Below are 230,686 nucleotides of genomic sequence, written 5' to 3'. Positions count from 1 at the left end.
ACACCCTATCATCTATGCTTTCAGAATTGAGAAAGGGGATATGGTCGGAACTTTCAGACACTAAAAACATTGACGCTTTTAGGAGAAACTTACAGCGGGAGCATGTAATAAGGCTGGAAAAGTTAATGATAAATGATGCCAAAAACCGATCGGATATTAGTGCCTTGGTCAGAGTTGAATTAAAGGAAATTCAAAAGGCTGCCAGGTCTGCTGCGCACAGATATGGATCCGACTTAATGAAAGCGCATTTGCAAGACATTGACGCCTTGGTTGATTCTATATTGGATGAAGATTAAGCATACTTAATCTTGCGATCCGGATAGGTTGCTCAAAATGTGCAAATAGGACCTCTCTTCCAACTAATTGCTGTCAAAAGCCGCCTGGTTAGCATTGACATCTTGGTCAGTATAGGCTATTATTTTTGACGATGCACTTGTTTACTCGACAACAAACCCTTCCCGGATTTCAGGGTGTCTGATTTCACCGCCGGTTGTCCCGGTTTCTTTCCCGAAATACAGCACCACTAGCGCAAATAGCAAAACAGCGATAGAGAGATAATTGGCAAAGGATTTTTCTTTCCAGCTTGCCCAAAAACCGATGATTGACAATATTCCCAAACCATAAGAAAGGTAGGCAAACGTCTCTGCAACCTCCTCGTGGGCCTCAATGTACTCTTCTTCGATACCCGGAAGATTTTCGACGATATCTTCAGCATCTTCTCCTGTGCCGAATGCGGGAAGGGTGAATAGAGCCCCAAGAATAAACAATCCAAAAGCAGTTTTTTTAAGGATTTCCGACTTGAGAAAAAATCCGGCTATCAGAATAAGTATTCCGATGATAGGGATTATGATCGGGAAATGGTTGAGGACGAGGTGGAGATGTGCTGAGTTCATGGTTTCGTTTTTTTTAAGTTACAAATTATTTCCAGAAGTTTTTATTTTCACCCCCAGAAAAATAAGTCAAAATAGATCAGGATCACATGGAACATTCATCTAAAGCAATTGGGAAAAACGATAGTATAAAGATCAACATATAGTCTTAAGATTTGCTTAAGATAGACTTAATTAAATCTTACATTTATGTTAGGTTTCGGGTTGAGCTGATTCTCGGATATTTTTTGCCTGGTTTTCTATACAATTATATAGGCACAGTTTTTCTTGCCGAAAAGCAAGAATATTGTTTGCAACGGTACGGGGTATATAAGCTCCTAAGTGGAAGGTTAGATTTAGGATAACATTAGCTAAAGGCCATTTAAAACGGTATCCTGAGGCTTTCGTTCTTTTATGCAGCCAGAGGAAAGGAGGGTGTAGTGGGTACGGTACCCCGTCGGCCATATGCCGCAAGGTTTTGGCAGGTAAACAAGAAAAAACCCACATCAAATTTGTATTTTGATGTGGGCGAGAAAGGTTTGTCGACTTTCTGCGAGAAGGTTACTTTTTAGCCAGTAGCACTTCTGTATGGATAGCTACTTCACTCCTGGTTTTGCTGATACCATCAGTACCGGTATGCAATGCTTCACAGGCTTTATTGATGGAAGCCACGGCTCCCAACGCATCCCAATTGGCCAGTTCCATTACACCATCAAAAATAAATTTGGTGTCGTTAACGGTGGAATAGGTCAGCGGAATGGTCTCGGTCTGTCCACTTAGCGTTACATCAATGGAACATTGATTATCAGCTCCTACCTTAAATACCCCAGAAATCAACTCCGTATTTTCCAGCGCTCCAAAGAAAAATTCCAGGATTTTCGGATCCCTGGTTCCTGTCGGATCGTTGGAAAACAAACTGCTGACTGGAATGCTGAATTCCGTGCCATCCATGGCTTCCAATGTGGTGTCCCCGGATCCAAAATTAGAAATGGTAATTTCGTTAAATTTGCCGCCAACGGGCACTTTGTCCGTGGTTTTATAGGCTACAAAGCTTACCTTGGTGGAATCTCGTATGCGTTATAATCATCCCTCCGTGGGTCGCTTGCGTCATGCTCGATTTCATGTAGTAAGCATTTGAGTTTAATGAAGGTGAATTTCTATAAAAAGACAAATAATCGATTATTTCTTATGATTTGAAAATGGCTGGGAAAACGGAGGGTGCAACCATACCCTACACTTGGCCGGGAAATTGACTACCGCTTTGATTTTCTACCTCTTTTGCCGGAATACAAGAATTCCAGCAATTGTACCATTTGAGAAGCCTCCGATTTGGTAATTCCCATATCATTCAGTTCCTCCATCGCGGTTTCCTTGAGGTTTATGAGTTCAATGGATTTACCTGATTTCTTAGCAGCATAAGCAGCTTCAATAGTGGAATAAATGTTTCCATCATTATCACAGTGAACAATGACATCATCTGATTTCAGTAAATCCGAATAAGCTTCAATGAATTCTTGTAATTCGGTCATGGTTTGATTTTTAAATAACATCCGAAAATACGCCTTGCGCTCATTAAATTCAAACAATCATTTAAAAATTAACTTCCGGAACTAGAAAAAAAACTAACTTTCATAATCGGAAGAATTGTATCGTAAAAAAGAATTTTATTGAATTGAGAAATGGCGCTAATCCGTAAAGGGCTTACCATTGGGTTTTTTATTTCGCAGTGCAGCTTTACCGTTCAGGCACAAGCTGATCGTTTGCTAAAAGGAAGGGTTTTGGCCGAAAGCTACTGCGCTAGCTGTCATGCTTATCCATCGCCTTCCCTTTTACCAAAAGGGGTATGGAAAAACCAGGTCTTGCCGCAGATGGCCGCGTTGATGGGAGATCAGGCGGCTCAGGATAGCCTGGGTGTTTGGGAGGATAAAACGGAGGAAGAGATTGCCGTCCAGAAAAAGCTGGGGGTATACCCGTCATTTTCACAAGTTAGCACCGATGACTTTCAGGCGATAATCGATTTTTACGTTGCCGAAGCTCCAAATGCCTTACTCCCTCAAAAAACGAAAGAAAGCCCTGAACCCCTTCATCACTTTACAGCAAAGAAGCTATTCATTGAAGGCATTAAAAGTCCAAAAACCAGTCTGGTGGCGATCAATGAAGAAAGAAGGGAACTCTTTATTTCAGATGCTACTACCAATCAGCTTTATGTAAAAGATCGAAACGATGAGCTTTTTACACTTCCTTCGATAAATAGTCCGGCTATACACTTTATCAAGAAAGCTCCGAACGTTTATAATTTCATTACCATTGGCTCCATAGCCCCAAGTGATCTTTCTCAAGGTGCGGTTTATGAAATGGACTTAATGGCCAACGCCTGGAACAGGGTTATAGATCAGCTAGGGAGGCCTGTATATGGTATTTGGGAAGACCTTGAAAAGGATGGGAAAGCCGATTTCCTAATTTGTAACTATGGCCATAATGGAGGAAACCTTTCCATCTATAGGGACGGGGATTTTTCATCCACTCCGATTCAGCTTGGCGGAGCGGGCGCCAGGAAAATAGAAATAGGTGACATTAACCGGGACGGAAAACCCGATATCGTGGCACTTTTTTGCCAGGGTAGGGAACGGGTATCCGTTTTTTACAATAAGGGAAACGGACAATTCGATAACGAGCAAGTTTTGCTTTCCTTTTCGCCTGTAATGGGTTCCAGCTATTTTGAATTGCAAGACCTTAATGCAGACGGAGAATTGGACCTGCTTATAAGCAATGGGGATAATTGGGATTACTCTTCCGTACCCAAACCATACCATGGCTTCCGTATTTATGAAAACAGGGGAAATGGAGTATTTGAAGAAGCCTGGTTTTATCCACAGTATGGCGCAGCAAAAGCAATGGCTTTAGACTTTGATGAAGATGGGGATTTAGACCTGGCGACGATCGCATTTTATGATGAGCTTGAAAACCCGGAACAGCAATTCCTTTTTTTTGAAAATAAGGGCAAGCTAATTTTTACACCCAAAGTCATCCCTGAGGCTGCCTTAGGAAAATGGTTAACCATGGATGTGGGAGATATAGACGGTGATGGAGACCAGGATATCGTATTGGGCTCCTATGCCCACAATACCCTAGAGTATACAAAACTTCTTATTCGAGGCATCGACGAAGTCCCCAATGTGTTGATATTGGAAAATAATCGCTATCAAAAAGAGTAATTCCGGCTCCAATTCGGGGTATTTTTTTACCCACCCAATTAGGAGATGGCCACTACTCATGACTTCTGGAATAACGAATTTCACTGCGAAGGTTCGCTAGGGGACTAATTGTTCAAATCCTATTCATGGAACGGTAAAAGAAAATACCTGGATATTTTTTGGGGAATCTTTCTTGCAGTGAATTGGCATTAAAAGAGGAATTGTTACCTATGAAATTCATCCAAATAGCCAACCTTTTTATATCAACCACTGCTCAAAAAGTTTATAACCTTATTAAACCACCTATGAAGGATAAAAAAGAAGAAGAAGCGTCAACACCTTCAAATCGAACGGATACTACCTCTTTTACAGAGAAAGTGCTTATCTCAGCAGGAATTATTATACCCATAATTCTCATTCTATGGTTATTCGGAGTGGCATTTAAAGTCCTGCTACTAATTCTTGCGGCCGGTTTGGTTGCCGCTTTATTCAGAGGAATAGCGGATTATATACACAGGTACGTAAAAATTCCAATGGGATGGTCCTTGTTGGTTTCGGTGCTTTTGGTTATTGGTTTTTTTGCACTTGCTGGCTTTCTGATAGCCCCCCAAGTGGGAGATCAGGTAAATCAATTAGCCGAGAAATTTCCAGAAACGGTACAGAGTGCCAGGGACCAGTTAAACCAGAGCAAGCAAGGTAGAAAATTGTTGGATCAGATTCCTGAAGATCCCCAAAAGTGGCTACAGGAAAAAAGCGGGGTGCTTAAACAGTCTATGGGAGTTTTCTCAGCCACTTTTGGAGTTCTTACTGATCTGTATATTATTTTCTTCATCGGCATGTTTATCATGGCCCAACCTGAGCCTTATCAGAAAGGAATTGTCAGTCTGGTGCCCATTCCCAATCGGGAAAGAGCCCAGGAAGTATTGGATAAGCTTGGCATCACTTTACAAAGATGGATTGCCGGCAAACTGTTTTCTATGTTAGTAGTCGCCGTATTAACCTCCCTTGGTTTATGGTTGTTAGGCGTTCCGCTTGCCCTGGCTCTGGGATTTATTGCAGGTCTCTTAGCATTTGTTCCGAATTTTGGGCCTTTAGTGGCTTTGATTCCCGCCGTTTTGGTGGGGTTAATGGAGGGACCTTCTACCGCCTTGTACGTAGTCCTATTGTATATTGGAATTCAGGCGGTGGAGAGTAATCTGATCACGCCCTTAGTGCAGAAACAAATGGTTTACCTGCCCCCTGCGGTGCTCCTGATAGGGCAGGTGTTGTTAGGCATATTAGTGGGGGGATTGGGATTGATTCTCGCTACCCCCATTATTGCCATTGTAATGGTACTCGTCAAAATGTTATATGTAGAAAACGTATTGGGGGACAGCCCTTCAGGAGAGGGGGAATAAGACAGCGACTGGTTTTTGGCACAAAATTGGGGATAATTTATATGAGAAATAAAAATAGTAGGATTTAATGAATATTAATTAATTTGATATCTACATTATTGAATAATATTATTATATCTACCTTTTTTATTAATACATATTTAATTTTAATACTTAAAACTAAGTTACCATGAAAAATTTAATGAAAACTTTCCTGTTAAGTGTGACAACAATCGTTTTTTTCGGTTGCGCCTCTCAGGGTACTTTGAGTGTGGGGGCAGATCAAAAAATTGACAATGATATTGCTGACTTTAGGACTTTTAACTGGGTATCGGATGAAGGACTAATGCCCAGTACCCAGGTATTTTTAGGGTCTCAGAGTGCCCTAATTTTCCACCAGGAAACAAGCAGAAGCAGGTTAAAAGATGCCATAGAGACCCAGCTTACGGCAAAAGGTTTTATAAAGGATACTAACAATCCAGACATGCTTGTCAATTACACCGTTTTAGAGGAAGCTGACCAATTAAGGACCTATACCCGGGAAGGACACTCTTATTTATGGGAAGGACCAGTTGAGCGGGATGTTGAAATGGTGAATGTAGATCCCGGAACTGTTCTGCTTAATTTTATTAATGCAGAATCAGGAGTACAAGTTTGGCAGGGATTTGCTTCCGGAGCATTGGAAGAAAGTGATATCAGGAGTGAACAGGCAATTCAATCTAAAGTAGAAGCCATATTCAACCGATTTGATTTTAGTGCATTTACAGTCAATACGGAGCGCGCTTCCAGATAAACAACCAGACTAAATCGATATTAAAAACAGTTTCTAAGGTAGCTTACCCCTAAAAGCGGGTAGCTGCCTTTTTTTAGGTCCACCTACACAGCAATTTTGAAGATGACCGAATATTTAGGGAAAGAGCTGCAAAGACTAATTTTCTTCATTTTTAGCCTTCACCGGGAAAAAAACTCCCCAAAATGTAACCTTTTTTGGAATAGCAGCTTTCCTGTATTGAGAATTCCGTTATTTTATGATTTTATTTTCTATCAATGATTTCTTCTTCGCCATGCCTTCCATACCTCTATCCAGAAAACCCCCACAAAGGATACCGCTAGTGCTGTTAAAATCAGTTCAAACCTGACATTCACAAAATCAAAAACAGATTGAATGGAGGGAACAACCAGGATTAATAGCAGTAATAGGATCGAAATTCCTAATATCAAGGGGATTAATTTATTGGGATATTTGATTGTTTTCAGAATAGAGTAATAAAAAGACCTGTTCACCAAAGTCAAAAAAACATTGCTCAAGACCAATGTGGTGAAAATAATGGTTCGGACAATCTCAATATTTTCTCCGGAAATCATCAGGTAATAACCCAAGCCTAAGCTGGCTGCGGTAATCATTAATCCTTGTATCACACTCAGGGAAAGTTCAGCCCATGAGAAGAAAGTCTGTGACATTTTTCTTGGTGGATTGTCCATGGAATTTGGCTCTATGGGCTCATTTTCAAACACAATAGAACAGGTAGGTCCCATAATCAATTCAAGAAAAATAACATGAATCGGTGTGAAAATCAAAGTGAATTCCCAGTCGAAAACCAATGGCAGTAAGACCACGAGAATAATCGGAATGTGGATGGATATGATATATTGAATGGCTTTTTTGAGGTTTTCATAGATTCTTCTTCCCAATGCCACTGCCTCGGTCATGTGACTTAGGTCATCATCCATCAATACCAGTGCTGCGGAACTCTTGGCTACTTCACTTCCCCTTTTCCCCATGGCAATACCGATATGCGCTGCTTTAAGTGCTGGCCCGTCATTTACACCATCGCCTGTCATAGCCACCACTTCTCCATTTTGTTTAAGTGCCTCTACTATCTTGAGCTTTGCCTCCGGGAACATTCGTGCAAAAATGTCGGTTTCTTTCACCTTTTGCTGAAGTTCTGCTTTACTCAAGCCCATCACTTCCTCACCTGTCAATACTTTTGTTGTCGATCTCAGTCCGATTTGGCTGGCTATGGCAGATGCGGTTTGGGCGTAATCTCCTGTAATCATTTTTACTTCGATGCCCGCTTTGTAAAAGTTTTTTAATACCTCTCCGATATTCTTTTTTGGAGGATCATAAAAAGCAACCAAACCCAAAAACTCAAATTCGAATTCTTCCTGGGTTTTAGGATAAGTCCTAATACCGGGATCGGCTCTACCTACTGCTAAGACTCTGTAGCCTTTTGAAGTGAAACCCTCCATCTGCTCCAAAATCTTTTCCGTTTCCGAATCAGATAATTTGCTATGTTCTATTATGCCTTCCACACTGCCTTTGACAGCAATGATTTTTTCACCATTTCCCATTTGAAAAATGTGCGTCATCATTGGAGGCTTCCCACTGAGTGGGTATTCGTGCAGCATTTTTGCCGACTTCCTTTCATCGACTGGCGTCAACTTTTCATAAACTGCATGGATGGATTTTTCCATGGGGTCGAAGGGTTGAATTTCTGATGACCAAAGCGCATATTTTAATGTCTGATTAAAAACAGGATTTTCTTTGGTAAAATCCTGAAGACTTTCAGTTTTCAAATCATATATCGCCCGGAGTTCCATCCGGTTTTCTGTAAGCGTACCTGTTTTATCGGTACAGATGACAGAGGCCGTTCCCAAAGTTTCTACGGTGTAGGGACTACGGGTAATGACTTTGTTTTTATAAAGTCTATAGGCTCCCAAAGCCATAAAAGTGCTAAAAGCTACGGGAATTTCTTCCGGTAATACAGACATTGCCAAAGTAAGTCCATGAAGCAGGGCACTCAGGATATCATAGGAGTTAAAATAATTGATTGCCCATACGAGAAGAAAAGCAATCGCCCCAAATATGACCATTGATCGTACAAAGCTCTTAATTTGGATCTGCAAAGGTGTTTTAGTCTCTTCGATTTCTCCTAAACGGGTACCTATTTTCCCCAGCTCGGTCTTTGTTCCAACTGCGCTGACTTCGGCAACACAATTTCCTGCATCGACTGTAGTACCTTGAAAAATCAAAGGTGATTCTGAAAGCTGGTCTTTGGATACAGAAAGGGACTCGCCCGTAAGGATGCTTTCATTGACCGAAAAATCATGCGCTTCAATTATTTTAGCGTCTGCAGGAATCATATCTCCATCTTCAACCAGAAACAAGTCTTTTACAACTATTTCCTCTGTAGGAATCTTAGTGATTTCACCGTTCCTGTATACTTTTGCTTGAGGTCTGGAGAGCTTTTTAAGCGCGTTGACTGCGTTCCGGCTTTTATTTTCCTGAAAAATGGATATTCCTGAAACCAGTCCTATGGCCACCAACATGATAATGCCCTCGGTAGTCTCCCTAAGAGTAAAGTAAATGGAGGAGGTTACAATCAAAATGATAAACAAAGGCTCTTTGATTATCTCAAGTAAAATTTCCCAAATAGGGTTTTGGGTTTTGCCTCCGACTTTATTGCTCCCAAAGGACTTTCGGTTGGTATTTACTTCCTGATCACTAAGGCCTGTATATTTCATGATTTTTGAAAAATAATTAAGAAAATAAATTTACTCTATCGATCAATTAATTAAACAAAAACTCCTAAGGTATTTTTTATAAAAAATAATATTTTTTTTATAATATTATTTAAATTTCAGCAACCAGTTTATCAATCCTCCAAATCCACAACAAACCCCGGTCCTATTTCTGGGTGTTTGATTTAACTTACTTCTAAAGTACCAATTGTTTTGTTGAGTATAACTATTTCGATGCCGGAGACGCAGATTACAAATAGTAGAGGTTTCCGAAACTTTTCACAAGAAAATCAGTATCAAGGAATTTGCCAAAGCAGATAAAGGAAGGGAAATTCACATTTAGGATGGCGTAGAATTTGCAATTAATGGACTTAATCAAAAGGTGGAAATTTATTTATAATTACAGAAGTAAGTAAAAGAATCTTTAATAATAAACCCCTATAGAATATGTATTTCGAATTGGTATATGACAAAAGTTTGGCCCAGGCAAGTTATGTTATTGGTTGCCAAAAAGCTGGAATAGCAGCGATAATTGAGCCAAAAAGAGATGTGGATACCTATCTGCAAATTGCTGCGGAAAATAACTTCAAAATAACCCACATTATAGAAACGCATATTAATGCAGATTTCCTGTGTGGCTCCCGAGAGTTAGCCGAGCTTACTGGAGCAGAACTTTTTCTTTCAGATGAAGGTGACGAAGATTGGAAATATGAATTTCCGCATAACAAATTAAAAAATGGTGATATTATTAAAGTAGGTAAACTTTCCATTGATGTTATTCATACGCCCGGACATACACCGGAACATTTGAGCTTTTTATTGACCGATCATCCAGCGACAGACAAACCCTCCATGTTATTTACAGGTGATTTTGTATTTGTTGGCGATGTGGGAAGGCCAGACTTGTTAGAGCAGGCATGGACAAGATTCAAGGGTATATCACGCCTGAACAACTTTCCACTTTTGAAAAAGAGAACTTAAATTCTTACCAAACTTTGGATAAAGCAGTGGTAGAAGAAAAAATATCTAAAGAAGACGTGCAAATAATTGATGTCAGAGGCAAGTCAGAATACAAAGAAGGGCATATTGATGAAGCTGTAAATGTATTCAATGGAACGCTGGATGAAAATTTTGGAAAAGTAGCAAAAGACAAAGAGGTAATTATTTATTGTGATAGTGGAAACCGTTCAGCAGTTGCTTATTCATTGCTTGTTGCCAATGGATTTGAAAACATATCAAATTATGGTGTGGGATGGACTGATTGGAGCCAAGAAGGCTAATCTTACCCTAAAAAGATGCCAATTATAAAGCAATTGTCGACAAAAACAGGCTGGTCCTGTAACCGACTTTTTATAACGGAGAATCAAAGCCTCAATCAAAGATATGGAATCTGAAATAATCATAGTCTTGGCAATCCTTGGAATAACAGTAACAATGCTGGTACTCGATCTGGTCCGTATTGATATTGTTGCCATTGCATGCATGTTGGCACTAGGCTGGACAGGTATTTTGGATTCTGAGGAGATGTTTTCCGGGTTTTCAAGTAATGCCGTGATCGCCATGCTAAGCGTGATGATTTTGGGCAGTGGCATTTCCCGAACAGGAATAATGGATGAATTTTCAAAATTTATTATCAGAAAAGCCGGAAATCACAGGCGGAATTTGATCGGGCTGCTCTCCATTTCCGTGGGGTTGCTTTCTGGTTTAATACAGAACATCGGTGCCGCAGCACTCTTTCTACCGGGAATCCTGCAGGTCTCGCGAAGAACGAAAATTCCCCCATCATCGCTTATTATGCCCATTGGTTTTGCGGCCATATTAGGAGGAACACTAACAATGGTCGGTTCTGGACCGCTTATTTTGGTAAATGACCTGTTAAAAAATGAAGGGCTTGATGCCTACAACTTATTTCGCGTCACACCTATTGGTAGTATCTTATTGATAGCCGGTATAAGTTACTTCTTACTATTTGGAGATAAAGTTTTACGCCAAAAAGAAATTGGGGAAGAAAAAAAATCAGAACAAGAAGAGCTTATTGAAAAGCTTAATTTACCCCATAATATAAAATTGCTTTCCATCCACGAAGAGAGCTCGTTGGTTGGGAAAACACCAGAACAAGCGCACTTGTGGAATACCTACCAGGTGAATTTGATAGGAATTGGAAAAGAGAAGGACGTAGTTTACGCGCCTTGGCGAGAATCCAAATTTGAGCAGGGGCAAACCCTTGCTCTTTTGGGTTCAGCCGAAAACATTCAGCAGTTTTCAAAAGACTTCCAACTCGAGGAAGTTTCTTCTTCAAAACTCTTTTCTGATGATTTTAATGCCGATGGTAGCGGTTTTGCGGAGGTAATTATTCCGCCAAGCTCTGAACTTGCCGGGAAAAGTATCCGAGAGTTTTCTTTAAGAAAAAGATACGCGGTGGAGCCAATCATACTATTCAATAATGGTGAAAAAGTAGCAGGAAATTTTTCTGATGTGAAAATCATTTCGGGCGACACTTTGATCGTTTACGGAAGATGGATCGAATTAAGAAGTTTGAAAGAAAGCGCTGATTTTGTCGTTCTCACCGAATTTGATGTGGATAATAAAGACAAATCAAAAACCTGGCCGGCGATAGGCTGCTTTGTATTTGCCATTACGCTGGCAATGGTTGGCTTTCCCATTTCGATGGCATTTTTGACCGGTGCCCTTTGCATGGTTTTTACCCGGGTGTTGAATATGTCAGAGGCCTATGAGTCCATAGAATGGAAAGTTGTCTTTTTGCTGGCTGGATTAATTCCACTGGGTGTGGCCATGCAAAAAACGGGTACAGCCATGTTCCTGGCCGAATCTATTATGAGCGTGGTAATTGATTTTCATCCTGTTTATTTCGTACTAATGGTTGGTGTGTTGTCTACCGTTTTTTCACTCTTTATGTCCAACGTGGGTGCAATCGTTGTGCTTGCACCTTTAGTAATTGGAATGGCGGGCATTGCAGACATTGATCCGCGTCCACTTGTACTGATGGCAGCTATCTGTGCGGCAAATTCATTTATACTCCCCACACACCAGGTAAATGCTTTCTTGATGTCTCCGGGTGGTTATCGAAATGCTGATTATATGAAGGCGGGGAGTGGAATGACCATTCTTTTTCTGTCCATTACCGTTTCAATATTTTATTTCTTCTTCATCTAACAAATCTCCTTGTGAGAAATAATTTATCTGAAAAAATAAAATAGTAATCTAAAATTCAATCGTTTATGGAAACATTCGCTTCAGCCTTAACAGACACTACCTGGTCACCCTACACAGTAGGCATAGGAATCGGGATATTAAGTTGGTTGAGTTTTTTGATATCGGGCAAACCCATTGCCACTTCCACCACATTTGCCCGCGCCGGGGGAATGATTGAGCAGATGATTAGAGGGGAAAAAGCCAAACAAAGGCCCTATTACGAGAAAATTAAACTCTTGATAAATTGGCAGTGGATGCTGGTTATTGGAGTAGTTATCGGGTCGTTTATTTCAGCCAGTATATCAGGAGATTTCCAAGTAGGTGTGTGGGTACCGTCCCTGTGGTCATCAGCATTTGGAGATAATGCCCTTTTGCGTGTGTTTGTGGCAGTCATAGGAGGTATCCTTCTGGGATTTGGTGCCCGTTTTGCCGGCGGGTGCACCAGTGGGCACGGCATTAGTGGCACCTTGCAACTCGCCGTATCAAGTTGGATTTCAGCCATCTTCTTTTTTGTGGGAGGAATTATAACTGCTCATATTATTTTTTTTGTTATTGCTTAAAACAGAAAAGGTTATGAAAGAATCAGAAAAGGAAGTTTCGGCAAAAACAAAAAACGCCGTAGAGTCGGAAGACAAAAGAAATTTATTCTATGGCTTGGGTTTCGGTATCGTGTTTGGTTTTCTGCTTCACAAAGGTGGCGCAACCAAATACGATGTTATTGTTGCGCAGTTACTGCTCACCGACTTTACAGTGCTGCAAATTATGCTGTCGGCTGTAGCTACCGGTATGGTTGGGGTTTATTTTATGAAATCGATGGGCTGGATTAAGCTTTCGATCAAAAGTGGTTCCGTAGGGATGAACGTGCTTGGGGCATCGATTTTTGGTGTTGGCTTTGCGGTGCTTGGTTATTGCCCTGGTACTATTGCCGGTGCGGTTGGCAATGGGTATTTGGATGCCATTACCGGAGGATTAGCAGGTATTGTTCTAGGTACATGGATATTTGCCATCATGTATCCTAATCTAAAGGATGGCATCCTGAAAAAAGGCTATTTCGGTGATCTTACCCTACCAGGCCTTTTAAAGGTAAATGACTGGATGGTGGTGGCGCCGGCGGTTACACTGATTGTACTGGTGCTTTTTTGGATTGAGAGCGCAGGTCTTTAAAAGCCCTATTTCACATGGGGAATAATATACATTTCATTTAGCAGGCAGGTATGTATGTGTACCCATAGGATTTGAATCTCTATTCTGAATCTGACCTTAGATAGGCTGGTTTTACCGCAAATTTGTTTCTGAAACCATTATCGGTTTGGCAATCGACCTGTTCATAGACTGTTTTCTACGTTCCATATTTCACTACTATTGCCAACTGTCCTGCATGGTAGGCCGTATGCGTGGTGATTCTTCCAAATGCCGCTGCTTTTGTCTTCTTACCAAATTCCTTGGTTTCGATGGTGGTTTCCCAGTTTTTTTGGCTTTCAATGGCTTTTCCAAGTTGCAGGCCTGCTTCTTCTACTATGGCCAACAATGAATCCAAATCGGTCCATTCTCCGGTGTCTTTTCCGGCCTTAAGTGTTTGGGCATCCACTTTTACGTCGGTATTGCCAAACACATTTTTGGCAAAAAGCAATTCAACTTCTGCGATGTGTCGAATCAAAAAACCAGCGGAATTCGGACTGTCACCCAGTTTTTTGGTCAGGTCTTCGGCTTTGACAGTGGCCAGTTGGTTGGTTAATCGGGTTCGGCCTTCTTTCCAGAGTTCTAATAATTCATTCATAATGTACTTCTTTAGAAAGTTTTTTATATGGTGGTAAAGATAAGGTTAAAAATAAAGCCGGAAAGGATAATAAAAAGCGCAAAACGGCCAAAATAACGGCAAGTGGTATTTTCCACCATTGCCCTTGGCCAAGGTACTGTTCAAAGAAATTGAAGGCTACCTCTAGATCAGCCAATCCGCAAAGCTTTGTAACCAGTCAAACCTGATTTTTAGTTTTTTAAATTAGCAACGAGAAGCACTTTGGGATGGTGGTGGGTCAGGCTAGTTCCTTGATTGTTGTTTTGGTTTAGGATAAAAGGGTAATTACTTCCCGATTAGTGGGGACTTTCCCGTTCATTTTGACTACTTCATCTACTACGATGGCCGGAGTAGATAGTACGTTATACTGCATGATTTGCTGTATATCCTCCACTTTGATCACTTCCACCTCAATCCCTACTTTTGCGATCACGTCTTTGATAATGGATTCGGTTTGCTTGCATTTGGGACAACCTGTTCCAAGAATTTTTATCGTTTTCATGCTTTTCGGGATTTAAATAACGTTTTAAATAATTCGGTGACTTCCGCCCAATTTTCTTTGTTCAGGCAATATTTGATTTTGGGTGGTATAATTTCTCCCTGGATCAAGCCTGCCTCATTGAGGGAATCGAGATGCTAGGAAATGATGGATTGTGCCAGTGGGATGATTTCTGTCAGGTCTCCATTAAAACAAACTGCAAGGCTTATCAATGAGAATCTTCAGAATCTGTATACTTACCGGATGTCCCAAGGACTTTGCGTATTGGGCCAACTTTTGCTCTTTAAGCGTATAGTCGATCTTTACAAGTGTTCGATCCATCCTTTCATTTTACATCGTAAAAGTACGATGAATAAAAAAGATCACCTGTGATAAAAGTCACTCCCATCCCATTTGCCCCTTTTGTCTCTTGGGAGTATAAGTTCATCAATAGTTGTATATAAACCCTTCCATTCCTATATGGTTTCACCGCAACATGATAAAAAGAGATTGCAACAATTACGAAAAAGATTGGCCTGTTTATTCGCGATCTTTTTGGAAAAATTAGAACCAATTGAGAGAAACCGATTGCTACGACAGATGTTCGACGCTAAAACCTCCCGGAAAATGAAAACTTTAATTAACGGATTTCTATTTACTATCTTGATGGGCTATTCGTTTACAAGCCTTATTCAAGGGACTAATGCATCGGGTACCAGCGTAAACTCTCATATTTAATTGGATAATTTTCCTGGTGATAAACTATTAAATTATATTGAAGGTTGGGGTGAAATGACAGTTGCTGTAAATGAAATGCCTGCAGGAACAGATCTTGCTCTGCTATTAGAGGGATTAAAAAATGACAGTTGCCAGGTACCACATTGGGGATATATTTTGAAGGGAGTACTGCGGCTTACCTATGATGATGGGACTGAGGTCGTTTTAAAAGAAGGTGATGTATTTTACATGCCTCCCGGGCACGTTGCTGTTGTTGAAGAAGATTTAAAGTTAATGAATTTTAGCCCTCAGGAAGGCTTCAGCGATTTGATGAAACATTTGGAAGCAATAATGGCTGAATCGGTTGAGTAAATTTTCTTTTGAAACATGCCTTGCTTTTCCCAATTGCTGATGTTTTTATGAATCGCTTCTTTTTAGACTATATACCTAATACGGTCGAAAAAAACTAATTTCTCAACCCTTTTATCACCACATTACCCGTCCCACTCGCTTGGCAGGGGTACAAGAATGCTCTTCTGGCTCTTCGGGAATCATTAATGGTAGTATAAAAATCATCCAGATACCTTAGGGTAGAATGGATGTACTTTTTGTCCAGACGTTCACTATTCCTATACAGAGAAAAGATAGCTTCTTTTAACCCTGAAAAGTGATCGAATACGTTAACGAAACTTTTCATATCCTCCATACAAAAGCCGCGATATCTCCTCTCTAAGGTAGAACGCATTTTTAATTCCTCTGCTGGCTTAGCATATGGGGCACGTACGATACCTGCATGATCAAAATCATAGGGAACAGTGATGGGCCTGGATGATGAATCGGAAGCAATCAGTTTTATATTTTGTCGGTACTGCACAGACCAGTCAGTATTGCCGATCATATATTGAAATACAGCCATGTTCAAAAAGTCTTCCCTTTCGGTTTGCTCTGGCTTGACCAATTGTTTTTTCACCGAAATTTGGTAGTTTCTTTCGGCCATTTGATCCTCCTCTTCCAACAAAATACCAAAAAAGGGCCCCTTGTCCCTTGCCTTCAACTCAGGGGAATCCAATATCAGTTTCACCAATTGGGCGCGGAAACTTTTAGGAGAAATCATGTTATAAAGTTTGTAAACATAATACTCCCGCAGGACATACTTATCCCCACGGCAAGGCAAAACCAATTTCATTCGATCCTGCTGTTTAAAGATCGTTCCTTCTCGGTTTTTCTTGGAGAAATTCAACAGTAGTGGTGGGTGGGAGCAATTTCCTTTAGCCCTGCGAAAATTCCCCCTTGTCCGGCTCCTAATAGGAAGAGAAACCAAAGTGGAGTCCGCACCCATGTAGGATAAGGTAATGGTCCGGAATAGCGATTCACCCGTTCGATCGTTTAATAATTCCTTCAAATCACCTGAGAGCGTAATTGAAATTATTTCGTCACCTTCAAACAACGCTGTCGGTTGGGCATTCAAGTGGCTTGAAATAAAAATCAAAATAAACAGGCCAATAAATCTCATTATCTTATTTATGCTGCAATACATAGTTGCGGCTGTTTATTGGAGACGAATTGAGGCAGCGTCACGATTGAACTTTTTATTATATGAACCTATCCTAAGTTAAAAAAATAATTAAAATTAAAAGGAACTAACTTCAAAAAATAATTGGAATATGGTATATTCATTAAATATGGTTAGAAAGGCTTGGCCATATTTGGGGTTCTAGGGATTGATAATTTAGCTGCATAATGGAAAGTGAAATAGAAGACTATAAAAAAAAATCAGGAAGAGAAAGGGAGACGCTTTTTCGGACAACCTATCGGAATCAAACCAATTTGAGGCAGATCATTGATAACAAAGCTAACATTATCATCAGTATCAATACCGTAATTATATCATCCATCATCGCTATTTCCGGTTATGGGATAATTGCTGATCAAATGGATTTTTATAGGTTCACCATTATAATACCAATGATGATAATCGTTTTATCCTGTCTTACCTCAGCCATTTTGGCCATTTTGGCTGCCCAACCCAAAATAATTGAGACCCATTTAACACCAAATCTTTCCGAAAAGCAAAGTTTGCTGTACTTTGGTGTAATTGCTGAATATTCTCAAAAGGACTACATCGAAAAGATGGAAGAATTATTGCATTCCAGAAAAGACATTTATGAGCAAATGCTCATAGATTTATATGGTCAGGGTGTCATTTTAAAACAAAAGTACAATCTTTTAGGATATGCCTATCAGGTGATCATGTACGGCTTTGGATTAGGCGTATTTAGTTTTTTGATCTTCTTACTTTTTAATTAAAACTTCTTGTTTTCATAGAGAATAAATGATTATATTTAGCTAGTTACGTCACATAGTGATTTTTTATTCATTTATATCACTTGGTATGGCAGGATGGATTTAAAAGTTTCATCCAGGTGGCATGACATCGTTATTCTGGTTAGTGCAAACACATGGGATTCAATGAGCTAAAAGCAGCAATTTTATCCAATGATGTTTTATAAGTAAAGGTTTCCATTAAAATAGGATATAGATGAAAACAGGGTATGCTGCTTTTGTTTTTCTCTTTCTAATTTATAGTGCCATCGTAGCCCAGGAAGCACCCATTAAGAGGCTTTTTGGTACCCCATATACCCTGGAGGTCCGATTGGAATACCCATTCAGAGAACTGAAAAAAAACAATAGCGACAAGCGATATTTCCCGACCTACCTTCATTACAGAATTGAAAAAGAAGCTTGGGATTCCGTCAAAATTGACGTTCGTCCGAGGGGCAGTTCCAGAAGGGAAATTTGCTTCTTCACTCCTATAAAGTTGAGGATAAAGGCAAAAGAAAGAAATGGTACCTTGTTTGAAGACCACAAAACCCTCAAGCTTGTACTTCCATGCATGTCACATGGCAATGCCAATGATTTGATCCTCAAAGAGTATTTTTGCTATAAACTCTATAGATTAATCACTCCCTATAATTTCAATACAAAATTGATGGCCCTGACTCTAACCGATCGGCGGGGTAGGCAGTCTAAATCCTATCATTTGAAAGCTTTTTTTATCGAAGACGAATACCTGATGGCTAAAAGGTTGGGTGGGGATATACTGGAAGCCGAGGTGATTAATCCCTTTTTATTGCAGGATACGGCTGCTGTCAGACATGATTTTTTCCAATATATGATTGCCAATACCGATTGGTCCGCTTTAACCCAACATAACGTCAGTATTCTACAGGTTCCTCCCAGAACCAATGTCCCCGTCCCATATGATTTTGATATGTCAGGGCTGGTCAATGCCCCTTATGCAAAAGTTAGTGAATTGCTGCCCATATTGAGTGTCCGCGAGCGCCTATATCGGGGTTTTTGTAGAGAAGAGGGATTATTCCAATTAATAAGAAGTGAATATTTATCAATGGAAGACCAATTTTGGGAAGTCTTAAGAGAAATAGATACAGATATCCACCCGGATGAGATGGATTCACTTCGTAAATTCCTTGATGAATTCTATGCCATATTAAAGAACGACCAAAGTTTTAATGAAAATATAGTCATAAAATGTAGAGCCACCCGATAACTTAAAAAAACAAAATACCATATTTGACTCTGTCACTTTTTCATGGATAAAAATGGGATTGGGGTGATTAATAAAGAATGATAAATTGAAAGAAGACTATGAAAATGACAAACCTAATTCTTGGCCTATTTACACACGGAATAATATTAGGTCTCCTGCATTCCACATATGGTCAAAAAATCCTTGTTCCCCCTTACCTACAGCCAGGTAATTCACCCAAACTTAGAAAGGAACAAAAAGTAGTAATTTGGCAGACAGATAGTGTGCCTGGTGATTTTAAAGTAGAATGGGCACTTGGAAGTTCTGTTGAATCGGCACCTAAGGTAAAGTCTGTCAAAATCTCTTCCGTTAAACTCCACGTGAACAATGAAACAACCAATCTTTATCGGGCAACTATCAGAAGGCTCAAATTTGATGAAACCTATACTTACCGGATTTCTATGGGGCAAACCGTCATAGCTGAAAATACCTTTACATCCCGGACAAAAAAACCCCAGACTAAATTTGCTGTGTTTGGGGATCCTGGGGCAGGATCAATGGAACAGGCGGCAGTGGCTTACCAGATTTACCTGCAAAATCCACATTTCGCCCTTGTCACCGGTGATATGGCTTATTCTTACGGGCGTGCAATGGAGTATAGAGTTCGCTTTTTTCCTTTTTACCTAAGCCCAGTGGCTAATCCGGAAAAAGGCGCCTCCCTGATGGGTTCCGTCCCTTTCTATATGCTTCCCGGAAATCATGATATTTACGGTGCTGATTTTGAAAAATACCCCGACGGGTTGGCTTTCTTTTATTACAGCGATTTGCCGCGGAACGCCCCAATACCCCAGCATGTGGTAATGCCAGAAGGCGACCAGGATTTAATTGATGCTTTTTTGAAAAACACTTCCCCCAGGTATCCAAGGGTTTCCAATTATTCCTTTGAATATGGTAATGTTTATATTGCCTGTCTGGATGCCAATTACTATGCCAACCCCTTGGACCCCGCGCTGATTGAATGGCTAACAAAGGATATTAAAAAAAGTAAGGCAGATTGGAAAATAGTGGCTTTCCACCATCCGCCTTTCAGTTCCAGCCATCAGCATTATGAATACCAGGTGATGAGGTTGTTGTCCCCTGTGATAGAAGAATTGGGAGTGGACCTTGTGTTTAACGGTCATATACACAACTATCAGCGCACCGTTCCTCTAAAGTTTGAACCTGAAAAAGATGAATCAGGCACAAGGTTTATTATTTCAGATGAAGGCAGTGTGAATGGGGATTATAATTTGGACCAACATTTTGACGGCACCACAAACACCCGGGCTGATGGCATTATTTATATTATCAGTGGTGCCGGAGGAGCCGCTCTTTATGAACCCGAAATAAGTGAAAATCCTGAATTATGGAAGAATGGGCCACCCGAAAACTGGGTACCCTACACCGTGAAACTGGTTTCAGATAGGCATTCCTTTACTATGGTGGAAACCGATGAGAATGCATTACTCCTGAGGCAGATCGATATGGAAGGAAATGTGTTTGATGAAATCAAAATAACCAAATAGCGATTTTAAAACTATGACAGCCTGACGTTTAATCTCAATTTCTACCCTGAATAAAACATCACTTACTCTGGACCTGATAGAAATTGCTGAATCTTACCCTTGTTCTTAGATCCCTTAAATGGTTTTTTTTAAACAAATATAGAACTTCATATTCTCCCGGCACCCCTTCAATGCCCTTAAAATCCTTACATGGTTTCATTTTATTTGCCGCCGCTATCTACCGCATTTCCTTCAAAACCCTGCGAAATTTCCGGACTGCTTTTTTACCACTAGCATCTAGCTCACTATAGGCTAGCGGTCGTGTCTCCAGCAAATCGTTGTGCAAGTCATAGATTTCTCCATCTGCATAGTACTTCCAATCCGTATCGTATACAAAGGTCCGGGGCGTGAAATTGCCCCAATTGGGGTCGTAATGGCAAAATACCCATTCCCGTACCGGTCCGGTGTACCCGGAATCCGTCAATTGGGGATAAAAACTAATCCCATCCAGGGGTCCGGGCAAGTCATTGGGTTTCTTGCCGGTAGCCTCCAGCAGGGTAGGCAAAAAATCGGTCAGGTCGATCAGGTTTTCGTTTCTGCTGCCCGGAGCGACCGTCCCCGGCCAATAAGCCAACATCGGCACATGCGTTCCCAAATCGTTGGTATAGCCCTTGTTTCCGCGCAACTCCTGTCCCTTAAACGTGGTGACCACATCCCGGTCGGTACCATTGTCTCCTACAAACAGGATCAGCGTGTTTTCGGCAATGCCCAGTTCCACCACCTTGTCGATAATGCGTCCCACCAGCTTGTCCATGTAGCTGACCATACCTGGAAAGTACCGGGGATCATTGACCGGATTTTGGGGATCGTATGCCGCAAAATCGGGGGAACCCGGGTAAGGCTCAAAGGGATCGTGGGTTAGCGCCATGGGAAAATAAGCGAAAAAGGGATTACCTGCCTGTTGCTCCACAAAATCCTCCAGGTAATCGGTAAAAAGGTCTGGCCCGTATTTACCGTCGAACTTTTCCAGTCCACTGCCTTTTGTTTCCAATAAGGGGTCTTTGTACCGGGAACCCCGATCGCGTACTTGCCACAGCCGATAGGAATCAAAGCCCGCTTCCTCCGGCAGGCTTCCGATCTTCCCCCCGGCTAATTCCTGCTGCCGGGCATTGCCATACAGTTGCCATTTGCCCACCACGCAGGTGGCATAGCCCTGTTCCTTCAGCCAATGGGCCATGGTTTTTTCGGCAGGGTCCAGCAGGCCAAAACCGATATAATTACGGAAATTGTATTTCCCAGTCATCAACTGTACTCTGGACGGAGTACACAAGGGCATGGCATGGGCATTTTCAAAGACCATCCCTCCGGCAGCCATGCGGTCCAGGGCGGGCGTTTGATGCTCTTTATTTCCATAGGCCGGCAAGACCTCATAGCCCAGATCATCCGCCATGATCAGGATGATATTGGGAGGCTGTTGGGCTTGGAGTGAATAAGTCCCCAAAAATAAACTTATCCAAAAAATACCAATCGTGAGCAGTGCAGATAGTTTGATCATAAATTAAGTCAGTACGGAGGTCGTCAATCGACCATTTATTGTGAAGAATGTAAAAACCCATCATTTGATAATTCGGTTGCAAAAACGCAATCAGTTATGAGGCCGTAACGCCACCGTTATCGATTTACCAGCATATACTTTTTGAGGCAATTTAATGGTAATCCGGGTGCTGCCCGTACTCCAGTTCCAAGCTGCCGTAACGTCCTCAGATGTTCCCTCGTAATGGCCGGGCAGGTGGATTACAAAAACCTCCTTGGATCGCAAGGGATCTGATACGGTCAGAGACTGAAAGAATTCCCCGTCTTTTCTTACAAGCACGATCCCCGGTTGATCCACTGCTACCGTAGTCCCATCAGTTAGAGAAAGGGAGCCTGCCGCGTAGAAAACGGCCTGTGTTTGCTCCAGCCCGGGGTGGTGGACGGCTTGTAGGCTTTGATTGTTTGCCAAAATCTCCAAACCGGACTGTGGGAGGGAAGCCAGCTCTTCGATACTGGTCCGGGGTGCTACTACATAGGCATAACCTGCCTCCTCTGGACGAATTCCGTGATCAAAATAGGCTGTCAGTACCTTCTTTCGAATTTTCTCCGTAGAGACATTTTTTTGATCCGTAATATCGGCCCAGCTTCCAGTTTCAACCTGGTTTTTGACGGATAGGGTAGGCTGGTTGGGAAACCAATATCCCACCCCATCGTGGTAAAGCCATTCCAAATTCTTTAGTTCGTGTTCCCCCTCAGGTAATTGCCGGGCCGCTGCTCCCACTTGCTGTACCCGTATCGGACCCCGGAGCAAGACCTGATCCACAGTCGTGGCTACGGGGTAGGGTTTGTCCGAAACAATTCCAGCCCCCAGACAAACGTACACCCTGTCAAAGAAAAACCATCCTTTTTTTGCCTTGGTACCGTCGTGCGGACTGATAAAATCAAAGCCTACTGCTCCAAAATACCCATCTTCGGCAGCGCCGACAAAGTCCGTGAGGCCGTCGAGTTGGATGGCATCCGGTCCGTGGAGTTCCGGCTTTTGCAGAATGGTGGTTCCGGAAATCTTTTGCCAGTCATATACCGGCCAGATGTCGTGGTATTCGTTGCCTTTTAGCTGCAGGTAATTGGTGCCATCAGCCCTGTGGTGAGTGGTGATTCCCGGGCCGTTATAGGGCTTTTCCATGTTTCGGTTACGGGTGGAAAATAGGCGAACGGTGGTATAAAAGTCGGGCCGCTGCAACACAAAGTGTTCGGTCTGCCAGAAAAATTTGGCAAACGCCTGGGTAGGGGAGATTTCTCCCTTTCGGAGTCGTAAAATTTCTTCCAACTCCTCGTTCCGGTAATCGGTACTTCGCAACAGGCGTTTAATTTCCTCCGTTCCTTCGGGATGGAAACTGGATTGATTGGAAATGGACCGGTTTTTTACGCTGATGTCCTCATAGATCCCGTAGACGAGTTGTTTGTACACCCCATCCAGGTAATAATCCACCAACTGATTAATCCGGTCCTTGTCAAAGGCATAGGAAGTTCCGGCCACATAGTCCGCCCATTCACCGAAGGCATTGGCATATTTTCCATAACCGTAAGAGGTAGTGTTATTTACCCGGTCCTCACGGTGGTGAAAACTGTAGTCGTGCTGCATCCCCCTTTTACCGGTGGCAAATTTGATTTCATTGGCAATGATGGAGATGACTTCGTCAAAGGCTTCCTTATTCCTTGTAAATAACATATTTTTGGCCAGAATGCCTGCAATGACGATGCGGTCTCCGCTGGGCCGCGCACCGGAAGCCTCCATATGTGCCCGGCCAATAATGGGTTGGGCTTTTTCCACCAAATCCTCCGGTAATTCATCCCCCATCAAGAGCATCAGGTTGACCAGGTTGGTCGGGGTTGTGATTTGGTTGTTGTGCCAGTTGTCTCCTACGAAATCGTTTTCTACCCAGTATTTTAGGGATAAGGTGATCTTTTCTTTAAGCTCCGGATCTTGATAATAGGGAGAGGAAGGAATGGTATAGGCTTTTGCCAGGTAAACCAGATCTGAGGTATGGTGCCGGTGGGGAAAACCTGCCGTTCTACTCAAATCCTGGTAGTCTATCTCTGGAAAGGAACCATCCGTATCCATACGTTGCAAGATATCTTTAACCCGCTCTTCAGAAATGGAAGTTGTCATCAATTCCGCCACTACTCGTTTTCGAATGGTTTCCAGTTCACTTTCAAGGCTGGTAAATGACTGTAGCAGTAGCAAAAAAAGGACCGGCAGTATGGTGCCTGTCGTAGGTAGTCGCATAAGCTAGGTATTTTGGGTTAGTAATTGGTTCGTTAGCTAGGGTTTGAAGCTTCTAAGTATCCTTTTGCTGTTTTCCTTCCATTTCCTCCATTTTTTTTCGCAAGGAAAGCGGGCGCATATCGGTCCAGACTTCTTCAATGTAATCCAGACATTCCTGCTTATTTCCCTCCTTTCCTACTGATGTCCAGCCCAGAGGAAGTTCCCTGTTTACCGGCCAGATGCTGTATTGTTCCTCGTGGTTGACCACCACCTGGAATTGCGTATTTTCGTCGTCCCACATAGATAAATGATTTAAAGTTTCGCTATTAAATGTACGTATTATTTAAAAATTTGCAAGTGATTGATTTGTTTCTGGTTGCGTAATCAATATAAAGTTAGGGAAAAATGAGCAATTAATACACTTGTCCTTAGTGACTATCTGGGATTAAAACCATCCAAACGTGTCAGATGGTTTTTTTTGAGATAGCTGGACAACGTTGGTTTCAGGTTGGTGAGGTATTTTGGAAAACATAAAACCACTGGTTAGATTCAATTATGGGATTTTGTCTCAATTTTTGTAGTTTTCGGATTAGATGCAGGCAACATGTGCGAATATTCTCCATTAATCACCAGTAGGGAATGGTTCCCCGTTTTTACAATAATACAGACTTGCCGATAGGGGTTAGTCATTTCTCATAAGAATCAGACCCCAAAAAAATTTTGTAAAAGTAATTATTCGGATTGCGATGAATAAAAATTTCCCAATTATAGGTATTGGTGCCTCCGCAGGAGGACTTGAACCACTTGAGCTATTTTTTGAAAGTGTAGGAAAACAAAAGGGATATGCCTATGTGATCATCCAACATCTTGCCCCAAACCACAAAAGTCTGATGGATGAATTACTATCCAGGTACACCCATTTTCCCATTGAGGTCATAGCCCATGAGACTAAAATTCATGTGGACCATATATACCTTAATCCTCCGAAGAAATTTGTTGAAATAAGGAATGGTCGTTTTTTATTAAGGGAGAAGGAAGATCGGAAACTATCCTTTCCGATTAGCACTTTTTTTAAATCGCTCGCAGCATACGGAAAGGAAAAAGCGGCTGCCATTGTAGTTTCCGGAACCGGGAGTGACGGCTCCGAAGGAATAAAATACATCAAGGAGGGGGGCGGACTTGTTATCGCGCAACTACCGGAGACGGCAAAATTTGATGGGATGCCCAGAAATGCAATTCACACCAATTCTGTTGATAAGATATGTGAGGTATCTCAAATGCCGGACGAAATCAGGAAGTTTTTTAACTATGATTCTAAAAAAGCAGGATCAGCTATAGACCCAAAATCACAATCGGAAAAACTGTCTGCCATTCTTGATCTGGTCAATAAGGATACGGGGGTGAGTTTTGCCGATTATAAATTTTCCACGATCTACAGACGAACTGTCAGGAGGATGGGAGTTTTAGGACTGTCCGATATGGATGAGTACTACCGCTATTTGGATAAAAACTCTCCAGAATCTCATCAACTTGCCTCAGAGCTGTTGATCGGTGTTACTCGTTTTTTCAGGGATGAGGATGCCTTTGAGGAATTGAAAAGAGAAGTTATACCAAGGATTATAGCAGCCAATTCGGATAATAAGAGCATTCGGATCTGGGTACCTGCCTGCTCAACTGGTGAGGAAGCATATAGCATTGCCATGCTACTAAACGACTACATGCGATCTAATAAGGTTCATTACGACGTTGTCATTTTTGCGACCGATCTAAACAAAGAATCGATTAAATTTGCAGGGAACAGGATTTTTCCAGAAAGCATTGCCACAGAGCTTCCTCCTGAATATTTAAAATCCTATTTCAAACCACAAAAAAGGGGATATTCTGTCATAAATGAGATTCGAGAAATGATCGTATTCTCCGTTCATAATCTGGTTCAGGATCCTCCATTTGGCAAAATTGACCTGATTAGTTGCCGAAATTTTCTGATTTACCTGAATAGCGCGATACAAAATAAACTTTTCGGTCTATTTCAATATGCGTTAAATAGAGATGGTTTTTTATTCCTGGGCTCCAGCGAATCTTTAGGAAGGATGAGCGACCAATTTCTTGAGAGGAGTGCCAGATACAAGATCTATCAAAACGCTAATAAAAAGAAGCATGGCTCACCTATTCGACTCAGTAATAAACCCGGAATAGAGAAGCTGCTTTCGCGGAATGAGAACGGGAGATCCGGCAGCATTGCGAAACAACCTTCCTCACAATCCAGGGGCATGCTCCATGAAGTTCAGGAGGCTATTATTCAGGAATTTGTTCCCGACACGATTGTATTTAATGAAGATTTTGATTTAGTACATACCACTGGAAAGGTTATACGCTGGATAAAACTACCTCAAGGGGTCATCAATACAAATGTACTGAGAATGCTACCGCCCCAATTGGCACTATCAGTGGAACTGATGACCGGTAAGGTCATTAATTCCGAGGAGCCTGCAATACTTCAAAATATTGCGTTGGATGAAGAATTGAAGGAGTTTTACATTTCGAATGAAAATGGGTTTTTGGAAATTGAAATCCGAAAGCTTAATGCTAAACATCCCACAGGCCTGTTTGCAGCAACTTTCAAAGTAAACGAAGATCAATCACCCGGGCAGAAATTTGAAGTAAATCTCGGAGAGGCATCTATCGAAAAAATCAGTCGGTTGGAACGGGACCTTCGTGTGAACCAGGAAAACCTGCAAACCACTATCGAAGAATTGGAGTCTTCCAACGAAGAATTGCAGGCCTCCAACGAAGAATTACAAAGTTCTAACGAAGAGTTGGAGTCTGTGAATGAAGAACTTTATACGGTAAATGCAGAGTATATGGAGAAAGTCGAGGAGCTTTCGGAGTCCAACAATGACCTGAATAACCTCATCCAGAGCACCGATATTGCCATCTTGTTTCTGGATAACAACCTGACGGTCCGGAAATTTACCCCGGCAGTAAAAAAAATCCTTTCGTTGGTGCCCGAGGATATCGGGAGGCACATTAGTAATTTCAGAACTAAAGTTCAGTTAGATGGTTTTATCCAGAAAGTGGAACTGGTTTATAAAGATTTAACACCATTTGAAACCACCGTCAAAGGTGGCACCAACCAAACCTTAGCTTTGAAAATCACCCCTTTTTTAAATTCAAAAAGCCAGGTTCAGGGGGTGGTTATTACTTTTTTTGATATATCCGCCATCTTCGATGCAAAGCAGCGAATTTCAGAGTACCATAAAGAGTTAGAAAATGCAGAGGTAAAATATCTGGAGCAGCATGCTTTATTTGAGTTGATTGCTAAAAACTCATCCCATATTATTTGCATTCATGATTTGGACGGCCAAATCGAATTTGTTTCACCCTCGGTATTTGACCTAACGGGTATTATGCAAAAAGAAGTCTTACTTAATGGATTACCTGCGTATTTTCCGAGAGAAAGAGACAAAAAACAATGGAATACAGCCCTGAATTCACTAAGGGAAGGTAATGGTTCGAAAATAATAAAATACAAGTTAAAGCGTCCGGATGATCAAATATCCTGGTTTGAAAGCAACTTTAACGTCGTTACGGACGAATTGGGTAATCCTGTAAAAATAATTTCGAATAACAGGGATATCACCAGTAGAATCCATATCGAAAGAGAGCTGGAACAGCTAAGTAAAATAATAAGTCATACCCACATCAATATAGTCATTACCGATACAGAGGGTAGAATTACCTATGCAAACCGAGCCTTTGAAAGGTTAACCGGCTATAGTGAAAGTGAATTGCTGGGCCGAGTCCCGGGCGAATTGCTTCAAGGAGCTGAAACTTCAGCCAAAACGGTACGCAACATGCAAACGGCCATTGCAAATCAGACCGGATTTAAGACCGAAATCATCAACTACACCAAAGAAGGGCAAAAATATTGGGTTTCAATTCATTGTGAACCACTTTTCGATAACGACGATCAGGACAATGAATTGATAGGGTTTATCGCCATACAGCATGAGGCATCGCTTGAACTTGATTATAAGTTTCAGATACAAAAGCTAAATAATATCCTGAAAGAAAAAAATATCAAATTGGAGGAGTCCAATCAAAAACTGGATGAATTTGCTTACATCGTCTCCCATGACCTGAAAGCTCCGCTTAGAAATATCAATTCCATGATAGCTCTCATTGAAAAGAAAAGGGAAACGACTGCCAGTGAAAACCTTGATAAGTACTTTCATGTCATGTCAAAAGCAGTTTGGGAAATGTCCCGAATGATTGAAAGTCTTTTGGAATATTCCCGAACCGGGAGACTTGATGAACAATTGGAAGAAATAAACATAAGTGATTTTGAGAATCAACTGTTGACCATTTTTTCTGCCGAAATCTTCGATATGGGAGGACAGATTAGCTGCGATATTCCCATGAAAAAAATCAAAGTCTATCCCATACTTTTCAAAAGATTATTTACAAACCTTCTTTCCAACGCTATCAAATACCGGGGAGATGACAGTCCTGTGATATCCATTAGCGCAGTGGAAAAAGAAGATTTGTTCTTTTTTGCCATAAAAGACAATGGTATGGGGATTCCATCCGAGCAATTTGAAAGTATTTTTAAGATTTTCAGATCACTTAAACAGGACGTGGATAACAATGGAATTGGATTGGCCGTATGTAAAACTATTGTTGAATTACATGAAGGCAGAATATGGATAGAATCGGAACCAGGAAAAGGCAGTACTTTCTATTTTACCATTAAGAAATTTCAATGATCTCCCCGGTTTAGTTATTTATTTTAAAAAGAAAGCAAACCGATTTTTCTGCCACTCGAAGTAGGGGTACCTTTTTATTTTTACTTTTCCAGGATTACTGGTTTTTTCCGATTAAATTTTTATATTTAAGTATAAATACCTGATGTAAAGCACATTTGTTTTTTAAACCTCTAAGAATGATATCAGGAAATGAAATCGAATCGGATGTTTCGGCCATTTTGTCCCCGGAGGAAATTCGCGCACTTTCAAGCTATTGTGAAGGAGAGAAAAATTTAATGATCAGTGTGTTTGATAAAAGGAATAAGGAATTTTTGTATCACAACGACTCCTTTAAAACCATTCTGGGCTACAGCAAGCAAGAAATGACCCGGGGAGGCTGGGATTTTTGGTTCCAAAAAATCAAACCTGATGAGTTGTCCGGAATTCGTCCCGTATTTGAATCAATTATCCAAAACCCTGATTTTTTTAATGGCCGGAACGCTGTACCTTCTTTTTCTTACCATATACAGGATACCTGCCGGGAATGGTTTCTGATCCAACACCAGGTATCACTTTTAATTAAGTCATGTAATGAATTGTTAATTAGCTATTTATATGATGTATCGTATAAGGAACGTATAGAAAATATTTTTTCACGCTTTCGTTTTTCGGTACAGAATAGAACTTGGGCGATATCGAACAGGGAAATGGAAGTGCTGCAGTTAATAGGAGAGGGCTATTCCTCCAGGCAAATTGCCGATAGACTGTATATCAGCATTCACACTGCAATTTCTCATCGTAAGCACTTAATTGAAAAATTTGCTGTAAAAAATACAGCCCAACTCATCAAGGAAGCCTCCAAATCATACCTGATCTAAAAATCCCCCAAAATGGGGATTGCGGCTTTGTTAATATCCGGGTACATTTATTTTTAGTAACAAACTGGTTTTTAATCAGGGATTTACACCATTATATTTTTAGCCGCAAACCCCTTTTCTATGAAAAAGCCAACCATAAAATCCGTTTTATCCGGGCTGATGGGACCCTTAAGTCTAAGAACTAAGGAAGACAAAAAAGCCTCCCTACAACTTAATAAGCTTTTGACTCGAACTCATTTAGAGGGTAAACCCGAAGCAGTTCGTCCCAATCCCTTTTCCATAGAAAAATCGGATCTGTACTATTTGGATGACCTTCGCGAAACCGATAAAAAGGCAATTCGCAGCATCGAAAAGGCCCGGCAAAAATCAAATCCAGATACCAGCTTCAAAGTATTTCGCAGGGAGGTGCCACTTAGGGATTCCCTGGTGCCCCAATCCGTGGCTGAATGGTCGGCAGGATCGAAAGTGGATGAAACGATTGGCCCTTTTAAAGGAATTGATGGCAGGCAATTTTGGTTTGATTTTTTTCCTATTGGCAGCTTTACAGCCCTATACAAACAAGGTATAGCGATGCCGGTATTGTTGTTTCAGGCAAGCAAAGGTTCCGATAAAAAAAAGGTTGACGATAAGAAATTAACACGTCAGCAACAGCAGCAATATAACCTGAATCAGGGAGGAATCTGGATCAACGCCAGACTCTTTTCGGCCAATGCGCCAGAAGGTTCCTACACAGGATTGACCATCCAGGGAGGCACGATTAAACTTAGCCAACCAGCCAAAAACATCAAAAATAAACTTACCCTGCCGGCTAATGCCAGCATTGAGGTGGCCTTACGACCAGAGGAGCCAGCAGTGAAAGGAAAAAAGACCAAAAGTCCCTATGGTAAGGCAGCGGCATCTATGCAGCTGAATTTCCCGGAGAGTTTTGATTTTACCATTTCAAGTAATACGGCAACTATCAACCGGGTCGGCCGGGCCGGGTGGAGCCTGATGGGACAAAAAATAAACTTTAGCTGGGCCAAAAACCAACCTCTGAATTATCATGCAGCACTCCAACGAATTCAAATTCCGTTTCAGGCTTCAGGCGGCGAATTGGATATAAAGCAAAACGAGTCAGATTTTAATTTTTTAAGTAATAAGGCAGTCATTGAAACTAGCGGCTGGCTGTTACCCCTCACCCAGCTGGACCTGACCCAGCCTACGCTTCCGGAAGGATCGGGACAGCTCTATGTTCGTACCGGTCCGGGTTTGGTAAATTCCTGGGTGGGCCTTCAAGGTAGCGGCTTTCAATTATCCCAAACCCACCTATTGGCAGGTAACGGACAATTGCTTCTGGCAGATTTTAGTGTAGCCAATCCTCACGCCAGTCAGTCGCTTGAATTGTGGAAAGAAGAAGGGCAAATTATTCCTTCCCGTGTTGTTCTTACTTTTCCTCAAACCGGACCTCTTCTATACATCAGCCACGCCAGCGGAACCGAATTGTTGGTGCGTTTCTGTGATACCGATTTTCAAGTGGATCGACCAGTCAAAGTAGACGGCACCCCGCCCTTGTTACAATCCAGGCATTCTTTGCTGTTTTTATCGGCCACGGCGGCAAACCGGTTGGTTTACCTTTATGACGATAACCTGATAGCCGATACCGCAGAAATTACCGATCAGGACCCCTACCTTCCGGAACAAATGGCCCTGGCTATGAGCAATGCCCTTTTTAAAGTCACCCAACCCAATGGCTGTCTTTTATTCGGTCAACTAAATGAGGAATTCGCCAAGGTAAGTGAAGGATCATTGTTCCTGTCTTTTGGCCTTTTGGCTTACATTCCAACCTTGCCTGATCCTTATGCCGCTAATCTGGGGCTAGCTCGAAATCAATTTGGGAGAGATAGTGCAGGCGTACCAGGAGGTGCAGGAACCAGCCTACAAGGATGGTTGGTGGGAAGAACGGCCTGGTCTGCGGGAGAAGCCGGAGATGGGATTGCCGTTTCCTTTCATTTCTCGCCTTTAGATCAGCTTTTTGGCGGCATTTCACTGGATCAGGCAGCGGATGATTCTGCTCCGGTATCGGAATTTTCCGGGCCGGGAAATTTCTCAGCGATATCCGAAAATCCATTTTTCTCGGCTTTTACGCTTTCAGATGCGGAAAACCCCGGTGACAGGCTTTCTGCCTTGCGGTTTTCGCGTAAACTGGAACAGTTGGAAATCGAAAAATCAACTGAATTTTCGGGTGTGGTCACGCATGCTGCCAGTGAAGCACCACGGCCTTTGCCCGATTATGGGAGTCAATGGGAAAAGGACACTCACCGGTATAGAAGGGATGCGTTTGCCCTTTTGGATGTCAGCACCAATGCCGATCTGTTTGGTATTAGCTTTGATCTTCTAAACCGCCGGGAATTCGGTGTGGAGACCGAACGGGATCCAACCACGGGAGAAATTTCCTATAGTTTTTTTTCCCTTCGGGTTCAGGGATTGGACGTGGTCAGTGCCGGGGAAAATATACGGGCCTTCACGGTACCTCAGATCTCCTGGGAACCGGTTATTAACCTAAGCCCGCCCCTGCCACCACCCGATGGCCCCACCCCCGGAGATCCTGCTGGTGGTTTTAATTATTATCCTGATGATGGAGGACCTACACGGATCGCTAACAATAGTGATGAAAAAGTGGTGTTGGCGCCACTTCCTCTGACTGATTTTTTACTTGAAAAACGAAAAAATGAGACGGATTTCCAGGCGTTTTCCTTTTTTACACTGCCCTTCGGCATGAAGGCCGCCGCTTTGCTTACCCAAAACTATCGGTTCAACAATGTTGACAGGGAGGGAGGGAATTTAAGAGAAACTAAAATCAATTTTGACGGTGACGTGCAGTCTAGTCTCCAATTGCGCATGGACGCAGGTATCCCTCTGAGAGAGGGGGATAGCAAGATGTTTATGGGCAGTACACTACAAATTAATAATGTGTTGGATATACTTGGCAATGCTACTGGAAACAGCACCCTGGGAGGAAGTGTAACAGAGATTTTTAATCGGGAATTTTACTACGATAGCAATTACCCTTTTGAATTGTATAAGCAGCGAGGTGTACCGGTAACCCGGATGGATCTGAGTGGCTACGGTGCCAATATGTTTAGCAATTGGCTGAATACCAAAGCGGCGGTAGCCGAAACCAGCCAGGCTAAATTTGACGTGATGATGGGCCGGTGTTCCCACGAAATCATTCAGGTTAAGAGTATCCTGTATCCCTGGGCCATTAAGGTAGTGCGTACCATCACGCTTTTCAGGGTTAGTTCCGGTTATGTCTATCGTTTCGATAGTGGCTGGCGGGCAGAGAGCGACGGAAAATTTGATTTTCGGTATTACTACTATGAAAACAACCCTGCTTTTCCGGGTGGCCCTCCTGAAAACCCGGAACCGCAGCTTATAGCCGTAGAGAAAATGGCCGAATTGGATATCCATCCGGGCTTGATCAAAGGATTGTACAACGTTTCAAATATAGTGGAAACCCAGGAAGTAGCTCCTTTCAACGAAAACGTGCTTTTCGAGGAATCGGTAGATCAGGTGGGAATGGAAGTCAAAACACCCAAAAATTTTGATGTCAGTCTTCAACCCGTATATTTTGATGCGGACGTGGAAATCGAAGGGGTAGTCTCCGGGATGCAAACGAAACCTACGGCAGAAGGAGAGAAAGCATTGGTCCCCTCAAGCAGGATCCTTGGCTTTGTGCAGCTAGGCCCAAAAGGATTCCCGCTAAACAATACCGCTTTAAAGCTGCTGGTGCAACGGCAGGGAACGATTGGAGGAGCCATTGATTGCGAGGTGGAGCTGGTAGGAAGTAGCCAGAAAATGCGGTTCAGTCGCTTTGATTTTAACAATTCTTTTGGTCAAAATGGTACGGATCCGGTTTTTTGTGTAGCAGGCAGGGGAAACGTTTTGCTTCCCAAAGACGGCAGCTGGTCCATGGTCAAACACGAGCGGGCCAATGGGGATGTAAGCCCTGTACCTCCCAATTTTGGAATTCCGGTCATTCGAAACGGTAAAATCGTGAAAGATGGGAATGGGGTTAAAATCGATACCCCTGTGTCCAATGTACTTACCCGAATAGCGGAGCCCCTGGAGCTGCTGCGCCAACCTGTCAACGGGACGGTGAATTACGGCTTTTTGCAGAGCACCGATACTCAGAAAGCATTGTTGCTTACACCCTCATTTCAAAATGGTGTTAAAAAACTCCTCAGTAAAACGCCTCCTTTGTTTGTGGATGCCTTCCGCATTGTCAATACCAAGGGGATTTTCCCCAATATAGGTGCAGGTGATGACTTCTCTGCGCTAACCTTGGGAGAGGCCATTCTGATGAAGAAAAACGGCTCATTTCCTTTCAATCTGAATGCCCTTCAGGATTTGGGACAGGATGTGTATGAACTGATGGACGTTCAGGATACATTGAATAATGTCAAAGAGCAGGGGCTCCAGCTCTTACACAATCCGGAAGAATTTTTTGACCTTCCTACCGAATTTGAATTGATCGATGTAGGGGATGGTAATTTCCGGATTTACATCGAGTACGACAAAAAAGACAAAGACGGAAATGTAGAAGAACCCGGTTCTCTGGATTTTGACATCAATTCGGTAACGGAAAGCTGGAAAAGCAAGATGAACAACATCGGACTGGTGATTGATCTGGCCGGTATTGAGCGGCTAATGACCATTCGAGGTAATTGGGATTCCGAAAACGGCAAGGAAGCGACCTACCCCAAACCCGATCTGGAATTTGCCCCCGAGTTGGACCCGTTGGTAGACCTATTGGAAATCCTGCAAAGCTTGCAGGATGGAAACTACGGGGAGGCCGTTCAAAACGGTCTAAAGCTGGCCATGAGCAATAAAGCCGGTAGCTGGGAATACAAATTTGAGGCCTCTAAAGAAATACCCGTAATCCGGTTTCCTGTACCTGATGCGGTATACAACGACCCCAATACCCCATTCAAGCTGGAGGCAGGGCTAAAGATCGGAGCCTATTTCAACGCCGCCCTGAAAGTTACCAGCAATACCGATGAGTTGCTGCCCTCAGCTGGGGGTGTGCTCGGATTTTATGGTAGGCTGTCGGTGATGTGCGTATCCGTATCGGCAGCCACTATTTACGCCATTGGCCAGGCCGAGGTGGATATTGCTGCAGACACCCAGGTAGGCCCATCCCTGCGCATGAAATTCGGCTTTGGTGCCCAAATCGTGGTTGGCCTTCCTGTGGCTGGCAATGTCAGTGTACTATTCGTAGTGGGAGCCGAAATTTTCATCGCTGAAGGTGTCGTGGAAGTCTCCGCTTTTCTACTCTTTGAAGGACATGCTGAAATTCTTGGAGGGATCGTTTCGATCACCATTCGCATAGAAGCCAAAGGCACCTATTCCAAAAAGGCCATCGGAGGCGGCGAATCGCGAACCGACATGCAGTGCCAGGTTACCTTTGGTCTGGATATCAGTATCGCCTTTATCATCAATATCAGTTTCACCGAATCCTGGCAGGAGCAGCGCCGGATTGCTTAATTCATTTTTGCCATGAATCCAAACCAAAGACTTTCCATAATGACCTTTCCGCAATATTTTGACGGAAACGAATTACAGGTAAATATCGTCGTAATACCGCGGGATCATAACCCCTTGAACCCTATCATAACAGGGGAGGAACCGGCCATTCCGAATGCGGAAGCAGCTTTTGCCGATGCCAACTTTTCCTTTGCTGCACAGCTTGTGCAGGGTTTTGGTGCCAATCCACTGCCTCAGCCGCAACCCCTGACAAATGCCCTGCCTGTTGAGGTCACAGCGTCACCGCAGAATCCCAGGGAAATATTTGAGGCCATGGCCAACCACCTGCAGATTCTGGACTTCAATATGGTAAATTCCAATGCTAGTTTGACCAATATTCCAACATCCAGGCAATTTGAAGCTCCCCGGCAACGGAACGTTTCTGTTTATAAGCACTTACCTAAAACATTTTTAAAAGCGACTGGGCTAAAGGCCATCAATAGTAAAAATGCCTTTACGGATGATACCTATCATTGTGCAGTAAAAGGAGCTAAATTCCATCAGGGATTTCAGCAAACTGGCCCCTCTATTAGCTGGGGAAAGGTTTTTGCCCATATTTTAAGACAACCGTTATTGGCCAGAGCAGCCGGGTTTATTTATACCTTTTATTTGCCTATAGAAGCTGATACCTTCCCGGAGGGAGGATTTTTGTACCTGGACCTGGCAGATGGCAGTAGTTTTAGCCCTCAGTTTGCCGCTGACGATACCTTTATAAAACGCTACGCAGCGCGGATTCCCATCCTTAGACCCGGGGAGCCAAGACAGGTATTTGCCCCTTTGCTGTACCCTGTGCTGAACGTTCATGATGGTAATTACGATGAACTTTTTATCGAAACGGCTGTCTACGATGACGGTTTTGCCAAAACCGTGCATTGCCATCAGGCACCCCATCGCGATCCATTAATAGAGGAAGCAGATGGTGCTTATCCCCTTACAGATTCGGGAATACAACTGGGATGGGATGATTTGCAATTGCTGAATTGGTACATCCGCCAACTCGCCGTAGATTCCAGTGTCAACGGCCCGGTCAAAAGACTGGACGCCCCCATCGGAGTTCATGGATTTGTAATAGACGTGCGGCAGCAGGCTGAAGAAGGCGAGGAGCAAGGACCCTGGGAATCCTTGAATTGGGTAAGCAACCGAAACACGTTTTCCTTAAGCCGAAATCCCGCCAATCCGAATGATACCATAGTCTTGGGAGATTTTGCTGGTGAACTGCCGTATCAGGTATACCCCACGCAGCTAGATGGGACCGAGCAGGTACTTGGGCAGCCACAGCCTTACTGGCTGCCCATGTATTTTGCCAACTGGACAGGCCATAGCATGGTTTTGCCCGATGAAGATGCAGCCACCGTATACCAAAATACCCATCCGAACCTGGATGCCGACCCCGACGGTCAGCCGGCGACCGATAAGGACGGAAACCCGGTAACCACGGGTACCGGAGTAACAGGAGCAGCCCAAAACCAACTCAATCAAATCTATCAGGCGGGCATTTTGAATGCCCAACTTCGATATGGGCAAGGCTACGAGTTCCGGGTACGGATGCAGGATATTAGCGGGGGCGTGCCATCGATTGACCGGCAACCCATCAATGAAACCCCGTCCGATATTGGATTTTGTCGATTTAAACGATTTATTGCCCCCATTCAACCCCGGATACAGGAAATTGAGTCTAACCCCGAAGCGGCCGAGGGAGATATACACCCGGTTACCGGTGTCGACGGGCCCAATAATCTGGACGCATTGAACATTCGCAGACCCAAATTAGGCTATCCCGCAGTGGTCTATACCGGTAAATACAGCGATCCAATCAACAGATTACTTACCCAATCCAATCTGGGACTTAGTCCTGAAGCTGCTGATGCGGAACATCGGGTGGGATTAGGTATTGCGGATCCGGATGTGGATCGGGTGGAAATAATCGTCGAAATAGCCACCTTGAAGTTGGACAAATTGGACAGTGTAAATGGAAAGGACGATTATGTCCACTTGTATACTACCTACCGCTATTTTCCGGCCATTGAGAATAATGAAGACCAATACGAGGCGAGCCTAAATATACCCATCGTTTACCGGGATATTCAGGGTACCGATAAGGTGTTGCATACGGGAACCACGCAAAACCTGGCCCAGGACCTGGGGCTGGAGGATGATATAGACCAACTCGCTGAATTGGTTCTCCCTACGGCCAGGACGGCAAGATTGACTATTCGGGCGGTTTGTGAGGATAAGGAAACCGATTCGCAAACGGAGGAATATTACGGTATAGTAGATGCATCAGATCCGCATTTAGACGTGCGGTATGGAGCATCGTTTTCTGTTTTGCTGTACCAACCTTCCCTGGACGAAACCAATTTGCTGGTGCAGTCGGCAGGAGTGTCCAGCCTTCAGGGAATTTACATGCGCCCTGACGCCATCACCGTATTTGATGGAACCTGGAATAGTATCCTTTTAGGAACGTCGCAGGAAAGACAAAACAGCAACATTCAGCAATTGGCAGATCGGTTAAACCTGCAAAGCAATGGACTGACCTTGTATGCCCCAAAAGGAAAACGCGTGGTTTTTGGTTGCAGCAGCCGCATTCGGCATAGCCTGGCTCCGGATGGTTCATCCATTACGTTCGCTTCCAAAGGTGATTTGTATAATCACTGGATATGTTGTTTAAACTATGAACTGGATCGGGACTGGATGTGGGATGCCCTGGAGACGGAGGCTTTTTGGGTGAGAAGATCCAAAAAGTTTACGCACGATACCGAGGAAGGGGAAATTGACGTCATTGCTGGAAAGCTTAAAATGATACGCACGGCTTCTTTTGAATCCTTAGACGCACCGCAGCGAAACAGCAGCCAGTTAGTGTTTTTTGATGCCGTGGAGCCCAAACGGGAAGAAACGGGTGCCTTTCCGGATACCATCGACCTCAGCTACAGCCTGGAAGCCCGGTTTAAACCAGCACATGGTGCCAGCAACGATACAATGGAAACCATCGAGATGACGCTGCCCATAACCAGCCCGCCTGCTCAGGTGCCCAAAATCGTTTCGGCTGGCTATGCGCTTTCTCCTTATATTCGGGATGAAAAATATGCAAATAGCGAATCCAGAAAGCGGTTTTTATGGATCGAATTCGACCAACCGGTGGAAGACCCACAGGATTGCTATTTTGCCCGGGTTTTGGCACAGGCTCCGGACCAGTTGATCAGCAATAACCATCCCTCATTATTTTTGGCGCCTGAGGAGCCATCCTTGCCGATCGATCCGGAGCTCATTCGCATCGTCTCCCCGGCTTCTTCCAATGATTTGGCCGGCTTGAATGCCATGCAACCAATGCTCAAGAGTAAAGACAGCGATGTACACTACATACTGCCTCTACCACCTGGTCTTCACGCCAATAGCGATGAAATGTTTGGATTTTTTACCTATGAATTTAGAGTGGGCCATTTCGAGCGGAAACCCGTCAATGAAGGCGATCCGACGGAAAAGGTTTGGACCACGGCTCAAGGCAGGTTTGGTAGGCGTCTGAAAATGCAGGGTATTCAGCATCCTGCACCGGTCCTGACCTGTGTTCCAAACCGGGATAATGACAAAATATGGGTGACCGCTCCTTATGCTGTATCCGTTCACAAGGGTAAAAATGTAACCGCAAACCCGCCACGAACGGAATTATGGGCCCTGCTTTATGCACAAGTAAAACGCGTAGATAATCAGGATTACCGTAATATCCTATTGGATGACCGGCCCCTGGATTGGCGGATTCAAGTTAACCCGCCTACCCAGCAAGATACCCTTGAAAAATACACGAATCAGGATTTGCAACTTCTCAATCAGATTGCGATAAAAACGCTAAAAGGGCAGGAAGGTATAGCCGCAGCCGGTAAATTCCTTAAACTAAAAACGGCTACCAATAAGAACAAAGGTGCTACTAAGTATGGAACAACCATTTGGACCAATAAAAAAGTAAGCCAACTTCTCCAGCTGTATGGTTTACCCACGGACGCATCCCTTAGCGTAGTGGTTGTTGAAGTGTTGCCTCAAATCCGAAATGTTTTTGACCATGTATCGGGACTGGAAGATGCACTGGTGGCCGAATCAACTAGAAATTTCATGAGTACCGGACAGAGAGAAGCTTTCAATCAAAGTTACCAGCACCGGTTCGGTTCAAATACAGCCAATGCTTCAATAGCCAGAAACGATACTAGTCCGGTAAGCGATGAATTGGGACACCATCGAATCCTGCGTAGTTCTCGTTTAACAAAAGTGCCGGATATTTGTTGCACGGATTGCGAATAAGTAACCTGAAATGTACCTATTCGAAATTTAGATACCCCGGCTAAGGTATTGATTATTAGCAATTAAAATCCTACATTTAGAAGGATGTGATATAAGGTATCTTATATCATCAGATCTATTCAAGTCTAAACAAGCTAAACCTACCATTTTCTTTTCTACCAGAGAAAATGATTCCGAAACCTTCCGAACAAAGCCTACTCAATTTCTTATTATAGGTAAAAAATCCCTAAACCTTTGAAAAGGAATAGACTATTGTTAGCCGGAGGATCTCCACTTTTATAAATGATCTTCTATGATGCGAATTTCAAATAAAGCCTGGGTTTTACTTTCAACGTTGATCATTATTTCGCTGGCATTTTTTTACTACTTTTTCGTTTACGTTCCTCGCAATGAGGAGAAATTAGTGAATAACAATATGCGGATCCTTGAAAAAATCAAAGGAAACATCCACAACCTATTAGAGAATGAAAGAAAAATCATACGGAATGAAAAAGGTCAAAATATTACAAATATTATATTTGGCGCAGATAATCTGGTTTTCAAGTTAGAAACGTCAGAAAATGACGCCTCCAATCCGACAGAAACAGGCAAAGAAGGATCCCTTGATGATGCAACCTCTAATAAAGAATATCCGGTAGAATCAGTCGTTAACAAAAGTTACGCTGAAATACTTCAAAACCCCTTGATAGAAAGAAGAGATGTTTTTGATTTCGTATCTATAACTCAATTTAGGAAAGAAGAAGGAACTCTTTCCATGCTCTATATTAACGATCCAAAAGGACAAATTATCACTCTCGATTCAATTGAATCAAACTACACCTCTAACAGCCTCTTTGAAATTGACTTTGGATATAATAAATATAAAGCTTTTAATATTTCCTATTTAAATAATGAAGAGAATAATATATTCCTTACAGGATATATATCAAAAGATATTTACGAAGATAAAAAAAGAGAGGTTTCCATTTATTTAATTTCATTTATTTTAATCCTAACCGTTTTATTGATTCACGCATTGCCTTTTATCAAATTATGGGTAATGAGTCATTCAGAACGGCTATCTTTAAAAGACATTTTCTTTACAGGCGTATCGATTTCATTATTGCCAACAGTATTAATTTTGGTAATTCTATTTTTTACCTACCATTTTGGAAATATAGGTAAGCAAACTAAATCAAATCTCGAACATATACATTTTAAAATAGAAAATAACTTTAAAGAAGAACTAAAAAACGTTACAAATCTGCTATCAGAAATAAAACAAAACATCAATAAAGAAATTTCTACAATTGATAGCAGTAATTTTACCAATAAAATTAGGAAGTTATCCTTTTTTGAACATTCATCCGAAATAGATTCTGTAAGTAAGAAGATAAAGTATTATACAGCGTTCAGAAATTTTAAAAGTGAGTCATTACCACCACAAATTGATGAACAATCTAAGTATAAATATTTTAATTCTATTTTTTGGTGTGACCCTAAGGGAAAAATTAGAATATATTTAAGTAATGAGAAGAATGCAAGTCTGTTATATGACCTAAGTCACAGGAACTATGTGATGGATATACCCAACGGAAATACGTTTAATTATAATGGGCAAAATATTTCATTTGAATCCATACGTTCTGTAAGTGATGGAAACTACGAGATGGGACTGGGGATGGAGAGTGGGATAGATAGCTTACCAGTATTAGCTACCAGCTTATCTTTGGTTTCTATTATGAACCCCATTTTAGAAGAAGGATACGGCTTTTGCTTTTTCGATGAAACAGGAAATACCCTATTTCATTCCGATAAGAACAGAAATTTAAATGAAAATTTCCTGGAGGAAACTAATAACAACTTTAATTACAATATAGAAAGCAATTCTCCATCTCATGAAAAAGTAAACTACATGGGTAAAGAACACTATATGTATATGAATAAGGTAGATGGGTTAGATCATATATACCTTGCTACGTTTCTAGACAGTGAATTTATCGATACCTCTAATTCCTTAGCTATTTCTTCAACAATCGTATTTCAATTGATTTTCTTAGCTGTATTGCTTCTTTTAAGTGTTGCTTTGTTTTCTACTACAGGTAACTATACATTGATTAAACAAAAACGATTTCTATTTTTTTGGCTTAGGCCGTATACTGATGAAAACACAAAGGCTAAAGAAATGTATGGAAATCTGATTTTATTTAATTTTTTTGGAATATTATTTTTAATTCTTAACTGGGCATTATATGAAAATAGTATTGGTTTGTTAATTTTTTCGGTAATAAGTACTTGTAGTGTCTTAATTACATATAACTTTTGGAAAATAACTTCCTATTTATTCCAGGTTAGGAATTATATTTCTAATAGTCCTGATATGAGAAATAAAATTTTTAAGTTATTTATTCTAACCTCTATTATTTTTATAATTGTAGTGAAAATGAAATGGTATTCAGAATCAGTTATTTATATTTATATAGATTTATTGATACTTTTGATATTTATTTTGACAATATATAATTTTATTCCTTTTGGTAATACACGTATTTCTTTAAAGAGATTTTCTGATAATTTATTTAAAAGTAAACTTTTAGTAAATATATATTCTATATACAAGCTATATGTATTATCACTTTTAATTTTAATAACGATTTTACCACCGATTATTTTTTACTCCATTGCTTTCAAGATGGAAAGTTCCCTCGCTTTTATTAACAAAACAAAAAATATAGATTTTAATATAAAAAGTTGGAAAGATGAAAAGAGATCACAATTTGTTTCTGAAAAGGAGGGAAGGATAGTTTCAAATATTGAGAATTTAGATGTCTTTATCAATCAAATGAAAATGGACGACCTTATTTTTCTTTTCTTTAATAACCCAGAATCATCCATTTCGGAATTTGCAGATTCTAATCTAAAAGATACTACTGTTTATGAATACCCAATAAACCATATCGTTCCGTATTGGTATTCTGGTCTTAGATTTCCGTTTAATAGATATGGGGAACTTACCAATGCTTTAATAGCATCAGATAGTTCATTTATAGAATTATATAAAGAAAAGGGTTCTGATCAGTTTATTTTAAAAAATAATTTGTTTGATTTGGGTATTGAACATTATGATAGCATCCTTTATTCTTCATTTGCTAAAAACACATCATTATTTTTTCTATTTATTGTGACATTAATATTTATTTATTTTATCCTTAATTTTACGATTAATAAAATTTATGGGTTGGATTTTCGTGTTTATGCTAAAACAATGATTTTTGAAACCAAGCTGAATGAATTTATGAATCAATTGATTAGTATTTATACCGAATTAGACGAACGTCAGAAATTGCCTATACAGGAGGTAATTAATCAAGGAACTGATCAAAAAAACGTGTCCTTACCCGGTTTAAATGCCTATAACAATATTTTAATAACTGGTGTAAATGCCTCCCACATTTCTGCTGTATACCATAGTCTGAAATCCAAATTTTCTGATAGGTTTTTTAGTATGGACATGCTTCTAATTACCGATTTTTGTGAAAAGATTACCGAGCCCAGATACAAGAATCATTATTTGCTTTTTCCAGAAGTGAATTATCAAATTGATTTAAAATTACTATTTAATGTTTCCGAAGAAAAACTTTTGCCTTTGAAAGAGGCTATTTATGACAAACCAGATTTGAATTCAAATTCTAAATCACCTCAGTTAATTGTTTTAATAGAACACTTTGAGTTTTCTTATGAGAATATTGAGTTGAACAAAATTAAGTTGGGTATAATCAGAAGGCTTATTGCCAATTCAACCATCCGAGTAATCATTTGCTCTGAAATGAGTTTGATTAAAATACACGAATATTATGAAGATCAACTTAAAAGATTCAAGATAGATCTTAAAAAAGACGGCAGTGATTACCTCGAAAAACAACGAATGATCGACGATATTGCCAATGATTACCGAATGTGGTTACACCTATTTGGCAGTTTTTATAATATTACCATTCCCTTAGAGTCTACTGGAAGCTTTTTTGATGAAAGCAGGAATGAATTTCCTTTTTTGAAATCTGAATTAAAGCATGGGACCTATCTACGAAAAATTAACTTACGATTTCAAATGGATCTTGAAAATAGCGGTCAAACTAATCGTTTGACTTTTAATGAAATTAATGATGAGGATCTGATTCTGAATATTCAGGAAATTGCCTATCCCTACTATTTTTCTGTTTGGAATTCTTTGTCAAAGCAAGAGCAGTATATCGTATATGATATTGCAATGGATGGATTTGTGAATCCAAATAACGTGAATGGTATTTTAGAATTATTGCACAAGGGGATTTTGGTATATGATGACTCTCTCAGACTCATGAATGCCAGTTTTACCAATTTTGTACTGACGAAAGTGGATAATGACATTTCCTTGAAAAATGAATTGGCCTCTAAAGAAAATGGTAATTGGAGTGTTACTTCTTCCGTGTTTTTGATGGTTATTTTAGGACTAATTATATTTGTTTCATTTGGTAAAATACATATTCTGGATGATATGAATGCCTTGCTAGGATCCATTGCCGCAGTTTTCACCCTTTTACTCCGCCTAAGTGGCATTTTTTCTTTCAGTAAAGATTAATAGTTTTGAAAAACCTCTTGTTTTTGCCAAATCATTTCGGAAATTTCCTGGCGGATTAGAAAAGTAAACCAAACCATGCAATTACCCAGTTTAAACAGTTTAAAAAAGGAACTGCAACATAGAGATTCGAAGGAGCTAATCGACCTGGTATTGCACCTTAGTAAGCTCAACCGAGATAATAAAGCTTTCCTTTATTTTAAGTTGTTTGACTCCGATGATGCCTCTCTTTTCGTGGATACGGTGAAAGAAGAATTGGAAAAAGCCTTTAATTCTGCGAACAGTAAAAACTACTACTTTGCCAAAAAATCAGCACAAGGAATTCGGAGAATTCTAAACAAGAACCTGAAACTAACCAAAGATTCCAACGCAAAGATTGAATTAATCACCTTTTTCTGTCGTCAATTGGAGGAGTTTGGCTACCTGGAATACCACTATCCGGTTATTGATAATCTGTATGCCCTTCAAGTGGGTAAAGTGGAAAAACTCATTGGTAATCTACATGAGGACCTGCAGTTTGACTACCAGGAACAGTTGGAAAACCTCAAAAAGCCAATCAATCAAATCCCTTAAGTTTTCAAACTATGCGGTCAAATTCAGATTTTCTTCAAATTGTTGCCTTACTTTGCCACCTTACCTGGGATGGCTTTCTCTTTATTGGATAGACTATTGCTTTTACCTTTGTTCAAGTGAAGGGCAAAAAACTATTTGTATCACGCCATGTCGTTCCTAATAGGAGCTATGATTACCCGGTGATTTTTGCTAACTTCATTAAAAACTATAGATCTTTTGCCCTGTAACCGACGTTTTAAACTGCATTTTATCCCTGCTTTGCATCAGGAAACCCTACGAACTATTTTGTGGCTGGCCATTCTGGGAATGACCGTGGGTTGTGGGAATAGAATTACCACCCGGGATGTTCCGGTAGCATTGCCCGAGGCGTTTTCACTTCCCACAGGCGCGTCCGAATTGGAGCCAGACTGGTGGAAGTCCTTCGGGGATCCTAAGCTAAATTCACTGGTTGACAGTGCGTTATTTCACAATCTTGAATTAAAAGGTTCCTGGTATCAGGTGGCGCAGGAAGCCAGCAATGTGGCCATCATCGCATCCGAGAGGGTACCACAGGTTTTTCTACAGCTTCAGGGTGGTGCCAGCCGACCCGTTCCAGACTTCGTTGGGGGTGAAAATACCCAGTTAGCATTACGAAGCAGTTACGAAGTGGATCTCTGGGGTCGGGTAAAGCAAAGTAAACTGGCTGCAGAAAACCGGCTGCAGGCCACCTTTTTGGACTACCAGACCCTGGCCATCAGCATTGCAGGGGAAGTGGCGCTGACCTGGTTTTCTTTGCAGGCATTCCAGGAACAATTGGATTTAATCCAGGAACAAACGGAGTACAACCAACAAGTGTTGGCGTTGATCCGTGCACGATTTGCAAGTGGACAGGTGAGGGGAGTAGACATTCTTCGCCAGGAACAACTGATACAAAGTACCCGGGAACAGGCCACTGCCATTCAGATAGAACTAAAAACACTCCGAAACCGGCTGGCGGTTTTACTTGGTGCAGCGCCGGGAAGCTTATCCTTTTCCGATGAAAGTGCGCTTCCTGAATTGGGTCCCCTTCCGGACGCAGGCCTGCCCATGGAATTAATTAACCGCCGTCCGGATATCCAAAGCAGCTTCAATCGAATGGAGGCAGCCGACAGGGAAGTGGCGGTAGCCATAAGCAATACCTATCCACGGTTGACTTTTGATTTTACCGGAGCATTAAGATCCAATACCCTTACCAACCTGGTAGAATCCCAGGCCGCTTCACTAACCGGTAGCTTGCTGATGCCGCTTTTTTATGGAGGCAGGCTAAATGCCGAGAAAAGACAGGCCGAAGCTTTCCGGGAGCAACAAATACAGGTGTATGGGCAAACGGTCCTGCTTGCGCTTCAGGAAGTGGAGGACGCCATGGTACGGGAAAGCCTTCAAAAAAAGCGGATCGGTTATCTCGAAAATCAACTGGATCTCGCCGAAAGGGCGTTTCAGCAACTGCGCGTAGAGTACCTGAACGGGTCCATTGCGTATCTGGATGTATTGGTCAGCCTGGACCAGATGCAGCAATTGAAACGGGATTTGGTTAGTGCCGAATTGGACCAGCTGTTGTTTCGGGTTGCCCTATTCCGTGCCTTGGCAGGAGGCTTCGAAACTCCCATTGAAACGGGGGGAGAATTTACCTTAAATGAAAACACAATCCCGACAAAATGACGAAAACGAAAACCGTATGGATTAGCCTGGGATTATTGGCAGCCAGTATCCTTATAGCCATGATCTTTTTCTGGACAGCACCAGAGGCTGAAATGGTAGGTGCATCCAAGACCACCGCCATGTTGGTGGATGTGGTCCAGGCCGAACGGGGCGATTTCTCGCCTACGGTCGTGGCTACGGGCATTGTACAGCCAGCTACCGATATTTCCCTGAGCAACCAGGTAGGGGGAGAGGTCACCCGGATTGCATCTCAGTTTCTTCCTGGTGCTTACGTGAATAAAGGAGAGTTGCTACTTCAAATTAATCCTGCCGATTTTGAAAATACGCTGCTGTTGCGAAAAAGCGATTTGGCATTGGCAAAGTCCGATTATGAAGTGGAACTGGGCCGACAGGACGTAGCACAAAAAGACTACGAACTGATTGGGGATGAACTATCTTCAGAAAACCGTAATCTGGTACTTCGAAAGCCACAACTTGAAGCAGCTAAAGCTAATGTAGCGGCTGCAGAAGCAGCTGTTAACCAAGCTTCACTGAATCTGGAGCGGGCCAGCATTCGAGCGCCATTTGATGCGCACATTTTATCACGAAACGTCAACCTGGGTTCTCAAATCGCACCCGGTTCGGACTTGGGAAGACTGGTAGGGATCGACGAATACTGGGTAATGGCTAACGTCCCCCTTTCCAAAGTCAACTGGCTAGACATTGAGGAAAATACCGAGGGGTCGGGTGCTCCGGTTAAAATTGTCCACCCTGCTGCCTGGGAGCCGGGGCAGTTCCGGGAAGGTAGGGTTTCGCGCCTGGTGGGTGCCTTGGATAACCAAACCCGGCTTGCGAGAGTTATCATCAGTGTGGAAGATCCATTAATGCGACAAGAACCCGATCCTGATAAACCACCGCTGATCATAGGGACCTTTGTGGAAGTGCAGATAGAAGCCCGGGAATTGGAAGATGTTACCCGTCTGGAACGACAATACATCCGGCCCGGAAATACTGTTTGGGTTATGGAGGATGGTGAATTGGCTATCCGAGAGGTTAACATTTTATTCGAAGACCAGGATTTTGCCTATATTAATGAAGGATTGGAAGACAACGCTCAGGTAGTAGCCACAGACCTGGCCACGGTGGTGGACGGATCGCCGCTTCGACTGGATGAAGATTAAAATACCATCGGTATGAAATCGAGCATGACGAGAACGTCACACAGTGGGATGATTATAAAGCATGCGAGATTCCATCTGACCGTTGAAAAAAAATAATAAACAGATGAAAGAAGGAACAAAGCCCGAGACGGAAAAAGGAGCCATTGCCTTTATGGCCCGAAGGCCCATCATCACAAATCTGCTGATGGTCATCTTGCTTGCCGGTGGCGTGTATACCATGTATACCATTCAAAAGGAGGTATTTCCCCAATTCCAACTCGACATCGTGGAAATATCGGTGGTTTATCCGGGCGCGGCGCCGGAGGAAGTGGAACAGGGCATTGTCCTGCCCGTGGAAGAAATAGTACGCGAGGTTCAGGGCATCAAAGAAATCATCTCTTCTGCCAATGAGGGTTCAGGTACGGTAGAAATCTGGTTGATACCGGGTACCGATCGAATGAAAGCCCTTCAGGATATCAACCAGGCGGTAAGCCGGATACAAACCTTTCCGGATGACATTGAAAGGCCCCAGATTGTGCTTCAAAATCAGCAGATGGATGTGATGCAGGTGGGGATTTATGGCGATGTAGACGTGTGGACCCTTCGCATTCTGGCGGAAAGGCTGCGAACCCGATTTCTAAGTGACGATCAAATCACCCAGGTAGAAATAGGCAATGTACCGGATTTTGTGACGCATGTGGAAATTCCCAGGAATACCTTGCTAAAGTACAACCTTACCTTAGGACAAGTGGCGGATCTGATCGAAAATTCAAGCCGGGACATTCCTGCGGGATCCATTGAAACCCTATCCGGGGAAATTCTGCTGCGCATGGAAGAACGCAAACTTGTAGCCGAAGAATTTGCTAAAATTGATATCATTTCTTCCGAATCCGGATCTACGGTTACCCTTGGGGATATAGCCAGTATCAGGGACGGGTTTGAGGAAGTAGGGTTTCATGGGCAATTTGAACAACAAAACACAGTGGACCTGGAGGTATTCCGAATTGGTAATCAATCTCCCCTGGAAATAGAAGCTGCGGTTAAAACGATTCTGGAGGAGTTTAAACCTAGTTTACCCCCAGGCGTTCAGGTGCGTATAGAAAGTAATAGAGCGGAAGATTTTCGCGAGAGACTTTCCTTGCTAACTGAAAACGGCTTGATGGCCATCGTTATCGTGCTTGTCATTTTGGGACTCTTTTTGGAATACCGATTGGCCTTTTGGGTCATGATGGGCATGACCATTTCCTTTGTGGGTGCCATGATATTTTTTCCGGCAGTAGGCATCAGCATAAACATGATTTCCATGTTTGGCTTTTTGATCGTTTTGGGAATAGTGGTGGATGACGCCATTGTGGTGGGTGAAAATATTTACGAATACCGGCAAAAGGGATATTCCTACATGGATGCCGCTATTTTGGGAGCCAGGGACGTATCCAAACCAGTGGTGATTAGTATTTTAACTACCGTAATTGCATTCGTGCCGCTGTTATTTATCCCCGGTGAAACGGGTAAATATTGGTGGCCACTTCCAGTGGTCGTGATTGTTGTGCTTTTTGTTTCACTTTTCGAGGCGCTTTATATACTGCCATCCCATGTTACAAAGCCCCCCAAAACAAAAAAACACCCTTGGATTTTAAGGCTGGAAACCTGGCAGGGAACCATTGCTGAAGGATTTAACCGTTTTGTAAATCGAACTTACAAACCCTTCCTCAATATTTGCCTGCGTAACCGTTACCTCACCTTTACTGCTGCCATTTCGCTTTTGATTCTGGTAGGAGGGTTTGGCTACAGCGACCACATGGGCATGGTGCTAATGCCTGAAGTGGCTGCGGACGAAATCGAGGCCGCAGTGCGACTTCCTGTTGGCACTACCAATGACCAGGCAGCGAAAATAGCTACGGAAATCACCACGAATACTCGTAACATGTTTGAAACTCATAACCTCTATGAAGTAGCAGAGGGAGTTAAGACCAACGTTCGGGGAAAGGATTTTATAGATGTGGAAATAGTTATGAAACCGCCGGATCAGCGGGACATGAGCCCCAAAGAACTCATAGCGCTATGGCGGGATAATATAGGAGACATCAAAGGGGTCGACCAAATCAATTTTGAAGCGGAGCGGGGTCCGGGAGGTGCACGTCAGGACATTAGCGTCGATTTAAGCCATCCGAATATCGATGTCTTAGAGCGTGCCAGTGAGGAATTTGTTCAACGGGCACAGGAATTTTCAGAAACCAGGGATATAAGCGACAATTACAACAAAGGCAAGCTGCAATTAGGGTTTGAATTGTTACCAGAAGGGCGCAACCTGGGCCTGACGCCTAATATAGTAGGACAGCAAATTAGAGATGCTTTTTTCGGTGCCCTGGCCATGCGGCAACTTCGAGGAATCAACGAGTTTGAGATTCGGGTAAAATTGCCCCTGGAAGAACGAAAGGATATGGACTACCTGGAGGATTTTATCATTCAGGCGCCTAATGGCACCGCTGTACCTTTGATGGATGTGGTGCGCATACAGGAAGGGGAAACCTTTACCAATATCAATCGCCGGGATGGCAAGCGGGTCGTAAATGTAGGCATGGATGTAGAACCTCCCGCTGCCCAGACCCGTGTGCTTAAGGCAATGAACGAACGGGTTTTGCCCCAGCTGCGAGCAGATTTCCCCGGATTAGCCTGGACTTACGAAGGTAGTCAAGCCGAAATGCGGGAATCTACAGAAGCGCTTTGGTCCGGTTTTATTATTGCCATGTTGTTAATTTTTTGTCTGTTGGCAGTGGCTCTAGGCAGTTACACCCAGCCCATTGTGATCATGATGGCCATTCCATTTGGCATCGTAGGGGCGGTTATAGGCCATATTCTGTTAGGGTATGACTTGTCACTTGTAAGTTTAATGGGCGTAATTGCCCTTTCCGGAGTTGTGGTAAACGATTCACTGATTATGATCGATTATGCCAATAAACACCGGGGCAAGCATACCACCGCATTTGAAGCCATACATGAAGCAGGAGTGCGAAGATTCCGACCCATTATTTTGACGACCCTGACCACTTTTGGCGGATTGACGCCTATTATTCTGGAAACCTCCAGTCAGGCTATGCAATTGATTCCAATGGCCATTTCCTTGGGTTTTGGGATTATTTTTGCTACCGCCATTATTTTGGTAATCGTACCTTGCCTCTATATGATCTTTGATGACCTGGTACAGGCAGCCAAACCAGAAAAAGAAGAAGAAATACCGGCATAAAAATTTGAAATTTGACGTATATTCGAACAAATTTAAAAAAGTTATGAAACCCTTTGTTCGTCTTATGCTGCTTTTATTATTTCTGAGCAGTCCTTTTCTGCTCAAAGCGCAAATAGTGGATCAGGAAGTTCACCGCGTGGTATTCCAGGTCACCAAAGGGGAAGCCGTGGATCAAGAGCAGGCCATCGGTCAGCTCAATAATATCCTTCGTGCCTTGCCCAATGCGGAAATTGAAGTTATTTGCCACGGAAAGGCGCTTCCGCTTCTGTTGAAGGACGAAAGTAAGGTAACGGATGGAGTTACCGATCTGCTTACACGTGGGGTGGTGTTTGCTGCCTGCGAAAATACCATGCGCAGAGCCAAGGCAACTAAAGAAGACCTGATTTCCGGTGTAATTACTGTTCCTTCGGCATTGGCAGAAATCATCATTAAGCAGGAGCAGGGCTGGGCCTATATCAAAGCGGGTAATTAGTGCGGCTAGCGTTTCTTAAGTTGCGGCTTCTTGCTTATCAACACCCAGAGAGGTTTGTCATCTTCGGTAGCTCGGGCGCCAACGTGAATCAATAGTCGTTTGGTTGAGGGCAAAACCTAATCAGAAAATGGCAATAAATATAGCTTCACGAGATACCTATCAAGTAACATTAGTTACCCCAGAAAACGGATCCGTTACCATAAGTCCTCAAATTCCTTGTGACAGAATCGTAAAGGGGGGGGGACAGCGTTAACCATCAAAGCTACTCCTGCTTCCGGTTATAGCCTGGATGCCATTTATTACACGGTAAAAGGAGGCTAATACGTTGCATTTAGCATAGACTACCGCTGGATCAATAAATTGCTGTATGCGTTTATGCCAAGCTATATTCCCCCTTCGAAATCAGTAGATCAGGTAAAGCAGGAAATTACCAGGTCCGTTAAAGCAGCGGCTCCCAGTTATGGTCCATCCGATGCAGCCTTATGCAGCCGAAATGAGGGAATTCTTTGATGGTGTCTTTTATTAGAAAAACGATGAAAAAAATATTAGTTATAATCGCAGTATCAGTAGGTATTGGATGCCCTGCGCAAACCAGCAATAGGGCTCATTCCCAGGATAGGGATACCCAATCCCTTAAGGATTTATTTGAAGGGAAGTTCTATATCGGGACGGCTATGAATCGCCGACAAATTACAGGGGAAAATCAAGTGGCAGTAGATCTGATTACAAACCAGTTTAATTCCATCACACCGGAAAATGTGATGAAAAGCGAGCGCATCCAGCCAAGGGAGGGGGAGTTTACCTTTGAACTAGCCGATGCCTTCGTAGAATTCGGAGAAAAGAACGGCATGCACATTGTCGGGCATACTTTAATCTGGCATTCTCAGGCTCCCGACTGGTTTTTTACCGATGAACAAGGAAATGATATTTCCCCAGAGGTACTGAAACAACGAATGGAAACCCATATCAAAACGCTGGTAGGAAGGTATAAAGGGCGCGTTCATGGCTGGGATGTGGTCAACGAGGCCGTTCTTGACGATGGATCTTACAGGAATAGCAAATTTTATCAGATCCTTGGAGAGGAGTTTATCCACCTGGCCTTTCAGTTTGCCCGCGAAGCCGACCCGGAAGCAGCCTTGTATTACAATGATTATTCCATGTCCAACCCGGGGAAAAGAGGGGGAGTAGTCAGGATGGTGAGGGCCTTACACCAAAAAGGCATACAGATAGATGGAATAGGCATGCAGGGGCATATAGGGATGAAATATCCTTCGCTGGATGAATTTGAAAAAAGCATCATTACTTTTGCCGACCTTGGGGTAAACGTGATGATAACCGAACTGGACCTAAGCGTATTGCCTTCCCCAGGAAATGACGGAGGAGCAGAAATCACAAATACGGAAGCTTATCATGAAAAATTAAATCCGTATACGCAAGGATTGCCGGACGAGGTGAATGCTGCATTCACGGAACGATACCTTGATTTTTTTAACTTGTTTCTGAAGCATTCCGATAAAATTTCCAGGGTAACCACTTGGGGGGCCGCCGATTCTCAGTCCTGGAAGAACAATTGGCCAGTGCGGGGCAGAACCGATTATCCGCTGCTTTTTGACAGGGAGTACCAGCCAAAACGAATCGTAAAGGCCTTGGCGGAATAGGTGCCTGGCGACGGATTGTGCACAGGCAAACGAATGTCAGCTCTTATTGATAGGGGCCTTTTCGTATTTACCGTCAATAAAAAAAGTGATCGCCATCCGTCCAATGTAATCCTGAAAAGCCCCATCACTCCACAATCCGCCAAGGATGCGGGTATTCCAAAGGATCTCTCCTTTGTTTTTGGATAGCCTTAATAAACCGTTTTATAGAAATCAGACAGAAGTCATCGTAGCTACCCCTATCGGTACCAAATCCGGTCATCCAGCCCCCTTGGACCATATATGGGCGGAGTGTCACCTGCTTCCAGCGCCCCCAAATCCGGAGCCTTTCCCGTAAAATGATCGTTAATATTGGGAATCACGGTGCCTCTATCCACTGCTTTTCCAGTTGGATTTAAGGTGAAATCCAGATCTTCAGCATGGTAAATACCATGGGGTTTTTCGGGATTAGGAGCAGTCATTTCGTTGAATACCTCGTAGTCCAGTAGTACGCCATTTGCCTCCAAACCGCTTGCAGCGTGTAAGGCTTTCAGTGAGGAAAAACGGTGTATATCTTCACTGCTTAGCTCGTAATTGTATACTTCATTATCCGCTGGCCCGAGGTAAAGAAAATGGTTTTCGGTATTGGGATTGGGCCGATACCCGTTGTAATCGGAGGTCGAATAAGCCGTCGCAAAGGGAAAGGCATTCACTGGCCTGCCGGAAACGTTGGTACCCATAAACAGGTTGTTCCTGAAGTGGGCATTAGAAAAGGTCTGGGTATTCCTGTTTTCTGCAATGATGGTGTTGTGGTACACAACCAGACCGGCAGGTTTGGACATGAATTTAAGTGCAAATCCGTTGGGTATATGGTAGACAACATTGCGGATAAAATAGGCCGGACCGCCAAAAACCGGCTGCGCACTCAGCGCACACTGTCCCGAATTGACCCCGCGATTTCGCATGATCCGGATATTATGTACGCCCCCGTCTGCTTCTATGAAGTCGTCTACCATCAAGTGCAGGTCGTTATTGTAAATATCGATGGAGACGGCCTTTAAATCCTGTGATTCCTCCGGCGTGCCGTAAGTGGAAACGTTGATACCGTCGTGAAAAAAGGCCAGCGCATTGTGGCAGATCACATGTCCTGAACCGTAGACTTTAATTCCCATGTAACTCTTTAATGGGCTAGGGGGATAGGGGTCCGGATTGGCCCAACCTACCAGATGGTTTCGTGGATCCCTTCCTAAAATCACGTTATCAGCGATGTAGAAGTCCCTTGATCCAGCGAATTCCGAAATCAGCCCCAAGCCTACGTCTTCCATCCGGCAATTGCGGATCGTTAGGTTGCTCGCTCCGACTACTCCTTTTGTACCGGCCGAAAATACGATGTCCGTATTCCGGAAAGTAAGGTTCTCAAAAATATGGTGCTGCGTGCCCATTACATCAAATAAGCGATGGGCACCGTTGCCGTCAAAAATAGCGGCCCCATCTCCCGCACCACGAATGACAATGGGTTTTTCTTCGGTGGCTTTGACATTCAAAACGTAAGTCCCGTCAAATGGAATCCCATGGGGGTCCACATAGTCCAATAAGTCGGCTTTGTAGGTACCGGCATGTACCAGAATTACGTCTCCAGGTTGTACGGTTTTCTCGCTTACTACCGACCAATCTCCTAACCCGGAGCCATAATAAGCCTTTTTAAGGCCCTCAAAAGCCGGCTGTATCTTTTCACCTTTAAACCCGGGAGGATACACATGCAGCGTGCGTCCTTGTTCGTAGGCTTTTGGAACCGTTCGCGTTGTGATATTTACTTCCCTAAGGGTAGTTCCTGAGACGCCATCCGGATCTGAAAGTTCAAAACGGCAGGCATAGGTAGTTCCGGGTTCGAGGTCAAGAACGCTACCTGCGAACTGGTGAGGCACGGTATACTCCAACTGTTCTGCCTCGCGGAAAATCTTTTCGCCTCCGATCCGAAGTAGGGGCATGCCTTGCAGCCATTCCGAACTCCCTTCTTTGCGGTAGCTGACCGCTACTTTTGCATTGCGGTTTTCGTCACCGGAAATTTTCCATTCGAATCCCAGGTTCAGGAGGGTAGGAGGCTCGACGATAAACTCACCGGAAATGACCGCATCCTGTGCGCTCAGTGTGGTATAACAGGCGAAAAACAGAAAAAACAAGCAGACGATTACGCCTTTGGAGCCGGCAAGGCTACTCTTTTTGGGTTTCATGGTTGACTTTTTTTCAGCACAAGATACTTATTTCCTGGCAGATGTGCATCCAGAGTGTCATTTTGACCCGATTATCTCTGCAGAACCAACAGCAATGGCTACGTTATTAAAGCGGAATGATGCAAGAAAGCGGTTTTTGGTGAAAAATTGGAGAAACAAATTCCTTGCGAAAACGCTTACTTAAATAGCTGGGTGTGAATCACTAAATTCAGGTCACAAACCAATTCGTTAAAAAAATGAAACTAATAGTTATCTCTCTCGGAATTATCTTATTTGTAGTTATTGTGATACAACTATATGCCATGACTGAAAAAAAAAACACGGAAACCTACCCCTATAGAGTACTTAAAAAATACGAGGACTTTGAACTTCGCACGTATGAGGCAAGATTGTTTACTTCCGTCAAACTTTCTTCCGATAGCTACAAAGCCGTTTCCAACCGGGGATTCTCCATTTTAGCTGGATATATTTTTGGAGGAAATGAACAAAAAGAAAAAATTGCCATGACTACGCCAGTAGCCATGTCGTTGGAAGACTCCATGACGATGATGTTTATGATTCCAAAGAAGTATTCCAAAGAAACACTTCCACAGCCCGACCGATCAGAAATCCTATTTCGGGAGGAACCTGCCAAAACGGTTGCGGCGATCCGATTTGGGGGGTGGGCATCGGACGAAAAAATAGCGAAATACAAAACGAAACTGATTGATGCGTTAGCTGCTGAAGAGATTGCGCATACCAATCAATTCTTTTTTTTGGGATATAATGCCCCTTTTGAAATGGTGAATAGAAGAAATGAAGTTATAGTTGAGTTGGAAAAAGAATCTTTTGACGAGTAATTTTGCCAGCAATTGAGGTACAGTTGGCGGCATTTTATGTAGCAGTTTATTTTTTGGCCGCCTGTTATGTATTTGCCGAACCCAAGAAGAATCAAAACAATTGGTAAACGGTATTTAGTTGACGTATTTAAGTTTTTATGGAAATGTTTGTCTGGCCGTATAAAAAAGAAATGTTACTAAATTAAAGAAATGTTACTAAATTTAAGTTTTATTGAAACGTTATACTAAGTAAGAGTGGTCATAAAAAAAACCTCATTTAGGGGCTCTGATTTTTAGCAGAATAATCCATTTATTCGGAAGGAGTTAAAATAACCGCATCAATTACATGGACCACACCATTAGTAGCTTCCACGTTTGCTGTTACTACATTGGCACCATTTACTTTTGCGCCACCAGCCGTGGTGATGGTGATTTCCGCACCATTAACGGTAGCGGCCTTCATACCGTCAGAAAGGTCAGTGGACATTACCTTACCTGGAACCACATGATAGGTTAAAATGGCTACCAGTTGATCTTTATTTTCAGGCTTCAACAGGCTTTCCAATGTACCTTCGCGTACTGCGGCAAATGCGTCATTAGTAGGGGCGAAAACAGTGAACGGACCATCTCCCTGCAAGGTGGAAACAAGATCTCCCACCTTTACGGCGTCAACCAGTGTGGATAGGGCATCGGTTTCAACCGCCAGGTCCACGATGTCTTTTGACGTTTCCTCTTCAACTGGTGCTTCTTCAATCATCACTTCCTCTGTTTCAGATTCTTCGGTCGTAGAGGATCCTCCACCACAAGAAAAAGTAAATAGCAGGCCACTAGCAAATAAATAAGTTAAATTTTTCCTAGTTAGCAGTTTTATCTAAATAGAGTGACCGTAAACCACGTAAGTTGTTCAGATTTAACTCCGTATATTTTGAGGCAGCTATTTTTACAGCTCAATAGCGAAAAATAAGGCACCGATTAGCCTATTCTTCCGCCATCTCAAACAAAGAAGTATCAATACCGGGGATTACCTCGATGGCGTTTTTGTAGTAGATTTTCCGTAGGACAGCATCGGGGAGAGCCAGGCCATACATTTTCCAATGCGCATGCCGTTTTCGGTAGTAATCGAAATACTCGTCACTGGTCTCCAGCACACGAAAATAAGTGTAGTACTCTTCCTTGTTATAGGCATCTTTTCCCATCATAACCCTGTCCTGATAGGCTATCAACCAGGCCCTGGCCGTCACCGGTTGTCTTCCTAATTCTGCCAAAACGGCACCTAATTCGGTATACACATTCGGCATTTCATCCAGCAAATTTCCCAATCGCGCAAGGTCGTTTCCAAACCAACCCAAATGGGCTGCAATGAATTTGGTATTCGGATGTTTTCGGAAGACGTTGTGCTGTTCGGCCATTACTTCCTCAAAAGAAGGGTTTGCTTCCGGATCCTTGTACCTCGAAGGGTATTGCTTGAGCTCCAGCCATCGCTCGTTGTGTTTGTCCTTCGGCAACCAGAAAGCAGGCGGTTCACCGGTATGGATCAGCACCGGAATTCCCAATTCACCACACTTGGCCCATATAGGGTCCAATCTGGGATCATCAACCTGTATTCTATTACCCTCATTATCCGTCTCAGTGAGGCCTAAAGTCTTATATACTTTCAAGCCTTTTACGCCCATCTTAACCGCCTCTTCCATCTTGGTCAGGGTTTCATTTGGCCAGCCCTCGTCATCCAGTTTTTCGAAATCGAGATTCATGAAAAGGATAAATCGATTGCTATACTTTTCGTTGACATTGTTCAGGGACCACTCCAGGTATTTTCCTCTAAAACCACTTAAATTAACCATTACGGCCATGTTCAAATCATCCATCTCCTGTACCAATTTGTCCAGATTTTGAATGGGCATGGTAAACTGGTGGTTATGCACATCTACGAAAGGATACTTCGCACTGGTGAGCAGGTGTTCCGGCACTTTAAGCGTGGATACAGGTGCATATTCTTCTACATCCATCACGTTAAGCCTATACTGAATTTTACCTATAAGCCAATACGCCAGGCCCAGAAACAATAAAAATGAAATGGGCATCCAAACCCATTTCTTATTAGAGAATGCCATTTTTTATTGTAGGGCTACCGGTACGGTAAACTGAGTTTGATCCCAACTAAAGGTAATCCTGGCACCGCCGTCTGAGGAGCTGATATCAATGGTAAAGGTCTCCACTTCCGAAGGAGTTGGTTGAACCGGGGCATCAACCTTCACCACATCCAATTCCGAATCCGGCTCTACGGCACCAAAGAAAACATCGGTTTCGCTGTTTAAAATTACTTCAAATGCATCCTCTCCGGGAATGGCATACATGCGGTAGGTTCCTGCCTTTACAGGTTCACCACCAAAGGTCACATCCTGGTTAAACGTGATTTCGGTAGCGGCATTCGCACCCAGTCTCCAGTAAAGTCCATAAGGCTGCAATGCACCATCACTTTCCTCCCCAAATATCAGCCGGCCTTTTTTGGAAGGTTGGCTGTAATCCACAGTGATTTCCAATCCGTCCTGACTGTAGGAAGCCGTGGCCGGGGGACTTACCGGTGTGGCGAAAAACAAACCATAAACCACCCAGATAATAAATATCAATACGATTATTCCAGCTCCGATAAGGATATTCTTTTTCATGATTTGGCAAATTAATTCCACATGAAGGTATGAAATAAATGGGAAATACGCGCAAACTATTTGGATGGGAATTATTTAACCCCCTCAGAATTAGGGTAGCGGACTAAGGAAAATTTTATTCAATAAAATTTCTTTTGGAGAGAAGCAAAAAAGGCGGGAAGACAATTCCGCCTTTTGTCAAAAAGAGTATTTTTGAGGTTAACTAAGCCAAAATTTCGGAATTAACGGTTATTTTATTATCTACTGTTAATACTCCCGGAGACGACCAAGCGATTCTCTCTGCATCCTTTTTTTCCGCCATTGATCGGACTTTTCCAGAAAGCTGTACGCTACTGCCCCGTGTTTCTATTTTTATAGAGTTGGAATCAATAGTAGCAGCCCTGTGAAATGCCCCTGCTATTTTGCCCTTAATGTCAAGAATATCGATTTCAGGTTTTTGAATGGAGATATTGTTTGTAATGCCTCTGACACCTAGCAGGCTTTCGATACTGTCTTCTGCAGACGTTTTCTGGAAATTCCATTCAACCTCACCATCCAGAAACACCCAACCATTGTCAACTTTAACTTCGATTTTATCTTCATTTACTGCGCTATTCCATCGTAAGGCATCTTTTATAACCTCTGCGATCTCCGTATCACTCTTTTTTCCAAATGATCCAATTTTAACCTCAATATCACAAGCTACTACTTTTACTCCACGGACTCTTTGGGCAGCTTGTTCTGCTGCTCGCTTTTTCCTATAAGTATTTACCAATCCTGAAATTGTAACGACACCATCCTTTACGGCGACGCCTATTTGGGTGTGAACATCTTTTAATTCCGGATCCCATTTGATTTCTGCCAGCACATCTTTTTGAATTTCGTCATTTGATCTCATCCTTACTTAGATTAAATTGTGGAACATATTTTTTTGTTTTACTAATGTGGGTCTTCAGGAACAAATCAATCTGTATTATTTTTTGGTTTGTACCTAGAATCCTCCTTTACTACCTTATTTACAGTAAAAATACCGGAAAACATATATTAATCTGATGATAGCGATCATCAGATTAATATATTTTAAATGCTGTGAACTTAATGATTTTATTAAGGTGTATGGGGGATTCATGCCTGAAATTTGTGAGTTACCATCAAAAAAGTAGCAACAAATAACGACTTGGTTTCAAGGCGAACCAGGCATTCCTGTAATGGTGGAAGAACTATAACCAAAATATTCAAAGAATACGAGCATAAAATCTTTCCGGAAATTTTCAAATAAAGCCTACAGGAATACTGGGAGGAGTTTTTCAGAAAAAAAAATAAGGTCAATGAGAATTCCTTCATCGACAATTTTATTTTTTTTTCACTCGCAATTAAAATCATCTGTTCAAGACAATTTCCATCATTTTCTTTTTTTAGTCTACCTACTATCTTTCATTTACTATTCTTTCATTCACTTAAAGCGGGTGAAACAGGGTAGTTGAATTATCTTGTTTAATAAAAAATGAAAAAATCTAAATTAATGTTAATCGTTGGAGTATTTGGGTTTACTTTTCATTCCTTTGGTCAGGTAGAACTGCCAGAAATTGAAGTAACAGCTGTAAACTATAAATACCTTAATTCCGCAAACTTTAAAGAAGAGGCTGAACCCGTGAGAAGACTTCAACTGGAAGCCGCTGCGTTTGATTTACAAAATTCAGAATTTTATCAAGATGAATATGATTATTACTATGTTTCCTTTTTTATTCCGGAAGGTAAAATCCTTGCATCCTATGATAAAGAGGGAAATCTATTGCGTACTGCTGAAAAATTCAAAAATGTAAATCTGCCAAAAGAGGTTAGAGATTCCGTTGCGGAAAGATTTCCCCAGTGGACTATCTCTGAGGACGTATACCTGGTAAATTACCATGAAGAAAAAGGTATAACTAAGAGATACAAACTCTTATTAGAAAACGGCAATAAGCGCATGAGAATAAAAATAGATGAAAATGGTGTAATAAAATAGATGAAAATGGAATAATCTTTTAAACTATAATTCAAATGTATATCAAACGGTTAGGGGAGCACCGTATAACTGCCACAATTAAAATCTCAAAACCTTCCATTTCCGTCATTCTCTTCTAAATATTTTAAATGTAAATTTTAACTTAACAAAAATCAACAAGGAGGCAATTATGAATTTGACACTTAGAAAAAACGGAGGTATGCCCTCATTATTACCAGATCTTTTAAGGCCCACATTTTGGGACCGCGATTTGTTCAATTTTGACCTGGATTTGATGCCTGCCCGCTTGGGTATTACTATTCCTACGGCAAATATTAGCGAAAACGCCAGTGAATACAAACTCGAACTTGCAGCACCGGGTTTACAGCGAAAGGATTTCAATCTTGAAATCGATAATCATACTTTGATAATCAGTGTTGAACAGGAAGAGGAGAAAGAAAAGGAGGAAGACGGATATTCTAAAAAAGAATATTCATTCAATTCATTTTCCCGAAATTTTTTCCTTCCTGAAAATGTCAAAGAGGATGGAATTCAGGCTAAGTATGAAAATGGTATCCTTAAGGTTACTATTCCAAAGGTCAAGGAGACTCCCTTAAAGCCAGTTCAGAAAATAAAGGTAACCTAGGGAGCGTTTTTGTGGAGGTTTTTCAATAATCTGTGAAAGGCTGGAAAAAGACCGTGGGTATACCACTTTTCCAGCCTTTCCTAACCACCTATTAGGCATTCCAGAAAAATGAGAATCATCAAATTTAAAACGTGCTAAAAGAAAATCGAATCAAAAATCATTTGTTTAGCAAGTTGAGTTTGATACTTCATAATTTATTTCTCCAATAAATCAACAGCTTTTCCAAAAGGTATGAAATATACATTTTTACTTACATAGAAAATATATTTTCATATATTTTTTTCCAGACAGGCGATTTATCTATATTTAGAATAATATACGCCTCCCAGCATGGATGAAATCAAAAAGAAAATCAGATTTATCAATTTTATCGTCAGCATTCTGGTTATTTTTGTCATTCTTATTTACTTTTGGAGAGACCAGTTTACTAGGTCGTTGCCGTATTTTCTTATTGTATTTTCTCTTCTATTAATTTCAGATAAGAGGATTTTTCATTACATACTTGGTATTCTTACGTTCTTAACTATTATTTTTGATTATTTTATATCAACTAATTCCGTAAATTCAGATATTTTTGACGTTTCAGAAGGTTTAGTAATACTTTTTACAATATGGATTGGGATTTATTTAAATTATCAGCATAAACATGCACTTAACAAGAAAATAGGGGAAATAAAATGGCATTCCGCTATTTTCGAAACTATCAATGAAGGGATACTTATCATCAACCAGGCAGGTGAAATCATTATGGCCAACCGTTATGCAGAGGAACTTTTTGGTTATTCTAAAAATGAATTAAAGGGAAAAAAGGTCGAAAGCCTAATTCCTGATCGAATTTCAGGGCAACACGCCGGTCCTAAGGATAGATATTACCAACTCCTAAATAGCCCACTCAGAAAGGAGAACAGAGAGTTTCATGCGATTCATAAGAACAGTTATGAATTTCCGATAGAGATAAGTCTGGGTTACTCAACCGTTGAAGCGGACGAAATGGTAATCGTTTTTGTGAAAAATATTTCGGAAGGAAAAAAGGCTGAAGCGCAACTTTTGAAGGTAAAAGCGCATTCTAATAAGCTCAATCAAGATTTGGAATTCCGATTGAATGAACGGAAAGGTAATCTTGAAGAAGAGTTAAAAACTCTAAAAGAAAACAATAAATCCCTGACAAAGATGGAAGAGGAACTGATCCGTGCATTGGAACGAGAACGTGAATTGGGTGAATTGAAATCCCGCTTTGTAACCATGGCTTCCCATGAATTCAGAACCCCATTGAGTACCATCCTGTCATCGGTGTTTCTTTTGGAAAATTTTAGTCAGGAGCAACTTGAGCAATCAAAAACCTCTCATTTACAGCGGATAAGGAGATCGGTGAATAATATGACCACTATTTTAAACGAATTCCTCTCGTTGAGTAAATTGGAGGAGGGGAGGATCAGCCCATCCTATTCAAATACCAATATTCGTCTATGCGTTCAGGAAATCATGGAGGAGTTAGAGTTAATTAAAAAAACCGACCAACAGATCCGTTACACCCACGAAGGATCGCTGGAAACTTTTTATTTAGATCCTCAGTTTTTGCGGAATATACTCATTAATCTTTTATCGAATGCTATCAAATTTTCCGACCCCTCTGAAGCGATTGAATTGATTTCCAAAGCCGATGCGGGACAATTAATCATTAAAGTTATAGATCACGGAATGGGTATTCCTGAACAGGAAAAAAAATATTTATTTAACCGCTTTTTTCGTGCTAAAAATGCAAATAACATTGAAGGAACAGGGCTAGGACTAAATATCGTGAAAAAGTATGTTGATTTGATGAAAGGTACGGTAGTGGTAGAAAGCCAGCTGAATCAGGGTTCCACCTTTATCGTGACTATTCCGTCCAATCCCGATTTTTCTGATTTTCAAAAACAAGAATGACGATTTTCTTCAATTGAAATAAACAGAAACTATAATGATGTTTAGTACCAACGTTCAGCATCTCCAGCTGTGATAACTATCATGTTTATTTGATATTCAAATCATTTTTCATGCCCCGAAAAATCAGGATATTTTCGTTTAAAAAGTCTCACCCGTCGATTATTTATGAAGGTTTCGAATTAAAATAACTTTTCCAGAAAACCAATACCGGGGTTGCCTGAACGTGGTGCACTACCGTTAAATGAGAATATGACTGATCCATATGGTGAAATTAGCAGATAATGCCTTGATGGTGCTTAAAGAACGCTATCTCCAGAAAGGAACTTCTGGTTCCGCTGATGAAACACCGGAAGAATTGTTTCGACGTGTGGCAAGGGGAATAGCAGCGGCAGAACGAAAATGGGGAGGGGAAAAGGAAGTTAATAATTGGACTGAATCTTTTTTCGAAGTGATGAAAAGGTTGGCTTTTCTTCCCAACTCGCCCACCCTTATGAATACGGGTACAGTGGCAGGGCAGTTAAGCGCCTGTTTCGTGCTTCCTGTGGTGGATAGTCTCGAGAGTATTTTTTCTACCTTAAAACAAGCTGCGCTAATTCATCAGAAAGGGGGAGGGACCGGCTTCAACTTCTCCCAACTCCGCCCAAAAGGTGACCCGGTATATACTTCGGGTGGCTATGCCTCAGGACCTGTATCGTTTATGAAAATTTTCGATGCTGCTTCAGCACATGTGAAACAGGGTGGTAAGCGAAGTGGGGCTAATATGGGCATCCTTAACGCAGACCACCCGGATATTGAAGAATTTATTTCCGCCAAAAAGGGACTAGGCAACTTGCAAAACTTCAATATTTCAGTTGGGATTACCGATGCATTCATGAAGGCAGTATACGGAAACGCCCCATGGGATCTAATTCATCCAAATAACAGAAAAGTTATAAAAACCCTGGAATCAGGAAATTTATGGAACCAAATAGTAGAAAATGCCCTGCTGTATGGAGACCCCGGTTTAATTTTTTTAGACACCATTCATTCGAAAAACCCTACTCCAGGCCTGGGTAAGATAAATGCGACTAACCCTTGTGGTGAAGTTCCTTTGATGCCCTATGAGTCCTGTAACCTTGGTTCTATCAATCTGTCGAAAATGACTATTGGCGGATCGGTTGATTGGTTCGGCCTGGAAAAGACAATTGATATAGCGATCCGTTTTTTGGATGATGTAATAGAAGTAAACCAATATCCTAATCCGAAAATCAGAAAGATAACCTATCGCAACAGAAAAATCGGGTTGGGCGTCATGGGCTGGGCCGAAATGCTGATTAAATTGGGGATCCCATATGATACTCAAGAAGCTGTTGAATTGGCTTCCCGACTGATGCATTTTATTCAGGAAAAAAGTAAAGCATCATCCAGATCCTTAGCAATGATAAGAGGTCCTTTCCCAAACTGGGAGAAAAGTATTTATTATCCAAATGAACCTCTGCGAAACGCTACCTGTACAAGCATCGCACCAACAGGGACCATTTCTGTCATTGCGGATACTTCTTCATCCATTGAGCCCTTGTTTGCCCTGGCTTATCAACGAATGCATGTTTTAAATGATGACACCCTCACCACGGTAAACCGCCAATTTCTGGACTACCTGTATGAACATCATCATGATGTAAACTCCATATTGGAAAGCGTTTTTGAAAAAGGAACCTGTGACGATATAACTTCCCTGCCAACGCCTATCCGATCCTTATTTAAGACGGCCTTGGAGATTAGCCCGGAATGGCACCTTAAACATCAGGTAGCGTTTCAACGATATACAGACAACGCGGTTTCAAAAACTATCAACCTGCCGGAATCAGCCAGTCATAATGTTGTTGATGAGCTTTATAAAATGGCGTGGGAACATAAAGCAAAGGGTATTACAGTTTTCCGGAATAGCCCTAAAGGTAAAAAGGTGCTAAACCTTGGCGTTAAAGGAGGTATCAAAGGTTGCAAAGTATGTACCCACCCTTAAACAAGGAATCTGAAGGTTCTCCATATAAAAATATTGTGAAAGCTTCCGGTTTCTACCTCATGTTTTTTTAAAAAAAACACGCTTTATGACCGGAAGTTTCTCATTTTTCTAAATAAATTGAATACCAAAAAAATTTCTGTGATTCGGCACCCTGTCCAATTTTTGAGATAAATCTGTCAGAACATTCATATAATTGATAAAGGCCGCGAAAGGAGAATTGTAAGGGCTGAAAGATGTATGTAAATTGCTACCTGAAGAACCTTTTGTAGACATATAGTATAAATGATCAATGCTCTGTAGATATAACCAATCCTTCCTTAATTTTGTATCCTGACAATTGACTACTTTATCTTCCAGATCATATAAAGTGTCCAATGCATCCTGCTGCATATCATTGCTTAGCCAGGCGGTCAAATTCCTATCTTCATTTTCCAAGGATAAAGGATAAGGGATGGCAAAATCACCCATATTCGGTAGAAGTGCCGCTTCAGAGGGGGTAATAAATTTTAAATTTTCCTGTTTGAGAACCTTTTCCGGAAACTCTCCCAGAAAGTCAAATATACCTGTTTTTGCATCCTGATGTTCCCCAAAGGTTCCATAGTCCATGAAGAGGTTCACTATTTCTTCTTCCTGGGGAATTGCCTTGAGCCAATGAACAAATTTTTCAGCTGTTAAAGGCCATTCCGTCCAACTCCGATCCGAAAAGCGGATGGAGATATCGTCACTTAAATGATAGTTTTTAAACAATAGCCGTAGGTTTGGATTAGCACAGTTGCTATACATATAATTGGGACATTTCCATCCCAGGACCCAATCCGATCCTTTTGTCAGCATTACTTTATACCCCATTTCATACACAGTTTCTCCAATGAAGTCGGCATAGATCAATTCGGTATTCCTAAAGGCAATGGGGCGTTCACCAAAAAGTGATTCAATTTTTTCGGCATGGGCATTTACTTGCCGGATGAACTCTTCTTTGCTTTTCATGGCTGACAGGGAATGGGCATATGTTTCACCTAAAAATTCTACATTACCTGTTTCAGCTAATTTCTTGAAACTTTCAATTACTTCCGGCATGTATTGCTCACATTGGTCAAGAAAAGTTCCTGAAATGGAAAAACTAACCCTGAATTCTTTACCATGTTTCTGGAAAAGTTTCAATAATAATTTATTGGATGGAAGATAACACTTCGTGGCTACTCTTTTTAATACTGCGGTATTAGCAGCATCATCAAAATAATCGACAGCTTCCCCAATATCGAAAAACGGAAATTTTCTTAAACGGAAGGGCTGGTGGACTTGGAAAGATAAGCAAATATTCTTCATAATACACCTTAATTTTCTATGTGACAAATTGTTGATAAGTATTATAGATTATTTAGCTTTAGACCTTCCAGCCAAAGTTTTGAACTTCTGTTATTCCATTAGCCAGGACTCTGGAGATTCCGCGGTAAGCACCTATCCCATACATGGCGTCATCGCGTCTGCAAAAGCATCACTTATTGAAAGTAACTGGGATACCTGATTTTCTTTTAGGAATCCGGTAAAATGAAACCGATTAGAAATTCGCAGCGTTGCTGTCATTTCAATCATTTTTTTTAACAAGCACCCCTCGACAGCCATAACAAAACGAAACCGCTTTTCCTTTTTTAATACCTTGAAGGCAGCTGCAATAAAATACTCCGGCCCATTCTGAAACGTAAGCCTCCCCAGTTATATAATAAGTATCTCACCGGAGTAGGTTTCCTTGTTACTCAACGGAACGGCCTGAAATGGCTCAACAACGGTATCTAACGGAATAACTTTTGACGAATGGATAGGATGCCTCTCCATAATGATCTGTTTTGTAAACTTCCTTACAACATAATTGAGGTACTGTTGTCATTACTGTGTAAACAGAATCAAAAATCATTCATATATTTTTCAATTAAAATGACAACCATCATCATAAAGATAAACTCACATCAAAAGCTTTATTTTTATCGGTCCGGTATCACCAAACCTGAGATTAATCATAGTTGTTGCTCATTAAAAATCATTGAAATTTAATAAAAAATATTCTATATTCACTATATGAGAAAGATCTCATCAATCAGAATAAATCTTGTTCGATTAGGAACAATTTTGGTTTCCAAAATTTCGGACGATTTGAAAAACAATTATGAGCAAGATTGATCGAATTATAAAAAGGATTGCTGCTATAGGTATTGGTGAAGCTTAACCTTTTCCAGTATATTAAATTATGCGGGATTTGAAGACGTCATGTCGCTCACTATCGGTATTATTCTCGTTATGCTCCTGTGTTTTGGATCGCTGTTCCTAGTATCAGCCTTTTGGAGTTCAATTGTTGAGCTAATGACACCGAGGATCTGGATTAATCTTGAAATCCAGGGTAAAGTTCATTCAGGAATGAAAAAATACCCGTTGCCGTTTAAAGCATATTATGTCTCCTGATAGGATTTCGAGCTATTGTTATGAAACTTTATCAAATAGAGCAATGATTTATACTATTTTGCTAATAGAAGATAATTTGGAAATGGCTGAAAATATTTCTGCTATTTTAAAACTAGCTGGTTATTCAGTCATCTATGCGCAAAATGGAAGAACAGGCGTGGAATTGGCCCAACAAAACCATCCGGATTTGATTCTTTGTGATATCATGATGCCTGAAATGGATGGCTTTACCGTATTGCATATTTTATCCAAAATGGAAGACACTTCGGGTATTCCATTTATTTTTCTTACAGCCAAAGCAGAGAAAAGCGACTTCCGGGCCGGTATGAACCTAGGTGCAGACGATTATATTTCCAAACCCTTTGATGGAGTGGATTTATTAAAGGTGATTGAACTTCGATTGAGAAAAAAAGCGTTTCGACCATCAGCGCCAATTCAAGATGAGCCTGTATTTAATCAACATGCAAAAGGGCTTTTGGAATTTAAAAAACTCTACGAAAACAAGGCCCGCCGCATTTTCAGGAAAAAAGACCTAATCTATATGGAGGGGCAAAACCCAAACCACCTTTTTTATATTCTAAAAGGACAGGTCAAGACTTACAAAGTAAATCATTTCGGAAAGGAGTTGATAATCGACATCCATGAAGAGGGCTCTTTTCTTGGTTATCTCCCTTTACTTGAGGATAAACCCTATAATGAAAATGCGGAAGCATTAGTGGATGTAGAAATATCCTTTATTCCCAAGCCTGATTTTTTATCAATGATGTTCACCAACAAAGAGGTGGCAAATATATTCATAAAAATGCTTTCCAACAATCTGGAAGAAATGGAGAACAGGCTCTTGGACATTGCCTACCAGTCCGTACGCCAACGTGTGGCGGGCACTTTATTGAAAATCGGAAAACAGCATACCGGAAACACTGAAAACCGGGCAATTTCTATCGCCAGAAGGGATATTTCCAGCATTGTGGGTACAACTACCGAGTCACTCAATCGCACCCTGGCTGATTTTAAAGATGAAAAGCTCATTGAAATCAATCCAGATGGTTTAAAAATCCTCAACCTTCCGCAATTAGAACGAATTGTCAATCTTTGATATGAAAAAGAACAATTTAAAAATCCCGATTAAAATAGCGGAATATCTCAAAGAAAATTTTGAACCTGGTTTTCTATTTGAACTGGTGAGAACCAGCAGATTGGATTCGCAACAGGTGTATGATATTGAAGTTATAATAGACAATACCATCACAAAACTTCGGATCAACGAAAACGGTACCGTGATCAAAGGTGAATCAGAGGACATTTTCCCTTCTGATCCTTCAGATACCGGGGAAGTGCCAGCCTAATTGGTGAATTAGGTGTATCTATCAGCGATCTTTGAATCTCAATTAAACCTACAATTTCACATGGCTTTCAGGAGAAGGAAAATCATTGCAATAGCCTGCATTTTGATTATTGGCAGCTGTGACACGTTTAACAAGGTATCCTACAATTATGATAGAAGTATAGATTTTCGAAGTTACAGAACCTTTGCCTGGACTCCTGAGGACGTAGATGATCCGGAGAAAGTAAAAACGGAAGATTATGACATGGACATCGTGCGTAATAATGCAAAAAATTACATTACTCACGCTTTTAGCCAAAGGGGTTTTACCGTTGATGTAGATTCACCAGATATGGTTTTACAGCTTGTTTTACTAAATGAAGAAAAAGAACGAATTGTAACGCGGTATGCCGATTTTTACCCGGGATATTATTTTTACAACCCCTATTATTTTCCTTACTATTACCCCCGGTACAGGTTCTACACCTGGTACGGCTGGGGCTATCCACCCCATTGGAGCATTCCCATTTCCCAACATACAGAAACCTACCTCGAAGGAACCATCACGCTCAATGTATTTGACCGAAAACTTAAAAAAAGGATATGGACAGCCAGTACTGAAGGGGATATTTATGATTCCAAATATTTATTGTATCCGGTCCATCCAGCCATAGACCTCTTATTAAATAAATTTCCAGTCAAACCGCTAAAAGGAAAAAGTAGTGATTTAAATATCAATAATAGAATCCCTCGCAGCAACGGAATTGAATACAATCAGCGGGAATAATTATTGGTATTGCCTATCAATTTCCCTTTGCCCGAACAAATGGAACATCTCCTATGGTCTTAGGTATTCTTATAAAATACCCTGACATATTCCAATAATTGATTATCAGACAGTCTATCACTGGTCTTAGTATGTATGAGGCTGGCTGCAAATTTCTGATTATCAGATAGTTTTTTTCTCAACCGTTCCTTAGCAGTGCCAGGACCTATCAGGAGTATATCATTATATCCTGTCAGCTTGTCTTCCAATAACTTGAAATATTCATTCAATTCATTTTCAGCTATATTGTGCTTTCTGTTTTCATTGCCAGACGTATAATGCGTACCAGGTCCGAATTTGGTATGATCACTCCCTTCACCTGCTTCCCTAAAATGACTAGAATAAGGTGAGTCAATTGTTTCCAGGAGTTGTGCCACACCGTTCTTATAACCGATTAGATAAGCTTTGGATTGGTCGAGCCATACTCCAATTTGGGTAATTGGATTCTTAATCATGGTAAATATTGGTTTTATTATACTAATTTAGTTAAACTTGCTTTTTCTTTTTCAAATACGCCATGAGGTTTCTCATGGTAGCCGTTTGACCATAATCCTTTTCCGGTATTTCAATGTTCAACTTTTCACTCAAGGCAACGATGAATTGTAACGCATCGAAGGAGTCAATATTTAAAGCCTCCCGGATGTTTTCATCTAAACCCAATTGTTCCGGAGCTGTTTCGGGCGCTATTTGCTTCAGGGAATCGTAAACTACAGCTTTTATTTTTTCTTCCATGTGTTTATAATTTGCTTTCAAATGATCAGAAATGACTGACATGCATAAGGCAGGTAGGTCCATCTCCAATAAAATTATTTTCCTCTATAAGACCTTTGTTAAACTCTTCCTAATTTTTCGGGAGTTTGCAGGTGTTTATTCAGTGCCGTTAAAAAACGGCTGCCAATCATACCATCTGTTGCCCGATGATCTCCCGACAGGGTAACAAATAACATAGGATGAATGCCAATCATACCATCTTGTGCAACAGGTTCCTCTATGATATTTCCAAAACCGATAATCGCAACCTGCGGCGGATAAATGATACCGAAAACCTTATCTGCCCCTCCCTCACCCAAGGAGGAAATCGTGACGGTGGAATCCGATAGCTCAGAACTGCGTAAATTAAAGGATCTGGCACGCGGAATGACATCGTTCAGCCATTCCATGATTTCATCTACTGATTTCAAGTCAGCATTTTTAAGGGAAGGAACCACTATCCCCCCAGCTCTCAGGGAGACGACAAAACCAATATTGATTTCATTTTTTATCACCAGTTCGTCTTCCCATACACCGTTAAGATCTGGAACCTCATCCAGTGATGCTGCCACGGATTTTATCAATAGCGCTGCAGCAAGAAGTCTTTTTTGAACCGGTCGATGGCTATTGATTTCTTTCAGCCATGACATTGCATTGCTCATATTGATTTTCTTTTCCAAAAAATAATGAGGAATTTCCCTATTGGATTTGCTCATTGCTGCAGCCACTGCGGTACGGATGGCTTTGGTAGAAGGAGTCCTGAGCTCTTTTTTGATTGTCGGGCTGGCTGCTTTAGCTTGTTCATCAGGTCGTACCACTTCTTTTGATGGTACAGCTGACCCAGCCATGGTTTTTTCTATATCTTTTTTCACAATAGCTCCTTCCGGGCCGGTACCTTCGATCACTGAAAAGTCTACCTTATTTTCCTGGGCAATTCGTTTTGCCAAAGGAGTGATTTTTACCCGTCTTTCTTCTTTTTCTATACTTGGTTTAACAGCAGCCTCTTCCCTTATTTCGGGTTCTTCAGGTGAAATTACGGATGAGGTATCCTTATCCTCAGTTTCTCCGTCCAAAGGCCTTAAAACGGCCATTAATGTACCTACAGGGACTTTTACCCCTTCCTCAAGGAGCAATCTTTCTATAATACCTTCTTCAAAAACTTCAATTTCTATCAACCCTTTTTGCGTGTCCACATCGGCAATAATATCACCACGATTTATGAGGTCACCTGGCTTTTTCCTCCATTCCACCAGGGTGCCGTCTTCCATGTCTGCACCCAGGCTGGGCATTTTAAACTCAATCATAATCCTATCATTTTTCTGATTGTATCCACAATATCCTGAGGTTGGGGAACGGAGGCTTCTTCCAAATGCCTGGGGTAGGGGATAGGAACTTCTTGGCCGCATAATCTCTGTAAAGGAGCGTCCAGTTCAAAAAATCCCTTTTCTATTATCCTGGAAAACACCTCTGCAGCCATACCTCCTGATCGCCAGGCATCTTCCACCACCAATGCCCTATGGGTTTTGGCAACAGAAGCCAGGAGGGTCTCTTCATCCAATGGTCTTAAGACCCTCAAATCGATTACTTCCACTTCAATACCTTGACTGGAGAGTTCCTCGGCAGCCTCCAAAGATTTGTATACCCCATTCCCGTAGGTGATCAGGGTGATGTCTTTTCCGTCTCTCCTTACCTTGGCTTTAGTGATATCCACAGCTCCAGCATCTGGAGCAACCTCTTTATCCATGTTTAGCATAAAGGTATATTCAAATAAAATCACCGGATCCGGACTTTTTAGAGCGGATAAGAGCATCCCTCTGGCATCTTCATGCGTACCCACTGATAAAACAATCAATCCAGGTACGGACGCGAAATAGGGTTCCCAGCTATGAGAATGCTGCGCGGCAAGCTGACGTCCGATACCACAACCCATTCTGATTACAAGGGGCACATTGAGCTGTCCTCCAGACATGTGCAATAAAGTAGCAGCATTATTTATGATCTGATCCATTGCAAGCAGACTGAAATTTACAGTCATCACTTCGACTATGGGCTTCATCCCTGCTAATGCAGCTCCAACACCTGCGCCTACGAATCCAGATTCTGAAAGGGGCACATCCATGATTCTATCGGCTCCAAATTCCTGCAAGAGCCCCTTGCTGACCGCAAAAGCTCCCCCATAATGTCCCACATCCTCACCCATCAAAAACACCCTTTCGTCATTGAGCAATGCTTCCCGTATCCCTTGTTTTAAAGCTTCCCGATAGGTCATTTTTTCCATTTTCATTTTCAATTTGTTTTATGCCTATTGCCCGCTGTACACAAACTTTGTAAGATCCTCCACAGGCTCCCAGGTGCCTTCCTCAGCCAGGGTTACCGCTTTGTTGATTTCTGCCTCAATGTGTTTATCCATTTCGTCGATTTGCTTTTTCGAAAGCCGCTTTTTATTGATCAAATCTTGCTGGTATCTGGGTATTGGATCCTTCTTTTTCCATTCCTCCACCTCTTTTTTATCCCTGTAAAGCTCTGCATCAAACATGGAATGGGGCCGGAACCGATACGTGTTGCATACCAGAAAATAAGGCTTGTTATTCGTTTTGATGTATTTCACAGCATCATTGGCTGCCTTACTTACTGCAATGAGATCCATGCCATCTACTGCTGAAGAGTCTATTCCATACCCCACACCTTTTTTTTCAATGTACTGCATGGCATGGGTATACTTGAGTGCAGTACCCATTGCATAGAGATTATTTTCACAAATAAACAAAGCCGGGACTTGCCATAATGCCGCGAGGTTCATGGCTTCATGAAATTCCCCTTCTGCTGCTGCGCCTTCCCCAAAAAAGCAACAGGTAATGTTCTTTTTTTGCTGCTTCTTGGAGGCCAGGGCCATGCCTACGGCCATAGGCAAGTGCCCGGCCACTATGGCGTTACCACCGTAGAAATTAAAAGTGGCATCAAATAAGTGCATGGAGCCTCCTCTTCCTTTGCTACAGCCCTCTTGTTTGCCATACATTTCTGCCATGATGGAACCAGGATCCATATTCCTCGCCAGGGCATGACCATGCTCTCTGTAAGTACTTAATACATAATCTTCAGCTGACAATGCCTGTGTCACCCCCACCGCAACCGCTTCTTCGCCGATATATAAATGTAAAAATCCCCTTATTTTCTCCTTTGTATACTGTTCCGCAGATTTTTCCTCAAATCTTCGGATTAGCTTCATTTGGTACAACAGGTGTCGCTCTTGTTCACCCGTCAGCACTTTTCTTTCTTTAATCCTCTTTTCCATGTGGATGTCAAATATTTGCAGAGGCCAGTCCTTGTCCCGATCCAGAGAAGGCCCCTAAAAATCCTTTCATTCTTAGATGACCATTTTCTTTCCAAAACAGGAAACTTTGGCCTATTTATCCTGATATAATCAATTGGTTTCCAGTGTAGACAAATCCCCCTCTGGCAGGCCTAATTCACGGGCTTTAAGCAGCCTCCTCAGGATTTTCCCACTTCGGGTCTTTGGAAGGTTTTCCACAAATTCGATTTCCTTAGGAGCCACTGCCGGGCCCATTTCCTTTCGCGCAAATCCGGTAATTTCCATTTTCATATCATTGCTATCTTCATACCCATCTTTCAATACTACAAAAGCCTTAACCAGCTCTCCTATGGAGGGTTCCGGTTTTCCTATTACAGCGGCTTCAGCTACCGCCGGATGTTTCATGAGGGTACTCTCCACCTCAAAGGGGCCTACCATATGACCGGAGGTTTTGATGATATCATCGGCCCGACCTACAAACCAGAAATAGCCATCTGCATCTATTTTTGCCAAATCCCCTGTCAGGTACCATTCCCCACGAAAACATTTCTGATAGCGCGCTTCTTCATGCAGATAGGTACGAAACATTGACGGTAAATCCTTCCTTAAAACCAAATGTCCCTGGACTTCCGGCGATGAAATGATTTTTATTTTATCCCCTTCTACATCAGCTATCCCAGCCGCCACACCCGGCAGCGGTTTTCCCATAGAGCCTGGTTTTACTTTGAGCGATCGGTAGTTGGCAATCATAATACCACCCGTTTCTGTCTGCCACCAATTGTCCAAAACAGGGGCACCAAAGGCTTTTTGCCCCCATACCACAGCTTCTGCATGCAGGGGCTCTCCTACACTCAACACTAGCCTCAGATTTTTTAGGTTATATGTTTCCTTTGGATTTAAATCCACGCGCATCAATCTTCTGATCGCAGTGGGTGCCGTGTACCAGACACTAATTTTTTGTGATTCCAGTAAACCATACCACCTCATTGCATCAAACTCCTCTTCATCCACTATACTGGTAACCCCGTTTACCAAAGGAGCAATGATCCCATAGGAGGTGCCTGTCACCCAACCGGGATCCGCGGTACACCAAAACACATCTCCTTCATGAAAATCCAGTACATATTTCCCTGTAACATAATGCGTGTATACGGCTTTATGAACATGTAAAGCTCCTTTTGGCATGCCGGTTGTCCCACTCGTAAAGTGCAACAAAGCAGGGTCTTCCGCTGCTGTTGGTGAAATCTGAAATTTCCCGGAAACCTGCTCCATCCATTTGGAATAAGACAGGATTTTTTCGGATATATCTTCATTGATATCTACCAACAAAACTAATTTCAAGGAGGGCAGGCGATCCAAAAGCTGCTTAATTTTATTCTCAAAAAAAGCCTTTGTGGTTACCAAAACTTTTGCCTCTCCTTTAGATAATCTTTGAAAAACAGGTTCAGGTCCAAAAACAGAAAATAAGGGACAGAATACCGCCTGGTACTTCAGTGCCCCTAATGCAGAAATATACAATTCCGGAACCCTGCCCAACAAGGTAAAGACCCCTTCTCCTTTTTGGATTCCAAGGCTTGAAAGCACATTGGCAAATTTGGATGTTTCGGTTTTCAGGGAAGAATAAGTATAATCATCCAGCATCTTATTTTTTCGTATCACGCGGATAGCTACCGTATCCTTTAGGTGACTATTGGCGTGTCGGTCGACGGCTTCATGAGCGATATTTAAACCTTTACCTCCTGGCAGGCCTTCTAAAAGCTTGCTTTCCTCTTCCCAATTAAAGGAAGAATATAGGGCATCATAATCATTCAGGTTTGGACTTAACATGGTTCCTTGGATATTTAAAACCCCTATTACTAAATCATGGAATACAGTACAGACATTATTGGGCTACCCATCCACCATCCACTGCCAGGGAATGGCCTGTCACGAATGAGGAAGCATCTGAACACAACCATAAAACCGCATCCGCCACTTCTTCAGGCTCTCCTAACCTTCCTATGGGTTCCATGGATTCAAACTGTTTTTCCACCTCTTTGCTTTTTCCGGTAAACCGATCAATCATGGGGGTTTTAATTACACCAGGGCAAACCACATTTACCCGAATGCCCATTTTGCCATATTCCAAGGCGGCGTTTTTTGTCAGCCCAATGACTGCATGTTTGGAAGCCACGTACGCTGGAATCCCAGGAAATCCGACTAATCCCGCAATAGAGGCATTGTTCACGATGGATCCCTTGCCTTGAGTCAACATGTGGGGAATCTGGTATTTCATGCACAACCATACCCCTGTAAGGTTAATGGACAACACGTGGCGCCAGTTTTCATTGGTACATTCATGGGTGATAGCAGTTATGCCTTCCACACCTGCATTATTAAAAGCATAATCCAATCTCCCGAAATTTTCGATGGTCTTGTCTACCATCATTTTGATGTCCTCTTCTTTGGACATGTCGCCCTTCAGGAAAATGGCTTTTCCACCAGCCCTCTGGATGGTTTCAAAGGTTTCCTTATCCTCTACCCAATCTACCACCGCAACGCTTGCGCCCCTCTCCGCAAAGGCAATAGCTGTGGCTTTCCCGATTCCAAACGAACCGCCTGTTATCAGTGCCACCTTGTCTTTAAAAGTTTGTTCCATGATTATAGAATAATTTGTTTGGTTACACTTTCCTTTATTGAATCCTTTAGTTCCGCAATACTGATATTTTCGATACCCTTTAATAAAGCATCAGGAGTAAAAGAGACACGGTCTTTTCCCAGGGCTTCAAAAAATCCTGCGAATTGCGGATAATCGCAGGGGGCCTGGCCGCAGCGCGCAATTTTAACGCTGGACTCTTTGGCCCATTCTATTTCCTTAGGCATTTTATAATGTTTCTCAATACTAAAGGACCATTTTGCATAAGTCTGGATATCCTGATCTGAAAGGCAAAAAACGGATCTTTCTGTAGGACTGCCGTTTACACCGGTGATGGGCCTTTCCGATTTCTCGTAAAGGTGATTTTCCTGAATAAAAGTTCTGAAAGCTTTAGTTGTTACAGCAAAACCGTCCGGGATTTTAATCCCCAGGGGAGAAAGTTTTATCAGCATTTCACCAAAAGAAGCATTTCTCCCCCCTACTAAGGGAAGGACTTTGTTTTTAATGGATGAAAAAGGGATACAATTAATTGACATGATAAATCCCGCAGTTAATAGAAAAAGTAAGGTAGATGGATATATACCAATTTTAAATGATGAAAATCATTTACTTGTATGATATTGGTTTGGTAATTTAATGAATATAGGAAATTAAGGATAATCTATCACATTCAGTTCTTTTATTGTAAATTGAGGGAAAGATTAAGTGGATCGTTGGCCTTTTGCCATGAACAGTAACAGACTTCCCGGAGGAGGAGTGCTCCTGTTAAACCCAGGTAAATGCATTGGGTTTAGGCAAGCATTTTATCTCCTTGATTGAATTTATCTTAAAAGGATTTAGTTTGAAAAAAAGGAAGGTGTGGTAACCTTTTTTTAAGCTAATTTAAATAAGGAAATAATCGTTTAAGATTTTATGAAAGCCTGGCTTTTAAATGGAATTTCAAACCTGGATGAAGTTTCCAACCCTCTGGAACTGGCGGAAGTACCCATGCCTGAACCGAAAGATTTTGAAATAAGGATTAAAGTTAGTTGCTGCGGGATTTGCCACACGGAATTGGATGAAATTGAAGGACGGACACCTCCTGGGAAATACCCCATTATTCCAGGTCATCAGGTAGTGGGTATAGTAGAAAAATGTGGGAATCAGACCCAAATCTTTAAAGATGGTGATAGGGTAGGAGTAGCTTGGATATTCGGGGCTTGTGGACAATGCGAATACTGTGTGGCAGGGCTGGAGAATTTATGCCCCGAATTTAGGGCCACAGGAAGGGATAGAAACGGGGGATACGCTCAATTCATGGTAGTCGACGAGCGATTTGCATATCGTATTCCGTCCACATTTTCCGATGTTGAAGCCGCTCCCTTATTATGTGCCGGTGCCATCGGTTACCGTTCATTGAGGTTAACTGGCATTTCGGATGGGCAGACCCTGGGGCTCACGGGTTTTGGTGCTTCCGGTCACCTGGTTATGAAAATGTCCCTCCATATGTATCCAAAATCACCGGTATATGTATTTGCCAGGAATAAGGGTGAGCAGCAGTTTGCCAGGGATCTTGGGGCTACCTGGGCAGGACAGATCACAGATAGCCCACCCCAGGATACCAATGCCATTATCGATACCACTCCCGTGTGGACCACTGTTGTGGGGTCCCTATTACACCTGAAGCCGGGCGGCAGGCTAATAATCAACGCCATCCGCAAAGAATCGAATGATTTGGATGCCCTTTTGAAAATCTCCTATCAGGATCATTTGTGGATGGAAAAAGAAATTAAGTCGGTAGCCAACATCACAAGATCAGATGTATTCGAGTTCCTGAATCTGGCAGCATCCATTCCAATTAAACCCGCGGTAGTAACTTACCCATTCAGTAAGGCCAACAAAGCCATAATGGATTTGAAACAGAAGCATGTAAAGGGAGCAAAGGTTTTAGTTGTCAACTAAACTCATAAAATCACCTTAATTTAAAAAATATTTCTTTTGTTCCAGCTTTGCTTCCTATGATTTGTAAGCGGATTTCAGGGCATCATAAGGTCAGATAATCTGTCCCGATACTACATCGGGAGATTCTCGCAGGTTAGGAAGTCATCCCTACATGTGACTTTCTTGTCATGATCGATTTCGTGTTCACAAAATTATGGGGTCTGTGAATAAAGGAAATATTACTTGACAATCACAATTTCCAAACTTATTGAAAATAATGAGGGCTCCTAAATCGGTTTTTTTAGGTAGGGGGATTGGTCAAACGCCTGACCAATGGTAGACCTCAGGTGCTGCGTGATATGGGACCTTGGGGTTTCCAATACACCTATGATCAGAGCGCTCCAGGGGACAGGCACATTATTACTTGCCCGATTATTTCTATTATCAGTCATTTGAATAAAGAGGGACCCGGAAGTGTAACCAGTCCTGTAGATGGGGTAATGATATCCTGGATAATACCATACCCATCCTGAATACCATCCCGGGTACCACCAGTACCAGTAATTCCAATCATAATAATAATAAATACGGGTACTCGTGGCTACCGAAGGAAGGAGTATCACATCCGGTCCCCCATTCTTTCCTACCTCTGTCCACCCCAAACGAAGCATGTTTTCCCTTATGCTGTTTAAAATGATTTCACTATGGGCTCTTGAGATAAAATCTGGTTCATTTCGTTCAGTCTGGTTGAATTCCTGCTTTTCCACCATAATCACCTCATCTGGCAACGCGAACGTATTGACCGCATTAAAGTCAAATCCTGGATCATATTTGGTGTATACAATATCGGGTTCTTCGACATCATCGGAACCATCTGGATAGCAACAGAAGAGGATGATTAGAAACAACACGAAATATTTAGAATGCCTTTCCATAGATTCATAATTATTCCGGTCAGAAATCTTTTTGTCAATGCTGACTCCATAAATTCGACAAACTGACCGGCAAAAAAAATGATAGAAATCACATGGTACGGATACATTAATCAGGTGTAGTCCTCGCAGAAAAAAATCCGTCTTTAATAACGAAGATTTTCCTAAAAGATGATTTAAATTGTTGTAATGCTCCAATGCTATACGGTATCTTTATTTCCAACCTAGCAAAAAGCCAATATGCGTCTCTTTGCCCTCCATACCAGCAATTCATTCGGAGAAAAAGTAGCCATGGCGCTGAATGTATCCCTAAATGACCACGAAGAACGCGACTTTGAGGACGGAGAACATAAAATCCGTCCTCTTGTGAGTGTGCGAGACCAGGATGTATACGTAATTCATTCCCTTCATGCGGATGGACATGAAAGTGTCAATGATAAATTGATCAAACTACTTTTTTTTATTTCAACCCTCAAAGATGCAGGGGCAGCAAGAATTACCGCAATAGTACCCTATTTGTGCTACGCCCGGAAAGACCGAAGAACAAAAGCACGGGATCCATTAAGCCTGAAATATGTGGCTTCTCTTTTCGAAAGTTCGGGGCTAGATAGGTTGGTGACCATTGATGTACATAATCTTCAGGCTTTTCAAAATGCCTTCCGATGTCATACTGAACACCTCGAGGCCCAGAATCTATTTATGGGTTATTTCAAAAGCATGCTAGACCAAGATGAAGAATTGGTGGTCATGTCCCCAGATATTGGAGGTGTGAAACGGGCGGAACAGTTTAGAGACAAAATGGCCGAAATTATTTCAAAGCCTGTGGGCTTTGCCTTTATGGAAAAAATGCGTAGCAAAGATGTTGTCAGTGGGGAATTGGTGGTGGGTAATGTAAAGGACAAGGCTGTCATACTATTGGATGACCTCATCAGCAGCGGAACTACCATGGCAAGGGCAGCGGTGGCCTGTGTGAGGCTGGGGGCTACGAGTGTATATGCTGTGGCCACACATGGCGCTTTCATTTCCGGGGCCAACGCAGCCCTGAAAGAAAAAGCCATTAAAAAAGTGATCGTGACAAACACGATCCCACCTGGCCGGTTAAATGAAGAACTGGCAAAAAAGAAGTTAGAAGTACTTGACATAACATCTTTTTTTGCTGAAACCATCCGTCGTTTGCATACAGGAGGCTCTTTGGTGTCGCTGATGAAAATGGAATAGTTTATCTATTACTATGGAACTGAAAACCGAAAAGGAAACCCTGTTGAAAAAAGTCACTTATCTCCAACAGGCTACCTCTTATCCTGACACTTCCAAGGTAGAATCACTGGAAACCCATATGTCCTGGGTATTTCTTACCGACAGGTTTGTCTATAAATTGAAAAAACCCGTGATTTATGATTTCCTCAATTTTAGCAGCCTGGAAGCGCGTTACCGATACTGCATGGAGGAAGTTTCAGTTAATCAACCCCTGGGAGATGACACCTATATTGGTGTCCTTCCAATCACCCTTCAAAAAGACAATTATAAGATATCCGGTGACGGCGAAATTGTCGAATGGTTGATCAAAATGAAACGGCTTCCGGAACAATACTTGTTGCACACCGCTATCAAAAAAGGAATAGCACGTAAAGAATGGATACAAGAAGTAGCCAAAAAATTAGTGGATTTTTATATGGGTACTCCAGCGGTCAGTCGCAGCCCTAGCACTTATATCCGGAATATTGTAAAGGGGGTAGATGCCGACAGTGAAGAATTGATTCGGGAAGAATATGCCTTATCCAGACCGTTGATCGTTGAGATAGAAACAAATCTTCTGCATTTTGTGATAAAATATTCAGAACAATTTGAATCTCGTATTCATGACGGTAAAATCAGAGATTGCCACGGCGATCTGAGGCCAGAACATATCTGTCTTGCCCCAAAGCCTCTGATCATTGATCGCATCGAATTCAGCAGAGAACTGAGGTTAATTGATATGGTAGAAGAAATATCCTTTCTGGCATTGGAATGCGAAATGCTCAGGGCGGGGGCGGTAGGAAATTTATTTTTTGAAATTTACAAAGAACGGAGTGGCGATAATATTTCTGACAATTTGATTTTTTTCTATAAAGCCAGGAGGGCTTTTCTCCGAGCAAGACTCAGTATCCATCATTTACAGGAACTGAACTATTGGAAGGATAAGAACAAATGGGTAAATAGGACCAACAGCTATCTCCGTGTTGCCAAAAACTATTCAGGAAAACTTCCAATGTGATATTGGAACAAATGGGTTAAATTCAGGGAAATCAAAAAGTTTAATTTTTAACATGATATTCCCGTTCCCATTTATTCATAAAAGCCAACGCCTCTTCATCCGTCAGGTTATGAAAATCATAATATCCCTGTGATACTGCATGGAAATCCGGTGGGGTCTCCAAAATAACTACATCATCAACCTTTCTTTTCAAAGTCTCATCCATTCCAGACCCCGCGATAGGTGCCGCCACTACGATTTTTTCAGCCATCATTTTTTTGCAGAGCATGATGGTCGCAAATAAGGTCGCACCGGTAGCGATGCCGTCATCCACAATGATTACTGTCCTGTCTTTAAGTTCCGGAAGGGGTTTTCCGTTTCTCAATTGCTTGATTCTGCGTTGGATCTCCTTTTTTTGCTCTTTTAATACCTCGTTCATGGATTCCGCAGACAATACCTGACTGGCAGTTTCTGAAATATAAAGGCTCCCATCTTCTGCAACTGCCCCAAAAGCAGCCTCTGGATTCCTGGGATAGCCCAATTTACGGGTGATCACCAGTGACATCTCTGTATCCAAATGCCTGGCTACATAATAGGCCGTTTCAGCACCACCCCTAGGTATTCCCAGGACCAAAGCCTTTTTGTTCCGGTACTTTTCCAAAGCCCTGGCCAACTTTTCTGCGGCATCTTTTCTGTCATTAAACATGATGTTGAAAATTTGTTCTAACTTTCTAGTTACTTGCCAGCTTGTTTTTTGATCAGGCAGCAGTCCTGCTTCGCTTTCAAGCTAAATCCTGATATAGCCATGCGAAGACTTATTTTCTTTATTCCCAAGATGTTGCATAAACCATTCTGCAGAGTAGTGTGCTACTTCTTCCAACGTTCCAGGCTCTTCAAACAGATGACTTGCCCCCTTTATGATCCTCAAAAATTTAGGCCCAGGTAGCTTTTCATACGCTTGTTTATTCAATACAATCACCTGTTGATCAAACTCTCCAATCATAAAAAGAGTAGGGGCTTTTACATTTTTTAAAAAATTCGAAGCCAAATCTGGTCTACCCCCACGGGATACAATTGCTCTTATACTATTCTGGAGAACAGAAGCGGCAATGAGTGCAGAGGCAGCACCTGTGCTGGCTCCAAAGTAAGCCAAAGGCAAATTTTTTGTCAGTGCTGATTTCATAAGTGAGGTTGTCACCTTCACTAACCGGTTGGCCAATATTCCCACATCAAAACGATGCAAAGGATTCTCATCTTCTTCCCTGGTCAACAGATCAAACAAATAGGTTGCCAGCCCTCTTTTATTCAAATACTGCGCTACAAAATTATTCCTGGGACTAAATCTGCTGCTTCCACTTCCATGGGAAAATATAACGAGACCGAAGGAATTTTCCGGAAGGCTCAGTTCACCTGTTAAGGTAAGGTGATCGAGTTTAATTTTTAATTCCTGTTTCATATCTTTTATTAATAAGATAGACAGTAGTTCACTCCGTTTTGACAGGACATAACATTCATTATATAAAAATATCCAACACTAAAAAACTGATAAAGACCAGTTTAGATAACAGAAAGAAATATTTGATTCACTGGGTCAAGTTATCGAAAGCCAACCAAACACCCAATGATGATAAAGAGATAATTTTGATGATTCCGATCATTGGGCCGCTTACCATCTTCGCACATTTTTAAAAGTGTAAACATTATATTTCCGGCTTTCTTCACGAAGGAAGTGCCTTTTCACCGTCTGTTTGACTCCCTTCGACTGTCAAACCGAAGTCCAAACAAATGTAAGTGCGATCTCAACCATGTAGCTTCTGAATACCGGTCTACCCTATAGCCTGCTGTCTGCCTTTCCGGTACTGAGTGCATACAGTTCGCCCATTAAAAAATGAAACAGCAGATCAGCTATTAGTCTATGGGGATAGGGAAGCAGCTGATGTGAAATTAGTGCGGTGAATATCGATCAGATTCCTTTTAAAAAAACTTTCTGAGTATGGGTTTTTCAATGGGAAAATCAGGGAATTTAACCGAGCGGAAGGTGTCCTCTCGTATGAACCCGCGTCCTCTCTTTTCACCGATTATGCCTTCAAATCCCGGGTTGAATTGGTATTAAAGGTTTATTTCAGACAAATCCGATTTTTAGCTAATGCTGAATTCAAAGTAAACGGATAGGCAAGCTAAGCCTGTTTGGGGTTTTTCAATCCGGCAATGAAAAGGCCATGACCGATCCGGCAGTATTTTCCGAATTTCCTCCGACAGAAAGTACGATGTACTGCCTGCCATCCACCTGATAGCTACTTGGATTGGCATTGGCAAAACCCGGTAGGTCAATTTCCCAAAGTTTTTCACCTGTATCCTTGTCAAAAGCCCTAAATTTGTTATCCCTCGTCCCTGCTATAAACACCAGTCCGCCAGCCGTAACAGTAGGTCCGGCAGAACCCGCTTCACCTGTCTCTTGCTCACCAAACTGAAGTTCAGGATTATTGCCCAAGCGGACGCTCCATGCATATTCCCCGGTATTCAAATCGATGGCATGAAGCATGCCCCAGGGCGGTTTGATACCCGGTCGGCCCTTTGAATCCCTGAAATATCCATAGGCGGTAAGGTTCAGGTATCTCGGTAGACTGTCAACGGTCTGGGGATCGGGAGCGGCCCCCTGGTTGCTGTTGATTTCTTTCAACAGGGATGTTTCCCGCCCGGGACGTTCTTTGGTTTCGTTCTCGAAAAGGTAGGCCAAAATGGCTTCTTCCTTTGCTTTGCCAGAAATGACACTGGAGAAGTTGGGCATTTTACCTCCTCCCTGCTTAATTTTGGTAAGCACATCTTCCCGGCTCATACGTCCCTTTAATCCTACCAGGGATGGATTTCCCTGTTCGTCTCCATTGCGGTCTCTGCCATGGCAACTTACACAATAACTGATATATATGGATTCTCCCTGTTTGTATACGGATAGGTCGGTGACGGTGCTTTCCGGCTCTACCTTTTTCAGGCGCATGATTTCGGGTGAATCATTTGACCTGACATACAGGAGGCCGGTATGGGCATCAAAGGCCGCTCCGCCCCAGCTTGAGCCTCCCCGGGAACCCGGAAACTGAAGGGTTCCACCTACGGAGGGTGGAGTGAAAAGACCTTCATAACGAAGAGACCGGAATACCTGTAGCAGAGAATCCCTGGAGGAAGGTGAATAATCAGCAATGTCTGTCTCATCCAGGTATTGCCGGGCATAGGGAGCCGGTTTTAGCGGGAAAGGCTGGGTGGGCCAGGCTTTTTCTCCGGGAACATCAGAGGATGGTACCGGCCTTTCTTCTATTGGGAATAAGGATTCCCCGGTTTCTCTGTCCAATACATAGAGAAATCCCACTTTGGAAGTTTGGGCAACCGCATCGATTTTACGGCCATTTTGTTCCACCGTAACCAGATTTGGAGGTGCCGGTAAATCGTAGTCCCACAGATCATGATGTACGGTCTGGAAATGCCAGATGTAGGCACCGGTTTTGGCATTCACTGCTACCACCGAGTTGCCAAACAGGTTCATTCCCTTGCGATCTGCACCATAATAGTCGTAGGTAGGGGATCCAGTCGCAAAAACGACCATCTCCCGGGAGGCATCAAGGCTCAATCCTCCCCAATTGTTGGCCCCTCCGGCATACTTCCAGGCATCCGCAGGCCATGTTTCATGCCCTACTTCACCGGGCTTAGGGATCGTGTGAAAAGTCCATACTAACTCCCCCGTACGCACGTTATAGGCCCTTACATGGCCCGGTTCCGCACCGTAAAGCTCGGAAACCTCAGTGCCCAGGATCAACAAGTCTTCAAAAATTATTCCCGGGGAAGTGGGAATCACCGAGATTTTATCCGGTTCGCCACGCATACCCTGGTTCAGGTCTACCTTACCTTCATTGCCAAAGGTAGGGACGGGAACTCCGGTGGCGGCATCAATGGCAAATAGTTTATCGCCCCCTGTAAATAGAATTCGTTTGTCCGGTCCATTCTCCCAATACGTTACCCCCCGCTTGATTCCACCGCCGCGTTCTCCGTCAAAGGGATCAAAACTCCATTTTAACTTTCCTGTGCCTGCATGGACTGCGAATAGCCGCCCTCTGGCAGATGTGGTGTAAAGGACATCCTCAATGATAATCGGGTTGCTCTCGCTGTTTCGCGGCCTACCCCCTTCAAGGCTGTCATTGGGTTCGAAAACCCATGCCAGGGCAAGGTTAGAGACGTTTTCTTTGTTGATCTGATCGAGAGGAGAGTAGCTGCTACTTTCCGAGTCTGCCTTATAGATGCCCCAATTGGAATAGGTATCCTGTTTTTGATTACAGCCACTGTTGCATACCATGAGGACCATACAGAGAATTAAGCCGCAGATGGCTGGACATTTTTGCTTACTGACTTTTGGTACAATCGCAGTTTTCATTTTTTAAACGGGAAATAGAGACAGTCTGAAAATTAACAAAATTTTGCCTGACTCATGCGTTCTTCACTACTTTACCACCTTTACCCTGATACTGCTGACTTCACTCGGGCTGATGGAACCGGCTTTGTTTCCCCATCGGTTTCGGATGTAGGAGCTTATGGACGCTACCGCATGATCATCCAGGATATTGGCATGTGGCGGCATGTACCCGTTGTAGGTTTTACCCCGAACTGTGATTTCGCCCTGAATGCCGTTTAGAATAGCCGCTACCAGCGGCTCTGCCTCCCCAAGCACCCGCTCCGATCCTGCCAGTGGCGGAAACCGGTTATTGTCTCCCTCTCCGTTGCGCTGATGGCAGGTTGCGCAGTAGGTATTGTAAAGTATACCTCCTTCCAGCAGCGAACCCTTATCCAGATTATCTACACCCGCTACCGGTGTTTTGATATAGGTTTTGTGGGCGGTTAGCCGCTTCATTTCCTCCAGTTGCTTTTCGCCAAATTCCTTTTTGTCTCCTTTGTACATGACCCGCCAGATTTTCCCCTTGTTCGATTCGGACAGGTACAATGAGCCATCCGGGCCTTCTGCCAGGCCCATGGGTCGGTAGAGGGCATCACCGGTATTTTCTACCGTATCTACCCCGGCAAATCCATCCGCAAAAACTTCCCAGTCACCGGCTTTCCCATCGACCAGGGGAACAAAGCAGACGATGTATCCGGCCTGCGGGTAGGGAGATCGATCCGTGGATCCGTGAAAGGCGACGAACACCCCCTGTCTATATCGTTCCGGAAATTGGCTTCCCTGGTAAAAAAGCAATTCCATAGGGGCCCAATGGCCGGGGAAACCCATCACCGGGTTGTCAAATTCCGCTGCCCTGCCAACGATCGTACCATCCCCACCGTAGCCCGGTGACAAAACGTTTTTTCCCTGCAGCTGGTCATAATAGGCATAGGGCCAGCCAAAATCTGTACCTTCCGTTACCTTCACCAAGGTTTCGGAGGGTAGGACCGCTGCCTGCCAGGAGGAGTATAAGGCTGGATAAAGTGTATGAAAATTGTCTATCCCGTTGACCACTGCATAGAGATGGTCGTCCAACGGGCTCCAGGTCATGCCGACGATGCTCCGAAGTCCCGTGGCAAATTTGGTTCCGTCGGACTGAACCTGACCCTCTTTGTTGGCGTCAAACTTCCAGATGCCGGCATTCATTTCCCGTTCCGGACTGGGATCCAGCCCCTTTCCGCCGGGAATGCCGGTAGGACCATACATTTCAATATCCTGACCCGCATCAGAGGGCGATCCAAATGGGATGTACATATTCCCATTCCCGTCAAATGCAGCAGGTTTAGTAGTGTGCCAGTTTCTGGCTACATTGGGGTGGGTATCGGTGAGGATGACCTCTGTTCTGCTGCTGGGCACCAATTCTCCGGGACTTAGTTTATTTCTCAATACCTGCCTTACCGTACTGGTATAGAGGTATCCATCGTGGATGGTAACACCCACCGCTGACCCGCCTACATCTTCATAGTCTCCAAAGCGGACAAGAGAGTCTGCTTTTCCATCCCCATTAAGGTCCCGAAGTCCAATGGTGCCGCCCTGCATATCTCTGGAAAAGCGGAGCTTGGCATAAATGTCTCCGTTGTCGTTGACCGCAATATGGCGGGTCGGTCCGGCACTGTCAATGACCACCAGGGCCTCAAATCCACCCGGAAGGATCAATCCACCATTATCCGGATCACTGGCCGGCAATTCGCTTTGCTTATTTTCGCAAGAAATGCTGAAAAGCATTGCCATAATGAGGCTGTAAATCCAAAACCTTTGGGAAGGCATAAAATTTGAATGAACTAATTTGGTCAATCTATATGGGTGGGGCATGATCCTTTGTGTATTTAAAGAAGTACCATCATTTTAACGGGAAATTTAACCTTCTTCGGTCTATTTATCGGCATCGGTCTTAATGTTTTTATATTGGATGATGCAATCTCTTTGATGGATGGTGATTTTTGCTTCTTTACAATACTTTTCAAAATTTCCTTCAAATCCGGGTAATTAAACCTTAAACTTTCCAATAATAGCATTCTTTAAAAATCATTATCGCCAGAAGTGCGGAGGTCTGCCAGAGAACGAGGCGGCGACGGGCCATTTGGGGAGGAGATTTCTGCTGGCTTGATTTTTCTTTGCTTCGTTTCTTTTTATCAAGAAAAAGAAATGAAGAGGCTAAAAGAACCTTTGCCGGGCAAGATTAAAATTTTACCTTTCAATTTCATTTTTTCCTTGATGAAAAAACGAACCAAAAAAATCAAGGCTGTCAAATCTTATTTCAAATGATGGGTCAGGGTTCAGAGAATAAATCTCCTTTGCATTGCCATCATTTGATTTTTGGATCAGGATTCCAGGCTAAAAATGAGTGGATCTCCTTATTGGAGCTAACTCATTTTCTTCACGCCTTCCATCCTGCCCCAAAAACCATAACCTTTGAAGGCCGGTAAAGTTTGATATATTATGCTGTCAAGGAGTACTTTGATTATTGATAAAAGAATTTCCATTGCATTTGGGGGAATTAATAGCATTAATTTGGAGGTTACAGCTAACCTTTTGAATAAATAATTAGTTTAAAGTGCTGTAAAATCAAATACAAAAGGCTTCAACCACTGAAATGAGGTGATTTCTACCGGAGTTAGCTGTCCTACGTTACTTTTCCCGATCTCTTAAAATCCAAGCTAAAACGTTTAACCATCTTGATTTTGACGGATAATCTTCAGTATATTTAACTTTTAAATAAATTACAGGCGATTTACTTTTCAAATTCTACAACCTCCCAATACCTATAAAACCCAATACAAACCATGCCTTCAATAGCCTCCCAAATTCTTCACTGTACCGGTGCCACAGCCATCAGGAAAATGGCACATGTTCAGACCTTGTGGAGTGGTTATGGATCCATTAAGCGCTATGTATTGGAAGGAGGGAAGTATCCCTCGGTTATTGTCAAGCATATACTTTTACCAGAGAGTGGTATACATCCGCGGGGATGGAATACCGATTTGTCCCATCAGCGTAAGGTCAAATCCTACGCTGTAGAAAGCTACTGGTACCAGCACTATGCCCGGTTGACGGGTCCGGATTGTAAAATGCCCAGATTGTTACATGCTGCTGAGGAGGGAAGCATGCGGCTACTGGTTATGGAGGACCTCAATGCTCTGGGCTTTCCGGGGCGTCTGATGCCTGACACGGTTACTTTGGCAGCAGCCAAAAACTGCCTGGCCTGGCTGGCCCGTTTCCATGCGCGATTCATGCAGGTGTCGCCAGAAGGCCTATGGGAAATTGGCGCCTATTGGCATTTGGACACGCGGCCCGATGAGTGGGCAAAAATGAAGCATATTCCCCTGCAGCAGGCAGCATCAGCCATCGATCAAAAGCTCAATGCAGCTGCTTACCAAACCCTGGTGCACGGCGATGCCAAGCTGGCCAATTTCTGTTTTGGCCCGGAACATCAGGTGGCAGCGGTGGATTTTCAGTATGTCGGCAAGGGCTGTGGCATAAAGGATGTCGCTTACTTTATCAGCAGTTGTTTTGCCGAAGAAGCCTGCGAAGCCTATGAAGATGAGTTGCTTGGACATTATTTTAAAGTACTTGAAATGGATATGGATAAGTGTATTGATTTTCAGTTGGTTAAACAGGAGTGGACGGAGCTTTACAAATTTGCCTGGGCCGACCTGTACCGCTTTCTGGATGGCTGGAGCGCCGGCCATTGGAAGATGCATGGCTATAGCGAGCGCCTTACACGGTCCGTATTAGAAGAATTAAATTTCGTTTAAATGCTGAATAAAAGAACCCTTTCCGCACTTTGCCAAAGCGCCGTTAAAGCAAGTATTGAAGCGGGGCAACTGATTCAATCGCAAGTTGATCAACCCTATCAACAACATGAAAAGGAGGCCGGCTATTCGTTGGCTTCCCAGGTTGTGACCGAAGTCGATTTTAAGGCGCAAGAGCTAATTTTAAAACATTTACGGCCCGGTATTGCCCAATACGATCTGGGCTTGCTTACGGAGGAAGCAGCCGACGATCAAACCCGATTACACAAGGACTATTTCTGGTGCATCGATCCCCTGGATGGTACCCTGCCCTTTACGGAGCAGCGGCCGGGATATGCCGTTTCCATTGCCCTGATTTCCCAATCCGGAGATCCGGTGATCGGCGTAGTTTATATACCGGATGAGGATCTTTGTTACAGTGCTGTCAGGGGAGAAGGACTTGCTCTGAACGGCCAGGCGTTTGACCCGGGAAAGGTAGACGAGGATAAGAAATTTCACATCTATATGGACCGAAGCATGCAGTCGGGCGATTATTTTGATCCATTAACCGAGCAAATAAAGCAATGGGCAAAAGCGGAAAATTATGGGGATGTGCTTTACCATATTGGTTTTGGTGCAGTCCGGAATGCCCTGTCTGTAATGTCCCACAAGCATGCGGGTTACTTTAAATTTCCCAGGTCGCAAAAGGGAGGCGGCAGCATCTGGGATTTTGCTGCTACCCGGCTTATTTTTGAAGAACTGGGCTTACCGGTCTCTAATATGAAAGGTGAAAAACTACATCTCAATAGCCCTGAAACCACCTTTATGCACCGGCAGGGGGTGGTTTATGCGACAACGGAACGCATTGCGGAAATGGTTTTGCGGTTAGAGTTTTAACTTGAATTTCCGTATGCCTTTTTGGAGGCATTTGGTAACAAATCAACTATGAGTAATCGTCTAAGACTGGTAACAAGGACAAAGTGTTTCTACCTCCCGAGCCCAATTAACCACCCCCCGAGCCCCCTCCTAAAAAAGGAGGGGGAGTTAGTTGTTTTAAAATAGTGGTATTCTTTAAGCCACGGTGGTAGGTGGGGTGAAAAGAGATTATAAAAGAACCGTCCAAAATGGCAAAATGGGGATATAGAAAATAAATCGGAATATTAGTATCTTGGGAATAGGTGATTTTCGCACTTCTCAGGATAAAATAGCCTCTCTCTCGCCCCCTCCTGTTTTAGGAGGGGGAATAAGGGGGTGGTGGAAACAAGGAGGGGAGGATTAATAAAATTTAATAAAGAAAATTCAATTCTTTTTTCAGCCATGGCCCGACTCAACAATAAAAAATCACTAAAAGAAACCCGAAAAGAACTGCGTAACAATTCCACGAAAGAGGAACAGCTACTTTGGCTACAATTAAAAGGAAGGCGTCTAAAGGGTAAGAAGTTTAGGAGGCAGCACAGCTACGGGGATTTTATCTTGGATTTTTACTGTCCGGAGGAGAAACTTGCCGTGGAGCTGGACGGGTCACCACATTATACGCAAGAAGGACATCAATCAGATTTGGAAAGGGATTCCTCCCTTACATTATGTGGTATCCGGGTGTTGCGCTTTGAGAATAGGGAGGTGAGGGAAGATATCTTAGGGGTGTTAAGGGTGATAGGGGAGTATTTGGGAACGATAAAATCGCCCGTTGGTCAAAAGGATGATGAACCGCCAGACGGTAGTGTTTCTACCTCCCGAGTCCCGTCAACCACCCCCCAACCCCCCTCCTAAAACAGTAGGGGGGTTAGAGTAGGTGGAAAAATGGAGGGGAGTAAGAATAATATAAAACAAGAAGACACAACCTTATAATAACCCAACCATGACATTTCACGAATTGATCCGAAGGCAACACTGGCTAAGCGTTGAAACAGAATTAAATAGGCTATATCCAGATCAGGAAGAGCAGATCGATGCATATAGAGAGGTGTTCAACCAGCTAATGGAAATGAAACCTGATCCTTCCAGCGATATTGTCATCCGGCTGATTGAAATCAGGGAAGAAGATGAAAATTATGTGGATGTAGATGGGTACCACGCTGATGGAAGCGTGGATCCGTTATCTGGAAACGATGGATTGGCCCTTGAATTTACTCCCTGGGACAGTTGGCTTGGCATGAAGGTGGATGAGCGTGCATTTAAGGAGTTTACGGAATTGGAAATCATTGTCCATTGCCTGTATGAAATGACATTTTTTTCTTTTGACCAGGAGGAAATAGCAGCGCAACTTGAAGAGCTGAACAAGAATATGGCGGAATTTAAGAATATGACCCCTGGGGAGAAAAGAAGAAACAACAAATCAATAGATGACTTTTTGAGTGGGTTAGGTGAGGGGGAAGATGAGTGAATTCGCCTCTATCATTCGGATAATTATCCAATTATTGATTTTAGAGCTTTGTATTCCTTAAGTTGCGACCAAATCAAGCCTCAGAACTACAATTTCGATTTCTGGAAGTCATATACTAATTACACGAAAAGTTTAGCTGATGAAGCGAAGGTATCCATGCGAATACTTAATAAAGCCTTGTGGCAATATTCAAAGGAGTCCATCAAATGATGAGAAGACACCAAATCATAAGGTTCTAAATATGAAAAACACCATTTCAATCTGCTTAGCCCTCTTTCTTTTACGGGGACTCGTGGTTGCCCAAACCGGACTTTCTCTTCCGCCAGATCTTCAGGGAAGAATTCCCTGGGATCTAGAGACATTATCGGTAGCCCCCGACTTTGAATGGGTAAATCAGAACGATGCTGTCTGGTCGCTGATTTATACCGGTGAGGAATACGAAGGCAAGGTGACGGAAGTGTTCGCCTATTACGCCAGCCCGGCTACATTGGGTCGAAAAAATGCCGAGACTGGCGAGTTTCCCGGCATCGTGCTGGTACATGGTGGGGGGGGGACCGCCTTTCGAATTTGGGCACTGGAATGGGCCGAAAGAGGATATGCCGCCATTGCCATGGACCTGAGTGGAAGCCAGCCTTTGCCCGAAGACCAGCAGGACAGCCCCTGGGCCTCAAAAAGCACCCGGTTAGCTGCTGGAGGCCCCTTGCAGGACGACGAGCACAAGTTTTTTCGATTGGATGAAGCCTTTACCGCCCAATGGCAATTCCATTCGGTATCCAATATTATTCGGGCACACTCCCTGATCCGCAGCTTTCCAGAGGTCAATCCGAAGCAAACCGCCGTCACCGGCATCAGCTGGGGCGGATACCTAACTAATCTGGTAGCCGGAGTGGATCATCGGTTCAGCGCTGCCGTGCCAGTGTATGGAGCGGGTTTTCTCCATCAGGGTAGCGCCTGGGACAATCATTTTGATTCCCTTGGAACCGCCGGAACCCAAAAGTGGGTAAATTTATGGGATCCTTCCCGTTACGTAGCCAATGCAACCGTGCCCATGCTGTTTGTCAATGGCACCAACGATTTTGCCTATTTTGTCGAAAACTGGCAGAAAACGGCTAACCTGGCAAGTAATGCGCAGTATTCCATGATACCGGAACTGAAACACAGCCATTTGCACGGAGCAGAGCCAGGGGAAATTTACAGCTTTATCCGTACCCAACTGGAAAACAAAGCCGAATTTATTAGTTCAATTAAATTGAGCCGAAAGGGGAGTCAGGCCAGGTATTCGATTGCTCCAGCGCCGAAAGAAGTTTACCTGGCATACACCCCAGATGACAAACGGAGTCCGGAAAGGGACTGGCAACTGATCCCACTCGATAAAGCCAAAGGTAAAGTCACTATTCCTTCAGATGCCAGGCTTTGGTACATCTACTGGGTGGATGAGTCGGGGAATAGAAGGAGTGGGGAAGTGTTAAGTAATTGAAATTCAATTACCATGCTTTGGTATATTATTAGCTGGATTCTGGGAATCGAAGGAGCAGTATTAATGGTCATTTTATAACATATGGGTATAAATAGGAAGAGTATTATATCAAATAGTTTGTTTTATTCTTTCAAATGACTTATATTAGTATGTCAAATGAAAAAAAGTAAGAAATACAAAGCCGTTAAGTCTGAAGACCTATCCTATATCAGTGATTATGAAAAGCCTTATGGCATTTCTGATACTTTTGTGGTCAAAAAGGGAGACCAGCAAGTCAGTTATGAGGTCAAGAACGGGTATGGTTATTTTTTAAGTGGTATTAAATATGCAAAGAGCTTGGCTGAGGTGGGTAGAAAGCTGGAAGATAAATTGACCTATGCTGAGATTAGCCCGATAATTGATTTTTTGGATCTTAAAATGGTAGATCTGGCCAAGGCGGCAGCTGTTTCCCAAAGCACTGTTTCCAGGTGGTCTGCTGACAGTAAAATCGGTATACCAGGTTCCTACCAGTTTTTTAAAATGGACGAAGTTATCAAAAAGGGGATGGAGATTTTTGGTCGTGAATCCAGCTTAAAATCCTGGCTGAATACGCCAAATATGGCATTGGGCCAAATCAAACCTGCGGACCTAATGGTATCCATGACGGGGATAGACCTGGTGCATGAGGCCATCGATGCCCTTCACTTCGGAAATGTCATGTAGGCATGTTGACCTATTACCGCATGATGTCAGAAAAATACCACCGGGAGCCTTTTAGTAGTTCTTTGTCAGGGGGAAGGTGGAATCCCAAGGCTTATCCTATGATATATACCGGTAGCTCAGCAGCTCTGGCGGATTTGGAATACCTATGTATCAGAGGCACTGCTACTGCTCTTGAAACGTGGTACGTGGTTATTTATGAAATCCTTGAAAGTGAACTGATTGGTACGCTCGAAAAGCAAAGTCTTCCAAAGAACTGGGACATGCTGCCACATAACAAAGCAACACAAGATTTTGGCAAACTGTGGCTGATAGAAAATAGTTTTCCATTTTTAAAGGTTCCATCCACCCGGTTGCACCTCTCTTTTTACCCGGAAGAACACAACCTATTGGTCAACCCCGGGTTCCCAGGTATCCCTGATTTGCTCAAGGTGGTGGATGTTAGAAAGTTTGTTTATAAACTTGGAAACTAGCGGGTGGGATTTGGATTCTACTTCTAATGGTGGATTATTTAAATGATACTTTGTGATTTGCTTTAGCGTAAGAACTGATCTTAAGAAAATCATTCGTTACCGGGTCCGAGGTCAAATCAATAATGATTCAATAGGTTTACCGTGATTTGCTTTAACATAAGAACTGCCGTTATGCCACAAAAAATGGCATAACTGATTTTATGTTAAATGCTGCGCATGCGCAAATCACTGTATTTGTTATATAATTTACATTATGTTAAATACAAAATATACAGTCCATATCCCATGCTTTTATCTACCCCACAATACCAAGGCCCACAGAATGGTAATTATCCTGTGGAGATCAAAATTAAAACTTCATCCTCATATCCATTCGTTCATGGAGAATTCTGATTATGTGGATCTGGTCTATTCCCTGCATATAGAAAATGATATGTCTGCCTTTCTTTATTCCCCTCAATCCTGGCTTAATGAAATTTCGTTCAGATCCCAGATCAGGGTTATCTGCAATAAGTTGACACATCTCCAACAACTGGTCAAAATAAAGGTCAGCTTGCTGAACTGACCATATTCTGACGGTATGTCTCCATATCCGGTGAAGATCTTTGGTAGCTTCTCGGGTAAATTTATACCTCCCCATTTATGCCATGTTCTTTTCTGATCATTTTTTTAAATTCCTGAGGATCAAAATCTTCATCGATTCCACTTTCAATTCCTTTCTCTATTTCTGCCCGAAGCATTGCATTCCTGTTTTCCTCTTCTTCCAGTAATCTCAAACCAGCCCGAATAATTTCACTGGCATTTTTAAACCGCCCTTCTTTTAGCCGATTCTCTATAAAATTGTCATAGTAATTACCTAAGGATATTGATGTGTTCTTGCCCATCCTGATATATTTTTTTTTGCTACACCATGAATTTACCAAAAATTGGTACTAATTCAAAAATTCCTAAAAATTATGACATAGAAACCATAATCCAAATCATCTATCCCATTTAACCATCCCGGAATAGGCACTTTTTCCCATTTCCGGTATATTTAACAAAAACCTACAAATCCATGCAATACCGTTTTACCCCCAACCTTTGGTTACGCTTTTTTATCTATCAATTCCTGTTTGTTTGCCTTGCTGCAGCCACTGCATTTGCCCAAACTGAGCCTGCTGCCATCCTGCTTACCTGGCAGCAAGACCCTTCTACGACCATCAGCATCGACTGGCATACCCTTCCGGAGAGCGAAGCACTGGAAACGCTTTCCTACCGCTGCAAAGGCAAAAGCGAATGGCAGACCGTACGGGCTCAATCCTTTCCCTTTCCTTATTCAGACCGCCGGATTCACCGCATGGAATTGACCGGATTGGACCCGGATTCAAACTATGAATTTCGTGTAGGGGAATTTCAGCGGGTCTACTCCTTTCGAACCCTTCCAGCCAGGAATGACCGGCCCCTACGCTTTGCTGCCGGGGGCGATACCTCGCACGGGGATCTGTTTCGCCGGATGAACCGGGCCGTCATGCGGTACGACCCGGATTTTATTGTCTGGGGCGGAGATCTGGCCTATGCCAATGGAAACAAGGAGAACGTGGACCTCTGGTATCAGTGGTTTGATGGGATCCGGGAGACCCTTATTTCCGAAGAAGGACGTGTCGTTCCGGTCATTGTAGGCCTGGGTAACCACGATGTCATTAACCACCACTATCCGGCCTCGGAAAGCAATATTGACAAAGGGATCGGCATGCCCGCCTTTATAGCCAGCGTGAAACGCGGAGAAATGGCGGAACCTACCGATTCCATGCGCCTGGAAAAAGCCCCGTTTTTCTATCCCCTTTTTGCCTTTCCGGGCCAACCGGGCTACGGTGTGCTGGATATCGGGAATTACCTGAGCCTGATCATCCTGGACAGCTCCCACAGCAATCTGATTAGCGGAAGCCAGACGGATTGGCTTAAGAAAACACTTCAGGACCGGCAGGATCGGCCGCACCTGATTCCGGTCTACCACAAACCAGCCTATCCCTCAGGCCGGGTGGAGCCCGGAGGAAAACGAGTTCAATTCTGGTCTGAAGAAGTATTGGATAACTGGATTCCCCTTTTTGAGGAATATGCCGTCCGTGTGGCCCTGGAAAATGACGACCATACCTATAAGCGCAGCTACCCGGTAAAAAACAATGCCATCCGCCCCAATGGTATTGTTTACCTGGGTGATGGCTCCTGGGGAGTGGAAAAAAAGAAGCCTAAAACGCCCGAGGAAGTCTGGTACCTGTCAAAATCCGCAGAAGAAAACTCAGCCATCATTGTTACCCTGCAGGGTTCCCACCAGCATTTCCTGATGATCAACGAAAATGGTAAAATCATCGACGAATACCCGGAGACCTTAAAGATCACTCCCTAAATTAGTCGCTGTTCAACCCCTCCCGGGGTTGGGAATTTTTAAGGACTTTGCCAGCCCTGGGTTGACACCCAGGGTTATTATTGATCAGGCCCTTCAGGCCTGTTACCTACCATAAATATTTAACTCCTCAATTTCCATCCCTACTTTCCCCTATTTCGTCACATTAATTTGATTAAAGTTTCGTCGTAGTTTATTCTTGTGTCATGATTCATGCTTCCGGATTCTGGCCAGTAAGAAATGACCAAATCCGATAACCTTGACAATCACCATGAGCAAAGCTACAAAGAAAACCTATATGGCGCTGATCCTTGCCGGTTTGTTATACAATATCTATTTGACTTGTGGATCATGTGCAGCAACGAATCAAAAATTCCCAAAACAAACTGAGTTCAGCATATTCGGAATAAATTTTAATTTTTAAATGGAATAGAAAATGAAAAACAAACCCTTAGCATTTCCGGAAATCGAATGGTGGATTGTCACCTTTGTCTTTTTGATTCTTGTGCTCGTAAATATTCTAAGCGCTGGAAGTAGTAGTTATCACTATTTCCCAGGCAATCCGGTCGGTTATTTTGCCAGGGTTTTTATTCCGTTGATCCTCTTTTTGGTCTTTTACCTGATGCATCGGGTCCTGATTCCCAGGTATCGAAAAACAAACCGAAAAGGACCCTTTATTGGCTATGGCCTACTGATTTTCACGTTGTCTTATGTCCTTGTTTCCTTATTCTCAGCGGGCGCCGGAATTACCAATTCTCCTTTTACCCCGTTTTATTTTACCGCTATGGCCTTGTATGGTGGCTACCTGGTTTGGGTATTGCTGCTAAAGGAGGTTTTTTTACCCCCCAAAATGGATGACTATCTGACATATAACCTGCTACGGTTGAGCAGTATTTTCTTCTTTGTGGTTCTTTTTCTATTTAAATTCGACTTTCTGGTTTCACGTAACATCTCTGTGATACTGGCGCTTTTTCTTCCAGCCTCCATTTTGGTAGTGTTGTACAATTTCTTTTTGATCTACAGGATGCGTTTACATGGAAAACAACGCGCCGCCCTTTGGTTTAACATATTACTGATCGTGGGTTTTCCGGGTTTTTTATTGTTCGTGGGACTTATGCAACAGGACCCGGGTACGGTGCTTTTGGGATTAGGTACCGGATTGGTCATTCAGTTAGTCGTACTGCCCCTCTCCGACCTTGCCTTTGAAAAGTACTTTGGAATGAAAGGCAAAATAGAAACCCTCAGTCATCAGGTGGATCGGGGTTCTGCAAACCTCAGTTTTCTCAAGTCCCAGATCAACCCTCATTTTCTGTTCAATGCCTTAAATACGCTTTATGGTGCTGCATTGATGGAAAATGCCGAAAAAACCTCCGATGGCATCCAAAAACTGGGAGATATGATGCGCTTTATGCTGCACGAAAACCAACTGGATAAAATTCCCCTACGGCGGGAAATCGAGTACCTGCAAAACTACCTGGACCTGCAGTTGCTGCGCTTCAAAAATGAGGATAATCCGGAAATTAGCATTAAATTGAATGAAGAACTTTGTGAAGGAACCATTGCCCCCATGCTGCTAATCCCTTTCGTAGAAAATGCTTTTAAACATGGCATCAGCACAAAAAATAAATCCTGGATCCGGATTAACCTGCGTTGCCTTGCCGGTTCGGTGCACCTGGATGTGGTCAATTCCCTTCATCCTCCCAAGGCACTAAAAGACCCTAGCGATGAATCCGGTATCGGTTTAGACAATGTGCGCAAGCGATTACAGGTCCTGTATCCTGGAACGCATGACTTAACGATTGTTTCCAACGATACGGAGCATTTTGTCCATTTTTCGGTACAAATAGACTAACCTGAAATCGAGCATGAAGAAATCGGCACCCAGGGGAATGATTTTCCTCCATGCGAGATTCCATCTGACCGCAAAAAAAAATATAAACAGATGAAATGATGCATCAACACCAATTATGCTACCTGATCTGCCTATTGATATGGGGAACTTCTTGTCAGGGACCGAAAAACCAATCCGACTTGTCCCATCTAACGATTTATTCATTTGATGAAGCGGCACCATTGGATGCCAAGGATTTCGTTGAGAAACAACGTTACGTTCTTTTGAGCGTAGAAGAGGAGGCTTTGTTTAAGCGAGTGGATAAGTTATTAGCGATCAATGATCAGTTTTACCTTTTTGATCATATCAATAACTCAGGGGTATTGGTCTTTGATGCGCAGGGAAACTTTATCCGTAAGATTGGTGATTTTGGAGAGGGGCCCTATCAACTAAATGGCATTGAAGATTTCCAGGTAAGGCCAAACGGTGAAGTATTGGTTTTAGATGCAATTGAGAATAAAATCATTGTCTATACTCCAGAAGGAAATTGGGTGGACACTATTTCCATTCCTGTTAATGCAGGAGGTTTCATAGAAACAGAGACAGGCTGGCTAATCGCCATTAACAAAGACAATCAAAATGATGCCATTGCGAATTATCCCAAGGTTGGAAATTTTGATACTTCCTTTACGCTAGACAGTCTATATTTTGGCTATGCAGCTACTGGGGAAAATGCCAATGTCTATTACCATGCTGGACTATTGTCTCATTCCTCCGGATTCATAGGATACAATAGACCTCCTGACGATACCATTCGACTTTTTTCCAGCACAGGAAAATTGGAGCAACAAATTTTAATTGACTTTGGGGACAAGAAATTACCAGACCATGTTGTCAATGATCTAATGTTAGACGATGAATTGAAAAAAAATGGGTTGGACTACCGCTACCTCCAGTTGCCTGTTACCATCGCCAACAATATGGTATTCGGCCTAATAGTCAGTACTAATAATGATAGTTGGACATTTGCCATTAATTTAACGACTAAGAAGTTGCATGCCAATAAAATTGACTTTTCCAACCTGCACATTGGGTCTTTATTCCTTCCTACAGCAGTTACCTCATCTGAGGAATTGGTCACTTTAATTGAACCTATATTATTTGAGTATGAAAGCCACCCAGGAAACTACCCGGAGGAAGTAATCAGTCACTTTGAAAATGAAGGTTCCGTGTTGTTGCTGCACAAATTGAAACCCAACTGATATGCTAAAAGCCATTGCGATAGATGACGAACACATGGCATTGGAAGTCATTAAATCCCATGCTGCTAAGGTGCCATTTCTGGAATTGCAGGCCCTATTCTCTGATGCCATCCAAGGCTTTGAATACCACAAAGCCCAGCCCGTTGACCTGATCTTTCTGGACATCAACATGCCGGACATTTCGGGAATAGACCTGGCTGGCATGTTGCAACCGGAAACCATGGTAATTTTTACAACTGCCTACTCCGAATATGCCGTAAAGGGCTTTGAGCTCAATGCGCTCGATTACCTGCTAAAGCCCTTTCCATTAAGCCGGTTTTTGAAGGCTTGTCAGAAGGCAGAGGATTGGAAGCAATTGCAGCCGACTGAATCAAACGGCCATGTATTTATAAAAACATCAGAGGGGCAAATCAGGGTCAATTTTGAGGAATTGCTTTTTTGCGAAGCTACCGGCAATTACGTCACGCTCTACCTGGATCAGGAAAAAATAGTTAGCCGAATGACATTTAAGGAAATGGAGAAGTTGCTCCCCTCCTATTTTGTCCGTACCCACCGCTCTTTCGTGGCCAATAAAAACCGAATGGATAAGATCGAAAAGCACCAGGTGCAGCTTGGAGAATACACCGTTCCGGTAAGCCTTTCCTATGCCGGCCTGCTGTAATGTTTTCTTTGTTTAAATAGTTTCGCAACGGCAACAAGTGGTTAGAAAGCCAAACGTAACAAATTCTTCCTTTTTAAGGGGGATTTGATTTTAATTGAATTTCCAGGTAGGATATCATTTGTGATGTATCGCTGTCCTTTTGCAACCCTTCGGTTAATTAAAAAAACTGCCAACCCATCAAAATGAGCTGGCAGTTTTTTTGCTTATTCGCCCGCTTCCATTGGATGCTCCTGAAGGAGCTCCGAAGGCGAGTAAAATCCTTGTTTTGCTTTGGTAGCTTCCCGCACCTCCGCAACCTTTTCGGGCTTTATAGGTGAGGATTCGTTACCAAAACTATTTCGAACATAGGTCGCGACCGCAGCGACTTCCTTGTCATTTAACATTCCTGCATACGGAGTCATCGGCACTTGTCCGGGATATTCCTTGCCCAGCACGTCAATGGGGCCCATTAATCCCTTTAATATGATCTTAATAAACCTTTCTTCGTTGCCATTGACCCATTTTGTTCCGGCTATTGGAGGAAACCCGGAAGCAGTCAGACCTTTACCATCCGGTTGATGGCAGGTAATACAGAATCCTTCCCTGCTGTAAATAGCTTTACCCATTTGGAAAAGGGTCAGGTCTTCTCCTTGAAGTCTGCTGTTAGTTGGTTTTTCTTCCTGGGCCGCTTCCTGAAAAACAATGCTGCCATCCGGATTTATCACCATATTGTTAACGGACATGTCATTTAAATGAGCCAGAGAGGTCTCAAAGGGCTTTTGCATCCACTCATCTTTTGGATGTTCATCCGCTACTTCCAAAATAGCCAGCCCATCCTCTTTGTCCAGCCAGGAGGCTGCCACAATGGCTTCCAGGCGAACCCTTCCGTGAGGATCGGCTGCTGCTTCTTTCAGCATCGCCACCTGATCGGGGACCTGGTGACCGGTATAGCGTAATATCCGAGCTACGGCAGCCCTAACCCGATGATCCTCTGAAGCAAACAACGTCTTCATCAATTCCTGATCCACCTGATTCAGTCCCCAACTTACCCAAAGTGCTTCCAGCAAGTGGTGTTCGTAGCGGGGATCGTTTTCGTCAAGATTGGCTATCCAGTCCTTCATCTTTACCAAAACCTCTGCTTCATCCCGACCACGGAGTTCGGCACGGGTGCGGTAACGGGCCCTGAATTCCGGCAACTTAAGGTTATCCAGCAGGTTTTCAATGCTTTCCCCTGCAATTTTCGGAGGAGTCACCAAAGGTCTGGACGGATAAGTGATTCGATAAATCCGGCCATGCACGTGATCCCTGAGCGGATCGCGGGCATTGTGCTGCATGTGTCCTACCAGGATATTGTGCCAATCTACGAAATACAGCGAACCGTCCGGGGCAAATTCCATGTCCACCGGACGGAAATTCCGGTCATCACTGCGAATCAGGTCTACGCGATGCTCACTGTCATAGCCAGTGCCATCTTCCATCATTTTATGCATTTTCATACCTAAAAACCCGATGGTATTATTGATAAGCAAGTCGCCCTGGACTTCCTCCGGGAAATGCCGGCTGGATACAAATTCAAGTCCGGAAGTTGGTCGCACCCTATGGGCATCTTCGATCAGATTGGGACCCTTAAAATTGGATTCTCCATATCGAGGTTTAACGGTTCCCGGCATCATCCAAAGTACATCTGGACCAGACGTTTCTGCAAAAAAGTTTTGGCCCCACTCATCAAAAGCGATGCCCCAGGGATTTGGAATGGGTAGCTGAGCAGTTCTTTCCAGGTGTTTGCGTGCCGGATTGTACCGATAAAATCCTCCATTGGTTCCTCTCACCGGTCCGTAGGGTGTTTCGACATTGGTATGCAAAAACACTCCTTCACCCATGTAAATGGCTCCGGAGGGGTCAGCAACAAATGCGGAAATATTGTGGTGCGTATCGTGGTCATCAAACCCGCTTAACAGGATTTGCCGCTCTTCGGCATAATCGTCTCCATCGTTGTCTTTAAGTATGATTAAATTCGTACCCTGTGACAGATAAACACCTTCCGGCGCAATTTCCATACCGATAGGCAGGTGCAGGCTATCCGCAAAAATGATCTGTTTGTCTGCTTTACCATCATTATCCGTATCTTCCAGAATCAGGATTTTATCGTTGGGTTTGGGGTCTCCCGGCTTGTAATGCGGATAACTGGGCATCACGGCCACCCATAACCTGCCCTTGGTATCAAAGGTCATTTGAACGGGGTTGGCCAGGTCAGGAAATTCGGATTCGGAGGCGAATAATTCTACCTTGTATCCTTCCGCAACTTCAAACTTCTCCAGGGCCTCCTCTCCATAAAGGTATTCGAGGTCTCCGTTTTTCTCCGGGTTGTAATTTGTTTCTACCGGAGGCAATTCAATGGTATTCTCATCAGCGGCGGCCAAATCAAAATTTTCGCCCTGGCTGACACTCCAAATCGCCTGATCCCGATTGGCCGTCATCTGACGGATTTTTTGCAATTCGTATGGGTAATTATCCGGACCGAAAGGATTATACCTTCTTCCGAATACATGAACTCCGTTTGGGATTTTATAATCGTTGTGCCACATCCAGTTTTTTTCCAATACCGCAGCATGAATGGCTTCTCTCCTATCTTCCGCCACTGCTTCGTCTGTTCCAAACAGTTTGTTAGTCAGGAATTCACCGAATTTTTTATAGCCTTCCTCGGTAAGCTGAAAGCCATCAATGGTGAGATACTCATCGGAATTGGCATACCAGGATTGAGAGGGCTCGAATGCATCTACAAACAGCACTTCATTGGCTGTTGCCACCTCTTTCATAGCTTCCGTGTACAATTTCAGGTTTTTATTTTCTTCTTCGCCATTGGGCAGGTCAAAATCGCCGCTGAGGTTTTCAAAGGCTATGGGGGAAACAAGTGCTAGCTGTGGCGCTGCCTCTCCATTGTAGATGGTGTTTTTGGTATGGTTGATAAATGCCTCAAGCTCATTTTTGTAATCTTGCAAACCTTCCTGGCCCTCAAAAGATTCATTGTATCCAAAAAAACCAACAATGATATCTGCTTCGTGTCTTTTGATCCATTCATCAGGGGACTCAAAATGCCCTTCACTGCGCGAATTGGTAGCTAACTCGTCCTGAAATTCTTCAGCTCCAGGAAAAGCCCAGGGAGAAACTCTGCCTGCGTGTGGTCGAAATCCCGGTGTATCTCCTGCATCAGCCATGTTTCGGATGTAGAGTAACGAATCCGGGTAGCGTACGTACATTTCGGTTTCGAAATGCCCGAAATTCATCATTCTCGAGGCCAGGTTATTACCTACAAGTATGATATGATCTCCTTTTTTCAATGCTAATTTTGGCCCCTCCGGAGCGCACTGAAAAGCAAAAAAGGAGACTACCACTACCCAGAACAAGGTCTTGACGCGGTTAATTCTGTCTAAATTCATTTGGATCATTTAGTATCTGTTTAATTTGAAATCAGGTTTTGGTTAATTCAATATTAGCATTATTTCCCAATTTATCTTAAATAAAGTACATGAATTGGAAAATTCTATCCTGCACTGTCCTGTATCGTACATGGGTGGGAATTGCAAATAGCTGGAATCTACCCCTTTCTCAGAATTGTATCCAGAATATTTTTGATTTTGCCGTTTTATAGTTATTCTTAAGACTAATTCCAAACTATGCAAACTCAGAAAATAGGCTTGATCCTTGGGCCATTGTCCTTTTTAGGGATCTATTTCTTTGCCGCCCCTGAAGGATTATCAGAATCCGGTATTGCCCTGCTGGCCATTACTTTTTGGATCGCCATCTGGTGGATAACCGAGGCCATTCCCATTGCTGCTACTGCCCTCCTTCCTTTGGTCGTATTTCCGATAACTGGCGTACTAGGAATCAAAGCTACCTCCATTCCCTATTCAGATCCCATGGTTTTACTCTACATGGGTGGATTTATGATTGCGGTAAGTATAGAGAAGTGGAACCTGCACAAGCGGATCGCGCTTCAGATTATTTCATATTTAGGAACAGACTTAAAAAAAATCATTCTGGGTTTTATGGTGGCCACCGCTTTTTTATCCATGTGGATTTCAAATACCGCCACCTCCCTGATGATGTTGCCCATAGCCATTGCGGTGGTGGTTCAGATCAGTCAAACCAACGATACCGTAAAAAAATCCCTGGGCCAATCCCTGATGTTGGGGATTGCATACAGTGCATCCATAGGTGGCATGGCTACGATTATAGGCACCCCAACCAATTTAATTTTAACAGGAGTGGTGAAAAGTACCTATGGTTATGAAATCAGTTTTGGAGAATGGATGTTGGTTGGTTTTCCCATTTCTGTAGGCTTGCTCTTTATTTGCTGGTACTACCTGGTTTACTGGGCATTTCACTTTCCTAAATCCCTGCAAATAGCCGGTGGAAAAGAAGAAATTAAAAGGCAGCTTGCCCTATTAGGGGCCATCAGCATACAGGAGAAACGGGTTCTATGGATTTTTATTGGCGTCAGCCTGTCCTGGATTACCAGAAGTTTCCTCTTACAGAAATACATCCCGGCATTAAATGACACGATCATTGCCCTAACAGGCGTATTGCTGTTGTTCGTGATACCTGCAGGAAACGAAAAAAAGGAGCGACTTCTGGATTGGAAAATAGCCGAAAAAATCCCCTGGGGAATTCTAATACTGTTTGGAGGTGGCTTGGCGTTGGCCGAAGGATTTCAGGAAACGGGTTTGGCAAACTGGATCGGGGAACAGTTTATCCTGTTGCAAAATTTCCCATTCTGGCTGTTTTTATTGCTTGTAATTGCTGCTGTAAATTTCTTAACTGAAATCACTTCGAACGTGGCCACTGCTTCCATGTTGCTTCCTATATTATCGGCCGTGGCTCTGGCTATGGGCGTTCATCCCTACGGCCTGATGATCGGAGCTACCATGGCCGCTTCCTGTGCTTTTATGCTGCCCGTTGCTACGCCACCCAATGCGGTGGTTTTTGGCTCTGGTTACCTGACCATTCCGGTCATGATGAAAACCGGGTTTTTTCTTAATATACTTTCCATTCTATTTATTTTATTTCTCACGCTTTTTTACCTTCCCTGGATCTGGGACTTTAGCATGCTCATTTTTCCTGAGGGGTGGAAATAGCCCGTCTTTGGCTGTTTTCCGGAGGAGTTGCGGGGACTTAGAGACTGAGGGACTTAGAGACATGGAGACTGGAAACTGAAAGACTTAGGGAAATGGTAACGAACTTCCAAACAAAAAAAAGGGATTGCTCAACCTTCGTTGGCAATCCCTTTTTCAATTTTATTAGCTGATTTTTATCTTTCTAACCAATCGGCACCGAGTATATCGGAAAGCTTTTGGTTATATTCCTCCGCCATTGCTTCATTTTGCAAGCGGGTATGGATCTGAAATAGGATTTCCATGATATCGGTATTATCCGGTTGCAATTCAGAAGCTTTGGTAAAGTAAGGAAGGGCTTCTTCGTATAAGCTATCAGCCTCAGCCAACATTTTATCTGAATTTGCTTCCCACTCTTCATCAGAAAGGTTATTAACCTCCGTAATGATATTTCTAGCCTTGTCAAGGTAAATGGCTCCCGCATAGTAATTTCCTTCGAAGAATTCAGGGTCCGCCTGTACGGTGCGCTTGTATTCTTCCAGGGCCCCTTCCATGTCTCCCGACTTTTCTTTTAAGTAGCCATATCGTAAACGGATGGCAGGATTATCAGGATCGTTTTCCAACGCTTTTTCTATAGAAACCATTGCCTCATCCATTTTATCCAATTGCAATAATAACTGGATTTCAAATTCGGCCAGCCCTTTGTCTTCCGGATAAAGTTCACGAGCTTCTGTAGCCAATCTGTACGCTTCTTCCGGATCATTTTGCTCTGCACTGGCAATTTGAATCAGAAAGTAATAGGCGTTAAGCTTATTGTATTCATCAATATCCAACAAATGGGTGAAATACTTTTTCGCTGCTTCGGTATTGCCAATCATATTAGCCGTATAACCAGCATTAAAAACGATCGAGGTATCTTTCGGATCCAGGTCAGCTGCCAAAGAAAAGAATTCAAAGGAAAGCTCCATGTCATCTGCCTCATACTTTTCGATCGCCTTGTTGAAAGACGCATTTTTAAGTCTGTAAACACCTTCACCCTGCAAGCTGGCAGGTAATTCAGGTACTACTTCTTTAAATAAGTCTTCGCTTATGTTGGTAGTAGAATCCATGCCTTCCATTTCAAAGGTAGTCATGAAACTGGATTCTGCTTCTCTTCCCAATGAAACTGTCTCCTGCGTGTTGGAGGAATCAGCTTCAAACATCTGAGTTTCTATTTTACCTTTAATAAAATAAGTCTCGGATTCACTTCCGGTTTCTTCGTCATTTACAGCAGATTTGATTTCCGAATAGGCTTCTTCAAGATTGCCTCTTCTAAGGTTTCTTTCGGCAGATCGTACCACCTTTTTCTGGCCAAAGGCAACTGTAGCAGCAATGCCCATCAAAGCCAATGATAAAATTAACTTTTTCATGTTAGGAATGTTGTTCTTTATTGGTTTCAACTTTTATTCGTTATCGGGATTTGTTTCACTTTCAGTATCTGTCGGGGGATTTTCTCCCGTATCGGAATCCTCCTCTACCAGAATATTCTCAATTTTTTCTACCGAGGAAATTTCATCATTTTCATTCAGCCGAATCAGGCGTACGCCCTGGGTAGCTCTTCCCATTACACGGACTCCGGTAGCCGGCGTCCGTATGGTGATGCCTGATCGGGTGATAATCATTAAATCATCGGTTTCTACCACTTCTTTTATAGCAACCAAACCTCCGGTTTTTTCCGTGATATTCATGGCCTTAACACCTTTTCCACCTCGTTTGGTGATGCGGTATTCGGACAAGAAAGATCGTTTTCCAAACCCTTTTTCGGTGACCACTAAAAGCGTAGCTTCTTCTCTCTGAACACAAACCATGCCAATTACAATATTATCCTCCGCTCCCAGATTAATTGCCTTAACACCCGTAGCTGTCCGGCCCATAGGACGAACATTGGATTCATGAAAATGTACTGCTCTTCCGGAACTGGAAGCGATTACAATATGCGCATCGCCATTGGTCAATTCCACATTCAACAACTGGTCATCTTCCCTGATATTAAGTGCAATGATTCCATTGGTCCTGGGTCTGGAATACTGTTCCAAGGTGGTTTTTTTGATTATCCCTTTGCGAGTAACCATCACAATATTGTTATTGTTGATGTAATCCGCATCGTTTAAATCTGTTACCTGAATGATGGAGCGAATCCGATCCCCACTCTGAATATTTATCAGATTTTGTATGGGCCTTCCCTTGGAGGTCTTACTGCCTTCAGGAATGGCATACGTTTTTAACCAGAAGAGTTTGCCCTGGTCGGTAAAAATCAACAGGTAATTGTGCGTCAGCGCTGTAAATAAATATTCGGTATAGTCGTCTTCCTTGGTGCTGACACCACGAGATCCTACACCTCCCCTGCTCTGGGATTTGTACTCGGTTAGAACGGTTCGTTTGATATACCCCTGATGGGAGACGGTAATGACCACCTCCTCATTAGGAATCATGTCTTCATAGTTGAAATCTTCCGCATTGTGCTCGATCGTCGTCCTTCGGTCATCTGAGTACCGGGTTTTCATTTCCAGCAGTTCATCCTTGATGATTTGCATCCGCCGATCCTCGTTGGCAAGGATGTCTTTCAACTCTTCGATAAGTTTCATCAGCTCATCGTACTCCTGCTGGATCTTTTCCCGCTCCATGCCGGTCAGTCGCTGAAGGCGCATGTCGAGAATGGCCCTTGCCTGGATTTCTGAAAGCTCAAAGCGCTCCATCAGTCCATTTCTGGCAGTTTCCGGATCACGTGAATCCCGAATCAGCTGTATTACCTCATCCAGGTTATCCAAAGCCACCAGGTACCCTTCAAGGATATGAGCACGCTTTTCTGCTTCTTTAAGCTCGTACTCCGTTCTCCTGACTACAACTTCGTGTCGGTGATTTACATAGTGTACAATCAGGTCCTTTAAATTCAGCGTGTAAGGCCGCCCTTTCACAAGAGCCACGTTATTCACACTAAAGGAGGTCTGTAGTGGTGTGTGCTTGTAGAGATTATTTAGAATGACGTTCGGAACGGCATCTTTTTTCAATTCGTAAACGATACGCATTCCCTGCCGATCGGATTCATCCCGGATAGCGGAAATCCCGTCCAGCTTTTTCTCATTGATCAACTGGGCCGTTTTTTCAACCATGGAAGCTTTGTTGACCTGATAGGGAATTTCATTGATAATGATCATTTCCCTACCGTTGGATTTGGTTTCAACGGTGGCCTTTCCTCTCATGATGATCCTTCCCCGGCCGGTTTCAAAGGCAGCCTTGACCCCATTGTAGCCGTAGATGATGCCTCCGGTAGGAAAATCAGGAGCAACAATATGTTCCATCAATTCCGGAATGGTAATGTCATTATTATCAATGTAGGCACTAATTCCACTGATCACTTCCCCCAAATTATGGGGTGCCATGTTGGTGGCCATGCCCACGGCAATTCCAGAAGCACCATTTAATAAAAGAGCTGGGATTTTAGCCGGCAACACTACCGGCTCCTTTAGCGTATCGTCAAAGTTAAGCTGAAAATCAACCGTCTCCTTATTAATATCGATAAGTAATTCCTCAGCTATTCTCCGAAGCCTTGCCTCGGTATACCTCATGGCAGCTGGGTTATCCCCATCTACGGAACCAAAGTTTCCTTGCGGATCTACCAGCGGGTAGCGAAGCGACCAGTGCTGCGCCATCCGAACCAATGTTTCATACACTGCCGAATCTCCATGCGGGTGGTATTTACCAAGCACTTCCCCTACTATTCTGGCTGATTTTTTATAAGGCTTGTTGTGTGATACCCCTAATTCCTGCATCCCGTACAGTATTCGGCGGTGTACTGGCTTTAAACCGTCCCTTACGTCCGGTAAAGCCCTGGAAACAATTACCGACATCGAATAATCGATGTAGGCACCACGCATTTCTTCCTCAATATTGATCGGGATGATATTCTCGTTCTCTCCTTGAGCCATAATTAAATTTCCTCGCTAATAACCTGCAAGATAGCAAAAAGAACAGGTTTAGAAAAATATAATTTTTCTAATATATCTCCAATGGGGTATCCAGTTTATTTTCATGGAGTTAATGATGTAATTTTAGTGAAAAAATTTGGAGTTTGGGTAAAGTGGAGCTTTTTTTCACCCTTAAATTACCATTGCCCAACTTTTCGGTTCTGCCTGTTCCAAATGGAACTACCCCGGTATTCGACACCATTGTGCAAATGTTTCATTACTACCCGGCAGCCACCTACTTTGCACCGTTTGGTACCCGGCAAACTGATCGATACTCCTACTTGAAGGTTGTAGACGCGTTGAAGAAGAGATTGTGTTTCCGGAATCTCTGGGTTGGTGTAAGCAAAGGATCGAAACTCCACTGCAGGTTTTACGAATACTCTGGTGTATTCTGAAAAATCGTATTCCAATCGGGCGCCCAAACCGTAGTAAGGATCCGGGGCACTCAGATTTGGATCCACTGATTTTCGGAGCATCATCGAACCAAATTCCCCTTCTACAATAAATCGCCAGGGATAAATCTGCCTTGCCCGTTGTTTTAATTCCGACTGCATGTATATGTTATTCTCCGAGTAATTTCGATATCGCCACCGGAGGAATGAACTACGCTTACCAGCATCCCAGAGTATTAAACCGAGCGTGCCATACAGCTTGTCGTAGGTGTATGCCTGCTCCTGGAAATCAAAGGTATACCCCTGAGCCTCTAAAGGCGAAATCCGCCCCCATTCTCTTCCATAGCCTACTCCCAGGCTAATAAAGTCAAATACATTGATGCGCATCCCGATATTGACCGGATACGCAAAATTTCCGCTACTTAGGAACAGCGTATCTCCTGCCGCCAAATCCATGGTCTGCTCCAATCTTCCATTAATCGGATAGGAGCCAGGTATTTCACTTGAAAAATCAAATTCATGCTGCTGATATCCTGCTCCGGTAGCAAGTTCAAAGGAGAAGTTACTAACCATGTTTCTGAAAACATTGCCTAATTCGTTTTCACTTTTCCGACCATTGAGTTTACGCTCAATTCCAAAAATATCTTCCTGAGCAACAAGAGGACTGATAAACAGGGTGCTGCCAACTATAAATAGCCAAACAAAAAGAAGGGTACTTTTCCAAGGAGATCTCATACCGATTTTTTCTAATTAACGTTTAAAACAAAAAAACCCTCACAAAAGGGAGGGTTTTTTTTAATATTATTTTAAAGTTATTTTATTCGCCTGCTTCCGGTTCCGCTTCCTCGGAGCCTTCGCTTCTTTTTTCTTTTAATTCGGCCATCATCATATCTACTTTCTCCTTAATCTCAGGGTTTTCTTTGATGGCTTTGTTTACTTTATTGTAAGTAGCAACTCCCAGGATCTCGTCATTTTTAATCAATCCGATTTTAAGATCCCTCACTTCGTTGCCTAAAGAACCCATAAATTCCAAAATTGCTTCGTAGGCTGCTTTTTCTTCATCCGTTATTTCAATCTCAGCCAGTTTTTCCTCATCTTCCCAGGCATCCTTGATTTCATTGTATCGGGCGGCTCCATCTATCACCTCGTTTTCTTTAATCATCGCAACCAGCTCTTCATTCTTTTGGTCGTAAAAAGCCATAACAGAATCTTCCATCGCAGCAAACTTTGCCAATTCCTCATCGGTGGGCGCTTCTGCGGCTTCATCCTGAGCCTGAGCCGTAAATCCAATCACACCAAACAGTAAGAAAGCCAATACAAATAATTTTTTCATAATTTCCATTTCAGTTTATTAAACGCTATATACTCACGAATTAAGTTAGAATCCATTTATTTCGCAAATAATAAGACAAAAAATGCGCCATAATTTATATGGCCCCCCTATAATTTGAATTTAAACGATATTTTTTAGCTTTTTAATGGTTTCTTGTGGATTTTCTGAGGAAAAGACAAAATTTCCTGCAACTAGAATATTCGCTCCGGCATCAAATAATTTTCTTGCGTTTTCCATGCTCACCCCCCCATCGATTTCAATCTTGGCATGGGATCCGGTTTCAACAATCAGTTTGGCAAGTCGGTGAACTTTTTTGTAGGTGTTTTCAATAAATTTCTGGCCTCCAAATCCCGGGTTCACCGACATCAGAATGACAATATCTACTTCCCGTATGATATCTTCCAACTGGGCTATCGGCGTATGAGGGTTCACAGCTACCCCTGCTTTACAGCCCAGTTCCTTAATCGATTGTATGGTTCGATGGAGATGAGGGCATGCTTCACTATGCACTGTGATATGTGCCGCACCGGCTTTTTGAAAAGCAGCCAGGTAATTTTCCGGATTTACAATCATCAGGTGTACGTCTAAGGGCTTATTCGCGTACCGATTAATGGCTTCTACCACCGGTAAACCCATAGAAATATTGGGTACGAACACCCCGTCCATGATATCTACGTGGATGTAATCTGCTGCGGAGCCGTTTATCATCTCCACTTCTTTCTGAAGGTTAGCAAAGTCAGCAGCAAGAACGGACGGGGCAATCAATGGATTCATGAATTGGGAGTTGGTTTAAAAGAAATCGGATTTAAGACATCTGATACATTACAAAAAAAGGAAAAATTATTTTCATTTCCTTATTTCTTCCATAACTTCATACGGGCAGCTGAAGAATCATCCTCTAACTCAAGCCAATACAGACCTGGGATGAGGGTACCCATATCGATCCGATAGGGATCACGCATCACATACCGATCTAACTGAAGCGAACTTATCAGCTTTCCCTGCAAATCATAAAGCGTTAGCTGACAGGAATTTTCCTGTCCAAATTCGACAAACAACTCTTTCTCATCCAAGGGATTTGGATAGATTCTGGAAGGTGAATCCACCAGGGTTCCTTCTTCGCGGCCATACATCGCTCTAAAGTAGTTCGGGACACCATACCCTAATTCAAAATCGGGGCTGTCTGCCTGGGAGCCACTTTGCAAGATCTTTTTCGTTAATTCGGATCGGGTAAAATCGGGATTGGCTTGCCACAATCCTGCTGCCAAAGCCGCAACCTGTGGGGCTGAAAAAGAAGTGCCACTAGAAAGGCTGGTTCCTTCTACCTGACGCCATAGGGTAACCCCGGACCCATAAGCCACAAGCTCCGGTTTGATGCGCCCATCACTACTGGGACCGATTGAACTGAACCCGGCTTTAGTAAATTGATTGTTAATCGCCCCCACCGCTAAAATTCCTTTTGCATCTGCAGGTACAGTTATGGTCTGCCACTGGATATTCCCCTCATTCCCAGAGCTACTGACCACCAATATCCCTTTTCTGGCAGCCATGGCGGCCCCCTTAGAAATGACCGCTGTGTTGCCATCAAGATCTTCTTTGCTGTAATTCATCTTCGGATCATCGAAGTGATTATAACCCAGCGAACTATTGATGATTTGCACACCCAGACTATCAGCAAATTCAGCTGCCCTGACCCAATTGTATTCCTCAATACGAAACTCAGAATCCACATCCTCCGTAATGCACAGGATATAATTTGCAGCATACGCCCCTCCTACCAACTGGCTGGGATCGTAGGAGGCCAGTAGTGACAAGGCACCAGTGCCATGCGTATCGGTACGAAAAACGGTGGAAGGTCCTGGACGTACAAAATCCCGGGTAGCCAAAATCCTGTTTTCGTTAAAAAGGTGCTGCAGTCCAACAATTTCATCAGTATTTAAAAATCCAGCGTCAAAGACGGCAATAGTTACTCCATCCCCCCTGTAGCCATCTTCATGCATTTCCGGAATTCCGAGAATATGATTTTGAAAATCAAAGGTGTACGCGGCTGTTGCTGTAATGCTTGGGGTTCTTAGTGGATCTGTATAATTCTTTGTTCCCTCTTCTCCATTTACCTGCTGCCCTCCCCTTCCCACATACACTACTTCTTCAACAAAGGGAAAGGATTTGATTTTTTCAATTGCCGCTACATCAGCTAAAACCACGGAAGCATTGAGCCATTTTGAATGGTAGAATATTTCCTGAACTTCTTTGGCTATCAAAGAGGAATACTGACTAGAGACTGGTAAATCGGTGCTATCTAAAGCTATTTGTTCCCTATCTCTACGCAAAAGGGCTTTCTCGCCTACCAATTCCTCCGGACGATCCAAACTATAGTTAGAAGATGGCTTATATCGGTAATGCACCGCATACCTGTCTTGCCCCTGCAAGGAAGTCCAGCTGCTTACCAGGAGAAAAAACAAAATGACAAGCCTAGTCTTTCCCATAATTTATCAGTTTTAAATGAGTAAAACGTCCTTCCTGAATAATTTGTTCTCCCAGGCATTCATTTCTGGAACAATACCTGAATACTTCATAGTAGCTTTCTATCAGCCCAACATCCCTACCATAAACCTCATAGCGGATGTCCCGAAGCGTAATCTGGTCATCCTCCTCGCTTTGCCTTACAGTGGCGGTTTCCGGATAATAGGTATTGCCTACCAGGTAATCCCCCATTCTTTCTATAAAAAAAAAAGTTTCAGGAAGCGAATTATAAGCGTTTCCATCCCATTCACTATCAGATGCAACCGGATAGATCAACACAATATCCTGTCGGTTATTATCATGACGGATAATCCGGCTATTGGAAAATGTCAAGGTATAGCTTTTTTCGTCCCTCCAACTATTCCTGTCGTCCGAATACCGTCTCCTTACCCGGTAAACCAGGTCATTATCGGCGTTCAGGTATTGTTCAACTATCTCATCCCGGTAAAAAAATTCGGTGGTTTCAAAATCTTCTTCACCAAAATACTGGGTGTTGTCCACATGGTATTCCCAAAAATTGCCTATCGCCAAGGGGTAATAGGTAGAAGTAACGATGGAAGGTTCTTCCCGCAGCACCTCACAACCCATAACAAAAATCCCCAATAGCAGGATGCAACTACTTTTTTCCAAAACTTTCATTCTCTATCTTTGAAATCTTTGAAAATTACATAATTAATATTCCAAATTGAAATGGCCTTAAAAACTTTTGTAAAGATAAGCAATGTAAACAATTTAAGTGATGCCAGGTATTGTGCCGGAATGTACGTAAATCTAATGGGATTTTGCCTGGAGGAGAACTCCGAATATTTTGTTTCTCCCGTAGAATTCAAAGAAATCACAGGTTGGCTTTCTGGCCTTCAATACGTAGCTGAGTTTAAACTTTCCCACCCAGATCAAATCCTTAAAACAATTCAGGAATACGAGGGCTTCGAATGGATCCAGGTCGCTGAAAAACACCATTTGCAACTCTTGGAAAACAGTGGTTATGGATTGATTTATTCCTACACGATTAAACAGGCAGAAGATTGGGAAGACATTCTGTCATTTTCGAAAAGCCTGGGAGAACACGAGATTTTACTTAATCTTGAAGCGGACTCAGAAGACACAATCGGTGAAGAGGAGCTGAAAATGGTTGGACAGCTGGCAGCGAACTGTGAGGTGCTGGTGGGTTTTGGATTTGATGCTACTACTATTGGCGGCATTCTTGAAGCCACTGGAATAAAAGGCATTAGCATGAAAGGAGGCCATGAAATCCGACCTGGAATCAAAGATTTTGATGAATTGGCGGATATTCTTGAGGCCCTGGAAGTCGAAGATTAAAGGGGATTCAAGGAAAACACAACGTATTTGATGGTTTCTCCCTTTTCCATAAACATTTTCTCGTAACGCGTCCGGATACCGTGATGTTCTTCTCTCCATTCCGATCGGTAAAAATCCATTGTTTTTCGTTCGACTCGTATATCCGGCCTGCTGGCAAGAAGTTCTTCGGTATAAATGTAGAGTCCGGTGTTATCGGTTTTGAAATGAATAGCTCCCTCCCTGTTCATGATTTGCCGGTATATTTGAAGAAATCGTGGGGAAGTGAGCCTTCTTTTCTCATCTCGTTCTTTGGGTCGTGGATCGGGAAAGGTAATCCATAATTCATCCACCTCTCCGGGGGCAAAAGACGCTTCCAGATTTTCAATCTGAGTACGGAGAAAAGCCACATTTTCCAGGCCCTCTTCGGAAGCCTGACTGCTTCCTTTCCATATCCGGGAACCCTTGATATCTACCCCGACAAAGTTTTTCTCCGGATAGTGTCTGGCCAACCCCACGGTAAATTCCCCCCTTCCACAGGCAAGCTCTACCACCAGAGGATGGTTGTTTTGAAACTGCAGTTCCTTCCAGTTTCCTTTTATTTTTTCAAAACGCTCCTTTCCGGGTTGTACCACATTGGGATTGGCCTCATTTTGCCTGAAGCGTTCCAGTTTATTTCTACCCATACCTATTAAAGTTCCTTTATTTCTGCGACGACAAATGTACTGCCTCCTATGAAAATCAGGTCATCCGTCCTGGCATTTTTTTTGGCATAGGCAATGGCTGCATTGACATCGGTAATGCTAATTCCCCTCAATCCATGCAGAGCTGCCTTTTCTTTTAATGCTTCCGCCGGCAAAGATCGGGGCTGATCTGCCTGGCAGAAAATGTACTGTGCCTTCTTGGGCAAAAGGTCCAAAATCCGACCGTGGTCCTTGTCCTGAACCATTCCCAGGACCAGGTACATGTCTCGATGCGGAAGGCGGTTAAGTTGTTCTATAATTAGTTTAATTCCATCTTCATTATGACCTGTATCACAGATTATTAAGGGATCTTTTCCTAGTAATTGCCAACGTCCCTTCAATCCGGTATTTTTCCGTATCCGAGCCAGTCCATTTACAAGGTCTTCGGAAGCTATTTTAAAACCCATTTCATTAAGCCTGGCAACAGCCAACAATATACCCGGCAGGTTTTTGGCCTGGTAATTACCCAATAAATCCATTCCTACTTCCCAATTGCTGCCATCAATTTCCGTTATTTCATAGAGCGAGAGGGTGTCGGTGTCAGCCGTTTCCTTCCAGCCTTTAGGCAATATTTTAAAGGATTGGTCGGCAAAAAACAGCGGTGCCTTTTTTTCCCGGGCTGCTTGCTGAAAAACAGCCGTAGTCACCTCCTGTGTTTGCCCGATGATTACTGGAACCCCTTCCTTGATGATACCTGCTTTTTCGCTGGCAATTTTTTCAAGGGTATCACCCAAAAACTGGACATGGTCAAGGCTGATATTGGTAATCAGACTTAGCAAGGGCTTTAGCACATTGGTACTGTCAAACCTTCCGCCCATTCCCGTTTCGATGACTGCAATATCCACTTTTTCCCGGGCAAAGTAGGAAAAGGCCATGGCCACCGTCATTTCAAAAAAACTAGGTTTTAGGTCCAACAAAAAATCCCGTTGCTCTTCTACGAAGGCGCAAACCTCCTCTTCCGGAATTTCCTGGCCATTGATTTTGATCCGCTCCCGAAAGGACTTTAGATGCGGAGAAGTGTATAATCCGGTTTTATACCCGGCTTCCTGAAGAATCGAGGCCAGGGCATGGGCAGAGCTGCCCTTCCCATTCGTGCCGGCAATATGAATACTTTTGAACGTCTGCTGGGGGTTCCCCAGGCGTTCACATAGTTTGATGGTGTTCGTTAGGTCTTTCTTAAACGCCGGGGCCCCCACGCGCTGAAACATGGGCAGGGCCTGGTATAAAAAGTCAAGGGATTCCTGATAGGTCATGAAAAGTACTTAATCTACGCGGATTATAAAGGTAATTCTCCCAGTGGAATATTCGGCGGTGGGGTTTCCGCTCTGTCTTTTAAAGGAAAGGCCATTGACCACGGTTCGGTAGTAATTCAATACTTCATTGCTAACGTTATATTCCAAGGGGATGGCTTGTACGATTCGCCCGTCATCGTTGACAGTAATTCGGAAAACGATTCGGCCGTTTCGGTTGGATAAATTATCCTCAATCGTTGGCCTGGAGGCAAAATCCCAGCCTGCCAAATCCAGGTTGTAGCCGGAGCCATCGCCTGTATTACCGCGTCCGGACTGCAGAATGGACCGACCATCCACAGTACCCTGAGGATTGCCTTCGTTGCCCTGCTGGTTGGATGTTCCTTCATTGTTTCCTGCAGAGGGCTGGTTGGTTGTTCCGGTTTTACCTCCTCCTCCAAAAATAGCACGTGGGTCCACGGTAGGCTTTTTCTCTTCTACTTTTTCTGGAGCCGTTTTTTCAGCCGGTTGATTCTCTACGCGGTTTTCGGTAGGATTTTCCTGCGTTTCCGTAGGTGTATCCGGAGTTGGTTCTGGTTCTTCGTTGGTCTGAACGGGACTGGGAACCTGTGATTGCGGCTGCTGTCTGGGTTGACTCTGGCTGGGTTGCGCCGGTGTGGGTTGCGGTTCGGGAGGGCTAACAGGCACGACATTTTCTATGGGTTGGGAGGCTGGATCACCCGGGGCCGCTGCTTCCTCGATCGCCTCCGTATTCGCAGTAGATTCCGTGGTAGCCTGCTCGCTATCCATTCCGGCATCCGAAAAACCCAGATTCAATTCCAGGCCAAACTGAGACATGGGAGGAACCGGTTGTTTCCAAACCACGATAAAATAAAAACCTACCAAAATCAGTGCGTTTACTAAAAACGTGATGAGGATGGCTTTCTTCTTATTTTCCAGGGTTTCTTTCCGGTCTTCCCAAACTTCCATTTTCTAATCTTACTTGTATGGTTTTGTGGCGATGGTAACGTTGGCTTCGAGTGCAGCGGCAATGCCTCCTACCTCTACTAGGTGCTCCACAGGTACTTCCTGATCGATGTGCAATACCACGTACCCTTTCTTATCTTTCAATAACGTTGTTAACGCAGCTTTAATTTCATTTCGGCTTACCTGCCGGTCATTCACTGCATACTTGAGGTCTTTGGTGATACTTACGGTCACTTCCTGCATCACAATATCGGAGGCCTCACTGCTCGGCAGGTTTACAGGTAACCCTGAGGGAGTAATGAAAGAAGAAGTAAGCATGAAAAAGATCAAAAGCAGGAAAATGATGTCTGTCATCGATGACATGCTGAAAGCGGCTTCGATTTTATTCTTTGACTGTAGGGCCATGTTATTTCTTATCCTGAAGTAAATCAATGAATTCGATCGTGGTATATTCCATATTATGGATCAGCTTCGAGACCTGTGTAACCAGGTAGTTATACCCCAGATAGGCTATGATCCCTACCACCAAACCCGTAGCCGTGGTAATCATGGCCTCATAGATCCCCGTAGAGAGTAGCTTGGGAGAAACCATGCCTTCTTCCTGAGCCACTCCGATAAATGCCCGGATCATTCCAGCCACGGTTCCCAAAAACCCGATCATGGGTGCAGCTCCCGAAACGGTAGCTAGTAGTCCCAGGTTTTTTTCCAATTTATAAATTTCAATTTTACCGACGTTTTCGATGGCCACCTCGATATTTTTCAATGGGCTGCCGATACGTTCCAGTCCTTTGCTAATCATATTTGCCACAGGCGTCTCCTCTCCCTGACAAATCATCTTCGCCTGCTCTATATTACCACTTTGAACCATCATTTTGACCTGATCGATCATGCCCTTGGGAGTTTTGGAGGCTTTTTTTAACGTTATGACGCGTTCAATAAAAATGAAAATAGCTAAAATAAATAGCAAATAGAGCGGGATCATCATGTATCCCCCTTTAATCAATAACTCCAATAGACCAATATCGGATGAACTGGCCCCCTCCATGAGGGCAAGTGAATCGACAGCCTGCTGGCCGTCCGAGGTAGACAACGTTTGTAATAGGATCATATTAATATTTCAGTACCCATAAGTTTTCTTCGTATTCCTTTTGGGAAGCATTCATGGCCTCCAGGGCCGTATCAAGGTTTTCATACTGTCCTATTGCCAGGCGGTAAAAATGAATGCTTCCATAGGGATGCACCAAAAACGTTTCCAGCCCGGCTTTATTGAGTCGTTCTGAATAATCTCTGGCTAGGTCATCATCGATAAAACTGCCTACCACCAAAAAATACCTCGGTGAATCGGCTCTTCCGGCCACTTCTGTCAACACCGGAGTAACTGCTTCAACTACTGGGGCTTCCTCTATCGACTCCGGAACAGGTGCCGGTTCGGGTGTTACTTCCACTGGTTCTTCTGATTGGGCAGTAGGTACATCATCTTCTTCCGGATTTGGTGTAAGGTAGCCGAAATTACCCCAATAATAGGCTCCAAAACCGATAAGCAAAATCAAAAGAAGGATAAGCCATAACGCCCAGTTAGAACGCCGCTCTTTTTTCTCTCTTTCGCTTCCTTCCGGTTTACCAGCATGCGTTTTTTCCATCCCTATCGGCGCAGGGTCTGGAGCAGCCACCGTACCGGCAACGGGACTTTTAAGCGGCGTAACGGAGACATCGGGAAGTCCAAAGTCCTCATCGTTATTTGCTTGGCTGTTTTGATCCTTGGATTTATTTTCAGACATATCAAAAAAGATTGTTTCAATCTGCTAAGCTAAAGTAAAACCATCAAATCGACAATATTGGCACCATATTTCCCGGATTTCATCCACGATTGCTGGACTACTACGCAAACTAAAATTTAAATCCTATTCCACCAATCACCTGTATGGAACGCACCGGATAATAGTTAAAGCGTTCGTACTGCTGGTTTAATAAATTATTTCCCTTTAGGAAAGCGGAAAACCGGCTCGAAAAGGCATAGTTCGCATGCACATGTAAATCCAGCAGGGGATCTAGGTTTCGTTCGGTATCGGATGCGAGATTGACAGCCTTAATTCCCCCCAGGGCATGTAGGTTGGCATAAATGGTCCACCGCTCATCGGGAGTAAAGGAATTATTTACTCGTACCTCCCACTCCGGCCGGTGCCAGGCTGCACCGATTTCATCCAGAGTGTATTGGTAGTAATGCAGGGAAGCATCCAGGCTGTAAATCTCATCAAAATTATAATTCAGATTTCCGTGATATTCCATCACTTTCGTGTTGTTATCATAGATGAGCTGAAACCGGGTACTATCCAATACATTGTTTCCGTAGAAATGCATGTTGGTAAAATCACCGTATTTCAATCCCAGGCGGTAATTGAAAAGGTCATTTGCATTACCAGAAATCCCTGCATTTACCTGAAAATTTTGTAAGGTATTTCTAAGCTGCTCGGATGGCCCCAAAAAAGGGTTTTCCCGAATAAAGTCATAATAGGTATTTCGTTTTACATCTCCCTCGTAGGTTGCGAAAATTCCAAATTCAGGCATCAATTGGTACGATATGGATGCTACTGGCAATACATAAAACTCCTTCAATTTGTTGGGGACGATGTCGTTTTCATGAACTACGTTTGCGCCAACCCTTACTTGCAGCCCTTCCTGGATGTATTGTACATATGGGTAAAGCTTAAAATAATTTCTATTGATGGCTTCGTAATTAACGTCACTGGGAGAAGTAAACGCTAATTCGGTTTCTATTCCTCCATTTAGGTTTTCGTTGGCACGAAACCCCGCAGCGGCTTTTATCAAGGCTTCACTTTCCTCGGCCTCGTATCGGTCATTAAAAAGTCTTAAGGAGACGCTCGCAGAGTAATTGAAGGGTTCTGCCTTTTCTACTCTTCTCAGACCAATCTGAGTATGAATGGTATTAAAAACCTGCTGTATGGTATCGGCAAGTACCTCATTTTCAGGTTGAGGTGTGTAGCCATAAAAGTGGTACATGTCTCTTTCGTAACCGAGTTTACCATAAATTTCGACGATATCTTTATACAGACTTCCATTCAAAAAGAGGTCGGTATGATCCTCTCCTGAATTTTGCCCATCCACCGGCCCGGTATAATATCCCTCATGTTTCAGGTGCAGGCCATAGACGGCTTCTTCATACTGCTGGGGAAACAGGTCCAGCTGGAACAATGGGGAGGAGTAGTTGCCGAAACCCACTCGGGCAATGCCGGTGGTTTGATCCGTTTCAGGCTTGGGAAAAGGCTTTTGATAAGGCTTTGTTTCCAGTGCTACCGGGGCCAACGGGAAAAAATAATCATTTACCTGATAGGTATAATCGGTAGAAGTGGTTACCGGAGGTAATACGGGACTTTTTTCAAAGACCCGGGACTGTTTGGGAAGGCTCAAAACCCTGTCTTTCCGGATAATAAACTCCGTATCCCGAATTTCTCCTCGTTCCGGCTCCCCTGCATCCTGACTCTGGACAGGTGTCACCATTACGACTGCCAGTAAAACCCCTGCGATTATTAACTGTATTACCTGTCTCATTCTCCCGTCGTATTGATCGTTTTCAATAATTCTTCTGCTTCCGTTCTGACTGATTCAATGCCTGAATTTTCAATCACCGATTCCAGGGTAGCTTTCGCCTGGAATTTTTCATCCAATGCGATGTAATTTTTTGCCAGCAGCACAAATTGCTTGCCGTACCAATACTCATACGAACCAAACGGTTGGGAGTATTCGAAAATCAACTCGTTGGAAACCTCGTATGCGCCTGCATCATGGCTGAGCGAAGCAAGCCGGAAAAGGGCTTCGGCACCCTGCTCCGATTTGTAATTTTCAACCAATTCCCGGTAAACTGATTCCGCCTGGGCCAACTGATTACTGTTTTCCAGTGCCTTTGCCTTGATCAACAAAGCGCTGGGAGCCGCATCGACGGTTATGTTGCCCAACTCCAGTATTTTATCAGCATGACTGACCGTCTCCGTGTAGTTTTTGGTTTCAAAATTGGCTACCATCAATCCAAAATAAGCCTCGTATTCCTCCGCGGTGCTTCTTGCATTTTCGGCGGTAAATTGAAAATAAGGAATGGATTTGGCAAAATTTTCCCGCTCAAATTCAATGGCAGCAATCTTTTGAAATACCCTGGTTTTCAACTGGGTATCCTCGGTATTTTCCAACCCGTAATACAAATCCAGGGCTTTGTCCGTATTTTCCATCCTGAAATGGGCATCGGCCAGGTAATACCTTGCTTCCGGTACCTGTGAAGAATTGGGATAGTTCCGAAGAAAATCCTCCAAGGCCCGGACTGCCTGCTGGTAGGATTGGTTAAACAGCAGGCTTTTGGCAGCCTCAAACTCCACATTTTGTAAATTACTACTAGCGGGATTAGATTTACGGTATTCTGACAGGTAAGTGGAAAACTCTTCAGATCTGCCCTGAAGGGAAAGGCTTTCCTGCAGACCTACCAGAGCGGTTTCACCATTGGATGCATTGGGAAAACGATTCAAAATCGTTTTGTAATCGGCAATGGCCTGATCGTAATCTTTAAGCGAATAATTTGCTACGGCCCTTCCTTCCAGCGCGTAAGGTATAAATGGACTGTTGGGTTTTAAGGAAATGAGCCTGGAGAAAACTTCCCTTCCCAATCGGTAATTTAAATCCTCCATATGAATTTGGGCTTTTTGGAACAAGGCATCTTCCAGATAAAGACTATTTGGATACCTGTCAATTACCTGATCCAGCTGGCGAATCGCTTCCAGATTTCTGTTTTGAAAGTTTGCTACTACTCCCCCTCTGAAATACGCATAATCGCTGTAGGGACTGTCTTCCTGAATTGCTCGTCTGAAAGTGGCTGCCGCTTCTTCAAATTTTTTCTGCACATAATATACATCACCTAATCTAATCAGCGCATCGTGATATTGTTGCTTGTCATTGCTGCCTCGAAGCTTGTCGGTATAGGCCTTAAACTGATTTTCGGCTTTATCATAGTTTGACTGATTAAAATAAGCATATCCCAATCCATAATGCGTTTTAATCAACGCGGGATCAGATGCTGGTGGATTCATAGATAAAACCCGCTCGTAGGCTTGAATGGCTGCTTCAGGTTGGTTGTTAGCGGCATAGGCCTCTCCTTTCCAGTATTGAGCCCTTGTTTGCAGGGACTTGTCCTGGGGAAAATCAAGGGACTTATTCAGCATCTGAATCGCTTCAGAATGGTTGTTGTCCCGGTAATACACCATAGCCTGGAAAAAGCTAACTTTCTGGTAGGCTTCTCTGATCCGAGGCGATTTCTCCTGCATGCTTTCTATATGCCGAATGGCCCTGAGGTAATTGTTGGTATTGATAAGGGCATCGCTCAACAGGTTTTCGGCTTCTGAGGCTTGCGAACTGCCTGGGTAATCATCCAGATACTGGTCCAGTGCTGTTATGGCCTCCTGAAATTTACCCATCTCAAGATTCACCTTGGCATAATTAAACAAGGCTTCTTCTTTAAGTTCCGGATTAAAATCCATAGTAAAAGCAGCACTAAAACTGTTGGCAGCAAAGGGTAAATTCTCCAGCTGAATGTACGAATGTCCTAAAAAGTAGCTGGAAATCTGTCCCAAAGCGTCTTTTGTCAGGGCCACTTCCTTGAAAAAGTTACTGGCCCTCTCATATTGATTACTTTCGTAGTGGGCCTCACCGGCTTTGTATTGTTGGTCTCTGGATAATTTACCTTTGTTGGCAGAAACAAAAGATTGATAATGCCCGGCTGCCTGTTCATATGCTTTTTTATCATAATAGGCCTCTGCTAGTAACAAATGAATTTGCTCGCGGTTTTCAAGACCTGCCTTGCCGATTAAAGGGGCGGCATAATCAATGAGGAGTTGTAATTCTCCCTGCCGGTAATAAATGGCCGATAACATGTAGGGAACCTTCAGGCTAAATTCACTGGATTTTTCAGCCTCTTTAAAATTTGTGACTGCAGTTTCGAAATCATTTTGTTGGAATGCACTAAAGCCTGCATAATAATAGGAAGCAGCAAGGAAAGGACTCCGGTATCGTTTGGCTCGCTCAAAATAATTCTGGGCTTGCTGGTAGTTTTTTAATTGAAAGAAAGCATAGCCTGTTTTGAAAAAAAGCTCCGGATGTCGCTCTTCACTGAGGGCCACGTTGTTCAATAAACCAAACTTTTCAATGGCTTTACGGTAGTTACGGGCTGTAAAATAATGATTGCCCAACACCCAGGCTGCTTCATGCCCCAAGGCTTCTCCGGGATAATCCAACAAAAAAGCCTCCAATGCAGATGAACCCTCCGGAAAATCTCCTTTTAAGGAGGAAAGGGCGAGGAAATAGGAGATCTCCATGGTTCGATCCCCCTGCTGGTCATGAAGTATCATTCTTTCGAATGCTTCTTTGGACGCAGCAAATTGATCTTTTTGAAACAAATCCAGTGCTGCCTGGTATTCCAACTCGGGATGCATCTGATTAAGGCTGGCCTGAGCCCAGGCCTGCATTTGCCCCCATGATAACAAATAAACTGCGAGTATTCCTATCCGTATTCTGTTCATTTTTCGGATCAATGAAGAATTTTAAAAATGAGTTCTTTCAGAATTTTTGACTCTTCCATATTGTTAGCAGCTATGCCTTTTGAACGTAAGTCTGCTTCCCTTAGGTATCCGATGATATCAATAATCTTGCCTAATGGATAATTTTTCGCTGCAACGGTGTATTCTTTTATAAAGTAGGGATTTACTTTCAGTATACCAGCCAACTCCTTTTCTCCCATTCCATTGTGGGCTTTTACCTGAAGCAATCGGCTGAAATGCAGGTAAAGTAAGGATAAGAGGGGAACTAGCGGATGGGATTTGGGATTTTGTGCAAAATACCAAATAATGGTATTGGCCTTATTCACATCTTTGTAACTGAGCGATTTGGTAAGCTCAAAATTATTGTAGTCCTTACTTATGCCGACGTATTGTTGGATATGTGCAGTGCTGATGGCTACCGGTTCATCAAAATTGATAAGCATTTTATCAATTTCATTGGTCAAGACCTCCATGTTGTTACCAATGGATTCAGCGAGGACTTGGCAGGCTTTAGTTTCTATCGTAAACCCTTTGTCTTTTACATACTGATCGATATAGGGCGCCAATTTGTATTCCGGTATTTTATCGGATTTGACCAACACCGCTTTTTTATCCAATTCTTTAGCCAATGCTTTGCGTCCATCCAATACCTTGTATTTGTGAGCAAAAACAAGGATGGTACTGGGTAGGGGATTATTGATGTAGTTGATCAGCAACTGGTCTCCCTGCTCCCTGCCCAGTTCCTGAATATTTTGCGCTTCTTTTACAATGACCACTTGCCGGTCAGACATCATGGGAAACCTCTTGGCATTGGTAAGAATTTCACCGATAGTCGTATCCTTCCCATACATGATCGTTTGATTGAATCCACGGTCCTGTGGTGCCAGGGCATTTTTTTCTATAAACCCGGTGATTTTATCGATGAAATAAGGTTCTTCTCCCTGAAGAAAATAGACGGGGGCAAACTTATTTGCTTTCAGATCTTTGAGAATACTTTCCGGCTTACTGGGCATACCTGATTTAAAAATGGCTCGATAAGAGGTCAAATATAAAAAGAATATAGGATTAACAAGGGCGAACGGAAACAATACCTTCCTTACTTTTGTATATATAGTGTACCAAAGAAAAGCATGGTGAAAACGTTGGAAACAGGAATCACATATTATAAAGAAGGTAAGTTTGAGGAAGCATTACAGGTTTTTGACCGATTGGTAAATTTGGAAGGCCCCCAGGCCCAATACCTGCACTACCGGGCCAGAATACAATCCCGACTCGGAGCATTGGACCAGGCAATCAACGATTTTGACGCCTTGATGGAATTGGAACCTTACAACACCACCTTCATCAGTGACCGGGCAGTGGTACTTCACCTTTTGAAACGAAACGACGAAGCCATGCATGCCTTCGATCAGGCATTGAATCTGGATCCCAAAAACCCTTACAGGTACTCCAGCAGGGCTTATTTTAAAGATCGGATAGGTGATTTCCAGGGAGCCATTGCCGATTATGAACGCGCCATTGCGCTGGATCCTGAAGATGCCATTGCTCAAAACAACAAGGGGATGATAGAGGAAAAATTAGGATATCTAAGCGCATCCAAGAGGAGCTTTTCGGTTGCAGACGAACTTACCGGTCATTCACCCGCTAAACCTACTGAGCCAAACCTGGAAAATGGAACCGGACCGAGAGCAGGGAGCGTTCCTTTTCAGTTAGAGGATAGTGGAAAATCCAATGGTCTGGCTCATTTTTTTGCTACGCTGAAAAAAATCGTTACCGATAAAGAGACCCGAAATGAATTTAAAACCTTTATCCTGACAAAGATTAAAGGTTCTTGATGACGAATAAAGGCTTATTGATAAAGTAAGACATTTTTTTGGAAAGGTTACTTGTAAATAATTGTTCGAACCATGTTTTCTTCTTACTCAGGGTAAAAAGAATGTTGCCTTTGGCCGTAATCAGGTAATTCTCCAGACCAAGACCCGGCTCATCACGATATGATTTCAAAACGAAGTTTACTTTTTCATAGTGGATAAAAGGTTGTAATTCATCCACCATGGTCAGATGCAAGGCCTTATCGATGGATTTAATTTTGGTACTCACGTGAACCACGTCCAACTCCGCATCAAACATTTGGGCGATTTCCACCACACGCTGAATGGCCAGCTTGTCCTCCTCCAGGTAATTGGTTGCGTAAACCAACTTCCTGGGAACTTTGAAAAAGACCTTTCGCGGAATGATGAAGACATCGCAGCCCCCTTGAAGGACCACTTTACTGGATTTAGTGCCAATGTAATTGTTTTTGAACTCATTAATTCCTTCGGTACCCATGATGACCAGGTCCGCACCTTCGCTTTCAGAAAATTCCAAAATGGTGGCTACTGTTTTTCCTTCGCGGATAATTCCTTCACAAGAGGAAAGGCCATTCGCAAGACTTTCCTCTTGAACGGCCGCTACTAATGACTGCAACTTTTTCCTCGCAGTGTGCAGACTTTGGTCCAAAATATTTTGAGGAAAAAGTTTCTCGTAATCTTCTTTATCCGGTACATGGAACAGGATCAGCTTTGCCTGAAATTTTTCGCCCAGTTTTGCAGCATATTCTATGGCATTTAACGAACATTCCGAAAAATCGGTAGGACAAAGAATGGTATAGGTTTTCATAACGAAATAATAGGTTTAATAGCCCTGGTCCTTATTTATCTGATTGGCCAGGGGAAGGTTTTGCTGTAGGTTCCTGTAATTTTCCATAATCTGTGGTGCTGCAGCCTTATGATTCGTAATACTTGCAATATGTGGGGTAATTGTAATTTGTTCCTGCTCCCAAAAGGGGTGATTGTCAGGTAAGGGTTCTTTCTGGAAGACATCCAGAAGGGCTCCTGAAATGTGGCCGGATTCGATCGCAGGAATTAAATCCGCTTCTATCAGGTGTTTTCCTCTGGCCACGTTAATCAGGTAGGTATCTTTTTGAAATTTCTGAAATAGGTCCTTATTCAGAAATCCTTCGGTTTTTGGCGTTAGTGGAAGCAGGCAAACAACCACATTCACTTCGTTTAAAAACTCCTGGAGCTGTTCTCCATGAAAATAGGGATGCCTGAAATCGGATTTAGGTCGGTTGCCATATCCAATCACCGAAATACCCAAACCGGCCACTTTATCGAGAACATCCCCACCCAGTTCGCCTACTCCCATCACCCCTACTGTTATAGGAATTTCGGGGTTGGTCATATCCCAGGTTTTTGACTGCTTATCCCGTATGTAGCGAAGAAGCTGCCGATGGTAATTCAAAATCCCCATAACCACATAATTGGTCATGGAAAAGGTCAACCGTGGATCAACAATCCGGGTAATGGGTACCTGGTCAGGAACGTAATCGGCCATGATATGATCCACTCCTGAGCCCATGGAGCAAATTAACTTTAAATTTGGAAATTCCTTTAAAATTCCGGTGGGATGCTGCCAGAGAACCACTACTTCTACAGATTCCTTTTTGCTGATATCCGGGTAAACCTGAAGTTCGATATGAGGATCAATTTCTTTAAATACCGCTATCCAATTAGCGATTTCCTTTTTTGATTTACTTGGCGCAACAATTGCTAGTCCCATTGAAAGAATGTTATCGTTTATATTAAAAACCAGTAAAAATAATATTCAAAAATCCCCAGTTCCTATGAGCTACGGATAGACCGTTTCCCGCAAGAACTACGGAATCACACATATATTAATAGTAATTTAACTATCTTTGCCCGCAATTCTGATACCGTTGCTATAAGGAAAAAACCAGTGGTATAAACAGGTTGTATTTTAACGGGTTCATAACTACAATTTAATTATAAATATCTATGAAAACAAAAAAAATGCTTTTTCTAGCGACTATTTTGTCATTGGTCCAATTAGTCGGATTTGCTCAAATTAACATGCCTCCGGCAAGCCCTCACAGTAAAGTGTCTCAACAAATGGGATTGACTGTCTTGCATTTGGATTATTCCAGACCGGGAAAAAAAGGAAGGGAAATTTTTGGAGAACTGGTGCCCTTTGGGCAAGTATGGAGAACCGGTGCAAATAATCCTACAACACTTGAATTTGATACGGATGTTCGTGTAAACGGTCAGGCGCTTCCAGCCGGAAAATATGCCCTGTACACCATCCCCGGTAAAAACCAATGGACCGTCATTTTCTCCAAAAAGACCGAACTTTGGGGAGCAATGGGTTACAGCGCCGAAGATGATGCCTTGCGAATCCAGGTACCGGCAAGAAAGCAAAAACCAGTGGTGGAAACCATGACCATTCAGTTTGCGGAACTTACGGATACCGGTGCTACCGTTAACCTTTCCTGGGATAAAACGCAAATTGAATTTCGAATCGAATCAGAAGTAGACCCGATTGTAATGAAACAAATCAGGGAATTGCTAATCGACCAGGAATCTGATAATCCGGGCCTCTATTTTCAGGCAGCAAATTATTACTTCACCAATGATAAAGACCTGAATACCGCTCTTGAATGGATTACCAAGTCGGTAAATCAGGACCCCAAGTACTATACGGTGCACCTAAAAGCAAAAATCCAGGCCAAATTAGGTATGAAAACAGAAGCCGTTGAGACCGCTGAAAGATCAATGGCGATGGCCGAAGAAGCCAATAATCCCGACTACGTAAGATTAAACGAGCGATTGATTGAATCGCTTAAATAATTTTTTATATGGAGCTGCTCAAAATGCAGCTCCAATTTCTTTATTTTTTTGGTTCAGGTCCTATTCCCGACTGAATCAACATGGCCATCAGCATCACCAATAAACAGCCAATGGCATTGTACCAAAGGTACCCCACATCCACATCAAAACCATACAGGGTGGTTCCATTGAAATAGTGAAGGGTTAATATCATCAATTCCGCAATGATAGCTGCGATAAATACTGCCTTTCCCCCTACCCATTTCAGAAAAAATCCTACCAAAAAGATGCCCAGAATGGTTCCGTAAAACAGGGACCCCAGCAAATTGACAGCCTGAATCAGGTTTTCAAATAAGGTAGCATAGGTTGCAAAGAGAACAGCAAACAATCCCCAAAGTGCTGTAAACCATTTTGAGGACAGCATGTAATGCCTGGAACTACCGGTTGTATGCAAGGAGCGCTTGTAAATATCTATGGTGGTGGTGGATGACAGCGCATTCAATTCGGATGCGGTAGAAGACATGGCTGCGCTGAAAATTACAGCAAATAGCAATCCCACAATCCCCTTCGGTAGGTAATCCATCACAAATCGCATGAATACGTAATCTGTATCATTGGTTTCCGCCAGGGGATCGTTTCTGACAATCAACGCTTTCACCTGCTTCCTTACCTGCTCCTGCTGGTAAGACTGTTCAAAAATCGCTGATTTATATTTCTGTGTTTCCTGCGTATTTTCGGACTTAATAGCTCCTAGCAACTCCTGAATGCTTTGGCTCTTACTTTGGAACACTTCTGTATATTCTTTTTCAAGTTCTTCCAACTCGCCAAGGTATTCGCTTTGCTTGAGATTATCCAACTGAACGGTATTAAAGATGACAGGGGGCTGAAAAAACTGGTAAAACACAAAAACCATCACCCCGATAAACAGGATAACGAATTGCATGGGCACCTTCAAAAACCCGTTCATCATCAATCCCATTCTGCTTTGGGTCAGGGAGCGTCCGCTCAGATAGCGTTGAACCTGTGATTGGTCGGTTCCGAAATAGGAAAGGAACAAAAACAAAGCACCAGTAACCCCAGACCAAAAATTATAGCGATCCGAAAGGTCAAATTCAAAATTGACAATGTTTAACTTTTCCATCTTCCCAGCCAAATGCAAGGCGTCGGTAAATTTCACCGGAATCATTTGAATGACGATAATTCCGGCCAGAATCATACCACCCATCATGACCGTCATTTGTTGTTTCTGTGTAATGGATACGGCTTTAGTTCCTCCGGATACGGTATAAATGATCACAACCAGTCCAATAAAGAAATTGGTAATGGTCAGGTTCCACCCCAAAAGGGTGGATAATATTATCGAGGGAGCATAGATGGTAATCCCGGCAGCCAGGCCTCGTTGGATCAAAAATAACCCAGCAGTAAGGGTTCGGGTTTTCAGATCAAAACGGGATTCGAGATATTCGTAAGCCGTGTATACCTTCAACCGATAGTAGATCGGTAAAAAAACCACCGAAATAATAATCATGGCCACGGGTAATCCGAAGTAAAACTGAATAAAGCGCATGCCATCTGCATAGGCTTGTCCCGGGGTACTCAAAAAAGTAATGGCCGAAGCCTGCGTGGCCATAATGGAAAGTCCGATGGTCCACCAGCTTAGATCATTTCCTCCCCGAAGGTACTTATCCATGTCCTTGGGGCCATAGGTTTTGTAAACGCCATAAGAAGCAATGGCCAGCAAGGTGCCAAACATGATGGCCCAATCCAGGTAACTCATGAAAAAGCCAGGGTTAACCAATAAAACAACGCAATCAATACGGCCAGGACCACTACCTGCATCCAGTACAAACCGGCCCAGTGCCGAAAGTCCTTCTCCTTACTCATTGCCTTGTTCGATTAAATTTACAAATAACTTGATAGCTCCCGGTACGCCAGCTGGCAGTAATCGAAACCAGGATATGCCCGAATAGGTATAGTGCCCCGATCCATAACTGCTCACTAAAAGTGATCCCCGGGTGGGTGGTTCGTTTGGATCCTGCATTTCCAGAGGAGTTTGATAGCGATCATCCCAATTGCCAGGAAAATACAGCCCTCGTTCCTGAACCCATCCCTTAAAATCACTTTCACTGATCTCATTTGGAAAATTCATCACCGGATGCTCTTTCAACAGAATTTTAACCGGTGACTCCTCAACCGTAATCCTGTCTCTGGATAGTTCCAAAGGGTAAGGTCCAAATTCTCTGGACAGCAAAGGTGAGCTGGTATTGTACTGAACAATCAGATTGCCTCCTTCTTTAACGTAGTCCATCAAAGCCGCCGTCTGATTGGCCAGGTTCTGATTAACATTAAAGGCGCGAATTCCCACTATGAGCGTGGAATAATTACTGAAAATAGCAGGTCCCATGTTGCTGTTTTCGAGAATTTCCACCGTGTAGCCCAGGTTTCTCAAAACTTCAGGAATATCATCGCCGGCACCCGGAATGTAGCCAATTGTCTGACTCCGCATGTCCATATTTAACCGTATCAGGTTAAAGGAGGCTTGTGGAAAATAAGTCAGATTGGGAATATGCGGATGCTCTATACGTTTTTTTCCCTGGTCGTAAATCCTCCCCTCCTGGGTTTTATAAAAAACGGTATGGGAAGATCGGGCTTCCCCATTAGGATTGGTTAGAGCGAGGTTAAAATAGATTCTGTTGTTGGCCCTGTCCTCTATACGCTCCACTACAGAATAATCGTCCCTACCCAATCCGCTGATACCCAATGTTCCTTCTTCCAATTCTTCCTCAAACGCCAGGGTAACGCCTATATTTGCCTCCTGTTTCCCTAATAAAAAGACATTTTCCTGATCAATCGAAAGGGAAATTTTTGGCACTACCGTGAATGGCTGAATGATTTCGCCATTTACCTGATCATTATATCGGTACTGTAGCGGAATGTTAACCTTAAAAAGTTGATCTTTAATCCGGAAACGAAGGGTTCCTGAAACAGCCGGATCATTAAAGGGTTTTCCTATTGCTTGCTGTGATTCTACGATATAAAGGTTTTCCTTGGGTGGGCTTTTCAGCCAATAAGGCTGCGATATAGGATGGGTTGCCGGTATCTGAAGTTCATGCTCCCATTCAAACGGCTGATTATCCGCTACCTTGCCCTCCAATTCATAAACACTATCCAGTACCTCAAATTCTTCCAGTTGCACACCCTGCTCACCAGGTAGGTTGACTATCAGTTTCCCCTGGATTTGATCTGATGGATAAGACAACTCTTTGTCGGCCAAAAACAAAGCCTTCCAACCCAGTACATCCAGAATAATCCGTTCTAGCTGGTTTTGTTTTTCTTTGACCCAAGGTAAACTTTCCTGAACCTGATTTAATTGCGCTTTAATTTCCAGTAGACGGGGCAGGTTGTTGCCCGGATTTGCAAAATCGAACGTGTCAAGGAGTATTTCAATACTATTTTTAATCTCAGCACCTTTATCCAGATTTCGCCAGCGGTCCGGAATTCCTTCAAAAGGGTCGTTTTCAAAAGGAGCTCCAGCGACGAATTCGATAAAATCTTTACTTTCACCGATACTGGCAGTAGAACCAAACCCCTGGGATTTATGCATGGTGCGACTATCGGCTGCAATTTGCGAATAGCTGGTACCCAAAAGGGAATTAAATGCACCAACTGGAAAGGTGTGGTAAGGAATACCGGGTTTGGGTTCGTACTGTGCGCCCCAATTATAAGCATTCCAAAATATCCGTTTTGCAGACCAGGGCTCCACCCATTTCAACTGCTCAGGGAAGGCATTGGCGTTTCCAGAGAGTACGAAGGCCTCCCCAGCAAGAATGGCAGAGGTAGTATGATGACCATGAGTTGTGCCTGGAATGGTATTAAATCGGGTAATAAGCAGGTCCGGTTGAAAATTGCGGATCACCCATACCAGATCGGATAGCAATTTGTTTCGATCCCAATTGCTCAGGGTTTCGTCTGGATTACGGCTGTATCCAAAATCGATGGCTCGGGAAAAGAATTGCCGGCCTCCATCCGTTTCCCTTGCTTTAAGCAATTCCTGCGTACGGATCATTCCCAATTCGATACCCAATTCTTTTCCGATCAGGTTTTGGCCGCCACCTCCCCGGGTCAGGGACAGGTAACCTACTTCAGCATGTTCTGCATTCGCCAAATAGGCTATCAGCCTTGTGTTTTCGTCATCGGGATGAGCAGCCAGGTACAAGACCCTTTTGGTTTCCTTGAGCTTCAGTAAGTCATGGTAAATTTCCGAACTGCTCTGAGCGCTTGTAAAAGAACAAAATCCCGGAAACAATCCCAGGACGAAAAGGAAGACGGTGGAAAAAAGACGCGTTGGTGTAGGTATCATATTTCAAGCTAAGCATAGTATATGCGATCCTAAAACTAATTTACATTAGTGGAAATATAGGCAGATTAAAACCCCTAAGAAATTTATTCGTTTGGCAACACTGCTTGTTAAAGTTATTTTTTACCAGTATATTCTGCCTGTAAGATAAGTAAATTTTACCATGGCCGTAACGAAAAAACATAAAGATATTCCCGGAAATCCTTCTGCAACAGCTGGCGGGAAGGTAAAATTAAACAACCGCTCGCAAAACAAACCCTTGAAGGTACTGACTGAGGTAGACTGGAAATTCTGGAAAGAAAATGGGTATGTGATTGTCAAAAAGGCAGTTCCAAGAGGTTATACCACCCGTCTGCAAAGCCTGTTATGGGAATTTGAGGAGAAGAATCCTGATGATTCCGAAACCTGGTATGCTGCGAGTAAAGGTGAAATGAAAATGAAAGAACTCACCAATAGTGGCATGGTGGAAATCTACAATCACCAATACTTATGGGATATCCGTCAATATCCCAAGGTTTACGAATCCTTCGCTGACATCTGGGGAATAGATGAATTGTGGGTAACCATAGACCGGGCCAATCTCAACCTCCCTGCACGGCCGGATTTTGAATTCAAGGGATTTATTCACTGGGATTACGATCCCGAATCAGATGAAGACAACGTTCAGGGATTGGTCGCACTAAACGATCAGACGGATCCAAACGTGGGAGGATTTCAATGCGTCCCGGAATTGTATCGCAATTTCGATACCTGGAAAAAAAACCAACCCAATGATCGGGACATTTTCAAGCCGGATATTAGCGGGTATACCCTAACAAAGGTAAAACTGGAGGAAGGAGATTTATTGATTTTTAATAGCAAGTTGCCCCACGGTATTCGACCTAATCGAAGTAAAAATAGCGTTCGAATGGCCCAGTACATTTCCATGATGCCGGCGGCAAATGAAGATGAAGCATTAAGAAATTGGCGGATTACTTCCTGGAGGGACCGCATTGCTCCTGATGGGTTTGCTTTTCCCGGAGATCCGAGAAATTGGGAACAAACCCGCTATCCGCAAGCCAACCTCAGCCCGCTGGGAAGAAAGTTATTAGGACTGGACCTTTGGTAACATTAAAGGGTCCACCAATAGGTAAATTTTAATGCCAGTGTTCTGTTTTTTACATAAAACGGGGCCGGCAGGTAATTGTCTGTAAACACCAGATACAGATCGGAAGCGGGCTTAAATCGCCACTGAAACCGGGTATTCAGGTTAATATTGTCTATTTGCTCATTGTACTGTGCAAATGCCGTAAAAAACAGGGTATTGGTGAAGGTCACATCCACTCGTGGACCTACAAGCCAGAATCTCGTATCTCCCCAGGGCTCGGGCAAATCCAGCTGGTTGTAGTTTCCGGTTAAGGTCAGTCCCACATAAGGCTGAAAGCGGTATCCCAATTCCCCGGAAAAATTGAATCGTTCGCCATCCGCAAAATAGCCCCCATACTGAGACGAGAGCGAATAGGTAAAAAGACTCTGAGGTTTGGAAACGTATTCCATGCCTACGGAACTCCAGGTATGATTCGTAAAAGCTGCCAGGGTATCTCCACTAAAGTTGGTAGGGTCGAACGGCCGCTGCAACCAAATCCGGTTGTAAGCATATCTCGCCGTCAGATTACTTTGACTCCTGAAACGCATCGTGTAGCCCAGTTCGGTGATGTTATCGGTTTGTTCCCAATTCATGTTATAAAACAGAGACGAATTGATCGTGGGACCGTGCCGAAGAATTTTTTTGCTATCGGGAAAAAACAAATAGGCGGTATTTGGATTGATCCGGTAATAGCCATTTCTCGGAACGTAACCTACTTCGGCGGTGTATCGGGGAGAAACGTATTCGTGTTTCCATTCCCAGGTGAGATTTCCGCTGGTATATTTCAAGTTAGCGGCATGCACCAGGCTTTCCCCTGATTGGTTAGGGCTAAACGATTTTAAGAAAAAAGCCTTTCCTGTCCATAAGTTATTGGAAGAAGCCAGGTTGTACTCCAGGCCCAGGTTTCGGTTATAGTCCGTTGTTACGGTGGCATCGGTGCCATTGACACCGGGAACTTCCCCAATGGAAGCCCTATTAACAAAAATGGCCCCAATATTGGATCGTTGTCCCACGCGCCGCTGGGCAGCCATTACCGTAAAGTTCTGTGAGGGTGTCAATGTTTCCTCAACCTGTCCCGTTTGCATATTCATGGCTCCGATTCGCCAATCCCTGTTGATTTTACCGCTGAGTCGGGCACCGAACTGTATGGGCGCATTCAGCCCAATCCGTCTGGAAAAGAAGGGCCGTATGGTTTCGTAACCAAAATTGGCAAACAAATCCCCATTTTCAAGAAAGAATTGCCTTCGTTCAGGAAAAAACAATTCAAATCTGTCCAGATTGGTGATTTGCCGGTCTACTTCCACCTGAGAGAAATCAGGATTTACGGTAAGATCCAGGTTTAACGAAGAACTAATGGCAATTTTAGCATCAACTCCTACCCGGTTTTGGTAATCGGTAGGCAGACCACCCTCGTGATCCTTCACCCTGCCTCCCATAGCATATGGAATGATGGATATATTCATTCCCGCCTCTGGGGGAGCCTCGTCCCAGACCAACACTCCCGTGTAGGCCAAAGAAGCCGAGGGAAATTGCCGGGGAACGGGTGCCCAGGCAGACTTCTCGGTGGTCTTCAGGTCCAGTCGGCTGAAGTTAATACCCCATTCCCGGATACCTTTTTTATACCGGATAGATTTGAATGGGATGGCTGCTTCAAAGACCCATTTGTCTTCGTAATTCTTAACTTTGGAGACCCACTTATTATCCCAGCTAAGATCTACCTTCCCTCCTTCGTACATAATCCCATCCCACTGAGCGCCTGCCGCATTGGCACCGAACGAAAAGCCATTGGTCTGGTCATCAAAGGTGTCCATAAACAACAGGAAATTGTCATTTTTACCGAAAGAAAAATCCCGGCGCAAAGATTCCACATAATAAGGCCCGGGTACGGCATGGTGGTTAATTACCAAAAGATACAGGCGCTCCTCATCATAGGTCATCATCACCTCTGTCTCCACCTGGGAAAAACTGGTATCCATGGGAAGAATCATGTAAAAATCCTTGGCTACCTCTGCGTCTTTCCACGCTTGTTCGTCCACGATTCCATCTATGGTGATGGACGAGCTGGCTCGTTTTATATGCAACTTGTAATCTTCATTGATCTTCTGACCCCATGCCGGAAGGCTTAAAAGAACTGCCACCAGAATAAACCAACTATTTCGTACCGTTTTTCCCATATTATTCAACACCCAACCTGGAAGATTGACTGCGTCCTTGCTTAGATTAATAAAAATTTGAAGCGCAATTATAGCCTAAATAATATAATTACGAACTTTTTTTTGGCCTTAATTCCCAAAAAGTACCGAAAATTACGTTGATAGCTGATGCAAGGTATAAGTGGTCAGTCTCTTATTGTCTTCTGCTTGATTTCTCCGGTCACCTTGTCTTTCAGAATTACTTTTTCCGCTCCGTTAGGTAATATTTCTTTTTTAATTAAGTAGTACTTTTCATCGTAGGAAACCTGGCTTTTTTCCTCTCTAATTCCGCTATCACCGCGCCAGTCTTCCAGTATTACTTTTTCCCATTTTTTACTTTTTGCTGAGAGAAAGGCAGCATCCAGAATGGCATTCACCACATAACCATCATAAAAGGTTTCCTGTGGTTCTATTCCCTGCTCCATGGCATCAAACATATCACTAAACATTTGCGGATAACCAAGTTCATGTGACTCATCGCCAACCGGAAAAAGCCAACCGGAATCTGACTCGGCTTTTTCAGCGATATAGTTTTCTCCTTTACCTGTTGTAAACATCTCAAAGCCGGTGCGTAAAAAACTGTTCAACCAAACAGTACCTTCCGTACCCATCACCTCGTCCCGTAAATCCATTCCTCCCCGAAAAGTCCAGCTAACTTCAAATTGCCCGATGGCCCCATTTTCATACTTAACCAAACCAATCGCATGATCCTCCGCATCGATTGGATGCACCTGGGTAGCTGCCCAACACATCACTTCCACCGGACGAATCGATTTACCTATAAAGTTTCTACTTATTTCTACACAATGGCAGCCTAAATCAATAATGGCTCCCCCTCCTGATTGCTCTTTATCCCAAAACCAATCGCTGTGAGGACCGGGATGCGCTTCTCTTGATTTGGTCCACAGGATTTTGCCCAGATTTCCTGCTTTTATGCTGGCCAGGGATTTCAAAAACTTGGAGGTGTAACACAGATCTTCCAAATAACCTGCAAATATGCCGGCTTTCTCCACTGCCTCCAGCATGCGTTTGGCCTCGCTGGCATTTCGACCCAATGGCTTGGTGCATAATACCGCCTTCTGGGCAGCCACACAAGCCAGCACCGCTTCTTCATGTAAATGGTTAGGAAGCGCGACTATCACAGCATCTACTTCTGGGTCCTGAATGATTTTTTCCATCTCACTACCGTATTTATTCAGGCCAAAATCAGCAGCAAACTTTTTCGCGTGAGAGGTATTTCGGGAATAGACGGATAGAATCCGATCCTTTCTTCGTTGTGCATGAAGCGTGGTGGCGTAAAAGCGAGCAATAAAGCCCGAACCGAGCATGGCGATATTCATTGATCTGTTTTTTTGGGTTTGGGAATAAAAGTAGTAAAATTGACGGGGATTGAAAATGGATGTCCCAGGAATCTGTTTGTTTTCTCGAGTAGTGATAAATAAAACGTCCATTTAACAAAAAATGAATTCCCGTATTCCGACATGCACAGATTGATCAAAGCCGATACCCTCCCTGCATTTTTGGATTGGATAAAGATTAGGGCTATTGAGTTGGAGTACCTTCCTTCCCAACACAAGCTAAACATTTATAAAGACGGAATCCGTGTGGGTGCTTTACGGCTTCCCTTACATTATAATTGGGAGGCCGAAACCGGAAAAATCTGGCCAAAGGAGACGAACTGGATTCTGTTTATGGTTCGTGCTGGAATTGCCGCCGTGGGGTATTTTGAAAATGGCAGCAACATCTCACATAATGTTTATCGGGCATACATGGTCAGGAAAAAGCAGGGGAAAAGTCAAATTAAATACTTGAAAACCAAAGGAAAATCGAGAGCCGGTTCAAGGGTTCGTCTGGGAGAAGCGGAGGTTTTTTTCCAGGAAATCCATGAAAAAGTCACCTCCTATCTGCGTCATCATCCGGTAGATATGATCGGGTATTCCTGTTCAAAAACGTTGTGGCCGTTTATTTTTAACGCCGGCACCGGCATTGATAAGGACGATCCCAGGCTTTACAAGATCCCCCTACACGTACAACATCCCACCTACGAAACCCTTCTCCAGGTTAACGAAACGTTACAAGCGGCCACTCTGGAATTTGAAGAGGAGTTGTCAGACTGGTTTAAGGATTCTGGGAAGCCCGGGCTGTCACCTTACCCGGATGATGAGGACGAGCAATGGTAGGGGCTGATCCCTTAATGAATTTTGGTGAACTTCCTACAGGCCTTTGGGAAATATTGCTTCGCTCCCATTATCTTTGTTTTCGAAGTAATCAACAACTATGCTATACGATATAACAATTATTGGAGGAGGGATTGTGGGATTGGCCACAGGACTAAAAATTAAAACCCAACGACCGGATCTGTCCGTAGTGATATTGGAAAAAGAAACGGCACTTTCCCGGCACCAAACCGGAAATAACAGTGGGGTTATTCATTCTGGCCTTTATTACAAACCCGGGAGTTTGAAAGCTAAAAATTGCATCGACGGGTACCGGCAGCTTTTGGATTTTTGCGAAACACATTCCGTTCCTTATGAAATAACTGGCAAGGTAGTCGTGGCTACCGATAAGGCGCAGTTGCCTCAGTTGAAGTTTTTGATGGAACGGGGTCTTGCGAACGGCCTCACAGGAATAAGGTCCATCAGCTCAGAGGAGTTGAAGGAGTTTGAACCCTATTGTCAAGGGCTAGGTGCCTTGCACGTTCCCCAAACGGGAATTGTAGACTATACCGCTGTAGCACTAGCTTACGCCGCAGCATTTCAAGGTCTTGGAGGAGATGTAGCAACATCACATAAAGTATTGGATATCAAAACAGTAAAAGATTCTATCTTAATAAGTACTTCACAAAAAGAAATCAGATCTAGGGTGCTGGTTAATTGTGCCGGTTTGTATGCAGATAAAATAGCTGAATTACATGAGGGAAAGTCCCCAGACATCAGGATCATTCCATTTCGGGGAGAATATTTTAAAATCAAAAAAGAACGGGAATACCTGGTAAAAAATCTGATTTATCCGGTACCTGATCCCAACTTTCCCTTTTTGGGAGTACATTTCACACGCATGATGAAAGGAGGCGTAGAGGCTGGTCCCAATGCTGTAATGGCCTTTAAAAAGGAAGGATATAAAAAATTTGACTTTAACTTAAAGGAGTTTTATGAGGCTGTGACCTGGCCTGGCCTGCAAAAGGTAGCCGCTAAATATTGGAAAACGGGGCTGGGGGAATACCAGCGGTCTTTCTCAAAAAAAGCTTTTACAAAAGCATTACAAGCCTTGTTACCAGATATTCAGGAAAGTGATCTGGAAGCCGGTGGAGCAGGTGTACGGGCACAGGCCTGTGATCGGGACGGTGGATTATTGGATGATTTCGCTATTCGGGAAACGGCCAGAGCAGTACATGTAATTAATGCGCCTTCCCCTGCCGCAACAAGCGCCCTATCCATCGGTGACAAGGTTTGTTCCCTGGTGCTTTCCAAAATGGGATAGTTAATGCTTTTTTATTGCTCATGCCATTTCCAAAAGTGAATCGTCGAACGAATCAAATCCTGGTACTCATCAATATTTAATGGTTTGATCATGTAGGCATTTGCTCCAAGCCGAATGGCTTTTTTGATATCCGCTGTATTGGAACTAGTGGAAAAAACGATCACAGGGATCAGCTCCCATCCTGAGGTGGATCGAAGTTTTTCCAACACCTCGAATCCATTGATTTTGGGCATATTAATATCCAGCAGTACCAGGCACTTCCCAATACCGTGATGAGATTCCGTATAAGACAAAAATTCTTCTGGATCGGAATAGCTACTAAAGTTTGGGCATCCTACTTCATTTAAAAGTGCATTTTCTACGAGGAGGGCATCAACATGACTATCGTCCACCATCAATAAACTTATGTTCATACTTAAATTAGACTCTTTAAATGCTGTTCTTGGGATTAGGGGTACCATTGCCAGCACTGAAACCCCATCCAGAAACAAATATAGGCCAAGGGATTCATATCAACTATTTTCCAGGAGACATTAGGTTTGATTAAATCCAAATAAATACAAAGTTCTTAAAATCAGTTATAAATGACTCAAAAAGTGAAATTTACGTCTAAAAACAACAATTAAATCGGATGGAATTAGCGGTACTGTTTTACTTCTTCCAGCACAGCATGAACGGCGTCCTGGAATTCCTTCTTATGGGCTTCAAGCCCCTCACTGAATCCATTATCCTGCATAAATCGTTTCCCATTTCCCAGGGTTACAGCCAATCTTTCCAAACCAAACAATCCCAGGGTGGGCTTTATTTTGTGTCTGGCCTGTTTGATAACAGGCAAACTTTTTTCCTTAATTCCTATTAAATAACTATTCTCCAATTCGGTAAGCGCTACTTCAATGGCTTCCAATAGCTGTTTTCTAAAATCCGCATCGTCTTCCACCATATCATCAATTTTCTGGAAATCGATATTTTTGTACTTTTTATTCATAAGTTATGCTTGCGTTGAAGATTTACCTGCCAAAAATCCGGTACTCCAGGCCACCTGAAAATTATACCCTCCAGTGATCCCGTCCACATCCATTACCTCTCCTGCAAAGTAAAGGCCCGGTATCTTTTTGCTTTCCAGGGAATTGGGATCTATTTCATCCAATGCGATCCCTCCTGCCGTAACAAATTCCTCCTTAAAGGTAGTTTTTCCTGAGATTATTAATGGAAATTTGAATAGATTTTCTATCAATTTATTTATTTTCTTTTTACTGGCACCTTCCCATTTTAATTCCTCCTCCATGCCTGCCTCTGAAGCCAGAAAATCCCAAAGTCTCGCCGGAACTTCAAAGAGCGGGTTTTTTCGAATGGTTTTTCGAGGGTGTTTGCTTTTGAAAGCTGCCAATTGCGTGGCCAGTCCTTCAGGAGTAAAACCTTCATCCCAACGAATCAGGGCTACGGCATGATAGCTCTTGTTATGCAGCCATTTGGCTCCAAATGCAGATAGCTTCAATACCGCTGGGCCACTGATTCCCCAATGAGTGATAAGAATGGGACCAGAATAAGTCAATTTACTTCCTTCAAAACGAATCTGCCCATTGGGAACACTTATCCCTTTAAGTTTAATTAGCTCTGTTTCCGGAGCATTAAAAGTAAACAGCGATGGAACCGGAGGTACCAGCGAATGTCCCAAGCGCTCCATTAGCGCATATCCCTCTCGCTTGGCAGTCCCTCCTGAGCAAATAATCAGGCGGTCCACCTCCTCAGAAAAGGATTTTCCTTCAATTTTAAAACCATCTCCATGAACTTCTATGTTTAAAACTGCCTTGTTTAATTCTACGCGGACACCTAACCGATTTGCCTCATTTAGTAGTACTGAAACTACCGATCTGGAATCATCACTTTGAGGAAAAACCCTACCATCCGTTTCCGTCTTCAACGGCACTCCCCTGCTTTCAAACCAGGAAAAAGTATCTTTTGTACTGAAGTGTGGGAAGACTTTTTTTAAAAACCTGCTGCCTCTCGGATAACCTTTTAGTAACTCACTATTTTTAAAAGTACCTTGCGTAACGTTACACCTACCGCCTCCCGATACCAATACTTTCGAAAGTACTTTTTGGTTTTTTTCAAAGAGTATAACTTTATGTCCGGAACAGGCGGCATGTATGGCGGCAAAAAAGCCTGCTGCCCCACCACCAACCACACCAATTGTCATATATAAGAGTTATTAGAACGTGAATGCACCGTATTAATCTCAAAATTATCCATTTTTAAGGAATTCCATGTCAAAACAGCGAAAAAAAATAAAAAGAAGGCATAAAACAAGACCAAAAAATTCCTTCTGGCTGCTTATACTAATTACATTAATACTTTTTTTTCTCGCGCTGTTGAGCATTGAGGAATGGCAAAAAAGCAAAAACAGATTCCATTCTGAGAAAAAAGAAACCATTTCGGAAAAAACTGATGTAAAAGCTCCCAAACCAGTTATCGATAAAAGTGCTTCAAAAAAGCCACTGAAAGCGTTACCGGATAATCAGGGATTTAGCCACGACCTCATCCCATTACTTTTAATAGCCAATATGCCTGATGGCGTACCAGTCCAAATCGTGGATCACGAATTTTATTTGCTTGCCTATCAGGAATCCTATGAACAGGCCGCCTGGGTAGCCTATCAGCTAAGCAAGGATGAGCTATCCGGGCCTTACCGCAGAAAAGATGTGTTTCGGGAGGATGGGGTTGTTATTACCGGCTCAGCTCATCCGGATGATTACCGCCTATCCGGTTTCGACAGGGGCCATTTGGCACCGGCTGCCGATTTTAGTTTTTCAGAACAGGCAATGGAGAAAAGCTTTTACATGAGCAATATTTCCCCCCAATTGCCGGGATTTAACCGAGGCATCTGGAGAAAACTAGAACAACAGGTGCGTGCCTGGGCAAGGGAATACGAACAGGTTCTGGTGGTTACCGGTCCCCTATTCATGACAGCTGATCCAAAACATATTGGCGAAAATGAAGTGCTTGTCCCTGATTATTTTTTTAAAGTATTATTTGAAATTCATCCTCCATCCTATAAAATGCTGGCTTTTTTGTTAAAAAATCAAAAATCAAACCGACCTTTATTGGATTATGCTATTTCTGTAGATAGTTTAGAACAATTTTCCGGAATTGATTTCTTTTTTCACCTTCCGGATAGTATTGAAAACGAATTAGAAAAAAAGGTATCCTATGAAGATTGGTTGGAATAATGGCAAAGGCTTTTTGGTATTGCTTTTCCTCAGCCTGAATTTTGTAACCGCCCGGGCTCAGCATCAGCCCAGCCTGGGATCCACTGCCCGCCTGATGGACAGGGCACTCGCCGCTATGGCGAGTGAAAAATACCAGGACGCTAATGCTCATTTTCGGGAAATTATTGCCAGTAACCTGCCCATACCCCCGGAGATGCCCTATTATTTTGCAGAAACCCTTTACCAATTGGGCCAATATCATAATAGTGATAATTTTGTCCGTAAATACCTGGATCTAAATGGTTTTGAAGGCGAACATTACACCAATGCCAGGGCTTTGCTGGAGAAATTGGCAGATCCCATGGCAGCCATTCGCTCCTGTGAATTCTGTGATTCCAGAGGATACCGATACCAAACCTGTACGACCTGCCACGGCGAAGGCCATACCGAGCAACCTTGCTCATTATGTAGGGGACATGGAGTAATCGGCTGTAGCCGCTGCGCAGGAGACGGACTGGTCACCAAAAAAAATGTCTTCAATATCGTGGAATACTTCGAATGCGAACGCTGTTCCGGAGAAGGCAGGCTGACCTGTACCCAATGTAACGGTAGTCTGGTGGAGCAAGGCGTTTGTGCCACTTGCGGGGGAAGTGGAACGCTCGAATCAGAGACGATTTGCGATCACCTGCAGACAGAATAAAAACAGCCGGCATGCATCACATGTCGGCTGTTTTATGGGAAAAAGGAATTCAACTATTGACAATAGTTTTTCAAGCCTTCATTGGCCGTATCGTAACCATTCTCCAGAGCAGTCCTAAAATCATCACAGGCTTTGCTTACCTCTTCTGTGGCGACAAACAACATGCCCCTGTAATAGTAATATTGCCCATTTTTCGGACTCATTTTAATCGCTGCGTTATACTCCCGGAGCGCTTCCTTCACATTACCAATTCGGTGCATGGATCTTGCCTTCAGAAAGTAAGCCGTTGACGGTGCCCCAGAAATTTCCACCGCGTTGTCAGCATACATTAAAGCCAATTCCGGGTTATCATTCTTGTGATAGAGATTCGAAAGGCTCAATAAAACCTGGATGTTCTTTGGCTCTTGAGCCAGTGCCCGCTTGAAGCTTGTTTCTGCGGCTTTAAAATCTTCCAACTCCTCGTGCGCCCGCCCTTTATTATAGAGCGCTTTTACGTTATCCGGCCTCTTTTCCAGGTAATTGGCGTAAGCCATTATTGCCTCCTCATATTGACCTTCACTGTAATACTTATCTCCTTCTAAAGAAGCACTGTCTCCACAGGATACCAAAATCAAGGCTATACCAAAGGTTGTTAATAGGTTTTTAATAGAAATCATATATTACGTTACATTCATTATACTGCTACACTGTTCTCCCTTAAGGCGTCGTTAAGAGACGTTTTCAGGTCAGTGGATGCTTTGCGCTTTCCTATAATCAATGCACAAGGCACCTGAAAATCTCCAGCCTTAAATTTTTTGTTTATGGAACCGGGTATAACTACCGATCTATCAGGAACATATCCCTTATATTCCTTAGGCTCATCCCCGGTCACATCAATTATTTTTGAACTGGCTGTAAGGGTTACACCTGCCCCTACTACCGCCTCCCGGCCAATCCGTACACCTTCTACAATGATGGCTCTGGAACCAATAAAGGCTCCGTCCTCTACAATAACCGGTGCAGCCTGAATGGGCTCCAACACACCGCCTATTCCTACTCCTCCGCTCAAGTGTACATTTTTGCCAATTTGAGCACAGGAGCCTACCGTAGCCCAGGTATCCACCATGGATCCACTATCGACATAAGCACCAATATTTACATAAGAAGGCATCATCACCACACCTTTAGCAAGAAACGCGCCATATCTGGCTACCGCATGCGGCACCACCCGAACACCTTGCTTCGCATAGTTGGTTTTAAGGGCCATTTTATCGTGGAACTCAAAGGGCCCCACTTCAATTGTCCGCATCTTCTGAATGGGAAAATAGAGAATTACAGCTTTCTTTACCCAATCGTTCACCGTCCAGGATCCATCCTCTGCTGGAACAGCTACCCGCAACGAGCCATTGTCCAAATCTGCGATTACCGTCTTTATAGCGATTTGAACATCTTTTTCGTTTAATAAATCCCTGTTTTCCCAGGCTTTTTCAATAATATGCTGTAATTCTTCCATAAGTTATATTCTATTAGCTTTGTTTGAATGGTTCTTGTAATATGAGCAAAAAAATCCCTGTAATCTTAGCCTCTATCCTTAAACCCGTAGATGATTCCAGAATGTTGTATAAGCTGGGATTTTCAATGCGTGAAACAAATAAATACGACCTAAACATCATAGGTTTTTCTTCAAAAAAAACACCAAAAATTAAAAATATCCGATTTATTGAAATTTTTTCGAAATCCAGGTACCACCCTGCTCGGTTTTTGGTGCCTATTACCTTCTTGTTTCATCTTTTTTCTATCAATCCACGTCTCGTGATCCTCACTACTTTTGAACTGCTACCTGTGGCCGTGCTGGGCAAATGGTTTCTAGGGTACAAACTCGTGTATGATGTTCAGGAAAATTACAGGAAAAATATCCGCCACAATGCCACTCTCCCAGCAACTATAAGGCCTATTGCGTCTGTTTTAGTCCGGCTGATTGAATCGTCGGGACGTCCGTTTATAGATGCTCATCTGTTGGCCGAACAATGCTACCAAAAGGAAATGCCAGGCCTTCGAAATGCCACGGTGATCGAAAATAAAGCTGAATTACCACAGAAGTTCCTACCTGCATTTCGTTTGACCAATCCAAGCTCACCCCGATTCTTACTTACGGGTACCATTGCAGAAGCCTATGGGGTTAGTGAGGCCATAATCTGGTTTCTAGAGCTGCTTAAAACTGTTCCTCTTGCGCAACTACATATCCTGGGACATTGCCCAATGAAAAGCCTTGCAAAGGAACTCCAAAAGCAAGTGGACATCGATCCCAGGATCAACCTGCAAATTTCATCAATACCCCTTCCTAAACACCAGATCGAGGATGCCCTCAGAACGGCCGACGTGCTGCTGTTACCCTATCGGCCATTGCCCAGTATTGTGGATAAAATTCCCACCAAATTGTATGAAGGAATCGCCCTGCAAAAGCCCATTTTGATAAGCAAAAATCCGCTTTGGGGGTCTATCTTAAACAGGTATCCGGCAGGATTGGAAATCAACTTTAACGAGCTGCAAGACCTTGCTAATATCTGGCAGCGGTTTTCTTCCCTACAATTTTACCAAAGACCTCCGGGTACAGAAATCGACTGGCAGATAGAAAAAATCCAGCTCTTAACCATGCTGGATAAATTATAGCAAAGCGCTTAATTGTACTTTTTCATGACCCCCCGAAACATCCTTTTTGGGGCTAAATCCTCAGTAAATCAAATTTAAAACGTTGATTTATATTGACTTATAAATTTTTTAGGTAGTTATAAATTTATTTTTAGTCTATTCTAAATTTTATAAAACATTAAGTTTGGAGTTATCCACAATAGGTTTAGATTCAAATTAAACTTTTTTTTAGATCAGTCGAAACCCTATATTTACCGAAAATTCAGCCCATGCAAATCCTGAGTACCACAGAAGAGAATTACCTGAAATGCATTTACCAACTATTGAAGGAAGGGAGCGAAAAAGTCGGCACGAATGAAATTGCGGCATTGACGGGAACCAAAGCTGCCTCTGTTAGTGACATGTTAAAAAAGCTGGCGGAGAAACAACTGCTCTCCTACCAGAAATACCATGGCGTAAGTCTGACAGAAGAAGGTGCCAAAACAGCCCTACTCATCCTTCGACGATACCGACTTTGGGAAGTGTTTCTGGTAGAAAAGTTAAAGTTTAACTGGGATGAAGTAGCGGCCCTAGCCGAAGAACTGGAACACGTAAAAGCTCCCCCACTCGTCAGGCGCTTGGATGAATACCTGGGTTTTCCGAAATTTGACCCGCATGGAGATCCCATTCCGGATGAATTTGGAGAATGGTCGCATACACCTAGAATGCTGCTTCAGGAAGTGTCTCCGGGTAAAGCCGGAAAAATCGTGGCGGTCACCAACAACTCTGCGGCTTTTCTAAAATACCTGGATAAAGTAGGTATTTACATTGGTGCTAAGATCGAGGTGTTGGATAAAATTGAATTTGACGGTTCCCTGGAGTTGCGGATCGACGGGGATAAAAGGAACTTCCTGTCCCGGGAGGTGGCTGCCAACTTGCAGGTAATCCTGCACCCATCTTAAAAGCTGCGGAACCTGAAGAATCGTTTTATCGTTTACCGGAATGATTCGCTTCTTATCTCATATAAGAAGTAGAAATTTTGAAATAATTAGAAAAATAAAAAACAGCAATGAAAAAAGTTTTGGGAATGCTGGCAATAGGGCTTTTGATAACAAGTCAATTGCAGGCCCAGGAAAACGAAATTACCTGGTATAGTTTTGAGGAGGTCATCGATAAAGTGGAAGCAGATCCCAAAATGATCCTGATAGACGTATACACCGACTGGTGTGGCTGGTGTAAAAAAATGGACAAAGACACCTTTACAGATAAAGACGTGATCGCTTACGTAAATGACAATTTTTATGCAGTGAAACTAAATGCCGAGGACAGTAAGAAAAAATTTAATTTTCGTGGCAAGGAATACTCGGAACAGGGAATGGCCCGTGCCATGCGGGTTAGTTCCTACCCTAATTTTGTCATCATGGATGCCGCCATGGAAAACATTACGCAATTGCCAGGATACCGGGAAGCCAAGCCTTTTGTCAATTCGCTGGTAGCACTCCTGGAAAATTTCAAGCACTAAATGAGCTCCCATTTCAGCCGCATCGGAGATACCATCGTGGCACTGGCCACTCCCCAGGGAGTAGGTGCCATCGCCGTCATCCGTCTCTCCGGTAAAGAAGCCATCCAGATAACCAACCGTGTATTTTTTGGTAAAAACCTGGAAGAACAAGCCAGCCATACCATTCATTTCGGTACCCTTCGTGATGGGGATAGGGTGATCGATGAAGTACTGGTATCCGTATTCATTTCGCCACGCTCCTTTACCAAAGAAAATGTCGTGGAAATTTCCACCCATGGCTCTTCATACATCATCAATCAGGTCCTTCGCTTACTGATCCGTCAAGGTGCCCGGCCGGCAGAACCGGGAGAGTTTACCCAACGGGCCTTTTTGAATGGCCAATTTGACCTGGCCCAGGCAGAGGCCGTGGCCGATCTGATCCATTCCGATTCGGAAGCTTCTCATCAGGCTGCCCTGCATCAAATGCGGGGAGGCTTCAGCCAGGAAATTCGCGAATTGCGCGAAAAGTTAATTCATTTTGCCTCCATGATCGAACTGGAGTTGGATTTTACGGAAGAAGACGTGGAATTTGCCAGCAGGGATGACTTGCGGGTATTGGTTGAGAAGCTACTTCGGGTAGTGGAAAACCTGATCAGCAGCTTTGATTTGGGCAATGTGATTAAAAACGGGGTTCCCACGGTGATCGCCGGTAAACCCAATGCGGGCAAGTCCACCTTGCTCAACGCCCTGTTGAATGAAGAAAGAGCCATTGTTTCCGATATCGCTGGCACCACCCGGGATTCGATCGAGGATGAAATCAATATTGGCGGGGTGATGTTCCGTTTTATAGATACCGCCGGCCTCCGCGAGACCACCGACACCGTCGAAGCGATGGGCGTAAATCGCACCCGGGAAAAAATGAAATCCGCTTCCCTGATTCTCTACTTATTTGATTTAGGCGATACCGACATGGTGGAAATCAACCGGGACGTAAACAAACTGGAAAATATAGGGGTGCCCTTTATTAAAGTAGCCAATAAATTGGATAAGTCTAATAATCAATTTATCAGTGAGTTAAAAGAAAAGTATCCGGATACTATTTTTATCTCCGCCGGCAAAAAGGAAAACCTCGACGTGCTGAAGGAAAAGGTGCTGGAACTGGTCAATCTGGATAAATTCCGCACCGGCAATACGGTGGTCACCAATATCCGGCACTTCGATTCCCTGACCCGTACCCGACAGTCTTTGTTGGATGTTTTGACTGGCCTGGATGAAGAAGTGACCAATGATTTTGTGGCCATGGACATTCGTCGGTCTTTACATTACCTGGGAGAGATCACAGGAGAGATTACAACGGACGATTTGTTGGCCAATATTTTTAGTAAGTTTTGTATCGGAAAGTAACCTTTGAGGTTTTAAAAACCTCGAAGGTTTGACCGTGAAAATTAGTGATAGATCCTCGATTTTAACAATACTTAAAATGTCGGTCTAAGAATTAACTCAATACCTTTCCACCAAAGTGTAAGAACACCTGACACTACCGGAAGATTTTATTTCTTATTTTTCCAAAAACAAATCCAAGATTTCTACTGCTATGGCAAATCGGTATCAATTTTAGGGAAAATTACCCTCAGCCTAGTGCTTAAACTCAAAAAATGGTGCTTACGATCGGTAAGATCAGAATGCTCGCAGAAATGTTGGACTTACTAGCTGAGGTGCTTGTTCAATCTTATAAAATGGACGGTAGGCAAAAAACAGGTACTAATACGTTTGCTTTTATGGTTTTTCCGGTGTATTATTACACCATAACTACACAGGAATGGCCAGACAAACAATAACAGTAAACGAGCCGAACGACCGATGGATGAAGGAAAAAATCCAGGGTAACGAATATGCAAGTAAGAGTGAGTTGATCAATGACTTGATCCGTAGGCAAAGAGAACAAGAAGAAGAACGAATTTGGCTACGAAATGAGCTAATCAAAGGTGAGGAAAGCGGACTATCCAGTAAATCTATGGCCGAAGTATTGAAAGATGCCAAAACGCGGGCTAAAAAAGGATAATGAAATATGTACTTACTCGCCAGGCTGAGGAAGACCTTATCGAAATTTATTTGTATGGTCTGAAAGTTTTTGGACCTTTGCAGGCAGAAAAGTATCACCACTCAATCGAAAAAGCATTTGAGAGGATAGCTGAAAACCACAAGATGTTTCCCCTGGCTTTGCATATCCGGGAAGGATACAGGTATTGTGTCCACATCTCGCATACCATTTTTTTCACGGTAGAGGATCGGGTCAGAATAGTCAGGATTATTGGTAAACAAAAATTTCCTTAAACCATGATCAAGTCAGGAAAAGAATATACTGCCATAATAAACAGAATTGTGGAATTTCTTGCTGTTTCTGAAAACATAGAAAATCCGGAAGCGAAGGGTTACGTGGAGCTTAATTTGCTTTCCGATTTGGTGGCAGATTATGAAGAAAAACATCACCCAATTCAGCCTCCTCTCCTATCCGAAGCCATAAGGAAAAACCTGAACTTTTTCCCTGAATTTGAGTACCAGCTAGGTACCATAAGTACACAAAATATCATGATAATTATCAAATCAAGGGAGTTTAGGGACAACCAGAAAAAGTATTTCGAACTGGCGTTAAAACAACAGGTCATTGTCCAGCAGGGAAGAAAACACGCCTTCGCTATTACTCCAATCAGTGAGGACGACCAATATTTTATGGATCCCAAGGTGAAATCTGAGTTAATGGAAGGAATAGCCCAGCACAAAGCCGGAAAGACGACAAGGGTTGATCCCAAGGATTTTGACAAGCTTCTTGGGCGATGAGCTATGCCAATGAATTCACAGATAATTTGGATAGATCCCAATTTTCTTTCTATTCCAACAAAAAACAGGCATTTCTTTTGCCAAACTATTTTGCTTATTTTTGCGTTTGCAGTGAAATAGCTTGATTTAAACTATTCATAAAGGACATGAAGGTACTGCTCGACATAAAAGACGACAAAGCGATGCACTTATTGGAAGTGCTCAAAGGTCTCACCTACGTGAAAACAAAACAGCTAACTGATGCCAAAGCGCTGCTTATGAGCGAGGTCAGGGAGGCCGTGGAAGAGATGAAGCAAATCCGGGCAGGTAAAAAACAAGCTCGAGATGCGGAAGATTTCCTCAATGAGTTATTGCGTCAAATCCATTGAAGTTTTTGAGCGGCAAGCTAAGAAGCTCTCATAAAAATATCCTTCACTTTAATCTGAACTGCTAGACCTGGTAAAAAAGCAAAAGAAAAACCCGGATCAGGGTACCGCCATCGGCAATAGCTGCTACAAAATACGCCTGGCCATCAAGTCAAAAGGCAAAGGGAAGTCAGGTAGGGCCAGGTTGATTACCAATTTTGTTGTGGCCAATGACACCGTTTACCTGGTCTCCATTTACGACAAGCCCGAAAAGGATAACCTTTCCGATAAAGAACTGGACGAACTGTTGCAGTTTGTGCCGGCATGAAAAACACGCGGATCACTCCCTGGTTTTCAATGATGACGCTTCTTTGACTGCTTGGAACAATTTTAGCAGTATAGGTATAACATTATTTTAAACCGATTCTATTTATAACGTAAGGGCTTCGGAATCGGCTTCGTGTGACTTTTTTCAGAAAAAGATAGAAGATATCAAAAGAATTCAATGTCATCATTGAGGTAGTAGCAGAATTTCTAGCTATTCCTGAAAAACATTGAAAATCTGGAGGCCAGATGCTATGTAAAATTTGGAGTTCGATCTGATTAGGTTGAAAAACACCGCCCCATCCAGCCACCTACCCTCCTAAAAAACGTTATATAATGAAATATTTCAAATGGAAGGAAAATAAACCTCTTTTTCTTACTTTGTGATAGAATAAATCCGGTCAAAAATGAAAAAAATAGGATTAATCGGCGGTACTTCCTGGCACGCTACCATTGTTTACTATCGTCTTATAAATGAGATGGTGGGAGAAAAGATCGGTACGCAGGGTAATCCGGAACTGCTTATCTACAGTCTCAATATTGAGCTGATGCGCGAGCAGAATAAGGAAAAAATCAATGCAAAATACCTGGAGATTGCACAAATCCTTCAAACTGCAGGTGCCAAAGCGTTAGTGATATGCGCCAATACTCCGCATATGGTTTACAACCTTGTGCAACCACAGCTAGCCATTCCAATCTTGCATATTGCAGATGCCATCGGCAAAGAGGCACAAAAAAAGAATCTAAAAACCCTGGGTCTGTTGGGCAACAGGCCCACGATGACGGGTGATTTCATTCCCTCTCGTTTACAAAAGGAATTTGACATACATACGATAACCCCCGACGAAATCCATATTGAGCGAAATCACCATTACATATCCAATGAACTGACGCAAGGGGTTTTTAGCGAAGAGGCAAAAGCGTTTTTCCTGGAACAAATGGAATTCTTACGGCTAAAAGGAGCGGAGGGTATTATTCTGGGATGCACAGAGCTCCCAATGCTTATGGATGAGAAGGATTTTGATTTGCCACTCCTTGCTACCACAACGCTTCATGCAAGAATGGCTGCCGATTTCATTTTGGAATGATTTCAGCCGAATTGTTCGTTACCCTGTTTCGTTGACAGTTCAAAATGAAGGCCAAAAAAAAGTCGAGCGTATCATCCCTCTGTTACCTGTCGGATCACGCGGAGCCAGTTCAAGCCGAGGATTTTCTTGATTCGCTTATCGCTATAACCGAGGCGCTGCATAGCCATGGTTATCTGGGGAAAATCGCTGATATCCTGAATTTCGCGAGGCAGCTCAGGACCGCCGTCTAAATCGGAACCTATGGCGACATGGTCTTCTCCCACTAAATTTACCCCATAGTCGATCACTTTCGCCAACTGGTCAACGTGCATCCAATAGGGGTCCGGAATCGTTCCCGTGAAATTCAGCGGGACCTCTTTCATCAGTTCCTGATCCACTTCTTCAATGGTCTTCAATTCAGCGCCTTGAACGGATGCGGGCGTGGTCTCTTTTGTATCTGTCTGCCATTCCCAGTATTTTGGGTTGTTAAATAGGCTGCCAAAGTGAATCCCTATTACGCCACCTTTTGATGCCACCGCTTTCGCTGCTTCGTCAGTAATACAGCGCGGATGAGGTACGATGCTGTAGAAACCTCCATGACTATAGATAATAGGATGCTTACTCGCCTCGGCCGTTTGCAGGATCGCCTCATTGGATGCATGGGCAATATTAATGACCATTCCTAGACGATTCATTTCGGCGATGATGTTTTCCCCTAGCTCATTAATACCACCCCATCGTCTGACATCATTGCAGGTATCTATAAACGCATTGGTGGTATTGTGGGCGGTCAGCTGCATTGACCTAAGGCCTAATCGGTAAAGTGCACGTAGTAGGTTGATATCTCCGTCCAGGTCAAATGGGCCTTCTAAATCCAGAAATGCCGCAATCTTTCCTTTTTTGGTAATGCGTACGATATCCGAGGCGGTAAGCGCAAGTTCGATCACCGCATGGTTCTTTTCGATTTGGTCCAGTGCCAGGTTCACCACGCGAAAGGTGTTTTTTGTCTCGAACCTTCCGGGATAATAGTGTTCAGGTGTATAAACAGAAAAAAACATGGCATCTACACCACCTTCTTTAGCCCTTGGCAGATCGACGGTCCCATCGGTATAGCGCTGTCCAATGTCGGTACCGAACAGTAGCTCGCGGGTCATGACGTGCGTATGCCCGTCCATCACCAAGGCCTGGTGATGTAAATCATTCATTGGCTTGGTGGGGGGATCTGTAGGAAGATTCATTCCGGTGGCAGAAGCAGCTTTTAAGGTTTCTATTGGAAACATACTTCCTGCAATCGGAATAAGTGTTAAGTTTTTTATAAGGTCTCGGCGTTTCATGAGATTATCAATTATGAGTCAAAACCCCTAATGTAGGGCCGGCTGGGGGGCCGTTCACCTTTATTAAATTGTGCACCCCGGGTGGATTGGTAGGTCATATCCATGTAAGGCGTCTCGATGCGACGTCCAATGGGCGTGTACCGACCATTTTCCCAGTTGGATTCCATGTAATGGTTTACAATTCCGGTGGAAAGCAGCAGTCGCTCAGCAGGGAATGGTTCCTTTTTGGTAACCATCATCTCTGTTATCCAATGCGGTTGGGCGTTTGAGGCATGGTATTGATCGAAAGGGCCTGCCCAACCCAGCATAGAGATGATCGCCGGGTCTTTTTGCCCTTCGATTTCGCCAGCGTAGGTCCAGCCCACACCCCGGCCAGAGAGTACAGCCGCGTTCGTTCCATCATTATACTCCACCAAACACAGATTTGCCTGGGCGTTCTGCTGAAAATGTCCAGGCGCCAGTTCGAATTTTTTCTCCACCGAATCAAGCAATTTCAGCGCCCAGGAATTCCGTTCTACCCATTTCCAGGTTTCAGGCCCTCTGATCGACTGAACTGACTTGACGCCTGTCTCTCCTCCCTTCCTGCGCTCTACAAAGGCTTGAAGTACGTCTATGCAATGGAAAATGCCGCCTTCGTCTGATGCTCCTCCAAGTACGATCGAATGTTTTATGGGCGTATCGATATCGAGCTCTATCTCAGGCTTACGGTAGTAGATGGGTATAGAGGAGCCGCCGGTCAACGGGAAATTCAGCTCTCGGGATTTGTCAAACATCCACTTAGCTTCATCCCAATTGTAAGAGAGGTGTTTGTCGTTAAAGACCGGCACAGAGCGTTTACTCTGCTCGAAAACCTGTACAACCTGGCTGTAGATCAGCCAACGGGGCAACAGCCAATGTCCTTTCAGGTCCTTTGGATAATCTCCATGTTCTCCCACAATAACCACACCATCCACTGCAAGTTCCTTTCCTCCCAACATGACAGCATCCCCTACGTTACGAAAGATCGGAATACCTTTGGCCTTTGCTACTTTTCGACCCAGTTCACTTTGGTCATGTTGATGCAGAAAGATGGAAGCTACCTCAACTCGTGATGGTGTATGGGCACCCTGCCACCAATATCCGTCAATCAACTTGGTTACGATCCAGTCTGCATGGGATCTGGTAGCACCCCAATAGCTGGCCAAAACGGCGATGCGGGGTCGTCGTTGTGGAGACTGCGCAGCAGCATTAAAGCCGATTCCAGTAAAAGTGGCCAAACCGGCCAAACTGGTTATTCCAAGCATTTCACGGCGTGTTAAGAAAGCGCTTCTCTCTTTCTTTTCGGCACCTGTATTGAAACCGCAGTCCGTGGCTTTATCGTTCGTAGGTCTTTTAGCCATATTGTTTGATGAATTACTGGTAAGAAATTAGTGGGTAAATCGTTCGCCTAGTACAAAACTATACAAATATTTAGCAATCGATTCCTACCTATTGGTCTTTTTTCGAGATTATTGGTTCGAGATTAGGGAGGGAATTGAAAATTCAGGAGATCTCCTGACTGGATTCCAAAATGAGCTGGACCGCAAAGGATTTGGTGGCGGATTACGAGGAATTGAACCACCCTATCCAGCGTCTTACCCTCTGCTAAGCCATAAAACTCCGAATACACGAAATAATTAAAAAGCACTTGCTCACTATTTGGGCGCAGGTAGTTCCAGAAAGATTAATCACTTATTTTTTCGAATACCAGGCGGTGATGATCCCAAATCCCTCGTTCGAAAGCAACTTTGATAGGTGCTATTTTCAGGTTACTCAAGCGTCTACGCATAGAAGGGTCAGTAAATAGTTGAGGAACAAGCTGCAGGTAGGCCCAGTACTTTTTCCAGCCAAAAGATTTAAGTTTTTGACGCCATATTTTGATGGTTTCAATGTAGTCCAATCTACCACTATGTTCAGTAACCAGCTTAAAATACGGTGCTGCGTTTTTTATGATCTGCTCTTTTCCATACGGGATCCAGGAACCCGGAAATTCATTCATAATAAGCGCTAACAAATATTCGTTGGAATCCTTAGGTGCATGTATATCGGCACTATCAATGTCTATCATGTCTTTTCCAAAAACCATGGATTGGATAAAACAGCGTTTGCCCACCGGTATTAGACTGCTGACAATTTTAAAAAAGTCTTTATAAACTTCATCTTGTTTACCCGCCCTGTACTCATCCACCGAACAAAAATGTTCAAATGCCCCAACAGAGGCTATTGCATCAAATTTTCCAAATGTAGCAGGGGTTAGGTCGCGATAATTACAGATATGTACATCAAGGCCATTGCGCTTACAAGCATTATATTGACCCTCCGAGAGTGTAATTCCAGTTCCTATTGCTCCCAATTCTTTAATATAAACCAAAAAAGGCCCCCAGCCCGAACCAATATCCAAAACCCTATCACCTGCTTTTATTTCCAGGTATTCAGCAATAAATTCATGTTTTCTTTTCTGCGCCTCTTCCAGTGAAATTGAAAAATCCCCATCGTACTTAGCTCCGGTAAAATCAGCAGTTTCGCCAATGCTCCATCTCCATATTTTGTCCATCTTGGAATAGGTATAATCGATGTCCTGCTTGCTGGCCATATTTAATGATGTTTGGGTTGTTGTAATTAAGAAATCTATGTCCAATCTATAAATTCACGGTCGGAGCGGATGCGTTTGCCAAGTTGTAAAATTAATAAGTTGGAAATATTACATGATACAGGTGAAAATTTACATAAATTACAGGTTTTGATCAAGGAGACTTTGACATTTTAATATGGAATTCTAAGTGTAGCTGTTGCCATCTTAAACGCCCATCAATGGGAAGCTTTGGCTCCATTTCATCGCCTTCATTACTTTTTGCTAAAGCCAGCAGGTCTTTTGGCTGATTTCAGATTTGGGGCCCAATTTGCAACTATTGAACCCATTATTATCGGTAAAAATGTAATAAACGGTATAAAATGCCTTTAAAAATATTTAATAAATAATCACTCAAAATATTATTTTTGAATACCATTCTATTTTTTAAAATTATAGAACAATAGAAAGATTCAGCGTTTTTGAAACTTATAATGATGAAATCGAGCATGACGCAAGCGACTCACGGAGGGATGATCATAAAACATGCGAGATTCCATCTGACGGCTGAAAAAAAACTTATAAACAGATGAAATCGAGCATGACGTACCCGTCACACACTGGGATGATTATAAGCCATGCGAGATTCCATGTGGCCGCTAAAAGACAATATAAACAGATGAAAAAAGAAGGAAAGTAGCCTTAATTTACTTTCCTTCTTTAACTTTTGCTAGGGCATCTCCAATACCGGCCGTTGATTTGAGAAATCCATAAAACCAAAATACCCATTGCCCCTTCCTATTCCGCTATTTCCAACTCCTCCAAAGGGAAGGTATGGTGACATATAATGCATAAATGTATGATTGATAACACTTCCTCCTGCGGTGGTGCTACTGATAACTTTATCAGCTGCAACTTTGTCTTTGCTATATACATAAAGCCCCAGCGGCCGTTCTCTTTGATTGACAAAGTCAATGGCATCATCCAGCGTTTTGTATGTTAACACTGGCAGTAAAGGCCCAAAAATTTCTTCTTTCATAATGGCAAGATCCGGATCAACATTATCAAGCAAAGTAGGAGAGATATAGTTTTCCTCATCATTAGTCTTCCCTCCTGTCACTAATGTAGCGCCATTTTCAAGCGCATCATCCAGCAACCTTTTTACACGCTGATAATGATTATTGTTTACCAATCGGGCATATTTTGAACTTTCAATACCAGGTCCGTCAACACCGTACATATGTTCAATTGTACCTTTTAAATGAGCGATAAATTCATCTTTGCGATTTTCCGATACCAAAATATAATCCGTAGTAATACAGGTTTGACCGCAGTTAAAAAATTTAGTCCACACAATTTTACCTGCCGCATCGGCAAAATCAGCTGAATCATCAATTATGGAAGGGCATTTACCGCCAAGTTCCATTGTTACCGATGCCATATGATTGGCAGCGGCTTTCATCACGATTTTACCAACCCGGGTGCCGCCTGTGTAAAAAATATGGTTAAAAGGTAAGTCCAATAACTCAGAAGCCACATCTGCCCCTCCTTCCATTACAAAGACTTCATCTTTCGGAAATACCGATTCAATAATTTCTTTGATTAATTTTGATGAATGCGGTGTAAGTTCAGAAGGTTTTATGATGACTGTATTACCTGCTGCCAAACATGAAACCAGCGGTCTAAGGGTTAGCAGGACAGGATAGTTCCAGGGAGTTAAAAACAAACAAACCCCTTTGGGCTCTAAAATAATTTTTGAAACTGATGCTTCACCACCCAAATCTTCAGGTGTTGGAACAGCCTGAGGATTCATCCATTTTTCCAGATGGTCAGTGACAAAGTCAATTTCCACAATAACGGAATCTGTTTCAAACGCTTCTTCCTTTGGTTTCTTATAATCCTTGTAAAGCGCCTCATATACATTGTCAATGTTGGCAATAACTGCCTCTTTAAATTTGAGCAACCTGGCAATCCTTTCCTGAGCAGTGGATTTCTTCAATTGCAGGGCTTTGCGTTGCTGTCGTTGAAATACGTCAGCAAGGTCAACTTTCGAAAGTGTCTGTGTCTCCATCATGTTAGTTATAAGGTTAATTATTTAAAATTTATAAATGTGTGTGAATTCAAGGGTTATAAATTCAATTTCTGATTGATTCTATACGCACCACTCCCTACCATATAATTCAATCATAAATCAGGTAGGTGTCTCTACATTGTACCTGAACAAATCTAAAGAATAGCCTGAAAATGAATTAAGCCAAATGTTCCAAAAGCTGGTACCTATGTTCCATAAGCGAAAAACTCGCAGTAGCTATCACTCGACCAAGGTGAAACAATTGGACCACGATTTGAAAATATTATGGAAATACGGTAAGGTGCCTTTAAATTCAACCGTTTAGGTTCTGAATAGTGTTTATGTTAAAATAGTGTAAAAATCGCTCCGGCCATCTCCAACCTCGTCAATGCCGAAAAAGGAAATCCAAACAACCTCCTGCCCGGTAAAAGTTGTAATTGATTTCGGACTTTTTTGTAAATTTGATTCCAGGTTCAATAACTTACCCCCATGAAATCGAGCATGATGGAGGCGACACATAGAGGGATGATTATAAAGCATGCGAGATTCCATATGGCCGCTTAAAGACAATTATAAACATATGAAATCGAGCATGACGAGATCGACACACAGAGGGATGATTATCAAGCATGCGAGATTCCATCTGACCGTTGAAAAAAAATTATAAACAGATGAAACAACAAATTCTATCTGCCATTTTATTTGTACTTCCTTTGATTGCAATTTCCCAAACCGACACATACCACGATTCTTTTATCGAAAATTTTTCCGATACTACTTTTGACTATTTTAGGTATGGATCTACCGGAAACAAAACCGAATTCAAATACAAGCTTGGTGTGAATTCCCCGACCGAGGAAGGCACTAAAATCCTTTCCTTTAAAATAGACCCCCAGGATAGTGCCGGAGCAGGACGTGGGCCGGAAATTATCTCAAAGCACTTTACCCATTTTGGCAGCTACTCCGCCAGGCTGAAAGTTCCTAGTGTAGGCGAAATCCAGCCTAATGTAGGTGCTGTTGTAGGTTATTTCACCTATCATATGGATAGCATTCACGGGCTGAGCGAGATTGACTTTGAATGGCTCCTTGCAGATCCTACGGTCATTTATGTAGGCACGTGGACGGGTCATTCCGGAGAGCTTAAACGGATAGGCAGAATCATCAATTTGGCCAAAGGTGTTATCTATAGCACGGTTTATAGAGAGGACCATAAAGACATTAGGACTGCCTTATCCGGTTTGCAAAATCAGCCGGAAACCATCGAAGCAATTCCAGATTTTGATGCTTCAGCCCAATTTTATACCTATGGTTTTGACTGGCATCCGGACCGGATCCGCTGGTGGATGCTAAACCCTGAAAGTGGCGAAAAAATTGTGTTGTGGGATTATAAGGGATCTACTAGAGGAATCCCTCAACACCGAACCTACTACCGGATGAATTTCTGGCATACCAATAATTGGTCCGTTGAAACGAATCCCTTATCCACCGAAAAACCACTACAACCTTACGAGCTGGAGGTGGATTGGATGTCTTATGAACCCTTCATAAGTGATTCAGAATAGGTAATTTCGGTGATTTGTTGCCCTGCCATTTTGTCCTTCAATACTTCAATTTTTCACCTAAAAATGACAACCGAACAGTTTTGGTCAATTTTTGGAACATGAATTGTTGGCATAATTTCAGGTATGTTATCGCCTTTAAATGAAAGGAGGTGTATATGGAAGAATTTGCTTTAGCTTTATCACTTATTTGTATGGCATTTATGGGGGTTATCTTGATTCTTTTTCATTTGACGGAATCCGATGAAAATGAAAACAGAAGAAACCTGGGCTGGTAATTCAAACCAGCCTTTTTTGGTTTATGCCAGGATTTGGAAAGTCAGTTGCACTGGAATTGATAAATTTCCTGAACCTTAGAGGATAATGTCTTTTTTTTCATGAAAAGTTAAAACCGTCGAGGTCTCAAAGGCCGCAACGGATATAGCTATTGACCTTTGGGGTTTTCCCAACCCCGTATTCTTTTCGCAGGACGGTCACGAAAAAAACCGTCGAGGTCCCAAAGACCTCAACGGTTATAAACAGGGACCTGGATTTGGCTTATTTATTTACCCTCACACCAGCATAGGTCTGCCGGATGATTTTGCCATTCCGGACAATAAAGGTATCGGTGGCATAGCTCAGGTTGAATTCAGGGGTATCCGCCTCCCATAGGATATAGCCTATATCCTTGACCGCCAGGCTTTCCTTCAGGGTCAGTGTGGCTTGCCCTGCAGGAAAGGCCTTAAAGGCATTGACAAAGTTTTGCCGGATTTCATCCAGGCCCATATAGGTGCCGTTTGGGGTAATCAAAATGGATTCTTCTGTATAATCCTCCATAACTCCTTCCAGGTCATTGCTGATAAAAGTCTCCCAATGGTGGTCCAATACTGACTGAGTGAGTCCTTCATCAATAGAAGATGCTGGAGAACAGCCGGAGATGATCCATACGGCCATAAAAATTAGTAGACAAGAATACTTCATGGGTTTTGGGTTTTGAAAGGTTATAAACTCACCGGGAATAAGCTGCAGCCCTTATATCTCAAAAAGGCTGCCCGGGAAAATTTACTACTTTTATGATCTATTTATTTTTTCGAATATACTGAGTTTTTATATTATTTATAAAAAAAGAACTATTAATACTTACCTATGGAAAGGTAACCTTTATCCATTTACAGGTGGCCAAAATCCGAATTTCACCATAAGTCTTTTGTACCAGCTGTAATTAGAATGACCTATATATTTGCTTTCTAATTTGACTTTTTGTAGTTTATTGTTCTAAAAAAGTTTAGTATTAAATTATTAAATGGTTCTTCCCTTTCGGAGTAAAAAACAAACACCCTGAGGGGAATAATACGGGAAAACAGCAATTTTGGCTTAGCCAAACCAGTAATCGTTTAAGGAGAGATAAAATTGAAGTTGAGGGTTTAATTGCCAAACAAAATCAACCAAAGTGAATCGCAATCGCTCCACTTTCAGGATAACACTAGCCGCCTTGACCATTCTTATTGCCTGGCCATTGCTCCTCCCCCCCTACCTTGCCCTGTCTCAAACCAAGCCTGCTGTTTCATTCGAGCGGTTTTCCACCGAAAATGGCTTGCCCAGTAATTCCATTCTGGACATTGCCCAGGACCACCAAGGATATATGTGGCTGGCAACGGAAGATGGGTTGGTGCGATACGATGGTTACGAGTTGCGAGGCTATAGCAACATTCCCGGTGATACTTCTTCATTATCCCAAAATCGGGTTGAAAAATTGTTTGTTGATTTTAAAGGGGATTTATGGGTTGGCTCTAAATCTGATCTTGACCGATACAATCCGGCCTGCGATTGCTTCATCCGATATTCCTCTAACCCTTCGGCCCCAGCCAATGAACAGGCTGGACAAATCAATGCCTTTGCCGAAGATCCGGACCATAACCTTTGGATTGGCACCCAAAATGGAGGATTATTTCGCTATGAACGGGAATGCGACCAGTTTACCCGTTTTTTAGACGATCCAACCGATTCGATAAACCTGCTTGAGGATGAGGTACGGGTCTTGGAAGCTGATCGAAACCATCAGCTTTGGATCGGCACCGGTGAACCGTTTGATGCCCATCGCACCGGAGGAGGTCTGATCCGTATGGATATACAGACGGGTAGCACCAAACGCTATTTGCATCATCCGGAAAATCCAAACAGCCTTATTGATAATCGAATTAGCGCACTTTTTGAGGATCGCGATGGCAAACTATGGGTTGGTTCCTGCCAAAGTGGTCTTCACTATTTCGACCCGGATAAAGAGGAGTTTATTCGGATGTTACCCGATCCTTCCAACCTGTACGCCCCCCAGGGGGAGATGGGCTTATGGTCCTCCTGTCCGCATGTGAAAATTATTCACCAGGATCCTGATGGAGAGTTTTGGGTGGGTACCTATAATGGAGGACTAAACCATTATGATCCAGTCAACCAAAAATTGACCTTCTATGCCCATGACCCTGCCGACCCTGAAAGTCTTGGTTCCAACCAGGTCTGGTCATTTTTGCAAGACAGTCAAGATCGATTATGGATAGGTAATTTACCAGGAGGGCTGCATAAGTTGGATCCCTCTCTAAATAAATTCACTATCTATTCGCATGAACCTGAAAATCCAACAAGTCTTTCCTATGATCATGTCATGGGGGTATACGAAGCGCCGAGCCAACCAGGAGTTATCTGGTTGGGAACCAGAGGTGGTGGATTGAACAGGCAGGATTTAAAAACGAAGGAATTTCATCATTTTCGTCATGTTCCGAACGAAGAACAAAGCATTAGTAGTGATATCGTGTGGACTACCTATGAGGAAAGTGATGGAACATTTTGGGTAGGCACGGAAGCAGGAGTAGACATCTTTGATCGCCAAACAGGACAATTTGTACCGTATAAGCTGATGGAAGACAATACTACCCGTACTCTCTCGGATCCTGTGATTCGTATGCACGAGGATGGGAAAGGCAGGATGTGGCTCGGAACCTGGAGTGGAGGAATCATCCGGTTATCGAAAGACAAGCAATCATTTAAGAGATATCATTTCTCAGATAACAGTCCCCAATCCTATTATAATAGCGTCTTCGATATCCACGAGGACATAACGGGGACTTTGTGGGTGGGTATTTTTCAGGGAGGCCTGTTTCGGTACGATGCCGCAACGGACCGTTTTTTACCTCATCTGGAAAAATATGGGGTAACCTGCATGCTGGAAGAATCACCGGATACTTTTTGGATTGGAACAACAAGCAACGGCTTGCTCCATTATAATACCGTGACCCATGAACTTGAACAGTATACCACGGAAGACGGCTTGTCAAGCAATACTATCAATGGAATTCTGGAAGATGAAAAGGAAAATTACTGGCTTTCTACCGGCAATGGAATTGTGCGCTTTGATCCAAAAAACCTGGACTTTACCAATTATGATGCTTCAGACGGCCTTTCCATTACCAGTTTTAATCATACGGGTGCGTTTAAAAGTGCGGATGGTCAGCTTTTTTTTGGTGGAGATGGCGGCTTGGTATCCTTTTATCCGCATAAAATAGCAGGAAACCCCTACCCTCCAGAGGTGGTCCTGAATGGTATACAAGTTTCCGGAAAACCGTTTGACTGGTACTCAAATAAAGGAAATACGGGGAAAAAACTTATACTCTCCCACTTACAAAATGATTTAACTTTTGATTACGTCGGACTTCATTACACCGACCCATCAAAAAATCAATATAAATACAGAATGCTCCCCTATGATTCGGAATGGATAGAAGCTGGTGAACAACGAACCGCCAGGTATACCAATCTGGATGCCGGGAACTATACCTTTCAGGTAATCGCTAGTAGTAGTGACGGGCTGTGGAGCGAAAAAGGCGCTTCCCTACAATTCACTATCCTGCCCCCCTGGTGGACCCGGTGGTGGGCCTACACCCTTTTTATCATTATACTGTTGTTACTATTCCGATGGTTTTACAAGTTTAAAGTTTCCCGAAAACTGGCGGTAGCAGAAAGCATACGCCTGACAGAAATGGATCGTTTTAAAAGTAGCCTTTATACCAATATTACCCACGAATTCCGTACCCCACTAACTGTAATTCTCGGTATTACGGATACCCTCCGATCAAAAGCAAGGAACCAACAATGGGAGGATACCGATCATGGGCTTGAAATGATCCAGCGAAATGGTAAAAACCTTTTACAACTGGTCAATGAAATGCTCGATTTGGCTAAGCTTGAAAGTGGACATCTGGAACTGGAAATGCAGCAACAGGACGTTATTCCTTTTATCAAGTACCTCAGTGAGAGTTTTCATACCATGGCCGAAGAAAAAAAAATCGACCTTGCAGTTTATACAAAACCGGATCAATTGGTCATGGATTTTGACCCTGCAAAACTCGCAATGGTCGTTTCAAACCTCCTATCAAACGCCATAAAATTCACCCCTGATCATGGCCGGATAGCTGTCCACCTTGATCAGGTCTATGCTTCAGGGAAAAAATATTTTACTTTAATAGTTAAAGATAATGGCAAAGGACTTCTGAAAGACGAAATCCCTCGCGTTTTTGACCGTTTTTATCAGGCAGACCGATCGTCAACCCGGCATTCAGAGGGAACAGGTATTGGTCTTGCACTGACTAAAGAGCTGGTGGAACTGATGGGGGGAGCAATAAAAGTTGAAAGTCCCACTGGAATGGGTAGTACATTTACTGTCCACCTACCCATTACCTTGGCTGCCCCTAAAGCCACCGAGCAAGACCTTAACCAATTCTTTCAACCAACCCTTCCCCAAGCCGTAACTTACATCAATGAAAAAGCCCAAGACCTGGATTTACCTCTGGTACTCATCATTGAGGACAACCTGGATGTGGCCGATTATTTGAAAATGGCGTTGGGGAATAAATACAATTGTCTTCATGCGACGAATGGACAAACCGGACTGGAACTGGCTTATGCACATATTCCAGACATCATCATTTGTGATGTCATGATGCCCGGAATGGATGGTTTTGAAGTCTGCGCCATGCTCAAAACCGATGAGCGCAGTGACCATATTCCGATTATTATGTTGACAGCCCTGGCGGAAAAGGAGGCCCGGCTGACCGGACTTTCCAAAGGGGCAGATGCCTACCTGGCAAAACCATTTGATAAAAAAGAATTATTGATCCGTCTGGAAAAATTGATGGAGATCAGGAAACGGCTGCAACAAAAGTACAGTCGGCGCTTCTTAAGCAGTGAGCATAGGTATGAGCCTATCAGTTCTTCCATCGAAAGTTTTTTGGTGAAAGTTGAAAGAGTCATCTTAGAAAACATGGGAGAAGAGGATTTTTCGGTAGATCACCTGGCTGATGCCATTTCTCTGAGTCGGTCGCAGGTACATCGGAAAATAAAAGCCATCACCGGGTACTCCACCTCCATCTACATTCGCATGATCCGCCTTGAAAAGGCAAAAGAACTGCTCGCTGTGGAGGACCTTACCATTGCTGAAGTAGCTTATCGGGTAGGCTTTAAATCTCCGGTTTATTTTTCTCAGATATTCAGAAAAACGTTTGGAGAGAGCCCTTCCGAAAGCCGCAACTAACTCATTTTTTGTCCTTTGCAACAATATCGAAAGGAGTTGCAACAATACCGAAAGCAGCTAAAAGCTGTATTCCATAGCTTTGAAACGTACAATTCATTCAGGCAACGAGCCTAATGCGTCTGATCCGCTAGGTCTTGCTCAGAAAAATCGGTTCAGGCCTTTAATTATGTTAAGAAATTGATTCTTTTCACCTGGTAAGTTTAGATCCAACAGGCTTGATTCCCAATTGCTTTATTGTACGAATCTATTTATAAACCATAACCAAATCGACTATGAAAACCCCAGTAAAAAATTCCCGAAGAAAATTTATCGGAGTCCTGGCTACCGGTGCCACAGCAGGTCTCTCCGCCTTTTCCAGTCCGCTAATGGTTGGAGACAAAATGGATACAAAAGTCCTCCATGAAGCAGATGCCTGGTTCGATGGCGTCAAGGGTGAACAACGGGTAGTATACGATGCTCCTGAACCACATGCCGGATTTCCCTTTATCTGGTCCTGGGTTTTTTACCAGACCAACAACCAGACCGGCCTATCAGATAATGAAATGACAGCCATGGTTGTCTTGCGACACAATGCCATTCCTTTTGCTTTAAATGACCAATTGTGGGAAAAATATCCCCTGGGAGAAATGTTTAATATTGTGGATAACAACACCGGTGCTCCTTCCCAACGTAATCCTTTTTTCATTCCACAAGAAGGAGATTATCCCATGCCAGGTATTGATGGAATAAAACAACTGCATAGCAGGGGAGCCATGTTTTGCGTCTGCGACATGGCCTTAACGGTGTATAGTGGTATGGCTGCACAACAATTGGAAATGGACCCTGAAGAGGCAAAGGCAGACTGGTCCAGAGGAGTATTGCCGGAGGTTCAGATCGTTCCGTCCGGGGTATGGGCACTTTCCCGTGCACATCAAAAAAACTGCGCCTACATTTATGCCGGAGGATAAAGTTGATCTTCCTGATTTCCACTTAACCATAAAAAAATGAAGAAAATCATCCTCTTATGCCCTTTTCTTATCATAAGTATAGGTGTTTGGGCACAGTCAAATCCGGTGAAAATTGTCTTTGATATTACCAGCAAAGATGAAGCAACACATCAGGCAGCCCTAAGGCATGTTACCATGATGTCTACCAGCTATCCGGATTCGGAATTTGAAGTAGTGGTCTATGCAGGCGCTTATCCCATGGTACTTAAAGCATCCTCTGCTGTGGCCGAGGAAATCCAACAGTTTGAAGGTAACGAGCGGGTGACTTTCGTGGTTTGTGAAGCCACGCTGAAAAGGCATCAAATCAACCCCTCTCAATTGTTGGCAGGCGTAAAAACGGTGCCGGATGGTATCCTGGAAATCGTCACCAAACAAGGAGAAGGTTGGGGATATATCAAAGAAGCGCATCATTAAAATAAAAGGAAAAATCAATCCAATATGGAGGAAAAAAAGCTGGACAAATGGCTTCGACAATTGACCTTGTCGGTCAACCTTTTGGTCATAGGAATTTTAGGCTCAACCCTCCTCTTGCTAGGCCATGCCTTAGGAATTTTCCCTTTGAAAAATCAGGAAATTCCTGGTATTGCCAGCTCTGGTGATTCGGCATCCCGGATTTCGTCCACAGGGGTTTGGCAAGCACCACAGTTGGCCAGTCTTCCTTCCAATCAGGAAGGAGACTTGATCCGATATGGTCATGAGTTGATTGCCCATACGGCGGTGTACCTGGGACCAAAAGGTAAAGTGAGGCAAATCAGCAATGGAATGAATTGCCAGAATTGTCATCTAAAAGGCGGTACGGTGGCTTATGGGAACAACTATGGTGCCGTGGCTTCGAAATATCCGGTATTCCGCAATCGCTCAGGTACCACCGAAGGGTATGAAAAAAGGGTAAATGATTGTATAGAAAGAAGCCTGAATGGAAAACCACTCGATCCTGATAGCAGGGAAATGAAAGCCATGGTGGCTTATATGAAATGGTTGGGCAAAGATGTTACAAATGGCGCATCCGATAAGGGATTCGGCCTATTGGATCTTCCCCTACCTAAAAAAGCCGCTGATCCGGCAAAAGGAAAAGCTGTCTATGAAGCCTATTGTACCAGGTGTCATGGGGAGGATGGAAAGGGAATTTTGGCGGAAAATGGCTTGGAATACACCTATCCTCCCCTATTTGGAGAAAATAGCTACAATACAGGAGCTGGGCTATACCGGATATCGCGGTTTGCGGCTTTTGTGAAAGCCAATATGCCCTATGGAGTTACCTTTGATAATCCCTTCCTGACCGATGAAGAAGCCTGGAATGTGGCGGCTTATGTCAACTCCATGCCAAGACCTGAAAAGGACCTTAGCATGGATTGGCCTGATCTTTCTAAAAAACCATTTGATCATCCCTTTGGGCCATATACGGACAGTTTTCCTGAAATTCAACATAAATACGGGCCATTTGGCCCATTAATATCGGCTAATAAGTAAGCTTTTATCAATTTTAATTTCAAATCCGGATCAAATTCAATCATGGAAATTCTGGGCTACTTTTTTTTGTTTTTTGTCGGATTGACCCTGGGGATTTTGGGCTCAGGGGGATCCATACTGGCCGTCCCTATTTTGGTTTACCTTTTTTCCATGGATGCGGTTTTGGCTTCGGCTTACTCCCTATTTATTGTTGGGATAACCAGCCTGGTGGGAACAGCACTGAATTACCATGCGCAGTTGGTAAATGTAAAAACGGGGTCCATTTTTGGCATTCCTTCCATTTTATCAATTTTTCTGATGAGAAAATGGATTGTTCCTGCTATTCCTGATAAGATACTTCAAATAGAGACCTTTAGCCTTTCAAAAAACACCTTTATTCTTGGCGTATTTGCCTTTCTAATGATACTTGCTTCACTGAAAATGATCTACGGACGGACTTTGAACAAGGGAAATGAAAAAAGAACATCCGTTTTTTCACTGGTATTTTTCGGCTTGTTGTCTGGATTAATCACCGGCCTGGTGGGTGTAGGCGGTGGTTTCCTGATTATCCCCATACTCGGGTTTCTTACCAAAACACCCCTTAAAACAGCCATCGGGACCACGCTATTTATTGTCGCGAGTAATTCGCTTATTGGATTTATGGGAGATATTCTCAATTATTCCATACACTGGAACTTCCTTTTAGTAATAACCAGCCTCGCCGTTTCGGGGATATACGTTGGTAGCCGAATAGGTAAAGTATTACCTACTCTGACCTTGCAAAGGTTCTTTGGTTGGTTTACGCTAACGATAGGGACGTTAATGGTAATCAAAGAATTAATTCTAATCGGTTAACGCAAGAAGTTAGCTACAAATGACTAACTGATAAATAAGACCTGGATTAAATTAAAGGATTTAAAAACTCTTTTTAATGCCTATTCGCCAATATCTTCAACCGGCAACTAATCGTATATCTACTTGAATTCAATAAGTCCAGCACCTCAAATATCTAACACTCCTCACTTCTCCATGTCTTTTTATAATAAGTGCTATTATATTTTAAATTTTCTGAACATATTTTCATCAATGGCTCATCATTAGAAGAAAAATTCTGTATAGCATCAGATTTTGATGGAAGGCTAGCCAAAATCAATGCAGGAAAATAGTGAAAAGGACGGAATCCATTCTGGTAGTATCGGGACAGCCAAATAAGGTGAAAGCACCGTATAATATAGATCAAATATGCCTGGGAATTTTTTCACCATTTTTCACAAAGTCCAATTTCAGTAAGACAAATCTCTTCATTTGGTGATATTGATCATTGTTCTTATCCATTCACACAGATAAATTTACTAATTAAACTTATGGCGGATGGTAGGCAATAGTCCTTTTGATTCCAATGTCCTGGTCTGTTCATGGATTTCCCTGCTTCTTGCCATTGCACTGGAAGAGTCCAGCAATAATGTGGAATTCCGTGAAAGTATAGATTATCATCTTTATGTAGGCGGTGGAACCGCAACCATAGATTCCCCCGGATTAGGCGATCTTATCTTGGAAGGAAGTAACCATAAACATATAGGATTCTATTGTACAGGGTATTCTGATGGTGGGAGGTAATCCGTTCCTAAACGGTTACGTTTGAGATTATTTCCGGTGGCACAATTACTCATTACGGACAAATTAGAGGAGGTGTAATGCTGGCTGGTGGCAGGGGAAATATGGCGGAGCGAACGATAGTAAATGAGAAATTTTTGTCAAGTAGTCGAGAAATAACTCTGGATCGGGAGATTAAAAGCTCCATAAAAAATACTTCCCGAACCACTGCCTTGAATGAGAAAGCGGCGGGTGTTCTAGAGAGTATACAGGATACCCTTTATCGGGCCACTCATCAGGTTGCTGCTTATTTGCACGGCTTTCGGAGGAATGCATCAAAATGTTACCTCTGAGCCTCAAAAGCAGACTGGAATATCATAAAGCAAATTTATTTCCTCATTTTAAACAATTGTAGAAATGGAATTATTAACCTACTCCCGATCAGCCTATTTGTTAAATGCAAGCCTTGAATCGCTACATGTGGAAAGCCGTGAATGGATTAATGAAATGGATTTTTTAAAGGATGAAGTGGCCTTTTTTCACCACTTGATCAAAAAGAATGAAACCATTAAATCCTTTCCTGCTCAGGAGTTCAAGGCTTTGGAAAATGAACTCATCCTTATAGGCAATAAGGTGGGTAAGATGCGTGAAAAAGTGAGTAGCCATGAACAACAACTGGCGGCACTGTTTAAAACAACTCAGGTCGAGGAAGAAGAAGCCTTTAGAAAAACGCACCGGAAACTACTCCTGGAGATGTATGATCTCCATTATCTGGTTCGGAAATTCAAAAAAAATGTTTATTCTTTTGTAAAAAATTATGAGTAAAATAATTGAGTTTGATATCAACGCTCGCAGGAAATTAACGGAAGGCATGAATCTTTTGGCCCAGTCTGTAATTATTACTTTTGGACCAAAGGGGCGAACCGTAGTATTTGAGAAGGTAAACGGCGAGCCTCAGGTCTGCAATGACGGTGTGACTGTTGCGAGACAGGTGGAGCTTGACGATCCTGTTGAAGACCTCGGAGCCAAGATGCTTCGTCAGGCAGCCATTAAAACCTCTGAAACTGCCGGGGATGGAACAACATCGGCCACTCTTTTAGCCCAGGCAATGATCAACATCGGGTTAAAACGAATTGAAGCGGGAATAAACCCCATGGAGGTCAGACGTGGAATAAGTAAAGCCGTAAAGGCCGTGGTAGACCACCTAAAGAAACAATCAGTATCCGTGGGAGATGACCATTCCAAAATTGAACAGGTTGCCTCTATTTCTGCCAATAATGACGGTGAAATTGGAAAGCTTATAGCCGAAGCGGTGAGAAAAGCGGGAAAAGAAAGTGTGATAACGATTGAGGAAGCAAAGGGTATTGAGACTTCCATCGAAGTTGTGGAGGGATTGCGGTTCGATCGGGGGTACATTTCACCTTATTTCATCACCGAAAATGAAAAAATGGAAGTGGTATTTGAGCGGCCATATATTCTGCTCCATGACAAGAAGGTTTCCGGTATTAGGGAATTGCTTCCCCTTTTGGAGAAGGTAACTCAAACTGGGGCACCATTTCTTATAATCGCAGAAGATTTTGCAAGTGATGTCTTGGCTACCCTGGTGGTAAACAATTTAAGAGGCGTATTAAAAGTTGCAGCAGTAAAAGCTCCTGGATTTGGAGACAGAAGGAAAGATCAACTGGAAGACATTGCTTTTTTGACTGGCGGGACAGTTTTTTCAGAAGAAAAAGGATTTGAACTCGATAAAGCCGAGCTAAGCCATTTGGGTGTATGTGAGAAAATAATAATCAACAAGGACAATACTACCCTTATAAATGGATCAGGCCAAAAAGAAAATATTGAGAAACGTATTAAGCAGCTCAAGGCCGAAATAGTAAAAGCAGCAACCAGTTTTGAAAAAGACCAATTACAGGAAAGGATGGCAAAGCTCACGGGAGGGGTGGCTGTCATTTATGTGGGTGCCTCTACCGAAGTTGAAATGGTTGAGAAAAAGGACAGGGTAGAAGATGCTTTAAATGCCACGCGAGCCGCAATTGAGGAGGGAATTGTACCGGGAGGCGGAGTATCCTATTTACGGTCCATTTCTTCCTTGGATGAGCTCTCTCCGGAAAATGAAGAAGAAAAATTTGGAATATATGTGGTGAAAAAATCCCTGGAGGAACCTATCAAACAACTGGCAGTAAATGCAGGTCTTGATTCCAATGAGATCCTTCAACGAGTGAAAGATGGCGAAAATGATTTCGGATTTAATTTCAAGACCGAGCAATTTGAACAACTTTTGAAAACAGGGGTAATCGATCCAACCAAGGTTGGAAGGCTTGCCCTTGAAAATGCTGCTTCAGTAGCTATGATGATGTTAACCACTGAATGTGTTATCGCCAAAAACAGGAGTAAGGAAAATGAAACGTTGGATACCCTACCCCAGATCTGACTCTAATCTATTTCTGGGCCCGACATCTTTATAAAATTCTTTTTCTTGAATAAGTTCAATTATTACTTTATCGGCTGTTTTTCAAAGATGGCCTGGAAATTTTTTGTAAGATTAGTTAGTTGGTCTTTGATTTTCCTTTCTTCCCCATATACACTTTTAACGGCCATTGGTAGTTGATACAACAATGGCGGGAATTTTCCATGCTGAAATGAATTCTTAAGACCCTAAGGGCGCACCGTAGAAATTGGCAGCATGGGCCTTATCCTTATTTTCGAGATTTTCCTTAACCTGTGAAGGAACTCATTTCTCTTTTGGACCTATTTATCAAACTCCATTGGTATGTGGTTTTGTCTATATAGTTTTTGTCCTTAATGAAAATCAGAGGAGGTTTCACCGGGAATACTTTCCCTTAAAAAACCACCTTCTTTTTTCTTGAGGATCAGATAATACCTGAAAAAAGGAAGCCAGTTCATCAGTGATTGGACTTTTTGTCTATTTTTCATAGTCCGTTATTTCTTTGACAACTATAGTACGTTATTTCTTTGACAACTTAAGTAAAGCTATGGGTTGTCACCTTCAATCCCAATGATTTCCCTGGGGTCATCGAAATGATTTTTATCATTTGTACTGTTTTAATAATTCAGACGTGTTTAATACCGCCTTTTCAAGTGCTGTAATTGTATCCAGAAAGCCTTCTTTATCAAAATCCAGGATATGATTATTGACCAGGTTAGCAATGCTGAGCCGGGCAGTCAATAAAGCATGGTCTATTCTGATGTGGCTTTAAAATTAAAGGTTTTATCTACTTTTTTCCCTGTTGGTTAGGCAGGATTTAAGATTGATCAAAGTAAGAGCTGTCTCTTTCATTAAGGACAATACATTACCACAGGGGTAATCATACCCCCTCTTGGATATGACGGTATTTAGCCTTCATTCCAACATCACATCCCCAACAATTCCCATAATTAATGTACGGGGAATCAGGTCCAATATGTCAGAGTCGAACAGGAATTCCCCTGATTCAGCGTTCCTCAGGACTAATCCTATTAAAATAATTAAGCGTTAAGGCTTAGGTACTTTTGTTGCTTTCACGTTTAGTTCTTTAACTGCGATTGATGTTAAAACCTGGTCGCTTTGCTTTTCCCACATAAGTACCTCATGTAAAAGATCAGTAACCGTGCGCAGGTCTAGTTCCATGGCCATTGCGTGAGCGCTTCCATATCCTGCAATCTTATAATGAATAATATTCTGCAGACAGCTGGTAATCAGCACATCCCGCAATTCATCAGATGAGGAAATTTTTAAGATATGATGGGTATCTTCCAGCATTTTATCCATGATCAGATTTTCCCGGCCAGTTGGGGAATCCATCAGGTAATTAAAAACACGTTCCAATTTATTGATCTTGTCGAAGGTACTTTCAAGATAATTTTTCAATTCTTTTTGCAGTCTTGGACTGGTAGCCTTTTCACTGCATTCTGGCAAAGCTTTCTGAATCTTTTTCTCAGCATCATAAAGATTTTTAAGTTGATAACCCAATGCTTCTTGTAAATTGGATAGTGCCTTTTTCATATCTCCTTTTGTGATAAAAATATCCGTGGAAGACCGTTTCATCAATGACGATTGTATGTTTTCTTGGTGATAAAGATCGTTGAAAATTGATAAATATATTCATTTCTTAGGCTACGTCAACAATTATCCGGATCAATAATAATAAATGGGAAGAATGAAAACCATCGAAGCAAAAAAGACCATTCAGGAATTACTTTCTCTGGCAAGCATTAATATTAATGGGAATAATTCCTGGGATTTGCAGGTACACAATGAAAAATTTTTCAATCAGGTATTACTGGAGGGGTCTTTGGGCGCGGGAGAAAGTTATATGGAAAACTGGTGGGACTGTAAAGAATTGGATGAATTTTTTACACGGATATTTAAAACACGGCTTCAGGATAAGATCCGAGGAAACTGGAAAACATTGGTTCAGGTGTTTCTTGCCAAAGCACTAAACCTTCAAAATATTTCAGGATCCTTTCGTTCAGCCAAACGGCATTATGACTTAGGAAATGACCTTTTTTCTACCATGCTCGATCAGCGAATGATCTATTCTTGTGCTTATTGGAAAGATGCAGTTACACTGGAGGAAGCCCAGGAAAAAAAACTGAAACTTACCTGTTTAAAATTAAATCTTCAACCTGGCATGCGGGTATTGGATATTGGCTGTGGCTGGGGTGGGTTTGCCAAGTTTGCTTCAGAAAATTATAATGTTCAAGTAACGGGGATTACTGTTTCAACGGAACAGGCCAAATTAGCCAAGGAAACCTGTAAAGGATTGCCAGTTGATATCCGACTTCTGGACTATCGTCAGGTAAACGAAACATTTGATCGGGTGGTATCGTTGGGCATGTTTGAACATGTAGGCTATAAAAATTACCGTACCTACATGAAATCGGTCCAACGATCCCTAAAAGATGATGGGTTATTTTTACTGCATACCATAGGGAGCAATTTCACTTCTACATGGAATGATCCATGGATTAACCATTATATCTTTCCCAATTCATTACTTCCATCCATTCAGCAAATTGCAAAAGCAATTGAAGGTATTTTTGTTATGGAGGACTGGCATAACTTCAGCGCCGACTATGACCGGACAATTATGGCGTGGCATAAAAATTTCGAAACCAATTGGGAGAAGTTAAAAGACCGATATGACGAAAGATTCTATCGGATGTGGAATTATTATCTATTAAGCTGCGCGGGAGCTTTTCGATCCCGAAAAAATCAACTTTGGCAGGTAGTCCTTTCTAAAAATGGTGTACCTGGGGGATACATCTCCATTCGGTAAAGGAGTTTAACCGCAAAAAGAAAAACTATCTTGGTAGTAGCCTCTCTTCTTTGCACTCATGTTGAGAACCAGCATCACCGGAATATTTACCCATGTCTAGTAGTTGGTAAGAATGATAAATTGTGCTGGTTACAATTTCACTTTGATAAATTGCCTTATTCCCTTTTTATGACCAGGGTTTTTACATAAGCACCAAAGCAAAATCTGAATACACGTTCTTAATGATTTAGACCTTTGTTGACCAATTTTTACCATGCGATATTCCTAATCCAAATTGCTTCGTATAATGAGTTGATCTCCGGATATGACAGGGCGTTTGCATTTATTAAAACATTTTGAAGGTTAAGAAAAAAAAAACTGCAACTATTGCCTGAAAAAGGACAGCTATTACAGACCGGAAATTCCTTTACCCAAACAACTCTTTCTTTCATTCCTAAAAAAAAGAAGCATTACGGCTCGGGCAAAAAAATTGGTTCCGTTCCTGGTGAAAATAACCTTTGAATTTTTGAATCCTAACTAATACTTAAAATACTTACAACCATTCCCGCAAAAACTGTAGAATATCTGCCCGCATCTCTGCCGTTTCTTCGTGGGCTACCGGATATATCTTCAATTTCCAGGCATCAGGTGCCCCATCACGGGCGTATGCAGCCTGTAAATTTTTATCAATGATTTCCAGTCCTTTCAGAGGAGTCAGGGGATCAAATTCTCCTGCTAGCCCAAAATGGGGTCTCGGCGAAATAAGCGCATTGATAGTTTAGGTTGAAAAATGGGTCAGTAAATCGGGAACGTAATAATAGATACCGTGGAGACGTAAATCTCCCTGTTCCATTAACGTATGAAAATCGGTCAGGCAATTCAGATCCACACAAACCTTGATCCGTTCATCCAGGGCTGCCAACCACCAGGCCATGGTGCTGCCCATGGACATGCCCAGGGTGGCAATGCGATCCTCGTCGATATCATCCCTGGAAACCAGGTAATCCAAAGCCCGAAGGTTATCATAGACCATCATCCCAAAAAGCACCTGCCCCTTCCAGAGCATTTCTTTAAAAATATCCAGTTCAGCCCTTCCGGAACGCTCTCCAAATCCCCAGGAATCCAGGCATAATCCGGCATAACCTTCTTTGGCCAGGGCTACAGCATAAGGCGGGGTTTGCATTTCCTTCCTTCCCATAACAAATTCATTCTTCCCCACTTCATACTGTCCAAAATGAGAATGGTTAAACAGCACCACCGGCAGTTTACCAGTAGCGTTTTTAGGTATGGAAAAATAGGCTGGGACCAGTTCTAGTCCATTGATATCCAATAGCAATTTTTGAATTATAACCCCATCCCTTTCCTCCGTTGCAATCACTTCCACACCTATTGGCCTATCCCGTTCGGGAAGTTTTCCCAGCAGTCTGTATAAGTGCTTACGCTGCAATTCCTTGTCCGGAGTATCTCCTATGTTTTCATTCATATGATTTTCATTATTCTGAGCTGTTGATTCGGGCTGGATTCCCAAACTGAAAAAAGCAATCAAAATGGGTATGTAAAATCCATAGAATAAATGTCGATCCATAACTCATTACGTTTTGGTTGATCCCAAGATACTTTCTTAATAGTAAATAAATACCAATACAAGGTATAGGAATCTTTAAATTTTTAAAAGAGGAATTGTCGGATGCTTTGAAAACCGATATTGGTGCGGTAAAGTTAGATGCCAAATTATCAAATTGTGATTTTTTCAAAGAGCGCTTTTCTTTTAGAAAAACATATCGTAATATTGCAATGTACTTATCAATAATTTAAAATAAGCTCGAAGTGGGGGTAACCAAAAGTGATTTATTCAACGAAATGCAAAATGAGCTGGCAACTGTGGCCAAAGTATTAGCGCATCCCGCCCGGGTGGCGATCATTCAGCAGTTACTTAAAAGCAATGCCTGCATCAATGGCGATCTGGTACAGGAACTGGGCCTGGCACAAGCAACCATCAGCCAGCACCTCCGAGAACTAAAATCAGTAGGCATCATACAGGGAACCATTGAGGGCTCCCGGATCAGCTATTGTATCAATCCTATGCGCTGGACGGAAATAAAAAATCAATTTAACCAGCTCTTTGACCAATACCCTCCTTCCATTCCCAGGGATTGTTGTTGAGACACGAAACTACATACAACTACAGCTAAAAGTAGAAAAGACGATGAACAACGATAACGATTTAAAGAATTTGGTGAAAGACCGCTATGCGCGCATCGCCAACCAAGGAAAAACACAGAATGCGGCTTCCTGCTGCGGCGCCACTACCCCATCCAACAAGGTATATAACATCATGATGGATGATTATACCGAAACAAGTGGATATGTGAAAGAAGCAGATTTGGGGCTGGGGTGTGGATTACCCACACAATTTGCCAAAATCCAAAAAGGCGACACCGTCATTGACCTAGGCTCCGGAGCAGGAAACGACTGTTTCGTAGCCAGGCACGAAGCGGGACCGGAGGGAAAAGTAATCGGTATCGATTTTACGCCTGCTATGGTCCAAAAGGCCAGGCTTAATGCTGAAAAATTGGCTTTTAATAACGTGGAGTTTCGGGAAGGTGATATCGATGAGATGCCGGTAAATGACGAGGTGGCAGATGTAGTGGTGAGCAATTGCGTGCTGAACCTGGTTCCCGACAAAGAAAAAGTGATTGGGGAAATTTTCCGGGTGCTAAAAGCGGGTGGCCATTTTAGCATTTCAGATATAGTATTGGTCGGGGACCTTCCTCAAGCTCTGAAAGAAGATGCTGAAATGTATGCAGGCTGCGTAGCGGGTGCCATTCAAAAAGAAGCCTACCTGGAGCACATTGAGAAGTCGGGGTTCCAGAATATCACCTTACAAAAAGAGAAGTCTATAAGCATTCCTGATGACATTTTAGGAAAATACCTCCGTCCCGAAGATATTATTGCCTTCAATCAGGGAGGAACAGGCATTTACAGCATTACGGTGTACGCGGAAAAACCTGGAAATGGCGACAAAATGCCAAAAATAAAATTATCAGAAATGCAAACCAATTCCTGCCAGGAAGGGTCCGGATGTTGTTAAACTATTATTAAAAAACATTCTAAAATGAAACGATTACTCATCCCTTTTTCCATTGTCTCCATTTTATTTCTTTCCTGCACTTCAAACTCCAAAAAGGAAGGAAACCCAAATGCAAAAGTCAGTGAACCAATCCAAGCCACCATGTCATCGGAACCTAAAACCATTGAAATCTCCATGTATCCAGAACTTTCACAGTATATTGAATCCGTTCTCGCCGGTATTGATGCCATTCCAAACGACCGAAAAGATCAATTGAAAAAAATTGCCTTGTACGTTCAAACCAAAAAGAAATCGAATGAACCCGCTAATCTTACTTTTATTTGTACCCACAATAGCCGTAGAAGTCATTTAAGCCAGATCTGGGCAGCAACTGCCGCGGCGTATTATGGAGTAGAGGAAGGGGTCCACACGTATTCAGGAGGCACCGAGGCAACGGCATTTAATCCCAGAGCGGTGGCTGCTATCGAACGAGCCGGTTTCCGGGTAAACCACACAAAAGGAGATAATCCCCGTTATAAAGTCAGCTTCTCAGAAAATGGAGAAGAAGTGGAGTGTTTTTCGAAAAAATATGACGATGCATTCAATGCTTCAGAAAATTTTGCGGCGATTATGACCTGTTCGGAAGCTGACAAAAGCTGCCCCTTTATTCCAGGAGCCTCGCTCCGCGTACCCATCCCTTACGTAGATCCTAAAGAGGCTGATGGAACGGAACAGGAAGCAGCGGTTTATGATGAACGCACGAAGCAAATAGCTACAGAAATGTTCTACATGATGTCCCAAGTGAAGGTTTAATATTGATGAAAAAGCTTAGTCTTTTAGCCATTCTCATATCACTTGGTTCGCAAGTTTAAGCTCAATCTGTATTCGACGAAATGAATACCTGGGTCGGTTCGCAATTGGCGGAAGTACAGGGATTGGGTCTTATCTTTTCTTATTTCTGGCTTGCGCTATGGCAAGTCTTTTGCCCTGCGTCTACCCAGTTTACCCTTGACTGTTAACTTCTTACGAAACAGGACAAGTAAATGGGGGAAATTTGCGCATCCGTTAGCCTATTACTTCGACTTGGCCAGCATTTATTTTCTATTTGGAATTATTGCTTCAATAACCCGGGGGAGCTTTTAACGATATCCTCCGGTTACCAATTGCAAACCTGAACATTGGCGTTGTGTTATTTATGATGGCTTTGGCGACCGTAGATTACTTGCAACTCTCCTTCCTTGGAGGACAGTTAGATACTGAAAACCGAGGTTTAGGTGGAACCCTGGTAATGGGTGCTGGAGCAGGATTACTGTCGTCAGCTTGTGTAGGACCTATAGTAGTCAGTATATTAGTGGCGATCGCGTCAAGCTCAAGCACGGTTACAGCAGGTTTGGCGTCTCTGCAGCCTTCAAAATGATGTTCTTTGGTTTTGGGGTGGGTGTTCCGGTTTTGCTTCTCGGTGTTTTTGGGCTGGCGCTACCGAAAAGTGGAAAATGGATGTTTTATGTACAATGGGTCTTTGCTATTGTAATCGCCTATTTCGCTTACGGATACCTTGTTAAAGGCATAAATGGCTTTGGTATGAACGACAACGTTAGCTTTTATATAATACTGGGTGCTGTCTTGTTATTCCTGGCATCATTTAATCTTCAATCGCAAAACAAATCAAAGCAGCTAAGAACAAAATTGTCTTTATTTGCCCTGGCTGGCGTCTTTGGGTTCTTCCTTATTGGGGCAAATGTATTGCCCCAGGAGTCAGCTACTTACAATAGCACTGCTTCCGGACAGGAAATGCCGCCGACCATTGAGCAAAAAGGAGAACTCACCTGGTATTTAAATAAAGAAGCTGCCTATCAAAAAGCAGCCGAAACGGGAAAATTGGTTTTTGTAGATTTTCATAGGGACCGGTGCACTAATTGTGTTGCCTTTCAGAAGCAAACCCAGAGCGATGCCGCTTTAAATGCTGCTTTGCAAAATGCCATTCTATATAAAGTTTACGATACTTCTACTAAGTTTGAAAAATATCGAAACGATCCGCGCTTTCCCGAGCTCAAGGTGGGGCTTCCCTTTTTCCTGATTACCGATGCAAAGGAAAACGTGATTTACAAGACGAATGATTTTAAAAAAACGGACGAAATAAAATTGTTCCTAAATTAAAACAAATCCAAAACTCGATGAAGGGAATAGGCTTTTTTGAAAAATACCTGACTATATGGGTATTGCTATGTATTGCTGCAGGCATAGGAATCGGATCCTTTTTTGGTGAAAAAATGGGCTATCTGTCCTCCCTGGAAATAGCCCACGTAAATATCCCTGTTGCCATTCTTATCTGGCTGATGATCTATCCGATGATGGTTCAGGTGGATTTCAGTTCCTTAAAAGAAGTTGGCAGGAATTCCAGAGGACTGGGACTGACGGTCGTGGTCAATTGGCTGATCAAGCCATTTACAATGGCCTTTTTTGCATGGATATTTTTCGACCACCTCTACAGCGCCTGGTTAACTCCCGAACAGGCCGATGAATACATTGCCGGGGCCATTCTATTGGGAGCCGCCCCCTGCACCGCCATGGTTTTTGTCTGGTCCTATTTGAGCAATGGAGACCCAAATTACACCTTGGTTCAAGTTTCAGTCAACGACCTTATTCTATTGGTTGCCTTTGTTCCCATCGTTCAATTTTTATTGGGAATTACTGACTTTCAAGTACCCTATGACGTACTCATTACGTCGGTGGTAGTCTTTGTGGTTATCCCTTTGATTGCGGGTTATTTGACCAATCGCTTCATCATCAGGCAGAAGGGCGAGGATTGGTTGAAAGAACGGTTTCTTCCCAAATTAAAACCCCTTTCGATCGTAGCTTTGTTGACTACCCTGGTCCTGCTTTTCGCTTTTCAGGGTGAACAAATCATTGCACAACCTCAGCATATCTTATTAATAGCCATTCCATTAACCCTGCAGACCTATCTTATCTTTTTTGTTAGTTGGTTTGCAGGTAAATACCTCAAACTAACGTACCGGGTTTGTGCGCCGGCGGCCATGATCGGTGCGAGTAATTTCTTCGAACTGGCAGTGGCAGTGGCCATCGCTTTATTTGGTTTGAGTTCAGGAGCAGCATTGGCTACCGTTGTTGGAGTACTTATTGAGGTACCGGTGATGCTCTCGCTGGTTCAACTTGCCAAACGCTGGAAGTATTGAACGGTTTTGCCTTATATCCCGGCTCTGGTAAACCATTTATTCACAATTGGTTCAATTACTAAAAGGTAATTAGTTACAGCCTTTCCGTAATTAGTTGAGGACCATCCCTTATTTTTTAACCCTTGTTTTGCCTCATTTACCGATCACAGCGTTCGGTTCACCGAATAAATTCCACTTACAGAAATTCAAATGCTACTTTTAACCTATAAATTTTTAGGCCGGTAAATCCGGTGATGGTTGGAGCTTCGTAACTCCTTCCAAAATTAACAGCGAACATAAACAGCATAAAATGGGACAGTTTAGACTTTTAAGTTTCAGTACTGGTTTACAAAAAGATCAGGAAAGCGGGTTTCAGTTAACCCCGGAAGAAATCAGGGGTTTATTGCAACAAATGAAACAATGGCCCGAATTGGGGGAAGCCTTGGTGCTCTCTAATCCGGAAAGAACCGAAATTCTTTATTTCAGTTCTAACAGTCAGGAAGACGAGATTTACCAAGCTATCCGGAAAATTAAGTTGGGTGACCACCTTCCTGAAAAAACTTTTTTCCAGCAAAATTGTAACGAGGAATGTGGATTTTCCCACCTGACGGAATTATGTTTCGGGGTTCAGGCCACTACTTACGGTAGTGTTCCGCTTTATGCGGCCTTTATGGATGCCCTCGAGCTATCGGTTCAGGCAGGCATGGCAGGGCCCTTGCTATCGGAATGGAGGGATTATTTGAAAAGCACCAACCATTTTTTAATTGGCGAGGTAAGTTATCAGGCACCGAATTTTTCAATTTCTTTTACGGTATCGGACATGGTTTCGGAATTGGTAAAAAAGATCAAGCAGCCCAAAATCGCTATCATTGGCTTCAATGCCTTGGGAAAAAAGGTTTTTCAAAAGCTGAAGAGCAAGGGTTTTGAAAACATCGTAATTGTAGAAAAAAACATCCAATCATTTGCTGCTTTGGATACCAAAGAATTAAATCAATTCATTTACGAACCCATCGAGCAGGTAGGGAATGTTATCCAGGAAAACGATATCTTGATTTCCACGTTAGAAGAAGGTGAGGATGTGTCAATTACCGATTATACCCATACGAATTTTTCATCGATGAAAGTACTGATCGATCTGGCTGTAAAAAGCAATAAATTCGATCTACTCAAAACCCACTCCCACCTAATCTTTTTCGAGCTTTCTGACATTTACCAGGTAATCCAGGGAAAGATGGAAATAAACAAACGATGGTTAAAAAAAGCGAAACCACTCCTCGCTCAGCGAAACAAACACTTTTTTCAGGTGCTGGATAAAAAAAAAGGCGAAGACCTGTTGGAAACGGCTAAACAACTATTGATTGAAATTGGAGAGGCGGACACTGGAATTCCAAAAATGATTACCATAGAAAAGCCTTTGGTAAAAAGGGAGACCATATCTCATGCCTCTTTCGCAGGTATCCTGGCGAAGTCATTGAAAAAAATACAAAAGGGTACGACATACAAAGATTTGGTCAGTTACGATCGCCTGGTGAATGAATTTTTTCTACGCAATTGATTTTGCGGCAGTTCATTTCGGGTAAATATATTTTTTGGTTTGGTTGGTTTAATGTGGAAGAGGCTCCGTCTGGGGCCTCTTTTTTTATGCCAGTAATCCCCCTATTATTTTGTATGTTAGCAATAGCTCACTAAATTTGCACCATTATGAGAACCCTAAAGAGCAATTGCCATATACCATCATTTTTCCATTCAGCAAATGCTCGCTGGCATCATATGGGTCATCATTCCTCCTAAATCCGGAATTCAATCCTTGTCCATGCTCCCCTTTTCGGGACCATTCATTTTCTTCAAAAATTTATAGTCACCAGTGTATCAATAATTCATGGAAAACAATATTAGAATAGCCGTTCAAAAAAGCGGACGGCTAAGTGAGGAATCACTAAAACTAATCAAAGAATGTGGTATTAAATTTTACAATGGTACCGGTAAACTTAAATCCACAGCTACCAACTTCCCGGTAGAGTTTTTGTTTTTAAGAGACGATGACATTCCAGGTTACGTTGCTGACGGCGTGGCTGATTTGGGGATCGTCGGGGAAAATGAGTTGGTGGAGAAAAATAAAGAGGTTACCATTTTAAAGAAACTTGGGTTTTCCAAATGCAGGCTTTCCCTGGCCATCCCCAAGGGAGAAGAATACCCGGGAGTCGGCTATTTTGAAGGCAAAAATATTGCTACCTCCTATCCTAAAATATTGGGAGACTATCTGAAATTGAAGCAGGTACATGCCGAAATTCATGAGATCAGTGGTTCGGTGGAAATCGCTCCCAGCATCGGTCTGGCAGAAGGTATTTGCGATATAGTAAGTTCCGGCTCCACCCTGATGATGAACGGCCTGAAAGAAGTGGAAGAAATCTTCCAATCCGAAGCCGTCTTGATCCGCAATAACGGCCTTTCCGTTGAAAAACACCAGATCGTAGAAAAACTGCTATTTCGAATGGATGCGGTACAAAAAGGGAAGAAAAACAAATACGTGCTATTAAATGCACCCAATGCATCACTTGATAAAATCATTTCTCTGATTCCTGGCATGCGGAGCCCGACCATTTTACCTCTGGCAGAAAATGGCTGGTCATCCGTACACTCAGTTATTAGTGAAGATCAATTTTGGGAGAACATTGAAGAATTAAGAGCTGCTGGGGCCCAGGGAATATTGGTCATACCCATAGAAAAAATGGTTATTTAAACCTGTTGAAACTTAGGCTTGCTTTTCTTCCCTGGCCTGAAAAATTTTAATTCGCTTTTCGTTAATTTAAGGGACTATTAATCAACGCAACATGAGAATCCTGGTGAACCCTGATAGTAAAACTTGGAATAAAGAACTGGCCAGACCCGTTCAAAAAATGAAGGCAATAGAAAAGATCGTCAAACCCATCATGAAGAAGGTGAAGCGCCAGGGAGACAAAGCGTTGAAAAAATTTGCCCTGGAATATGACCACGCAGAAATCGATTCTTTGCTGGTAGACCAGGCCACAGTGGGTGCTGCAGGCGAACAATTAAGTGCCGAATTAAGAGAGGCAATCCAAACCGCCAAGCGAAACATCGAAAAATTTCATAAACTGCAGGAAATGCCCTCCATCAGTTCTGAAATTTCGGAAGGAGTTACCTGTATGCGTAGAAGTGTGGCCATACAGAAAGTGGGCTTATACATACCTGGAGGGACTGCTCCTTTGTTTTCCACGGTATTAATGCTGGGGATTCCGGCTAAGTTGGCTGGATGTAAGGAAATTGTGCTATGCACTCCTCCTGACCCAACGGGTAAGATTCATCCCGCCATTCTCTACACGGCTTCGTTAATAGGAATATCAAAAATCATAAAGGCAGGTGGCGCACAAGCTATTGCTGCTATGTGCTACGGAACCGAGACCGTTCCTCAGGTAGACAAAATATTTGGTCCTGGTAATCAATATGTAACGGCAGCCAAACAACTCGCCACCAGGCAGGGGGTGGCCATCGATATGCCTGCGGGACCGTCAGAGGTTTTGGTTTATGCCGATGAAAGTGCCATTCCCGAGTTTGTTGCCTCAGATCTCTTATCCCAGGCAGAACATGGAGTAGATAGCCAGGTGGTTCTGATTTGTCCCACGGAAAAGATTATAAAAAAAGTCCTGACTTTTGTAGAACTTCAGCTAAAAGAACTTCCCCGACAAAAAATCGCAAAAAAAGCACTGGAAAACAGTGTTGCGATTGTTATGGAGAACATGGATCATGCCTTGGACCTGATCAACTCTTACGCCCCGGAACACCTGATACTGGCCGTGAAAGAGGAAGAGAAAGCCATTCAGGGCATCGTAAATGCCGGTTCGGTATTTATCGGGAATTTTACCCCGGAATCGGCAGGGGATTATGCCTCCGGCACGAACCATACGTTGCCTACCAATGGCTACGCAAGAAGCTATTCAGGAGTGTCGCTGGACAGTTTTGTTAAAAAGATTACCTATCAGAAAATCACATCCGCAGGGATTCAATCACTGGGGCCTTCCATAGAAATAATGGCTCAGCACGAAAACCTGGAGGCGCATAAAAATGCTGTTACCGTTCGTTTAAACCACCTTTCAAAAGATTAAGTAAGATGGATTTCGATCTCCAAAAACTTCTACGACCACATATTGCCTCTTTAAAACCTTACTCATCCGCCAGGGACGAATACAGTGGTAAAGAAGGGGTATTTCTGGATGCAAATGAAAACCCTTTAGGTTCCATTACCGAACAGGATTTTAACCGGTATCCGGATCCTTATCAGACTGTTTTGAAAGAGAAGCTCTCCAAAATAAAAAAAGTATCCAAAGAGCGGATTTTTCTGGGTAATGGAAGCGATGAAGCCATTGACTTGCTTTTCAGGGCCTTTTGCCAGCCTGGGCTGGACAATGTTATCATCCTCCCCCCTACCTATGGCATGTACGAGGTTAGCGCCGGAATAAACGACATTGCTGTAAAAAAGGTGCCCCTAAGCCCCGATTTTCAACTATTACCGCATAAGGTGCTGGAGGAGGTTGATGCGCACACGAAAATAATCTTTATCTGTTCCCCTAATAATCCCAGCGGGAATACGCTGAAACGTGAATCCATTCTTCAGGTGGCGCGCGATTTTCAGGGCCTGGTGGTCATCGATGAGGCCTACATCGATTTTAGCGTGGAACCGGGATTTTTAAACATGCTGGAACAGTTTCCAAACCTACTCGTCATACAAACCCTATCCAAAGCCTGGGGACTGGCAGCACTGCGACTCGGAATGGCCTTTGCATCTCCCGATATCGTCGCCATTCTCAATAAAATAAAACCTCCCTACAACATCAGCGGACTAACACAGAAAACCGTTACAGAGGCTCTCGAAAACTCCGATAAACTGGAGCAAATGATTCGGGAAATCCTCACCCAGAAAGAGACACTTCGGAAACAACTGGAAAAAATACCCCAGGTAGATACTGTTTATCCCTCACAGGCAAACTTCTTTCTGGTTAAAGTACCCCGGGCGAAAAAAGTATACCAAAGGTTGATAGAAAAAAAGATTATCGTCAGGGACCGGTCCGCCGTACAGCATTGTGATGATTGCCTGCGGATCACAGTAGGAAATCAATTGGAAAATATCCAATTAGTTCAGGCTTTGCAAGATGTACTGGCTGAGCCGTTCATCTCTGAAGGTGTAAATTAGAATGAGCATGAAGAAAAAGGTATTATTTATCGATAGGGACGGCACCATTATAAAAGAACCCCCGACAGATTTTCAGGTGGACAGCCTTGAAAAATTAGAGTTTATTCCCCGATCCATTACCAATCTAAGTAAGATAGCCGAGGAGGGAAATTTCGAACTGGTTCTGGTGACCAACCAGGACGGGTTGGGAACCCCTTCTTTTCCAAACGAGGATTTTTGGCCTGCTCAATACAAAATGCTAAAAACATTAGAGCAGGAGGGAGTGGTATTTGCTGCCATTCATATTGATAAAACTTTTGAGCATGAGAAGGCCGCTACACGGAAACCCGGAACCGGCATGCTCCTCTCCTATCTCAATGGTGATTACGATCTGGAAAATTCATATGTGATCGGAGATAGAAAAACAGACGTTCAGCTGGCAAAAAATTTGGGTTGCAAATCCATCCTTTTCGGCAAGGAGCAGGCATCCGATGCAGACCGATGTTTTTCCTCCTGGGACGAGGTATATACCTTTTTAAAATTACCTCCAAGACGAGCTACCATTACCCGGAATACCTCAGAAACGCAAATCGCAATCGAATTAAATCTGGACGGATCTGGTCAAAGCGAGGTACATACCGGACTTCCCTTTTTTGATCACATGCTGGATCAGTTGGCCAAACATGGCGGGACAGACCTAAGCATAAAGGTAAAGGGAGACTTGCATATCGACGAGCACCATACCATAGAGGATACTGCACTGGCATTGGGTGAAGCCTACCTTCAGGCTATGGGAAACAAAAAGGGAATTTATCGCTATGGGTTTTTGCTACCCATGGATGATTGCCTGGCACAGGTAGCGGTGGATTTTGGAGGCCGGCCCTGGTTAGTATGGGAAGCGGATTTTAAACGGGAAAAAATAGGAGACATGCCCACGGAAATGTTTTATCACTTTTTTAAATCATTTAGCGATACGGCAAAATGCAACCTGAATATCAAAGCAGAAGGGAATAATGAACATCATAAAATTGAAGCTATTTTTAAAGGACTTGCCAGAGCCATCAAAATGGCCGTAAGAAAGGACCTTCAAGCCCTTGATCAACTTCCCAGCACTAAGGGAACCTTATAAAATTAATAGGGCTATCCTGCCGTTTTGGATAGCCCTATAAAAAAATAACTACTTTTTTTTCTTATTGCTGTGTTCTTTTGGTTTATTTTTAGGATTGCCTCCAATAGGGCTTCCTTGCATTTTTCCCTGTTTGTAACCTCAACCGCCTGTTTTAGAGTACTTACGGAGTTCGTTGATTGTTGGATCGAACAACGTTGATTTTTTGTTGAAAAAAATATTTTTACTATCTTTAAACTAACATGTTAATCAATAAGCTATCCCTGACCTTTACTCATTTCTCCTGTTTGTGTCTGTTGTTTCTGAACATAAGTTGTATCGGGAGCTATAGGGATGCCGAAACCTTGTATTTAAACGGGCACTATGAAAGGGCCATCAAGGAATTCAATAAGGTATTGTTTATCAGTGGAACCGATATAAAAGCCCTGCATCTCCGGGCACGGTCCTATGAAGAATTAGGGCAGTACAGGGAAGCGTTGGCAGACTACCGCAAAATTTTGGCCTTGCAACCTACCTATGCACAAGCTTTTGCCGGCATCGGAAAAATAGCCTGGGAGCAGGAAGATTTGAAAACAGCAGAAAAAAACTTGTTGCTTGCCGCCATGCACGATCCCAAAGATTACGACATTCTACTGCTATTATCTCGCTCCCTAATCAAAAATGGCAGGTACAAAAGTGCGGTTGAATTTTTGGAAGAGGCCAGCAGAATTAATCCAAAAGAGGCCAAGCCCCATTTTTATAAAGGCATTGCCATGGCTTACTCAGGAGATGGTCTGGGGACCATTGTTTCATTTAACAAATACCTGGAAATCGAACCCGATAACCTTACCGCTCACTATAACAGAGGGTTTGCCCTGATGAAACTGGGGTACAAGGAATGGGCCGTAGAAGACTTTGACCGGGTACTGGAGGAAGACCCCAAACACTATGAGGCGTTGGCCAGGCGGGCACTTTGTTTGTTAGAAAAAAACCCACGTCAGGCTTGTTTTGATCTGGAAACTGCTGCAATGAATGGCAATCCACTGGCCAAATCCAACCTCCGGCGTTGTGCCAGTATTCGCTAACACCTACCAATAAGGTTAAAACCTTCTTTTTTGCAACTATTAACTTTTCTGATGGCTTAATATTTTCTGTTTCCCAAAGAAAATACGGTTTTTAATTCTACTTTTGTTTTCTAGTCTATGAAAAGCAATAAATTAGTCATAATCCCTACTTACAATGAAAAGGAGAATATCCAGGATATCGTTCGTGAAGTTTTGGCTCTCCCGGAGAATTTTGATGTGCTGGTAATTGATGATGGCTCCCCTGATGGCACGGCAGGTTTGGTAAAGGAAATGAAAAAAATCTATTCTGACAGCTTATTTTTAAAAGAAAGACATGGGAAATTAGGCCTGGGGACTGCCTACCTGGAGGGTTTCACTTATGCGTTGCAAAATGGGTACGAATACATTTTCGAAATGGATGCCGATTTTTCCCACAACCCCAGGGACCTGAGCAAATTATACGATGCGGCCTTCCGAAATGGGCACGACATGGTAATTGGCTCACGATACGTATCCGGGGTAAATGTGGTTAATTGGCCTATGGGAAGGGTTTTAATGTCTTTTTTTGCTAGTAAATACGTACAATTTATCACCGGTATTCCTATCCGGGACACTACCGCTGGGTTTGTTTGTTACCGGAGCAGGGTTTTGAAAGCCATCAATCTGGACAAAATCCGGTTTATCGGCTACGCCTTTCAAATTGAAATGAAATTTACGGCATGGAAACTCGGATTCGATATTTTTGAGGTGCCCATTATTTTTACCGACCGAACAAGAGGTACCTCGAAAATGTCCAAGCATATTTTCAGAGAAGCTGTTTTTGGCGTGATCTACATGAAACTAAAAAGCATTTTCAAAAAATACCAGTCTGTTAATCAAACTTGATTGATTTGATGGGATTTACATTACTAATTATCATCGCAGGTAAGAACAATACAACGGTAGTAACGCCAAGGACCAGTACATTCAGACCAATAATGGTGGGCCAATCCCAATAAACCGGGACATAGCTCATGTAGTAATTTTCTGCATTGAGGCTTACCCAGCGGGTTTGCTCCTGAATAAACCCAAATCCAAGCCCTATTAAATTCCCCAACAGCAGGCCCCTGCCGATGATCCGGACGCCATTCCAGATAAAGATATTTCGGATTTGCTTATTTTTCGCTCCCAGGGCTTTTAGCAAACCAATCATCGAAGTTCTTTCCATGATCAGGATAAATAGAATAGAAACCATGTTAAAGGCAGCTACGAATAGAATCAATGCCAAAAACACGTAGACGTTGTTATTTAACAGTTCCAGCCAATCGAAAATTTGAATAAATTTATCCGTAACCTTTACCAGACGCAAGTCATAATCTATAAAATCGTACAAAGGCGCTTCATAAACGTCGATTTGTGCCGGGTCATTCAAAAAGACCTCAAACCCACCTACCTGGTCTTTATCCCAATCATTGAGTATCCGGATGAGTTGGATGTCACCGAGGACGATTTTATCGTCAAAATCCTCCAGGAACGTTTCGTAGATCCCTACTACCGTTAGTCTTCTGAACCTGGGCGGATCTTGTACAAAGTACATCGTTACCTCGTCTCCAAGTTCCAGCAGCATTTTTCGGGCGATTTTCGAACTGAGAATGATTTCATTGGAAGCAGACGCACCGTCGGAAAATTGGATAAACCGACCTTCAACCAAAGAATTTTTGAAAGAGACGCTATCAAACTCAGGTCCAACCCCTTTCATCATCACCCCTTCTACTTCTTCCTCTCCTTTGATTAGAGCAGGCTTAGTGGCATATCCCTGCACATGCCGGATGTAGTCTAGCTCTTCGTGATTGGTATAAAAATTACTTTCGGTACTGGTTGGGGAATCATCAAGGGCCTGGCTCATGACAAACCTATTGACCTGGTAATGACCCGTGAAAGAAAAAACCTTATCAGAAATGACCGTTTGAAATCCTTCCAGAATCAAAAATGAAATAATCATGATGGAAAGCCCTAACGCAATACTGGCAACGGCAATCCGATGAATGGTACCGGTAAAACCTCCCGTCTTTTTAAAACTGATTCTTTTTGCAATGAAGTAGGAAAGGTTCAATGAAGTCGTTTATTTTGTTAGATAAAATGCAAATTAACATGAAGGATATAAAATTAATACTTCTATTGACATTTTTGTTCGGGAATCTGACTTTTTGTACCAGCAAGTCCGATTCCAAAGAATACGAGCAAACGGTAGATTACCTGGATACTGCAAACCCGATTACCCCGGGGGCGGACCGGCCCCAGGTTTATTTGCCGAAATTAAAAGACAAACGGATAGCACTTGCTGTAAACCAAACCAGCGTCCTGACCCAAAGACAGAACCAGCATCTAGTAGACTTTTTGCTGGAGGAAGGGATTGCCATTCAAAAGGTCTTTGTGCCGGAGCATGGTTTTCGGGGAGATGCCGATGCCGGTGAAAAGGTAGAAAATCAGGTAGACCCCCAAACAGGATTACCTTTAGTCTCCCTTTATGGAGACTCTAAAAAGCCATCTCGCGAAGCTTTGTCCGATGTTGATGTAGTCATTTTTGATATTCAAGATGTGGGTGTACGGTTTTATACCTTTATTAGTACCCTCCATTACCTGATGGAAGCCTGTGCGGAGCAGGGAAAGCCGTTGATGATCATGGATCGTCCAAATCCCAATGGCGACTACGTGGATGGACCAGTATTAAAGCCGGGATTTGAAAGTTTTGTTGGGATGCATCCCATTCCGGTAGTACATGGGTTGACGGTTGGTGAATTGGCACGAATGATCAATGGAGAGGGATGGCTAAAAAACGGGGTCAAAGCGGAAATAGAGGTGATCGAAATCGACCAATGGAAGCATTCTGAGGCCTATGCATTACCCATAAAGCCCTCTCCCAATCTTCCCAATGACCTTTCCATACGCCTTTACCCATCGCTTTGCTATTTTGAAGGCACCGATATCAGTCTGGGAAGGGGGACGTTATTTCCTTTCCAGGTGTATGGCTATCCGGACCCAAAATTCGGTGACTTTACCTTCACCCCGGTAAGTATAGAGGGCATGTCAAAAAATCCTCCCCAGCAAAATAAGCTTTGCTACGGCAAAGATCTTCGATCCGAGCCCCTTACCCATCAGTTTACCCTGGAGTACCTACTGGAAGCCTTTCGTATAGCGGACAATGGACCTGCCTTCTTCAATGATTTTTTTGATAAACTGGCAGGTACGGATGAATTGAGAAAATCCATTTTGAATGGGGATAATGAAACAGAAATCCGGGATTCCTGGAAGGAAGATCTGGAGCAATACCGGAGAATGAGAGCCAATTACCTGATTTACGAATAAGCCCAATATGAAAAAAGAGCTACGAATTATTTACATGGGCACACCTGATTTTGCAGTAGCCCCGTTGGAACTACTGATTAAAGAAGGTTGGAACATTGTGGCTGTCATCACCGCGCTGGACAAGCCGCAAGGTAGGGGAAGAAAACCCAAATCCTCCCCAGTCAAGCTCACAGCAGAAAAGCACAACATCCCAATACTTCAGCCCCCCAATTTGAAGAATGGGGAGTTTTTAGAAACGTTGAAAAGTTTCCAGGCCGACCTTCAGGTAGTAGTGGCATTCCGGATGCTCCCGGAAGCGGTTTGGTCCATGCCTCCCAAAGGAACTTTTAACCTGCATGCCTCCCTGCTACCGGATTACAGAGGAGCCGCACCGATTAATTGGGTCTTAATAAATGGGGAAAGCAAAACCGGAGTCACCACATTTTTTTTGCAACAAGAAATTGATACGGGAAATGTTCTCTTTCAGGAAGAAGAGCTCATCTTACCGGAAGACAATGCCGGTAGTCTTCACGACAAACTCATGCAAAAGGGGGCAAAATTAGTGCTGAAAACGGTAGAAGCTATCGCTTTGGATAACGTAAATCCTAAACGTCAAGATCCCGCCAAAGCCCTGCATCATGCTCCAAAAATTTACAGGGAAAACTGTGAGATCAACTGGAACCAAGCTGCAAGCGAAATACACAACCTGATCAGAGGCCTATCTCCCTATCCCGCTGCCTGGTGCAAAATCGGTTCCAAAACCTGTAAAATTTACGGCAGTACGGTAGTGGAAAAAGAATCGGATCTGGACCCTGGAGAATATGCTACCGATAATCAAACCTACCTTTATTTTCAGACGGGAAAGGGAATGTTAGCTGTTCATGAACTTCAATTGGAGGGCAAAAAACGCATGGCTATTTCGGATTTTTTAAGAGGCAATCCGTTGTCAATACGAGATGGCAACTCAGGAGGAACTGCCTGATTGTAGGATCTACCTGTGGATCTAAATAATCTTCGGATGCCTGCAGATCCATTACTGGGGTAAAAATCAATAGATTTTTCGTAGGCCATTAAACTTCCCTGTCTTTACCTGGTCTAACTTTCTGAATGGTACCACTGATTGATGCAAAACTTTTAGAGATGATAAAGAACCCCAATACCCGGGATAAGGGATTTAGGGTGCTCATCGAAACCTATCAGAAAAGGGTGTATGGCCTGGTTCGAAAAATGGTTATCATCCATGAAGATGCCGATGATGTGGTTCAGAATACCTTTATTAAAGCGTTTAAGAATATTCATAAATTCAACCATAAATCTTCCCTGTTCACCTGGATTTACCGAATTGCTGTAAACGAAAGCCTGAATTTTCTGGAAAAGAAAAAAAGATGGACGTTCTTTTCAATGGAAGACCATCACGAAGTGATGGCGAGCTACCTGGACAAATCCCCTTTAGTTGATGGCGATGAAATCCAGCGTAAACTGCAAAAAGCCATTATTCGTTTGCCGGAAAAACAAAGATTGGTGTTTAATTTGAGGTATTTCGAAGATCTTCCGTATGAGGAAATCAGCAAAATGACACAAACCAGTGTAGGTGGCCTGAAAGCGGGTTATCATCATGCCGTAAAAAAAATTGAAGAAATTCTGAAGGAGGAATAAACCTTTGGATAATAATTCTGTCTAAACCTTAGTATGAGCAAATTTCCAAAAGAAACAATACATAAAATTCCGGAAAACTACTTTGAAAGTCTTCCGGATAAAATCCTGTCAAAAAGAAAACAACGAATCAAACAGTTCTATCTTAGTGGAATCGCTGCGGCGGCTGTTTGCGTCATTGGTTTTTTCTTTTTGATGGTTCGATCTACCGAGATTGAATGGGTAAATTACCAAGCCGAGATCAACGAAGATGTGGAATATTACATCAGCACAGGAGTTTGGAACGAAGAAGATGTGCTGCTTTTGGCAGAAAATCCGAATGATTTACTGGATGAAATCACCGAAGAGGAGTGGAATTATCAGCTTGGCGAAGAAGGAGAAGAATTAATATTGGATGAAATTTTGTATTGATATGAGAAAATGGATCATTATAGTCCTTCTAGTTGGGTTTAGCCTTAACGGATACGGGCAGCGAGAAAGAAGTATAGATAGAGAAAAGTTGGATGCAGCAAGAGTGGCTTTTATTACTAATCGACTTTCGCTGACCCCGGATCAAGCAGAGCTATTCTGGCCGCTTTTTAATGAATATCAGGAAAGCAGGGAAGAACTGATGCGGGATTTGCGTGGTATATCCAAAAAAGGGGAAGAGGAGTCGATCAGTAATGCCGAAGCGAGTCAATTAATTGAGCAGCGCTTTTCCTTGCAACAGGAGTTGCTGAATCAGGAAAAAGAATTTATGGAAAAAGTGTCGGAAGCATTAACTCCGGTACAGGCATTGCAGTTAAACGAAACAAATCGAGACTTTACCCGCCATATATACCGCATGCAGCGAAGGAATCGGGAGAATAACCCTCGGGAATAACGAAACTAAAAGTAATAAACCAACTCTGTGACCTTTTTACCAGAAAAGGCGTGGTGGACTATCCTAAGAACCGGCAATGTGCCGGTTTTTTTTGATTCATACCCGGTTATTTTTTGTTTCTTTGTACCATGCAGCAGGCCATAACCTTAGTAGCACTAAATGAGCTGATAAAAAACACCCTTGATACACAGCTTTCTCCCACATACTGGGTAATTGCAGAAATAGGTGAATTACGGGAGGCGGTAAAAGGCCATGCCTACCTGGACCTTATTGAAAAATCCGACGGGGGAATTTTGGCCAAAATCCGGGGAAATATCTGGTCTTATACCTACCAGGCTATCAAAAGAAAATTTGAAGCCGGAACGAATACCCGTTTAAAAAGCGGTATGAAAATTTTGGCGCTGGTAAACGTACAATTCCACGAACTCTATGGCATTAGCCTGGTAATAAAGGACATCGATCCAAATTTTTCCCTGGGGGAAAGGGCCCGAAAAAGGCAGGAAATCCTGGATCAATTAAAATCCGAAGGCTTATTGGACCTAAACAAGCAATTCGTCCTTCCAAAAGTAAGTCAAAAAATAGCCATAATCAGTTCCGTGACCGCCGCAGGTTATGGTGATTTCATCAACCAGCTGGAACAAAATGCGAACGGGTACCGGGTGCATTACCGTTTCTTTCAGGCATCCATGCAAGGCAAAGATGCCCCAAAAGAAATTATTCGGTCGATTCAGGAGGTAGAAAAACTTCAAATAGAAGCTCGATTTGACCTGCTTGTCCTTATCCGTGGTGGTGGTGCTCAAACTGATCTGGACTGTTTTGACGATTATGACCTGGCAAAAACCATCGCCAACGCAGCCCTTCCCATTGTTACAGGAATTGGACACGAAAGAGATGAATCCATAGCCGATATAGTAGCTCATACCCGATTGAAAACACCTACCGCTGTAGCCAGCTTTATATTGTCAGGATTCCAGGAGTACGAGGACATGCTTCGTCGTCAAATGCTATTCATCGAAAGGTATACCCAAAAAACCCTAAAAAACACCTCTGACACCTTGGTGGAAAAAGTCCATTTGCTAAAAAACCTGTTTCAGGGAAAAATTTCTGAAAAGAAAAACAATCTTGATCAATTTTCCCGACAAAGCTACCGGCTTTCTTTGCATGCCTTGGAAAAAATGCAGTTAAAGGTGGAGACAAATCAGCAATCCTTAAAAAAGGCGACTTATTTTGGGATTCAAAAAGCACAGGGTAGGTTGGATCAACATGAAAAAGCCATACAGCGTGCAGACCCGGAATACCTATTGGCAAGAGGCTACACCCGGACGGAAAAAGAGGGTATTCCCATTCATCTAACCGAACTAAAAACTGGAGATACTATCGTCACTTTTAGTCAGGAAACCATTATTACATCTCAAATCAAAAAATTGGAGAAAAATGAATAAGACCACGAAAAATCTCTCCTACGACGAGGCTCTTTCAAGGCTGGAAACCATCGTAGGCCAACTGGAAGAGCAGGATTTGGGCATGGACGAGCTTACGCGTTTGGTCCGGGAAGCCAGCTCCCTGGTCAAAACCTGCCGCAAAAAGTTAAAAGTAACGGAGGAAGAAATAAAAAATTCCTTTCTGGAGGAGGACAATATGGAGGATTAATCCGAGAATAAAATCAGTTAAACTTTCCTGGATTTACGTTTTTGGTACATGGTATATGATCCAAATATAGTACATTTGAGAAAGTAAAGCGGACCTTTTTTCATGAACAAACCATCCAAAGAAGAGGCGGAAAAACAGATTGCAGCATTGACGGAGACTATCAATCACCACAATCATTTGTATTATCAGGAAGACCGTTCCGAAATCAGTGATTTTGAGTTTGATCAATTGCTGGAAAAACTTGTTTTTTTAGAGTCGCTTTATCCGGAATTGAAGCAACCGGACAGTCCTACCCTGCGTGTAGGAGGTACGATCACAAAAAACTTTGAAACTGCCATGCATGCAGTGCGCATGCTTTCGTTGGGTAACACCTATTCCAAAGAGGAGTTGGTAGCCTTCGATGAGCGGGTAGCAAAAGGTCTGGGACACCGGGATTTTGAGTACCTGTGTGAATTGAAATTTGACGGAGTGGCTATAAGCATGGTATATGAAAATGGCCAATTGGTACGAGCCGTCACCCGGGGAGATGGATACAAAGGAGATGTGGTAACGGAAAATGTCAAAACGATCCGTACCGTACCGTTAATAATTAAAAACCAAAAATCCCTTCCCCCCTATTTTGAGGTCAGGGGTGAAATATTTCTTTCCAGGAAAGTTTTTGACAAGATCAATGACGAGCGGATAAGCCATGGAGAAAACCCGCTGGCAAATCCCAGAAACGCGGCATCCGGAACACTCAAAATGCAGGATTCGTCCATCGTGGCAAGGAGAAGGCTGGACTGCTACCTGTATCAGTTGATAGCCGATGAACTACCCATAAATAAGCATCATGAAGCCATTGCCTACTTAGCTAATTTGGGCTTTAATGTCTCTCCTACGTTCAGGAAATGTCAGGGCCTGGACGAGGTGATGGCGTACATTGAAGAGTGGAGAGAAAAGCGGCTGCAGTTACCTGTAGAAACCGATGGAGTAGTCATCAAAGTAAATGATTACCAGCAACAGGAAGAGTTGGGTTTTACGGCAAAAATCCCCAAGTGGGCCATTGCTTTTAAATACCAGGCAGAAAGCGCAGAAGCAACCTTACTTTCGGTCACTTATCAGGTAGGCAGAACAGGCGCCATAACACCGGTTGCTAATCTCTCTCCCGTTTCGTTAGCAGGAACCATCGTTAAAAGAGCTTCCTTGCACAATGCCAATGAAATTTTACGATTGGATTTGCATGAAGGGGACGTGGTCCGGGTAGAAAAAGGTGGTGAAATAATTCCCAAAATTACCGGCGTCGTACAGGAAAGAAGGCGAAAAGGCAGTGTGCCCATCACCTACATTGATACCTGCCCCGAGTGTGGGACGATATTAGAAAGAAAGGAAGGGGAAGCCAAGCATTTTTGTCCCAATGAAGGGGGTTGTCCTCCCCAGATATTGGGTAGGATTGAACACTTTGTTTCTAAGAGGGCCATGGATATTGATTCCTTAGGTACCGAGCGATTACGGGCATTGATTCAGCAAGGCTACGTGTCCAATCCAGCCGATATTTACGACCTTCCGGGAAAAAAACAGGAGCTGCTCGGGCTGGAGATTTCTGAAGAACAATATTCCAAAAGTAGTGATGGATACCTTTTGATCAGCATAAAAAAAGCCCTTTATGCCCTGACACAGCAGGTTACCTTAAAAGAAATTGAAAACTTCCTGGATAGGAATGCTACCTTAAATCTGATCGAAAAATTGGTGAATTTTGCTGAGCAGGAGAAAGCAAAACCTGGACGAGGAAAAGCCAATTCCAAAAGGCTGCAAAAACTAATTGCACTAATAAGAAATCAAGCTTTGGATTCGGTACCGGATTTTATACCTGTCGCTTACGTATTGGCAAGTATCCTACCGGAGAAAGAAGTAATTTTAACAAATCTCATCGCTCAATCGAAAAATAAAAACAGTTTACATGATCTGCTAGTCAAGGGAGAACTGGAAATACCGGATGCTGTTCAAGATCAAATTAATAAACTCAAAGGAAGTACCTTTCAGGAAGGAGTGGTCAATAATATGATGGAGGGGATCCGGGTATCCCTTAGCCAACCTTTTCCAAAGGTATTGTTTGCACTGGGTATTCGGAATATAGGTGAAAATACAGCCATTTTACTGGCAAAGCATTTCAAAAGTATTACTCAATTAATGAATGCTTCGGATCAGGAACTCCTGGATATCAACGGCGTGGGCGAGACACTGCTTCAAAGTATCCGGCAATTTTTCAATGACAAAAAAAATAGGGACATTATCCGGAGATTGAGAGAAAAGGGCCTTCAGTTTGAATTGGCCGAATCAAAGATGAGCCTGGAAAGCAGGGCCTTGGAAGGGAAAAAAATACTAGCCTCCGGGCGTTTAAACCATTTTAAACGAGATGAAATCATCGACTTTATCGAGTCTCATGGTGGGACTTACGTGAAATCGGTATCCAAAAATCTGGATTTTATCGTCGAAGGAGAAGAAATGGGGCCGAGTAAAAAAGAAAAGGCTCTAAAACTGGGGATTTCGCTGATTTCGGAAGAAGAGCTACTTGATATTTGTAAAACATCATAAAAGTTTAAACGAAAATAATGAAATGGATTAGGGAATATTTTGTGAAGAATGCTTTGGAAAAACCAAAGAAAAAGAAGACCCAAAAGTCCATCTTATTGCATATAGAAAACATTAAAACCATCGCAATATTGGGCAATAATAAAGATGAAATTGACCAGATATCTGAAGTTATTCACCGGGATTTAAATGAAAAAATTAAAATCATGGGAAATTACTACGATGAAAAATCGGAAGATCAGCAAGCATTTTCCTATAAAGATTTTACGCTAATCGGTAAACCCGGAGAAAAACTAAACCAATTGCTTTCCCTTCAACCAGATTTGATTATTTTTACTTCTGAAAAGCTAAATTACTTTACCCTTTATCTGCTTCAATTACAATCAGCATCTTACAGCATGGGTTTTTTTAGCGAGGAATTAAAACCTTATCTGGATCTGATGCTGAATGAAGAGGAAAAAGATATCCAATCGGGTACGGCATCATTGATTAAGTATTTAAAGCAGATCAACTAGTATAATGAAAAAGTTTAAAGGTACGGGCGTGGCGTTGGTGACACCGTTTATGGAGGATGGTTCCATTGATTATCCCGCTTTGGAGCGGGTGGTCGAACACGTTATTCATGGGAATGCAGACTATCTGGTCGTCCAGGGCACCACAGGAGAATCGGCAACACTGTCGGAAACTGAGAAAGCGGAAGTGCTAAGCTTTATTAAAAGAATAAACCAGCAAAGGCTTCCAATTGTTTACGGTTTGGGAGGAAATAATACACAGGCCATTTTAAATGCCATGGATGCAATCGATTTCTCAGAAATTGATGCCATTTTATCCGTAAGTCCTTATTACAATAAACCTAGTCAGGAAGGTATCATTGCTCATTATGGGGCAGTTGCCGACCACTGTCCAGTCCCGGTAATTCTATACAATGTTCCGGGCAGAACCATGTCTAATCTAAGTTACCAAACCACCCTCAGCCTGGCCAATCATCCTAACATTATAGGTATTAAGGAAGCAAGTGGTAATCTGGATCAATGCATGCGCATTGCAAAAGACAAACCAGAGAACTTTTTATTAATATCGGGAGATGATATGACCACCATTTTTATGAGAAGTATCGGTGCTGAAGGCGTAATCTCTGTTCTTGCAAACGCCTACCCTGAAATAATTGGGTCAATTATTCATGGAAATTCTTCCTATTCAAAAAAGGCCACCTTTAGTTTGTTGGAGATAAATCCACTAATGTATGAAGAAAGCAATCCAGTGGGCGTAAAATGCCTCATGGAAAGATTAGGTCTTTGCAGTGATTATGTAAGGCTTCCTTTACTTCGGGCATCCGAAGACTTAAAAAACAGAATTAAACTGGCGGCTGATAACGTGAACACCAGTCATTTTTATTCTCCACACCTGGATTAACGATAGGCTGGTAAAAAAAAAAGGAACCCAATATTGAGTTCCTTTTTTTTTACCAGATTAAGAGTTTTTGATGTCTTGAACCTCTTTACGGATATCCTGAGCTAAATTTTTTAAATCCTGCATGCCTTTTCTTACCCTTGTACCTGCTGCTTGATTTTTCTTATCGTAAAACTTGTCAAAATCAGCTTCCAGCGACATGATAAGATCCTTGATTTCACTAAATCTGTTCATAATTAAAAGTTAATTTGGTTGATGATGAAATTAATTTTTGATTCAATATAGTTAAAATGTTTATAAATATACAGTTTAAGCGGTTTTTTCTACTTTTATTCACCAAATGAAGTTGCCAATTCGGTGTTCTTATAGAATCCACTGATCAACTTACCCTTGATGGCTTCAAATGCCGTGATCGTTTCCTTCACATCCTCCAACGTATGCACTGCTGTTGGAATCAATCGCAATATAATCATTCCTTTCGGAACCACAGGGTAAATCACCACTGAGCAGAAAATATTGTAATTTTCCCTCAAATCCTTACTCAAAGTAGCCGCCTCTCCCACCGTTCCGTTGAGAACTACCGGAGTCACTGGTGAATTAGTCGTACCAATACTAAAGCCCTTTTCCTTCAGCCCGTCTTGCAAAGCGTGAACGATTTTCCATAAATTCTCCCTAAGCTCCGGTCTGGATTTTAGGATTTCCAATCGTTTCAAACCTCCCTCTACCATTATTAACGGCAAAGCTTTGGCAAATATTTGAGAACGCATGTTGTATTTCAAATAATGAATTACCTTAGCATCACCCGCAATAAATGCGCCAATACTTGCCATGGATTTGGCAAACGTAGAAAAATAAAGATCTACCTGTTCCTGTACGCCTTGTTCTTCTCCACTTCCTTTTCCCAATTTCCCCATGGTTCCAAAGCCATGGGCATCGTCTACCAACAAGCGAAACTGGTATTTTTCCTTGTATTGAACAATCTCCTTTAAATTCCCCATATCCCCGGTCATTCCAAAAACTCCCTCTGTAATGACCAAAATGCCACCGCCGGATTCTTTGGTAAGCCTTTCTGCTCTTTTCAATTGCTTATCCAGACTTTCCATATCATTATGTGGGAAGACAAAGCGTTTCCCCATATGCATTCGAAGCGCATCGATAATACAGGCATGACATTCACCATCATAAACGATTACATCCTTACGGTCGATCAATGAATCAATTACACTCATGATTCCCTGATAACCATAATTAAGCAAATAGGCCTTTTCTTTGTCTACAAATTCAGCTAATTCATCTTCCAGCTTTTCGTGTAAATCGGTACTTCCCGACATTATTCTGGCACCCATGGGATAAGCAGCCCCCCATCTTCGGGCGGCCTCTTCATCTGCCTTTCTTACCTCCGGATGATTGGCAAGCCCTAAATAATTATTCAAACTCCAGGTCAGTACTTCCTTTCCCTTAAACTTCATCCGGGGAGCAATTTCTCCTTCTAGCTTTGGAAATGTAAAGTATCCTTCTGATATCTCGGAATGCTTTCCTAAGGGACCGAGGTTGGTGTTCAGTTTTTCAAATATATCCAATGTGCAATTACTTTTGATGTTCAACTATTAACTTTCGTTCTGGAATTCAAACCTCCAAAACTACTATTTTTAAGTGGTTTCCGCAAAATTACGCCAACTTTTGGTTCCTTCTTTCTTTTAGAGCCTCTTAATGAATTATTCCAGACTAGATTTGATATTTTTACCGAGGCTTACCTGAACAGACCTGATACCGCTAAACAACTAGTAAAACAACTGAAAACCGACCTTTCGGCTTATCTACCTACCTTATGGAAATTAAAAATAAATCACTTGTACTTGCTTCAAAATCACCCAGAAGACAGCAGTTATTGAAAGAAATGGGCTTCTCATTCTCAGTCAAAACCCTGGATACGGATGAAGCCTTTCCGGAAAGCCTTGATAAAATGGCAGTGGCTGAATTTCTTGCTGAAAAAAAAGCAGATGCTTATTTGCCTTACCTGTATGATGAGGAGGTTTTGATAACCGCCGATACGACTGTTATTTCCGAAAACCAGATTTTAAATAAACCCGCTACACCACAGGAGGCCCGGGAAATGCTACAACTTCTTCAGGGAAAACCCCATGAGGTCATTACCGGTGTATGCATCCGTGACCTGCAGCACAAGATCCTCATTTCAGATTGCACCCGGGTTGATTTTTCTCCGCTAGATGACATTGAAATCAAATATTACATTAAGAACTTTCAACCGTTTGATAAAGCGGGAGGATACGGCATCCAGGATTGGATCGGTTTAATTGGAATCAGTAGTATTCAAGGGTCCTACTATACAGTCATGGGACTCCCCGTTCATAAGGTTTATCAACAACTTAAAACAACTTATGAGTTACTGTACTAAAACCATAGTACCAATTAGGTTGCAATTTTCTTTGAAAACTCTTTTAGGATTTTATCCACAGAAGTTTGTAGGTTCTTGCTTTTTTGCTGAGGTTTGGTGATTTCCCCAACGGCACTGATGCGCAACACGACCTTATCTTGTTTGGTGTCTATAAAATCCACAACAAGTTCTCCCATATCGTAATTTTCTACTCTAAATCCACTATTACCGAATCCATAGGGCATCATCCAGGGGTTGTACATGCCCATTCCATAATAAGGACTCATCATGGGAGTGGAATTAACTTCTTTTTGACGATCTGTCAAATTGGTATTGTAACGGACGATTAAATCCGGCTTTTCCATATCCTGTTCAAAACCAAACGATTTCATACCTTCCGTGAGCCGGTGTTGAAGGTTGTCCTCCAGTACCGGAGATTCAAAGGCTACTTTGTCATAATATTGATTGATTACAAAAAAGGTTTGATAGTCTTCAACGCTTGCCACTTCATTTTTCTCCAAAAATACCCGCACCGGACTGCAAGAAGTAGCCCAAATCAATGTGGATATGATCACAATGCTGAATGTATATTTCATAATTTGTCCCTTAATTTTTACCTTCAAGACGAAAATCAAATAAAGAATGTTGTATAAAGGCCGATAAAATGATCTTATTCAGGAATTTCAACAAAGGTGTTTTCAACCCATAAATAGCATGTGCAAGCCTTTTGAGTGATGGAAAAAACTTGGGACATTAACTGTGATTTGGGTGAAGGCTTGGAGACTGACAAGTTAATTATGCCCCATTTAGGAAGTTGTAATATTGCTTGCGGAGGACATGCCGGTAATGAAAGTAGTGTCAGAGATACTGTAAAATTGGCCAAAAAATACGAGGTTAAGGTCGGTGCTCACCCCTCCTACCCGGACAGGGAGAATTTTGGGAGAGTGCCCCTCGCAATTGATTTTGATACGTTACAAAACAGCCTTTCCATGCAGATCCGTATTGTAAAACGGATGACTGACGAATGGAAAGTACCACTTCACCATATTAAATTTCATGGTGCCCTGTATCTGGAAAGCCTCACCAATGGCAATTTGGCAGAGAAATTGGTTCATTTTGTACAGCGTGAGTTTCCAGGTAAAATGATTTACGCCCCTTTTGGCTCTGCCATTGCCATAGCTGCCAAGCTTAGAAAGGTGCCCATTGCTTACGAAGTTTTTGCTGACCGGCGTTATCAGTCGCCCATTCAATTGTTGAGCAGAAAAGATCACAAGGCCGTTTTGAAAACTTTATCCGAAATTGAGCAACAAGTTTCCTTGTTTCTGCAAGCTCAGCAGGTGAAGACAATTGGTGGGGAATGCTTACCGGTTAAAGCAGATACGATCTGTGTACACGGAGACCATCCTTTGGCCGTACAAATCGTAAAATTGGTAGCCCGTAAAATCAGCGAAACCAAAAAGCCATGAATCATCCTGTTCAGATAATTGCCATAAGTTCAGACATCCTGGAAATCCATTGGCCGGAAAAAATCAGTGAAGGCATCTTATTTGAGATCCTGGCCATAAAAGGAATTATTAACGAAAAGTGGGCAGGTAAAATCCTACGCATGTGTCAGGGATACCAGGTCCTGGGGATACAGCTAGCAACAGGCCAGGATGCAACAACCTGTATCAGCGAGTTAAAATCTGTTCTGGAAGAAACTCTTCAATCCGGATTTATTCCTTCGGGTTTCAGGACCTGGAAACTACCGGTTTGCTATGACCTGAAGTTGGTTCCAGAGCTCGAAGGTTACTTGAAAAAAAAGTCCATCGGATTGGAAGATTTTATCGAAATACACACAGAAAATAGCTACCGTTTGTATTTCTACGGTTTTTTACCGGGGTTTATGTACCTGGGAGGCTTGGAAAAAAAACTTCATATCCCCCGGAAAGCCACTCCTGATCGAAAGATCCCGGCCGGTTCGGTGGCCATCGGAGGAAGCCAAACCGGCGTTTATCCTATGGATAGTCCAGGGGGCTGGTACGTAGTGGGCCGAACTCCCGTCTCTTTTTTTAGCGAGGGTGGATTAAGAGTTCCTTTTCGCCCAGGTGATGCCATCCGCTTCGAATCTATTTCCCTTCCCTATTTTAAAGAATTGAAACGAAAAGAAAACTTTTCCTGGAAAAAATGGGAGGAAAATGGCTAAGTTGAAATTGGAAAAAGCAGGAATATTGACCACAATTCAGGACCTGGGGAGACCTGCATATGCAGCATTAGGTGTGCCCCTGTCGGGACCAATGGACAAGAACTCCTTTTTACTTGCCAATCATTTAATGCGAAAATCCCCTGCAGATGCCTGCCTTGAGATCTACATGGGTGACCTGGAAATGGTCTTTGACTCCCTATGCCAGCTAGTCGTAACCGGAGCCTCTTGCAAAATATGCTGCGAAAACAAATCCTATCATACCAATGAACTGATCGAAGTACCCAAAGGAAAAAAACTGACCTTATCCCGTTTCCGGAACGGTCAATGGGCCTACCTGGCTATCAATGGATCTTTTCTTTCCCAAACCGTAATGGGTAGCCAAAGTTTTTATCCGGGAATAACCAGGAAAAGCCGGTTTTCTGCCGGGGAGGAAGTACTTTATCAGGCTTCACAAAAAAACATACCGCCTTTACATGCAAAGGTAAAACCGAGCATACTCACCTACTCACCTGTCCTTCCTGCCTTCAAAGGGCCTTCCTTTTCCTTGCTTTCACCTAATCAACAGGCCAAATTAAATACCGGCATTTTCACCCTTTCTACAGAGCAAAACCGAATGGGAATCCATCTGGTAGAGGAAATTACCCATTCGTTGAAGGAAGTGATAACCACACCTGTTTATCCTGGAACCGTTCAATTAACATCTTCTGGTAAATTAATCGTACTGATGTTGGATGCTCAGGTAACAGGGGGTTACCATCGGGTATTACAACTACCCCAACAGTCAATAGGCACTCTCGCCCAATTGAGGCCTGGTGAAAACTTCCGGTTTCAATTAATTGACATCCCAAAATAAGTTATGCTAACTACTTTCAATGGCATTCCTTGACCGGATAGAAGTTATTTTATCAGCCAATATTTTAATATTTACTAATATTAAACATTATTGTAATTAAAATTTTACCCCTATTTTTGATTTTTATTGATTTATTTGATAATATTGATTTAAAATTTAACCAGGTCTACTCGGCTACATTTCAATAAACCCATTTCAACCAAATCCGATTACCACTTTAACCACATTGAAATGATTGAGCCAAGAAGGGATTTTATCCGAAAAGTTGGACTTGCTGCCCTGGGAACAGGCTGTTTCAGCAATAGTTTGTTAGCAGAGCCCCTGGCCAATAACGGTAATTTTGAAATCCTGAAAAAAGTACGATTGCCAGAGGTCAAGGTTTCCTCCTCCCGTGTGATAAAAGAGAGTGTGGGTCTGAGGCCTTTTCGCCGATCCGGTCCCAGAATAGAAGCACAGGAATTTGGAAATAAATTACTAATCCATAATTATGGACATGGTGGAAGCGGGTGGTCCTTATCCTGGGGTTCTGCCATGCTCGCCTGTGAATTGGTCCCTCAAGATCCAGGTTTAAAAAAAATTGGGGTAATGGGATGCGGAGTGTTGGGTCTTTCTACGGCCAGAACCCTGCAGAATAAAGGATATCAGGTAACCATATATACCAAAGATGTCTATCCAAATGTCACTTCCGCCATGGCTACCGGAACCTGGTCTCCTTCGCATAAATTAATTGAACCTGGTAAAATTACCCCGGAATTTCAGGAAAAATTCGAACGGGCCTATTTCCATTCGTATTATACCTATCAGCGAATGCTGGGATTGAATCAGGTGGTTAACTGGATGGACAATTACAGCATTAAAACTACCAGCAATACCAATAGCGAGGCGAAACCTACTGGTCCCGGCTTAAAGGACGGTCTGATCACAGAAGAAATGGATTTTTACCCCAAAGGAGAACCACTATCCCGAAGAGAAAATCCATTTAAATTCAAAAATGTCACTAAAAATCCCACTACCATTTTCAACATACCCTCCTACCTGAAAATGCTTACCAACGATTTTTTACTTACAGGAGGTAAACTTGAAATAAAAGAATTTAACCGGATAGAAGATGTCGATTCCTTGCCGGAAAAGTGCATTGTAAACTGTACGGGACTTGGGTCAATGAAACTATTTGGCGACGAAGACATGCTTCCGGTTTCGGGTCAATTATGTTTCCTTATCCCCCAACCGGAATTAAATTACAGGGCGAATATGTCCGGAGTTTATGTTATTCCAAGAAGAGATGGCATCATGTTAGGTGGGAACCATATAGAAGGTAACTGGGATACCAGCCCTGATCCGGCTGTGAAAGACAAATTTCTTACAACCGTTGAAGCCATGATGGACAGACTTAAGGGATAGAAAAAGAGAGGAAACTCCAGGTTAGGGCCCGGAGCCTCCTCAAATTGAACTTAGCCACTAACAACTAATTCATTTCAAATCTATGAAAAAAATATTGAAAAACCATTTTTTAGGCCTGCGAAGGTTGGTACTGAAGCCTTTTCCACGCATATTATTTTCAATCAATAGATTAGGGTTATTCTGGAATACCTGCGGTTCTCAAGATGCATTCATTGCCGTAGAAAATTCACCAGGTTGATTGCGATTTTGCGATTACACTTTTTATTTTTATAGCTAACTAACCCTAATTGAGATGATCAAATTAAAAAATTCGCTACTTGTCGGACTACTATTTTGCTTCTTTTTGCAAAGTCAGCCAGTGCCTGCACAGGGCACAGTAACTCCAAATGACACCCCGGGCAACCTATCTGGGATAACCGGGGAAATGGAAAAAATGCCCGGACTAATTGACCTTTACTGGGATTCGGAAAAAGGGAACGTATGGATGGCTATTCCCGATGATGAGAGGGAACTACTTTATTACCCTTCCCTGGCTTCTGGACTAGGCTCTAATGATATTGGACTTGACAGGGGAAGAATAGGAGCTGCTCATGTTATTCGGTTTGTCCCTGTCGGCGATAAGTTACTGATGCAATCCGAAAACTATACATATAGAGCTTCTTCCTCTAACCCAACGGAAAAACAAGCTGTAAAGGAGTCTTTTGCCCCCTCTGTCTTGTGGGGTTTCAAAATAATTTCCAAAGAAAATAGCCGAATTCTGGTAGATGGAACAGATTTCTTTTTACAAGATGCCATACAGGCAGCTGGTGCCATAAAGCGTTCGGGACAAGGAACCTACAAAATTGACCCCTCCCGGTCAGCACTTTACAAACCAAAAACCAAAAGTTTTCCTGAAAATACAGAGATTGAGGCCAGCATTACGTTTACCGGCGACCAGCCTGGAAATTTTATCCGGCAAATTGTGCCGGACCCCAACGCCATCCAGCTACATATCCACCATTCCTTTGTGGCCTTACCGGAGCCTGGATTTGAAATTCGGACCTTTGATCCAAGGGCTGGGGTAAATGGTCTCAGTTATTACGATTACTCTACTCCGGTGGACCAGAACCTTGAAAAAAGGATCCTTCGAAGACATCGTCTGGTTAAAAAAAATCCAGAGGCAGCGATTAGTGAGGTAGAGCAACCCATTGTGTACTACATAGATCCCGGCACCCCCGAGCCCATTCGTACGGCATTAATGGACGGCACGTCCTGGTGGGCTGATGCTTTTGAAGCTGCCGGGTTTATAGATGCTTTTCAGGTTAAATTGCTCCCCGAAGATGCCGATCCAATGGATGTACGGTACCACCTGGTACAATGGGTGCACCGATCTAGCAGAGGTTGGTCCTATGGCGGTGGCGTAACTGATCCCCGAACCGGAGAAATCATAAAGGGAAAGGTTACCCTCGGGTCATTACGGGTACGCCAGGATTACCTGATAGCGCAGGCGCTAGCTGGCGATTTCGATGCCCCCAACCCTAATAATAAAGCCATGATGGATCTCGCATTGGCCCGAATGAGACAGCTGGCAGCGCATGAAGTGGGCCACACGCTGGGATTGCCCCATAATTACATTGCTAGTGCCAAAGGAAGAACGTCGGTAATGGATTACCCTCACCCTACCCTTTCAATTAATAATGGAGTCATTGACCTTTCCAATGCCTACGCGGAAGGCATCGGAAGCTGGGATATTGCGGCAATTAAAATGGCCTACAGCACCATTCCCACCGGCATGGATGAGCAGATAGTTTTTGACCAATGGGTCCGGGAATACCGGGAAGAGGGATTGGATTTTCTCTCGGATCAGGATGCAAGGCCGGCAGGATCGGCCCATCCGGAAACCCATCTCTGGGACAATGGAAGCGACCCGGTTGAGGAACTACAAAATACCCTGGAAATTAGAGAAATTGCATTGGACGATTTTGGCCCAAAAATGATTCCAACAGGAACACCCCTGGCCAAACTGGAAGAGCTTTTGGTACCCCTCTATCTCATACACCGGTATCAGGTGGAGGCTGCTGCTAAAGTAATCGGAGGCGTTAGGTATGGGTATGCTTTGAAAGGAGATTCTATGGAACGCCACCAGGTAGTCTCTCGCGATAAGCAATTGGAGGCCCTGAATCAATTGCTGCTCACATTAAAACCCGTCACCTTGACCATTCCAACGACTATTCTGGAGCAACTTCCTCCGAGGCCTTTTGGCTATAATCCTGATTCGAGAGAAGTTTTCAAAAGGCATACAGGTTTGGTATTTGATCCCATCGCCCCTGCAGAAATTGCTGCCCATCACACCTTATCCTTTCTCTTTCATCCGGAGAGAGCATCCCGTCTGATAAGTCAAAGCGCCCTGGATGATAATCAACTCCGATTGGACGAATATATTGATCTCATATTGGAAGCTACCTGGCTAACTCCTGCCAGCACAGGCTATCAGGCGGAGATAAAACGGTCCGTGGATAAATTGGTACTCCAGCATTTGATGGAATTAGCCACCCAACCTGCAGGCAGTGCGCAGGTGAAGGCCATTTCTTTGGCTAAAACAGAGGAATTAAAAGACTGGATGCTGGAGCAGCGTACCAGTGATTTTGCCCAAAAAGCCCATTGGGATTATTGCCTGGATCAATTGGAAAAATTTAAATTAAATCCAGAGGATAAAATAATGATTCTGGAACCGCTATCCGCTCCCGCAGGAGCACCTATTGGGCAAATGGAGGAAAATGGAATGTCCTCCTGCTTTTATTATTAAATCTGTTTCCAGTTATTAACTAGGGTTAATTTTTTTATCTACAATAAGTTGGAAAGGAAAAGAGGAGGTAGGTTACCTCCTCCTTTTTTTGTCAACTAGATTATTTTAGGGGTAAATCAATTGCCATTGATCGTACAACAGGCCACATACAATGGCTAAACCAAAACTTAACAAGGTTCCTATCAGTATGTATTCCGTCAACTTTCTATCCTTGGATTGACGCAGGTCCCCAAACCGGAATACCGATTTGGCCGCCACTAAAAAGCCAATAGCTTCCCACCTCCCGGATAATATGAAAGCAAAAACAAACAATCGTTCCATAATCCCGATATACTGCCCGGCCTTATCCAAAGAGCTTTCGGTATCATCCGATAATGGGGTCCATTTAGATATGATGGTTTGGATAATTACCGACGAAGGCAGCGTTAAAAATACACCCAAGGTAGTCAGTAACCAATACTTTTCGGAAAAGGACACTTCCGGAATCAGGGAGGAGTCATACAGGCCAACTGCCAGTAACAAGGTAATCAGGTGTGCTCCCTGATCGACAAAAAACCAATACCTTCGGGTACCGGGCTTTTGTGCTTGAATCTTTACCATGTCAATGATTCCGTGGCCCAGTACAATAGCCAGCAGATAAGGCCAGAATTCAAGGTCGGCTACTAGCACCAGTATAAGAATGCCATGTACTAGTAGGTGCAGGTATAGCGGAATTGCCCGAAGTTTTTTGGTTTCTTTTGCTTTTACCCATGAACCTGGTTGCAACAAAAAATCACCTAACAAATGGGCTAGAATTAACTTTGTAAGCAAGATCATGGCAAACTTCTTTTCAGTCGTTTTGGAAAATAAGCCAAAAAAGATTGGGTCAGATCAAAATACGCCCTGGATAAGCGAGCACTTACCGCATGTTGGCTTATCCCTTCCATACCTCCCAGCTGAGTTTGGGATTTTTCGGGATAGGTCAATGCCAGGTATACCATCCTTGCTGAATTGCATGTCCAATTGTTCATCACTGCCAGACTCATTTTTAACATCAGGTTAATTTCTTCATCAAATTCTGCATCGGAGGTTTTCAGCAGTAAACTCTGATGGTTGTCAGATAATTTTCCAAAAGCATCCCCGGAATGAATGTAGGCGGTACCGTTATTTTCCAATAGGCGCTTTGATTTAAAATCCTCTGTTCCAATCCCCATTCCCATCCGGCAATCCAAGGGATCTATGGACCTGATCGCTGCCTTCAACCGAATGGACGCCTGGAGCAGGTCCTCCGGTTTTTTAATCTTTAGCTGAAAACTATCTCCCCGGTATATTTCCCAGTCTTCTACAGGTTTTCCCCAGGTATTCAATTCCTCTTTTAGGGTCTTCATCCACAGGTCTGCCGACACTTTTCTGGAACCCTTAATATCTCCTGTTATAATGGCCATCATATGGGACTGCGTGTATCTATTCTTCAAACGAAAATACAATATATCAGGTATTTAAGTGATATATAAAATTATCATGTATTTAAATGATATTTCAATATATCATTTATTTAGATGATAATCAAATTTATCATCTAAAAAGGTGATATTATTCAAACATTGATCAAAAACCGATCTACCACCCCCAAGAGGCCTATAAGAATCAGCCCAATTAAACCGGTAAATATCAGGTAGTAAAGGGTTGGAAAAATAGTTTTTCTCAAGACACTCCCCTCCTTCCCCAATAGTCCTACCGTAGCAGAGGCTGCTACCACATTGTGAATGGCGATCATATTGCCAGCGGCAGCACCTACTGCCTGCAAGGCCAAAATCCAAGTAGGCGCCATTCCCAAATTATCCGCCACCCCGTATTGAAAAAGGCTAAACATCAGATTACTTACGGTATTACTTCCAGCAATAAAGGCACCCAGAGCGCCAATCATAGGGGCGAAAAAAGGATAGATCATACCGACTTTATCCGCCGTCCATGCGGCCATTAAAATGGGCATACTGGTAAGGCCGGAAATATTTTCGCCCGAATTAATATAAACCCGGACCATGGCTACAGCAAAGAGCAGCACAATACCAGCCTTGGCAATCATGCGTCCGCTATCGAAAAAAGCCGACCGAACCATGGAACCATTCATCGAATGAAGAAAATAGGTGATGAAACAGACTAACAGAAGCAGGGTTCCTGGCAGGTATAGCGGTGTACTACTGGCGGCAATCTCTGTCCCCAAAATCCCTTCCATTCCGACCGAAAAGCTATTCAACCACTCTTTAAACGGAAGTTGTGGTAACCGGCTGAGGACCAACAAACCGGCTAGCAAAAGGTAGGGCATCCAGGCCTTTACGAAGGATATGCGCTCTCCCGCTACGGGAGAATCCAACTTGCTGGTTGAGATATTCAAACTTCCTTTCCAAGCTTCCGGCCAATTAGCTTCCGGTTCGATATCCCAGGACTTTTTGGGAATCAAAAATCCCCTTTTTGCTGCCGTAACCACCACGGCTAAACCAAGTAGCGAACCAATCAGGGAAGGGAATTCGGGGCCCAGATAGAGCCCGGTTAACAAATACGGCAGGGTAAATGCCAAACCCGCAAACAAAGAAAAAGGAAAAAGCTGAAACCCCTCTTTCCAGGACCTGTTTTTTCCAAAGAACCTACAGAGCATCAAAACCATCAAAAATGGCATCAGTGTCCCCACCAAAGCATGAATAATGGCTGCATTGGCAGTCACGGCAAGCAATACTTCCGAAAACTCCCAACCCAGAAGATCCAACCTTTCCATCAAATCCGGGTTTTCCAGACCTCCTCTGACTCCAACAAGAATCGGAGTCCCTACGGCACCGAAGGTAACGGCCGTACTTTGCACCATCATTCCCAAAATCACCGCAGCCAGAGCCGGAAATCCCAATGCAACAAGCAAGGGTGCGACAATAGCAGCTGGTGTTCCGAATCCAGCTGACCCTTCGATAAATGAACCAAAAAGCCAGACAATAATGATAACCTGTACCCTTTTGTCTCCACTGATTCCCTGAAAACCACTTCGGATAGTATCCACTCCACCCGAGTATTTGAGAAAGTGAAGCAGCAGGATTGCTGCAAAGACTATGTATAGAATGTCAAACGTGATAAAAAAACTTTGTAGCACGGATGCCAGAATGGTCCTGAAGGCCATTTCCCAGAAAACATAAGCCACGATCACCGTTAGAAAAAACGTAATGGGCAGCGTAGTTCTGGCTGGGAGTCTAAAACCAACCAGCATTAGCCCCGCAATCAAAATGGGGCATATCGCAAGGAGAAACATCAGATCGGAAGACATGGCAGGCAAGGTTGATAGAAGAAGTTAGACAGTAAAATCCATGTTTTCGGTAATTCGCTGACCTTTTTCTTTTAGCCTTTTGACATACTGACTGATTCTCTTTTCCGCTTCTTTAAGATCAAAATTATTGAGGTTAATATTTAATAGGTCTATAAACCAAGGGATCTTCGTTGTCTCCGTAACGTATACTTCCACAATCCTTTTAGCTATGGGCAAGGTGGAAGTTTTGGATGACTCATAAACGTCTTTATCATTGGCTTCCAGTAACTTATTGTACTCCTCCTCAAGTAATTTATGAAACAGTTTCAAGGTGAAAACATCCCCTTTCTGAACTCCTGATTCGGGATCATCTTCGGTGATCACTGCCTCTTTATGCAACCACTCCCAAAGTATACTAAGGCGGATTTCGCCCGTGGCCATGTCCTCCATGAGGTACAACACATCGTCATTCCCAAAAAAGTCTGCAGGCTTTAATGCAGCCGCCTGCATTCCCTGGCCAAAGGCATTCCCATATTGCAAACCGACACTCAGCAGGTTTCTTGCTCCGCGAACCGTTCTCGGTGCTTCTTCCAGTAACATCAATCCTGCAGCATCTTCGGCGTCATAGCTCAGGGCCTCAAATTGCCTTCCCATCTGGTTGGGGGTACCCTTCTTTTGCCAAACGGGTCGTACGATATGCACCATTTTCCAATGGGCTACCCATTTTCCACTTGCCCCTTCCCGTTGTTCCCGTTCAGCTCCTGCCAGGGCTTTTTCCATGCTGGAACGAACACCCTCTTTCGATCCTACAGGAATATTTGGCTCCATTCCTCCTTGCCAAAGCGCAAAATTCCCAAATGCATCCGGAGTATTTACTGCCCTCCGAACCCTGTCCTCATAATTTCTCATGTAACCATAGGTCATACCTATGGACTCAATGTTGGGGTTGATAAAATCCTTGTCCCAAAAAAGGGCATCCGAAACGCTATTTATGTAATCCCAGCGCCCGGTATTATATCCTATAAAATGCTTTCCAAGTACAGCCCTTATTTCCATCAATTGGAACGTCGCTTCCAATTGCTCTACCAGTACGTATACTTTGACGGTTCCCACAGGCAATCCCAAATGGGCTTCAAGAGCGCTGATCATTTTATTCCAAAGCCCGGCCTCTTCCGCCGTTTGAATCTTCGGCAAATAAAGCACCACCGAAGAGCCTGCACCCATCAAGGCCCGGTAGTTATTTGCTACATACAAAGTTAGGTCAGCAATAGACGCTGAAAAGGAAGATCCATTCGAAAGCCGCAAATGCCTGTCATCCAGGTGAAGGCCCCTTGCCCGGAAAATTTTTGTGGTAAATTTTAACTGCTCTCGCCAATTAGAAATTTTTTCCTCATTGAAAAACCCCTCACTCCAACTGTTCATTTGAGAGGCTACCTTCTCGGCAACCTCCAGAAACACCGGTGAATCGTGAATGGCCAATTTAAGGTTGCGTTGATTGTCCAGGGACATGGTACTCACTTGTCCAAGCGCATCTTCCCCATCAAACATCCAACCATCTGCTCCAGATAAGAGCGCATAGGCCACGTTCCGAATGCTGCTTTCCAGCGTTGCATTGGGCTTAGCTCCGGGCCCGGTTCCTTGTATCCATTGCCGCTCCAGGTCTTTTGGAATAGCAGCTCCTTCAAAATTCCCTTCTCTGGCGTCTTTTACTTTTATATTGGTTCCAGGAATATTGGTATCAGGATTTAAAAAATCTATTCGTTTGCCTTTTAGCGCTCGCTCATTTCTCCTACGTAGCCGGATATCCATTAGCTTTTTCACTTCCTGGTTAAAAGGAGCCAGGGCTTTCAGTGCATCCAATACTTCTTTAGTGTAGACATCTTCATACGTTTCTTTCAGGTTATCCCGAATACTAATTTCAGCGTTGCTCATAATTGTTTTTAAAAAGCGTTGATTGAGGTTATAAGATTTCTATTTGCGTCCTAATTAAAGGTTTTTCCTTCCAAGTCCGAATTGATCTCCTGCCGCTACCACGGTTCCGTCTGCCACATGCAACTCGATCATTTTTTCGCTCGCCACGTAATTGTGGTGTTCGTCTTGAAGCAAGTGAAGGATTTTTCGGGTTTCGACATCGATTACCTCCCCACTGGAAGGATAGGCATACCGGCCATCTAAACTGAAAGTAATCCATCCCGGCATGTCCTGAAGCGGTATGGTGGTCAGTTGCTGGTAAGGTGGAAAGGCCTGAAAAACATGCATTCTCATGTTGTGCCCATCACTGATCCATATTTCTTTCTCATCCGGCGTCAAGCCTATACCATGGCTGGGATTTCCATGTCGCCTGACCGGACCCTTATCCCAGCCCTCCACCTGGATGGCAGCCTTTACCTCTCCTGTATTCAGGTCACCCACCTCAAAACCTAGCAGCTCGTTTACGTTGACGAAAACCAGGGATTCATCGCTGTTAATCGTAAATGGACGGATGCCATGAGAAAAAGGGCCAATTTTTTTAGTTACAGTATGTGTCCGGGTATCGGCTACATGAAGAAAGGGAGAACTTATATCCGCCATGTAGGCAAACTTACCAGAGGGACCATAAATTGTGTTGTGAGCCCGGTCATATACCTGAATGGTAGTAATTATTTCACCCGTTTCACAGCTTACCACATTCCAAAAATCTTTTTCCAGGGAGGGTAAATACATCGTCAACCCATCTGGGGATATCGACATGCGGTCGGCCCCTCCTTCATAAGCGATTTCCCAAATGATTTTTTCGGTTTTCAGGTCTAATCGCTGTACACCTTCCAGGGTACTTATAAACAAACTGTTCAGTGGGATGCTGACGTCTATTCCTTTTACATTGGAGGGCTTTCCACTGGAGGAAAAACCCTGCATGGGAATCCTTTTTACAAAACGATGTCCCTCCTCCATATCAAAGACCAATATACCGTGCCCCCCATACCCCAGGTAATTCCTTATTCCTGGCACCGCTACATACAGGTATTTTTTGGGTTTTTGCAAGGTTGGCTTTTTCTCACCAGACATTGTGGTGGAATATGTCAACGGCAGCCCGGATAAAAATACAATCAAAATCAAGGCAATGCGGAGGAATAGCTTTCGACAGGTCATGGGTATATTGGGTTCGGTTTGTTCAAGAAATCCAAGATAATTAAATTGAAATAAGTATCCACAAAAAAACAGGGATTCTCACTAAAGAAAACCCCTGTATCTCTTAAATGGTACTGATTCTTATTTCCAAAACATCAAAATTAATAACTGGCAGCTAATCGAGCTTACCTATTAGTTACATCAGTCCAGGAAAGGCAAGTTGAGTTTCAAAAATCAGATTACCAGTTTCTATCTTTCAAATATGCATCCAATTCTTCCCGACTCATGGGCAGGTCTTGCTTATCGTCAAGCCAATTAAGGAAATCTTCTTTAATAGTATCACTCCATCGGCTGTCAATTTCCCCGGCCGTATACTTTTGTTCCCGCAATCGTTGATGGCCAAACTGATCTCTTAAACCTGTAAATTCAGCGTTAATCACCAACTCAGAAACCAGTTGGGAGGGAATAAAAATGACTCCCCATTTATTGGCAAGAACCGCATCTCCTGGTAAAACGATGGCTCTGCCCATACGAATCGGATAATTAATGGTACTGAGCATCATTTCCTGAATATAGGAAGGATCATGGCCTTTGACCCAGAGATTAAACCCCTCAATTTCACTCAGTCCTGCCATATCCCGGACTGACCCGTTAAAGATCACGCCATTTTTTGAATTGGCATAAATGGCATTTCCCAAATTATCCCCAATTAAGGTGCCGTCGACAATTTTCCCGTATCCGTCCGCCACATATACATCTCCTTCTACGAGCGCATCAATGGGCCAGGAATTGGTTCCTCCTGATTGGGCCCTGCCTTCTTCCTTGCCTATTTCCTTAACCAGGTTATTTACATCTTCTCTGAAAGGCATGTACTGGGCCGTAACCGCCCTACCCGTCATTACCTCATCTTCATGCAGGATAATCCAGTCATTTTCAAACTGATTGTTATATCCTTTATTTCGAAGAATTCCCCAGGCTTCCTCCATGGAAATTGCTTTCAGCCTTTCGAGCAACTCATCGGAAATTTTAGGCCTTCCATCCGGAAAGCGCTCCCCATCCCATTCCGAGGTCAAGGCGCGGATTTGTTCGGGAGTAGGTGTAATTTGTTGCGAAATTCCCTGAACGCTACTAATCAGGAGGCAAACGAAACAAACAAGTGCTATTTTCTTCATCATTTTCTATTTAATTGGTTTTTTAATGTCAATTTGTGGAAAAGAACGTAATAAAACAACCCGCCCACTAGCTAATTTACAGGAGAGGTTGGCTTTACTCACTGCTCTCTAACTCCACCAGCGGTCGTTTGACCGGTCAGTATTCCACTCTTCAGTGGGTGCAAAGTACTCGGTACCTTCTACCAAATGCTCTTTAATAACATCTTCATTTAATTCCACACCCAAGCCCGGTCCTTCGGGAACTTTAGCAAAGCCATCTACCACCAACGGTTTGGGAATGCTTTTCACCATATCTTCCCACCAGGGTATGTCTACTGAATGATGTTCCAGGGCCAGGAAGTTTTCGGTAGCCGCAGCACAGTGAATATTTGCCATAAAAGATACCGGCGTTCCGGCGAAATGCATGGCCATCGGAATACCCTTTTCTTCCGCGTAATCTCCGATTTTCTTGGTTTCCAAAATCCCTCCAGAGGACGCAAGATCCGGCTGGATCATGTCTATTGCTCTTGCGTCAATTAGTTTGATAAATTCTTCTTTTAGAAAAATATCCTCTCCGGTTAGGGTTGGCGTTTTGATGGCATCGGTTATTTGTTTCCATTTTTCGGTATAAAACCAGGGCACCATGTCCTCCAGCCAGGCCAACCTGTATGGCTCCAGAGCCTCACCAAGCCGAATGCACTCTTTGTAATCAAAGTGCCCGAAATGATCAGCCGCCAGCGGTATGTCGTATCCTACTTTATCTCTGACTGCTGCCACATAGGCCACCATTTCCTGAATACCTTTGTCAGTAAGTTGCACACCGGTAAAGGGGTGTGCCGTCCTGCCATAACTACCATATTCCGATCCCCATGCATTCCCTTTGTCGAAGGCTTTGGTATTGACCACAGACCCGTCATTATTTCTTACCATCTGAACACCAAAATCCATCTTTAAAAATGTATACCCTTTGTCCACCCTGCCTTTGAGTCTTTCTGCAAAAACCTCCGGATCGTTGGATTGGGTGGTATCCGAGTACAAGCGGATAGCATCCCGGTATTTACCTCCCAGCATCTGGTAGATGGGCACATTATAGGCTTTTCCTGCCAGGTCCCACAATGCCATTTCAATGGCGCAAACCCCACCTGCCTGGCGGGCGTGGTTCCCAAACAACTTGATTCTTTTGAATAATCGCTCAATCTGACAGGGGTTTTCACCCAAAATCCTACTTTTGAGTACCAAAGCATACCTGGCGCTGGCTCCATCCCTTACTTCACCTAATCCGTAAATGCCCTGGTTGGTATCGATCCGGATAATAGGGCATCGCATGGGTGCCCCCGCTACTTCTGCTATCCTCAAATCGGTAATGCGCAAATCGGAAGGGCTGGAATACCGATTTACTTTTTCAGTAGACCGGGCAAGGGTTTCCTCTATGGGACTGAACATAAACGCGCCCAGCCCCAGACCACCCAATCCGGCCTTTTGGAGAAAATCTCGCCTTGGTGGAATTTTTCTTTCGGGCAAAGCAGTAGTAACCGTTTCTGGTTGGTTTTTTGGAGTAGCCGGCAGCGAAAACAGGTCTCTGAATTTGGGGTTATTGCTTGGTTTCATGGTATTTTGGGTTTTGTGGTTGCTAATTAGTTATTCAAAAAAGGGTACATCTTTCACCGCGTATTTTTTCATTCCTTCTTCATTGATCTCCACTCCTATTCCTGGTTTTTCGGATAAGGTGATGAATCCATTTTCTGTTCTTGGACCGTCATAGGTCACTATATCTTGCCATAGCTGATCGGTGTCCATGTAGATCTGCCATTCCATAATTTGAAAATTGGGAACTGAAGCACATACATGGCAGGAAGCCATGGCTCCTAAAAACGAGGCTACCATGTGAGGACTGAAAGGCACGTAATATAGATTGGATAGGTTTGCGATTCGCTGAGCTTCTCCCAGCCCTCCTGCTTTTTGGATATCCGGCATGATAATATCCACGCCACCCTGACTGAGGAGATTCACAAAACCATAGGCCAGGTAGACATTTTCACCGGTACAGATTGGAGTAGAGGTCTGTTGGGTAAGGTTCTTGTAAAGATCCGGATTATCGGCCGGAATGGGTTCCTCCAACCACATCAAGTCCAGGTCCTCGTACATTCTGGCCATTTTCACTCCTGTGATAAAGTCATAGCGTCCATGCATGTCCACACAAATATCAATGTTTGGTCCTACCTCCTCACGTACTGCCGCAATGGCCTGATACATGCGGTCAATCTCCATGGGACTGGCCGTCCAATTGAACCGGTCGTATTTATTGGGATCCCTGCCATCATCCACATCAAATTTAACGGCAGTATAGCCTCGGTCCACCGCGCCTCTTGCTGCCCGGGCATAATCCTCCGGGCTTGGATTGGTGGCCGTATACAGGGCCGTATCGCAATAAACCCGGATTTTGTCACGAAATTTCCCTCCCAAAAGTTGGTAAACCGGAACGCCAAAAACTTTCCCAGTAATGTCCCAAAGGGCGGTTTCAATGGCGGTAAGGACGGCCACAAACACTCCGGATTGGGCTCCTCCAAAAAAAGCTCCCTTACGCAATTGTTCTGCCAGCCGGTTTGGGTTTAGTGGATTTTGCCCCTTGATCTGGTTTCCAAGACGCTGAACCAGATGATAGGTTCCATGAATGGCATCTACTCCTTCTCCACATCCCCATACGTCCTGATTGGTATAGACTTTTACATACAGGGCTCCCCTTACAAAACCACATTTCACATCTGTAATTTTTAAATCAGAAGGATTGGATGCCTGAGGCATGGTTTCAACCGCAGCTGCCAAACCTGAGCCAAAATTGGTGAAAAAGGCGCTGCCTGTTAGGCCTGCTAGGGCCGTTTTGGATAAAAAAGACCGTCGGTCAACTTTTTCTTTCATAAATAAATTATCTTGGGTTGGTTAATTAACGAATTGAATTCCAATGAAATACAAGGCGAAAATACTATCTGGATCTACCAGGTCCTGTTATTCAGGATCTCCTGAATCTGATCCCTGGAAACGGGCAATTCATCGATATGCTCGTTAAGCCATTGGGAAAAGTCCTTCTCTATGTCATCATCCCATCGGGTATCAATCTGTCCGGCTGTATACACGCCATCCCGAATTCGTTGATGACCAAACATGTCCCTGAGCCGGACTATTTCAGAGGTTACCACTACTTTTTCCGCCAAGTGAGGCGGAATAAAGGAAACAGCACCATCTCGTCCCAATACCACATCCCCTGCCATCACCGTAACCTGCCTGATTTTCGTAGGGGTATTGATACCTACCAGCATGGTATTCAGGTCCCCTGATTGATTGTGATGGGACGGGTGATAACTGGAAAAGTAGGAGGTAAATCCACCAATTTCCTTCAGCCCATTAATATCCCGAACCGCACCATCGTACACGATGCCATTACCTGAATTAGCAAAAATCGCATTCCCGACGTTGTCACCAATAGTAGGTCCGCCAATGTGTAGGCCAAACTGATTGGCCACGTATACGTCTCCCTGCACCAACAGGTCTACAGGCCAGGCATTTTGTCCCTTCTTCCCCTCAGCTTTGCCCCTCTTGTCAATGGCATTGTGAATATCAGGTCTGCCAGGCATGAAAGTAGCCGTCAACGCCCGGCCAATCAGTATTGAATCCGGATTTATCGTCTCCCAGCCCTCAGCATATTGGTATTTATAGCCTTCATTTTTCATTACTGCCCAGGCCTCCTCATGGGTAACTTCTTTCATCCGGTCCAAAATGGAATCCGGTACCTTGGGTCGCCCATCCTGAAACCGCTCTCCATCCCATTCCGGTGTTAAAAACAACATTTGCTCTTTGCTAATCTGCTGGGCCTGACTCTGGCTCAAAAATAACACAAGCGTAATAAATACCGCAAAACCTTTAAATTGGGAATAACTTCGCATATCTTACTATCAATTTTATTTAAAAAACTTGTAGTTCCGTCTTACCAACGAATTTTTTGAAAGGTCCAGCCGGGCTGCACCTTTTGCATTTCTTTTTGGTCGTCTCGTTTTTTCAGACCACAGTCCAGGTAGTTTTGATGAAGGATTTTCAAGGATTCCCTGTCCAGTTCCACGCCCAATCCCGGGCCGGAAGGAACAGCAACTGCTCCATTTTCAAAATCAAAACGCCCACCTTTTATTATTTCCTCCGACTGCCAGGGATAATGCGTGTCCAGTGCATACCGCAGTTTTGGGAGAGCAGCTCCTAAATGCACCATGGCAGCGAGGGAAATTCCCAGGTGACTGTTGGAATGCATCGATAAATCCCTGCCAAAAACACTACATATTCTGGCAAGCTCCATGGAAGCTTTTAATCCCCCCCAGAAATGATGGTCGCTAAGTATGATGTCTTCGGAACCCATTTGTATGGACGAGGGGATTTCATCAAAAGATGTGGTACACATATTGGTGGCCAGAGGCGTCTTAATCTGTCCCCGGAGCCAGGCCATGTTTTCCTGTCCTCTGACCGGATCTTCCAGATACTCCAGAATTGGCTCCATCTCCTTGCCGAATTTCAACGCGGTTTCGGGTTTCCAAATGGCATTGGGATCAAATCTTAAAGGAGCTGATTTTCCAAATTCCTGATAAAGGGCCTGCATACAAGCCACTTCCAACTCCGGTTCAAATGCTCCCCCTTTGAGCTTGATAGAATGGAATCCAAATTCCTGGCACATGACAATGGCCTGATCTACGATTCCTTCCGGATCCATGGCCGCTTCCTGCCTCGTGGCATCCCAGCCCCGGGCAGCTGGGTCTTTGGAAAAACCCCAGGACCCTCCGGCTCCCTCGTACTTAAAGAACAGATAAGCAGCAAAGGGCACCGCATCCCGCATTCTTCCACCCAATAGGTCCACCACCGGGCGGTTTACCAATTTGCCGATGCAATCCAAACAGGCAACTTCCAAGGAAGAAAATACGTGGACCAGCTTGCGTTGGTCCCAAGGTGCGTCTCCGCGGTCGACGCTGGAATCCTTTCCAAAATACGCTTCCAACTCACGTTGAATTTGATTCAATTGGTACACGTCTTTTCCAATGATTAATTTGGAAGCTTCCTCCAAGGCCTGATTGGTGGCTTCATTACCGGGAATTTCACTGATGCCTGTAACACCATCCTCCGTTTCCAATTCCAAAATGGTTCGTAAGGCATAAGGCGCGTGCAGTCCGGCAGCATTTAACAAGGGTGGGTCCTGGATGGCAATTGGTGTTATATTTATGGACCGAATGCGCGGTCCTTTGCCTGAAATAGTATGCGTCATGGGAGTACTACTTTTTGTCACGGAAGATCACTCAATGCCACTCATTTTTTCCATTAGCAATGCCAGTGCACTGTGGTCTTTTTCATCCAATCCAGCAGCCAAAACCGCATCCATTTGGCTTGCCACCAATGCTGATCCATAAAGGGGCACCTTAAATTCCTTGCCCGCCATCAGGGCGATGTTCATGTCCTTCCGATGAAGTTTGATTTTGAATCCAGGCTCAAAGTTTCGATCTATAATTCGTTGACCGTGTAAATCCAGTATACGGCTTTGGGCAAATCCCCCTAACAATGCTTCCCTCATTTTTTCCAGATTCACTCCTGCCTTTTTGGCCAAGGCAAAGGATTCAGCCACTGCCTGGATGGTAATTCCTACTATCATTTGATTGCAGGCTTTTGTCATTTGTCCGGCTCCGGCTTCCCCTATCAGGACGGCACTTTTGCCCATGATTTCAAATAATGGTTTTACCTGGTCAAAGGCCTGTTGGGTACCGCCCACCATGATCGAAAGGTTTCCGGATTCAGCCCCAACCTGACCTCCGGAAACAGGCGCATCCAGTGCGGCTACTTCTTTCTCCTTCATGGCAACCGCCACTTCTCTGGCCGTGGAAGGCGCAATAGTGGACATGTCCACAAAAATACTCCCCGACTGGATGCCTTCCAGCACCCCGTCCGTTCCAAATACTACCTCATTCACCTCCGGTGAATCCGGGAGCATGGTGATCACAATTTCTGAATTTGCTGCCAGTTCTTTACAGGTGGAATAGGCCTTGGCACCTTTCTGGGTTAGGTCTCCAGCGGATTTGTTGGATTCCAGTACCAGCAATTCATAGCCAGCATTCACTAAATTGATTGCCATCGGTTTTCCCATAATTCCCAAACCTATAAATCCTACTTTCTTCATAATAATTAATGGTTTATTATTCCTAAAATTTATTCATCTCATCAAGTATAGCTAAAACCCTTAACCACTATCAGGCTTCGTCTTTCAATGCTTGTAGCATTCCGATAATATGGCCATAAGCAAACGCAAAGGCTTGTAGACCGGCTCCTTCTGCCTCGTGCTGAGGAACGTGATCCGGCATCACCATGCCGTCAAATTCCACATCCCGAAGTGCCCGCATCACGTGAAAGAAATTCATTTCTCCATTATCTGGGTAGACTTCCTGGAAATTATTGAAATTTCCTTTAATATTTCTCAGGTGGATATTGAAGATTTGTTTTCTTTTTCCCACCCACTCAATAATCGGAAAAATTTCGTTTTCCGGATCCCGAAGTCCCTCTGCAATGGAACCTATACAGAAATTAAACCCATGATAAGGACTATCGTACAACTGAGCAAATCGTTTGATCCCCTCAAAAACGTCGGGGCTGTTCCACCGCATGATGCCATTATAGGCATCTGGAACCGGTGGATCGGCGATGTGATTCCCTAATTTGACCTGATATTCCTCAGCAACAGGAATGATTCTATCCAAAAGATAGGTAATTCTTTCGAAAACTTCATCCGCATCTGCCCTACCTGCTTTGGTTAATTGCTGTTCACGTTGCAAAGCTTCCTGGTAATTCCAGGTACTGTAGGAGGCATTTCCTCTCATGGGATCAATAGTCCTTCCCGTACGCAAAACGGGCAATATGGTGGTATTGTAATTCAGCAATTTCACACCTGTTTTCGCGGCCACTTCTATCATTTGCTGCACCATTTCTATTTCCCTGTCCCTTTCGGGACTTTTTCCCATCATGATATGGGGAATGATTACCCGGTCAATTCCAGCAGATGATAAGGGAAGGTGGTAGGCGTCGAGGTGGATGCCATATTTTTCACAAGCCTCTCGTTTCCTAAAAGAATCTTCCAGATCCCAGCCCTTACCCTCAATGAATTTCGGCATGCCCCCATCCAAGTGGTAAACCCCGTGGCGAGCCTTGAAAGCCAGGTTTTCCTCGGAAGTCCCTCCGGATTGACAGCCGACTTTCATCAAAACTTCCTTCTTGGAAGTGGTCGCCTCGCTTTTATTTTTTTTGGATCTATTTTGTGATCCGAATGCCATCGAACTGGTTGCAATTGCTCCGGCCGTTCCGGAAGCAAGGACTTTGACAAAATTTCTTCTTTGTAGGTTTTTTAGGATATTTTTCATAGCTCAATTGGGTTTATTTCATATGTTTATTATTGTCTTTAAGCGGCCATATGGAATCTCGCATGCTTTATAATCATCCTTCCGTGTGTCGCTTGCGTCATGCTCGATTTCATTTGTTTTATACCAAGGGGAAAAGCTTAGCCCCAATCATTATGGTAATCAAGCCTACCACTCCCATTATGGTCAATAAAGGCGAAAACGTCTTAAGTGCTTCCTTTTCAGTTAAGTTACTCATCTTGCAAACGATCCAAAAACCGCTGTCATTCATCCATGGAATCAGTTTGGATCCACAAGCAATGGAAAGTCCCAGGTAAAGGTGATGGTAGTCCAACCCAGCGGTAGACATTCCTGACAAAATCCCGGAAGCAGTGATCATGGCCACCGTAGCAGAACCCTGGGCGGTTCTGACCAGGGCGGTTATAAAAAAGGCCAGCGGAATCAATGCCATCTGATACCCCTGGGTCAGGCTGGCAATTTTCAAACTAATTCCGGTTTGCTGAAGCATGGCTCCAAATGCACCTCCTGCTGCAGTAATCAGGATAATCACCCCGCCACTGGTCAACGCGGCCTGAACCGCGCCTTTCATTTCACCGCCTGCTTTGTTACGCCGGATAAATAGCGTAAGTAAGGCTGCCAATGCCCCCAGAATCAAAGCCATGTTTTTTTCCCCTAAAAAATGAATGCTTTCGAAAAAAACAGAAGCACTTTCTCCCGGATCAATTTCCCAGAAAGTGCTGATCGAAGCGCTTCCTGTTATTAATAGTAATGGAACCAAAATCGGAGCAGCTGCCAGCCCCAGGGATGGCAATTGAGATTTGGGTTTATCAGCCAGAGATTTTATTTCACTTAAAGGTGCATCCAGCGAGTCCCTTAAGGGTATCTCGTTCCTTTTATTTGCCCAGACGGCAAAAATGTATCCCGCAGCAATGGTCACCAATCCAACCAGAAAGCCCCCCACCATCATCATACCGATGGGAATGTTCATTTCGGCGATGAGAAACAGGGGCCCAGGAGTTGGGGGAACCAGGGAGTTGGCCATTGCAGCACCTGCAGTAATACAAAGCACCAGCAAGAGGTAACTTTTCTTCAGCCTCATCGCCATGGCCTTTGCCAGGGGAATCATGAGGTAGAAGACCGTATCGAAAAAGACGGGGATTCCCAGAAAGAAACTACCGCTCAAAAAGGCCAAAGGCGCATTTTTTTCACCAGTTAGTCCTAGAATTGACCGCACAATACGCTCCGCTGCCCCACTCATAAGCATGGATTTTCCAATAATCGCGGCCATAGCTATCAATATTCCAATTTTGCCTACAGTACTGCCGAAGGCATCCGCTATTCTTTCTCCTATAGAGGTATATGCTAACGTGTTGGCGGCAGTTTCGGATTGGCCTTTGCTAAGGGCAAATTCCCGGATAGCTTCTGCTGGCGTCAACCAGGCTACCACCAATGCCGCCAGCAGTAGGGCCATAAACGGATTCAGTTTTCCCCCAATAATCCCCCCAACCACAATCAGCATTCCTATCAGTAAAATGATAAAAGGATCCTGCATCATGTATCGGACTTTTTAAATTGGCTTAACTTGCGTTGCAAGTCCCGGGCTCCGGAAGCCACGAAGGTGGCATCCGATCCACAGGCTATCAACTGTATTCCCAGGTCCTGGTACTTTTTGAAATCGTTAGGATCAAAGATCAAAATACCCACTGCCTTGGAAGCGTTTTTGGCAGCCTTAATAATCCGATCTACAGCTTCTATAAATAAAGGATGGGTCAGGTCCCCATCAACTCCCAAAGCAACGGTAAGGTCCGCAGGACCGATAAAGAGTACATCTACCCCCGGAGTTTTTGCTATCTCATCGAGTTCATCCAACGCCTCTGCGGTTTCGATTTGAATGATCCCAACCAAAGCGTCGCTGGTGCCGGATTTGTAAGCGTCAAAATCCTTCCCAAATCCGGTTGCGCGGACCATTTTGGCCACTCCCCGGATGCCAGTTGGGGGATAGTGAATCCCTTTAACCGCTATTTGGGCGTCTTTAGCAGAAACTATTCTTGGACACATCACCCCTTCCGCACCCAGATCCAGGACCCTATGAATCCGTTCTTTCTGGTGGCTTTCCACCCGTACGATGGGTGCTGCTACTGTATGTTCGAGTGCCTGGAGCTGGTGCAGCAGGTCTTTTTGTTCTCCTGCACCATGTTCCAGATCAATAAGCACCCAGTCAAATCCCGATAAACCTACGATTTCGGCGGTAATGGAACTTCCTAAATTTAACCAGCAACCGATTAATGTTTCTCCGGATTTTAAACGCTTTTTAAGGTGTTTCATTTAATTTTAAAGGTTTTTTATTTGGAACGATGTATTAAAGTTAGAATTTTATTTCAAAAATCCTACTGCTGCACATCCCACCAAACCCGGGTGTCCAAAATATCCGGGCCCATCCGGCTGGTCGCCTGGTCAACGTTTTCCTTGTTTACTGTAAGCTCTGAATCCGGGTAGGTGAGTCTTCGAATGAAATCCTCGTTTTGCAGATCGCTTCCCGGATATGGATTGGGACTTACCAGAGGAAATCCGCTTCTTCTAAAATTCGCCCAGGTTTCCGGTCCGATCAGGAAAGAGGATACCCAGTATTGCGTATTTATCAGTTCCAGTTCTGCTCCTGCTTCCAGTGGATGATTTTGAATGTAAGCATCTATGGCTTCGGGGGCTATTTCTGTATCGTTAGGCCAAAGAGCCATTTGTTCCATATGGGCACGAATACCATCCTGATACAATTCTTCCGCATCTCCGGAAACCCATCCCCTGGCCACTGCTTCTGCCCAAAGCAAGAGCGTCTGTGAGTACGTGACCAGGAAATTTGGTGCTTCGGGGTTTCCTAAACGATTGCGATCCAATTGACTATAGCTATATAAGCTGGCCAGTCCGGCAGCTTCAGCAACCGGAATGATGGTCGTATTATCGTACCCCTGCGGCATTCCGATTTGCGCCTCAGCCGATCGGTTTGCATTGGCTTCGGTTTGCTCTCCTCCACTCAAGGCACCCACATAACGTACCGCAATGGACTCTAACCTGGGGTCGTCGTTACTCTGAAGGAAATCGACAAATTCTTCATCCAGGTAATAAAATGGCGCCTGCCCTCCATTAAGATTAGTTCCCAGGCTGTTTCGGTAATCCGCATTATGCCTTACAACTGCATTGTCTTCATTGGATTGCATCAGCCCTCCATTAATGGCCTTCGTAGCATATTCCTGAGCGGTGGATGGACTCACTTTAACAAGGCGCATGGCTGCCCGCAACAGCAAGGAATTACCCAGCCGCTTCCATTGCTCGATATTGCCGCTGTAGAGTATTTCCTGATTGATCGGATCCTTGCTTTCATCCAGACCCTGTACCGCCATTTCCAAATCGTTCAGAATGCTGGTGTAAATAGACTCTTGAGAATCATACTTCGGAAATACCGTTCCTTCTATAAATCCCAAACCAGCCTCGGAATAGGGGACATCCCCATAGGTATCGGTCAACATCATAAAAGCATGCGCCTTCCAAATCCGCATGATATTGTACAGATTCGTCCTCTCCGCATTACCTTCAAGGACTGCCAACCCGTCAATTAGGTTTTTCACAATTGTCCGATAGCCGGTTTGCCAGTTGCCCTGAGTCGCAGACCGGTTATCCTGATTAAGGTTTCCTCCGGTGCCTACCCCCTGAAAAGGGGTAATCATCTGCCGGACGATCGTAGTTTCGTAAGTAAGATTATTATAACCTGGAGAACTGGAAATAATAGCTTGATTCAATTGAAACGCCGGATCAATGGAGGTAAGGCGTACCGGGTTGGTATTCATTTCGTCAAACCCCTCGTCACAGGAAACCAGAATAAAGGCTCCCATCAATCCCAGAAACAGATGTAATATTATTGACTTTTTCATTTCAGTTAATTTATATCGTTTGTATCAATGATTCGGAGAAGCAATTGACTACTAAAATTTCACATTTAGATTAAATCCTATACTTCTGGTAACCGGCAAACCGGTTGCTTCGAGTCCCGCGTTGTTGTCAGAGATGATCCCATTTTGGTCCGGATGGATATGAGGTACCCATTTTTTGATAACGGCTACGTTGTTGGAAACCAGATTTAATCGCAATCCCCGAATAAAATTGTTTTCCGGCACAAGCGAGGTAAAATCATACCCTAGTGTCAGTTGCCTTAACTGCCAGGAACCAGCATTAAAAACCGACTGCTCGGACATTCGCCCAGAACGTATCGTCTCGTAATACGTCTGCACAGGAGATTGAGCCGTATTCGTTTCGCCATTTGGATTCACGCCATCCCCAACAACGAAGCCTTGTTCCCTACCCTCCAATGTGGCTTTGTCCAGACCATGCCGGTAAGCATTGGTATGTGTTCCGGATATCAGTTTATGTCCCAGTTTATAATCAATGAGGAAAGAAAAACTCAGATTATTATAGGAAAAACTGTTGGTAAAGCCGCCTACCCAAATGGGAATGGCCGTACCAAAATTCAATTGTTCATTTGAGCGTAGCGGACGGCCGTTATTGGGATCGAAGACCTGTCGACCCTGCTCATCCCGGAGGTAGCCCCAGCCGTAGAGCTGGGCCATGGGTTTTCCCACCTCCTGTCGTACCTCACCGTGAAACTCAGCGTTTCCGACCGTGATAAAAGTCCCGTCCACGTCATCCCCCAAACTCAAAACTTTCGATTGATTGTATGCAGCATTGGCACTAAAGTTCCAATTGAACTTATTACTCCTAACCGGTGAAATAGCCGCAAACATTTCGACTCCCCTATTTTCACTTTCTCCCACGTTTATCAACTGGTCCTGATAGCCGGACGCATCAGAAATCTGCGCCTGCAAAATCTGATCCGAGGACAACTTATTATAGTAAGATACTTCAAACCGTAGGTTGTCGAATAGGGTCATTTCCAATCCGATTTCACGTTCCTTAACCCTCATTGGACGCAGGTCATCATTAGGAACCACCGAACCGCTAATCGATCCCACCGGTTGTGCGATCCCATTGGAATTGGGGAATTGTTGCTGATTGATGTTATAAAAAAGGTTATTGGCATAGGGCTGCACATCCGTATCACTCCCCACTTCGGCGTAAGCTAGCCTGATTTTACCAAACGATACCCAGTTGGGTAGATTTGCAAAGGCCTGGGAAAAAACAAAACTGCCGGTC

At 43.1% G+C, this 230,686-nt stretch carries 196 protein-coding genes (2 of these 196 only partly in view); 105 read left to right on the top strand and 91 right to left on the bottom strand.

Annotated features, from left to right (window positions below; all coding sequences use genetic code 11):
- Positions 1-296, top strand: partial view of a zinc-dependent metalloprotease gene (locus GKS34_RS03335; RefSeq protein WP_163383379.1) — the 3' end only. It extends 2,149 nt beyond the left edge of the window; the window shows 296 of its 2,445 coding nt (coding positions 2,150-2,445); its start codon lies off the left edge, out of view; the stop codon is at positions 294-296.
- A 141-nt stretch (positions 297-437) separates the two neighbouring features.
- Here the strand turns inward: GKS34_RS03335 and GKS34_RS03330 are convergent, their stop codons facing one another.
- From GKS34_RS03330 to GKS34_RS03320, 3 genes are all read right to left on the bottom strand, one after another.
- Complete coding sequence (locus GKS34_RS03330; protein ID WP_163383378.1) at positions 438-893, bottom strand: hypothetical protein; 456 nt, start codon at positions 891-893, stop codon at positions 438-440.
- Positions 894-1,430: 537 nt separating this feature from the next.
- The gene (locus GKS34_RS03325; protein ID WP_205602012.1) at positions 1,431-1,892 is read right to left on the bottom strand and encodes a hypothetical protein; all 462 of its coding nucleotides are present in this window, start codon (positions 1,890-1,892) and stop codon (positions 1,431-1,433) included.
- Between the two features lie 230 nt (positions 1,893-2,122).
- A complete protein-coding gene (locus GKS34_RS03320; RefSeq protein WP_163383377.1) occupies positions 2,123-2,398 on the bottom strand; it encodes a hypothetical protein in 276 nt (91 codons plus the stop codon).
- A 150-nt stretch (positions 2,399-2,548) separates the two neighbouring features.
- Here GKS34_RS03320 and GKS34_RS03315 point away from each other — a divergent pair, with 150 nt between their 5' ends.
- From GKS34_RS03315 to GKS34_RS03305, 3 genes are all read left to right on the top strand, one after another.
- Positions 2,549-4,084 (top strand): FG-GAP repeat domain-containing protein, encoded by a 1,536-nt coding sequence (locus tag GKS34_RS03315; protein WP_163383376.1) that lies wholly within the window; start codon positions 2,549-2,551, stop codon positions 4,082-4,084.
- A gap of 284 nt (positions 4,085-4,368) precedes the next feature.
- A complete protein-coding gene (locus GKS34_RS03310) occupies positions 4,369-5,460 on the top strand; it encodes an AI-2E family transporter (protein ID WP_163383375.1) in 1,092 nt (363 codons plus the stop codon).
- Between the two features lie 169 nt (positions 5,461-5,629).
- Complete coding sequence (locus tag GKS34_RS03305; RefSeq protein WP_163383374.1) at positions 5,630-6,232, top strand: DUF4136 domain-containing protein; 603 nt, start codon at positions 5,630-5,632, stop codon at positions 6,230-6,232.
- 251 nt (positions 6,233-6,483) lie between these two features.
- Here the strand turns inward: GKS34_RS03305 and GKS34_RS03300 are convergent, their stop codons facing one another.
- On the bottom strand, positions 6,484-8,964 hold the full coding sequence (locus GKS34_RS03300) for a cation-translocating P-type ATPase (RefSeq protein ID WP_163383373.1): 2,481 nt from the start codon (positions 8,962-8,964) through the stop codon (positions 6,484-6,486).
- A gap of 444 nt (positions 8,965-9,408) precedes the next feature.
- On the opposite strand from GKS34_RS03300, the gene GKS34_RS23670 reads away from it, so the two are divergent.
- From GKS34_RS23670 to GKS34_RS03280, 5 genes are all read left to right on the top strand, one after another.
- Positions 9,409-9,942 (top strand): MBL fold metallo-hydrolase, encoded by a 534-nt coding sequence (locus tag GKS34_RS23670; RefSeq protein WP_317167952.1) that lies wholly within the window; start codon positions 9,409-9,411, stop codon positions 9,940-9,942.
- 14 nt (positions 9,943-9,956) lie between these two features.
- On the top strand, positions 9,957-10,241 hold the full coding sequence (locus GKS34_RS23665) for a rhodanese-like domain-containing protein (protein ID WP_317167951.1): 285 nt from the start codon (positions 9,957-9,959) through the stop codon (positions 10,239-10,241).
- 154 nt (positions 10,242-10,395) lie between these two features.
- Positions 10,396-12,135 carry an SLC13 family permease gene (locus tag GKS34_RS03290; RefSeq protein ID WP_240459174.1) on the top strand — a complete coding sequence of 580 codons (1,740 nt, stop codon included), beginning with the start codon at positions 10,396-10,398 and terminating at the stop codon, positions 12,133-12,135.
- A gap of 65 nt (positions 12,136-12,200) precedes the next feature.
- Positions 12,201-12,734 carry a YeeE/YedE thiosulfate transporter family protein gene (locus GKS34_RS03285; protein WP_163383371.1) on the top strand — a complete coding sequence of 178 codons (534 nt, stop codon included), beginning with the start codon at positions 12,201-12,203 and terminating at the stop codon, positions 12,732-12,734.
- A gap of 13 nt (positions 12,735-12,747) precedes the next feature.
- Positions 12,748-13,338, top strand: a complete 591-nt coding sequence (locus GKS34_RS03280) for a YeeE/YedE thiosulfate transporter family protein (RefSeq protein ID WP_163383370.1) — start codon at positions 12,748-12,750, stop codon at positions 13,336-13,338.
- 175 nt (positions 13,339-13,513) lie between these two features.
- Here GKS34_RS03280 and GKS34_RS03275 read toward each other — a convergent pair whose 3' ends face one another.
- The 4 genes from GKS34_RS03275 to GKS34_RS23555 form a co-directional block, all read right to left on the bottom strand.
- On the bottom strand, positions 13,514-13,951 hold the full coding sequence (locus tag GKS34_RS03275; RefSeq protein WP_163383369.1) for a DinB family protein: 438 nt from the start codon (positions 13,949-13,951) through the stop codon (positions 13,514-13,516).
- Positions 13,944-14,126 (bottom strand): hypothetical protein, encoded by a 183-nt coding sequence (locus GKS34_RS03270; RefSeq protein ID WP_163383368.1) that lies wholly within the window; start codon positions 14,124-14,126, stop codon positions 13,944-13,946. Before GKS34_RS03270 ends, GKS34_RS03275 begins: the two co-directional genes overlap by 8 nt.
- A 111-nt stretch (positions 14,127-14,237) precedes the next feature.
- Positions 14,238-14,471, bottom strand: a complete 234-nt coding sequence (locus tag GKS34_RS03265) for a thioredoxin family protein (RefSeq protein WP_163383367.1) — start codon at positions 14,469-14,471, stop codon at positions 14,238-14,240.
- 183 nt (positions 14,472-14,654) lie between these two features.
- Positions 14,655-14,789 (bottom strand): hypothetical protein, encoded by a 135-nt coding sequence (locus tag GKS34_RS23555; protein ID WP_262888544.1) that lies wholly within the window; start codon positions 14,787-14,789, stop codon positions 14,655-14,657.
- Positions 14,790-15,185: 396 nt separating this feature from the next.
- Here GKS34_RS23555 and GKS34_RS03255 point away from each other — a divergent pair, with 396 nt between their 5' ends.
- Positions 15,186-15,536, top strand: a complete 351-nt coding sequence (locus GKS34_RS03255) for a cupin domain-containing protein (protein ID WP_163383366.1) — start codon at positions 15,186-15,188, stop codon at positions 15,534-15,536.
- Positions 15,537-15,630: 94 nt separating this feature from the next.
- Here GKS34_RS03255 and GKS34_RS03250 read toward each other — a convergent pair whose 3' ends face one another.
- Positions 15,631-16,677: a hypothetical protein gene (locus GKS34_RS03250; RefSeq protein WP_163383365.1), complete on the bottom strand. Its 1,047-nt coding sequence runs from the start codon at positions 16,675-16,677 to the stop codon at positions 15,631-15,633.
- Positions 16,678-16,904: 227 nt separating this feature from the next.
- On the opposite strand from GKS34_RS03250, the gene GKS34_RS03245 reads away from it, so the two are divergent.
- The 3 genes from GKS34_RS03245 (at position 16,905) to GKS34_RS03235 (ending at position 20,276) form a co-directional block, all read left to right on the top strand.
- Positions 16,905-17,471: a Pycsar system effector family protein gene (locus GKS34_RS03245; protein ID WP_163383364.1), complete on the top strand. Its 567-nt coding sequence runs from the start codon at positions 16,905-16,907 to the stop codon at positions 17,469-17,471.
- A gap of 232 nt (positions 17,472-17,703) precedes the next feature.
- A complete protein-coding gene (locus tag GKS34_RS03240) occupies positions 17,704-18,732 on the top strand; it encodes a hypothetical protein (protein ID WP_163383363.1) in 1,029 nt (342 codons plus the stop codon).
- 98 nt (positions 18,733-18,830) lie between these two features.
- Positions 18,831-20,276, top strand: a complete 1,446-nt coding sequence (locus GKS34_RS03235; RefSeq protein WP_163383362.1) for a metallophosphoesterase family protein — start codon at positions 18,831-18,833, stop codon at positions 20,274-20,276.
- A 217-nt stretch (positions 20,277-20,493) separates the two neighbouring features.
- Here GKS34_RS03235 and GKS34_RS03230 read toward each other — a convergent pair whose 3' ends face one another.
- From GKS34_RS03230 to GKS34_RS03220, 3 genes are all read right to left on the bottom strand, one after another.
- A complete protein-coding gene (locus tag GKS34_RS03230) occupies positions 20,494-21,810 on the bottom strand; it encodes a sulfatase family protein (RefSeq protein ID WP_163383361.1) in 1,317 nt (438 codons plus the stop codon).
- Positions 21,811-21,900: 90 nt separating this feature from the next.
- Positions 21,901-24,075 (bottom strand): polysaccharide lyase family 8 super-sandwich domain-containing protein, encoded by a 2,175-nt coding sequence (locus tag GKS34_RS03225; RefSeq protein WP_163383360.1) that lies wholly within the window; start codon positions 24,073-24,075, stop codon positions 21,901-21,903.
- A gap of 52 nt (positions 24,076-24,127) precedes the next feature.
- Positions 24,128-24,355, bottom strand: coding sequence for an MbtH family protein (locus GKS34_RS03220; protein ID WP_163383359.1), 228 nt, complete (start codon positions 24,353-24,355; stop codon positions 24,128-24,130).
- A 445-nt stretch (positions 24,356-24,800) separates the two neighbouring features.
- On the opposite strand from GKS34_RS03220, the gene GKS34_RS03215 reads away from it, so the two are divergent.
- The 12 genes from GKS34_RS03215 (at position 24,801) to GKS34_RS03160 (ending at position 53,069) form a co-directional block, all read left to right on the top strand.
- Entirely contained in the window at positions 24,801-28,820 is a 4,020-nt protein-coding gene (locus GKS34_RS03215; RefSeq protein WP_163383358.1) for a CheR family methyltransferase, read from the top strand.
- A 176-nt stretch (positions 28,821-28,996) separates the two neighbouring features.
- Positions 28,997-29,677 carry a LuxR C-terminal-related transcriptional regulator gene (locus tag GKS34_RS03210; protein ID WP_163383357.1) on the top strand — a complete coding sequence of 227 codons (681 nt, stop codon included), beginning with the start codon at positions 28,997-28,999 and terminating at the stop codon, positions 29,675-29,677.
- Positions 29,678-29,797: 120 nt separating this feature from the next.
- Entirely contained in the window at positions 29,798-35,200 is a 5,403-nt protein-coding gene (locus GKS34_RS03205) for a hypothetical protein (protein WP_163383356.1), read from the top strand.
- 12 nt (positions 35,201-35,212) lie between these two features.
- A complete protein-coding gene (locus GKS34_RS03200; protein WP_163383355.1) occupies positions 35,213-39,526 on the top strand; it encodes a hypothetical protein in 4,314 nt (1,437 codons plus the stop codon).
- Positions 39,527-39,818: 292 nt separating this feature from the next.
- A complete protein-coding gene (locus GKS34_RS03195) occupies positions 39,819-44,123 on the top strand; it encodes a PDC sensor domain-containing protein (protein WP_163383354.1) in 4,305 nt (1,434 codons plus the stop codon).
- Positions 44,124-44,198: 75 nt separating this feature from the next.
- On the top strand, positions 44,199-44,693 hold the full coding sequence (locus GKS34_RS03190) for a protein kinase family protein (protein WP_163383353.1): 495 nt from the start codon (positions 44,199-44,201) through the stop codon (positions 44,691-44,693).
- Between the two features lie 216 nt (positions 44,694-44,909).
- Positions 44,910-46,370, top strand: a complete 1,461-nt coding sequence (locus GKS34_RS03185) for an efflux transporter outer membrane subunit (RefSeq protein WP_163383352.1) — start codon at positions 44,910-44,912, stop codon at positions 46,368-46,370.
- Positions 46,367-47,530, top strand: a complete 1,164-nt coding sequence (locus tag GKS34_RS03180) for an efflux RND transporter periplasmic adaptor subunit (RefSeq protein ID WP_163383351.1) — start codon at positions 46,367-46,369, stop codon at positions 47,528-47,530. Before GKS34_RS03185 ends, GKS34_RS03180 begins: the two co-directional genes overlap by 4 nt.
- Positions 47,531-47,633: 103 nt before the next feature.
- Entirely contained in the window at positions 47,634-50,753 is a 3,120-nt protein-coding gene (locus GKS34_RS03175) for an efflux RND transporter permease subunit (protein WP_163383350.1), read from the top strand.
- Positions 50,754-50,796: 43 nt separating this feature from the next.
- Positions 50,797-51,225: a DsrE family protein gene (locus tag GKS34_RS03170; protein ID WP_163383349.1), complete on the top strand. Its 429-nt coding sequence runs from the start codon at positions 50,797-50,799 to the stop codon at positions 51,223-51,225.
- A gap of 533 nt (positions 51,226-51,758) precedes the next feature.
- A complete protein-coding gene (locus GKS34_RS03165; protein ID WP_163383348.1) occupies positions 51,759-52,883 on the top strand; it encodes an endo-1,4-beta-xylanase in 1,125 nt (374 codons plus the stop codon).
- Positions 52,884-52,916: 33 nt separating this feature from the next.
- Positions 52,917-53,069 carry a hypothetical protein gene (locus GKS34_RS03160; RefSeq protein WP_163383347.1) on the top strand — a complete coding sequence of 51 codons (153 nt, stop codon included), beginning with the start codon at positions 52,917-52,919 and terminating at the stop codon, positions 53,067-53,069.
- Between the two features lie 50 nt (positions 53,070-53,119).
- Here GKS34_RS03160 and GKS34_RS03155 read toward each other — a convergent pair whose 3' ends face one another.
- On the bottom strand, positions 53,120-55,090 hold the full coding sequence (locus GKS34_RS03155; RefSeq protein ID WP_163383346.1) for a right-handed parallel beta-helix repeat-containing protein: 1,971 nt from the start codon (positions 55,088-55,090) through the stop codon (positions 53,120-53,122).
- A 236-nt stretch (positions 55,091-55,326) separates the two neighbouring features.
- Here GKS34_RS03155 and GKS34_RS03150 point away from each other — a divergent pair, with 236 nt between their 5' ends.
- Positions 55,327-55,929: an SOUL family heme-binding protein gene (locus GKS34_RS03150; RefSeq protein ID WP_163383345.1), complete on the top strand. Its 603-nt coding sequence runs from the start codon at positions 55,327-55,329 to the stop codon at positions 55,927-55,929.
- 289 nt (positions 55,930-56,218) lie between these two features.
- On the opposite strand, the gene GKS34_RS03145 is transcribed toward GKS34_RS03150, so the two are convergent.
- The 4 genes from GKS34_RS03145 to GKS34_RS03130 form a co-directional block, all read right to left on the bottom strand.
- Entirely contained in the window at positions 56,219-56,665 is a 447-nt protein-coding gene (locus GKS34_RS03145; protein ID WP_163383344.1) for a fasciclin domain-containing protein, read from the bottom strand.
- Positions 56,666-56,885: 220 nt separating this feature from the next.
- Positions 56,886-58,019: an amidohydrolase family protein gene (locus GKS34_RS03140; RefSeq protein ID WP_163383343.1), complete on the bottom strand. Its 1,134-nt coding sequence runs from the start codon at positions 58,017-58,019 to the stop codon at positions 56,886-56,888.
- 3 nt (positions 58,020-58,022) lie between these two features.
- Entirely contained in the window at positions 58,023-58,574 is a 552-nt protein-coding gene (locus GKS34_RS03135) for a DUF2911 domain-containing protein (RefSeq protein WP_163383342.1), read from the bottom strand.
- A gap of 202 nt (positions 58,575-58,776) precedes the next feature.
- A complete protein-coding gene (locus tag GKS34_RS03130) occupies positions 58,777-59,451 on the bottom strand; it encodes a BON domain-containing protein (protein WP_163383341.1) in 675 nt (224 codons plus the stop codon).
- Between the two features lie 606 nt (positions 59,452-60,057).
- Here GKS34_RS03130 and GKS34_RS03125 point away from each other — a divergent pair.
- The 4 genes from GKS34_RS03125 (at position 60,058) to GKS34_RS03110 (ending at position 65,108) form a co-directional block, all read left to right on the top strand.
- Positions 60,058-60,558 carry a nicotinate-nucleotide adenylyltransferase gene (locus GKS34_RS03125; RefSeq protein WP_163383340.1) on the top strand — a complete coding sequence of 167 codons (501 nt, stop codon included), beginning with the start codon at positions 60,058-60,060 and terminating at the stop codon, positions 60,556-60,558.
- 199 nt (positions 60,559-60,757) lie between these two features.
- A complete protein-coding gene (locus tag GKS34_RS03120) occupies positions 60,758-61,183 on the top strand; it encodes an Hsp20/alpha crystallin family protein (protein ID WP_240459172.1) in 426 nt (141 codons plus the stop codon).
- Positions 61,184-61,513: 330 nt separating this feature from the next.
- Complete coding sequence (locus tag GKS34_RS03115; RefSeq protein ID WP_163383338.1) at positions 61,514-63,106, top strand: sensor histidine kinase; 1,593 nt, start codon at positions 61,514-61,516, stop codon at positions 63,104-63,106.
- 262 nt (positions 63,107-63,368) lie between these two features.
- Positions 63,369-65,108, top strand: coding sequence for an adenosylcobalamin-dependent ribonucleoside-diphosphate reductase (locus tag GKS34_RS03110; protein ID WP_163383337.1), 1,740 nt, complete (start codon positions 63,369-63,371; stop codon positions 65,106-65,108).
- 108 nt (positions 65,109-65,216) lie between these two features.
- On the opposite strand, the gene GKS34_RS03105 is transcribed toward GKS34_RS03110, so the two are convergent.
- Together GKS34_RS03105 and GKS34_RS23710 are read right to left on the bottom strand one after the other, a co-directional pair.
- Positions 65,217-66,434: a glycoside hydrolase family 57 protein gene (locus tag GKS34_RS03105; protein WP_163383336.1), complete on the bottom strand. Its 1,218-nt coding sequence runs from the start codon at positions 66,432-66,434 to the stop codon at positions 65,217-65,219.
- Between the two features lie 132 nt (positions 66,435-66,566).
- On the bottom strand, positions 66,567-66,821 hold the full coding sequence (locus GKS34_RS23710; RefSeq protein WP_163383723.1) for a glycosyltransferase: 255 nt from the start codon (positions 66,819-66,821) through the stop codon (positions 66,567-66,569).
- Positions 66,822-67,605: 784 nt separating this feature from the next.
- Between GKS34_RS23710 and GKS34_RS03095 the strand changes: the two genes are divergently transcribed.
- Genes GKS34_RS03095 through GKS34_RS03085 form a run of 3 tightly spaced genes read left to right on the top strand, consistent with a single transcriptional unit; the run spans position 67,606 to position 69,673 of the window.
- Positions 67,606-68,658 (top strand): response regulator, encoded by a 1,053-nt coding sequence (locus tag GKS34_RS03095; RefSeq protein ID WP_163383335.1) that lies wholly within the window; start codon positions 67,606-67,608, stop codon positions 68,656-68,658.
- Position 68,659: 1 nt separating this feature from the next.
- On the top strand, positions 68,660-68,908 hold the full coding sequence (locus GKS34_RS03090; protein ID WP_163383334.1) for a hypothetical protein: 249 nt from the start codon (positions 68,660-68,662) through the stop codon (positions 68,906-68,908).
- 60 nt (positions 68,909-68,968) lie between these two features.
- The gene (locus tag GKS34_RS03085; protein WP_163383333.1) at positions 68,969-69,673 is read left to right on the top strand and encodes a DUF4136 domain-containing protein; all 705 of its coding nucleotides are present in this window, start codon (positions 68,969-68,971) and stop codon (positions 69,671-69,673) included.
- Between the two features lie 59 nt (positions 69,674-69,732).
- Here the strand turns inward: GKS34_RS03085 and GKS34_RS03080 are convergent, their stop codons facing one another.
- The 8 genes from GKS34_RS03080 to GKS34_RS03045 form a co-directional block, all read right to left on the bottom strand.
- Entirely contained in the window at positions 69,733-70,167 is a 435-nt protein-coding gene (locus GKS34_RS03080) for a hypothetical protein (protein WP_163383332.1), read from the bottom strand.
- A 31-nt stretch (positions 70,168-70,198) separates the two neighbouring features.
- Positions 70,199-70,444, bottom strand: a complete 246-nt coding sequence (locus tag GKS34_RS03075) for an acyl carrier protein (RefSeq protein ID WP_163383331.1) — start codon at positions 70,442-70,444, stop codon at positions 70,199-70,201.
- 98 nt (positions 70,445-70,542) lie between these two features.
- Positions 70,543-71,766 (bottom strand): dihydrolipoamide acetyltransferase family protein, encoded by a 1,224-nt coding sequence (locus tag GKS34_RS03070; protein ID WP_163383330.1) that lies wholly within the window; start codon positions 71,764-71,766, stop codon positions 70,543-70,545.
- Positions 71,763-72,746, bottom strand: a complete 984-nt coding sequence (locus GKS34_RS03065) for an alpha-ketoacid dehydrogenase subunit beta (protein ID WP_163383329.1) — start codon at positions 72,744-72,746, stop codon at positions 71,763-71,765. The genes GKS34_RS03070 and GKS34_RS03065 overlap by 4 nt, the downstream gene beginning before the upstream one ends.
- Positions 72,747-72,764: 18 nt before the next feature.
- The gene (gene pdhA, locus GKS34_RS03060) at positions 72,765-73,754 is read right to left on the bottom strand and encodes a pyruvate dehydrogenase (acetyl-transferring) E1 component subunit alpha (RefSeq protein ID WP_163383328.1); all 990 of its coding nucleotides are present in this window, start codon (positions 73,752-73,754) and stop codon (positions 72,765-72,767) included.
- Between the two features lie 129 nt (positions 73,755-73,883).
- The gene (gene acsA / locus GKS34_RS03055; RefSeq protein ID WP_163383327.1) at positions 73,884-75,599 is read right to left on the bottom strand and encodes an acetate--CoA ligase; all 1,716 of its coding nucleotides are present in this window, start codon (positions 75,597-75,599) and stop codon (positions 73,884-73,886) included.
- A gap of 55 nt (positions 75,600-75,654) precedes the next feature.
- The gene (locus GKS34_RS03050) at positions 75,655-76,410 is read right to left on the bottom strand and encodes an SDR family oxidoreductase (RefSeq protein WP_163383326.1); all 756 of its coding nucleotides are present in this window, start codon (positions 76,408-76,410) and stop codon (positions 75,655-75,657) included.
- 2 nt (positions 76,411-76,412) lie between these two features.
- Positions 76,413-76,943, bottom strand: a complete 531-nt coding sequence (locus GKS34_RS03045) for a PEP/pyruvate-binding domain-containing protein (protein WP_163383325.1) — start codon at positions 76,941-76,943, stop codon at positions 76,413-76,415.
- 376 nt (positions 76,944-77,319) lie between these two features.
- On the opposite strand from GKS34_RS03045, the gene GKS34_RS03040 reads away from it, so the two are divergent.
- Positions 77,320-78,348: a zinc-dependent alcohol dehydrogenase family protein gene (locus GKS34_RS03040; RefSeq protein ID WP_163383324.1), complete on the top strand. Its 1,029-nt coding sequence runs from the start codon at positions 77,320-77,322 to the stop codon at positions 78,346-78,348.
- A 266-nt stretch (positions 78,349-78,614) separates the two neighbouring features.
- Here the strand turns inward: GKS34_RS03040 and GKS34_RS03035 are convergent, their stop codons facing one another.
- Complete coding sequence (locus tag GKS34_RS03035; protein WP_163383323.1) at positions 78,615-79,262, bottom strand: DUF4136 domain-containing protein; 648 nt, start codon at positions 79,260-79,262, stop codon at positions 78,615-78,617.
- Positions 79,263-79,499: 237 nt separating this feature from the next.
- On the opposite strand from GKS34_RS03035, the gene GKS34_RS03030 reads away from it, so the two are divergent.
- Positions 79,500-80,477 (top strand): ribose-phosphate diphosphokinase, encoded by a 978-nt coding sequence (locus GKS34_RS03030; RefSeq protein ID WP_163383322.1) that lies wholly within the window; start codon positions 79,500-79,502, stop codon positions 80,475-80,477.
- Positions 80,478-80,490: 13 nt separating this feature from the next.
- Positions 80,491-81,513: a hypothetical protein gene (locus GKS34_RS03025; protein ID WP_163383321.1), complete on the top strand. Its 1,023-nt coding sequence runs from the start codon at positions 80,491-80,493 to the stop codon at positions 81,511-81,513.
- 40 nt (positions 81,514-81,553) lie between these two features.
- Here GKS34_RS03025 and GKS34_RS03020 read toward each other — a convergent pair whose 3' ends face one another.
- From GKS34_RS03020 to GKS34_RS03005, 4 genes are all read right to left on the bottom strand, one after another.
- Positions 81,554-82,198 carry a phosphoribosyltransferase gene (locus GKS34_RS03020; protein ID WP_163383320.1) on the bottom strand — a complete coding sequence of 215 codons (645 nt, stop codon included), beginning with the start codon at positions 82,196-82,198 and terminating at the stop codon, positions 81,554-81,556.
- 81 nt (positions 82,199-82,279) lie between these two features.
- A complete protein-coding gene (locus GKS34_RS03015) occupies positions 82,280-82,948 on the bottom strand; it encodes an alpha/beta hydrolase family protein (RefSeq protein ID WP_163383319.1) in 669 nt (222 codons plus the stop codon).
- Between the two features lie 741 nt (positions 82,949-83,689).
- Entirely contained in the window at positions 83,690-85,909 is a 2,220-nt protein-coding gene (locus GKS34_RS03010; RefSeq protein ID WP_205602011.1) for an outer membrane protein assembly factor BamB family protein, read from the bottom strand.
- Between the two features lie 66 nt (positions 85,910-85,975).
- Positions 85,976-87,697, bottom strand: a complete 1,722-nt coding sequence (locus tag GKS34_RS03005) for a PQQ-dependent sugar dehydrogenase (RefSeq protein WP_240459171.1) — start codon at positions 87,695-87,697, stop codon at positions 85,976-85,978.
- A 1,052-nt stretch (positions 87,698-88,749) separates the two neighbouring features.
- Between GKS34_RS03005 and GKS34_RS03000 the strand changes: the two genes are divergently transcribed.
- From GKS34_RS03000 to GKS34_RS02970, 7 genes are all read left to right on the top strand, one after another.
- Complete coding sequence (locus GKS34_RS03000) at positions 88,750-89,721, top strand: phosphotransferase (protein ID WP_163383317.1); 972 nt, start codon at positions 88,750-88,752, stop codon at positions 89,719-89,721.
- Positions 89,722-90,594: a 3'(2'),5'-bisphosphate nucleotidase CysQ family protein gene (locus GKS34_RS02995; RefSeq protein ID WP_163383316.1), complete on the top strand. Its 873-nt coding sequence runs from the start codon at positions 89,722-89,724 to the stop codon at positions 90,592-90,594.
- Between the two features lie 420 nt (positions 90,595-91,014).
- Entirely contained in the window at positions 91,015-91,467 is a 453-nt protein-coding gene (locus GKS34_RS02990) for an endonuclease domain-containing protein (protein WP_163383315.1), read from the top strand.
- Positions 91,468-91,555: 88 nt separating this feature from the next.
- Positions 91,556-92,080: a DUF6557 family protein gene (locus GKS34_RS02985; RefSeq protein WP_163383314.1), complete on the top strand. Its 525-nt coding sequence runs from the start codon at positions 91,556-91,558 to the stop codon at positions 92,078-92,080.
- A 241-nt stretch (positions 92,081-92,321) separates the two neighbouring features.
- Entirely contained in the window at positions 92,322-93,557 is a 1,236-nt protein-coding gene (locus GKS34_RS02980; RefSeq protein WP_163383313.1) for an alpha/beta hydrolase family protein, read from the top strand.
- 156 nt (positions 93,558-93,713) lie between these two features.
- A complete protein-coding gene (locus tag GKS34_RS02975) occupies positions 93,714-94,259 on the top strand; it encodes an antitoxin Xre/MbcA/ParS toxin-binding domain-containing protein (RefSeq protein WP_163383312.1) in 546 nt (181 codons plus the stop codon).
- A 2-nt stretch (positions 94,260-94,261) separates the two neighbouring features.
- A complete protein-coding gene (locus GKS34_RS02970; RefSeq protein ID WP_163383311.1) occupies positions 94,262-94,729 on the top strand; it encodes an RES family NAD+ phosphorylase in 468 nt (155 codons plus the stop codon).
- Between the two features lie 349 nt (positions 94,730-95,078).
- Here GKS34_RS02970 and GKS34_RS23705 read toward each other — a convergent pair whose 3' ends face one another.
- A complete protein-coding gene (locus GKS34_RS23705; protein ID WP_163383310.1) occupies positions 95,079-95,369 on the bottom strand; it encodes a type II toxin-antitoxin system RelE/ParE family toxin in 291 nt (96 codons plus the stop codon).
- Complete coding sequence (locus GKS34_RS02960; protein WP_163383309.1) at positions 95,356-95,613, bottom strand: type II toxin-antitoxin system ParD family antitoxin; 258 nt, start codon at positions 95,611-95,613, stop codon at positions 95,356-95,358. The genes GKS34_RS23705 and GKS34_RS02960 overlap by 14 nt, the downstream gene beginning before the upstream one ends.
- A gap of 173 nt (positions 95,614-95,786) precedes the next feature.
- On the opposite strand from GKS34_RS02960, the gene GKS34_RS02955 reads away from it, so the two are divergent.
- The 4 genes from GKS34_RS02955 (at position 95,787) to GKS34_RS02940 (ending at position 100,866) form a co-directional block, all read left to right on the top strand.
- Positions 95,787-97,115, top strand: a complete 1,329-nt coding sequence (locus tag GKS34_RS02955) for a purple acid phosphatase family protein (protein ID WP_163383308.1) — start codon at positions 95,787-95,789, stop codon at positions 97,113-97,115.
- A 433-nt stretch (positions 97,116-97,548) separates the two neighbouring features.
- Positions 97,549-98,964: a sensor histidine kinase gene (locus GKS34_RS02950; RefSeq protein ID WP_163383307.1), complete on the top strand. Its 1,416-nt coding sequence runs from the start codon at positions 97,549-97,551 to the stop codon at positions 98,962-98,964.
- A gap of 95 nt (positions 98,965-99,059) precedes the next feature.
- On the top strand, positions 99,060-100,205 hold the full coding sequence (locus GKS34_RS02945) for a DUF4934 domain-containing protein (protein WP_163383306.1): 1,146 nt from the start codon (positions 99,060-99,062) through the stop codon (positions 100,203-100,205).
- A gap of 1 nt (position 100,206) precedes the next feature.
- Positions 100,207-100,866 (top strand): LytR/AlgR family response regulator transcription factor, encoded by a 660-nt coding sequence (locus GKS34_RS02940; RefSeq protein ID WP_163383305.1) that lies wholly within the window; start codon positions 100,207-100,209, stop codon positions 100,864-100,866.
- A 203-nt stretch (positions 100,867-101,069) separates the two neighbouring features.
- Here GKS34_RS02940 and GKS34_RS02935 read toward each other — a convergent pair whose 3' ends face one another.
- Positions 101,070-104,291, bottom strand: a complete 3,222-nt coding sequence (locus GKS34_RS02935; RefSeq protein ID WP_205602010.1) for a PVC-type heme-binding CxxCH protein — start codon at positions 104,289-104,291, stop codon at positions 101,070-101,072.
- Positions 104,292-104,519: 228 nt separating this feature from the next.
- Between GKS34_RS02935 and GKS34_RS02930 the strand changes: the two genes are divergently transcribed.
- The gene (locus tag GKS34_RS02930; protein WP_163383303.1) at positions 104,520-105,980 is read left to right on the top strand and encodes an SLC13 family permease; all 1,461 of its coding nucleotides are present in this window, start codon (positions 104,520-104,522) and stop codon (positions 105,978-105,980) included.
- A 173-nt stretch (positions 105,981-106,153) separates the two neighbouring features.
- Here the strand turns inward: GKS34_RS02930 and GKS34_RS02925 are convergent, their stop codons facing one another.
- From GKS34_RS02925 to GKS34_RS02895, 7 genes are all read right to left on the bottom strand, one after another.
- On the bottom strand, positions 106,154-107,365 hold the full coding sequence (locus GKS34_RS02925; protein WP_163383302.1) for a tetratricopeptide repeat protein: 1,212 nt from the start codon (positions 107,363-107,365) through the stop codon (positions 106,154-106,156).
- Positions 107,366-107,398: 33 nt separating this feature from the next.
- Positions 107,399-109,921, bottom strand: a complete 2,523-nt coding sequence (gyrA, locus tag GKS34_RS02920) for a DNA gyrase subunit A (protein WP_163383301.1) — start codon at positions 109,919-109,921, stop codon at positions 107,399-107,401.
- Positions 109,922-110,097: 176 nt separating this feature from the next.
- On the bottom strand, positions 110,098-111,087 hold the full coding sequence (locus GKS34_RS02915; protein WP_240459169.1) for a hypothetical protein: 990 nt from the start codon (positions 111,085-111,087) through the stop codon (positions 110,098-110,100).
- Between the two features lie 82 nt (positions 111,088-111,169).
- On the bottom strand, positions 111,170-111,685 hold the full coding sequence (locus tag GKS34_RS02910) for a hypothetical protein (protein ID WP_163383300.1): 516 nt from the start codon (positions 111,683-111,685) through the stop codon (positions 111,170-111,172).
- Between the two features lie 120 nt (positions 111,686-111,805).
- Complete coding sequence (gene rpe, locus GKS34_RS02905; protein ID WP_163383299.1) at positions 111,806-112,459, bottom strand: ribulose-phosphate 3-epimerase; 654 nt, start codon at positions 112,457-112,459, stop codon at positions 111,806-111,808.
- 80 nt (positions 112,460-112,539) lie between these two features.
- Positions 112,540-114,171, bottom strand: coding sequence for a S8 family serine peptidase (locus GKS34_RS02900; RefSeq protein ID WP_163383298.1), 1,632 nt, complete (start codon positions 114,169-114,171; stop codon positions 112,540-112,542).
- A complete protein-coding gene (locus tag GKS34_RS02895; RefSeq protein WP_163383297.1) occupies positions 114,158-114,847 on the bottom strand; it encodes a hypothetical protein in 690 nt (229 codons plus the stop codon). Before GKS34_RS02895 ends, GKS34_RS02900 begins: the two co-directional genes overlap by 14 nt.
- A gap of 51 nt (positions 114,848-114,898) precedes the next feature.
- Between GKS34_RS02895 and GKS34_RS02890 the strand changes: the two genes are divergently transcribed.
- Positions 114,899-115,528 (top strand): beta/alpha barrel domain-containing protein, encoded by a 630-nt coding sequence (locus GKS34_RS02890; RefSeq protein WP_163383296.1) that lies wholly within the window; start codon positions 114,899-114,901, stop codon positions 115,526-115,528.
- Here the strand turns inward: GKS34_RS02890 and trmB are convergent.
- The 9 genes from trmB to holA form a co-directional block, all read right to left on the bottom strand.
- On the bottom strand, positions 115,525-116,190 hold the full coding sequence (gene trmB, locus GKS34_RS02885; protein WP_163383295.1) for a tRNA (guanosine(46)-N7)-methyltransferase TrmB: 666 nt from the start codon (positions 116,188-116,190) through the stop codon (positions 115,525-115,527). The two genes, GKS34_RS02890 and trmB, sit on opposite strands and share 4 nt — an antisense overlap.
- A 5-nt stretch (positions 116,191-116,195) precedes the next feature.
- Positions 116,196-117,500, bottom strand: coding sequence for a bifunctional folylpolyglutamate synthase/dihydrofolate synthase (locus GKS34_RS02880; RefSeq protein ID WP_163383294.1), 1,305 nt, complete (start codon positions 117,498-117,500; stop codon positions 116,196-116,198).
- Positions 117,501-117,509: 9 nt separating this feature from the next.
- Positions 117,510-118,466 carry an energy transducer TonB gene (locus GKS34_RS02875; RefSeq protein WP_163383293.1) on the bottom strand — a complete coding sequence of 319 codons (957 nt, stop codon included), beginning with the start codon at positions 118,464-118,466 and terminating at the stop codon, positions 117,510-117,512.
- A 9-nt stretch (positions 118,467-118,475) separates the two neighbouring features.
- The gene (locus GKS34_RS02870) at positions 118,476-118,868 is read right to left on the bottom strand and encodes an ExbD/TolR family protein (protein ID WP_163383292.1); all 393 of its coding nucleotides are present in this window, start codon (positions 118,866-118,868) and stop codon (positions 118,476-118,478) included.
- Position 118,869: 1 nt separating this feature from the next.
- On the bottom strand, positions 118,870-119,571 hold the full coding sequence (locus tag GKS34_RS02865; RefSeq protein ID WP_163383291.1) for a MotA/TolQ/ExbB proton channel family protein: 702 nt from the start codon (positions 119,569-119,571) through the stop codon (positions 118,870-118,872).
- 1 nt (position 119,572) lies between these two features.
- The gene (locus GKS34_RS02860; protein WP_163383290.1) at positions 119,573-120,241 is read right to left on the bottom strand and encodes an SPOR domain-containing protein; all 669 of its coding nucleotides are present in this window, start codon (positions 120,239-120,241) and stop codon (positions 119,573-119,575) included.
- A gap of 109 nt (positions 120,242-120,350) precedes the next feature.
- Complete coding sequence (locus GKS34_RS02855; protein ID WP_240459168.1) at positions 120,351-122,030, bottom strand: porin family protein; 1,680 nt, start codon at positions 122,028-122,030, stop codon at positions 120,351-120,353.
- Positions 122,027-125,035, bottom strand: coding sequence for a tetratricopeptide repeat protein (locus tag GKS34_RS02850; RefSeq protein WP_163383289.1), 3,009 nt, complete (start codon positions 125,033-125,035; stop codon positions 122,027-122,029). The genes GKS34_RS02855 and GKS34_RS02850 overlap by 4 nt, the downstream gene beginning before the upstream one ends.
- A gap of 8 nt (positions 125,036-125,043) precedes the next feature.
- The gene (gene holA, locus GKS34_RS02845; RefSeq protein ID WP_163383288.1) at positions 125,044-126,066 is read right to left on the bottom strand and encodes a DNA polymerase III subunit delta; all 1,023 of its coding nucleotides are present in this window, start codon (positions 126,064-126,066) and stop codon (positions 125,044-125,046) included.
- Positions 126,067-126,183: 117 nt separating this feature from the next.
- On the opposite strand from holA, the gene GKS34_RS02840 reads away from it, so the two are divergent.
- A complete protein-coding gene (locus tag GKS34_RS02840; protein WP_163383287.1) occupies positions 126,184-126,888 on the top strand; it encodes a tetratricopeptide repeat protein in 705 nt (234 codons plus the stop codon).
- Here the strand turns inward: GKS34_RS02840 and GKS34_RS02835 are convergent.
- Together GKS34_RS02835 and GKS34_RS02830 are read right to left on the bottom strand one after the other, a co-directional pair.
- Complete coding sequence (locus GKS34_RS02835) at positions 126,875-127,711, bottom strand: universal stress protein (protein WP_163383286.1); 837 nt, start codon at positions 127,709-127,711, stop codon at positions 126,875-126,877. The two genes, GKS34_RS02840 and GKS34_RS02835, sit on opposite strands and share 14 nt — an antisense overlap.
- 15 nt (positions 127,712-127,726) lie before the next feature.
- The gene (locus tag GKS34_RS02830) at positions 127,727-128,653 is read right to left on the bottom strand and encodes a 2-hydroxyacid dehydrogenase (RefSeq protein WP_163383285.1); all 927 of its coding nucleotides are present in this window, start codon (positions 128,651-128,653) and stop codon (positions 127,727-127,729) included.
- Between the two features lie 236 nt (positions 128,654-128,889).
- On the opposite strand from GKS34_RS02830, the gene GKS34_RS02825 reads away from it, so the two are divergent.
- Positions 128,890-129,738, top strand: coding sequence for a DUF2911 domain-containing protein (locus tag GKS34_RS02825; RefSeq protein ID WP_163383284.1), 849 nt, complete (start codon positions 128,890-128,892; stop codon positions 129,736-129,738).
- A 40-nt stretch (positions 129,739-129,778) separates the two neighbouring features.
- On the opposite strand, the gene GKS34_RS02820 is transcribed toward GKS34_RS02825, so the two are convergent.
- On the bottom strand, positions 129,779-131,494 hold the full coding sequence (locus tag GKS34_RS02820) for a sodium:solute symporter family protein (protein WP_163383283.1): 1,716 nt from the start codon (positions 131,492-131,494) through the stop codon (positions 129,779-129,781).
- 99 nt (positions 131,495-131,593) lie between these two features.
- A complete protein-coding gene (locus tag GKS34_RS02815; RefSeq protein ID WP_163383282.1) occupies positions 131,594-134,077 on the bottom strand; it encodes a PIG-L family deacetylase in 2,484 nt (827 codons plus the stop codon).
- A 160-nt stretch (positions 134,078-134,237) separates the two neighbouring features.
- On the opposite strand from GKS34_RS02815, the gene GKS34_RS02810 reads away from it, so the two are divergent.
- Positions 134,238-135,182: a phytanoyl-CoA dioxygenase family protein gene (locus GKS34_RS02810; protein ID WP_163383281.1), complete on the top strand. Its 945-nt coding sequence runs from the start codon at positions 134,238-134,240 to the stop codon at positions 135,180-135,182.
- A 2-nt stretch (positions 135,183-135,184) separates the two neighbouring features.
- Here GKS34_RS02810 and GKS34_RS02805 read toward each other — a convergent pair whose 3' ends face one another.
- Together GKS34_RS02805 and GKS34_RS02800 are read right to left on the bottom strand one after the other, a co-directional pair.
- A complete protein-coding gene (locus GKS34_RS02805) occupies positions 135,185-137,374 on the bottom strand; it encodes a DUF5916 domain-containing protein (protein WP_163383280.1) in 2,190 nt (729 codons plus the stop codon).
- Between the two features lie 164 nt (positions 137,375-137,538).
- A complete protein-coding gene (locus GKS34_RS02800) occupies positions 137,539-138,732 on the bottom strand; it encodes a Gfo/Idh/MocA family protein (protein ID WP_163383279.1) in 1,194 nt (397 codons plus the stop codon).
- Between the two features lie 141 nt (positions 138,733-138,873).
- Here GKS34_RS02800 and GKS34_RS02795 point away from each other — a divergent pair, with 141 nt between their 5' ends.
- Both GKS34_RS02795 and lhgD read left to right on the top strand, forming a co-directional pair.
- On the top strand, positions 138,874-139,572 hold the full coding sequence (locus GKS34_RS02795; RefSeq protein WP_163383278.1) for a VLRF1 family release factor: 699 nt from the start codon (positions 138,874-138,876) through the stop codon (positions 139,570-139,572).
- Between the two features lie 97 nt (positions 139,573-139,669).
- A complete protein-coding gene (gene lhgD, locus GKS34_RS02790) occupies positions 139,670-140,872 on the top strand; it encodes an L-2-hydroxyglutarate dehydrogenase (RefSeq protein WP_163383277.1) in 1,203 nt (400 codons plus the stop codon).
- Between the two features lie 11 nt (positions 140,873-140,883).
- On the opposite strand, the gene GKS34_RS02785 is transcribed toward lhgD, so the two are convergent.
- From GKS34_RS02785 to GKS34_RS02775, 3 genes are all read right to left on the bottom strand, one after another.
- On the bottom strand, positions 140,884-141,285 hold the full coding sequence (locus GKS34_RS02785) for a response regulator (RefSeq protein ID WP_163383276.1): 402 nt from the start codon (positions 141,283-141,285) through the stop codon (positions 140,884-140,886).
- 224 nt (positions 141,286-141,509) lie between these two features.
- Positions 141,510-141,857, bottom strand: coding sequence for a hypothetical protein (locus GKS34_RS02780; protein WP_163383275.1), 348 nt, complete (start codon positions 141,855-141,857; stop codon positions 141,510-141,512).
- Between the two features lie 3 nt (positions 141,858-141,860).
- Complete coding sequence (locus tag GKS34_RS02775; RefSeq protein ID WP_163383274.1) at positions 141,861-143,069, bottom strand: BaiN/RdsA family NAD(P)/FAD-dependent oxidoreductase; 1,209 nt, start codon at positions 143,067-143,069, stop codon at positions 141,861-141,863.
- 172 nt (positions 143,070-143,241) lie between these two features.
- On the opposite strand from GKS34_RS02775, the gene GKS34_RS02770 reads away from it, so the two are divergent.
- Both GKS34_RS02770 and GKS34_RS02765 read left to right on the top strand, forming a co-directional pair.
- Entirely contained in the window at positions 143,242-144,099 is an 858-nt protein-coding gene (locus GKS34_RS02770) for a DNA/RNA non-specific endonuclease (RefSeq protein ID WP_163383273.1), read from the top strand.
- Positions 144,080-144,778: an outer membrane protein assembly factor BamD gene (locus GKS34_RS02765; protein WP_163383272.1), complete on the top strand. Its 699-nt coding sequence runs from the start codon at positions 144,080-144,082 to the stop codon at positions 144,776-144,778. The genes GKS34_RS02770 and GKS34_RS02765 overlap by 20 nt, the downstream gene beginning before the upstream one ends.
- A gap of 53 nt (positions 144,779-144,831) precedes the next feature.
- Here GKS34_RS02765 and GKS34_RS02760 read toward each other — a convergent pair whose 3' ends face one another.
- Positions 144,832-145,434: a tetratricopeptide repeat protein gene (locus tag GKS34_RS02760; RefSeq protein WP_163383271.1), complete on the bottom strand. Its 603-nt coding sequence runs from the start codon at positions 145,432-145,434 to the stop codon at positions 144,832-144,834.
- 17 nt (positions 145,435-145,451) lie between these two features.
- Positions 145,452-146,270: a 2,3,4,5-tetrahydropyridine-2,6-dicarboxylate N-succinyltransferase gene (locus GKS34_RS02755; protein ID WP_163383270.1), complete on the bottom strand. Its 819-nt coding sequence runs from the start codon at positions 146,268-146,270 to the stop codon at positions 145,452-145,454.
- Positions 146,271-146,395: 125 nt separating this feature from the next.
- Here GKS34_RS02755 and GKS34_RS02750 point away from each other — a divergent pair, with 125 nt between their 5' ends.
- From GKS34_RS02750 to GKS34_RS02700, 11 genes are all read left to right on the top strand, one after another.
- Positions 146,396-147,427 (top strand): glycosyltransferase family protein, encoded by a 1,032-nt coding sequence (locus GKS34_RS02750; protein ID WP_163383269.1) that lies wholly within the window; start codon positions 146,396-146,398, stop codon positions 147,425-147,427.
- A 248-nt stretch (positions 147,428-147,675) separates the two neighbouring features.
- Complete coding sequence (locus GKS34_RS02745; RefSeq protein WP_163383268.1) at positions 147,676-148,347, top strand: metal-dependent transcriptional regulator; 672 nt, start codon at positions 147,676-147,678, stop codon at positions 148,345-148,347.
- Between the two features lie 107 nt (positions 148,348-148,454).
- Positions 148,455-148,907: a thioredoxin family protein gene (locus GKS34_RS02740; protein WP_163383267.1), complete on the top strand. Its 453-nt coding sequence runs from the start codon at positions 148,455-148,457 to the stop codon at positions 148,905-148,907.
- On the top strand, positions 148,908-150,290 hold the full coding sequence (mnmE, locus tag GKS34_RS02735) for a tRNA uridine-5-carboxymethylaminomethyl(34) synthesis GTPase MnmE (protein WP_163383266.1): 1,383 nt from the start codon (positions 148,908-148,910) through the stop codon (positions 150,288-150,290).
- A gap of 251 nt (positions 150,291-150,541) precedes the next feature.
- Positions 150,542-150,724 carry a hypothetical protein gene (locus GKS34_RS02730; protein WP_163383265.1) on the top strand — a complete coding sequence of 61 codons (183 nt, stop codon included), beginning with the start codon at positions 150,542-150,544 and terminating at the stop codon, positions 150,722-150,724.
- A complete protein-coding gene (locus tag GKS34_RS02725) occupies positions 150,706-150,948 on the top strand; it encodes a ribbon-helix-helix domain-containing protein (RefSeq protein ID WP_163383264.1) in 243 nt (80 codons plus the stop codon). Before GKS34_RS02730 ends, GKS34_RS02725 begins: the two co-directional genes overlap by 19 nt.
- Complete coding sequence (locus GKS34_RS02720; protein ID WP_163383263.1) at positions 150,948-151,220, top strand: type II toxin-antitoxin system RelE/ParE family toxin; 273 nt, start codon at positions 150,948-150,950, stop codon at positions 151,218-151,220. The genes GKS34_RS02725 and GKS34_RS02720 overlap by 1 nt, the downstream gene beginning before the upstream one ends.
- Before the next feature lie 3 nt (positions 151,221-151,223).
- Entirely contained in the window at positions 151,224-151,724 is a 501-nt protein-coding gene (locus GKS34_RS23260; RefSeq protein WP_205602009.1) for a hypothetical protein, read from the top strand.
- A gap of 146 nt (positions 151,725-151,870) precedes the next feature.
- Entirely contained in the window at positions 151,871-152,092 is a 222-nt protein-coding gene (locus GKS34_RS02710) for a hypothetical protein (RefSeq protein WP_163383262.1), read from the top strand.
- A gap of 58 nt (positions 152,093-152,150) precedes the next feature.
- A complete protein-coding gene (locus tag GKS34_RS23370) occupies positions 152,151-152,396 on the top strand; it encodes a type II toxin-antitoxin system RelE/ParE family toxin (RefSeq protein ID WP_317167957.1) in 246 nt (81 codons plus the stop codon).
- A 403-nt stretch (positions 152,397-152,799) separates the two neighbouring features.
- On the top strand, positions 152,800-153,480 hold the full coding sequence (locus GKS34_RS02700; protein WP_163383261.1) for an aspartate/glutamate racemase family protein: 681 nt from the start codon (positions 152,800-152,802) through the stop codon (positions 153,478-153,480).
- Between the two features lie 71 nt (positions 153,481-153,551).
- On the opposite strand, the gene GKS34_RS02695 is transcribed toward GKS34_RS02700, so the two are convergent.
- The 4 genes from GKS34_RS02695 to GKS34_RS02680 all read right to left on the bottom strand — a co-directional run bounded on the left by GKS34_RS02695 (position 153,552) and on the right by GKS34_RS02680 (position 159,454).
- Entirely contained in the window at positions 153,552-154,793 is a 1,242-nt protein-coding gene (locus tag GKS34_RS02695; protein WP_163383260.1) for a dipeptidase, read from the bottom strand.
- Positions 154,794-154,804: 11 nt separating this feature from the next.
- Positions 154,805-156,172 carry a hypothetical protein gene (locus GKS34_RS02690; RefSeq protein WP_240459167.1) on the bottom strand — a complete coding sequence of 456 codons (1,368 nt, stop codon included), beginning with the start codon at positions 156,170-156,172 and terminating at the stop codon, positions 154,805-154,807.
- Positions 156,173-156,495: 323 nt separating this feature from the next.
- Entirely contained in the window at positions 156,496-157,404 is a 909-nt protein-coding gene (locus GKS34_RS02685) for an SAM-dependent methyltransferase (protein ID WP_163383259.1), read from the bottom strand.
- Between the two features lie 706 nt (positions 157,405-158,110).
- Positions 158,111-159,454: an aldehyde dehydrogenase family protein gene (locus GKS34_RS02680; RefSeq protein WP_163383258.1), complete on the bottom strand. Its 1,344-nt coding sequence runs from the start codon at positions 159,452-159,454 to the stop codon at positions 158,111-158,113.
- A gap of 668 nt (positions 159,455-160,122) precedes the next feature.
- Here GKS34_RS02680 and GKS34_RS02675 point away from each other — a divergent pair.
- The gene (locus tag GKS34_RS02675) at positions 160,123-161,013 is read left to right on the top strand and encodes a glycoside hydrolase family 16 protein (RefSeq protein WP_163383257.1); all 891 of its coding nucleotides are present in this window, start codon (positions 160,123-160,125) and stop codon (positions 161,011-161,013) included.
- Between the two features lie 534 nt (positions 161,014-161,547).
- On the opposite strand, the gene GKS34_RS02670 is transcribed toward GKS34_RS02675, so the two are convergent.
- Positions 161,548-161,970, bottom strand: a complete 423-nt coding sequence (locus tag GKS34_RS02670) for a nuclear transport factor 2 family protein (RefSeq protein WP_163383256.1) — start codon at positions 161,968-161,970, stop codon at positions 161,548-161,550.
- Positions 161,971-162,439: 469 nt separating this feature from the next.
- Between GKS34_RS02670 and GKS34_RS02665 the strand changes: the two genes are divergently transcribed.
- From GKS34_RS02665 to groL, 8 genes are all read left to right on the top strand, one after another.
- Positions 162,440-166,567 (top strand): hybrid sensor histidine kinase/response regulator transcription factor, encoded by a 4,128-nt coding sequence (locus GKS34_RS02665; RefSeq protein ID WP_163383255.1) that lies wholly within the window; start codon positions 162,440-162,442, stop codon positions 166,565-166,567.
- A gap of 272 nt (positions 166,568-166,839) precedes the next feature.
- A complete protein-coding gene (locus GKS34_RS02660; RefSeq protein ID WP_163383254.1) occupies positions 166,840-167,514 on the top strand; it encodes a Tat (twin-arginine translocation) pathway signal sequence containing protein in 675 nt (224 codons plus the stop codon).
- Positions 167,515-167,550: 36 nt separating this feature from the next.
- Complete coding sequence (locus GKS34_RS02655) at positions 167,551-167,967, top strand: DsrE family protein (protein ID WP_163383253.1); 417 nt, start codon at positions 167,551-167,553, stop codon at positions 167,965-167,967.
- A 24-nt stretch (positions 167,968-167,991) separates the two neighbouring features.
- Positions 167,992-169,023, top strand: a complete 1,032-nt coding sequence (locus GKS34_RS02650; protein ID WP_163383252.1) for a c-type cytochrome — start codon at positions 167,992-167,994, stop codon at positions 169,021-169,023.
- A 42-nt stretch (positions 169,024-169,065) separates the two neighbouring features.
- Positions 169,066-169,857, top strand: coding sequence for a sulfite exporter TauE/SafE family protein (locus GKS34_RS02645; RefSeq protein ID WP_163383251.1), 792 nt, complete (start codon positions 169,066-169,068; stop codon positions 169,855-169,857).
- 516 nt (positions 169,858-170,373) lie between these two features.
- A complete protein-coding gene (locus GKS34_RS02640) occupies positions 170,374-170,619 on the top strand; it encodes a hypothetical protein (RefSeq protein ID WP_163383250.1) in 246 nt (81 codons plus the stop codon).
- A 393-nt stretch (positions 170,620-171,012) separates the two neighbouring features.
- Entirely contained in the window at positions 171,013-171,420 is a 408-nt protein-coding gene (locus tag GKS34_RS02635; RefSeq protein WP_163383249.1) for a hypothetical protein, read from the top strand.
- Positions 171,413-173,029: a chaperonin GroEL gene (gene groL / locus GKS34_RS02630; RefSeq protein ID WP_163383248.1), complete on the top strand. Its 1,617-nt coding sequence runs from the start codon at positions 171,413-171,415 to the stop codon at positions 173,027-173,029. The genes GKS34_RS02635 and groL overlap by 8 nt, the downstream gene beginning before the upstream one ends.
- A 368-nt stretch (positions 173,030-173,397) precedes the next feature.
- Here the strand turns inward: groL and GKS34_RS23550 are convergent, their stop codons facing one another.
- The 3 genes from GKS34_RS23550 to GKS34_RS02620 all read right to left on the bottom strand — a co-directional run bounded on the left by GKS34_RS23550 (position 173,398) and on the right by GKS34_RS02620 (position 174,601).
- Positions 173,398-173,532, bottom strand: coding sequence for a hypothetical protein (locus tag GKS34_RS23550; RefSeq protein ID WP_262888542.1), 135 nt, complete (start codon positions 173,530-173,532; stop codon positions 173,398-173,400).
- A 115-nt stretch (positions 173,533-173,647) separates the two neighbouring features.
- A complete protein-coding gene (locus tag GKS34_RS23700; protein ID WP_163383247.1) occupies positions 173,648-173,785 on the bottom strand; it encodes a CapA family protein in 138 nt (45 codons plus the stop codon).
- 306 nt (positions 173,786-174,091) lie between these two features.
- Positions 174,092-174,601, bottom strand: a complete 510-nt coding sequence (locus GKS34_RS02620; RefSeq protein WP_163383246.1) for a YciE/YciF ferroxidase family protein — start codon at positions 174,599-174,601, stop codon at positions 174,092-174,094.
- Between the two features lie 154 nt (positions 174,602-174,755).
- On the opposite strand from GKS34_RS02620, the gene cfa reads away from it, so the two are divergent.
- Complete coding sequence (gene cfa / locus GKS34_RS02615; protein ID WP_163383245.1) at positions 174,756-175,877, top strand: cyclopropane fatty acyl phospholipid synthase; 1,122 nt, start codon at positions 174,756-174,758, stop codon at positions 175,875-175,877.
- Between the two features lie 757 nt (positions 175,878-176,634).
- Here cfa and GKS34_RS02610 read toward each other — a convergent pair.
- Positions 176,635-177,441 carry a dienelactone hydrolase family protein gene (locus GKS34_RS02610; RefSeq protein WP_240459166.1) on the bottom strand — a complete coding sequence of 269 codons (807 nt, stop codon included), beginning with the start codon at positions 177,439-177,441 and terminating at the stop codon, positions 176,635-176,637.
- A 242-nt stretch (positions 177,442-177,683) separates the two neighbouring features.
- Between GKS34_RS02610 and GKS34_RS02605 the strand changes: the two genes are divergently transcribed.
- The 12 genes from GKS34_RS02605 (at position 177,684) to GKS34_RS02550 (ending at position 190,338) form a co-directional block, all read left to right on the top strand.
- Positions 177,684-178,019: an ArsR/SmtB family transcription factor gene (locus tag GKS34_RS02605; RefSeq protein WP_163383244.1), complete on the top strand. Its 336-nt coding sequence runs from the start codon at positions 177,684-177,686 to the stop codon at positions 178,017-178,019.
- A gap of 43 nt (positions 178,020-178,062) precedes the next feature.
- Positions 178,063-178,947, top strand: a complete 885-nt coding sequence (locus GKS34_RS02600) for an arsenite methyltransferase (RefSeq protein ID WP_163383243.1) — start codon at positions 178,063-178,065, stop codon at positions 178,945-178,947.
- 24 nt (positions 178,948-178,971) lie between these two features.
- A complete protein-coding gene (locus GKS34_RS02595) occupies positions 178,972-179,739 on the top strand; it encodes an arsenate reductase/protein-tyrosine-phosphatase family protein (RefSeq protein WP_240459165.1) in 768 nt (255 codons plus the stop codon).
- 507 nt (positions 179,740-180,246) lie between these two features.
- On the top strand, positions 180,247-181,083 hold the full coding sequence (locus tag GKS34_RS02590) for a thioredoxin family protein (RefSeq protein ID WP_163383242.1): 837 nt from the start codon (positions 180,247-180,249) through the stop codon (positions 181,081-181,083).
- A gap of 17 nt (positions 181,084-181,100) precedes the next feature.
- On the top strand, positions 181,101-182,120 hold the full coding sequence (gene arsB / locus GKS34_RS02585) for an ACR3 family arsenite efflux transporter (RefSeq protein ID WP_163383241.1): 1,020 nt from the start codon (positions 181,101-181,103) through the stop codon (positions 182,118-182,120).
- A 289-nt stretch (positions 182,121-182,409) separates the two neighbouring features.
- Entirely contained in the window at positions 182,410-183,654 is a 1,245-nt protein-coding gene (locus GKS34_RS02580; protein WP_163383240.1) for a Rossmann-fold NAD(P)-binding domain-containing protein, read from the top strand.
- Positions 183,655-183,978: 324 nt separating this feature from the next.
- The gene (gene hisG, locus GKS34_RS02575) at positions 183,979-184,839 is read left to right on the top strand and encodes an ATP phosphoribosyltransferase (RefSeq protein ID WP_163383239.1); all 861 of its coding nucleotides are present in this window, start codon (positions 183,979-183,981) and stop codon (positions 184,837-184,839) included.
- Between the two features lie 91 nt (positions 184,840-184,930).
- Positions 184,931-186,220, top strand: a complete 1,290-nt coding sequence (hisD, locus tag GKS34_RS02570; RefSeq protein ID WP_163383238.1) for a histidinol dehydrogenase — start codon at positions 184,931-184,933, stop codon at positions 186,218-186,220.
- A 5-nt stretch (positions 186,221-186,225) separates the two neighbouring features.
- A complete protein-coding gene (gene hisC, locus GKS34_RS02565; protein WP_163383237.1) occupies positions 186,226-187,305 on the top strand; it encodes a histidinol-phosphate transaminase in 1,080 nt (359 codons plus the stop codon).
- 7 nt (positions 187,306-187,312) lie between these two features.
- The gene (gene hisB, locus GKS34_RS02560) at positions 187,313-188,413 is read left to right on the top strand and encodes a bifunctional histidinol-phosphatase/imidazoleglycerol-phosphate dehydratase HisB (RefSeq protein ID WP_163383236.1); all 1,101 of its coding nucleotides are present in this window, start codon (positions 187,313-187,315) and stop codon (positions 188,411-188,413) included.
- A 239-nt stretch (positions 188,414-188,652) separates the two neighbouring features.
- Positions 188,653-189,474, top strand: coding sequence for a tetratricopeptide repeat protein (locus GKS34_RS02555; RefSeq protein ID WP_163383235.1), 822 nt, complete (start codon positions 188,653-188,655; stop codon positions 189,472-189,474).
- Positions 189,475-189,591: 117 nt separating this feature from the next.
- Positions 189,592-190,338, top strand: a complete 747-nt coding sequence (locus GKS34_RS02550) for a polyprenol monophosphomannose synthase (RefSeq protein ID WP_163383234.1) — start codon at positions 189,592-189,594, stop codon at positions 190,336-190,338.
- Here GKS34_RS02550 and GKS34_RS02545 read toward each other — a convergent pair.
- Positions 190,325-191,545 (bottom strand): ABC transporter permease, encoded by a 1,221-nt coding sequence (locus tag GKS34_RS02545; protein WP_163383233.1) that lies wholly within the window; start codon positions 191,543-191,545, stop codon positions 190,325-190,327. The two genes, GKS34_RS02550 and GKS34_RS02545, sit on opposite strands and share 14 nt — an antisense overlap.
- A gap of 38 nt (positions 191,546-191,583) precedes the next feature.
- Here GKS34_RS02545 and GKS34_RS02540 point away from each other — a divergent pair, with 38 nt between their 5' ends.
- From GKS34_RS02540 to dapA, 10 genes are all read left to right on the top strand, one after another.
- Positions 191,584-192,798 (top strand): exo-beta-N-acetylmuramidase NamZ family protein, encoded by a 1,215-nt coding sequence (locus tag GKS34_RS02540; protein ID WP_163383232.1) that lies wholly within the window; start codon positions 191,584-191,586, stop codon positions 192,796-192,798.
- 7 nt (positions 192,799-192,805) lie between these two features.
- Positions 192,806-193,759 carry a methionyl-tRNA formyltransferase gene (gene fmt, locus GKS34_RS02535; protein ID WP_163383231.1) on the top strand — a complete coding sequence of 318 codons (954 nt, stop codon included), beginning with the start codon at positions 192,806-192,808 and terminating at the stop codon, positions 193,757-193,759.
- A gap of 125 nt (positions 193,760-193,884) precedes the next feature.
- Entirely contained in the window at positions 193,885-194,433 is a 549-nt protein-coding gene (locus GKS34_RS02530; RefSeq protein WP_163383230.1) for an RNA polymerase sigma factor, read from the top strand.
- 33 nt (positions 194,434-194,466) lie between these two features.
- Positions 194,467-194,841: a hypothetical protein gene (locus GKS34_RS02525; RefSeq protein WP_163383229.1), complete on the top strand. Its 375-nt coding sequence runs from the start codon at positions 194,467-194,469 to the stop codon at positions 194,839-194,841.
- Between the two features lies 1 nt (position 194,842).
- Positions 194,843-195,292 (top strand): Spy/CpxP family protein refolding chaperone, encoded by a 450-nt coding sequence (locus GKS34_RS02520; RefSeq protein WP_163383228.1) that lies wholly within the window; start codon positions 194,843-194,845, stop codon positions 195,290-195,292.
- A gap of 128 nt (positions 195,293-195,420) precedes the next feature.
- Positions 195,421-196,734, top strand: coding sequence for an exodeoxyribonuclease VII large subunit (gene xseA, locus GKS34_RS02515; protein WP_163383227.1), 1,314 nt, complete (start codon positions 195,421-195,423; stop codon positions 196,732-196,734).
- Positions 196,727-196,942, top strand: a complete 216-nt coding sequence (xseB, locus tag GKS34_RS02510; RefSeq protein ID WP_163383226.1) for an exodeoxyribonuclease VII small subunit — start codon at positions 196,727-196,729, stop codon at positions 196,940-196,942. The genes xseA and xseB overlap by 8 nt, the downstream gene beginning before the upstream one ends.
- Positions 196,943-197,044: 102 nt before the next feature.
- Positions 197,045-199,513 (top strand): NAD-dependent DNA ligase LigA, encoded by a 2,469-nt coding sequence (gene ligA, locus GKS34_RS02505; RefSeq protein ID WP_163383225.1) that lies wholly within the window; start codon positions 197,045-197,047, stop codon positions 199,511-199,513.
- Positions 199,514-199,530: 17 nt separating this feature from the next.
- Positions 199,531-200,025 (top strand): DUF6913 domain-containing protein, encoded by a 495-nt coding sequence (locus tag GKS34_RS02500; protein WP_163383224.1) that lies wholly within the window; start codon positions 199,531-199,533, stop codon positions 200,023-200,025.
- 4 nt (positions 200,026-200,029) lie between these two features.
- Entirely contained in the window at positions 200,030-200,923 is an 894-nt protein-coding gene (gene dapA, locus GKS34_RS02495; protein WP_163383223.1) for a 4-hydroxy-tetrahydrodipicolinate synthase, read from the top strand.
- 57 nt (positions 200,924-200,980) lie between these two features.
- Here the strand turns inward: dapA and GKS34_RS02490 are convergent, their stop codons facing one another.
- The gene (locus GKS34_RS02490) at positions 200,981-201,154 is read right to left on the bottom strand and encodes a BF3379 family histone-like protein (RefSeq protein WP_202927860.1); all 174 of its coding nucleotides are present in this window, start codon (positions 201,152-201,154) and stop codon (positions 200,981-200,983) included.
- A 95-nt stretch (positions 201,155-201,249) separates the two neighbouring features.
- Positions 201,250-202,500 carry an aminotransferase class I/II-fold pyridoxal phosphate-dependent enzyme gene (locus tag GKS34_RS02485; protein ID WP_163383222.1) on the bottom strand — a complete coding sequence of 417 codons (1,251 nt, stop codon included), beginning with the start codon at positions 202,498-202,500 and terminating at the stop codon, positions 201,250-201,252.
- Between the two features lie 248 nt (positions 202,501-202,748).
- Here GKS34_RS02485 and GKS34_RS02480 point away from each other — a divergent pair, with 248 nt between their 5' ends.
- Positions 202,749-203,336 carry a Maf family nucleotide pyrophosphatase gene (locus GKS34_RS02480; protein WP_163383221.1) on the top strand — a complete coding sequence of 196 codons (588 nt, stop codon included), beginning with the start codon at positions 202,749-202,751 and terminating at the stop codon, positions 203,334-203,336.
- A 14-nt stretch (positions 203,337-203,350) separates the two neighbouring features.
- On the opposite strand, the gene GKS34_RS02475 is transcribed toward GKS34_RS02480, so the two are convergent.
- Positions 203,351-203,911 carry a DUF4136 domain-containing protein gene (locus GKS34_RS02475; protein WP_163383220.1) on the bottom strand — a complete coding sequence of 187 codons (561 nt, stop codon included), beginning with the start codon at positions 203,909-203,911 and terminating at the stop codon, positions 203,351-203,353.
- Positions 203,912-204,049: 138 nt separating this feature from the next.
- On the opposite strand from GKS34_RS02475, the gene GKS34_RS02470 reads away from it, so the two are divergent.
- The 5 genes from GKS34_RS02470 to GKS34_RS02450 all read left to right on the top strand — a co-directional run bounded on the left by GKS34_RS02470 (position 204,050) and on the right by GKS34_RS02450 (position 210,539).
- A complete protein-coding gene (locus GKS34_RS02470) occupies positions 204,050-204,781 on the top strand; it encodes a LamB/YcsF family protein (protein WP_163383219.1) in 732 nt (243 codons plus the stop codon).
- Positions 204,778-205,500: a 5-oxoprolinase subunit B family protein gene (locus GKS34_RS02465; protein ID WP_163383218.1), complete on the top strand. Its 723-nt coding sequence runs from the start codon at positions 204,778-204,780 to the stop codon at positions 205,498-205,500. Before GKS34_RS02470 ends, GKS34_RS02465 begins: the two co-directional genes overlap by 4 nt.
- The gene (locus GKS34_RS02460; protein ID WP_163383217.1) at positions 205,493-206,353 is read left to right on the top strand and encodes a 5-oxoprolinase subunit C family protein; all 861 of its coding nucleotides are present in this window, start codon (positions 205,493-205,495) and stop codon (positions 206,351-206,353) included. Before GKS34_RS02465 ends, GKS34_RS02460 begins: the two co-directional genes overlap by 8 nt.
- Positions 206,354-206,584: 231 nt before the next feature.
- On the top strand, positions 206,585-207,754 hold the full coding sequence (locus tag GKS34_RS02455; protein WP_163383216.1) for an FAD-dependent oxidoreductase: 1,170 nt from the start codon (positions 206,585-206,587) through the stop codon (positions 207,752-207,754).
- Between the two features lie 292 nt (positions 207,755-208,046).
- Positions 208,047-210,539 carry a zinc-dependent metalloprotease gene (locus GKS34_RS02450; RefSeq protein WP_240459164.1) on the top strand — a complete coding sequence of 831 codons (2,493 nt, stop codon included), beginning with the start codon at positions 208,047-208,049 and terminating at the stop codon, positions 210,537-210,539.
- 105 nt (positions 210,540-210,644) lie between these two features.
- Here the strand turns inward: GKS34_RS02450 and GKS34_RS02445 are convergent, their stop codons facing one another.
- The 16 genes from GKS34_RS02445 to GKS34_RS02370 all read right to left on the bottom strand — a co-directional run.
- A complete protein-coding gene (locus GKS34_RS02445) occupies positions 210,645-211,355 on the bottom strand; it encodes a DUF3307 domain-containing protein (protein ID WP_163383215.1) in 711 nt (236 codons plus the stop codon).
- On the bottom strand, positions 211,352-211,993 hold the full coding sequence (locus GKS34_RS02440) for a SatD family protein (protein WP_163383214.1): 642 nt from the start codon (positions 211,991-211,993) through the stop codon (positions 211,352-211,354). The genes GKS34_RS02445 and GKS34_RS02440 overlap by 4 nt, the downstream gene beginning before the upstream one ends.
- Before the next feature lie 122 nt (positions 211,994-212,115).
- Positions 212,116-213,825: an L-lactate permease gene (locus GKS34_RS02435; RefSeq protein ID WP_163383213.1), complete on the bottom strand. Its 1,710-nt coding sequence runs from the start codon at positions 213,823-213,825 to the stop codon at positions 212,116-212,118.
- Between the two features lie 24 nt (positions 213,826-213,849).
- Positions 213,850-215,736 (bottom strand): aldolase/citrate lyase/malate synthase family protein, encoded by a 1,887-nt coding sequence (locus tag GKS34_RS02430; protein ID WP_163383212.1) that lies wholly within the window; start codon positions 215,734-215,736, stop codon positions 213,850-213,852.
- A gap of 54 nt (positions 215,737-215,790) precedes the next feature.
- Positions 215,791-216,933 (bottom strand): YncE family protein, encoded by a 1,143-nt coding sequence (locus GKS34_RS02425; protein ID WP_163383211.1) that lies wholly within the window; start codon positions 216,931-216,933, stop codon positions 215,791-215,793.
- Between the two features lie 218 nt (positions 216,934-217,151).
- Positions 217,152-218,087, bottom strand: coding sequence for an RraA family protein (locus GKS34_RS02420; RefSeq protein WP_163383210.1), 936 nt, complete (start codon positions 218,085-218,087; stop codon positions 217,152-217,154).
- Between the two features lie 105 nt (positions 218,088-218,192).
- Positions 218,193-219,671 (bottom strand): mandelate racemase/muconate lactonizing enzyme family protein, encoded by a 1,479-nt coding sequence (locus GKS34_RS02415; RefSeq protein WP_163383209.1) that lies wholly within the window; start codon positions 219,669-219,671, stop codon positions 218,193-218,195.
- A gap of 30 nt (positions 219,672-219,701) precedes the next feature.
- On the bottom strand, positions 219,702-220,979 hold the full coding sequence (locus GKS34_RS02410) for a mandelate racemase/muconate lactonizing enzyme family protein (protein ID WP_163383208.1): 1,278 nt from the start codon (positions 220,977-220,979) through the stop codon (positions 219,702-219,704).
- 74 nt (positions 220,980-221,053) lie between these two features.
- Entirely contained in the window at positions 221,054-222,001 is a 948-nt protein-coding gene (locus GKS34_RS02405) for an RraA family protein (RefSeq protein ID WP_163383207.1), read from the bottom strand.
- Positions 222,002-222,042: 41 nt separating this feature from the next.
- Entirely contained in the window at positions 222,043-223,356 is a 1,314-nt protein-coding gene (locus GKS34_RS02400; RefSeq protein WP_163383206.1) for an enolase C-terminal domain-like protein, read from the bottom strand.
- A gap of 27 nt (positions 223,357-223,383) precedes the next feature.
- Positions 223,384-224,259: a 2-hydroxy-3-oxopropionate reductase gene (locus GKS34_RS02395; RefSeq protein WP_163383205.1), complete on the bottom strand. Its 876-nt coding sequence runs from the start codon at positions 224,257-224,259 to the stop codon at positions 223,384-223,386.
- Positions 224,260-224,329: 70 nt separating this feature from the next.
- Positions 224,330-225,490, bottom strand: coding sequence for a mannonate dehydratase (locus tag GKS34_RS02390; RefSeq protein ID WP_163383204.1), 1,161 nt, complete (start codon positions 225,488-225,490; stop codon positions 224,330-224,332).
- Between the two features lie 118 nt (positions 225,491-225,608).
- A complete protein-coding gene (locus GKS34_RS02385) occupies positions 225,609-227,039 on the bottom strand; it encodes a GntP family permease (protein ID WP_163383716.1) in 1,431 nt (476 codons plus the stop codon).
- Complete coding sequence (locus tag GKS34_RS02380; RefSeq protein ID WP_163383203.1) at positions 227,039-227,812, bottom strand: HpcH/HpaI aldolase family protein; 774 nt, start codon at positions 227,810-227,812, stop codon at positions 227,039-227,041. Before GKS34_RS02380 ends, GKS34_RS02385 begins: the two co-directional genes overlap by 1 nt.
- A gap of 62 nt (positions 227,813-227,874) precedes the next feature.
- Positions 227,875-229,410 (bottom strand): SusD/RagB family nutrient-binding outer membrane lipoprotein, encoded by a 1,536-nt coding sequence (locus tag GKS34_RS02375; protein ID WP_163383202.1) that lies wholly within the window; start codon positions 229,408-229,410, stop codon positions 227,875-227,877.
- 51 nt (positions 229,411-229,461) lie between these two features.
- On the bottom strand, positions 229,462-230,686 hold the end of the coding sequence (locus GKS34_RS02370; protein WP_163383201.1) for a SusC/RagA family TonB-linked outer membrane protein. 2,237 nt of this gene lie beyond the right edge of the window; 1,225 of the gene's 3,462 nt are visible here — the last part of the coding sequence; the start codon falls outside the window, past its right edge; it ends in the stop codon at positions 229,462-229,464.

Source organism: Cyclobacterium jeungdonense (genome assembly GCF_010994275.1).
Taxonomy (GTDB): Bacteria; Bacteroidota; Bacteroidia; order Cytophagales; family Cyclobacteriaceae; genus Cyclobacterium; species Cyclobacterium jeungdonense.
Note: the sequence above shows the minus strand (reverse complement) of the source record. Positions and strands in the feature narration are given on the sequence as shown.

Coding starts and splice junctions, on each gene's coding strand:
- GKS34_RS03330 (WP_163383378.1), bottom strand. CDS start 893: ATGAACTCAGCACATCTCCACCTCGTCCTCAACCATTTCCCGATCATA.
- GKS34_RS03320 (WP_163383377.1), bottom strand. CDS start 2,398: ATGACCGAATTACAAGAATTCATTGAAGCTTATTCGGATTTACTGAAA.
- GKS34_RS03315 (WP_163383376.1), top strand. CDS start 2,549: ATGGCGCTAATCCGTAAAGGGCTTACCATTGGGTTTTTTATTTCGCAG.
- GKS34_RS03310 (WP_163383375.1), top strand. CDS start 4,369: ATGAAGGATAAAAAAGAAGAAGAAGCGTCAACACCTTCAAATCGAACG.
- GKS34_RS03305 (WP_163383374.1), top strand. CDS start 5,630: ATGAAAAATTTAATGAAAACTTTCCTGTTAAGTGTGACAACAATCGTT.
- GKS34_RS03300 (WP_163383373.1), bottom strand. CDS start 8,964: ATGAAATATACAGGCCTTAGTGATCAGGAAGTAAATACCAACCGAAAG.
- GKS34_RS23670 (WP_317167952.1), top strand. CDS start 9,409: ATGTATTTCGAATTGGTATATGACAAAAGTTTGGCCCAGGCAAGTTAT.
- GKS34_RS03290 (WP_240459174.1), top strand. CDS start 10,396: ATGCTGGTACTCGATCTGGTCCGTATTGATATTGTTGCCATTGCATGC.
- GKS34_RS03285 (WP_163383371.1), top strand. CDS start 12,201: ATGGAAACATTCGCTTCAGCCTTAACAGACACTACCTGGTCACCCTAC.
- GKS34_RS03280 (WP_163383370.1), top strand. CDS start 12,748: ATGAAAGAATCAGAAAAGGAAGTTTCGGCAAAAACAAAAAACGCCGTA.
- GKS34_RS03275 (WP_163383369.1), bottom strand. CDS start 13,951: ATGAATGAATTATTAGAACTCTGGAAAGAAGGCCGAACCCGATTAACC.
- GKS34_RS03265 (WP_163383367.1), bottom strand. CDS start 14,471: ATGAAAACGATAAAAATTCTTGGAACAGGTTGTCCCAAATGCAAGCAA.
- GKS34_RS23555 (WP_262888544.1), bottom strand. CDS start 14,789: ATGGATCGAACACTTGTAAAGATCGACTATACGCTTAAAGAGCAAAAG.
- GKS34_RS03250 (WP_163383365.1), bottom strand. CDS start 16,677: ATGAGATTTATTGGCCTGTTTATTTTGATTTTTATTTCAAGCCACTTG.
- GKS34_RS03245 (WP_163383364.1), top strand. CDS start 16,905: ATGGAAAGTGAAATAGAAGACTATAAAAAAAAATCAGGAAGAGAAAGG.
- GKS34_RS03240 (WP_163383363.1), top strand. CDS start 17,704: ATGAAAACAGGGTATGCTGCTTTTGTTTTTCTCTTTCTAATTTATAGT.
- GKS34_RS03235 (WP_163383362.1), top strand. CDS start 18,831: ATGAAAATGACAAACCTAATTCTTGGCCTATTTACACACGGAATAATA.
- GKS34_RS03230 (WP_163383361.1), bottom strand. CDS start 21,810: ATGATCAAACTATCTGCACTGCTCACGATTGGTATTTTTTGGATAAGT.
- GKS34_RS03225 (WP_163383360.1), bottom strand. CDS start 24,075: ATGCGACTACCTACGACAGGCACCATACTGCCGGTCCTTTTTTTGCTA.
- GKS34_RS03220 (WP_163383359.1), bottom strand. CDS start 24,355: ATGTGGGACGACGAAAATACGCAATTCCAGGTGGTGGTCAACCACGAG.
- GKS34_RS03215 (WP_163383358.1), top strand. CDS start 24,801: ATGAATAAAAATTTCCCAATTATAGGTATTGGTGCCTCCGCAGGAGGA.
- GKS34_RS03210 (WP_163383357.1), top strand. CDS start 28,997: ATGATATCAGGAAATGAAATCGAATCGGATGTTTCGGCCATTTTGTCC.
- GKS34_RS03205 (WP_163383356.1), top strand. CDS start 29,798: ATGAAAAAGCCAACCATAAAATCCGTTTTATCCGGGCTGATGGGACCC.
- GKS34_RS03200 (WP_163383355.1), top strand. CDS start 35,213: ATGAATCCAAACCAAAGACTTTCCATAATGACCTTTCCGCAATATTTT.
- GKS34_RS03195 (WP_163383354.1), top strand. CDS start 39,819: ATGATGCGAATTTCAAATAAAGCCTGGGTTTTACTTTCAACGTTGATC.
- GKS34_RS03190 (WP_163383353.1), top strand. CDS start 44,199: ATGCAATTACCCAGTTTAAACAGTTTAAAAAAGGAACTGCAACATAGA.
- GKS34_RS03180 (WP_163383351.1), top strand. CDS start 46,367: ATGACGAAAACGAAAACCGTATGGATTAGCCTGGGATTATTGGCAGCC.
- GKS34_RS03175 (WP_163383350.1), top strand. CDS start 47,634: ATGAAAGAAGGAACAAAGCCCGAGACGGAAAAAGGAGCCATTGCCTTT.
- GKS34_RS03170 (WP_163383349.1), top strand. CDS start 50,797: ATGAAACCCTTTGTTCGTCTTATGCTGCTTTTATTATTTCTGAGCAGT.
- GKS34_RS03165 (WP_163383348.1), top strand. CDS start 51,759: ATGAAAAAAATATTAGTTATAATCGCAGTATCAGTAGGTATTGGATGC.
- GKS34_RS03160 (WP_163383347.1), top strand. CDS start 52,917: ATGTCAGCTCTTATTGATAGGGGCCTTTTCGTATTTACCGTCAATAAA.
- GKS34_RS03155 (WP_163383346.1), bottom strand. CDS start 55,090: ATGAAACCCAAAAAGAGTAGCCTTGCCGGCTCCAAAGGCGTAATCGTC.
- GKS34_RS03150 (WP_163383345.1), top strand. CDS start 55,327: ATGAAACTAATAGTTATCTCTCTCGGAATTATCTTATTTGTAGTTATT.
- GKS34_RS03145 (WP_163383344.1), bottom strand. CDS start 56,665: ATGATTGAAGAAGCACCAGTTGAAGAGGAAACGTCAAAAGACATCGTG.
- GKS34_RS03140 (WP_163383343.1), bottom strand. CDS start 58,019: ATGGCATTCTCTAATAAGAAATGGGTTTGGATGCCCATTTCATTTTTA.
- GKS34_RS03135 (WP_163383342.1), bottom strand. CDS start 58,574: ATGAAAAAGAATATCCTTATCGGAGCTGGAATAATCGTATTGATATTT.
- GKS34_RS03130 (WP_163383341.1), bottom strand. CDS start 59,451: ATGAGATCAAATGACGAAATTCAAAAAGATGTGCTGGCAGAAATCAAA.
- GKS34_RS03125 (WP_163383340.1), top strand. CDS start 60,058: ATGAAAAAATCTAAATTAATGTTAATCGTTGGAGTATTTGGGTTTACT.
- GKS34_RS03120 (WP_240459172.1), top strand. CDS start 60,758: ATGCCCTCATTATTACCAGATCTTTTAAGGCCCACATTTTGGGACCGC.
- GKS34_RS03115 (WP_163383338.1), top strand. CDS start 61,514: ATGGATGAAATCAAAAAGAAAATCAGATTTATCAATTTTATCGTCAGC.
- GKS34_RS03110 (WP_163383337.1), top strand. CDS start 63,369: ATGGTGAAATTAGCAGATAATGCCTTGATGGTGCTTAAAGAACGCTAT.
- GKS34_RS03105 (WP_163383336.1), bottom strand. CDS start 66,434: ATGAAGAATATTTGCTTATCTTTCCAAGTCCACCAGCCCTTCCGTTTA.
- GKS34_RS03095 (WP_163383335.1), top strand. CDS start 67,606: ATGATTTATACTATTTTGCTAATAGAAGATAATTTGGAAATGGCTGAA.
- GKS34_RS03090 (WP_163383334.1), top strand. CDS start 68,660: ATGAAAAAGAACAATTTAAAAATCCCGATTAAAATAGCGGAATATCTC.
- GKS34_RS03085 (WP_163383333.1), top strand. CDS start 68,969: ATGGCTTTCAGGAGAAGGAAAATCATTGCAATAGCCTGCATTTTGATT.
- GKS34_RS03080 (WP_163383332.1), bottom strand. CDS start 70,167: ATGATTAAGAATCCAATTACCCAAATTGGAGTATGGCTCGACCAATCC.
- GKS34_RS03075 (WP_163383331.1), bottom strand. CDS start 70,444: ATGGAAGAAAAAATAAAAGCTGTAGTTTACGATTCCCTGAAGCAAATA.
- GKS34_RS03070 (WP_163383330.1), bottom strand. CDS start 71,766: ATGATTGAGTTTAAAATGCCCAGCCTGGGTGCAGACATGGAAGACGGC.
- GKS34_RS03065 (WP_163383329.1), bottom strand. CDS start 72,746: ATGAAAATGGAAAAAATGACCTATCGGGAAGCTTTAAAACAAGGGATA.
- pdhA (WP_163383328.1), bottom strand. CDS start 73,754: ATGGAAAAGAGGATTAAAGAAAGAAAAGTGCTGACGGGTGAACAAGAG.
- acsA (WP_163383327.1), bottom strand. CDS start 75,599: ATGTTAAGTCCAAACCTGAATGATTATGATGCCCTATATTCTTCCTTT.
- GKS34_RS03050 (WP_163383326.1), bottom strand. CDS start 76,410: ATGGAACAAACTTTTAAAGACAAGGTGGCACTGATAACAGGCGGTTCG.
- GKS34_RS03045 (WP_163383325.1), bottom strand. CDS start 76,943: ATGTCAATTAATTGTATCCCTTTTTCATCCATTAAAAACAAAGTCCTT.
- GKS34_RS03040 (WP_163383324.1), top strand. CDS start 77,320: ATGAAAGCCTGGCTTTTAAATGGAATTTCAAACCTGGATGAAGTTTCC.
- GKS34_RS03035 (WP_163383323.1), bottom strand. CDS start 79,262: ATGGAAAGGCATTCTAAATATTTCGTGTTGTTTCTAATCATCCTCTTC.
- GKS34_RS03030 (WP_163383322.1), top strand. CDS start 79,500: ATGCGTCTCTTTGCCCTCCATACCAGCAATTCATTCGGAGAAAAAGTA.
- GKS34_RS03025 (WP_163383321.1), top strand. CDS start 80,491: ATGGAACTGAAAACCGAAAAGGAAACCCTGTTGAAAAAAGTCACTTAT.
- GKS34_RS03020 (WP_163383320.1), bottom strand. CDS start 82,198: ATGTTTAATGACAGAAAAGATGCCGCAGAAAAGTTGGCCAGGGCTTTG.
- GKS34_RS03015 (WP_163383319.1), bottom strand. CDS start 82,948: ATGAAACAGGAATTAAAAATTAAACTCGATCACCTTACCTTAACAGGT.
- GKS34_RS03010 (WP_205602011.1), bottom strand. CDS start 85,909: ATGAAAACTGCGATTGTACCAAAAGTCAGTAAGCAAAAATGTCCAGCC.
- GKS34_RS03005 (WP_240459171.1), bottom strand. CDS start 87,697: ATGGCAATGCTTTTCAGCATTTCTTGCGAAAATAAGCAAAGCGAATTG.
- GKS34_RS03000 (WP_163383317.1), top strand. CDS start 88,750: ATGCCTTCAATAGCCTCCCAAATTCTTCACTGTACCGGTGCCACAGCC.
- GKS34_RS02995 (WP_163383316.1), top strand. CDS start 89,722: ATGCTGAATAAAAGAACCCTTTCCGCACTTTGCCAAAGCGCCGTTAAA.
- GKS34_RS02990 (WP_163383315.1), top strand. CDS start 91,015: ATGGCCCGACTCAACAATAAAAAATCACTAAAAGAAACCCGAAAAGAA.
- GKS34_RS02985 (WP_163383314.1), top strand. CDS start 91,556: ATGACATTTCACGAATTGATCCGAAGGCAACACTGGCTAAGCGTTGAA.
- GKS34_RS02980 (WP_163383313.1), top strand. CDS start 92,322: ATGAAAAACACCATTTCAATCTGCTTAGCCCTCTTTCTTTTACGGGGA.
- GKS34_RS02975 (WP_163383312.1), top strand. CDS start 93,714: ATGAAAAAAAGTAAGAAATACAAAGCCGTTAAGTCTGAAGACCTATCC.
- GKS34_RS02970 (WP_163383311.1), top strand. CDS start 94,262: ATGTTGACCTATTACCGCATGATGTCAGAAAAATACCACCGGGAGCCT.
- GKS34_RS23705 (WP_163383310.1), bottom strand. CDS start 95,369: ATGGGGAGGTATAAATTTACCCGAGAAGCTACCAAAGATCTTCACCGG.
- GKS34_RS02960 (WP_163383309.1), bottom strand. CDS start 95,613: ATGGGCAAGAACACATCAATATCCTTAGGTAATTACTATGACAATTTT.
- GKS34_RS02955 (WP_163383308.1), top strand. CDS start 95,787: ATGCAATACCGTTTTACCCCCAACCTTTGGTTACGCTTTTTTATCTAT.
- GKS34_RS02950 (WP_163383307.1), top strand. CDS start 97,549: ATGAAAAACAAACCCTTAGCATTTCCGGAAATCGAATGGTGGATTGTC.
- GKS34_RS02945 (WP_163383306.1), top strand. CDS start 99,060: ATGATGCATCAACACCAATTATGCTACCTGATCTGCCTATTGATATGG.
- GKS34_RS02940 (WP_163383305.1), top strand. CDS start 100,207: ATGCTAAAAGCCATTGCGATAGATGACGAACACATGGCATTGGAAGTC.
- GKS34_RS02935 (WP_205602010.1), bottom strand. CDS start 104,291: ATGATCCAAATGAATTTAGACAGAATTAACCGCGTCAAGACCTTGTTC.
- GKS34_RS02930 (WP_163383303.1), top strand. CDS start 104,520: ATGCAAACTCAGAAAATAGGCTTGATCCTTGGGCCATTGTCCTTTTTA.
- GKS34_RS02925 (WP_163383302.1), bottom strand. CDS start 107,365: ATGAAAAAGTTAATTTTATCATTGGCTTTGATGGGCATTGCTGCTACA.
- gyrA (WP_163383301.1), bottom strand. CDS start 109,921: ATGGCTCAAGGAGAGAACGAGAATATCATCCCGATCAATATTGAGGAA.
- GKS34_RS02915 (WP_240459169.1), bottom strand. CDS start 111,087: ATGAGATCTCCTTGGAAAAGTACCCTTCTTTTTGTTTGGCTATTTATA.
- GKS34_RS02910 (WP_163383300.1), bottom strand. CDS start 111,685: ATGAAAAAATTATTTGTATTGGCTTTCTTACTGTTTGGTGTGATTGGA.
- rpe (WP_163383299.1), bottom strand. CDS start 112,459: ATGAATCCATTGATTGCCCCGTCCGTTCTTGCTGCTGACTTTGCTAAC.
- GKS34_RS02900 (WP_163383298.1), bottom strand. CDS start 114,171: ATGGGAAAGACTAGGCTTGTCATTTTGTTTTTTCTCCTGGTAAGCAGC.
- GKS34_RS02895 (WP_163383297.1), bottom strand. CDS start 114,847: ATGAAAGTTTTGGAAAAAAGTAGTTGCATCCTGCTATTGGGGATTTTT.
- GKS34_RS02890 (WP_163383296.1), top strand. CDS start 114,899: ATGGCCTTAAAAACTTTTGTAAAGATAAGCAATGTAAACAATTTAAGT.
- trmB (WP_163383295.1), bottom strand. CDS start 116,190: ATGGGTAGAAATAAACTGGAACGCTTCAGGCAAAATGAGGCCAATCCC.
- GKS34_RS02880 (WP_163383294.1), bottom strand. CDS start 117,500: ATGACCTATCAGGAATCCCTTGACTTTTTATACCAGGCCCTGCCCATG.
- GKS34_RS02875 (WP_163383293.1), bottom strand. CDS start 118,466: ATGGAAGTTTGGGAAGACCGGAAAGAAACCCTGGAAAATAAGAAGAAA.
- GKS34_RS02870 (WP_163383292.1), bottom strand. CDS start 118,868: ATGGCCCTACAGTCAAAGAATAAAATCGAAGCCGCTTTCAGCATGTCA.
- GKS34_RS02865 (WP_163383291.1), bottom strand. CDS start 119,571: ATGATCCTATTACAAACGTTGTCTACCTCGGACGGCCAGCAGGCTGTC.
- GKS34_RS02860 (WP_163383290.1), bottom strand. CDS start 120,241: ATGTCTGAAAATAAATCCAAGGATCAAAACAGCCAAGCAAATAACGAT.
- GKS34_RS02855 (WP_240459168.1), bottom strand. CDS start 122,030: ATGAGACAGGTAATACAGTTAATAATCGCAGGGGTTTTACTGGCAGTC.
- GKS34_RS02850 (WP_163383289.1), bottom strand. CDS start 125,035: ATGAACAGAATACGGATAGGAATACTCGCAGTTTATTTGTTATCATGG.
- holA (WP_163383288.1), bottom strand. CDS start 126,066: ATGCCCAGTAAGCCGGAAAGTATTCTCAAAGATCTGAAAGCAAATAAG.
- GKS34_RS02840 (WP_163383287.1), top strand. CDS start 126,184: ATGGTGAAAACGTTGGAAACAGGAATCACATATTATAAAGAAGGTAAG.
- GKS34_RS02835 (WP_163383286.1), bottom strand. CDS start 127,711: ATGAAAACCTATACCATTCTTTGTCCTACCGATTTTTCGGAATGTTCG.
- GKS34_RS02830 (WP_163383285.1), bottom strand. CDS start 128,653: ATGGGACTAGCAATTGTTGCGCCAAGTAAATCAAAAAAGGAAATCGCT.
- GKS34_RS02825 (WP_163383284.1), top strand. CDS start 128,890: ATGAAAACAAAAAAAATGCTTTTTCTAGCGACTATTTTGTCATTGGTC.
- GKS34_RS02820 (WP_163383283.1), bottom strand. CDS start 131,494: ATGAGTTACCTGGATTGGGCCATCATGTTTGGCACCTTGCTGGCCATT.
- GKS34_RS02815 (WP_163383282.1), bottom strand. CDS start 134,077: ATGATACCTACACCAACGCGTCTTTTTTCCACCGTCTTCCTTTTCGTC.
- GKS34_RS02810 (WP_163383281.1), top strand. CDS start 134,238: ATGGCCGTAACGAAAAAACATAAAGATATTCCCGGAAATCCTTCTGCA.
- GKS34_RS02805 (WP_163383280.1), bottom strand. CDS start 137,374: ATGGGAAAAACGGTACGAAATAGTTGGTTTATTCTGGTGGCAGTTCTT.
- GKS34_RS02800 (WP_163383279.1), bottom strand. CDS start 138,732: ATGAATATCGCCATGCTCGGTTCGGGCTTTATTGCTCGCTTTTACGCC.
- GKS34_RS02795 (WP_163383278.1), top strand. CDS start 138,874: ATGCACAGATTGATCAAAGCCGATACCCTCCCTGCATTTTTGGATTGG.
- lhgD (WP_163383277.1), top strand. CDS start 139,670: ATGCTATACGATATAACAATTATTGGAGGAGGGATTGTGGGATTGGCC.
- GKS34_RS02785 (WP_163383276.1), bottom strand. CDS start 141,285: ATGAACATAAGTTTATTGATGGTGGACGATAGTCATGTTGATGCCCTC.
- GKS34_RS02780 (WP_163383275.1), bottom strand. CDS start 141,857: ATGAATAAAAAGTACAAAAATATCGATTTCCAGAAAATTGATGATATG.
- GKS34_RS02775 (WP_163383274.1), bottom strand. CDS start 143,069: ATGACAATTGGTGTGGTTGGTGGTGGGGCAGCAGGCTTTTTTGCCGCC.
- GKS34_RS02765 (WP_163383272.1), top strand. CDS start 144,080: ATGAAGATTGGTTGGAATAATGGCAAAGGCTTTTTGGTATTGCTTTTC.
- GKS34_RS02760 (WP_163383271.1), bottom strand. CDS start 145,434: ATGATTTCTATTAAAAACCTATTAACAACCTTTGGTATAGCCTTGATT.
- GKS34_RS02755 (WP_163383270.1), bottom strand. CDS start 146,270: ATGGAAGAATTACAGCATATTATTGAAAAAGCCTGGGAAAACAGGGAT.
- GKS34_RS02750 (WP_163383269.1), top strand. CDS start 146,396: ATGCGTGAAACAAATAAATACGACCTAAACATCATAGGTTTTTCTTCA.
- GKS34_RS02745 (WP_163383268.1), top strand. CDS start 147,676: ATGCAAATCCTGAGTACCACAGAAGAGAATTACCTGAAATGCATTTAC.
- GKS34_RS02740 (WP_163383267.1), top strand. CDS start 148,455: ATGAAAAAAGTTTTGGGAATGCTGGCAATAGGGCTTTTGATAACAAGT.
- mnmE (WP_163383266.1), top strand. CDS start 148,908: ATGAGCTCCCATTTCAGCCGCATCGGAGATACCATCGTGGCACTGGCC.
- GKS34_RS02730 (WP_163383265.1), top strand. CDS start 150,542: ATGGTGCTTACGATCGGTAAGATCAGAATGCTCGCAGAAATGTTGGAC.
- GKS34_RS02725 (WP_163383264.1), top strand. CDS start 150,706: ATGGCCAGACAAACAATAACAGTAAACGAGCCGAACGACCGATGGATG.
- GKS34_RS02720 (WP_163383263.1), top strand. CDS start 150,948: ATGAAATATGTACTTACTCGCCAGGCTGAGGAAGACCTTATCGAAATT.
- GKS34_RS23260 (WP_205602009.1), top strand. CDS start 151,224: ATGATCAAGTCAGGAAAAGAATATACTGCCATAATAAACAGAATTGTG.
- GKS34_RS02710 (WP_163383262.1), top strand. CDS start 151,871: ATGAAGGTACTGCTCGACATAAAAGACGACAAAGCGATGCACTTATTG.
- GKS34_RS02700 (WP_163383261.1), top strand. CDS start 152,800: ATGAAAAAAATAGGATTAATCGGCGGTACTTCCTGGCACGCTACCATT.
- GKS34_RS02695 (WP_163383260.1), bottom strand. CDS start 154,793: ATGAAACGCCGAGACCTTATAAAAAACTTAACACTTATTCCGATTGCA.
- GKS34_RS02690 (WP_240459167.1), bottom strand. CDS start 156,172: ATGGCTAAAAGACCTACGAACGATAAAGCCACGGACTGCGGTTTCAAT.
- GKS34_RS02685 (WP_163383259.1), bottom strand. CDS start 157,404: ATGGCCAGCAAGCAGGACATCGATTATACCTATTCCAAGATGGACAAA.
- GKS34_RS02680 (WP_163383258.1), bottom strand. CDS start 159,454: ATGATGGAGACACAGACACTTTCGAAAGTTGACCTTGCTGACGTATTT.
- GKS34_RS02675 (WP_163383257.1), top strand. CDS start 160,123: ATGAAACAACAAATTCTATCTGCCATTTTATTTGTACTTCCTTTGATT.
- GKS34_RS02670 (WP_163383256.1), bottom strand. CDS start 161,970: ATGAAGTATTCTTGTCTACTAATTTTTATGGCCGTATGGATCATCTCC.
- GKS34_RS02660 (WP_163383254.1), top strand. CDS start 166,840: ATGAAAACCCCAGTAAAAAATTCCCGAAGAAAATTTATCGGAGTCCTG.
- GKS34_RS02655 (WP_163383253.1), top strand. CDS start 167,551: ATGAAGAAAATCATCCTCTTATGCCCTTTTCTTATCATAAGTATAGGT.
- GKS34_RS02650 (WP_163383252.1), top strand. CDS start 167,992: ATGGAGGAAAAAAAGCTGGACAAATGGCTTCGACAATTGACCTTGTCG.
- GKS34_RS02645 (WP_163383251.1), top strand. CDS start 169,066: ATGGAAATTCTGGGCTACTTTTTTTTGTTTTTTGTCGGATTGACCCTG.
- GKS34_RS02640 (WP_163383250.1), top strand. CDS start 170,374: ATGGTAGGCAATAGTCCTTTTGATTCCAATGTCCTGGTCTGTTCATGG.
- GKS34_RS02635 (WP_163383249.1), top strand. CDS start 171,013: ATGGAATTATTAACCTACTCCCGATCAGCCTATTTGTTAAATGCAAGC.
- groL (WP_163383248.1), top strand. CDS start 171,413: ATGAGTAAAATAATTGAGTTTGATATCAACGCTCGCAGGAAATTAACG.
- GKS34_RS23550 (WP_262888542.1), bottom strand. CDS start 173,532: ATGAAAAATAGACAAAAAGTCCAATCACTGATGAACTGGCTTCCTTTT.
- GKS34_RS02620 (WP_163383246.1), bottom strand. CDS start 174,601: ATGAAAAAGGCACTATCCAATTTACAAGAAGCATTGGGTTATCAACTT.
- cfa (WP_163383245.1), top strand. CDS start 174,756: ATGAAAACCATCGAAGCAAAAAAGACCATTCAGGAATTACTTTCTCTG.
- GKS34_RS02610 (WP_240459166.1), bottom strand. CDS start 177,441: ATGGATCGACATTTATTCTATGGATTTTACATACCCATTTTGATTGCT.
- GKS34_RS02600 (WP_163383243.1), top strand. CDS start 178,063: ATGAACAACGATAACGATTTAAAGAATTTGGTGAAAGACCGCTATGCG.
- GKS34_RS02595 (WP_240459165.1), top strand. CDS start 178,972: ATGAAACGATTACTCATCCCTTTTTCCATTGTCTCCATTTTATTTCTT.
- arsB (WP_163383241.1), top strand. CDS start 181,101: ATGAAGGGAATAGGCTTTTTTGAAAAATACCTGACTATATGGGTATTG.
- GKS34_RS02580 (WP_163383240.1), top strand. CDS start 182,410: ATGGGACAGTTTAGACTTTTAAGTTTCAGTACTGGTTTACAAAAAGAT.
- hisG (WP_163383239.1), top strand. CDS start 183,979: ATGGAAAACAATATTAGAATAGCCGTTCAAAAAAGCGGACGGCTAAGT.
- hisD (WP_163383238.1), top strand. CDS start 184,931: ATGAGAATCCTGGTGAACCCTGATAGTAAAACTTGGAATAAAGAACTG.
- hisC (WP_163383237.1), top strand. CDS start 186,226: ATGGATTTCGATCTCCAAAAACTTCTACGACCACATATTGCCTCTTTA.
- hisB (WP_163383236.1), top strand. CDS start 187,313: ATGAAGAAAAAGGTATTATTTATCGATAGGGACGGCACCATTATAAAA.
- GKS34_RS02555 (WP_163383235.1), top strand. CDS start 188,653: ATGTTAATCAATAAGCTATCCCTGACCTTTACTCATTTCTCCTGTTTG.
- GKS34_RS02550 (WP_163383234.1), top strand. CDS start 189,592: ATGAAAAGCAATAAATTAGTCATAATCCCTACTTACAATGAAAAGGAG.
- GKS34_RS02540 (WP_163383232.1), top strand. CDS start 191,584: ATGAAGGATATAAAATTAATACTTCTATTGACATTTTTGTTCGGGAAT.
- fmt (WP_163383231.1), top strand. CDS start 192,806: ATGAAAAAAGAGCTACGAATTATTTACATGGGCACACCTGATTTTGCA.
- GKS34_RS02530 (WP_163383230.1), top strand. CDS start 193,885: ATGGTACCACTGATTGATGCAAAACTTTTAGAGATGATAAAGAACCCC.
- GKS34_RS02525 (WP_163383229.1), top strand. CDS start 194,467: ATGAGCAAATTTCCAAAAGAAACAATACATAAAATTCCGGAAAACTAC.
- GKS34_RS02520 (WP_163383228.1), top strand. CDS start 194,843: ATGAGAAAATGGATCATTATAGTCCTTCTAGTTGGGTTTAGCCTTAAC.
- xseA (WP_163383227.1), top strand. CDS start 195,421: ATGCAGCAGGCCATAACCTTAGTAGCACTAAATGAGCTGATAAAAAAC.
- xseB (WP_163383226.1), top strand. CDS start 196,727: ATGAATAAGACCACGAAAAATCTCTCCTACGACGAGGCTCTTTCAAGG.
- ligA (WP_163383225.1), top strand. CDS start 197,045: ATGAACAAACCATCCAAAGAAGAGGCGGAAAAACAGATTGCAGCATTG.
- GKS34_RS02500 (WP_163383224.1), top strand. CDS start 199,531: ATGAAATGGATTAGGGAATATTTTGTGAAGAATGCTTTGGAAAAACCA.
- dapA (WP_163383223.1), top strand. CDS start 200,030: ATGAAAAAGTTTAAAGGTACGGGCGTGGCGTTGGTGACACCGTTTATG.
- GKS34_RS02490 (WP_202927860.1), bottom strand. CDS start 201,154: ATGAACAGATTTAGTGAAATCAAGGATCTTATCATGTCGCTGGAAGCT.
- GKS34_RS02480 (WP_163383221.1), top strand. CDS start 202,749: ATGGAAATTAAAAATAAATCACTTGTACTTGCTTCAAAATCACCCAGA.
- GKS34_RS02475 (WP_163383220.1), bottom strand. CDS start 203,911: ATGAAATATACATTCAGCATTGTGATCATATCCACATTGATTTGGGCT.
- GKS34_RS02470 (WP_163383219.1), top strand. CDS start 204,050: ATGGAAAAAACTTGGGACATTAACTGTGATTTGGGTGAAGGCTTGGAG.
- GKS34_RS02465 (WP_163383218.1), top strand. CDS start 204,778: ATGAATCATCCTGTTCAGATAATTGCCATAAGTTCAGACATCCTGGAA.
- GKS34_RS02460 (WP_163383217.1), top strand. CDS start 205,493: ATGGCTAAGTTGAAATTGGAAAAAGCAGGAATATTGACCACAATTCAG.
- GKS34_RS02455 (WP_163383216.1), top strand. CDS start 206,585: ATGATTGAGCCAAGAAGGGATTTTATCCGAAAAGTTGGACTTGCTGCC.
- GKS34_RS02450 (WP_240459164.1), top strand. CDS start 208,047: ATGATCAAATTAAAAAATTCGCTACTTGTCGGACTACTATTTTGCTTC.
- GKS34_RS02445 (WP_163383215.1), bottom strand. CDS start 211,355: ATGATCTTGCTTACAAAGTTAATTCTAGCCCATTTGTTAGGTGATTTT.
- GKS34_RS02435 (WP_163383213.1), bottom strand. CDS start 213,825: ATGTCTTCCGATCTGATGTTTCTCCTTGCGATATGCCCCATTTTGATT.
- GKS34_RS02430 (WP_163383212.1), bottom strand. CDS start 215,736: ATGAGCAACGCTGAAATTAGTATTCGGGATAACCTGAAAGAAACGTAT.
- GKS34_RS02425 (WP_163383211.1), bottom strand. CDS start 216,933: ATGACCTGTCGAAAGCTATTCCTCCGCATTGCCTTGATTTTGATTGTA.
- GKS34_RS02420 (WP_163383210.1), bottom strand. CDS start 218,087: ATGATGAAGAAAATAGCACTTGTTTGTTTCGTTTGCCTCCTGATTAGT.
- GKS34_RS02415 (WP_163383209.1), bottom strand. CDS start 219,671: ATGAAACCAAGCAATAACCCCAAATTCAGAGACCTGTTTTCGCTGCCG.
- GKS34_RS02410 (WP_163383208.1), bottom strand. CDS start 220,979: ATGAAAGAAAAAGTTGACCGACGGTCTTTTTTATCCAAAACGGCCCTA.
- GKS34_RS02405 (WP_163383207.1), bottom strand. CDS start 222,001: ATGCGAAGTTATTCCCAATTTAAAGGTTTTGCGGTATTTATTACGCTT.
- GKS34_RS02400 (WP_163383206.1), bottom strand. CDS start 223,356: ATGACGCATACTATTTCAGGCAAAGGACCGCGCATTCGGTCCATAAAT.
- GKS34_RS02395 (WP_163383205.1), bottom strand. CDS start 224,259: ATGAAGAAAGTAGGATTTATAGGTTTGGGAATTATGGGAAAACCGATG.
- GKS34_RS02390 (WP_163383204.1), bottom strand. CDS start 225,490: ATGAAAAATATCCTAAAAAACCTACAAAGAAGAAATTTTGTCAAAGTC.
- GKS34_RS02385 (WP_163383716.1), bottom strand. CDS start 227,039: ATGCAGGATCCTTTTATCATTTTACTGATAGGAATGCTGATTGTGGTT.
- GKS34_RS02380 (WP_163383203.1), bottom strand. CDS start 227,812: ATGAAACACCTTAAAAAGCGTTTAAAATCCGGAGAAACATTAATCGGT.
- GKS34_RS02375 (WP_163383202.1), bottom strand. CDS start 229,410: ATGAAAAAGTCAATAATATTACATCTGTTTCTGGGATTGATGGGAGCC.